The sequence below is a fragment of the Bradyrhizobium sp. STM 3566 genome (assembly GCF_045571445.1).
GTDB lineage: Bacteria > Pseudomonadota > Alphaproteobacteria > Rhizobiales > Xanthobacteraceae > Bradyrhizobium > Bradyrhizobium vignae.
The window spans coordinates 4008283-4235846 of the sequence record NZ_CP120692.1; the positions used below are offsets into that span (position 1 = coordinate 4008283).

223 protein-coding genes and 5 pseudogenes (1 of these 228 running past the window's edge) are annotated in these 227564 nt (G+C 64.6%); 109 read left to right on the top strand and 119 right to left on the bottom strand.

Features of this window, described 5'->3' with window-relative positions; genetic code table 11:
* Position 1: 1 nt before the first annotated feature.
* The 5 genes from P6U27_RS19330 to P6U27_RS19350 form a co-directional block, all read right to left on the bottom strand.
* Positions 2–883: an NAD(P)-dependent oxidoreductase gene (locus tag P6U27_RS19330; protein WP_122403425.1), complete on the bottom strand. Its 882-nt coding sequence runs from the start codon at positions 881–883 to the stop codon at positions 2–4.
* A 2-nt stretch (positions 884–885) separates the two neighbouring features.
* Positions 886–2017 (bottom strand): peptide chain release factor 2 gene (prfB, locus tag P6U27_RS19335; protein WP_122403426.1). Its coding sequence is split into 2 segments (ribosomal slippage): positions 886–1947 and positions 1949–2017, totalling 1131 coding nucleotides; the frame shifts between segments, so codons are not numbered across the junction.
* A 110-nt stretch (positions 2018–2127) separates the two neighbouring features.
* Positions 2128–4632: a penicillin-binding protein 1A gene (locus tag P6U27_RS19340; protein ID WP_209295861.1), complete on the bottom strand. Its 2505-nt coding sequence runs from the start codon at positions 4630–4632 to the stop codon at positions 2128–2130.
* Between the two features lie 241 nt (positions 4633–4873).
* On the bottom strand, positions 4874–6169 hold the full coding sequence (locus tag P6U27_RS19345) for an N-acetylmuramoyl-L-alanine amidase (protein ID WP_129142848.1): 1296 nt from the start codon (positions 6167–6169) through the stop codon (positions 4874–4876).
* A 614-nt stretch (positions 6170–6783) separates the two neighbouring features.
* Complete coding sequence (locus tag P6U27_RS19350; RefSeq protein WP_407192348.1) at positions 6784–7647, bottom strand: hypothetical protein; 864 nt, start codon at positions 7645–7647, stop codon at positions 6784–6786.
* Positions 7648–7668: 21 nt separating this feature from the next.
* Here P6U27_RS19350 and P6U27_RS19355 point away from each other — a divergent pair, with 21 nt between their 5' ends.
* The 3 genes from P6U27_RS19355 (at position 7669) to P6U27_RS19365 (ending at position 12971) form a co-directional block, all read left to right on the top strand.
* Positions 7669–9981, top strand: coding sequence for a ribonuclease E/G (locus tag P6U27_RS19355; protein ID WP_407192349.1), 2313 nt, complete (start codon positions 7669–7671; stop codon positions 9979–9981).
* Between the two features lie 232 nt (positions 9982–10213).
* Positions 10214–11710, top strand: a complete 1497-nt coding sequence (locus P6U27_RS19360) for an amidase (protein ID WP_407192350.1) — start codon at positions 10214–10216, stop codon at positions 11708–11710.
* 28 nt (positions 11711–11738) lie between these two features.
* The gene (locus tag P6U27_RS19365) at positions 11739–12971 is read left to right on the top strand and encodes an NAD(P)/FAD-dependent oxidoreductase (protein ID WP_407192351.1); all 1233 of its coding nucleotides are present in this window, start codon (positions 11739–11741) and stop codon (positions 12969–12971) included.
* A gap of 149 nt (positions 12972–13120) precedes the next feature.
* Here P6U27_RS19365 and P6U27_RS19370 read toward each other — a convergent pair whose 3' ends face one another.
* The 3 genes from P6U27_RS19370 to P6U27_RS19380 all read right to left on the bottom strand — a co-directional run bounded on the left by P6U27_RS19370 (position 13121) and on the right by P6U27_RS19380 (position 16376).
* The gene (locus P6U27_RS19370) at positions 13121–14455 is read right to left on the bottom strand and encodes a dicarboxylate/amino acid:cation symporter (RefSeq protein ID WP_122403432.1); all 1335 of its coding nucleotides are present in this window, start codon (positions 14453–14455) and stop codon (positions 13121–13123) included.
* Between the two features lie 85 nt (positions 14456–14540).
* On the bottom strand, positions 14541–15098 hold the full coding sequence (locus P6U27_RS19375; RefSeq protein WP_407194461.1) for a biotin transporter BioY: 558 nt from the start codon (positions 15096–15098) through the stop codon (positions 14541–14543).
* A 90-nt stretch (positions 15099–15188) separates the two neighbouring features.
* Positions 15189–16376: a pyridoxal phosphate-dependent aminotransferase gene (locus P6U27_RS19380; RefSeq protein WP_407192352.1), complete on the bottom strand. Its 1188-nt coding sequence runs from the start codon at positions 16374–16376 to the stop codon at positions 15189–15191.
* Positions 16377–16568: 192 nt separating this feature from the next.
* On the opposite strand from P6U27_RS19380, the gene P6U27_RS19385 reads away from it, so the two are divergent.
* From P6U27_RS19385 to aat, 10 genes are all read left to right on the top strand, one after another.
* Complete coding sequence (locus P6U27_RS19385) at positions 16569–17969, top strand: M48 family metalloprotease (protein ID WP_407192353.1); 1401 nt, start codon at positions 16569–16571, stop codon at positions 17967–17969.
* Between the two features lie 97 nt (positions 17970–18066).
* Positions 18067–18834, top strand: coding sequence for a DsbA family protein (locus P6U27_RS19390; RefSeq protein WP_122403436.1), 768 nt, complete (start codon positions 18067–18069; stop codon positions 18832–18834).
* 215 nt (positions 18835–19049) lie between these two features.
* Positions 19050–19841 carry a DUF1236 domain-containing protein gene (locus P6U27_RS19395; RefSeq protein ID WP_122403437.1) on the top strand — a complete coding sequence of 264 codons (792 nt, stop codon included), beginning with the start codon at positions 19050–19052 and terminating at the stop codon, positions 19839–19841.
* A 224-nt stretch (positions 19842–20065) separates the two neighbouring features.
* Positions 20066–20533, top strand: coding sequence for a type II 3-dehydroquinate dehydratase (aroQ, locus tag P6U27_RS19400; RefSeq protein WP_122403438.1), 468 nt, complete (start codon positions 20066–20068; stop codon positions 20531–20533).
* A 35-nt stretch (positions 20534–20568) separates the two neighbouring features.
* The gene (gene accB, locus P6U27_RS19405) at positions 20569–21063 is read left to right on the top strand and encodes an acetyl-CoA carboxylase biotin carboxyl carrier protein (protein WP_122403439.1); all 495 of its coding nucleotides are present in this window, start codon (positions 20569–20571) and stop codon (positions 21061–21063) included.
* 81 nt (positions 21064–21144) lie between these two features.
* Positions 21145–22497 carry an acetyl-CoA carboxylase biotin carboxylase subunit gene (gene accC / locus P6U27_RS19410; protein ID WP_129142852.1) on the top strand — a complete coding sequence of 451 codons (1353 nt, stop codon included), beginning with the start codon at positions 21145–21147 and terminating at the stop codon, positions 22495–22497.
* 106 nt (positions 22498–22603) lie between these two features.
* Positions 22604–24121 carry a CHASE3 domain-containing protein gene (locus P6U27_RS19415; protein ID WP_209295854.1) on the top strand — a complete coding sequence of 506 codons (1518 nt, stop codon included), beginning with the start codon at positions 22604–22606 and terminating at the stop codon, positions 24119–24121.
* 5 nt (positions 24122–24126) lie between these two features.
* Positions 24127–24567, top strand: a complete 441-nt coding sequence (locus tag P6U27_RS19420) for a response regulator (RefSeq protein ID WP_122403442.1) — start codon at positions 24127–24129, stop codon at positions 24565–24567.
* Complete coding sequence (locus tag P6U27_RS19425; protein ID WP_129142854.1) at positions 24564–25667, top strand: sensor histidine kinase; 1104 nt, start codon at positions 24564–24566, stop codon at positions 25665–25667. Before P6U27_RS19420 ends, P6U27_RS19425 begins: the two co-directional genes overlap by 4 nt.
* 59 nt (positions 25668–25726) lie before the next feature.
* Positions 25727–26407 carry a leucyl/phenylalanyl-tRNA--protein transferase gene (aat, locus tag P6U27_RS19430; RefSeq protein WP_407192354.1) on the top strand — a complete coding sequence of 227 codons (681 nt, stop codon included), beginning with the start codon at positions 25727–25729 and terminating at the stop codon, positions 26405–26407.
* Positions 26408–26421: 14 nt separating this feature from the next.
* On the opposite strand, the gene P6U27_RS19435 is transcribed toward aat, so the two are convergent.
* On the bottom strand, positions 26422–27423 hold the full coding sequence (locus tag P6U27_RS19435; RefSeq protein WP_407192355.1) for a DUF2155 domain-containing protein: 1002 nt from the start codon (positions 27421–27423) through the stop codon (positions 26422–26424).
* Positions 27424–27639: 216 nt separating this feature from the next.
* Between P6U27_RS19435 and P6U27_RS19440 the strand changes: the two genes are divergently transcribed.
* Positions 27640–28644: a Na+-dependent transporter gene (locus P6U27_RS19440; RefSeq protein WP_407192356.1), complete on the top strand. Its 1005-nt coding sequence runs from the start codon at positions 27640–27642 to the stop codon at positions 28642–28644.
* Between the two features lie 47 nt (positions 28645–28691).
* Here the strand turns inward: P6U27_RS19440 and P6U27_RS19445 are convergent, their stop codons facing one another.
* Entirely contained in the window at positions 28692–29594 is a 903-nt protein-coding gene (locus tag P6U27_RS19445; protein ID WP_407192357.1) for a LysR substrate-binding domain-containing protein, read from the bottom strand.
* Positions 29595–29693: 99 nt separating this feature from the next.
* Between P6U27_RS19445 and bla the strand changes: the two genes are divergently transcribed.
* Positions 29694–30578, top strand: coding sequence for a class A beta-lactamase (bla, locus tag P6U27_RS19450; RefSeq protein ID WP_407192358.1), 885 nt, complete (start codon positions 29694–29696; stop codon positions 30576–30578).
* Positions 30579–30595: 17 nt separating this feature from the next.
* On the opposite strand, the gene P6U27_RS19455 is transcribed toward bla, so the two are convergent.
* Positions 30596–31534 carry a GlxA family transcriptional regulator gene (locus P6U27_RS19455; protein ID WP_129142939.1) on the bottom strand — a complete coding sequence of 313 codons (939 nt, stop codon included), beginning with the start codon at positions 31532–31534 and terminating at the stop codon, positions 30596–30598.
* 108 nt (positions 31535–31642) lie between these two features.
* Here P6U27_RS19455 and P6U27_RS19460 point away from each other — a divergent pair, with 108 nt between their 5' ends.
* Positions 31643–32329 carry a DJ-1/PfpI family protein gene (locus P6U27_RS19460; protein WP_407192359.1) on the top strand — a complete coding sequence of 229 codons (687 nt, stop codon included), beginning with the start codon at positions 31643–31645 and terminating at the stop codon, positions 32327–32329.
* Between the two features lie 536 nt (positions 32330–32865).
* On the opposite strand, the gene P6U27_RS19465 is transcribed toward P6U27_RS19460, so the two are convergent.
* Entirely contained in the window at positions 32866–33273 is a 408-nt protein-coding gene (locus P6U27_RS19465) for an NADH:ubiquinone oxidoreductase subunit NDUFA12 (protein ID WP_122403447.1), read from the bottom strand.
* 242 nt (positions 33274–33515) lie between these two features.
* Between P6U27_RS19465 and P6U27_RS19470 the strand changes: the two genes are divergently transcribed.
* The 5 genes from P6U27_RS19470 to P6U27_RS19490 all read left to right on the top strand — a co-directional run bounded on the left by P6U27_RS19470 (position 33516) and on the right by P6U27_RS19490 (position 40318).
* A complete protein-coding gene (locus P6U27_RS19470) occupies positions 33516–34229 on the top strand; it encodes a BA14K family protein (RefSeq protein ID WP_162500293.1) in 714 nt (237 codons plus the stop codon).
* 257 nt (positions 34230–34486) lie between these two features.
* Positions 34487–34906, top strand: coding sequence for a response regulator (locus tag P6U27_RS19475; protein ID WP_122403449.1), 420 nt, complete (start codon positions 34487–34489; stop codon positions 34904–34906).
* Positions 34903–37161 carry a CHASE3 domain-containing protein gene (locus tag P6U27_RS19480; RefSeq protein WP_407192360.1) on the top strand — a complete coding sequence of 753 codons (2259 nt, stop codon included), beginning with the start codon at positions 34903–34905 and terminating at the stop codon, positions 37159–37161. Before P6U27_RS19475 ends, P6U27_RS19480 begins: the two co-directional genes overlap by 4 nt.
* A 378-nt stretch (positions 37162–37539) precedes the next feature.
* Positions 37540–38511, top strand: coding sequence for an ABC transporter substrate-binding protein (locus tag P6U27_RS19485; RefSeq protein WP_129142859.1), 972 nt, complete (start codon positions 37540–37542; stop codon positions 38509–38511).
* A 7-nt stretch (positions 38512–38518) separates the two neighbouring features.
* Positions 38519–40318, top strand: a complete 1800-nt coding sequence (locus tag P6U27_RS19490; RefSeq protein ID WP_407192361.1) for a cache domain-containing protein — start codon at positions 38519–38521, stop codon at positions 40316–40318.
* Between the two features lie 18 nt (positions 40319–40336).
* On the opposite strand, the gene P6U27_RS19495 is transcribed toward P6U27_RS19490, so the two are convergent.
* Positions 40337–41233, bottom strand: a complete 897-nt coding sequence (locus tag P6U27_RS19495) for a DMT family transporter (RefSeq protein ID WP_122403452.1) — start codon at positions 41231–41233, stop codon at positions 40337–40339.
* A gap of 764 nt (positions 41234–41997) precedes the next feature.
* Between P6U27_RS19495 and P6U27_RS19500 the strand changes: the two genes are divergently transcribed.
* Positions 41998–45768 (top strand): vitamin B12-dependent ribonucleotide reductase, encoded by a 3771-nt coding sequence (locus tag P6U27_RS19500; protein WP_407192362.1) that lies wholly within the window; start codon positions 41998–42000, stop codon positions 45766–45768.
* Between the two features lie 106 nt (positions 45769–45874).
* Here the strand turns inward: P6U27_RS19500 and P6U27_RS19505 are convergent, their stop codons facing one another.
* Positions 45875–46150, bottom strand: coding sequence for a hypothetical protein (locus P6U27_RS19505; RefSeq protein WP_407192363.1), 276 nt, complete (start codon positions 46148–46150; stop codon positions 45875–45877).
* A 231-nt stretch (positions 46151–46381) separates the two neighbouring features.
* On the opposite strand from P6U27_RS19505, the gene P6U27_RS19510 reads away from it, so the two are divergent.
* Complete coding sequence (locus P6U27_RS19510; protein WP_122403454.1) at positions 46382–46897, top strand: ParB N-terminal domain-containing protein; 516 nt, start codon at positions 46382–46384, stop codon at positions 46895–46897.
* Positions 46898–47006: 109 nt separating this feature from the next.
* Positions 47007–47651 carry a phasin family protein gene (locus tag P6U27_RS19515; protein WP_122403455.1) on the top strand — a complete coding sequence of 215 codons (645 nt, stop codon included), beginning with the start codon at positions 47007–47009 and terminating at the stop codon, positions 47649–47651.
* 166 nt (positions 47652–47817) lie between these two features.
* On the opposite strand, the gene P6U27_RS19520 is transcribed toward P6U27_RS19515, so the two are convergent.
* From P6U27_RS19520 to P6U27_RS19530, 3 genes are all read right to left on the bottom strand, one after another.
* A complete protein-coding gene (locus tag P6U27_RS19520; RefSeq protein ID WP_122406696.1) occupies positions 47818–48108 on the bottom strand; it encodes a hypothetical protein in 291 nt (96 codons plus the stop codon).
* Between the two features lie 165 nt (positions 48109–48273).
* The gene (locus P6U27_RS19525) at positions 48274–48570 is read right to left on the bottom strand and encodes a cytosolic protein (RefSeq protein WP_122403456.1); all 297 of its coding nucleotides are present in this window, start codon (positions 48568–48570) and stop codon (positions 48274–48276) included.
* A gap of 18 nt (positions 48571–48588) precedes the next feature.
* Positions 48589–48801 (bottom strand): hypothetical protein, encoded by a 213-nt coding sequence (locus P6U27_RS19530; protein ID WP_244607659.1) that lies wholly within the window; start codon positions 48799–48801, stop codon positions 48589–48591.
* Between the two features lie 297 nt (positions 48802–49098).
* Here P6U27_RS19530 and P6U27_RS19535 point away from each other — a divergent pair, with 297 nt between their 5' ends.
* Positions 49099–50202 (top strand): hypothetical protein, encoded by a 1104-nt coding sequence (locus P6U27_RS19535; RefSeq protein WP_122403458.1) that lies wholly within the window; start codon positions 49099–49101, stop codon positions 50200–50202.
* Positions 50203–50305: 103 nt separating this feature from the next.
* On the opposite strand, the gene P6U27_RS19540 is transcribed toward P6U27_RS19535, so the two are convergent.
* The 3 genes from P6U27_RS19540 to P6U27_RS19550 form a co-directional block, all read right to left on the bottom strand.
* Positions 50306–51346 carry an acyl-CoA desaturase gene (locus tag P6U27_RS19540; protein WP_122403459.1) on the bottom strand — a complete coding sequence of 347 codons (1041 nt, stop codon included), beginning with the start codon at positions 51344–51346 and terminating at the stop codon, positions 50306–50308.
* A 386-nt stretch (positions 51347–51732) separates the two neighbouring features.
* The gene (locus P6U27_RS19545; protein WP_122403460.1) at positions 51733–52239 is read right to left on the bottom strand and encodes a hypothetical protein; all 507 of its coding nucleotides are present in this window, start codon (positions 52237–52239) and stop codon (positions 51733–51735) included.
* Between the two features lie 383 nt (positions 52240–52622).
* Entirely contained in the window at positions 52623–52901 is a 279-nt protein-coding gene (locus P6U27_RS19550) for a hypothetical protein (protein WP_122403461.1), read from the bottom strand.
* 244 nt (positions 52902–53145) lie between these two features.
* Here P6U27_RS19550 and P6U27_RS19555 point away from each other — a divergent pair.
* A pseudogene (locus P6U27_RS19555) lies at positions 53146–54311 on the top strand (IS110 family transposase).
* A 543-nt stretch (positions 54312–54854) separates the two neighbouring features.
* Here the strand turns inward: P6U27_RS19555 and P6U27_RS19560 are convergent.
* The 4 genes and pseudogenes from P6U27_RS19560 to P6U27_RS19575 form a co-directional block, all read right to left on the bottom strand.
* Positions 54855–55390 (bottom strand): annotated as a pseudogene (locus P6U27_RS19560) (helix-turn-helix domain-containing protein).
* 237 nt (positions 55391–55627) lie between these two features.
* A complete protein-coding gene (locus P6U27_RS19565; protein ID WP_122403462.1) occupies positions 55628–56242 on the bottom strand; it encodes a cell envelope biogenesis protein TolA in 615 nt (204 codons plus the stop codon).
* 46 nt (positions 56243–56288) lie between these two features.
* Complete coding sequence (locus tag P6U27_RS19570; RefSeq protein WP_407192364.1) at positions 56289–56693, bottom strand: VOC family protein; 405 nt, start codon at positions 56691–56693, stop codon at positions 56289–56291.
* 153 nt (positions 56694–56846) lie between these two features.
* Positions 56847–57122, bottom strand: a complete 276-nt coding sequence (locus tag P6U27_RS19575; RefSeq protein WP_407194547.1) for a hypothetical protein — start codon at positions 57120–57122, stop codon at positions 56847–56849.
* Between P6U27_RS19575 and P6U27_RS19580 the strand changes: the two are divergent.
* Positions 57091–57440: pseudogene (locus tag P6U27_RS19580) on the top strand (zinc ribbon domain-containing protein YjdM). The gene P6U27_RS19575 and the pseudogene P6U27_RS19580 sit on opposite strands and share 32 nt — an antisense overlap.
* Before the next feature lie 211 nt (positions 57441–57651).
* Here P6U27_RS19580 and P6U27_RS19585 read toward each other — a convergent pair.
* Both P6U27_RS19585 and P6U27_RS19590 read right to left on the bottom strand, forming a co-directional pair.
* Positions 57652–57906: a hypothetical protein gene (locus P6U27_RS19585; RefSeq protein ID WP_122403465.1), complete on the bottom strand. Its 255-nt coding sequence runs from the start codon at positions 57904–57906 to the stop codon at positions 57652–57654.
* Between the two features lie 170 nt (positions 57907–58076).
* A complete protein-coding gene (locus tag P6U27_RS19590) occupies positions 58077–58616 on the bottom strand; it encodes a hypothetical protein (protein ID WP_407192365.1) in 540 nt (179 codons plus the stop codon).
* Positions 58617–58831: 215 nt separating this feature from the next.
* Here P6U27_RS19590 and P6U27_RS19595 point away from each other — a divergent pair, with 215 nt between their 5' ends.
* Positions 58832–60127: a hypothetical protein gene (locus P6U27_RS19595; RefSeq protein ID WP_122403466.1), complete on the top strand. Its 1296-nt coding sequence runs from the start codon at positions 58832–58834 to the stop codon at positions 60125–60127.
* A gap of 4 nt (positions 60128–60131) precedes the next feature.
* Here P6U27_RS19595 and pdxY read toward each other — a convergent pair whose 3' ends face one another.
* Positions 60132–60950, bottom strand: coding sequence for a pyridoxal kinase (gene pdxY / locus P6U27_RS19600; RefSeq protein ID WP_122403467.1), 819 nt, complete (start codon positions 60948–60950; stop codon positions 60132–60134).
* Positions 60951–61050: 100 nt separating this feature from the next.
* On the opposite strand from pdxY, the pseudogene P6U27_RS19605 reads away from it, so the two are divergent.
* Together P6U27_RS19605 and P6U27_RS19610 are read left to right on the top strand one after the other, a co-directional pair.
* A pseudogene (locus P6U27_RS19605) lies at positions 61051–61347 on the top strand (hypothetical protein); the annotation flags it as partial.
* A 21-nt stretch (positions 61348–61368) separates the two neighbouring features.
* Positions 61369–61713, top strand: coding sequence for a multidrug efflux SMR transporter (locus P6U27_RS19610; RefSeq protein WP_122403468.1), 345 nt, complete (start codon positions 61369–61371; stop codon positions 61711–61713).
* Positions 61714–61736: 23 nt separating this feature from the next.
* Here the strand turns inward: P6U27_RS19610 and P6U27_RS19615 are convergent, their stop codons facing one another.
* Both P6U27_RS19615 and P6U27_RS19620 read right to left on the bottom strand, forming a co-directional pair.
* A complete protein-coding gene (locus P6U27_RS19615) occupies positions 61737–62054 on the bottom strand; it encodes a hypothetical protein (protein WP_162500601.1) in 318 nt (105 codons plus the stop codon).
* 72 nt (positions 62055–62126) lie between these two features.
* Positions 62127–62333, bottom strand: coding sequence for a hypothetical protein (locus P6U27_RS19620; protein ID WP_162500295.1), 207 nt, complete (start codon positions 62331–62333; stop codon positions 62127–62129).
* Positions 62334–62639: 306 nt separating this feature from the next.
* On the opposite strand from P6U27_RS19620, the gene P6U27_RS19625 reads away from it, so the two are divergent.
* Both P6U27_RS19625 and P6U27_RS19630 read left to right on the top strand, forming a co-directional pair.
* Positions 62640–63398 carry an IS5 family transposase gene (locus P6U27_RS19625; RefSeq protein WP_244608005.1) on the top strand — a complete coding sequence of 253 codons (759 nt, stop codon included), beginning with the start codon at positions 62640–62642 and terminating at the stop codon, positions 63396–63398.
* Positions 63399–63472: 74 nt separating this feature from the next.
* On the top strand, positions 63473–64819 hold the full coding sequence (locus tag P6U27_RS19630; protein WP_407122783.1) for an IS701 family transposase: 1347 nt from the start codon (positions 63473–63475) through the stop codon (positions 64817–64819).
* Positions 64820–64855: 36 nt separating this feature from the next.
* Here the strand turns inward: P6U27_RS19630 and P6U27_RS19635 are convergent, their stop codons facing one another.
* The 3 genes from P6U27_RS19635 to P6U27_RS19645 form a co-directional block, all read right to left on the bottom strand.
* The gene (locus tag P6U27_RS19635) at positions 64856–65137 is read right to left on the bottom strand and encodes a hypothetical protein (RefSeq protein WP_162500296.1); all 282 of its coding nucleotides are present in this window, start codon (positions 65135–65137) and stop codon (positions 64856–64858) included.
* A gap of 272 nt (positions 65138–65409) precedes the next feature.
* A complete protein-coding gene (locus P6U27_RS19640; protein WP_122403472.1) occupies positions 65410–66489 on the bottom strand; it encodes an SH3 domain-containing protein in 1080 nt (359 codons plus the stop codon).
* Positions 66490–66641: 152 nt separating this feature from the next.
* Positions 66642–68564: an FAD-binding monooxygenase gene (locus tag P6U27_RS19645; RefSeq protein WP_407192366.1), complete on the bottom strand. Its 1923-nt coding sequence runs from the start codon at positions 68562–68564 to the stop codon at positions 66642–66644.
* A gap of 94 nt (positions 68565–68658) precedes the next feature.
* Between P6U27_RS19645 and P6U27_RS19650 the strand changes: the two genes are divergently transcribed.
* Entirely contained in the window at positions 68659–69123 is a 465-nt protein-coding gene (locus tag P6U27_RS19650; protein WP_122403474.1) for a MarR family winged helix-turn-helix transcriptional regulator, read from the top strand.
* A gap of 117 nt (positions 69124–69240) precedes the next feature.
* Positions 69241–69672 (top strand): hypothetical protein, encoded by a 432-nt coding sequence (locus P6U27_RS19655; protein WP_122403475.1) that lies wholly within the window; start codon positions 69241–69243, stop codon positions 69670–69672.
* Positions 69673–69714: 42 nt separating this feature from the next.
* Here P6U27_RS19655 and P6U27_RS19660 read toward each other — a convergent pair whose 3' ends face one another.
* Positions 69715–70332 (bottom strand): L,D-transpeptidase, encoded by a 618-nt coding sequence (locus tag P6U27_RS19660; protein ID WP_162500602.1) that lies wholly within the window; start codon positions 70330–70332, stop codon positions 69715–69717.
* 321 nt (positions 70333–70653) lie between these two features.
* Here P6U27_RS19660 and P6U27_RS19665 point away from each other — a divergent pair, with 321 nt between their 5' ends.
* Positions 70654–71769 carry a hypothetical protein gene (locus tag P6U27_RS19665; RefSeq protein WP_122403476.1) on the top strand — a complete coding sequence of 372 codons (1116 nt, stop codon included), beginning with the start codon at positions 70654–70656 and terminating at the stop codon, positions 71767–71769.
* 369 nt (positions 71770–72138) lie between these two features.
* Entirely contained in the window at positions 72139–72369 is a 231-nt protein-coding gene (locus P6U27_RS19670) for a DUF6894 family protein (RefSeq protein ID WP_122403477.1), read from the top strand.
* Positions 72370–72454: 85 nt separating this feature from the next.
* On the opposite strand, the gene P6U27_RS19675 is transcribed toward P6U27_RS19670, so the two are convergent.
* Positions 72455–73237 (bottom strand): SDR family NAD(P)-dependent oxidoreductase, encoded by a 783-nt coding sequence (locus P6U27_RS19675; RefSeq protein WP_122403478.1) that lies wholly within the window; start codon positions 73235–73237, stop codon positions 72455–72457.
* Between the two features lie 128 nt (positions 73238–73365).
* On the opposite strand from P6U27_RS19675, the gene P6U27_RS19680 reads away from it, so the two are divergent.
* Together P6U27_RS19680 and P6U27_RS19685 are read left to right on the top strand one after the other, a co-directional pair.
* Entirely contained in the window at positions 73366–73758 is a 393-nt protein-coding gene (locus P6U27_RS19680) for a hypothetical protein (protein ID WP_122403479.1), read from the top strand.
* Between the two features lie 107 nt (positions 73759–73865).
* Entirely contained in the window at positions 73866–74117 is a 252-nt protein-coding gene (locus P6U27_RS19685; RefSeq protein ID WP_122403480.1) for a hypothetical protein, read from the top strand.
* Positions 74118–74138: 21 nt separating this feature from the next.
* Here the strand turns inward: P6U27_RS19685 and P6U27_RS19690 are convergent, their stop codons facing one another.
* The 5 genes from P6U27_RS19690 to P6U27_RS19710 all read right to left on the bottom strand — a co-directional run bounded on the left by P6U27_RS19690 (position 74139) and on the right by P6U27_RS19710 (position 77703).
* Positions 74139–74324: a hypothetical protein gene (locus P6U27_RS19690; protein ID WP_027572193.1), complete on the bottom strand. Its 186-nt coding sequence runs from the start codon at positions 74322–74324 to the stop codon at positions 74139–74141.
* A 172-nt stretch (positions 74325–74496) separates the two neighbouring features.
* A complete protein-coding gene (minE, locus tag P6U27_RS19695; RefSeq protein WP_035703963.1) occupies positions 74497–74778 on the bottom strand; it encodes a cell division topological specificity factor MinE in 282 nt (93 codons plus the stop codon).
* Entirely contained in the window at positions 74775–75590 is an 816-nt protein-coding gene (minD, locus tag P6U27_RS19700) for a septum site-determining protein MinD (RefSeq protein WP_122403481.1), read from the bottom strand. The genes minE and minD overlap by 4 nt, the downstream gene beginning before the upstream one ends.
* 21 nt (positions 75591–75611) lie before the next feature.
* Positions 75612–76310 carry a septum site-determining protein MinC gene (minC, locus tag P6U27_RS19705; protein ID WP_407192367.1) on the bottom strand — a complete coding sequence of 233 codons (699 nt, stop codon included), beginning with the start codon at positions 76308–76310 and terminating at the stop codon, positions 75612–75614.
* A 376-nt stretch (positions 76311–76686) separates the two neighbouring features.
* The gene (locus P6U27_RS19710) at positions 76687–77703 is read right to left on the bottom strand and encodes an ABC transporter substrate-binding protein (RefSeq protein WP_122403483.1); all 1017 of its coding nucleotides are present in this window, start codon (positions 77701–77703) and stop codon (positions 76687–76689) included.
* A 100-nt stretch (positions 77704–77803) separates the two neighbouring features.
* Here P6U27_RS19710 and P6U27_RS19715 point away from each other — a divergent pair, with 100 nt between their 5' ends.
* From P6U27_RS19715 to P6U27_RS19740, 6 genes are all read left to right on the top strand, one after another.
* Positions 77804–78451 carry a TetR family transcriptional regulator gene (locus tag P6U27_RS19715; RefSeq protein ID WP_122403484.1) on the top strand — a complete coding sequence of 216 codons (648 nt, stop codon included), beginning with the start codon at positions 77804–77806 and terminating at the stop codon, positions 78449–78451.
* An 84-nt stretch (positions 78452–78535) separates the two neighbouring features.
* Positions 78536–79306, top strand: a complete 771-nt coding sequence (locus tag P6U27_RS19720) for an ABC transporter permease (RefSeq protein WP_209296590.1) — start codon at positions 78536–78538, stop codon at positions 79304–79306.
* Positions 79307–79337: 31 nt separating this feature from the next.
* Positions 79338–80375, top strand: a complete 1038-nt coding sequence (locus P6U27_RS19725; RefSeq protein WP_122403486.1) for an NAD(P)-dependent oxidoreductase — start codon at positions 79338–79340, stop codon at positions 80373–80375.
* Positions 80362–81183, top strand: coding sequence for a GNAT family N-acetyltransferase (locus tag P6U27_RS19730; protein WP_122403487.1), 822 nt, complete (start codon positions 80362–80364; stop codon positions 81181–81183). The genes P6U27_RS19725 and P6U27_RS19730 overlap by 14 nt, the downstream gene beginning before the upstream one ends.
* 6 nt (positions 81184–81189) lie before the next feature.
* Positions 81190–82245 carry a dihydrodipicolinate synthase family protein gene (locus P6U27_RS19735; protein ID WP_122403488.1) on the top strand — a complete coding sequence of 352 codons (1056 nt, stop codon included), beginning with the start codon at positions 81190–81192 and terminating at the stop codon, positions 82243–82245.
* Complete coding sequence (locus P6U27_RS19740; RefSeq protein WP_122403489.1) at positions 82233–83015, top strand: ABC transporter ATP-binding protein; 783 nt, start codon at positions 82233–82235, stop codon at positions 83013–83015. Before P6U27_RS19735 ends, P6U27_RS19740 begins: the two co-directional genes overlap by 13 nt.
* A 160-nt stretch (positions 83016–83175) precedes the next feature.
* Here the strand turns inward: P6U27_RS19740 and P6U27_RS19745 are convergent, their stop codons facing one another.
* The 3 genes from P6U27_RS19745 to P6U27_RS19755 form a co-directional block, all read right to left on the bottom strand.
* Positions 83176–84267 (bottom strand): TRAP transporter substrate-binding protein, encoded by a 1092-nt coding sequence (locus tag P6U27_RS19745; protein WP_122403490.1) that lies wholly within the window; start codon positions 84265–84267, stop codon positions 83176–83178.
* A 161-nt stretch (positions 84268–84428) separates the two neighbouring features.
* Complete coding sequence (locus tag P6U27_RS19750) at positions 84429–84686, bottom strand: hypothetical protein (protein ID WP_122403491.1); 258 nt, start codon at positions 84684–84686, stop codon at positions 84429–84431.
* A 69-nt stretch (positions 84687–84755) separates the two neighbouring features.
* On the bottom strand, positions 84756–85712 hold the full coding sequence (locus P6U27_RS19755; RefSeq protein ID WP_122406700.1) for a DUF2778 domain-containing protein: 957 nt from the start codon (positions 85710–85712) through the stop codon (positions 84756–84758).
* 190 nt (positions 85713–85902) lie between these two features.
* On the opposite strand from P6U27_RS19755, the gene P6U27_RS19760 reads away from it, so the two are divergent.
* Together P6U27_RS19760 and P6U27_RS19765 are read left to right on the top strand one after the other, a co-directional pair.
* Positions 85903–86343, top strand: coding sequence for a DUF1810 domain-containing protein (locus P6U27_RS19760; protein ID WP_407192368.1), 441 nt, complete (start codon positions 85903–85905; stop codon positions 86341–86343).
* Between the two features lie 94 nt (positions 86344–86437).
* Positions 86438–88519, top strand: a complete 2082-nt coding sequence (locus P6U27_RS19765; protein ID WP_407192369.1) for a methyl-accepting chemotaxis protein — start codon at positions 86438–86440, stop codon at positions 88517–88519.
* A 122-nt stretch (positions 88520–88641) separates the two neighbouring features.
* Here P6U27_RS19765 and P6U27_RS19770 read toward each other — a convergent pair whose 3' ends face one another.
* Together P6U27_RS19770 and P6U27_RS19775 are read right to left on the bottom strand one after the other, a co-directional pair.
* Positions 88642–89232, bottom strand: a complete 591-nt coding sequence (locus tag P6U27_RS19770) for an NADPH-dependent FMN reductase (protein ID WP_122403494.1) — start codon at positions 89230–89232, stop codon at positions 88642–88644.
* 50 nt (positions 89233–89282) lie between these two features.
* Entirely contained in the window at positions 89283–90230 is a 948-nt protein-coding gene (locus P6U27_RS19775) for an AraC family transcriptional regulator (RefSeq protein WP_122403495.1), read from the bottom strand.
* Between the two features lie 287 nt (positions 90231–90517).
* On the opposite strand from P6U27_RS19775, the gene P6U27_RS19780 reads away from it, so the two are divergent.
* The 3 genes from P6U27_RS19780 (at position 90518) to P6U27_RS19790 (ending at position 93101) form a co-directional block, all read left to right on the top strand.
* A complete protein-coding gene (locus tag P6U27_RS19780; RefSeq protein ID WP_407192370.1) occupies positions 90518–91624 on the top strand; it encodes a DUF2336 domain-containing protein in 1107 nt (368 codons plus the stop codon).
* Positions 91621–91944, top strand: a complete 324-nt coding sequence (locus P6U27_RS19785) for a PilZ domain-containing protein (protein WP_122403497.1) — start codon at positions 91621–91623, stop codon at positions 91942–91944. Before P6U27_RS19780 ends, P6U27_RS19785 begins: the two co-directional genes overlap by 4 nt.
* Before the next feature lie 113 nt (positions 91945–92057).
* Positions 92058–93101, top strand: coding sequence for an HD-GYP domain-containing protein (locus P6U27_RS19790; RefSeq protein WP_407194462.1), 1044 nt, complete (start codon positions 92058–92060; stop codon positions 93099–93101).
* Positions 93102–93182: 81 nt separating this feature from the next.
* Here P6U27_RS19790 and P6U27_RS19795 read toward each other — a convergent pair whose 3' ends face one another.
* Together P6U27_RS19795 and P6U27_RS19800 are read right to left on the bottom strand one after the other, a co-directional pair.
* Complete coding sequence (locus tag P6U27_RS19795) at positions 93183–93386, bottom strand: hypothetical protein (RefSeq protein WP_122403498.1); 204 nt, start codon at positions 93384–93386, stop codon at positions 93183–93185.
* Positions 93387–93520: 134 nt separating this feature from the next.
* Complete coding sequence (locus P6U27_RS19800; RefSeq protein WP_122406702.1) at positions 93521–94198, bottom strand: nitroreductase; 678 nt, start codon at positions 94196–94198, stop codon at positions 93521–93523.
* Between the two features lie 119 nt (positions 94199–94317).
* Here P6U27_RS19800 and P6U27_RS19805 point away from each other — a divergent pair, with 119 nt between their 5' ends.
* Positions 94318–95280 carry an alpha/beta hydrolase gene (locus P6U27_RS19805; protein WP_122403499.1) on the top strand — a complete coding sequence of 321 codons (963 nt, stop codon included), beginning with the start codon at positions 94318–94320 and terminating at the stop codon, positions 95278–95280.
* A gap of 5 nt (positions 95281–95285) precedes the next feature.
* On the opposite strand, the gene P6U27_RS19810 is transcribed toward P6U27_RS19805, so the two are convergent.
* Positions 95286–95750 (bottom strand): cupin domain-containing protein, encoded by a 465-nt coding sequence (locus P6U27_RS19810; protein WP_122403500.1) that lies wholly within the window; start codon positions 95748–95750, stop codon positions 95286–95288.
* Between the two features lie 200 nt (positions 95751–95950).
* Between P6U27_RS19810 and P6U27_RS19815 the strand changes: the two genes are divergently transcribed.
* Positions 95951–96199, top strand: a complete 249-nt coding sequence (locus P6U27_RS19815) for a hypothetical protein (protein ID WP_407122275.1) — start codon at positions 95951–95953, stop codon at positions 96197–96199.
* Positions 96200–96457: 258 nt separating this feature from the next.
* Here the strand turns inward: P6U27_RS19815 and P6U27_RS19820 are convergent, their stop codons facing one another.
* From P6U27_RS19820 to P6U27_RS19855, 8 genes are all read right to left on the bottom strand, one after another.
* Positions 96458–98080, bottom strand: a complete 1623-nt coding sequence (locus P6U27_RS19820; RefSeq protein WP_129142897.1) for an ABC-F family ATP-binding cassette domain-containing protein — start codon at positions 98078–98080, stop codon at positions 96458–96460.
* Positions 98081–98343: 263 nt separating this feature from the next.
* Positions 98344–98886 (bottom strand): 2'-5' RNA ligase family protein, encoded by a 543-nt coding sequence (locus P6U27_RS19825; RefSeq protein WP_129142898.1) that lies wholly within the window; start codon positions 98884–98886, stop codon positions 98344–98346.
* Positions 98887–98906: 20 nt separating this feature from the next.
* Positions 98907–99611 (bottom strand): GrlR family regulatory protein, encoded by a 705-nt coding sequence (locus P6U27_RS19830; RefSeq protein ID WP_129142899.1) that lies wholly within the window; start codon positions 99609–99611, stop codon positions 98907–98909.
* 253 nt (positions 99612–99864) lie between these two features.
* Positions 99865–100014 (bottom strand): hypothetical protein, encoded by a 150-nt coding sequence (locus P6U27_RS19835; RefSeq protein ID WP_122403506.1) that lies wholly within the window; start codon positions 100012–100014, stop codon positions 99865–99867.
* A gap of 101 nt (positions 100015–100115) precedes the next feature.
* Positions 100116–100937 (bottom strand): tetratricopeptide repeat protein, encoded by an 822-nt coding sequence (locus tag P6U27_RS19840; protein ID WP_162500298.1) that lies wholly within the window; start codon positions 100935–100937, stop codon positions 100116–100118.
* A 32-nt stretch (positions 100938–100969) separates the two neighbouring features.
* The gene (locus P6U27_RS19845) at positions 100970–101653 is read right to left on the bottom strand and encodes a substrate-binding domain-containing protein (RefSeq protein ID WP_407192371.1); all 684 of its coding nucleotides are present in this window, start codon (positions 101651–101653) and stop codon (positions 100970–100972) included.
* Between the two features lie 18 nt (positions 101654–101671).
* Positions 101672–102373, bottom strand: a complete 702-nt coding sequence (locus tag P6U27_RS19850) for a GrlR family regulatory protein (protein WP_407192372.1) — start codon at positions 102371–102373, stop codon at positions 101672–101674.
* A 195-nt stretch (positions 102374–102568) separates the two neighbouring features.
* Positions 102569–103603: a glutamine synthetase beta-grasp domain-containing protein gene (locus P6U27_RS19855; RefSeq protein WP_122403509.1), complete on the bottom strand. Its 1035-nt coding sequence runs from the start codon at positions 103601–103603 to the stop codon at positions 102569–102571.
* Between the two features lie 535 nt (positions 103604–104138).
* Here P6U27_RS19855 and P6U27_RS19860 point away from each other — a divergent pair.
* The gene (locus tag P6U27_RS19860) at positions 104139–104342 is read left to right on the top strand and encodes a DUF2735 domain-containing protein (protein WP_122403510.1); all 204 of its coding nucleotides are present in this window, start codon (positions 104139–104141) and stop codon (positions 104340–104342) included.
* A gap of 113 nt (positions 104343–104455) precedes the next feature.
* Here P6U27_RS19860 and P6U27_RS19865 read toward each other — a convergent pair whose 3' ends face one another.
* Positions 104456–104767: an MliC family protein gene (locus P6U27_RS19865; protein ID WP_122403511.1), complete on the bottom strand. Its 312-nt coding sequence runs from the start codon at positions 104765–104767 to the stop codon at positions 104456–104458.
* 71 nt (positions 104768–104838) lie between these two features.
* On the opposite strand from P6U27_RS19865, the gene P6U27_RS19870 reads away from it, so the two are divergent.
* The 4 genes from P6U27_RS19870 (at position 104839) to P6U27_RS19885 (ending at position 107468) form a co-directional block, all read left to right on the top strand.
* The gene (locus P6U27_RS19870) at positions 104839–105582 is read left to right on the top strand and encodes a tyrosine-protein phosphatase (RefSeq protein ID WP_122403512.1); all 744 of its coding nucleotides are present in this window, start codon (positions 104839–104841) and stop codon (positions 105580–105582) included.
* A gap of 23 nt (positions 105583–105605) precedes the next feature.
* Positions 105606–106286, top strand: coding sequence for an SDR family oxidoreductase (locus P6U27_RS19875; RefSeq protein WP_122406704.1), 681 nt, complete (start codon positions 105606–105608; stop codon positions 106284–106286).
* A 94-nt stretch (positions 106287–106380) separates the two neighbouring features.
* The gene (locus P6U27_RS19880) at positions 106381–107067 is read left to right on the top strand and encodes a DUF2161 domain-containing phosphodiesterase (protein ID WP_122403513.1); all 687 of its coding nucleotides are present in this window, start codon (positions 106381–106383) and stop codon (positions 107065–107067) included.
* 95 nt (positions 107068–107162) lie between these two features.
* Entirely contained in the window at positions 107163–107468 is a 306-nt protein-coding gene (locus P6U27_RS19885) for a hypothetical protein (RefSeq protein ID WP_122403514.1), read from the top strand.
* Between the two features lie 78 nt (positions 107469–107546).
* On the opposite strand, the gene P6U27_RS19890 is transcribed toward P6U27_RS19885, so the two are convergent.
* From P6U27_RS19890 to P6U27_RS19920, 7 genes are all read right to left on the bottom strand, one after another.
* Complete coding sequence (locus tag P6U27_RS19890; RefSeq protein ID WP_122403515.1) at positions 107547–108152, bottom strand: GNAT family N-acetyltransferase; 606 nt, start codon at positions 108150–108152, stop codon at positions 107547–107549.
* 152 nt (positions 108153–108304) lie between these two features.
* Positions 108305–108703, bottom strand: coding sequence for a PaaI family thioesterase (locus tag P6U27_RS19895; RefSeq protein ID WP_122403516.1), 399 nt, complete (start codon positions 108701–108703; stop codon positions 108305–108307).
* 286 nt (positions 108704–108989) lie between these two features.
* Positions 108990–110192, bottom strand: coding sequence for a kynureninase (gene kynU, locus P6U27_RS19900; protein ID WP_122406705.1), 1203 nt, complete (start codon positions 110190–110192; stop codon positions 108990–108992).
* An 8-nt stretch (positions 110193–110200) separates the two neighbouring features.
* Entirely contained in the window at positions 110201–111040 is an 840-nt protein-coding gene (gene kynA / locus P6U27_RS19905) for a tryptophan 2,3-dioxygenase (RefSeq protein ID WP_122403518.1), read from the bottom strand.
* Positions 111041–111075: 35 nt separating this feature from the next.
* Entirely contained in the window at positions 111076–111885 is an 810-nt protein-coding gene (locus P6U27_RS19910; protein WP_407192373.1) for an alpha/beta hydrolase, read from the bottom strand.
* Between the two features lie 280 nt (positions 111886–112165).
* A complete protein-coding gene (locus P6U27_RS19915; RefSeq protein ID WP_407192374.1) occupies positions 112166–113443 on the bottom strand; it encodes an ArgE/DapE family deacylase in 1278 nt (425 codons plus the stop codon).
* 54 nt (positions 113444–113497) lie between these two features.
* A complete protein-coding gene (locus P6U27_RS19920; protein ID WP_407122262.1) occupies positions 113498–114223 on the bottom strand; it encodes a pyridoxamine 5'-phosphate oxidase family protein in 726 nt (241 codons plus the stop codon).
* 75 nt (positions 114224–114298) lie between these two features.
* Here P6U27_RS19920 and P6U27_RS19925 point away from each other — a divergent pair, with 75 nt between their 5' ends.
* Entirely contained in the window at positions 114299–115768 is a 1470-nt protein-coding gene (locus P6U27_RS19925) for a PLP-dependent aminotransferase family protein (RefSeq protein ID WP_407192375.1), read from the top strand.
* A gap of 67 nt (positions 115769–115835) precedes the next feature.
* Positions 115836–116081, top strand: a complete 246-nt coding sequence (locus P6U27_RS19930; RefSeq protein WP_122403522.1) for a DUF6719 family protein — start codon at positions 115836–115838, stop codon at positions 116079–116081.
* Positions 116082–116093: 12 nt separating this feature from the next.
* Here the strand turns inward: P6U27_RS19930 and P6U27_RS19935 are convergent, their stop codons facing one another.
* On the bottom strand, positions 116094–116456 hold the full coding sequence (locus P6U27_RS19935) for a hypothetical protein (protein ID WP_122403523.1): 363 nt from the start codon (positions 116454–116456) through the stop codon (positions 116094–116096).
* A gap of 27 nt (positions 116457–116483) precedes the next feature.
* Positions 116484–116648, bottom strand: a complete 165-nt coding sequence (locus tag P6U27_RS19940; RefSeq protein WP_407192376.1) for a hypothetical protein — start codon at positions 116646–116648, stop codon at positions 116484–116486.
* A 417-nt stretch (positions 116649–117065) separates the two neighbouring features.
* On the opposite strand from P6U27_RS19940, the gene P6U27_RS19945 reads away from it, so the two are divergent.
* The gene (locus P6U27_RS19945) at positions 117066–117251 is read left to right on the top strand and encodes a hypothetical protein (protein WP_407194463.1); all 186 of its coding nucleotides are present in this window, start codon (positions 117066–117068) and stop codon (positions 117249–117251) included.
* A 15-nt stretch (positions 117252–117266) separates the two neighbouring features.
* Here P6U27_RS19945 and P6U27_RS19950 read toward each other — a convergent pair whose 3' ends face one another.
* On the bottom strand, positions 117267–117815 hold the full coding sequence (locus P6U27_RS19950; protein ID WP_407122258.1) for a CreA family protein: 549 nt from the start codon (positions 117813–117815) through the stop codon (positions 117267–117269).
* 209 nt (positions 117816–118024) lie between these two features.
* Here P6U27_RS19950 and P6U27_RS19955 point away from each other — a divergent pair, with 209 nt between their 5' ends.
* The 5 genes from P6U27_RS19955 (at position 118025) to P6U27_RS19975 (ending at position 123578) form a co-directional block, all read left to right on the top strand.
* A complete protein-coding gene (locus P6U27_RS19955; protein ID WP_407192377.1) occupies positions 118025–119623 on the top strand; it encodes a L,D-transpeptidase family protein in 1599 nt (532 codons plus the stop codon).
* A 92-nt stretch (positions 119624–119715) separates the two neighbouring features.
* Positions 119716–120285 carry a glutathione peroxidase gene (locus P6U27_RS19960; RefSeq protein ID WP_407192378.1) on the top strand — a complete coding sequence of 190 codons (570 nt, stop codon included), beginning with the start codon at positions 119716–119718 and terminating at the stop codon, positions 120283–120285.
* Between the two features lie 161 nt (positions 120286–120446).
* Positions 120447–121457 (top strand): polysaccharide deacetylase family protein, encoded by a 1011-nt coding sequence (locus P6U27_RS19965; RefSeq protein WP_407192379.1) that lies wholly within the window; start codon positions 120447–120449, stop codon positions 121455–121457.
* 7 nt (positions 121458–121464) lie between these two features.
* On the top strand, positions 121465–122016 hold the full coding sequence (locus P6U27_RS19970) for a dihydrofolate reductase (protein WP_407192380.1): 552 nt from the start codon (positions 121465–121467) through the stop codon (positions 122014–122016).
* 446 nt (positions 122017–122462) lie between these two features.
* Positions 122463–123578 carry a helix-turn-helix domain-containing protein gene (locus P6U27_RS19975; protein ID WP_407192381.1) on the top strand — a complete coding sequence of 372 codons (1116 nt, stop codon included), beginning with the start codon at positions 122463–122465 and terminating at the stop codon, positions 123576–123578.
* Positions 123579–123581: 3 nt separating this feature from the next.
* Here the strand turns inward: P6U27_RS19975 and P6U27_RS19980 are convergent, their stop codons facing one another.
* Together P6U27_RS19980 and P6U27_RS19985 are read right to left on the bottom strand one after the other, a co-directional pair.
* Positions 123582–124034, bottom strand: coding sequence for a DoxX family membrane protein (locus tag P6U27_RS19980; RefSeq protein WP_122403529.1), 453 nt, complete (start codon positions 124032–124034; stop codon positions 123582–123584).
* Between the two features lie 304 nt (positions 124035–124338).
* Positions 124339–126648 carry an NADP-dependent malic enzyme gene (locus tag P6U27_RS19985; RefSeq protein ID WP_122403531.1) on the bottom strand — a complete coding sequence of 770 codons (2310 nt, stop codon included), beginning with the start codon at positions 126646–126648 and terminating at the stop codon, positions 124339–124341.
* 246 nt (positions 126649–126894) lie between these two features.
* Between P6U27_RS19985 and P6U27_RS19990 the strand changes: the two genes are divergently transcribed.
* The gene (locus P6U27_RS19990; protein WP_407192382.1) at positions 126895–128865 is read left to right on the top strand and encodes a hypothetical protein; all 1971 of its coding nucleotides are present in this window, start codon (positions 126895–126897) and stop codon (positions 128863–128865) included.
* Between the two features lie 183 nt (positions 128866–129048).
* Here the strand turns inward: P6U27_RS19990 and aspS are convergent, their stop codons facing one another.
* On the bottom strand, positions 129049–130821 hold the full coding sequence (gene aspS / locus P6U27_RS19995; RefSeq protein WP_129142913.1) for an aspartate--tRNA ligase: 1773 nt from the start codon (positions 130819–130821) through the stop codon (positions 129049–129051).
* Between the two features lie 196 nt (positions 130822–131017).
* Between aspS and P6U27_RS20000 the strand changes: the two genes are divergently transcribed.
* The 5 genes from P6U27_RS20000 (at position 131018) to P6U27_RS20020 (ending at position 136707) form a co-directional block, all read left to right on the top strand.
* Entirely contained in the window at positions 131018–132490 is a 1473-nt protein-coding gene (locus P6U27_RS20000; RefSeq protein WP_407122245.1) for a protein adenylyltransferase SelO, read from the top strand.
* A 201-nt stretch (positions 132491–132691) separates the two neighbouring features.
* Complete coding sequence (locus P6U27_RS20005) at positions 132692–133543, top strand: phosphodiesterase (RefSeq protein WP_407192383.1); 852 nt, start codon at positions 132692–132694, stop codon at positions 133541–133543.
* A gap of 1 nt (position 133544) precedes the next feature.
* Positions 133545–134495 carry a carbohydrate ABC transporter permease gene (locus P6U27_RS20010; protein ID WP_407122243.1) on the top strand — a complete coding sequence of 317 codons (951 nt, stop codon included), beginning with the start codon at positions 133545–133547 and terminating at the stop codon, positions 134493–134495.
* On the top strand, positions 134492–135361 hold the full coding sequence (locus tag P6U27_RS20015; protein WP_407192384.1) for a carbohydrate ABC transporter permease: 870 nt from the start codon (positions 134492–134494) through the stop codon (positions 135359–135361). The genes P6U27_RS20010 and P6U27_RS20015 overlap by 4 nt, the downstream gene beginning before the upstream one ends.
* Positions 135362–135372: 11 nt before the next feature.
* Complete coding sequence (locus P6U27_RS20020) at positions 135373–136707, top strand: ABC transporter substrate-binding protein (RefSeq protein WP_122403539.1); 1335 nt, start codon at positions 135373–135375, stop codon at positions 136705–136707.
* A 79-nt stretch (positions 136708–136786) separates the two neighbouring features.
* Here P6U27_RS20020 and P6U27_RS20025 read toward each other — a convergent pair whose 3' ends face one another.
* Positions 136787–137776: a zinc-dependent alcohol dehydrogenase family protein gene (locus P6U27_RS20025; RefSeq protein ID WP_407192385.1), complete on the bottom strand. Its 990-nt coding sequence runs from the start codon at positions 137774–137776 to the stop codon at positions 136787–136789.
* A 103-nt stretch (positions 137777–137879) separates the two neighbouring features.
* On the opposite strand from P6U27_RS20025, the gene P6U27_RS20030 reads away from it, so the two are divergent.
* On the top strand, positions 137880–138779 hold the full coding sequence (locus P6U27_RS20030; RefSeq protein WP_407192386.1) for a LysR family transcriptional regulator: 900 nt from the start codon (positions 137880–137882) through the stop codon (positions 138777–138779).
* Positions 138780–139132: 353 nt separating this feature from the next.
* The gene (rnd, locus tag P6U27_RS20035; RefSeq protein WP_122403542.1) at positions 139133–140281 is read left to right on the top strand and encodes a ribonuclease D; all 1149 of its coding nucleotides are present in this window, start codon (positions 139133–139135) and stop codon (positions 140279–140281) included.
* 97 nt (positions 140282–140378) lie between these two features.
* Here rnd and P6U27_RS20040 read toward each other — a convergent pair whose 3' ends face one another.
* The 5 genes from P6U27_RS20040 to P6U27_RS20060 all read right to left on the bottom strand — a co-directional run bounded on the left by P6U27_RS20040 (position 140379) and on the right by P6U27_RS20060 (position 143987).
* Positions 140379–141761: an aspartate aminotransferase family protein gene (locus P6U27_RS20040; RefSeq protein ID WP_129142920.1), complete on the bottom strand. Its 1383-nt coding sequence runs from the start codon at positions 141759–141761 to the stop codon at positions 140379–140381.
* Between the two features lie 211 nt (positions 141762–141972).
* Complete coding sequence (locus tag P6U27_RS20045) at positions 141973–142143, bottom strand: hypothetical protein (RefSeq protein WP_407192387.1); 171 nt, start codon at positions 142141–142143, stop codon at positions 141973–141975.
* A gap of 30 nt (positions 142144–142173) precedes the next feature.
* Positions 142174–142737 carry an isochorismatase family protein gene (locus P6U27_RS20050; RefSeq protein ID WP_407192388.1) on the bottom strand — a complete coding sequence of 188 codons (564 nt, stop codon included), beginning with the start codon at positions 142735–142737 and terminating at the stop codon, positions 142174–142176.
* A 25-nt stretch (positions 142738–142762) separates the two neighbouring features.
* Positions 142763–143383 (bottom strand): GNAT family N-acetyltransferase, encoded by a 621-nt coding sequence (locus P6U27_RS20055; RefSeq protein WP_211403002.1) that lies wholly within the window; start codon positions 143381–143383, stop codon positions 142763–142765.
* Positions 143370–143987 carry a hypothetical protein gene (locus P6U27_RS20060; protein WP_162500303.1) on the bottom strand — a complete coding sequence of 206 codons (618 nt, stop codon included), beginning with the start codon at positions 143985–143987 and terminating at the stop codon, positions 143370–143372. The genes P6U27_RS20055 and P6U27_RS20060 overlap by 14 nt, the downstream gene beginning before the upstream one ends.
* 71 nt (positions 143988–144058) lie before the next feature.
* Between P6U27_RS20060 and P6U27_RS20065 the strand changes: the two genes are divergently transcribed.
* A complete protein-coding gene (locus P6U27_RS20065; RefSeq protein WP_407122233.1) occupies positions 144059–145099 on the top strand; it encodes a LysR family transcriptional regulator in 1041 nt (346 codons plus the stop codon).
* Between the two features lie 18 nt (positions 145100–145117).
* Here the strand turns inward: P6U27_RS20065 and P6U27_RS20070 are convergent, their stop codons facing one another.
* Positions 145118–146275, bottom strand: coding sequence for an autotransporter outer membrane beta-barrel domain-containing protein (locus P6U27_RS20070; RefSeq protein ID WP_407192389.1), 1158 nt, complete (start codon positions 146273–146275; stop codon positions 145118–145120).
* Positions 146276–146653: 378 nt separating this feature from the next.
* On the opposite strand from P6U27_RS20070, the gene P6U27_RS20075 reads away from it, so the two are divergent.
* Positions 146654–146860, top strand: coding sequence for a cold-shock protein (locus P6U27_RS20075; protein WP_122403548.1), 207 nt, complete (start codon positions 146654–146656; stop codon positions 146858–146860).
* A gap of 80 nt (positions 146861–146940) precedes the next feature.
* Here the strand turns inward: P6U27_RS20075 and purN are convergent, their stop codons facing one another.
* Entirely contained in the window at positions 146941–147594 is a 654-nt protein-coding gene (purN, locus tag P6U27_RS20080; RefSeq protein WP_407192390.1) for a phosphoribosylglycinamide formyltransferase, read from the bottom strand.
* On the bottom strand, positions 147594–148667 hold the full coding sequence (purM, locus tag P6U27_RS20085) for a phosphoribosylformylglycinamidine cyclo-ligase (RefSeq protein ID WP_129142923.1): 1074 nt from the start codon (positions 148665–148667) through the stop codon (positions 147594–147596). The genes purN and purM overlap by 1 nt, the downstream gene beginning before the upstream one ends.
* A 157-nt stretch (positions 148668–148824) precedes the next feature.
* Between purM and P6U27_RS20090 the strand changes: the two genes are divergently transcribed.
* The 4 genes from P6U27_RS20090 to ppx all read left to right on the top strand — a co-directional run bounded on the left by P6U27_RS20090 (position 148825) and on the right by ppx (position 154003).
* Positions 148825–149367, top strand: coding sequence for a CDP-alcohol phosphatidyltransferase family protein (locus P6U27_RS20090; RefSeq protein WP_025035876.1), 543 nt, complete (start codon positions 148825–148827; stop codon positions 149365–149367).
* A gap of 93 nt (positions 149368–149460) precedes the next feature.
* Positions 149461–150138 carry a DnaA ATPase domain-containing protein gene (locus P6U27_RS20095; protein ID WP_129142924.1) on the top strand — a complete coding sequence of 226 codons (678 nt, stop codon included), beginning with the start codon at positions 149461–149463 and terminating at the stop codon, positions 150136–150138.
* 154 nt (positions 150139–150292) lie between these two features.
* The gene (locus P6U27_RS20100) at positions 150293–152485 is read left to right on the top strand and encodes an RNA degradosome polyphosphate kinase (RefSeq protein ID WP_407192391.1); all 2193 of its coding nucleotides are present in this window, start codon (positions 150293–150295) and stop codon (positions 152483–152485) included.
* Between the two features lie 15 nt (positions 152486–152500).
* Positions 152501–154003 (top strand): exopolyphosphatase, encoded by a 1503-nt coding sequence (gene ppx / locus P6U27_RS20105; protein WP_122403551.1) that lies wholly within the window; start codon positions 152501–152503, stop codon positions 154001–154003.
* Positions 154004–154343: 340 nt separating this feature from the next.
* Here ppx and P6U27_RS20110 read toward each other — a convergent pair whose 3' ends face one another.
* The 3 genes from P6U27_RS20110 to ndk form a co-directional block, all read right to left on the bottom strand.
* Positions 154344–155549, bottom strand: coding sequence for an integrase core domain-containing protein (locus P6U27_RS20110; RefSeq protein ID WP_122400437.1), 1206 nt, complete (start codon positions 155547–155549; stop codon positions 154344–154346).
* 289 nt (positions 155550–155838) lie between these two features.
* A complete protein-coding gene (locus P6U27_RS20115) occupies positions 155839–156699 on the bottom strand; it encodes a TerC family protein (RefSeq protein ID WP_122403552.1) in 861 nt (286 codons plus the stop codon).
* Positions 156700–156743: 44 nt separating this feature from the next.
* Positions 156744–157166, bottom strand: coding sequence for a nucleoside-diphosphate kinase (gene ndk, locus P6U27_RS20120; protein ID WP_407192392.1), 423 nt, complete (start codon positions 157164–157166; stop codon positions 156744–156746).
* 315 nt (positions 157167–157481) lie between these two features.
* Between ndk and P6U27_RS20125 the strand changes: the two genes are divergently transcribed.
* The 3 genes from P6U27_RS20125 (at position 157482) to P6U27_RS20135 (ending at position 160032) form a co-directional block, all read left to right on the top strand.
* Positions 157482–157736, top strand: a complete 255-nt coding sequence (locus P6U27_RS20125) for a sulfur globule protein precursor (protein ID WP_122403553.1) — start codon at positions 157482–157484, stop codon at positions 157734–157736.
* Between the two features lie 126 nt (positions 157737–157862).
* Complete coding sequence (locus P6U27_RS20130; RefSeq protein WP_129142925.1) at positions 157863–158123, top strand: hypothetical protein; 261 nt, start codon at positions 157863–157865, stop codon at positions 158121–158123.
* A 46-nt stretch (positions 158124–158169) separates the two neighbouring features.
* Positions 158170–160032: an ABC-F family ATP-binding cassette domain-containing protein gene (locus P6U27_RS20135; protein ID WP_407192393.1), complete on the top strand. Its 1863-nt coding sequence runs from the start codon at positions 158170–158172 to the stop codon at positions 160030–160032.
* A gap of 26 nt (positions 160033–160058) precedes the next feature.
* Here the strand turns inward: P6U27_RS20135 and P6U27_RS20140 are convergent, their stop codons facing one another.
* From P6U27_RS20140 to leuC, 4 genes are all read right to left on the bottom strand, one after another.
* On the bottom strand, positions 160059–160949 hold the full coding sequence (locus P6U27_RS20140; RefSeq protein WP_407192394.1) for an alpha/beta fold hydrolase: 891 nt from the start codon (positions 160947–160949) through the stop codon (positions 160059–160061).
* Positions 160950–161146: 197 nt separating this feature from the next.
* Positions 161147–162466, bottom strand: coding sequence for a 2-hydroxycarboxylate transporter family protein (locus tag P6U27_RS20145; protein ID WP_407194464.1), 1320 nt, complete (start codon positions 162464–162466; stop codon positions 161147–161149).
* A 68-nt stretch (positions 162467–162534) separates the two neighbouring features.
* Positions 162535–163143, bottom strand: a complete 609-nt coding sequence (gene leuD / locus P6U27_RS20150) for a 3-isopropylmalate dehydratase small subunit (RefSeq protein ID WP_122403556.1) — start codon at positions 163141–163143, stop codon at positions 162535–162537.
* Positions 163140–164564 carry a 3-isopropylmalate dehydratase large subunit gene (gene leuC / locus P6U27_RS20155; protein WP_407192395.1) on the bottom strand — a complete coding sequence of 475 codons (1425 nt, stop codon included), beginning with the start codon at positions 164562–164564 and terminating at the stop codon, positions 163140–163142. Before leuC ends, leuD begins: the two co-directional genes overlap by 4 nt.
* A 128-nt stretch (positions 164565–164692) precedes the next feature.
* Here leuC and P6U27_RS20160 point away from each other — a divergent pair, with 128 nt between their 5' ends.
* Positions 164693–165613 carry a LysR family transcriptional regulator gene (locus P6U27_RS20160; protein WP_407192396.1) on the top strand — a complete coding sequence of 307 codons (921 nt, stop codon included), beginning with the start codon at positions 164693–164695 and terminating at the stop codon, positions 165611–165613.
* A 25-nt stretch (positions 165614–165638) separates the two neighbouring features.
* Here the strand turns inward: P6U27_RS20160 and P6U27_RS20165 are convergent, their stop codons facing one another.
* From P6U27_RS20165 to P6U27_RS20175, 3 genes are all read right to left on the bottom strand, one after another.
* Positions 165639–166130, bottom strand: a complete 492-nt coding sequence (locus P6U27_RS20165; protein WP_162500603.1) for a hypothetical protein — start codon at positions 166128–166130, stop codon at positions 165639–165641.
* A gap of 158 nt (positions 166131–166288) precedes the next feature.
* Positions 166289–166741 (bottom strand): DNA polymerase III subunit chi, encoded by a 453-nt coding sequence (locus P6U27_RS20170; RefSeq protein WP_122403560.1) that lies wholly within the window; start codon positions 166739–166741, stop codon positions 166289–166291.
* A 6-nt stretch (positions 166742–166747) separates the two neighbouring features.
* Positions 166748–168247 (bottom strand): leucyl aminopeptidase, encoded by a 1500-nt coding sequence (locus P6U27_RS20175; protein WP_122403561.1) that lies wholly within the window; start codon positions 168245–168247, stop codon positions 166748–166750.
* 338 nt (positions 168248–168585) lie between these two features.
* Here P6U27_RS20175 and lptF point away from each other — a divergent pair, with 338 nt between their 5' ends.
* The 8 genes from lptF to P6U27_RS20215 all read left to right on the top strand — a co-directional run bounded on the left by lptF (position 168586) and on the right by P6U27_RS20215 (position 177788).
* A complete protein-coding gene (gene lptF / locus P6U27_RS20180) occupies positions 168586–169755 on the top strand; it encodes an LPS export ABC transporter permease LptF (protein ID WP_122403562.1) in 1170 nt (389 codons plus the stop codon).
* Positions 169752–170849 (top strand): LPS export ABC transporter permease LptG, encoded by a 1098-nt coding sequence (lptG, locus tag P6U27_RS20185; RefSeq protein ID WP_122403563.1) that lies wholly within the window; start codon positions 169752–169754, stop codon positions 170847–170849. The genes lptF and lptG overlap by 4 nt, the downstream gene beginning before the upstream one ends.
* 92 nt (positions 170850–170941) lie before the next feature.
* On the top strand, positions 170942–173338 hold the full coding sequence (locus tag P6U27_RS20190) for an LPS-assembly protein LptD (protein WP_245509466.1): 2397 nt from the start codon (positions 170942–170944) through the stop codon (positions 173336–173338).
* Positions 173339–173406: 68 nt separating this feature from the next.
* Positions 173407–174342, top strand: a complete 936-nt coding sequence (locus P6U27_RS20195; protein ID WP_162500307.1) for a peptidylprolyl isomerase — start codon at positions 173407–173409, stop codon at positions 174340–174342.
* Complete coding sequence (gene pdxA, locus P6U27_RS20200) at positions 174342–175373, top strand: 4-hydroxythreonine-4-phosphate dehydrogenase PdxA (RefSeq protein WP_407192397.1); 1032 nt, start codon at positions 174342–174344, stop codon at positions 175371–175373. The genes P6U27_RS20195 and pdxA overlap by 1 nt, the downstream gene beginning before the upstream one ends.
* Positions 175374–175539: 166 nt before the next feature.
* Positions 175540–176400: a 16S rRNA (adenine(1518)-N(6)/adenine(1519)-N(6))-dimethyltransferase RsmA gene (gene rsmA / locus P6U27_RS20205; protein WP_407192398.1), complete on the top strand. Its 861-nt coding sequence runs from the start codon at positions 175540–175542 to the stop codon at positions 176398–176400.
* A 16-nt stretch (positions 176401–176416) separates the two neighbouring features.
* Positions 176417–177475, top strand: coding sequence for an alcohol dehydrogenase (locus tag P6U27_RS20210; RefSeq protein ID WP_129142935.1), 1059 nt, complete (start codon positions 176417–176419; stop codon positions 177473–177475).
* A 76-nt stretch (positions 177476–177551) separates the two neighbouring features.
* Positions 177552–177788, top strand: coding sequence for a hypothetical protein (locus P6U27_RS20215; protein ID WP_122403567.1), 237 nt, complete (start codon positions 177552–177554; stop codon positions 177786–177788).
* Between the two features lie 54 nt (positions 177789–177842).
* Here P6U27_RS20215 and P6U27_RS20220 read toward each other — a convergent pair whose 3' ends face one another.
* Positions 177843–178070, bottom strand: a complete 228-nt coding sequence (locus P6U27_RS20220) for a hypothetical protein (RefSeq protein ID WP_122403568.1) — start codon at positions 178068–178070, stop codon at positions 177843–177845.
* 78 nt (positions 178071–178148) lie between these two features.
* Positions 178149–178886, bottom strand: coding sequence for a Crp/Fnr family transcriptional regulator (locus P6U27_RS20225; protein WP_407192399.1), 738 nt, complete (start codon positions 178884–178886; stop codon positions 178149–178151).
* Positions 178887–179038: 152 nt separating this feature from the next.
* Here P6U27_RS20225 and P6U27_RS20230 point away from each other — a divergent pair, with 152 nt between their 5' ends.
* Both P6U27_RS20230 and P6U27_RS20235 read left to right on the top strand, forming a co-directional pair.
* The gene (locus tag P6U27_RS20230) at positions 179039–179278 is read left to right on the top strand and encodes a hypothetical protein (RefSeq protein WP_209295909.1); all 240 of its coding nucleotides are present in this window, start codon (positions 179039–179041) and stop codon (positions 179276–179278) included.
* 17 nt (positions 179279–179295) lie between these two features.
* A complete protein-coding gene (locus P6U27_RS20235; protein WP_122403571.1) occupies positions 179296–179997 on the top strand; it encodes a Crp/Fnr family transcriptional regulator in 702 nt (233 codons plus the stop codon).
* Between the two features lie 670 nt (positions 179998–180667).
* Here P6U27_RS20235 and P6U27_RS20240 read toward each other — a convergent pair.
* Positions 180668–181564 (bottom strand): IS110 family transposase, encoded by an 897-nt coding sequence (locus tag P6U27_RS20240; protein ID WP_407192400.1) that lies wholly within the window; start codon positions 181562–181564, stop codon positions 180668–180670.
* Positions 181565–182200: 636 nt separating this feature from the next.
* On the opposite strand from P6U27_RS20240, the gene P6U27_RS20245 reads away from it, so the two are divergent.
* Positions 182201–183421: a hypothetical protein gene (locus P6U27_RS20245; RefSeq protein WP_209295604.1), complete on the top strand. Its 1221-nt coding sequence runs from the start codon at positions 182201–182203 to the stop codon at positions 183419–183421.
* Here the strand turns inward: P6U27_RS20245 and gmk are convergent.
* The 9 genes from gmk to P6U27_RS20290 form a co-directional block, all read right to left on the bottom strand.
* Positions 183354–184013 carry a guanylate kinase gene (gene gmk / locus P6U27_RS20250; protein ID WP_122403576.1) on the bottom strand — a complete coding sequence of 220 codons (660 nt, stop codon included), beginning with the start codon at positions 184011–184013 and terminating at the stop codon, positions 183354–183356. The two genes, P6U27_RS20245 and gmk, sit on opposite strands and share 68 nt — an antisense overlap.
* A 3-nt stretch (positions 184014–184016) precedes the next feature.
* On the bottom strand, positions 184017–184904 hold the full coding sequence (locus tag P6U27_RS20255; protein ID WP_122403577.1) for a YicC/YloC family endoribonuclease: 888 nt from the start codon (positions 184902–184904) through the stop codon (positions 184017–184019).
* A 113-nt stretch (positions 184905–185017) separates the two neighbouring features.
* Positions 185018–186292 carry an endolytic transglycosylase MltG gene (mltG, locus tag P6U27_RS20260; protein ID WP_209295603.1) on the bottom strand — a complete coding sequence of 425 codons (1275 nt, stop codon included), beginning with the start codon at positions 186290–186292 and terminating at the stop codon, positions 185018–185020.
* A 126-nt stretch (positions 186293–186418) separates the two neighbouring features.
* Complete coding sequence (gene fabF / locus P6U27_RS20265; protein ID WP_209295602.1) at positions 186419–187684, bottom strand: beta-ketoacyl-ACP synthase II; 1266 nt, start codon at positions 187682–187684, stop codon at positions 186419–186421.
* 108 nt (positions 187685–187792) lie between these two features.
* A complete protein-coding gene (locus P6U27_RS20270) occupies positions 187793–188032 on the bottom strand; it encodes an acyl carrier protein (RefSeq protein ID WP_008551805.1) in 240 nt (79 codons plus the stop codon).
* A 311-nt stretch (positions 188033–188343) separates the two neighbouring features.
* On the bottom strand, positions 188344–189081 hold the full coding sequence (fabG, locus tag P6U27_RS20275) for a 3-oxoacyl-[acyl-carrier-protein] reductase (RefSeq protein WP_122403579.1): 738 nt from the start codon (positions 189079–189081) through the stop codon (positions 188344–188346).
* A gap of 11 nt (positions 189082–189092) precedes the next feature.
* Positions 189093–190052 (bottom strand): ACP S-malonyltransferase, encoded by a 960-nt coding sequence (gene fabD, locus P6U27_RS20280; RefSeq protein WP_407192401.1) that lies wholly within the window; start codon positions 190050–190052, stop codon positions 189093–189095.
* Positions 190053–190223: 171 nt separating this feature from the next.
* Positions 190224–191249 carry a fatty acid desaturase family protein gene (locus tag P6U27_RS20285; RefSeq protein WP_209295601.1) on the bottom strand — a complete coding sequence of 342 codons (1026 nt, stop codon included), beginning with the start codon at positions 191247–191249 and terminating at the stop codon, positions 190224–190226.
* 3 nt (positions 191250–191252) lie between these two features.
* Positions 191253–191957: a TetR/AcrR family transcriptional regulator C-terminal domain-containing protein gene (locus tag P6U27_RS20290; RefSeq protein ID WP_129143378.1), complete on the bottom strand. Its 705-nt coding sequence runs from the start codon at positions 191955–191957 to the stop codon at positions 191253–191255.
* Between the two features lie 344 nt (positions 191958–192301).
* On the opposite strand from P6U27_RS20290, the gene rpsF reads away from it, so the two are divergent.
* The 4 genes from rpsF to rplI all read left to right on the top strand — a co-directional run bounded on the left by rpsF (position 192302) and on the right by rplI (position 194754).
* The gene (rpsF, locus tag P6U27_RS20295; RefSeq protein WP_209295599.1) at positions 192302–192769 is read left to right on the top strand and encodes a 30S ribosomal protein S6; all 468 of its coding nucleotides are present in this window, start codon (positions 192302–192304) and stop codon (positions 192767–192769) included.
* Positions 192770–192774: 5 nt separating this feature from the next.
* On the top strand, positions 192775–193014 hold the full coding sequence (rpsR, locus tag P6U27_RS20300) for a 30S ribosomal protein S18 (RefSeq protein ID WP_007592020.1): 240 nt from the start codon (positions 192775–192777) through the stop codon (positions 193012–193014).
* Positions 193015–193144: 130 nt separating this feature from the next.
* A complete protein-coding gene (locus P6U27_RS20305; protein ID WP_407192402.1) occupies positions 193145–194107 on the top strand; it encodes a DUF2232 domain-containing protein in 963 nt (320 codons plus the stop codon).
* 47 nt (positions 194108–194154) lie between these two features.
* Positions 194155–194754, top strand: a complete 600-nt coding sequence (gene rplI / locus P6U27_RS20310; RefSeq protein ID WP_122403583.1) for a 50S ribosomal protein L9 — start codon at positions 194155–194157, stop codon at positions 194752–194754.
* A gap of 122 nt (positions 194755–194876) precedes the next feature.
* Here the strand turns inward: rplI and P6U27_RS20315 are convergent, their stop codons facing one another.
* From P6U27_RS20315 to P6U27_RS20325, 3 genes are all read right to left on the bottom strand, one after another.
* The gene (locus tag P6U27_RS20315) at positions 194877–195344 is read right to left on the bottom strand and encodes a PaaI family thioesterase (RefSeq protein WP_209295597.1); all 468 of its coding nucleotides are present in this window, start codon (positions 195342–195344) and stop codon (positions 194877–194879) included.
* 14 nt (positions 195345–195358) lie between these two features.
* Positions 195359–195955, bottom strand: a complete 597-nt coding sequence (locus P6U27_RS20320) for a TetR/AcrR family transcriptional regulator (RefSeq protein WP_122403585.1) — start codon at positions 195953–195955, stop codon at positions 195359–195361.
* 107 nt (positions 195956–196062) lie between these two features.
* Entirely contained in the window at positions 196063–197019 is a 957-nt protein-coding gene (locus P6U27_RS20325; RefSeq protein ID WP_407192403.1) for a hypothetical protein, read from the bottom strand.
* Between the two features lie 278 nt (positions 197020–197297).
* Here P6U27_RS20325 and P6U27_RS20330 point away from each other — a divergent pair, with 278 nt between their 5' ends.
* The 3 genes and pseudogenes from P6U27_RS20330 to alr all read left to right on the top strand — a co-directional run bounded on the left by P6U27_RS20330 (position 197298) and on the right by alr (position 202180).
* The gene (locus tag P6U27_RS20330; RefSeq protein ID WP_407192404.1) at positions 197298–198548 is read left to right on the top strand and encodes a class I SAM-dependent methyltransferase; all 1251 of its coding nucleotides are present in this window, start codon (positions 197298–197300) and stop codon (positions 198546–198548) included.
* Between the two features lie 804 nt (positions 198549–199352).
* Entirely contained in the window at positions 199353–200858 is a 1506-nt protein-coding gene (locus P6U27_RS20335; RefSeq protein ID WP_122403589.1) for a replicative DNA helicase, read from the top strand.
* 55 nt (positions 200859–200913) lie between these two features.
* Positions 200914–202180 (top strand): annotated as a pseudogene (alr, locus tag P6U27_RS20340) (alanine racemase).
* A 134-nt stretch (positions 202181–202314) separates the two neighbouring features.
* Here the strand turns inward: alr and P6U27_RS20345 are convergent.
* Positions 202315–202536: a cysteine rich repeat-containing protein gene (locus P6U27_RS20345; RefSeq protein WP_122403601.1), complete on the bottom strand. Its 222-nt coding sequence runs from the start codon at positions 202534–202536 to the stop codon at positions 202315–202317.
* Between the two features lie 40 nt (positions 202537–202576).
* Here P6U27_RS20345 and P6U27_RS20350 point away from each other — a divergent pair, with 40 nt between their 5' ends.
* Positions 202577–203347: an exodeoxyribonuclease III gene (locus tag P6U27_RS20350; protein ID WP_122403602.1), complete on the top strand. Its 771-nt coding sequence runs from the start codon at positions 202577–202579 to the stop codon at positions 203345–203347.
* A 3-nt stretch (positions 203348–203350) separates the two neighbouring features.
* Here P6U27_RS20350 and P6U27_RS20355 read toward each other — a convergent pair whose 3' ends face one another.
* Positions 203351–203719, bottom strand: coding sequence for a GFA family protein (locus P6U27_RS20355; RefSeq protein ID WP_129143374.1), 369 nt, complete (start codon positions 203717–203719; stop codon positions 203351–203353).
* A 371-nt stretch (positions 203720–204090) separates the two neighbouring features.
* Here P6U27_RS20355 and P6U27_RS20360 point away from each other — a divergent pair, with 371 nt between their 5' ends.
* Positions 204091–204816, top strand: coding sequence for a sulfite exporter TauE/SafE family protein (locus P6U27_RS20360; protein ID WP_122406716.1), 726 nt, complete (start codon positions 204091–204093; stop codon positions 204814–204816).
* A gap of 12 nt (positions 204817–204828) precedes the next feature.
* On the opposite strand, the gene P6U27_RS20365 is transcribed toward P6U27_RS20360, so the two are convergent.
* Both P6U27_RS20365 and P6U27_RS20370 read right to left on the bottom strand, forming a co-directional pair.
* Positions 204829–206898 (bottom strand): putative bifunctional diguanylate cyclase/phosphodiesterase, encoded by a 2070-nt coding sequence (locus P6U27_RS20365; protein ID WP_407192405.1) that lies wholly within the window; start codon positions 206896–206898, stop codon positions 204829–204831.
* Complete coding sequence (locus P6U27_RS20370; protein WP_129143371.1) at positions 206898–208046, bottom strand: ABC transporter substrate-binding protein; 1149 nt, start codon at positions 208044–208046, stop codon at positions 206898–206900. Before P6U27_RS20370 ends, P6U27_RS20365 begins: the two co-directional genes overlap by 1 nt.
* A gap of 195 nt (positions 208047–208241) precedes the next feature.
* On the opposite strand from P6U27_RS20370, the gene radA reads away from it, so the two are divergent.
* The 5 genes from radA (at position 208242) to P6U27_RS20395 (ending at position 214431) form a co-directional block, all read left to right on the top strand.
* Entirely contained in the window at positions 208242–209687 is a 1446-nt protein-coding gene (gene radA / locus P6U27_RS20375; protein ID WP_209295592.1) for a DNA repair protein RadA, read from the top strand.
* 168 nt (positions 209688–209855) lie between these two features.
* On the top strand, positions 209856–210485 hold the full coding sequence (locus tag P6U27_RS20380) for a CvpA family protein (RefSeq protein ID WP_172786433.1): 630 nt from the start codon (positions 209856–209858) through the stop codon (positions 210483–210485).
* Between the two features lie 28 nt (positions 210486–210513).
* Positions 210514–212037, top strand: coding sequence for an amidophosphoribosyltransferase (purF, locus tag P6U27_RS20385; protein ID WP_407192406.1), 1524 nt, complete (start codon positions 210514–210516; stop codon positions 212035–212037).
* A 157-nt stretch (positions 212038–212194) separates the two neighbouring features.
* Positions 212195–212935, top strand: a complete 741-nt coding sequence (locus P6U27_RS20390; RefSeq protein WP_407192407.1) for an SDR family NAD(P)-dependent oxidoreductase — start codon at positions 212195–212197, stop codon at positions 212933–212935.
* A 272-nt stretch (positions 212936–213207) separates the two neighbouring features.
* The gene (locus P6U27_RS20395) at positions 213208–214431 is read left to right on the top strand and encodes an ABC transporter substrate-binding protein (protein WP_129143368.1); all 1224 of its coding nucleotides are present in this window, start codon (positions 213208–213210) and stop codon (positions 214429–214431) included.
* A gap of 123 nt (positions 214432–214554) precedes the next feature.
* On the opposite strand, the gene der is transcribed toward P6U27_RS20395, so the two are convergent.
* From der to P6U27_RS20425, 6 genes are all read right to left on the bottom strand, one after another.
* Positions 214555–215937 carry a ribosome biogenesis GTPase Der gene (gene der / locus P6U27_RS20400; protein WP_407192408.1) on the bottom strand — a complete coding sequence of 461 codons (1383 nt, stop codon included), beginning with the start codon at positions 215935–215937 and terminating at the stop codon, positions 214555–214557.
* 50 nt (positions 215938–215987) lie between these two features.
* Positions 215988–216536: a hypothetical protein gene (locus P6U27_RS20405; RefSeq protein WP_407192409.1), complete on the bottom strand. Its 549-nt coding sequence runs from the start codon at positions 216534–216536 to the stop codon at positions 215988–215990.
* 32 nt (positions 216537–216568) lie between these two features.
* Entirely contained in the window at positions 216569–217222 is a 654-nt protein-coding gene (locus P6U27_RS20410; RefSeq protein WP_129143365.1) for a tetratricopeptide repeat protein, read from the bottom strand.
* A 169-nt stretch (positions 217223–217391) separates the two neighbouring features.
* On the bottom strand, positions 217392–218984 hold the full coding sequence (locus P6U27_RS20415; RefSeq protein ID WP_407192410.1) for a class I adenylate-forming enzyme family protein: 1593 nt from the start codon (positions 218982–218984) through the stop codon (positions 217392–217394).
* Between the two features lie 138 nt (positions 218985–219122).
* Complete coding sequence (locus P6U27_RS20420; RefSeq protein ID WP_209295587.1) at positions 219123–219707, bottom strand: NnrU family protein; 585 nt, start codon at positions 219705–219707, stop codon at positions 219123–219125.
* Positions 219708–219772: 65 nt separating this feature from the next.
* A complete protein-coding gene (locus tag P6U27_RS20425) occupies positions 219773–220423 on the bottom strand; it encodes a queuosine precursor transporter (RefSeq protein ID WP_122403615.1) in 651 nt (216 codons plus the stop codon).
* 136 nt (positions 220424–220559) lie between these two features.
* On the opposite strand from P6U27_RS20425, the gene P6U27_RS20430 reads away from it, so the two are divergent.
* On the top strand, positions 220560–221516 hold the full coding sequence (locus P6U27_RS20430; RefSeq protein WP_209295586.1) for a TIR domain-containing protein: 957 nt from the start codon (positions 220560–220562) through the stop codon (positions 221514–221516).
* Positions 221517–221564: 48 nt separating this feature from the next.
* Here P6U27_RS20430 and P6U27_RS20435 read toward each other — a convergent pair whose 3' ends face one another.
* Positions 221565–222137 (bottom strand): hypothetical protein, encoded by a 573-nt coding sequence (locus P6U27_RS20435; RefSeq protein ID WP_129143362.1) that lies wholly within the window; start codon positions 222135–222137, stop codon positions 221565–221567.
* Between the two features lie 228 nt (positions 222138–222365).
* Complete coding sequence (locus P6U27_RS20440; protein WP_407192411.1) at positions 222366–223988, bottom strand: peptide chain release factor 3; 1623 nt, start codon at positions 223986–223988, stop codon at positions 222366–222368.
* A 170-nt stretch (positions 223989–224158) separates the two neighbouring features.
* Here P6U27_RS20440 and sugE point away from each other — a divergent pair, with 170 nt between their 5' ends.
* Positions 224159–224473: a quaternary ammonium compound efflux SMR transporter SugE gene (sugE, locus tag P6U27_RS20445; protein WP_209295584.1), complete on the top strand. Its 315-nt coding sequence runs from the start codon at positions 224159–224161 to the stop codon at positions 224471–224473.
* On the opposite strand, the gene P6U27_RS20450 is transcribed toward sugE, so the two are convergent.
* The 4 genes from P6U27_RS20450 to P6U27_RS20465 all read right to left on the bottom strand — a co-directional run.
* Entirely contained in the window at positions 224466–225473 is a 1008-nt protein-coding gene (locus P6U27_RS20450; RefSeq protein WP_407192412.1) for an inorganic phosphate transporter, read from the bottom strand. The two genes, sugE and P6U27_RS20450, sit on opposite strands and share 8 nt — an antisense overlap.
* 11 nt (positions 225474–225484) lie before the next feature.
* The gene (locus P6U27_RS20455) at positions 225485–226129 is read right to left on the bottom strand and encodes a DUF47 domain-containing protein (protein WP_122403621.1); all 645 of its coding nucleotides are present in this window, start codon (positions 226127–226129) and stop codon (positions 225485–225487) included.
* A gap of 156 nt (positions 226130–226285) precedes the next feature.
* A complete protein-coding gene (locus P6U27_RS20460) occupies positions 226286–227254 on the bottom strand; it encodes a branched-chain amino acid ABC transporter permease (RefSeq protein ID WP_122403622.1) in 969 nt (322 codons plus the stop codon).
* A gap of 1 nt (position 227255) precedes the next feature.
* Positions 227256–227564: the end of a branched-chain amino acid ABC transporter permease gene (locus P6U27_RS20465; RefSeq protein WP_028178028.1), read on the bottom strand. It continues 555 nt past the right edge of the window; the window shows 309 of its 864 coding nt (coding positions 556–864); its start codon lies off the right edge, out of view; the stop codon is at positions 227256–227258.

A 227564-nucleotide genomic window follows, 5' to 3' on the forward strand; every position in this document is an offset into this window, starting at 1 on the left:
GCTAGGACGGCTTCTTCGGCCGCGACACCAGCTCGATCATCCTGCCTTCGTCGTCATCCGGCAGCGCGGCCCTCGCCTGCGCATAAGCCTCGACTGCAGCGCGCGAGACCAGCGGCTTGTCCGCCAAGAGACTCTCGGCGAGCTTCACGGCGTAGGCGGCATCCTTGTGCCGCAGCGCTGCGGTGAAGGTCGCGCCGGAAAAATCGCGGGCGACCATGCGCTTGGAGTGGCGCTGCACCTGCGGGCTTGCGGCCACGCCCGCCTGGATCGACTCCAGCACGAGGTTCATGTCGAGCCCGGCCTGCTCGGCGATGGCAAGGCCCTCGGCAAGCCCGGCGATCTGGATTGCGCCCAAGAGATTGTTGATGAGCTTGTAGACCGTGCCGGAGCCAACCGCGCCGAAATGGCGGATGGTCGAGCCGATTGGTTCGAGATAGGGCCGCGCACGCTCGAGATCGGCCGCATCGGCGCCGACCAGCAGCGTCAACTTCCCGGCCGCCGCCGCGTCCGGCAAGCCGGTCACGGGGCAATCGATATAGATCAGCCCGCGCGCGTTGAGCTCGCGCCCCATCTCGCGGGCGTGGTCATAGGAGACGGTGGAACACTCGATCGCGATGGTGCCGGCCTTCGCGGTCTTGGCCGCGCCGTTCGGCCCCAGCCAGACTGCGCGGGAGGCCTCGTCATCGGCCACCATGGTCACGACCGCGTCGGCATCGATCGCGGCGTCCTCCGGCGAGGTCGCCCAATGCGCGCCGCGCGCAATCAGGTCTTCCGCCTTGGCCTTGCTGCGATTCCACAAGCTCACGGTGAAGCCGGCATCGAGATAGCGGCCGGCCATGCCGTGGCCCATCCGTCCAAGCCCGATGAAGGCGACGCGGGGCATAATCAGTCCACGTCCTCGACGTCGCCGGCGGTCGTGCCGAAGGCGCGCTGCGCCAGCGTCGCCGCCATGAACTCGTCGAGATCGCCGCCGAGCACACCCGCGGTGTCGGACGTCTGCACGCCCGTGCGCAGATCCTTCACCATCTGGTAGGGCTGCAGCACGTAGGAACGGATCTGGTGACCCCAGCCGATATCGGTCTTGGCGGCCTGGTCAGCCGCGGCCTTCTCCTCGCGCTTCTTCAGCTCGATCTCGTAAAGCCGCGCGCGCAGCATGTCCCAGGCCTGTGCCCGGTTCTTGTGCTGGGAGCGGCCGGCCTGGCAGACCACGGCAACGCCGGTCGGAATATGCGTCAGGCGCACCGCGGATTCGGTCTTGTTGACGTGCTGGCCGCCGGCGCCGCCCGAACGCATGGTGTCGGTGCGGACGTCGGATTCCTTGATGTCAATCTTGATGCTGTCGTCGATGACGGGGAACACCTGCACGCTCGAGAACGAGGTGTGCCTACGCGCATTGGAATCGAACGGCGAGATGCGCACCAGACGATGCACGCCCGCCTCCGTCTTCAGCCAGCCATAGGCATTATGCCCCGAGACCTGGATCGTCGCGGACTTGATGCCGGCTTCTTCGCCCTCGGACTCCTCGAGGTACTCGACCTTGAATCCGTGGTTCTCGGCCCAGCGCGTGTACATGCGCAAGAGCATCTGCGCCCAGTCCTGGCTCTCGGTGCCGCCGGCGCCGGCATGGACTTCGAGGTAGGAATCGAAGCGGTCGGCTTCGCCCGACAGCAGCGCCTCGAGCTCGCGGCGCGCCACTTCCTTCTTGAGGTTTTTCAGCGCGGCTTCGGCTTCGGCAACGACACCGTCATCGCCCTCGGCCTCGCCGAGCTCGATCATGCCGATGTCGTCTTCGAGCTCCTGCTCGACCTTGCCGATGCCGGACAGCGCATCCTCCAGCGAGGTGCGCTCCTGCATCAGCTTCTGGGCTTTCTGGGGATCGTTCCAGAGATTGGGATCTTCTGCGAGCTTGTTCAGCTCAGCGAGGCGCGCCGTCGATTTCTCGACGTCAAAGATGCCTCCTCAGCAGCCCGACTGACTGCTTGATCTCTTCTACCAACCGTTCGATTTCGGCGCGCATGTTGTTCTCGGGTCTCGCGGAAATCCCGCCTGCAATTCGAGATGGGGATGTAGCGGCGGCGGCTGCAAAGCGCAACCGCCGGAACCGCGATCGTCTGTCTTATCCGCGGCCTAGTACAGTCCGCCGGTGCCCGGCCGCATGAAGAAGCCGGCATCGGGCTGCTGCTGTTGCGAGGCCGGCATGCGGCCGTCGGCATCGGCCACGCCGATGACGGAGTAATTATCCGGGGGCGCCGTACCCGGTTTGAAGGCTTCGAGGATCGTCCCGCCGGTCTCGCCCGGCCCGGCGCGCATGCCGGTCTTGGCGACGACGCGCACCAGCTTGATGCCGGCCGGCACCTTGAACGGAACGGCGGGCTTGTCGGCGAGCGCGAGCTTGAGGAAATCGCGCGCGATGGGTGCAGCCAGATGGCCGCCGGTCGCGGCATTGCCTTTGCCGAGCGGACGCGGCTTGTCGTAGCCCATATAGATGGCGACGGCGATGTCGGGCGAGAAGCCGACGAACCAGGCGTCCTTGGCCTCGTTGGTGGTGCCGGTCTTGCCGGCGATCGGCTTGCCGACCTCCTTCACCACGGTCGCGGTACCGGCCTGGACCACGCCTTCCATCAGCTCGGTGATCTGATAGGCGGTCATGGAGTCGAGCACCTGCTCGCGGCGGTCGATCAGCTGCGGCTCAGGCTGGTTCTTCCAGCCGCCCGGCGCATCGCAGCCGCGGCATTCGCGCTGGTCGTGCTTGAAGATGGTATGGCCGTAGCGGTCCTGGATGCGGTCGATCAGGGTCGGCTTCACGCGCCGGCCGCCGTTGGCGAGCATCGAGTAAGCCGTGACCATGCGCATCGCCGTCGTTTCGCCGGCGCCGAGCGCGTAGGAGAGATAGTTCGGCAGTTCGTCATAGACACCGAAACGGCGGGCGTATTCGCCGATCAGCGGCATGCCGATGTCCTGCGCGAGGCGCACCGTCACGGTGTTGAGCGACTGCCGCAACGCGTTGCGCAGCGTCACCGGTCCCTGGAATTTGCCGGAGGAGAAGTTTTCCGGCCGCCACACGCCTGCGCCCTGGCCCTGGTCGATTTCGATCGGCGCGTCGAGCACGACGGTCGAGGGCGTGTATCCGTTGTCGAGCGCGGCCGAATAGACGATCGGCTTGAACGACGAACCCGGCTGCCGATAGGCCTGCGTGGCGCGATTGAACTGGCTCTGGTCGAAGGAGAAGCCGCCGACCATCGCAAGCACACGGCCAGTCCAGGGATCCATCACCACCATGGCGCCGGACACTTCGGGGATCTGGCGCAGCCGGTACTGACCTTCGACCGGCTGTCCCTCCTTGGTGTAGAGCGGATCGGCATAGATCACGTCGCCAGGTGCAAGCACCTGCGCCACGGACGTCGGCGTCTTGCCCTTGGCGTTGCCTTGGGCCGCCCTCGCCCAGCGCACGCCGTCGAGCGTGACGAGGCCGGTCTCGCGCTGCTTGCTGATGGCGCCGCCGAGCTCGCGGCTCGGCTGGAAGCCGATGCGTGCCGACTGGTCGCTGGTCTCCAGCACCACCGCCATACGCCACGGCGAGATGTCGGACAGCGACTTGATCTCGGCAAGCTTCACGCCCCAGTCGCCGGAGATATCGAGCTTGCTGATGGCGCCGCGATAGCCCTGCTGCTCATCGTAGTTCACGAGGCCGGCGACCATGGTCTTGCGCGCCATGACCTGGATCTTGGGATCGAGCGTGGTGCGGACGGAGAGACCGCCCTCGTAGAGCTTCTTCTCGCCGTAGCGCTCGAAGATGTCGCGGCGGACTTCCTCGGCGAAATATTCGCCGGCGAAGGTGTGGGCACCGTTGGAGCGGTTGGTCACGGCCAGCGGCTCCTTGCGCGCCTTGTCGGCGTCGGCCTGCTTGATCCAGCCGTTCTCCAAGAGACGGTCGATGACGTAGTTGCGGCGCTCGATGGCGCGATCGCGGTTACGGACCGGATGCAGCGTCGCCGGCATCTTCGGCAGCGCCGCCAGATAGGACGCTTCCGCCACCGTCAGCTCGTTCACCGACTTGTCGAAATAGACGAGCGAGGCGGCTGCGATACCGTACGCGCCGAGGCCGAGATAGATTTCGTTCAGGTACAGCTCGAGGATCTTGTCCTTCGAGTAGGTCTTCTCGATCCGCATCGCGAGCAAGGCTTCCTTGATCTTGCGGGCGAAGGAGACCTCGTTGGTGAGCAGGAAGTTCTTGGCGACCTGCTGGGTGATCGTGGAAGCACCCTGCGGACGGCGGTTGGAGCCGTAGTTCTGCAGATAAAGCAATCCGGCGCGCGCCATGCCGGTGTAGTCGATGCCGCCATGCTCGTAGAAATTCTTGTCTTCGGCCGCGAGGAAGGCGTTGATCACGAGCTTGGGCACCGCCTGGATCGGCAGATACAGCCGCCGCTCCTTGGCGTATTCGCCGAGCAGCGAGCCATCGACCGCATGCACGCGCGTCATCACCGGCGGCTCGTAATCCTGTAGCTGAGAGTAGTCCGGCAAGTCCTTGGAGAAATGCCAGATCAGGCCTGCCACGGCCCCGACACCGACAAGGAACACCACCGTTCCCGCGGCGAACAGGAAGCCCATGAACCGCACCAGCAAGCGCATTATCTGTTTATCCGTTCAAACTCTGGATCAGCCCAGTATCAGCCCAGTATCGGTCCCTTGGCACCCCAAACAGGCGCCAACCTCACGTCGCGAATTCACCGGCTTACGCAATCACATCAATGCCGGACTTAAGACGCTTGCCGAACAGGATTCTCGCCGATTCCGGAACCCCCTGCGGGGTTTTTATAAAGCGTCCGCTGTGGCCAAACTAGGGCCTTTGGGCCGGGAGGGACAAACCGTTTCAGTTCGACGTCCCGGCTGTGGCCATCCGCTTGGTCAAAAATCCGTCGATCGCCTGTGCCATCGAGCCCACGGCGCGGGATCGCCACCCCTCGGAGACCAAGTGCTCGAGGTCTCCCTTGTTGGAGACATAACCGATCTCGACCAGTACCGAGGGCACATCGGGCGCCTTCAGGACTCGGAAGCCGGCGGACTTCAGGGGATGCTTGTGCATCCGCACCGTCTGCTTCATTTCCCCCATCAATAGGCGGGCGAAACGGTTTGAAAAGGTGCGGGTTTCCCGCTGCGTGAGGTCGATCAGGATGTCGGCGACGTCGGTCGGCTCCTCCGCGAGGTTGAAGCCGGCGATCGCATCGGCCCGGTTCTCCGCATCCGCCAGCCGCTGGGCCTCGGCGTCGGACGCCTTGTCGGAGAGCGTATAGATGGTCGCACCTTGCGCATCGCCCTCGGCACGCGGCAGCGCATCGGCATGAATCGAGACGAACAACGCCGCCTTGAGATTGCGGGCGATCTTGGTCCGGTCATTGAGGGGAATGAAGGTGTCGTCGTCCCGCGTCATCACCACGCGGTACTTGCCGGCCTTCTCCAGCTTGTCGCGTAGCGCCAGGCCAAAAGCCAGCACCAGGTTCTTCTCGCTCTCGCCGCTCGACTGCGTCCCGTTGTCGATGCCGCCATGCCCGGGATCGATCACGACCACCGGACGGCCGTCAGCCTTCTGCTGCGCGGCTTCCGGCGCCGTCGGGCTGGGAACCGTGGCAGGCGGCGCTTCCGCGATTGCGGGCCGCAGCTCAGGACGGTTTTCAGGGGCAAGCGACGACACGAAGGCGGTGCGGTCGACCTCCTCCAGCTCGAGCACGAGCCGGGCCGGCTGGCCATTGGCCGCCTCGAGCACGTAGGAATTGGCGATCTTCGCCGGCCCGGTCAGGTCGAACACGATTCGCGAGCCGCCGGGCATGACGAGCCCGTAGCGGAAGGCCTTGACCAACCCCCGTCCCCCGCTCCCGGTACCGGCAGGCAGCTGAAAATTGACTTGCGGCACATCTACCACCACGCGGTAGGGGTCGGCCAGCGTGACGGCGCGGAAGGTGACGGTCTGGTCGAGGTCGAGGATGAAGCGGGTCTGCCTGCCATCGCCGGCCAGCCGGGCGGCCGAGGCGACTGGAAAATTCGATGCCGCAACAGTGGGTTGCAGTTGGCTTTCCGCAGCAATGAGGCGCGAGGAATCAGCACACGGCAATGCCGCGATGCACAGCAACACGCCTCCCAGCAAAACCTGTCGATTTGTGCGGCTCGCCACCGATTCCGTGCCTCCGAGCAGCCCTCTTAACGCAATAGAACCACAGGGTTAATCGCTCCTTAATGACAGAGCTGCGAAACTCGCCGACTGTGACCGCCGTGCGACGCTCCCTTGCACGGATGGCTCATTCCTCGTATGTACGGAATGCTGACGGCCGATATTCCCGGTTGTGTCGCATTCAGCCTTCCGGTGCAGCGCCGGAACTCCCAAGGTTTGGGAATTCCAGCGTTTTCCGCTTCCCTCTAAGACCAGCGCGGTGCGCGGCAGCGAGGTGAAGCGGGTCAAGCCCCGGCGGCGGACGGTCTCGGGTTACCACTCATGTTACCGGGACGGTTCTGACAGCGACGTAACCCATTACCCGGCCCCTTGATCCCAAGGGGGCGGTTCGTGATCCTAAGGCGAGCGCGCTCGCGCCGTGCCTGGCCAGCAGCAACTGATTGAAGGGCGGCCTCGCCGCCCAATGTTTCATACGGGCCGACGCTTGATGCGCCAGACTGTGCCGACGAAATCTGAAGGATCATTCGCGACGCTGCGGAGTGACAATCCCGCGCGTCGCAATGGTCCTGAAGCTTCCGGTTCGGCAAGGCGCGAGAGACGGCGTTTCGGCCTTCCCCTCAGCCCCGAATCAGGTGGACCGTCGCGTCACCCGGCGGCGCGATACGCGCCCACGGTTTATCGCGTCCGCCGCCGCCAAGAGTTAAGACATGCCCAACAAGATGTTGATCGATGCCACCCACCCGGAAGAGACCCGGGTCGTCGTGGTCCGCGGCAATCGCGTCGAAGAGTTTGATTTCGAGACCGCGCAACGCAAGCAACTGCGCGGGAATATCTACCTCGCCAAGGTCACCAGGGTCGAACCCTCGCTCCAGGCCGCCTTCGTCGAATATGGCGGTAACCGCCACGGCTTCCTCGCCTTCAGCGAAATCCATCCCGACTACTACCAGATCCCGGTCGCCGACCGGCAGGCGCTGATCGAGGCCGAGGAACAGGCCCATCGCGAGGCCGAGGAAGAGAGCGAGAACCGCTCGCACGGCCGCCGCCGTTCGCGCCACCGCAGCGCCCGCCGCCGCGGTCATGGCGAACGCGTGCGCAGCGATATCGTCGAAGGCCTCGACGCCGGAGCCGATCCCGTCGCGCAGCCCGTCGAGGACGCGACACCGCCGGAACACGAGGGCGAGCCCCTGCACACCGAGGCGGAGCATCACGGCGAGCATGAGGGCCACGATCACGATCATGACGAACATGATCACGATGATCATCATCACGCCCATGATGACGAGCACCATCACGCTCACGATCATGACGCCCACGATCATGAGGGCGAGCGCGATCCTCACGACCATGGGCATGCCGATGAGACGCCGGCTCCCGTCGCTGCGGTCGGCGCCGAGCCCGTGGTCGCGACCGAGACCGTTACCGAGCCGCAGCCGGCCCAAACCTTCGAGACTGCCCCCGAAGCTCATGCCGCGGAAGCGCATGCGGAACGTCTGGCTGAAGCCGTGACATCAGCGGCCGAGCCGGCCGATGCCGTCTACGCCGCCGGAGAGGGCACTGAAGCGCCGCATGCCGAGCCCGTGGACGCAGTCGGCGAGGATGACGAGGACGAGGACGGCGAGGATGCCGAAGAGGAAGTCGTCGAATCCGTCGGCGGCGACGACGTGCTGGAGGAAGTGCCGGAGCGCACCTTCCGCCCGCGCCGTCAGTACAAGATCCAGGAAGTCATCAAGCGCCGCCAGGTCATGCTGGTGCAGGTCGTCAAGGAAGAGCGCGGCAACAAGGGCGCGGCGCTGACGACCTACCTCTCGCTCGCCGGCCGCTACGCCGTGCTGATGCCCAACACCGCACGCGGCGGCGGCATCAGCCGCAAGATCACCAGCGCGCAGGATCGTTCGCGCCTCAAGGAAGTGGTGCAGGATCTCGACGTGCCCGAGGGCATGGGCATCATCCTGCGCACAGCCGGCGCCTCCCGCACCAAGCCGGAGATCAAGCGCGATTTCGAATATCTGATCCGGATGTGGGAAACGGTACGCGACCTCACGCTGAAGTCGCAGGCCCCGACCCTCGTCTACGAGGAAGGCTCGCTGATCAAGCGCTCGCTGCGCGACCTCTACAACAAGGAGATCGACGAGATCCAGGTCGCCGGCGAGGCCGGCTACCGCGAAGCGCGCGATTTCATGAAGATGCTGATGCCCGCCAATGTCAGCGCGGTGAAGCAGTATCGCGACGGCCAGCCGCTGTTCTCGCGCATGGGCGTCGAGAGTCAGCTCGATGCGATGTTCTCGCCGACCGTGCAACTGCGCTCCGGCGGCTACATCGTGATCAACCAGACCGAGGCGCTGGTCTCGATCGACGTCAACTCCGGACGCTCGACCCGCGAGCACCACATCGAGGACACTGCGCTCAAGACCAATCTGGAGGCGGCCGAAGAGGTCGCCCGCCAGCTTCGCCTGCGCGACCTCGCCGGCCTGATCGTCATCGATTTCATCGACATGGACGAGAAGCGCAACAACCGTGCGGTCGAGCGCAAGCTGTCCGACTGCCTCAGGCAGGATCGCGCGCGCATCCAGGTCGGCCGCATCTCGCATTTCGGCCTCTTGGAGATGTCGCGCCAGCGCATCCGTGCCAGCGTGCTGGAGTCCTCGACCGATCCGTGCCCGCATTGCGGCGGCACCGGCCACGTCCGCTCGGTGTCTTCGGTGGCGCTGCAGCTCTTGCGCGGCCTCGAAGAGATCCTGATGAAGGGCGCGACCCACAACCTCGTGGTCCGCACCCGCACCGACGTCGCGCTCTATGTGCTGAACCACAAGCGCGGCCATCTGCGCGACCTCGAGAACGGCTTCAAGGTCACGCTGTCGGTGATCGCCGATCCCAGCGTCAGCGGTCCGCAGGCCTATGTGATCGACCGCGGCGAGCAGGTGCATACGCTCGAAGCCGCCAAGGCGCTGCTCGCTGCGCAGGCCGCTGCGAGCCCGCCGCCACTGGCCGAAGAAGCCTATGACGACGAGGATGGGTTCGACCTGGAGACTGAATCCGAGGTCGAGACCGACGAGACCGAAGGTCTTGCCGACGAGCAGGCTGCCGGCGAGGCTGCCTCCGAGCAGGACGGCCAGCGCCGCAAGCGCCGTCGCCGCCGGCGCGGCCGCGGTGGCCAGCGCGACAGCGAGTTGCGCGAGGATACCGCCTCCACGCTGCCCGAAGCGGCCATGGCGGCCGGTGAAGGTGAAGACGAGACCGAGTCCGAGCAGGACGGCGAGGAAGGCGAGGAACAAGCGGCCCGTGGCGAGCAGCAGGGCGGCGGCGAGCGCCGGCGCCGGCGTGGTCGCCGCGGCGGACGCCGCCGTCGCGGTGGCGGCGAGGAAGGTCTCGCCGGATCCATCAACGACGAACTCGGCACCAATCCGCCGCTGGAAGCTGCCGGCGCGGTGGCCGATTTCGACGGCTTCGGCAGCGAGACCGCGCCCTCGATCGCGCAGACCGAGCACATCACCGAGCCGCAAGTCGAGCAGCCTGAGCCGCGCGCCGAGGTGCAGACCGAAGCGCCGGCCCAGCCGGAGCCGGCTCCCGCCGCGACCGCGACGCCGGAAGAAGAGCCCGCCGGCGACAAGACCGCGCGGCGCCGCTCCACCGTCCGGGAAAAGGTGAGCTTCCTGCTGAACAGTCAGCCCGAGCCCGCAACGCCGGTGGCGCAGGCGACCGAACCGGTTGCTGCGCCTGCGCCGGCACCCGAGCCCGCGCCGGAGGCCGCAAGCGAAACCCCGGCCGCACCGCGCCGCGCCGGCTGGTGGTCACGCCGTTTCGGCGGCGGCCAGTAAGCCACACTCATGGAAACGCCCGGCCGAGCCGGGCGTTTTTCGTTGCGTGCAAATGTCCTTGCTCGCGCGAGCGGGCGTCTTGCTTGCGTGAGGTTGATGGTAGCCATGATGCGGCCGACAGACATGCGGTCGAACTCGCAAATATCCTCCGGCGCACAAAACTGGTGTGCAGCGCATCCAACCCGGCTTCCGATGTGCTAAGTCGTCTTGACGACTTAGAAGAGGACCAGCGTTGTCAGAGCTTTGTGATTCCAGTGCCGTTGAGCTGCGTCGCCTGTTGGCCGCACGGACGATCTCGCCTGTCGAACTCCTCGACGCCTGCCTGTCGCGCATCACCGCCGTCAATGGCGCCGTCAACGCCGTCGTGACTCTGGATGAGCCGGGCGCACGTGCAGCCGCGAAGGCAGCCGAGGCAGCCATCCTGCGCGGCGAGGATCGCGGCGCGCTGCACGGCCTGCCTGTCTTGATCAAGGACACGCAGGACACCGCCGGGATGCGCTCCACCTATGGCAGCCCGCTGCTGCGCGACAACGTGCCGGCCGCCGATCAGGGTTCGGTCGCTCGCTTGCGCGCGGCCGGCGCCATCATCTTCGGCAAGACCAACACGCCGGAATGGGCGGCCGGCGGCAACACCCGCAATCCCGTGTTCGGCGCGACGGGCAACCCGTTCGACCCCATGCGTTCGGCGGCGGGCTCGTCCGGTGGCTCGGCGGTGGCGCTCGCCTGCGGCATGGCCCCGCTCGCCTCGGGCTCCGACACCGGCGGAAGCTTGCGCAATCCGGCCGGCTTCTCCGGCATCGTCGGGATGCGCCCGTCCTACGGCCTCGTGCCGAGCGAAAAGCGCATCTTCGGCTGGTCGAACCTCTCGACCGATGGGCCGATGGCGCGCAACGTTGCCGACGCCGCGCTGATGCTCTCGGTGATGGCGAGCGACGATGCCCGCGATCCGCTCGCCTACACCCTGCCCGGCGAACCGTTGCGGGCCCGTGCCGAGCGCTGGGCCGCGCCGCGCCCCGCCAATCTCGGCAAGCTGCGTCTCGCTTTCACCGAAGACTTCGGCTTCGCACCGACCGAGCAGGCGATCCGCCGCGTGTTCCGCGCACGCGTGAAGAAGCTTGCACCGCTGTTCGCCGACTGCCGCGAGGCCACACCCGACTGCTCCGGCGCCGACGACGCCTTCGCCGTGCTGCGCGCCGGCATGTTCCTGGCGACGCATGGCAAGAATTACAAAGAACGTCCCGAGATGCTCGGCCCCAACGTCCGCGCCAATGTCGAGGAAGGCCTCGGCTACACGCTCGAGGACTACGCCCGCGCCGCCACGACACAGACGCGGATCTATCGAGCCTACCAGACCTTCTTCGCAAATTGCGACGTGCTGATCAGCCCGACCATCACGCTGAGCCCGCGGCCGTGGTCGGAGCTCTATCCCGCCGAGATCGACGGCGTGCCGACCAAATCTTATTTCCACTGGCTCGCGCTCGCCTATGCCGTCACGCTGCCCGGCCATCCCGCGATCAGCATTCCGCTCGGTCTCGATGAAGCTGGCCTTCCGTTCGGCCTCCAGATCGTCGGCCCGCGCGGCGGCGATGCGATCGTGCTCTCGGTCGCCGCGAGCATCGAGGCTGCGTTCGCGAACGATGCGCAATTGTGCCGCCCCGTGCCCGATTTCGCACGGCTCGCCGCGGCACCGCCGCTATCGGCCGCACCAGATTTCCTCACCTGGGAATGACCCGGGCCTGACAGGAGAATTGTTTCCGATGCAAAGCGCGATCATTCTCGGCGGCGGCATGGTGGGCGTGGGTGCCGCGCTGCATCTGCAGCAGCGCGGCTGGTCGGTCACGCTGGTCGATCGCAGGGAGCCCGGCCGCGAGACCAGCTACGGCAATGCCGGGATGATCCAGGCGGAAGCGGTGCGGCCCTATCCGATGCCGCGCGATCTCGCCTCGCTCTTGAAGATCGCGACCGGCCGCACCAACGACGTGCGCTACAGCCTCTCCTCCCTCCATCTGCACATCGAGCCCCTGCTCCGCTATTGGTGGCATTCGGCGCCGAAGCGGCATCGCGAGGCGATCGCCGGCTGGGCGCGCCTGATCGCCAGCGCGACGGCCGAACACGACATCCTGATCCGCGAGGCCCATGCCGACAATCTGATCCGCCGGGCCGGCTATCGCGCGCTGTACCGCGATGCCGCCGCCCTGGAGCACTCGATCGAGGACGCGGAGCAAGATCGGCGCGAATTCGGTGTGAACTTTCGCGTTCTGTCAGGCAGCGAGTTGACAAAAGCCGAGCCGATCCTGCGCGAGGATCTGCCCGGCGCGATCCATTGGCTCGACACCTGGACCGTGTCCGATCCGGGTGCGCTGGTGACCGCCTATGCCGAGCTGTTCGCGCGCCTCGGCGGCCGGATCGTGCTGGGTGATGCGCAGTCGCTGCGGCAAACTGCGACTGGCTGGTCGGTCGACACCGATCAGGGGCGCATCGATGCTCCCCATGCCGTCGTGACGCTCGGACCCTGGTCGCCCGATCTGTTGTACAAGTTCGGCTATCGCATCCCGCTGGTGCGCAAGCGCGGCTATCACATGCATTATAGCGGCGGCGCTTCGCTCGACCTGCCGCTCGTCGACAAGGCCCGTGGCTACGCCATGGGCCCGATGGCCAAAGGAATTCGCATCACCACCGGCGCTGAGCTGACGGGCCCGGATGCGCTCGCAACACCGGTACAGCTCGCCAGCGCGGAAGCCTCCGCGCGCGAGCTGATCGATCTCGGCAAACGGGTCGAGCCGGATCCGTGGTTCGGCACCCGCCCCTGCACGCCGGACATGCTGCCGGTGCTCGGACAGGCCCCGCGTCATCCCGGCCTCTGGATGAACTTTGGTCACGGGCACCAGGGCTTTACGCTGGGCCCTGCGACCGGGCGCCTGCTCGCCGAGATCATGAGCGGCGAGACGCCGTCGATCGATCCCGCGCCGTACCGGCCGGAGCGGTTTTAACCCTCCGCGTTCGCGGCGAGCACCGCGAACACAGCCGACAGGCGCATCAGGGGGTCGTCCCGGAGCCCAAAGAAAAAGGGCTGATCGAGGATCTCGACCAGCCCTGTTACTTCAAGATCTGACAGCGCAGCTCGCGCCGTCAGATCGGATCAGTCCGTGGTGATCGCCGTCTCCATGTCGGTCGGATCGATCTGCTTGGAAAGGTTGGCGTTGAGCTTGTCGCGGTCGAGCTCGCCTTCCCACCAGGCCACGATCACGCAAGCGACGCCGTTGCCGCACAGATTGGTCAGCGCGCGGCACTCGCTCATGAACTTGTCGATGCCGAGCACGATCGCCATGCCCGGCACGAGGCGCGGATCGACCACGGCGAGCGTTGCCGCCAGCGTGATGAAGCCCGCGCCGGTGATGCCGGAGGCGCCCTTCGAGGTCAGCATCGCCACGACCAGGATCGTGAGCTGCTGGCTGAAGGAGAGATCGTAACCGAGCGCCTGCGCGATGAAGAGCGTTGCCAACGTCATGTAGATGTTGGTGCCGTCGAGGTTGAACGAGTAACCCGTGGGCACGACGAGGCCGACAACCGACTTGGAGCAGCCGAGCCGTTCCAGCTTTTCCATCAAGGTCGGCAGCGCGCTTTCCGACGACGAGGTGCCGAGCACGATCAGCAGCTCGTCCTTGATGTAGGCCAGGAACTTGAAGATCGAGAACCCAGCCAGGCGCGCAATGATGCCGAGCACGACGAACACGAACAGCGCAGCCGTGACGTAGAACGTCGCGATCAGGCCGATCAGGTTGAGGAGCGCGCCGGTGCCGAACTTGCCGATCGTATAGGCCATCGCACCGAACGCGCCGATCGGCGCTGCACGCATCACGATGGAGATGACGCCGAACACCGCATGCGCGGCGTCGTCGATGAAGCTGCGGATGGTGTGGCCGCGCTCGCCAAGGCTCATGATGGCAAAGCCGAACAGCACCGAGAACAGCAGCACCTGCAGGATCTCGCCTTGCGCGAACGCCCCGACCACGGTATCCGGAATGATGTGCAGCACGAAGTCGACCGACTTCTGACCCGCGGCCTGCTTGGCGTAATTTGCAACGGCCGCCTCGCTGGCCGCCCCACTGCCGAAGCCCGCGCCAGGCTTCACGAGATTGCCGATGAGGAGCCCGATCACCAGCGCGAAGGTCGAGACGACCTCGAAATAGACCAGCGCCTTGACGCCGATGCGTCCGACCTTCTTCGCATCCTGGATGTGGGCGATGCCGGAGACCACGGTGCAGAAGATGATCGGGGCGATCACCATCTTGATCAGCTTGATGAAGCCGTCGCCCAGCGCCTTGATCCAGTCGTTGGTGGCAACCGACGGCCAGAGCCATCCGACGATGGCGCCGAGCACGATGGCGATCAGCACCTGAACGTAGAGAATCTTGTACCACGGCTTGGCTGCGGCCGGCGCGACCGGCGCCCCCGCCATCGTTGTCGTCGTCATCGTTTCACTCCCCCTCAAACGTTGGGGCCAGCCAAGATCAACTTGGCCGGCCCTGTCAATTGGAACTGCTCTCTTATTGCGCGCTTTACCCGCGGCGATCGACGATCCGGCGGACCGCCGGCATCAGGGTCGCGCCGAGCGCATTCTTGACCAGTGAACCCGCGATGAACGGCACGATGCCGACCTGCCAGGCCTTGGCAGCACCGAGACCGATGCCGAAAGCGAGCCAGGCAAAGCCCGCAGCCAAGATGACGATGTGGCCCATGGCCATAGCCGCAAACAGCAGCACAACGCGGCGATCCCAGCCGCGCTCGGCGAGCCAGCCGGTGACAAACGCAGCCAGCACAAAGCCGAACAGATAGCCCCCGGTCGGGCCAACCAGCGGTGCAATCCCACCCACGGGACCCGCGAAAACCGGCAGCCCCATCGCACCCTCGGCGAGGTAGGCGATCATGGTTGCGCTGCCAAGGCGCCAGCCATAGGCAGCGCCGATCATCAGCACCACCAGCGTCTGCAGCGTCATCGGCACATAGGGCAGCGGCAGGTTGACCTTGGCTGACAGCGCCATCAGCGCCGTGCCGAGCGCAATCAGCACGAAGGCGCGAAAGCCGCCGACGGCCTCGCCCGGCCGGGTCGGCCACATCAACGCGGCGAGAGAAGAATGTGGTGCAGCGGCGGACGGGGCGGAACGGTCTGACAAGTTGAACTCCGGAAGGCTGTCGAAAACTGGCGGCTATTTAAGCCAGTGAGCGATCCGGTCAACTGCCTCCCGCATCTCATCGAGCGAGCGGGCATAGGAAAACCGTATGAATGAACGGCCGTGTATGGGATCGAAATCGAGGCCTGGCGTTGCCGCCACGCCCGCCTGCTCCAGCATTTGCTTGGCGAAGTCGAAGCTGTCCGAGGTGAAGTCCGAGACATCGGCATAAAGATAGAAGGCACCGTCGGCCGGCAGGAATCTCGTCAGTCCAGCCTTGGGCAATCCATCGATCAGGACACGCCGGTTTTCCTGATAGCCGTGCTTGATCTCCTCCATCTCGGCAGCGCCATCAAAAGCCGCTTCGGCCGCGATCTGCGACAGCGCCGGCACCGAAATCGACAGGTTCTGTTGCAGCCGCTCGATCGGCCGCACCAGGATATCGGGAACGACCATCCAGCCGACGCGCCAGCCCGTCATGCAAAAATACTTGGAGAACGAGTTGATCACGAGTGCGTGCCTGGACAGCGCCGCCGCTGTCACGGCGGGAAATGCGTAATCGAGCCCGTGATAGATCTCGTCCGAGATGAAGCGGATGCCTGCGTCTTCTGCGGCAGCAATGAGGCCCGCGAGCGCTTCGCGGGACATCATCGTGCCCGTCGGATTGGCCGGGCTGCCGACCAGCACGCCCTTCAACGGCGCCTCGCGATGGGCGGCGAGCAGGGCCTCGCCGGTGAGCGCATGACGCGTCTCGTTCGTGGTCTCGATCAGCACCGGTTCGCAACCGAGCGCGGTGAGGATGTGGCGGTATGGCGGATAGCCCGGCACCGTCACCGCGACGCGATCGCCAGGCTCGAACATCGACAGGAAAGCCAAAATGAAGCCGCCGGAGGAGCCTGTGGTCACCACGATCCGCTCGGGGTTGACGTCACAACCATAGGTGTCGCGATAATGCCGTGCGATGCGCTCGCGCAGGCTGGGGATGCCGAGCGCGGAGGTATAATCGATCCTTCCGGCCTCGAGCGCGGCATGGGCGGCCGCAATCGCGGTCCTGGGCGCGCCGGCCGCGGGCTGGCCGACCTCCATGTGGATGACATGGCCTCCGGCGGCCTCGATTCGGGCCGCCGCGGCCATCACGTCCATCACCATGAACGGGGGAACATCGCTGCGGCGGGAGGGCTCGAGCCACTGCCCCAACCGGTTCCTCAATGTCGCATCGTGCATCGATTTCTGCTATTCGCTGGCGGACCGATCGGGTCGGTCCGGAACACGGGGCGCTTGCGCCCCAGACTGGCCGCATTGTACGGCTCATAAGGGGCACGGCTCACAAGGGCATATCGCGTATCCGGTCCGCCGCCAATCGCCAAAACCAATCACGAAACTGCTTGATCAAGCCCGTTTGACCCAGACCGCTCGATGTTGCTGCAGACCGCATTGCGCCAGAAGGCCTCCGCCCTCACCGCCCTCGTCACGGCCGTCGCGATTGCGCTGACGCCGTTCTCGTCCGCGCACGCGCAAGCCAAGGGGCCGCCGGTCCTGCGCGACACCGAGACCGAGCAGCTGCTACGCGAATACACGCGCCCGATCCTGCGCGTCGCGGGTCTGGAGAAGCAGAACATCCAGATGGTGATCATCAACGACGGCTCGTTCAACGCTTTCGTCGCGGACGGCCGCCGCATCTTCGTCAATTGGGGCGCGATTCTGCAATCGGAGACGCCGAACCAGATCATCGGCGTGCTCGCGCACGAGACCGGACATCTGGCCGGCGGCCATCTGTCCAAGCTGCGCGAGCAGCTCGCCGCCGCGCAGACCCAGATGATCATTGCGATGCTGCTCGGCGCCGGCGCGATTGCGGCCGGCAGCACCCGCAGCTCGAGCGGCGGCAACAACGGGCTTGCCAATGCGGGCGCCGCCGCGATCTCCGCTCCGCAGGAGGTGATCCGCCGGTCGCTGCTGTCCTATCAGCGCCAGCAGGAGGAGAATGCGGACCGCGCCGGCGTGAAATTCCTGACCGCGACGCAGCAATCGCCCAAGGGCATGTACGAGACGTTCAAGCGCTTCACCAGCGAGAGCCTGTTCGCCGCGCGCGGCGCCGATCCCTACCTGCAGTCGCATCCGATGCCGGCCGAGCGCGTCGCCGCGCTGCAGGAGTTCGCAAGCTCCAGCCCCTACTGGAACAAGAAGGACGATCCCGCACTCCAGCTCCGGCATGACATGGTCCGCGCCAAGATCTCCGCCTTCATGGAGCGTCCCGAGACGGTGTACCGCCGCTATCCCCAGACCAACGACAGCCTGCCCGCGCGCTATGCCCGCGCCATCAGCACCTATTTGCACGGCGATCTGCGCAGCGCGCTCGCCCAGATCGACGCGCTGATCCAGGTTCAGCCGAACAACCCGTACTTCTACGAGGTGCGCGGTCAGGCGCTTTTGGAAAGCGGCAAACCGGCAGAGGCGGTCGCTCCCCTGCGCAAGGCGGTCGCACTCTCCAACAACGCGCCCCTCATCGAGATGTTACTTGGGCAGGCTCTGGTTGGAACCGATAATAAAGCCTACACCGACGAAGCTGTTCGGATTCTCCGCGCCGCGGTGGCTCGAGAGCCCGAGGCGGCGCTCGGCTATACCCAGCTCGCGATGGCCTACGGCCGGAAGGGAGACTATGCCGAGGCAGATCTCGCCTCGGCCCAGGCCGCATACTTGCGCGGCGACAACAAGACCGCCCGCGAGCTTGCCACGCGCGCGAAAACCCGTTTCGCCGTCGGCACACCCGGATGGGTCAAGGCCGACGACATCGTGGAGGCGAAGCCGCCGCGCAACTGACGCAACTCGAACGACGCCCGATACCACGACGTCACGACACCGAGCTCAAGTCCACCGGGACGTTTCTCGAAACTGCTTTGAACAAGAGGATTTGCCTATGCCTTCGCTGCGCCTGCTTGCTCCCGCATTGTTTGCGCTCGCCATGCTCGGCGCAGCCGTGCCCGCCTCGGCCGACGGTTTCTCCGACAGCCAGCGCACCGACATCGAGGCGATCATCAAGAGCTATCTCGTCAGCCATCCCGAGGTGCTCGAGGAGGCCATGGCCGAGCTCAGCAAGCGCCAGGCCGCGGCCGAAACGCAGAAGCACGAGGCCAGCATCGCGCAGAATGCCGACGCGATCTTCAACTCGCCGCGCCAGGTCGTGCTCGGCAACAAGGACGGCGACGTCACCTTCGTCGAGTTCTTCGACTACAATTGCGGCTACTGCAAACGCGCCATGGGTGACATGCTCGACCTCATGAAGAGCGATCCGAAGCTGAAGGTGGTGCTAAAGGAGTTTCCGGTGCTGAGCCAGGGTTCGGTCGAAGCGGCTCAGGTCGCGGTCGCCGTGCGCATGCAGGACCCCTCCGGCAAGAAATATCTCGACTTCCACCAGAAGCTGCTCGGCGGCCGCGGCGCCGCCGACAAGGCCCGCGCCATGCAGGCGGCGAAGGAGGCCGGCCTCGACACCGCGAGAATCGAGAAGGACATTGCCAGCCCCGAAGTGCGCGCCACCATCGAGGAGAACTTCAAGCTTGCCGAAGCGATGGGCATGAATGGCACGCCGAGCTACGTGATCGGCAAGCAGATCGTCGTCGGTGCCATCGGCGTGGAAGGCCTCAGGGAAAAGATCGGCGTTGCCCGCTGCGGCAAAGCGACTTGCTGAGCGACGCGACATTGCGTTGAAGGAGGCCGGCTCACAGCCGGCTTCTTTTTTGCGCGGTTCGGACCGTCGCAGTTTGTCGCGGTCGGGCGGGACCGTTCATCCGGTGTTCAGCAAACAAAGCTCGCCGGAACCTCCTGGATTTCGGAACGACCGCGCTCTCCTTTCGTTGTCGGCGCGGGCAATGACGCAAAGAAATCACGTGAGGAGAGGTTCAAATGACTAATCGCTTTTTGGTCTCGGTTGCAGCTTTGGCGCTGATCGCCGGCACCGGTTTCGCCAATGCGCAAGGAACCGGCACCAAGGACCACGGGAGTGGCCAGCAGACCCAGCACAGCACGCAGCCTTCTGGCGAGCGCAGCGACTCCATGAACAAGCAAGAGTCCATGGACAAGCAAGACAAGCATGAAAAGGGAACGGTCGGCCAGGCCGGCAGCATGAAGGATCAGCCGAGCGCTCATGACAAATCGACTCAGTCCGACAAGATGAACAAGGACCAGCCGGGTGCGATGCGTGAGAAGTCGACGCAGTCGGAGAAGTCGTCGACGGTCGGCCAGAGCCCGCGGAGCGACGAGAAGTCCAAGGGCAGCATGAGCAGGGAAACCGAGACCAAGGGCAGCAAGGACATGAAGGCCCAAGGTCAGGAAGACCGCAGCGGCATGAATGCGCCTGGTCACCAGGGTTCCCAGACTCAGACCCAGACCCAGACCGGGACCGAGCGGTCGCAGACGACCGGCCAGGCCGGCGCCGCTGCCAAGCTTTCGACCGAGCAGCGGACCCAGATCACGTCCGTGATCCGCGAGGAGCACGTCGCCCCGGTGACGAACGTAAACTTCTCGATCTCGGTCGGCACTCGCATCCCGCGTGAGGGCATTACCCTTCACGCCCTGCCGTCGAAGGTCGTGACGATCTATCCGGAGTGGCGGACCTACAAGTACGTCCTGATCCGCGATGAGATCGTGATCGTCAATCCGGACACCTACGAGATCGTGGCTGTCCTGAACGCCTAAGGCCGGACACCGGCAATCTCGGGGCGGGCAGCGATGCCCGCCCCTTTGCGTTCGGCCGGCAGCCATGCTTCGGACTGGTTAACAAGCAATTTCCGTAGTTTCCGCACAGGTATTTGCGCACTGGATGAGGTGCTTGAACCCGCCCCTGAGGCCCTTCAAGGCTTCCCCTCACGCGCTTTGTTACCTATAACCCGCCACGCCGAAGCACCTCTTCCGGGATTGGAATGGCCGAACCTGCAACCGACACGATCCTCGTCCTGAACGGGCCGAACCTCAACATGCTGGGGACGCGCGAGCCGGAAAAGTATGGCCACGCCACGCTGGCTGACGTCGAGGCGCTATGCCGCGACACGGCCGCGACCTTTGGTCTCAAGGCTGACTGCCGGCAGTCCAACCGCGAAGGCGAGCTGATCGACTTCATCCACGAGGCGCACCGGCGCAAGATGAAGGGCATCATCATCAATGCCGGCGGCTATTCCCACACCTCCATCGCGCTGCACGACGCGCTGCTCGCGGTGCAGATTCCGACGGTCGAGGTGCATGTGACCAACATCCACGCCCGCGAGAGTTTTCGTCACCATTCCTACACCGCACGCGCGGCTTTCGCCTCGCTCTGCGGTTTCGGCATCGAGGGCTATCGCCTCGCCATCCAGGGCCTTGCCGCCAAGCTCGGCATCAAGCCCAACGCCTGACGCTCCCTTCCAACAGAACATTCGGATCAAACAACATGGCGCGCCAGCCTGACGACAAAGCAGCCGCAAAGTTTTCCAGCGAGGATTCCGCGCTCGTTCGCGAGCTTGCCTTGCTGCTCGATGAGACCAGCCTCACCGAGATCGAGATCGAACGGGCCGGCCTGCGCCTGCGCGTCGCCCGCAACATCAGCGTTGCCGCGACCATGCCGATGCCGGTCGCAGCCGCTTCCGCCGCCGTGCCGGTGGCAGCGAGCGCCGCTGCGCCCGCCCCTGCCGCGGCCGATCTGTCGAAGCATCCCGGCGCCGTGACCTCGCCGATGGTCGGCACCGCCTATTGGGCGCCGGAGCCTGGCGCAAAGCCGTTCATCGACGTCGGCACCAAGGTCTCGGTCGGCCAGACGCTGCTGATCATCGAAGCCATGAAGACGATGAACCAGATCCCCTCGCCGCGCGCCGGCACGGTGACGCAGATCCTGGTCGAGGACGGCCAGCCGGTCGAGTACGGCGAGCCGCTGGTCATCATTGAGTGAGGGAGTGGCGAATGGCGAGTAGCGAATAGCTACTCTGCCCTGTTCGCCATTCGCTATTCCCCATTCGCCCCCTGAGGCACCATGTTCGACAAGATCCTCATAGCCAATCGCGGCGAGATCGCCCTTCGCATCCTCAGGGCCTGCAAGGAGCTCGGGATCGCGACCGTCGCCGTGCACTCCACTGCCGACGCCGACGCCATGCATGTGCGGCTGTCGGACGAGAGCGTCTGCATCGGGCCGCCGGCGTCCAAGGACAGCTATCTCAACGTGCCCGCGCTGCTCGCGGCCTGCGAGATCACCGGCGCTGATGCCGTGCATCCCGGCTACGGCTTCCTCTCCGAAAACGCGCGCTTTGCGGAAATCCTCGCCGAGCACAATCTGCATTTCATCGGCCCGAAGGCCGAGCACATCCGCCTGATGGGCGACAAGATCGAGGCCAAGAAAACCGCCAAGCGGCTCGGCATCCCCGTGGTGCCCGGCTCCGACGGTGCGGTTGGTCCCGATGACGACGCGATGGCGATCGCCAAGAAGATCGGCTTTCCGGTGCTGGTGAAGGCGGCGGCAGGCGGCGGCGGCCGCGGCATGAAGGTCGCGCACAGCGAGGCCGACCTCCAGCTGGCGCTTTCGACGGCGGCCAACGAGGCCAAATCCGCCTTTGGCGACGCCTCCGTCTATCTGGAAAAGTACCTCCAGAAGCCGCGCCATATCGAGATCCAGATCCTCGGCGACGGCCGTGGCGGCGCCATCCATCTCGGCGAACGCGACTGCTCGCTGCAACGCCGCCACCAGAAGGTCTGGGAGGAAGGCCCCTCGCCGGTCCTCGCCGCCGCCGCGCGGGCCAAGATCGGCGAGACCTGCGCGAAAGCGATGCGCGAGATGAAGTATCTCGGCGTCGGCACCATCGAATTCCTGTACGAGGACGGTGAATTCTATTTCATCGAGATGAACACCCGCATCCAGGTGGAGCATCCGGTCACCGAGAGCATCACCGACATCGATCTCGTGCTGGAGCAGATCCGCATCGCCGCCGGCGGCGATCTGCCGGCCAAGCAGGACGAAGTCCAGGTCATCGGCCACGCCATCGAGTGCCGCATCAACGCCGAGAATCCGCAGACCTTCCGCCCCTCGCCCGGCCGGATCCTGCAATATCATCCGCCCGGCGGCCTCGGCGTCCGGATCGATTCCGCCGTCTACCAGGGGTACACGATCCCGCCCTATTACGATTCCCTCGTCGGCAAGCTGATCGTGCACGGCAAGACCCGGGCCGAATGCCTGATGCGGCTGCGCCGGGCACTGGACGAGATGGTGGTCGAAGGCATCGAGACCACGCTGCCGCTCTTCCGTGCGCTGGTGCGCGAAGACGACATCATCGACGGCGACTACCACATCCACTGGCTGGAACAATATCTCGCCGGCAAGACGAACCCAGCCTGAGATAATCCTGCTCCTTTTGGAACCCTTTGGCCCTGATCGCGTTCTCGGCGGGGACAGTTCCAAGGGGGCGTTTTGAACTCCACCGAACGTCGACAGGTCGATCGCCGTGAGGGCTGAAGCCCACCGACGGCGCGCATTTTGGCAGATCCTGCTGCTTTCGGCGGGCCTTTTGGTGCTGACCGTTATCAGCGCCGGCTCCGTCTACCTCGTCAACAAGGCCCGGGAAGACAGTAAATGGGTGGTTCACACCATCGAGGTGGAGAGCCAGATCAACGCCCTGCTGCTCGAGGTCCGGCGTGCCGAGAGCAGCGCTCGCGGCTTTCTCCTGACGCAGGGGCCGGACTTCCTGTCAGATCATGAGAAGGCCGTCGCGGCGATCGTTCCGGCGCTCGACAAGCTCACGCGTCAGATCAGCAACGATCCGGCGCAACGCGAGAACATTGAAAAGCTGAGAGCAGCCATCGAGATCCGGCTCGACCAGTTCTCGCGCGAGATGACCTTCGTGAAGCAGGGTCAGCCCGACAGGGCCACGGCGCTGATCCGCGAGGCCGCCGCCGGCAACACCACGACCACGATCAGCAACATGGCCAACGCCATGATCCGCGAGGAGGAGCGGTTGTTCCGGCTCCGAACGGCAAATTCCGACCGCAGCCAGACCCTCTCCGCGTCGATGACCGGGATCGGCTCCGGCCTCGTCGTGCTGCTGGCGATGATCTCGATCTGGCTGGTGCGGCGCTCGGCGCGCGTGCGCGACGAGGCCGAAGCCCGCCTGCGCGACGCCAACGTCAACCTGGAAGCCGTCGTCGACGAGCGCACCGCGGACCTGCGCGAAGCCAACGACGAGATCCAGCGCTTTGCCTATATCGTCAGCCACGATCTGCGCTCGCCGCTCGTCAACATCATGGGCTTCACCAGCGAGCTCGAGGAGCTCGGCGGCGACATCTTCCGCCGGATCGGCGATCTCACCCACGTCTCCGCCGATGGGTCGTCGCTGGCCCCCGGCGCTCCCGGCGAGATCGTGCTCGAAGGCGCCGACAAGCAGCTCTCGGAGGATTTCTCCGAAGCGCTCGGCTTCATCAAGACGTCGATCGCCAAGATGGACCGGCTGATCTCGGCCATCCTCAACCTCACGCGCGAGGGCCGGCGCGAATTTCAGCCGGCGAAGATCGACACGCGGGAGCTGATCGAGGCCATCGTCTCGACGCTGGCGCACCAGGCGGCCGAGGCGCAAGCCGAGATCCACCTCGAGCCGCTGCCGAACCTCGTGAGCGACCGTCTTGCCCTCGAGCAGATCTTTTCCAACCTGATCGACAATGCGATCAAATATCTCAAGCCCGGCCTGCCCGGTGAGATCAGAATCCGCGGTCGGACCAAGCTCGGTTACGCTATCTTCGAGATCAGCGATAACGGCCGCGGGATCGATCCGAAGGATCATCAGCGCATATTCGACCTGTTCCGCCGCGCGGGAACCCAGGACAAGCCTGGCCAGGGCATCGGTCTTGCGCATGTACGTGCTCTTGTGCGTCGCCTCGGCGGTACCATGTCCGTATCCTCGGAACTGAACGCGGGCAGCACCTTCACGATCACGCTGCCGATCGCCTGGAACGTGAGCAACCGGAACTGAGATCGATGACCCAGCCTGTCACCATCATCATGATCGAGGACGACGAGGGCCACGCACGCCTGATCGAGCGCAACATCCGAAGGTCCGGCGTCAACAACGAGATCGTCGCGTTCGCCACCGGCAGCGACGCCATGCGGCACCTGTTCGGCGCCGACGGCAGCGGGCTCGTGCAGAAGGGCAATGCGCTCTTGATCCTGCTCGACCTCAACCTGCCCGACATGATCGGGATCGACATCCTGAAGCAGATCAAGGAAAACAAATATTTGAAGGCCTCGCCCGTGGTGGTGCTCACCACCACCGACGATTCCCAGGAAATCAAGCGCTGCTACGAGCTCGGCTGCAACGTCTACATCACCAAGCCCGTCAACTACGAGAATTTCGCCAATGCCATCCGGCAGCTCGGGCTGTTCTTCTCGGTCATCCAGGTCCCGCCCGCCGCCACATGAACCAGAGAATGCCGACACTGCTCTACATCGACGATGACGACGCGCTGGCGCGCCTGGTCGACCGTGGCCTGACGCGGCGTGGCTACAAGGTCGTCCATGCCGCGAGCGGCGAGGAAGGTCTCGAGCGCATCCGCCGCGCCGGCGCCGAAGGCGGCATCGATGTCGTGGCACTCGATCAGTACATGCCGGGCCTCGACGGGCTGGAGACGCTCGAGCAGATCATGGCGATCCCGGACGCGCCGCCGGTCGTGTTCGTCACCGCGTCGCAGGATTCCAGCATCGCGGTGACCGCACTCAAGGCGGGGGCGGCCGACTATCTGGTGAAGGACGTCAGGGGCGACTTCATCCCGCTGCTCCACGTCGCCGCCGAAGGCGCGCTGCGCCAGGCCGAGTTGCAGCGGGCACGCGATGAAGCCGAGGCCGAGATCCACGCCTCGCGCGACCGCTACGCGGCGCTCGCCGCCGAACGCGAGCTCTTGTTGCGCGAGGTCAACCATCGTGTCGGCAACTCCCTCCAGATCATTGCCTCGCTGCTGCACCTTCAGGCAAGCTCCGCCGCGCAGGAGGAGGTCAAGGCGGCGCTGACCAATGCGATGGGCCGCGTCGCCGCGGTCGCGCAGGTGCACCGACGCCTCTACACCTCGCAGGACCTGAAGAGCGTGGTCCTCAATCAGTATCTGGACTCGCTGCTCGAGGATCTCCGCCGCTCGGCCGAAGGCGACCGGATGTCGCGTCTGACCCTGAAGGCCGAGCCGATCGAGATCGATCCCGACCGTGCGGTCGCCGTCGGCATCATCGTCAACGAGCTGGTGATGAACGCGGTGAAATACGCCTATCCCGATGGCGCCGGCCCGATTCATGTCGAGCTGATCTCGCAAGGAGACGATCTCCTGCTCTCGATCGCCGACAATGGCGTCGGCGACAACGTCAAGGCCGATCCGCGCTCCACCGGCATGGGCCAGCGCATCGTCGCGGCCATGGCCTCAAAGCTCGACGCCTCGGTCGAACGCGACCCCGCGCATCCCGGAACCCGGATCGTGCTGAAGTTCGGCCGCATGCCCGCAGCCCCCGGCAAGACCAGCACCGCCGCCGCGAGCTGACCTCGCGACCGGCCGGCACCCGTCGCAACCGCAATGCGATCCTGCTAAGATGGCAAGCCATGACTTCGCGCGACTCCGCCCCGTCTGAAATCACCCCGGCCGTGCTGCTGCGCGCTTATGCCTGCGGCATCTTTCCGATGGCGGAAAGCGCTGACGATCCGACCCTGTTCTGGGTCGAGCCGGAGTTGCGCGGCGTCATCCCGCTCGACGGCTTCCGCGTCGCCTCACGGCTCGCGCGCACCGTGCGGTCGGATACGTTCCGCGTCACCGTCAACACCGCGTTCAAGGCAACCATCGCCGGCTGCGCGGCGCCGCAAGTAGGACGTGAGGATACCTGGATCAACAAGCGCATCCGCGACCTTTACGGTGGCCTCTTCGAGCTTGGCCATTGCCATAGCGTCGAAGCCTGGCAGGGTGACGACCTCGTCGGCGGGCTGTACGGCGTGAGCCTCGGACGAGCCTTCTTCGGCGAGAGCATGTTCCACATCGCGCGCGATGCCTCGAAGGTCGCGCTGGTGCATCTGGTCGCGCGGCTCATCCATGGCGGCTTCGAGCTGCTCGACACGCAATATGTCACCGAGCACCTGAAGAGCTTCGGCGCGGTCGAGATTTCGCGGCGACGCTATACGGCACTGCTCGACAAAGCGCTGGCGGGCGAACCCGGCGATTTCCTGAGGCTCTCCGCCGGCGAAGCCATCCCTGGCGCGCGCGCGCTCGAGATCATCGCCTCGCGGCAATAATCGATAGCGAGGCTCTAGCGGCCAAACCCGGGGATGCCGAACAGGCCCGGCCGCTGCTCCGGCGGCGGAGGGGGCGGCGGTGCCGGTTGCTGCTGCTGGATCGGTGGCAGCGGCTGCGGCGGCCGCTGCTGCACCTGCTTGGGCGCGGCCTTCTTCTGCGCCGGCGGAGGTGGCGGCGGCTTTGCCGCGGCCGGATCCGGTGCCGCGGTCGCGATGGTCTGCTGCGGCTCTTTGCAGTCGGTCAGCCAGATGTCGTAGATCGGATGCTCGACGCCGTGCAGGCCCGGGCTTGCCGCGTACATCCAGCCCGAGAAGATGCGCTTCACCTCGCCCTGCAAGGTGATCTCGTCGACCTCGACGAAGGCGTCGGTGTTGGCAGCCTCCGTCGCAGGCCGCGTGTAGCAGGCGTCGGTCTTGACCCTGAGCGCGCCGAACTGGACGGTCTCGCCGATCTCCTCGTCGAAATTGATGATGCGTCCGGTGATCTTGTCGAGACCGGAGAAGGTCGCCTTCTTGTTCACGATCTTCTGCGCCGGCGGCTCGGTCACGACCTCGTCACCCGGCTGCAGGCTCGCCGGCGTCTGCGGGACCGCACCACCCGGCCCGCCCTTCTGCTGGGGCTGGCGCTGACCGGGCGCCCCCGGAGCGCCTTGCGGACTGGGCGGAGCGATCGCGGCGGAGGGCGGCTGGTTCGGCGGCGCGAGGATCGACCCCGGCGGCGGCGCCAGGGGCTGGGTCTCGACCGGCCCGGGCATGATATTGCCCTGCCGCCCCGGAGGCGGCGGCATCGGGCGCGACGGCAGCACGCGGCCCTGCGGCGGCAGCTCGGGCACCTCTTCGTCGTCCTCGGGGATCGGCTGCGGCTGGGGCTGGCCACGCGGAATATTGCCGGGTGGCCGCAGCGGCGGCGGATCGGAGAAGATCGTGCCGATCTGCGCCTGAGCCGGCGTCGCAGCCGTCAGCGCGGTGGCGGCCAAAAGCGCCGCAAGACCGGTCAGGAAAAAGGTTTTGAACATCTCGCGCGGCTTCAACAGCGAATCGGGCTTGTTGGAACATTCTACAGGGGATACCGCCGCTCGCAGGCCCTCCGGTTAACACGCCGAATACGGCGGGGAAAGGGCGACATCCAGCCCTTCCCGACGCGGTCTGGCCAGGCCCGCCCCGGATGGGATAGTTGGAGGCCCATTCCGGGGGCCTGCCGGCCATCGCCAACACCCTGCTGAATAACTGAGATGCCCGACCGCCTCCGAACTCTCCTTGCCCTTCCCCTGCGCGGGCTGACATGGCTCGGCGGCCAGGGCACCCGCGCGGTGGCGGCCATCGCCTTCATCGCAGTCGCGGTGCCGCCGCTCGGTACGCTGCTGCGTCCCTACGTCACCGAGGCGATCTTTCTTCTGCTCTGCATCTCCTTCATGCGCGTCGATCTCGTGGCGCTGTACGGGCATCTGCGCCGGCCGGCGCTGGTCGGGGCCGCCACGGCCTGGACCACGATCGGCGTGCCGCTGATCGTCGCCCTCGCGGCCTACGCGACCGGGCTCACCACGAGTTCCCCGGGCCTTGCTCTCGCGCTGATGCTCCAGGGCATGGCCTCGCCGATGATGGCCGCGCCGGCCCTTGCCGCGCTGATGGGCCTCGATGCCACGCTGGTGCTCGTGACGCTGGTGACCTCGACCGCCCTCGTGCCCTTCACCGCTTCGCTGTTCGCGGGCCTCTTCCTCGGCGGCATGCTCAGCATCTCGCCGGCCACACTCGGCCTCAAGCTGCTCGGCATCCTCGCCGCGTCGCTGCTGGTTGCGACGGTTATCCGCCGGGTCTTCGGCACGGATGCGATCCAGCGCCACAAGCAGCCGATCGACGGTCTCAACATCGTCATCCTCTTGGTATTCGCCTCCGCGGTGATGGGCGATGTCGCCAGCGATCTCGTCGCCGACCCGCTGTTCACGATCGCCGTCGCGCTGCTCGCCTTTGCTGTCTATTTTGCCCTGCTCGCCGCGACGACGCTGATCTTCCGCCGCGTCGGAACCGAGCGCGCCTTCGCCATCGGCCTGATGGTGTCACAGCGCAATCTCGGGCTGATGCTGGCTGCCACCGCTGGCGCGCTGCCGGCGACGACCTGGCTCTATTTCGCGCTGACGCAGTTTCCGATTCATCTTGCGCCCTATCTACTGACGCCGATCGCACGGCGATTGACGGCGCGCGTAAGCGACACCGCGGTGGCTCCAGGCAGCGTTATATGAGTCCCTGCATCGTCGCCCTGCTGGAAGCCTCCACAGACCCGTAAGCCTCACGGATTGCGCGGTCTCTTCTTCTTGCATTCCGCCAATATCCAGTCGCGGAACGCTGTCATCGCATGCGAAAGCCTTTTGGATTTCAGGGACGTGAGCCAGTAAGATCCCAGAAACACTTCGTGGTCATAGGGACAAACCAGCCGCTTGCGCGACAGATCGTCCGCAAACAAGACGACCGGCAATAGTGCGACTCCCGCGCCTTGAGCTGCCGCATGCGCCAGGGAGACCGACGAGTCGAAGGTCGGGCCAGTCATCCGCGGTTGCCTGCATTTTGCCACCTCGAACCAGTGCGCCCACTCGCCCGGGCGATACGATCGCAACAGCACCTCCTTGTGGAGATCGACTGGATCTTTAAGACGCTTGGCTACAACAGGCGCGCACATCGGCGTGAAATGCGCCTCGACCAGGCGCTCGGCATTCGTTCCGTGCCACGCGCCGTCGCCAAATCGAATGGCGTAGTCCAGTCCTTCGCCGCCGAGGTCCACGCGGTTGTTGTTCGCAAAGATCCTGACGTCGATATGCGGATGGCTCGAGGTGAATCTCCCCATGCGCGGAAGCAGCCAACCGGAAGCGAACGTGCCGACCACACCGATCGCCAGACTTTCGCGCATCCGACCGTTCTCGAAGCGATCCAGGACCTGGTTGATCTGGCCGAAGGCGCTGGAGATGACAGGCTGAAGCGCCTCGCCTTCTTCCGTGAGAGCAAGGCCGCGGGTCAGCCGCTTGAAAAGCTTGACGCCCAGACTCTCTTCCAAAGTCCGCACCTGCTGGCTCACGGCAGCCTGCGACACCCGCAGTTCGAGACCGGCCTTGGTGAAGCTGAGATGACGCGCGGCCGCTTCGAAGGAGCGGAGCGCGTTCAGGGGCAGATTGGAAATTTTGGCAGGGCGGCGGGCCACGTTTGATCCAAGTTTTACTTATGGATGGCCTCACGAAGCATCGTTTGTCAATTTCTGAAGCCAGACGCAAAAACTCCTCGCAATCTACGGGAGGTCTCGATGCTCACACGACGTCAATTCGGCTCATCAGCGCTTGCGGTTGCGGGAAGTCTCTTCCTGCCAAATGTCTCGGGCGCTGCGTCAGGCGAAACTGCGGCGCTCATCGAAGCCATCAAACAATTGGAACTGAAGAGCGGCGGCCGGCTCGGCGTCTCCGTGCTCGACACGGCGACGGGCGTTCCCATTCATTACAGGGGGGACGAACGCTTTCCCATGTGCAGCACATTCAAGGTTCTTGCGGCGGCAGCAATACTCAAAGACGCCGGCAGCAGGCCGGAACGTCTCGAACGGCGCGTTCGGATCGAGCAGGCCGACATCGTCGAGAACTCGCCCATCACGCGCGAGCACGTGGGCGGAGAAGGAATGACGCTCCGTGAACTCTGCGATGCCGCCATAACCAGGAGCGACAACACGGCCGGAAATGCGCTTTTGAAAAACATCGGTGGCCCCGCCGGGTTGACCAGCTTTGCGCGGAGCCTTGGCGACATCCTGACAAGATTGGATCGCACAGAAACCGAACTGAACGAAGCCGCGCCCGGCGATCCCCGCGACACCACGACGCCGAATGCGATGGCCGCAAATTTCAGGCGCTTGCTGCTTGGTGACGTCCTCCTCCCGGAGGGGCGCGATCAACTCGGCAAATGGCTCATCGCCAACAAGACCGGGGATGCTCGTTTACGCGCGGGCCTGCCGCAAAGCTGGCGCGTTGGCGACAAGACGGGAGCCGGTGAACACGGCACCACCAATGATGTCGCCATCGTGTGGCCGCCCGAGCATTCGCCTCTCATCATTGCGGTCTATCTCACCGGCGCATCGCTCGATTCCGGTGGACGAAACGATGTGATCGCATCCGTCGGCCGGGCAGTCGCCAAGGGTTTTAGCTGACAATCGTGTTTCCCGCCCTACCCAGCCCGCGCCGCCCGCCGCAGTGCCTGCGGCGGCTGGCCGAAGGCGCGGATGAAGGCGCGCCGCATCCGTTCGGGGTCGCGGAATCCGGTGGTTTCCGCAACGCGCTCGATCGCCTCGCGCGAGGACTGCACGCGTTCGCGCGCCACTTCGAGCCTGAGCCGCTCGACCGCCTTGGAGGGCGTCGTGCCGGTCTCGGCGGCAAAGGCGCGCGCAAAATGCCGGGCGCTCATGCCGGCGCGATCGGCGAGATCCTCCACCGAGAGCGGCGCGTCGAGATTTTCGCGCGCCCAGGACAACAGTGTACCGAAGCGGCCGTTCGGCGTCTTCAGCTCCAAGAGCGATGAGAATTGCGACTGGCCGCCGCTGCGGCGGTGGTAGAGCACGAGCTGGCGCGCGGTCTGTTGCGCGATCTCCTCGCCGTGGTCCTCGGTGATCATCGCGAGCGCGAGATCGATGCCGGCGGAGATGCCTGCCGACGTCCACACATTGCCGTCGCGGGTGAAAATCCGGTCCGGCTCGAATTTGATCCTCGGATAGCGGGCGACGAATTCGCGCGTCCGCCCCCAATGCGTGGTGGCGCGGCGGCCGTCGAGCAAGCCTGCTTCGGCCAGCACATAGGCACCGGAGCAGACGCTCGCGACCCGCATGCCACGCTTTGCGAGCCGCTGCACGAAAGCCCGCGTGACCTCACAGCGCGCGGCGTCCGCGACGCCCGTGCCGCCCGCCACGACCAGCGTCGTGATCGCGTTCGCCGATTTGAAGTCACGCGCCATCATCTCGACGCCGGACGAACTGCGCACAAGTCCGGGCTTTGCCGCCAACACGCGAATGAGAGGTGGCTTGCCGATGCAGCGGGCTGCGATCTCGAACGCCGAGATCGGGCCTGCCGCATCGAGCAATTGGAAATCCGGGAAGATCAGAATGCCGATCATGGGCCAAGCCGTCATGGTATGTCCGAAACCGAGGGAATTATGCCATTTCGGACAAGAGGGCATCATGCCATCCTGCCGGCGTCAAGCTCGTTATTGGAGGATCTGCCGATGTCGTCACCGCTCCAGATTGGCCTGGTGGTGTTCCCACGCGTCACCCAGCTCGACTTCACCGGCCCCTTGCAGGTGTTCGCAATGGTTCCGGACGCAAAACTGCACCTGATCTGGAAGCGGATCGAACCGGTGCCAAGCGATTCCGTGATGACGTTGACGCCGACCACGACGTTTGCGGACTGCCCTCAACTCGACGTGGTCTGCGTGCCCGGCGGCAGCGGCACCAACGACCTGCTCGACGACGAGGAGGTGCTCGACTTCCTGCGCAGGCAGGCCGGCGGCGCCAAATACGTCACCTCGGTCTGCACGGGATCGCTGGCGCTCGGCGCCGCCGGTCTCTTGAAGGGCTACCGCGCCGCCACCCATTGGAGCGCGATGGAGATGCTCGCCCAGTTCGGCGCGATACCGACCAAGACGCGCGTCTGCATCGATCGCAACCGCATCACCGGCGGCGGCGTCACGGCCGGCATCGACTTCGCGCTGACGCTGGTGTCGATCCTGGTCAACCGCACCACGGCGGAAGCGATCCAGCTCCAGATGGAATACAATCCGGCTCCACCTTTCAATTCGGGCTCACCCGACACCGCGTCCGCTGAAGTGCTGGCGCTGCTGCGGGAGCGCGGCGCGCAAAACCAGGCGCGGCGGCTCGAGGCGGTGAAGCGGGGTGCGGAGCGGGTGAACTAAATTCCGATCTCGTGTCCCGGACGCGCCGCAGCGCGCAGCGGTGCGGCGCCGAGCCGAGACCCATATTTGGACGGCCACGCGGTCCGTTGCGTCATGGGCCCCGGCTCTGCGGCGCACCGCTGAACCGGACGATGCTTCGCATCTTCGGGGAAGCACTGCACTGCGTCCGGGGCTCGTTGAGCTTCGTGCTGGTCTCCAGCAGAAAAAGGCCGCTCGGTTTCCCAAGCGGCCTTTCCTGCCTTACGGCGGCTGCACATTTACATCGGGCGATTTCGGAGCTTCCAGACCGGGGGCCTATCTCCCGATCGAGTCCTTCCTCGGCGGCCGCTGCATTTCGGGACGGTCGCGAGCTGTTGCCCGAACCGAACGCGATGGTCTCCCATCTCCGTAAGATGGGATCATTGAGCCGCATCGCCCGCGCCGGCGCAACGCCCGCGCAAGCGACATCCCCGCTGTTCCCGTTGTCCACAGCGGCGCGGCGCGGATGCATCCTGCATCCGCTTCGGACGGTGGCGGTTCGCAGCTGGGCCGAAAGACTAGCCGGGTGTCCAGGGCTGGTAATCGCCGGTCGCCTTCGGACGCCGGCCGCTGGCAAGCGTCGAGCCTGAGGGACGATAGGCCTTCGCCGTGCCGGTGAGATTCGGCTGGTGCGGCTTTTCCCACTCGCGCGGCTGGTAGTTGATCTCGGTCGGCGGAGCGTCGACGACGTGATGGATCCAGCCGTGCCAGGACGGCGGAATCCGGCTCGCCTCAGCATAGCCGTTATAAATCACCCAACGCCGCTCGAAGCCGAGCGCCGGATCGATCGCCCCGCCACGGGTGCGGTAGTAACGGTTGCCCTGCTCGTCCTGGCCGACCAGCTCTCCGTACCGCTTGGTCCAGAGCTGGGTGCCAAAAGTCTGGCCATTCCACCAGGTGAAGAATTTGAGGAAGAATTGTTTCATGCGGCAAGGGCCCTGCTTCGTCGGGCCCTGATGCCATCCGGGCAGCGAAATGTCCAGTTCGGCAGGCGTGTCGGTGCCCCTTCAAATCCGCCTGCCGCGCACGCCTCTGCCGCAAAGCGGACGCGATTTATTCATGCCCGGTACAGCAGCAGGGTCCGAGGCTCCATTCGCGCGCAAACCGGCGTGATCCCAGGAACCCCGGCGCTTTCGTAGGGTTTGCTTTCCGGGAAAGGAGTTTGACCATGAACAGTCTGAAATTCTTGAGTGCCGCCGCGGCGGTGGCGCTGGTTCTTCCGTTGGCGACGCCGAGCTTTGCCCAGAATCGTCCCGCATTGGGCGGAGGCGGCGGCGGTGCCCATGTCGGCGGCGGTGGCGGCGGTGCTCACGTCGGTGGCGGCGGCTTCGGTGGCGGTGCGCGGATGGGTGGCGGCGGCGGCGCGGCCTTCCATGGTGGCGGCGGCAATTTCGGAGGCGGCGCCGCAATGCGTCCAAGCGGCGGCAGTTTCACGGCGGGCGCAGCGATGCGTCCGAGCGGCGGAAGTTTCGCGGCGGGCCCTGCGGTCCGTCCGAGCGGCGGCACGTCCTTTACCGGCGGTGCGGCGCGCAACTTCGCAGCCGCCGGCGGCACCTGGCAGGGCCGCAGCGGCAACTGGAGCGGCGGAAATAACTGGAATGGCGGACGCTGGCATCATCGCCATGGTGGCGGCGGCTTCTGGCCGGGCTTCGCGGCTGGCGCCGCGATCGGTGGCCTCGGCTCCTACGCTTACTACGGCGGCGGGTACGGCTATTATGACGATCCCTACTACTACGACAGCTATTATGACGAGCCGACGGTTGCGGTGGTACCGGACAGCGGCGGCGACTCCGCTGCCTATTGCGCGCAGCGCTACAAATCGTACGACCCGGCCTCGGGCACCTATCTCGGCTACGACGGCCTGCGGCATCCTTGCCCGTAAGCAGGACGCCAAGAAACAAATTGCCCAGGCGTGAGGCAGAAGGCGTCGCAGCGATGCGGCGCCTTTTTCGCAATCGGCGTGTTCCTCATCGTTTCGGCTCATACCAGCGCGTGAAAGGAATAAATACAATTCGATGCAAATGGACCTTTATGCACCGAACCGTGCATATCCTATACGATCCAATCCCAAATTGACCCGACCCGCGATTCGCGGATATCACAAACCACAGTGGAGACTTCGATCACCTGGGAAGTGTCATGCCGCGTATTCTCGTGGTTGATGACGATCCGATGGTCGGCGCGACCATCGAAGTCCTCCTCCAACGTCAGGGCTTCGACGTCACGCTGACCGACGGCGGCGAAACAGGACTGGCTGCGCTGGAATCGCAGACCTTCGACGCGATGCTGGTTGACATCTTCATGCCGCATATGCGCGGCTTCGAATCCATCCGGATCTTTCACGAGCGTGCCCCGACCACTCCGCTGATCGCGATGTCGGGCTACGCCTTCGCCTCATCCGCCTTGCCCTCTCCCGATTTTCTCCGCATGGCGCTTGAACTCGGCGCAACGCGCTGCCTGCGCAAGCCGTTCACGCCGGAAGCGCTGCTGACCACGATCCAGGAATGCCTCACCGGCGGAAGCGGGAGCGCACAGAAGGACAAGAAAGAAGCCCCTTGATTCCAACGCAGCGCGTCATTCTCGGTGCTGGACTTGCCATCCTCCTGATCATCACCGCGGCCTCGATTGCCCTCGACGTCAAGTCGCGGTCCGACGCGGCGTGGGTCAATCATATCGTCCAGGTGCAGAAGAAGATCTCCGATCTGCGCGTGCTGCTGCGCCGGGCCGAGAGCGCCGCGCGCGGCTACGAGCTCTATCGCACTCCGGCCTTCGGCGATGAGTTCCAGGCGGTGCAGGGCAGGATCGCGCCGGCGCTCGCCGACCTCAAGCGCGACGTGCGCGACAATCCCGATCACGTCGCGCTGCTGGAGGGCACCGAGCCGCTGGCGCTGCGCCGGATCGACATCGCCGCCGCAGCGATGCGCCTGCGCGCCGAGAACGACCAGGCCGGCATCACCGCGCTCAACAGCAAGGCCGAGGGCCGCGGCCTCATGGACACGGTGATGGGCAATCTCGACCATCTGAGCGCCGAGGAAGAACGCCTGCTCAACGCGCGCTCCCAGGATTCGCGCCGCACCGGCATCGTGCTGCTCGGTATCGACGTCGCCGGCGCCGTGCTGATCCTGCTGCTGGTCGCGCTGGTGATGCGCGAAAGCCGGCGCGCCACGGGGGAGCTGCAGAGCTCGCTCGAGCAGACACAAGCCGCCAAGGTGGCGCTCGAGGCGGCCGTGGCCGAGCGCACCGAGCATCTGGTCACCGCGCATGACGAGCTGCGGCTGTCGATCAACGTGCTCCAGAGCACGTTTCGCAGCATGGCGGAGGCGGTGCTGGTCATCGACGTCGAGGGCAATGTCCTTCTGTCCAATCCCGCCGCCGAGCGCATCCTAGTGCATCGCACCGGCATGAATTTGAACAATCTGCGCGCGCTGTCCGATGTGTTTCACGGCGACGGCGTCACGCCGCTCGAGGCCGACGAGCTGCCGTCGACGCGCGTGCTGCGGGGCGAGCAGTTCGAAGAGCTGGAGATGATCGTCCGCCCGCACAGCGGCAATCCTCCTCGTCATCTCATGATCAGCGGCCGGCCGATGCGGGACGGGCAAGGCAACATCTCCGGCGCGGTGCTGGTCTATCACGATGCGACGACCTCGCGCGAAACCGAGCGGCAGCTTTACCAGTCGCAGAAGCTGGATGCGATCGGCAAGCTGACCGGCGGCGTCGCGCACGACTTCAACAACATGCTGACAGTCATCTCCGGCAATACCGAGACGCTGGTGGAGAGCCTGAAGGGCCAACCCGAACTTCAGCGCACGGCACGGCTGATCGACGATGCCGCCGAGCGTTGCGCCGAGCTGATCCAGCATCTGCTGGCATTTGCGCGCAAGCAGCCGCTCGAGCCGCGCAACGTCGACATCAACGCCGCGATATCAGACATCGCAAAGCTTCTGCGCCCCACCCTCGGCGAGCAGATCCAGATCGAGACCGTGCTGGAACAGGGGCCGATGACGACGCATATCGATCCGTCCCGGCTCACCAATGCCGTGCTCAACATGGCGATCAACGCGCGCGACGCCATGCCGAACGGCGGCAAGCTGTTGCTGGAGACCCACCGCGTGGTGCTGGACGAAGCCTATGCGCAGGCCAATGCGGAGGTTCGGCCCGGCCCTTACGTGATGCTCGCGGTCAGCGACACCGGCACCGGCATGCCCCCCGACGTCCAGCAGAAGGCGTTCGAGCCCTTCTTCACCACCAAGGAGGTCGGCAAGGGATCTGGCCTCGGCCTCTCCATGGTTTACGGCTTCGTCAAGCAGTCCGGCGGCCACACCAAGATTTACAGCGAGGAAGGCCACGGCACCACGATCAAGCTCTATCTGCCGCCGGGCGAAGGCGACGCGGACGTGGCAGCCAGTGTCGCGCCGCAGGCCGAAGGCGGCGCCGAGACCATTTTCGTGGTCGAGGACGACCCCTTGGTGCGCAACTTCGTCACGGCGCAGCTCCAGAGCCTCGGCTACAAGACGGTGGCCGCCCCCGACGGCAAAGCCGCGCTGGAATTGATCGAGGCCGGCCAGACGTTCGATCTGCTGTTCACCGACGTCGTCATCCCAGGCGGGATGAGCGGACGCGAGCTCGCCGAAGAGGTGGCAAGGCGCCGGCCGGGTGTGAAAGTGCTCTACACCTCCGGCTACACCGACAATGCCATCGTCCATCACGGCAAGCTGGATGACGGCGTGCTGCTGCTAACCAAGCCCTATCGGAGAAACCAGCTCGCCGAGATGATCCGCAAAGCGCTGAACGGCGGCGGGATGGCGGCGAGCTAGCGCGTGAACTGCGAAGGCGCGCGGCAGTCACACGATCTATGAGGTTGAGGGCCCTGGCTCAGGATGTGAGTTCCAATTGTCCTCTTGGGACGCCGTAGCTCGCCCGGATCCGCGCCGGAGGTGTTCGGACACCGCGTTATGCAACGAGTAAGGCCGTTTTGATCCCGATCGGGCTGGTCTCAAGTAAAAATGAAGCGCATCTCAAGGACAAATCGTTCCACCCGGCCCAACCTGCTGCATGCTCTCGGCGACAAATGTTGGAGCCGGGTGTCGCGACAGTCCGCTGGCGGAGCGCGATCCCGAGCGCAGTCACCAGATGCACAGCCAGGATCTTGGTCTGCGGCCGGAATTGACGGCGCAGCTTCGACAGGTGCTCGCATGAAACGACGAGAGTTCATCTTGTTGATGGGTGGAGGACTGGTCTGGCCTGCGATCGCACGGGCGGAGGGCGGAGCCAAGCTGCATCGTATCTTCTGGGTCTCGACTCAGTCCGGACCGGACCCCTTCCTGGACGGCTTTCGCGAGGGAATGCGCGCGCTGGGATACGTCGAGGGCACGAACGTAACCCTCGAGACGCATTATGCCCCTGAAAATCCGCAGGCACTGCGCAAGATCGTCTCCGAGTTGCACCGAGGGGATGTCGATCTTGTGGTCTCGAGCGGTCCGGCGACACGCGTCATGACTGCAATCACCGACGTCCCCGTGCTGTTTGCATTGAGCGGTGACCCCGTCGCTCTGGGCGTGGTGAAGAGCCTTGCTCACCCCGGCACCAATTTCACCGGCAGTACATTCCTGTCGCTCGAGCTGGCAGGAAAGCGCGTTGAGCTGCTCAAGGACCTTTATCCAAAGCTCCGAAAACTGGCGGTCTTCTCGAACACGGATCATCCGGGAGAGCCACTGGAATGGCGTGCGACTTTGGAGTCGTGCCGAAATCTTGGCATTGAGGCAGCCTACGTTCCGTTCTCTGGCGCTCGCGAAATCGAGAATGGGTTGATGGCTGCCGGCAAGGTGGACGCGGATGCTCTCCTCGTGTTTCCCGATGCTGTGACGCTGGTGCATCGTGCGAGGATTGCGGAGCTTGCAATCGCGCACCGGCTGCCTTCGATGTTTGGCTGGTCTGAATATTGTGACGCTGGAGGTCTCCTAAGTTACGGCGCAAACCAGCGCACGACCTATTTTCGGCTTGCCACTTATGCCGATCGCATCCTGCGCGGTGAAGATCCGTCAGATCTTCCGGTGATGCGTCCCGACAAGTTTGAACTGGCAGTCAATCTGAAGACAGCCAGGCTTCTGGGGATCGAGCTGGATGTGTCGTCGATCCTGTTCCGCGCCAGCAAGGTGATCTCCTGAGATAGTCATGACGGACGGTGCTGCGGACTCCTCTTCGTGTACGATGCCTCCGCGTCGTTCGCTGTTCTGCAAGTACTTCGCGACGTTGTTTGTCGCCGCGGTCGTGCCTCTGATACTCGGCGCGGCGATCGAGGCTTCTTTCGGTTACCGAGACCAGCGCCGCCAGATCAGCGCGGTGCTGCAGGCCGATGCTCGCGCGGCGTCCGACAGGATCGAGGCGTTCACCGACGGCATCCGAGATCAGCTGGGTTGGATGGTACAGCTTCCCTGGTCCGCCGGAGACGATGCCCAACATAAGATCGATGCCTTGCGCCTCCTCCAGCAGGTGCCTGCAATCGTGTCGGTTTCGCTTCTGGATGAGACCGGCAGCGAAAGGGTCTTTGTTTCCAGGCTGCTTCTGAACAGGACCGGGCGCGGCATTGATATGTCTACGGATCCCGCTGTTCTGGGCGCACGCGGCAACAAAGTCTGGTACGGACCGGTTCAGTACCAGCGAGATTCAGAGCCCTATATGAGGGTCGCGGTTGCCGGGAGCCTGCCTGCCGCGGGGGTTGCGATCGCCGAGGTCAATCTCAAGCTGATCTGGGATGTCATCGCAGCCATCAGAATTGGCGAGAACGGCTACGCCATAGTTGTCGATGATTCCGGTCATCTGATCGCACATCCCGATATCAGTCGGGTTCTGCGCGGCCGCGCCAGCTCGGGCAGTTTTGGCCGGATCAAGCATCTCGTTGGCGCGGCGAGCGGAGCGGCGGTGATAACCGGGGAGCGCGGCAACCCGGTGGTGGCTCTATCCGTTCCGGCCGCCGATGTGGGATGGACGGTGATCGCGATGCAGCCAACCTCGGAAGCCTTTGCATCAATTCGCGCGGCCTTGTGGCGCTCCTCGATGCTCATTGCCTTTTGTGTTCTCATCGCGCTGGCGCTCGCCTATTGGCGCGCACACAGAATGTCCGGCCCGATCAAGCAACTGGAAGAGGGCGTGGAGCGGATCAGAACCGGACAATTCGAGCATCGCATCAAGATCTTCAGCGGTGACGAGTTGCAGCAACTGGCGTTGCGCTTCAACGAAATGGCTTCTGAACTGGCGATCTCACAGCAGAAATCTGCGCGGATCGAACGGCTGAAGCAGTTCCTGCCGTCACAGGTTGCCGAATTGGTCGAGCATTCTCATGAACTGCTCGAAGGACAGCGACGTGAAGTGGCTGTCATTTTCGGCGACTTGCGCGGCTTCACGGCGTTCTCCACGCGCAATGAACCCGACGTCATCATGGCCGTCATGCGAGAGTACTACGAGGCCGTCGGCGCCGTGACGACTCGTCACGAGGCAACGCTCATCGGCTTTGATGGCGACGGCGTCATGCTCCTGGTCAATGCCCCGATCGCATGCGAACAGCCGGCAAATCAAGCGGTCCGACTCGCGATCGACCTGCAAATGACGGTGCAGTCCCTTGCCGGCAAATGGTGTGACGCCGGCCACGCCATCGGCTTTGGTGTGGGCGTTGCCATGGGACCGGCCACGGTAGGAACGGTTGGTTATGACGGTCGGCTGGACTACACGGCGATGGGAGCCGTGGTGAATTTGGCGTCGCGGCTCTGCAATCTCGCGAAGGACGCGCAGATCCTGGCTGATCCCACGATCGCCGGAAAGGTAAGGGATAGCGTTCCGTTGGCATCGCTCGGACAGCGGACCATCAAAGGCTACGACCAGGCTCTCGAAGTCTTTGCTGTCGCACCTGCTGACCTGCCGTTGAAACCGCCGGGCTCGGCACAACGCGGGCGAGAGAAAGAGCCTCAGGACCACTGATAGCCCGGCTCCGGACACCTATCGCGTCGCCAGCACCACCGCGGCCAGCGTGAAGATCAGTGCCGCGATCTGCCCTGCCCCGAGCGGCTCGCCGAGCGCGATCGCGGAGGCGACGACGCCGATGACAGGCACCGCCATGGTGCCGATCGCGGCGACCGAGGCCGGCAGGCGCGCCAGCGCGGCGAACCAGCTGACATAGGCGATGCAGAACTGCACCACGGTCGAATAGATCAGCAGCCACCAGCCAAGCGGCGTCACCTTGTCCAGATGCGTGGTCTCGACCAGGAGGCCGACGATCGAGATCGGCAGGCAGCCGATCCCGATCTGCCAGGCCGCAGCGGTGATCGGCGGCAGACGGATCGGGTACTTCTTCGAGAAGACCGTGCCGACGGCAAAGCCGAGCGCGCCGGCGAGCGCCATGATGATGCCAGGCGCCTTCTCCGCGCTGGCGGCGATGCCATTGCCGCCCATGATGGTGGCAAGGCCGGCAAAGGCCAGCACCAGCCCCAGCGTGCGCAACACCGTCGGCCGCTCGCCCAGCACCGGCCAGGCGATGATCGAGGCCCAGACGGGCATGGTGTAGGCGATCAGTGCCGCCTCGCTCGCCGGCAGCCAGAGCAGCGCGAGGCCCATCAGCACCATCCAGCCGGTGACGTTGAGCACCGCCGCGGTCAACAGGCGCGGCCAGATCGCAGGCTCCACCTTCAGGCTCTGCCGGCGCGTCACCGCGAGCAGCGCCAGCAGCACCGCCCCGAGCACGCCGGTGACCCCGCGCAAGGTCAGCGGCGGCAGCTCGGCGAGCAGGAATTTCGTCACCGGCCAGTTGAAGCCCCAGCCGATCGAGGTGATCGCAAGGAACATCAAGCCGGCCGGGGCGATGCGCGGCCGCGCATCCCGGCGGGTCGAATCATGCATGGGGGTAATCCGGCAAAATCTGAAGGTCAGCTTGGCCCGGATTCGCCCCCCAAACCACCACCTCGGCGGGCATGCCTGCTCTCACCTTCCGTAGGGCTACGTGAGTCCCGCTGACGCAATCCCGGTCCCGAAAAATATACCTGCCCTGTGAACAGCGGGATGAAGGGCCCGCATCGCCACGGGATGCAAATTTTTTCGGTTGGGAATCCCTGAGGACTCACTGATACTTGGCCCCACAACAGGCGCGGCGAAGCCCCCTGTTATCCCCCGCAATCCACCATATTTAGTATTTGATTCAGGAACTCGCACTAGTTCTTGACGGGCGCAACGGAGAGTCCTAGCTTTCGGTCCGTTCGGCGCGAGTGAGTTTGCGTCCCGCCGGCACTCCCCCAAAGGGTCTCGCAAATCGGCACTCCGCCAGCCAGCCAAAGGCTGCGGAATGAGGGCTTGTCTGCCCTCGAAAGGCGGACTCTTCGGGCGCCAGAACGGGCCGGCAACAGGTTCGGATGGCATCGGTAGACGTTGTGACAGTGGGGCGTTGAATGCATGTCGCGCACATCCCCTTGGGGGCGGATGGGTGTGGACGTGCCGGCGGGATGATCGATGCAACGCATCGAGATCGCGTCGGGAAAAACAGGGCCGGATCCACCGGCTGAACTGCGGTGCCCAAGGCCGAATGGCCCGAAGGAGCCGCGAAATGAAATGTCGACCCGGCACGCCCTCAACGAGGGGCGGGGCCGGGCAAAATAGGACGGGGCAAGACGATGCGGATTGAGCGGCGCCACACCACGGCAGGACAGTCACCTTATGCGGGAATCGAATTCCGCCTGACCACGTCGGAGATTCGCAATCCCGACGGCTCGGTCGTGTTCAAGCTCGACAATGTCGAGGTGCCCTCCGAGTGGTCGCAGGTCGCCTCCGACGTGCTGGCCCAGAAGTATTTCCGCAAAGCCGGCGTTGCCGCGCGCCTGAAGAAGGTCGAGGAGGAATCCGTCCCCTCTTTCCTGTGGCGCTCCGTGCCCGACACCGACGCCCTCGCCGCGCTGCCCGAGAAAGAGCGCTATGTCAGCGAGCTCAGCGCAAAGCAGGTGTTCGACCGCCTCGCCGGCTGCTGGACCTATTGGGGCTGGAAGGGCGGCTACTTCAGCTCGGACGAAGACGCGCAGGCCTTCTATGACGAGCTCCGCTACATGCTCGCCATGCAGATGGTGGCGCCGAACTCGCCGCAATGGTTCAACACCGGCCTGCACTGGGCCTATGGCATCGACGGCCCCGGCCAGGGCCACTATTACGTCGACCCATTCACCGGCAAGCTGACCAAGTCCAAGTCGGCCTACGAGCATCCGCAGCCGCACGCCTGCTTCATCCAGGGCGTCGGTGACGACCTCGTCAACGAAGGCGGCATCATGGACCTCTGGGTCCGCGAGGCGCGCCTGTTCAAATACGGCTCCGGCACCGGCTCCAACTTCTCGCGCCTGCGCGGCGAAGGCGAAAAGCTCTCCGGCGGCGGCCGCTCGTCCGGCCTGATGAGCTTCCTCAAGATCGGCGACCGCGCTGCGGGCGCGATCAAGTCGGGCGGCACCACGCGCCGCGCCGCCAAGATGGTCGTCGTCGACGTCGATCACCCCGATATCGAGACCTATATCGACTGGAAGGTGAAGGAGGAGCAGAAGGTCGCCGCCCTCGTCACCGGATCCAAGATCAACCAGAAGCACTTGAAAGCCGTGCTGAAGGCCTGCGTGAACTGCGAAGGCTCGGGCGACGATTGCTTCGATCCCGAGAAGAACCCTGCCCTGCGCCGCGAGATCAAGCTCGCCCGCCGCAGCCTCGTGCCCGACAACTACATCAAGCGCGTCATCCAGTTCGCCAAGCAGGGCTACAAGGACATCCAGTTCGACACCTACGACACCGACTGGGATAGTGAAGCCTATCTCACCGTCTCCGGCCAGAACTCCAACAACTCGGTCTCGCTGAAGGACGACTTCCTGCGCGCGGTCGAGACCGACGGCGACTGGAATCTGACGGCTCGCACCTCCAAGAAGGTGACGAAGACGCTGAAGGCGCGCGACCTCTGGGAGAAGATCGGCTACGCCGCCTGGGCCTCGGCCGATCCGGGCCTGCACTTCAACACCACGATGAACGACTGGCACACCTGCAAGGCGTCCGGCGACATCCGCGCGTCCAACCCGTGCTCGGAATACATGTTCCTGGACGACACGGCCTGCAACCTCGCCTCCGCCAACCTGCTGACGTTCTACAACACCACGACCAAGCGCTTCGACGTCGAGGGCTATGAGCACCTGTGCCGGCTCTGGACCATCGTGCTCGAAATCTCCGTGATGATGGCGCAGTTCCCGTCGAAGGCGATCGCCGAGCTCTCCTACGAGTTCCGCACGCTCGGCCTCGGCTACGCCAATATCGGCGGCCTGCTGATGACCATGGGCCTGCCCTATGACTCTAAGGAAGGCCGCGCGCTCTGCGGCGCGCTGACCGCGGTCATGACAGGCATCACCTACAAGACCTCGGCCGAGATCGCGGCCGAGCTCGGCACCTTCCCCGGCTACAAGAAGAACGCGGCGCACATGCTGCGCGTGATCCGCAACCATCGCCGCGCCGCGCATGGCCAGGCGAGCGGCTATGAAGCGCTCAGCGTCAACCCGGTGCCGCTCGACGTCGTCTCCTGCCCGCAGGCCGACCTCGTCAGCCATGCGCAGGCGGCCTGGGACGCGGCGCTCGAGCTCGGCGAGAAGCACGGCTATCGCAACGCCCAGACAACGGTGATCGCGCCCACCGGCACGATCGGCCTCGTCATGGATTGCGACACCACCGGCATCGAGCCCGATTTCGCGCTGGTGAAATTCAAGAAGCTCGCCGGCGGCGGCTACTTCAAGATCATCAACCGCGCGGTCCCCGCGGCGCTGCGCGCGCTCGGCTATCGCGAGAGCGAGATCGCGGAGATCGAGGCCTATGCCGTCGGCCATGGCTCGCTGGCGAATGCCCCCGGCATCAACGTCACCACGCTGAAGGCCAAGGGTTTTACCGATGAGGCGATCGCCAAGGTCGAGAAGGCCCTGCCGACCGCTTTCGACATCAAGTTCGCCTTCAACAAGTGGACCTTTGGCGAAGACTTCATCCGCGACCAGCTCGGCATCGGCGCCGAGGCGATCGCAGCCCCCGGCTTCGACCTGCTCCAGGCCGTCGGCTTCACCAAGCGTGAGATCGAAGCCGCCAACGTCCACATCTGCGGCGCGATGACGGTGGAAGGTGCTCCGCACCTCAAGGCCGAACATTATGCCGTGTTCGACTGCGCCAATCCCTGCGGCAAGATCGGCAAGCGCTATCTGTCGGTCGAGAGCCACATCCGCATGATGGCGGCGGCGCAACCCTTCATCTCGGGCGCGATCTCCAAGACCATCAACATGCCGAACGACGCCACGGTGGAGGACTGCAAGTCCGCCTACATGCTGTCGTGGAAGCTCGCGCTGAAGGCCAACGCGCTCTATCGCGACGGCTCAAAACTCTCGCAGCCGCTCAACTCGCAGCTCATCAGCGATGATGAGGACGAGGACGATGCCGTCGAGCAGCTCTTCGAGAAGCCGATGGCCGCGCGCGCGACCCAGGTCTCGGAGAAGATCGTCGAGAAGCTGGTCGAGCGCATCGTCGTGATGCGCGAGCGCGAGAAGATGCCTGACCGACGCAAGGGCTACACCCAGAAGGCGGTCGTCGGCGGCCACAAGGTGTACTTGCGCACCGGCGAGTATGACGATGGCCGTCTCGGTGAGATCTTCATCGACATGCACAAGGAAGGCGCGGCGCTGCGCTCCTTCATCAACAACTTCGCCATCGCGGTGTCGCTCGGCCTGCAATACGGCGTGCCGCTGGACGAATATGTCGACGCCTTCACCTTCACCCGCTTCGAGCCGGCGGGCCCCGTGCAGGGCAACGACAGCATCAAGTACGCGACCTCGATCCTCGACTACGTCTTCCGCGAGCTCGCGGTGAGCTATCTCTCTCGTTTCGACCTCGCCCACGTCGATCCCAACGAGACGGGTTTTGACGCACTCGGCAAGGGCGTCGAGGAAGGCAAGGAGCCGGACGAGGACGGCGGCCACCACGCGACCAAGCTGGTGTCGCGCGGCCTCACCCGCTCGCGCACGGACAACCTCGTCGTGATACGCGGCGGCTCGACCGCCGTCTCGCAAGGCAACGACAGCGCCCCCGCCGGCGGCAGCAAGGTCACGGCGCTCGCCGCGCACGGCGCAAGCGCCCGTGTCGCGGAGACAATCGAAGGCGCCGTTGCCCTGAAGCAGGAAGTCCAGCACGACCTCTCCCCCACGGAGAAGCTCGAGCAGCTGCAATGGAGCAAGGCCGGCACCGCCGCAACCGCCACCCCCAGCAAGGCCGAGCGCCGCGCGGAGGCGAAGGCCAAGGGCTACGAGGGCGAGATGTGCTCGGAGTGCGGCAACTTCACGCTGGTGCGGAATGGGACCTGCATGAAGTGCGATACGTGTGGCAGCACGACGGGGTGCTCGTGAGGAGGTAGGTCGCGCGCAACGACGATGTAATGCCTGGGCTTGCCCCGGGCATCCACGAAGGGCGGCCGAAAGGCCGCCCTTTTTGTGTAGTCCCAGCGAAACGGCTTCAAGACCGAGCGGGTTTTTCACCGGATCCGGTGGAGCCCCAAAGACGAGAGAGATCGCGCTGAAGGCGTTTTGCATCCTCACGCGCCTTAAGCGCATTTCGATAGGCGCGGTTCATGATCTTGGGTCCCTCGCCACGATCGGTCGCGTGGATCATGTGATACATCACTCGCCCGCCACGTTCCCTACTGTAGATCGGCCATCCGAAAGCGTGCTTGTATCCAAGTTCGTCTTTCATGCGCTTGCAGAACAGCTTCATCCGATCAAACGAATTCATACCGAGCAATTGCTTGCAGCCTAAACTTACGGTGAAGTGCACTAAGCACTAAATTCGTTTGCTATCGCCGGATCGGCTACTTAGGCCTGTCACCGAAATTGCAGTTTGTTCCGGGCTCGATGCTCATCAATCCGCCGCCGAAATTGCCTTTGCGGTCGAACGCTTCACCCCTAAACTCCCAACACCACCGGCATGGGTTCCGACGGGCCCGGTAGAAGCGGAGTAGAAGTCATGCCCAAACCGGAAAGCTTCCCGATCGAGAAGATCTTCGTTCCCACGAAGCAGAAGAAAGCCATCAAGCCCGAGATCGTCGGGGAGATCGCCGAAAGTATTCTGGAGATCGGACAACAGGCCCCGATTTCCGTTCGGCTCGACGGAGACCGCCTCGTTCTGGTCGAGGGACTGCATCGGCTCGAAGCCTGCAAGGCCCTCGGCGAGACAACCATTATCGGTGTCCTGGTCCCGGCGGAGCTTGCTCAACACAAGCCGCTGCTCGCCGACGGACCTGAAGTCGAGGCAGAACGCATCAAGATGGCGCGATTGAAACAGTTGCGATTGGAAAAGGAAGCCGCAGAGGCATCGACGGCTGCCTTGAAGGGCGCTGGCGCAGCGGAAGCGTCGCGCACCCGTCCGGCGAAAGGTGCCCGCGACAATCCGAAGGCATCGCCCGGCCGGACTGCGAAATCGACACCGAAAACATTGTCGGACTGGATCACGCAGCAAAAGAGCAGCGGGGGCCGCTATTGATTGTCGGCGCCAGAATTTCGGTGCCAGCGCGCGACGGCAATCCCGCAGCTTTCTGGATCAGCGGCTTTTTGGCCGGATGCATCAAAATGCAGCGGCAAAATCTCACCACATGGCCGCCACGCAAGCGACAGCCCACAATCGCGATTTCAGCGCAAACGCGGCGGAGGCTCGCGGCTTCATCGATATTCAGGAGCCATTTGCAATGTTGAGTGCGGCGGAAAACAAGCCAACGGGAAAATCCGGCCGGCGCGGCGGGAAGAAGAAGGCCGGACAACGGACCGGGGCCGGCGGGCAACGCGCAACTGCGGCGCATCAATTGCCGGATGCCTCGGCGGAGACCAGGCAAGAGACAGAACAAGAGCCGAGCCGACAGATCAGTGCGGAGGTACCTTCGGCTGCAGCCTTGCCGGACGAGACTTCCGGGATGGAGATCGCTGCAAGCCCGCCCGTCGCACCGGTCGAACCGTTCCAGGCCAGCACGCAGGCGATCGCCGACGCCTATAGCGGCTACATCAAGACGTCGCTTGAGCAAGCCTGGAACTTCCTGGGAAAGCTCGCGATGGCGCGTTCACCCGTCGAGGCGTTTGAGCTTCAGATGGAGTACGCGAAACAGGCGTGCGACTCGTTTGTCGCCGAATCCCAGAAGATCGCCGAGTTGCATGAACAATTGACCAGACAAAGGGTCATGCATTTCGAGGGGTTCGTGGCCAGGCTCACCCAGACCACGCTCGAAATCCGCGCGATGCGTCACTAACGGCAGCTGCGCATTGCGGGTCCGGAAGCCCCTGGGAATGAGCAGTATCCTTGCGAAACCCATCACTCGTTGATGGGCTTCGCTCCGCTCGACATCCTACCTGCTCCGTCCGGCCGGCCGTTATGTCCAGTCAGTGCATGGACTTAACTTAAGGACCGCCTGGAGTTCAATACCCTGACTTCGAGCCGGTGGTCGGCCTCGTGCTCGCGCCGGTGGTCTGACCTGGAGCGTAGCTCGACGCGCCGGGGCTGGCGCTCTTCGAGGCCCTCACGTGGCGCATCGCGTGATGCTTCTTCTTATGCCCGGGAGCGTAGCTGGAAGCGCCCGGCTCGCCCTTCTGGGAACCCATTTGCTGCATCTCCTGACCTGGCGCCTTGCTCGATACACCCTGAGCAAACACGGCTGGCGCTGCAGCCATGACAGCGGCAGCAGCGAGCGCGATGATCCTTGCCTTCATATTGTCCTCCTCTGACAAGCCCCCCAAGGAAAACGGAATGAGCCAGCGCCCGTTCCCCTCGGCGAACGTTCATGGCGAGAACAGCGCTGCTCAACTGGTCCTTTCGCCGCCGCAACGCAATGAATGGGCTTTTTCGAAACAGCTCATGCCGCAAGGCAAAACCGATCACGACTGTTCGATCAGCATCGGTGAGCCGAGCTCCTCGAAGCGAAAGAGCTGAAACACCCGCTGGCCATTGAAGTCGAGCACTCTCAAATCATCGGTCTCGTGCAGGTTGCTTTCAACCGCCTGAAAGTGCCCACCGTAGCGCTCCCTGGCGAGCGACAAGGGAACCTCGAACGCGACAAACTTGCCGATACCTTTTTGCCTGAGCACCCCAAGAAGTTTCAGGTCGTTCAGGGACTCATGCGAGGTGAGAACAAGCAGCGGACCGCTCGCCGTAAGCAGCAAAAGCGATTTCATCGGATCCTCCTTTGCACCCTACCTGATCTTCGCCAGGCACTCCTTCAGGCGCTCCAGCTCCGTACGAACCTGTGCCTCCATGGCGTCTTGCAATGCGAGGATGCCCCTGCTGGACAATTCTGCAGAGGCCTTTCTGTCCAGATTCTGCTTCCAATCCCGGATGCCTTGCTTCGTGGCCCGTTGGGCCTCCGACGTCGTCTTGGCGTATTCCTTCATGCAGGCGTCGGCCATTGAGCATGTCTGGCACTCCTGGGCGGCGGCTGGACTTGAAAGGAGCAGGGCGAGTATCGCCGTAGGGATCCTCATTGCGATTCCTCCCGTGACAGCATAGCACGTCGCAGGGATGCCTGGGGAAGCAGCCCCCGGCTGTTTCAGCGCCGGAAGATTCAAAGCGATCGCGCGACAGCGCGATGTCGCGCATCGTGTGCCGGGCCTGCCATAATTTCTCCTTTGCGCACGCGTTGTGTCTGATGGCGGCGAGACCTATCCTTCCAGTGATCGGACTGCCTCCCATTGACCCCCGACCGGATGGAGAGCGCATCGATGCCTGACACGAACGACCATAAACCTGATACCGGCAAGACCGATGACGCCAAGCCTGATACCGCCAAGACTGATAATGCCAAGCCTGATACCGCCAAGCCTGATACCGCCAAGCCTGATACCGCCAAGCCTGATACCGCCAAGCCGGATGCGGCGCGCGTCGACGGTGGGCTGGCGCGGGCCTACGACCGGATCAAGAGCGCAGAAGAAGAGCTTGCGCGGTTGGACCGGCTGGTTTCCGGAATGGAACGCAACAGCGAAGCTCCGCGGACCTCGCACGCAAGCGCCGCCGCGACGGCAGCCACCACTTCCGCAAACAAGGCGGCGGCGGCTGATGCCAAGCCTCTAAACACCAAGCCTCTAAACACCAAGCCTCGCGATCAGGGCCTGAAGGGAGACAGGGCCATGATGCGCGCTTTGGCTATTCTCGTGCTGGCGATCGGCCTGCTCGGTGCCGCCGTCGCTTCGCAATATGGCGACGAGGCCATATCGATCGGCAAGTCGATCATGGCGCGCTGGGCTCCGCCGGCCGCGAGCAGCTCGCCGCAAGAGTCTGCGGCGGAAACTCCGGCGCAGCCGTCGACGGTGCTGCTGGCGGCTGCGGATGAGCCGAGCCCGGTGCCTGCGCTGCCGGGGCCCAAGGACTCGGAAAGCGCTCCGAAGTCTGCCGCCACGGTGGCCGAGCCGTCATCGTCCGAGCTCGCGCAATCGCTCAAGGCCATCACGAGCGAGCTTGCGAACATCACCGGCAAGCTCGAGCAGCTGAAGAGCCGCGGCGAACAGGCCCTGCGCGACCAGGCCGACACCATCGAGCAGCTCAAGGCCGCGCAGGCGAAGGATGCGGCGGACAATGCGCGCCTCGCCGCCCAGGTCCAGGCGCTGCAAACGCAACTGAGCGCGTCATCGGCGTCATCCGCCTCTGCAGGCGCCAAGCCCGTCGTGCGCAGCGTGGTGAGCAACGATGCGGCTGCGCGCGCCCGGGCGCACGTACCAGACGCCGCTCCACGGCGGCCCAGGCCGCCGCCGCGAGGCCCCTGGATGCCGCCGCCCTATATGGCCGACCCTTATTACGGCGGTCCGGATTGGTGAGCCCGCAAGGCGCCGGCTTGCTTCTCGCACGCGCGATCGGGTTTGACGCCTGACGAGCTGCGGCTTCGGCTCGCCCTCGATGGACGGCGTTAGTCGCGCAAGTCTACCGTCCAGCCGAGCGAAGGTCTTCTGCGACGCCGTCAAATGCGTTCTGCACGGCGACAGCCTCCGCCCCACCCTGCTCCGCATCCGACGTTTGCTGACGCTTGCCGACGCCAAAAATATCCTGCACTAGCCCGAGCTTCCCCAGCCCCAGAATAATCAACCCATTAATATCGACCTCGTACCACGCATGCGACAGATACGCATCCCGCGGAAACCGGTGATGGTTGTTGTGCAGCCCTTCGCCGAACGTCAGCAGCGTCGTCACCAGCTCGTTTGTCGTGCCGTCGTTGGTCTCGAAGCGGCGGTAGCCGTAGCGGCCGTCGCTGTGGCAGACCGAGTTCACCAGTGAGGTGGCCATGGTCATGAGGTAGCTGCGGAACAGGCCGGAGAACAGGATGCAGCCGATCATCGTGTGCACGCCGCCAAAGGCGTAGCCGATGGCGGCGGGAATGATCAGCGCCGACAGCGCGTACCAGTACCAGCGCGTCCTGGTGAAGAACATCGCGATCGGATCGGCCAGGATGTCCTTGGCGTAGTAGGTAGCATCTGTGGTCTCGCGGTCCCACACCCAGCCGCCCTGCGCATGCGACATGCCCTTGGCGAAGCTGGTGTAGGGGTTGCCGGCGCCGTCGTAATAGGGGCTGTGGACGTCGCCGGGCCTGTCGGAGTGAAGATGGTGCCGCCGGTGGTTGCTCACCCATTTCAGGATCGAGCCCTGCACGGCCATGGTCGCGAGCGCGGCGAAGATCGTCCGCATCACCGGACCGCAGCGAAAGCTGCGGTGCACGAAGTAGCGATGCATGAAGCCGATCCCGATCGTGGACAGCACGAAGGTGCCGGCGAAGACGGAAAGCTCCACCCGGCCGATGCCTTGCCAGAAGGCCCAGACCAGCGCCGCGACCGAACCGCCGATCATGATGGCGAAGGAGATGTAGGAATCGCGAAACTTGGCGTCGACCACCGGGCCTTCGGTGAGCACGCCCGGGGGCATTTTCCGCTCCGAAAGCTGCTCGGACGCCACGCTCTCAACCACGGTCATTTCAGCCGATCCATTCCCGCAAAATGCACTCTTCTGCGGTGCAGCGTACAGCCGAGGGTTGTTTTGAGCAAGGACCCGGGGCGACGACCGCGGAGCTGCGGCCTTGAGGGCGTAACCCACCTCTTTCGTGTCTCGGGTGATAAACAATGATGGGTTACGCTCGCGGACTTGGCGCAGCCGCGAGCTAACCCACCTACTGACCCGATGTACCTCGACCGCAATGTCACCGGCGTTCGCGCCTGCGCCGGCGACAGCGGCTTGCCGCGGATGACCGCGGTTAGCAAACGAGCGTAGATCCTATGGGTGACGGTGGTCAGAGGTAAGTTGAGTTGACGACCACCAACTCACCCGTAGGATCTACGAACGAGCTACGCTCTACGTCCGCCTCATGGCATCTCGCTCATCGTCACCTTGGCGGCGATCCCGGTCAGCTCGGGCTCTTGCGGCGCAAGCTCCTCATCGGATGATGGGCCGAACGAGACCTCAGTCATTCTGCGCTTGACCTGTTCGCAGGTCTTGCGCACGTCCTCGGTGAACAGCGCGCATTCTTCGATGCGCTTGAAGATCTTCCGTCCCTCTTCACGATACCCCGCCGCCGTTTCTCGCATGAAGGCGATCGCATCATGAACCTGGGCCGTCAGCGCCTCGCATTTTTGCGCGGCGTCGATCAACTCGGTGCCCATGGCCTCGATCTCTTTTGCAGCGGACTCATAGTCGCGAATGACCGCCTCTGCACTGAGTGCGCCGACGCGCGACACACCCGCTGTGTGCTCGACGTAATCAGGTAGAGCAATTGAAGTAATAGGGCTTCCCGAACGGACCGACGCAATGTCCGCCTCGAGTTGGACCAAGTTCACACCGTCCCGTCTGCGCAATTGTTCGACACTTGCCATCACTGATCCTCTCAATACGCGCCCAGAACCCCAAGCAGCATTGGGTTTATTACGGGGATAAGTGTCGTTCTACTCCGATGTATTGTTGACAGTCGCAGCTTTGCCATTTTTTCCCAATCGCGGACGGTGCACGCAGAGGTAATGGCTTATCGGAATTCAACTTCCCCGTGTCACGTTTGGTGAAGACGGTAATTGCGCAAGAACTCGGCCTCTAAATCAGTCCGTATGAATGGTTGAGCGAGCCTGGCCCGGATCGAAGCGTGGCAAATCGAGGGCTGTACCGCACGCACAGGGCCTCCATCGGCGCTTTGCGCCGACAGCAAGCTGCTCGGTTTGACGTGTGGCGTCGGTCGATCACCACATGCCGCAGCCGTGATGGTTACTCACCACCAATACGGCCACCGCCATCCCTCATAGCGAACGTACGACGGCACTAGCGGCGGACCATAGGGATCGACCCGGTCGTCTTCAGGACGATAACGATATCGTGGAACAATATTGTAATCCCACGGCGTCGGCCGGAGCACCGGCGCCGTGACGATCAGCCGCTGCTGCGGCTCACGAACGACGACAGCCTTCCGCGTCCGGGCTTCAGCACCTGATATTCCAAGGCTGCCCAGCACCAGCGCCGTTCCGATCGCACACGCGATGGTCTTATTCATGCGTTGGTCTCCTTCGCCAAGAGAGTGCAACAGGGGTGCAAAGCAAGGCAAGCGAATTCGCGCTGGATATTGCATGAATGCCCGTTGTCGGCCTTCGCCCCCTCTCCAACGCATTGCGAGGAGCTCGCGACAAAATCGCGTAGCAATTTTGCGCTGATGCGACGAAGATTCCATGGGGAGTGGATAGCGACCAGGTCTGAGGCCAGACTGAGGGTTGCTGAATCCATTCAACCTGGAGACGACGATGTTGCTCGATCATCCTTCCGACGGACTGGCCGCTATCCGCACGCAGTTTGGCGCAATTTTTGTGTCATTGGAACTGAGCCGTTCGACATGGCTGGTCACTTCGCTGTCGCCCTGCAAGGGCGAGAAGATGTCCAAACGCAGCATGAAGGCCGGCGACCTTTCGGAACTGTTGAAGTTGTTTGCGGAGCTGAAGCGCAAGGCGCAGGCGCGAACGGGTGAGAGCTATCCGCTCATCGCGATCCAGGAGGCGGGGCTGGACGGGTTCTGGCTTCACCGCGCCCTGCAGCAGGAAGGCATCGAGAGCCACGTAGTCGATCCGGCCTCGATTGCGACGCCGCGCCGGCGCCGGCGGGCCAAGACGGACCGGCTGGATGGCGAGACGCTGTTGCGGACGCTGCTGGCCTACAAGCGCGGCGAGGTACGGGTCTGCGCCATGGTCGTTGCGCCCTCTCCGGCAGAGGAGGACCGCCGTAGGCTGTGCCGCGAGCGAGAGACCTTGATCGCGGAGCGGATCGAGCATGTGAACCGGATCAAGGGTCTTCTGTTCGCGCAAGGGATCTTCGACTACGCGCCGCTGCGGCGAGACCGGCGGAAGCGGCTGGAGGCCTTGCGGACGGGCGACGGGCGCGCCTTGCTGGCGCATCTGAAGGCGCAGATCAGCCGCGAACTCGACCGGCTCGAACTGCTGCTCGACCAGATCACGGCGGTGGAGCGCGAGCAGGATGCGTTGCTGGCCGCGAGCAAGGCGGCGGGGAGAAGACCGTATCGAACCCGGTGGCAATGCTGCTCGAACTGAAGAGCCTGGGCCCGAACTTCACGGCCGTTCTCTGGTCGGAGGCCTTTTACCGGCAGTTCGCCAACCGCCGCCAGATTGCATCCTATGCCGGCCTTGCAGCCACGCCATGGCGCAGTGGCGGCATCGAGCGCGAGCAAGGCGTGTCGAAGGCTGGCAATCCGCGCCTGAGAACCACGATGATCCAGCTCGCCTGGCTCTGGGTACGCCACCAGCCTCAATCGGCTTTGACCCAGTGGTTCAAGGTGCACAGCCAACGCGGCCGCAAGCGCGCGATCGTGGCGCTCGCGCGCAAGCTGCTCGTGGCCCTCTGGAAGTACGTGACCGCGGGCGTGGTGATCGAGGGAGCCGAGATAAAGGCCGCCGCCTGACACCACGCTCCTCAGCCTCAAAGCCAATCCGCCGAGATTGATCAGCCTCGGCCGATCCGGGTGGACGAACCGATGGATTGCATGGCTTCAAACGCCGTAACGAAGAATGGTCTCGTCCTCTCGAGCCTGCCCGCCGCAAGCGGAATGTTGGTGCAGCCGCCGCCGCGCGGCGACCGAATGTGAGTTTGATCTGGCAAGCAAACCAGATTGCAAAAACCGGCTCGACCCTTGGATCGCCTGACGAAAAGGAGTTATCCGCCCGCTGCCCCGACTGCCAAAGCCTGATGGCGTGCTCGCTCGAGTCAAGGCCAAGTCGCTTCGCGACGGCCCTACGGGCCGACCTTGACTCGATCTGCGCGCGCCATCCTACGTGCTCCACGGTCGGGACGAAGAGCTGGCCTGCAATCGAACAAAGAGCTGAACAAACCGCCTTGACACACCAAATCCCCATGTGAGCAATCCAGACTGTCGCGGCGGAAAGCACACTGGATTGCTTCGCCTTGCTCGCAATGACGGAGAGTCTGACAGCGAGCGTGCGAGGACTCACGCCGCGCCGACGTCTTCAGGCGCCGCGCCGGCCACCAGCCCGTCGAGACTGAACATCAACAAATCCGCGATGTGCATCAGCTTGTAGAGCGGAATGTTCGCCTCGCCCTGCTCGGCTTGCGCCAGGAAGCCGGGCGTGACGCCGATGTGCTCGGCGAGCTGCGCCTCGGTGTAGCCGCGGGTCTCGCGCGCAGCCTTGACGCGCGCGCCGATGCCGAGCCGGTGCCGGGCCTGCTCCCCACCGTCATCATCACCGCCTGCTCGTCCGCGCTCGCATAACCGTCCGCGAACGCGCTGCCGATCAGCCGGGCCTTGCGCCAGGCGACGCGGCAGTCCTTGCGCAGGCCGCTTGAGAAGATCAGCATGAACTGCTCGGCGACCCAGAGCGACGAGTTGAGCTCCAGGCGTGCGCCGGTGCCGGAGACATCACGGATCGTGCAGGGCACGCTGACGGTGCTGCCGCTGCCGTTGTCGAATTCGACGATGCCGGTCCTCAGCGTGTGGTGCCTGATTGCGGCGCGATGATCGCTCATGACAGCTCCCGTGGACTTGCGGCGGCGTAAGAACACATCCGACGCATAATCGGGGCGAGGATACCGCAGAATTTTGGCCTAACCGCTAAGCTTCCAATCGACAGCGAAAGCCATGGTAAAGGAATTGCTTCCGCGCGACCTTATCGGCGAAGAGCGCGTAGCCCGGACGGAGCGAAAGCGAAATCCGGGACCAGCGTTTGCGTCGTTGCGCGATCGCCCCGGATTACGCTGCGCTGGTCACTCGCGCGCGCGGCGCAGGGCCTCTTCCAATTTCCTTCTCTGCTTGTCCCATCTTCCCTGCTCGGCCTCGGCGCGCTCGTCGAGCGCGGCGCGCTCGGATTCGATCTTCTCCGCCCGCGCTTCGTGCTCCCGCCTTGCCACGTCGAGCGCTGCCTCGGCTGCGGCGACGGCCTGCTGCCGCCGCGCGCGCTCCCTGGCGCGGGCGGCCTCCTCCTTGCGACGCTCGGCCTCGCGCCGCCGCTCCTCCTTCTCGAATGCCGCGGCGGCCTTGCGCGCGGCCTGATCGTCGATCTTGCGGGATGTTTTCTTTGCGGTCTTGGCCGGACGCTTGGACCTGCGTCTGGGCTTGCCCTCGCCCTCGCCGAGATCGGCCGGCAGCTCCGCGCTCTCGGTGAACGGGCCGTCAGAGCCGACCGGGCGCCTGAGCACGACCCCCGGCTTCGCCATCGTCGCCGCGACGATGTCAGGGTCGTCGGTCTCCTTGGCGACGCCCTGATGGAACAGATTGGAGCTGGCGCCCCAGGCCTGAAGCGCCGCCTTCATCGAGGGTGCGGCGATCGCCTGATCGTAGAAGCCGAGCGAGGTCTGGTAGGTCTTCAGTTTCTTTGGCATGTCGCTCCGATTGTAGCTTGCTGTCCGCCAGCGGTCGTAGCCCCAACTACGAATCCCCAAGCAATGCGTCATATCCCTGTGCGCTGAACGCCAGCAGACAGAGTCCATGCCCGAACGGATCGGCCAGCATCGCGATCCGCCCATAGGGCGTATCGCGCGGGGGCACCTCCAGGATCGCACCCGCGCCGAGCGCACGCGCGAGGGCAGCGTCGACATCGTCGACGACGACGTCGATATGAACGGGCGTCCAGTGCCGCTCGTAGCGGCGGCGGTCGCGGCCGGCGCCGATTGTGCCGGCCTGCTTGGTCAAGAGATAGACCGGCGCCGGCCAGCCGAGCAGCTCGACGAAATCGGCGCCGAAGCGGCGGCCGACCGTCAGGCCGAAGGCTTCGGTGTAGAACGTCGTGGCTTTGCCTACGTCCGGGACATCGATGTTGAGGAGGAAGCTCATGGCGGGCTCGTCGCAAGTTGCGAAGCGAGCGTAGCCCGTATGGAGCGTCAGCGTAATCCGGGTTGGTGCCGCACCTCCGGGCCCGAATTACGCTGACGCTACATCCGGGTGACGCGCAAAGCTCCTCGCCAACGGACGAGCGCCATCATGGCATCATGCCACTGTTTTTCCCGACCGGAGCAAACGTAATTCGGTATCGCCGAAATCAACAACCATTCGATTCTGTGGGCGATCATCCACGGCATCCTGGGTTGGCTGTACGTGATCTTCGTCGCGCAGTTTCGGTGACATCGCACCGGCAGGCAAGGCCGGCCCGCGCCGTTCGCAGCTTTTCCTTGCTTTCCCGGTCCCGGCCTCTACGGTCGCGCCGCGAACGAACCGCGAGACGAGACCATTCATGTCCGACACGATGAAATGCCCGGCCTGCAACTCCGAGCACGCCTACCAGGACCGCGGTCTCTGGGTCTGCCCGGAATGCGGCCATGAATGGAGCGGCGAGGCGGAAGCGGCCGCAGACACGGCGCAGGATGCGGGCGTGCGCGATGCCAACGGCAATGTGCTCGCCGACGGTGACAGCGTCATCGTGATCAAGGATCTCAAGATCAAGGCTCGTCCTCGGTCGTCAAAGGCGGCACCAAGGTGCGCAACATCCGCCTGCAGGATGCCAGCGACGGCCACAACATCGCCTGCAAGATCGACGGCATCGGTGCGATGAATCTGAAATCGGAGTTCGTGAGGAAGGCGTAGCTCGCGCTGGCGCGTCCCCGCTACGACGCCCGCTTCTCACGGCGGCGGGTGCGCGCCGAAGGCTTGCCACGCTGCCGAAGATCGCTCAGAAAAATTCCACGCTGAGATCGAGGCACGCGCGGCGCGCGGGCGACGTGGAAATGGAAGAACCAAAGTGAAGCAGTGGATTCCGCCTCTCCGCGGAACCCACCTGCCTTTTTGCGATATCAGCTTAGCGGGCCGCGCCCCTGGTGACATCGGCGGTCTTCACCTTGCGTGGGCTCAGCACCTTCGCCTGATGGACCGAGGCGACCGTGCTGGGCGCTGCGACCTTCTGCTCGACATGCGCAGCACCGAGCACGCGCACCTGCAGCGGGGAGACCGGGAAGCCGTTGGCCTCATAGATCGGCAGCTCGGCGGCGACGGCGGCCGTGCCGCCCGCGATCGTCAGGATGGCGGCGGCGATCGACAAAATCTTCTTGTTCATTGATGGTGCTCCAAAGGTGAGAGTCGGGGCATATTTAGGCGCGTTTTGCTGCAGCGCGACATACATTGCTGCATCGCAACAGCGCGCCCGACGCATGACGATATGCCTAATGCGTACAAGGCCTTGGACGAATCACACCGGCTGCGACATGGCGCTTCCACGGGCGGTGCTCAGCCACCGAGCCCATTGCCCCAGCCATCGAAGAGGTAAGTCTTCCAGGCCACGGTTCCATCCGTGCCGCGCCGACTGGCACGCCGGTAGTCGTCTGCCTGATCGGCGGTCCAGGTGATGATCGTGTCCGAAAGGCGATCGTGGAGGATGGCGGGCTCGGTGGGATCGAAGTTGTCCATGGGACGAAGCGAGGAATGTGTCATGGCGCCTCCAACGCTCCAGCCGCCGCAAAGTTTCGGCAGCGCAGCGAAGCAAAAGGTACGCTGCGCGTTCTGGATACGAAAGGGACAATAGAGATCCCTTGCTTCAACGCCATCGCCAGCGATTTGCAGCCTTGCGACCAGATTGGTGCCGAGAGCGTAGATGATCTCGATGATGGCGAGCGCGATTCCAGCTGCGATCAGCACCATAACAACCGGAGATTGCGGACTGACGGAACTGCACGGCCACAATCCAAGATTGCGTAAATGCATTCGCTGCAAGTAGATGACAATGCTGCATTTGCAGTCGATTTCGCGCCGATGCGTTGCTGGAACCATGATGGAACCCGCGTTGCACCTCGGCAACACCCGTCTCGAAAAGCCTGCATCCACCGATTTGCGCCATTGCGCCGCCACCCCGGAGCCCGAACAATCGAGGCGCTGCGTGCCTTTCCGTCAAGACTGTTTTCGTCAAGACTGTTTTCGTCAAGACCGTTTGCATCATGACTGTTCGGACAGGATGGTTCGAACAGAACCGTTCGGAGGCAGGGATCATGAACGATCGGCGGTCTCTTCTGGTGGCACTGTCGTGTCCCTCGGCCGTTCTCGCGGGCTGGCTGGCGTTGTCTCTCTCCGCCCATGTCCCCGCCCTCATCGAGAACAGCGGCGCCAATGCGGCTGCCGTCCCGCACGTCAAGGACTTCGGCCGCCTCGACCTCGCCGACGTGCCGCACGCTGCGACGATCGAGGACGGCATCGCCCTGACCGCCGAGATCGCCGCCGTCGCTGCGGCGCCTGCCGCGGCAGCGACAGCGCCGACAACGCCCGAGGAGCCCGCCTTCGCCGTCGAGCTCGCTTCGGCCGACCCTGTGCTGATCCTGCCGACGGAGGCAGCGCCCGCGCCGCAGACTTCGCCTGAACCGGAGCCCATCGCCAGCGCGGCTGCCCCTGCGCCGGAGCCCGTCAAGCTCGCATCCGCCGATCCCACCGAGATCGTGACGACGGACGCACTGTCCCCCGCCGCGGTTGCGGGTGGCCCCGTCGCGCCTGCCAGCAACGTGTCGCCGCCTGCCGACACCGTCACCGTGCTCGACGAATGCTTCGTCATCGATGCCTGTATCGACCGCTACCTCTGGACGCTCTATCAGCGCACCCCGAAAGAGGACACGATCAAGGTTCAGGAGCGGCGCGCCGTCACCATCAAGCGCAGGGGCAAGACCGTCACGGTGATGCGCAGCTTCACGAAGCTGGTCGATCAGGACTTCGGCTGGAAAGATCCGAAGGCGGCCGAGCGCGCCGGCATGTCGATGATGGACTACGTCATCGGCGGCATGGACAAGAGCTTCAAGCAGAAGCTGTTCCGCACACTGCTCGCAGCCGAAGCCGCCGGCCTGTCGCCGGGCATCACCAGCGCATTTCGCGACGATTACCGCCAGTCGATCGCGAGCGGCCTGAAGGCCGCCTCCGACCGCTCCTATCACGGCGGCAGCAGCCGTGGCGGCTACGGCCACGGCATGGCGGCTGACATCGTCAGCACCCAAGGCAATGACCGCGCGCAGCGCTGGGTCTCGACCGAGATCCTGTGGAAGTGGGTCGACGCCAACGGCAAGGCGTTCGGCATCGGTCGCCCCTATCTCGACCGCGATCCGCCGCATGTCGGCCCGATCGACGGCCAGGAATACATCTCGAAGCGTGGCACCGCCGATCGCAAGGACGTTGCAAGCGCCAAGCCGAAGAAGCTGCGGGCCGTGGCCAGCGCCAAGCCGCCAAAGGCCCACGCCGCGCGCGAGCAGAAGAGCTCGGCCAAACCGCAGAAATCGGCGCAATCCGCGACCAAGCGCGCAACCTGACCGGCTACGGCTTGCGCGGCGTTCTCGGCAACGGCACGAGCCGCATCTCGGCCGAGCCGGCTTCCTGCGTGCGCACCAGCACCGCAAAGATCGTGTCGACCGCAAGCCGTACGGCCGACTCCATCGCTTCGCCCTTGGCCAGATGCGCCGCAATCAGCCCGGTGAGGAGGTCACCGGTGCCGTAGGGACGGATCGGCAGGCGCAGTGTTGCAAAGCGCGACAATCGCCCGCCGGCGCACAGGATCGTCTCGACCTGCCCCGCCGCCGTGTCAGCGAGGGTGCAGCCGGTGGCGACGACGTCGGTACGGCCTGCCCCTGCCAGTACCGCGCAAGCCGCGCTGAGGCCTTGGGCATCGGCAGTCGTCACTCCCGAGAGCAGCTCGAGCTCGAACTGGTTCGGTGTCGTGAGGTTCGCCGCCGGCAGCAGCCGGTGCCGGACAACGTCCAAAATGCCGTCCGCGACATAGACGCGGCCGTCATCGCCGATCACGGGATCGCAGAGATAGACGAGCTTCGCATTGCGCGTGCGCGCCCGCTCGACGAAATCGGCGATCACGGCGGCATTGGCGGGCGAGCCGAGATAGCCGGTTACGAGCACGGCCGCCTCGTCGACGAGACCGCGCTCCTCCACGCCCTTCAGGAGATCCGCGATGAGCTCGGTCTCCAGCACCCGGCCGCGCAGGCTCGGATAGCGCGGATGGTTGGACAGCAGCGTCGTCGGCACCGCCGCAACGTTCACGCCCTCCGCCTGAATGGCGTAGGCAGCCGCGCTGTTGCCGACATGGCCGTGGACCACCTGGCTCTGAATGGAGATGACGAGCATGAGATAGGTCCGTAGAGTCAAACGTTGAGTGTGGCAAGAGCAGCAGGCCCGCGGTCTCGCGCTTCAGCGGCGTGCAAGCTCATCGAGATAGGCGCAGAACATATCGGCCAGGCCGTCTGCTCATCAACTCTGGAGACTTCGAACGACCACCCCGACCATCGCATCGCTTGCGCCGCTGCTGGATCGCCTGTTCGGCGAAGCCGAGGCTGCAAGCGACGCAACGGAAGCCGCTGTTGCGGATCTGTCCGACGCAGACCGGGACCGAATGATGCGGAGCAAGACCGAATATCGCGATCTCTATGGACGCCTGAAGGAGGCACCGCTCGCGGTCTCGCGCGAGACCGGAGCGCTGCTCTACATGCTGGCGTCCGCATCATGTCGCAGGTTCGTCACTGACACATGATATGGGCTCGGGCTCATGACCTCCGCCTTCAATGCCTACGCAGCTCTCGCCCTTGCCATCGTGTTCGAGGTCACGGCGTCGGCGTTGCTGCAGCAGTCCGCGCAATTCACCCGTCCCTGGCCGACGCTGGCGATGGTGCTGTTCTACGCCGCCTCGTTCTACGCGCTGTCGGTGGCGATCCGGGTCATCCCGTTGAGCATCGCCTATGCGATCTGGGGCGGGGTCGGCATCATCCTGACCGCCACCGTTTCATTCGTGCTGTTCCGCCAGATACTGGACGCTGCAGCCTTCGTCGGCATCGCGCTGATCGTATCAGGGGTCGTGATCATCAACCTGTTCTCGGAGACCACGATGCGTTGATGCCGGAATGCCACGGCGCGCCGTTATTGGCTCTGCACCGGCTTGGGCGGACGCGGCGCCGAACGGGGCGCCTTTGCACCGGGCTTGCCCGAACCCCGGGGCGGCGGCTCATCAACCGACTCGAGATAGGCGGCAAGTGCCTTGGCCGAGTCGGAGCTGGTTGCGTAATGATCCCTCAGGAACCAGGACAGCGTCAGGCTGAAGCGGCCCTTGGCAAGGCCGCGTGGGCTGCGGTGGCAGGTCGCGCAGCCTTCAGCGAAGATCTTCGCGGGCGATTTGCCGGCGTCGAGATTTTGCGCGACGGCGGCCGTCGCCGTCAGCACTGCGGCTGCAAGAATCATCAAGAGCGCGGTCAAGTCGCGTCCCGGTCGAAACAGCGACGTCAAATGTGGTCCCCCTCGCCCGGCGTGCGATCACGCGGCCGACGGCTGATCGAATTCGGGCGGCGCGTAGGCCTTGCCGTCCTGGTCGGTAATGACGACCCGCCAGCCCTCGCTCGCCCACACTTTCGCCTTCGCCACGATGAGCAGCCGGCTCTCGCGGGCGAAACTGTACTTCTCGTTGTCGCGTTCTGCGACCATCTTGTAGGCCAATTCGCATCCCCTTGCGTCGCCCTGCACCCGGCCTCCTCGTGGCAGCGGGCTTTGGCGGCAATTCGCCGGGAGCGTGGCAATTTGATGCCATCCGCAGGCAGTATGGCCGGCCCCGTACCATCGGCAACGGAGCCGATCCTGCTGTTCGGATCGGCGCTAAAGCATGATCCGGAAAAGTGCGAAGCGGTTTTCCGGAAAGATCATGCGTAAACAACAAGCTAAAGCGCGATGACGATTCATCCAAATCTCATCGCGCTTTAGGGTCTGTACTCAATAGGGATTCCCGCTGAGGCGGAGTTGTGATTCAAGACCTCCGAGTCGAAGGGGGGCTTGATGGGGCAAAAGCTATATTGGCTGAGTGAGGCGGAGTGGAAGCGGATTGAACCGCTGTTGCCACGTGGGCGGCGCGGCGCCCATCGCGTGGATGACCGACGCGTGATCAGCGGGATCCTCCACATGCTGCGATCGGGCGCACGCTGGCGAGACTGCCCGGCAGATTACGGCCCCTACACGACCATCTATAACCGCTTCAATCGCTGGAGCCGCCAAGGCGTGTGGGGCAATATTTTCTACGCCTTGACTGGCTCAACCGGCCGGGTCGGGACAATGTCCATCGACGCGACCCACATCAAAGCCCACCGCTCGGCGGCGGGCGCAAAAGGGGACTTCCAGCAGGCGGTCGGCCGCTCGCGAGGCGGACGCACCACCAAAATCCACGCGCTGACCGAGGATTATGGACGTCCGATCGCCTTCGTGATCACGCCTGGCAACTGCCATGACCTCACGGCGGCGCGCGATCTGCTGCCTGCCGTCTCACCTGCTCGACGATTGCTTGCTGACAGGGCCTATGACGCCAATAGCCTGCGTGAGTGGTTGGCCGAGCGCGGAACAAAGGCAGTAATTCCGCCCAACCCAACTCGCAAGCATCCGCACCGGTACGACGTGAAGGCCTACAAAGGACGCAATCTCATCGAACGCATGTTTTGCCGCCTCAAGGACTTCAGGCGGATTGCGACCCGCTACGACAAGCGAGCCGACAACTTCCTCTCGGCCATCCTCTTGGTCGCCGCCGTTACTTGGTGGATCAATTGAGTCCGGACCCTAGCACTACTTTGGCAGATTGTTGATTTTGGCGCGTTTTATAGGATTCCCGAATCAATTTTTCAATGATTCATGGGTGGTCGGCTCTTGGAGGGCTGACCATGCTGGGATGGGAAGACGAACTCGAACGCTGGCTGATGCCGTTCTTGGACCGACTGGGTCATAAGACCCGGCAGCGGATGTGTCCTCTGTATGTTGCGGGATTGATCGGTCCCGGCGATCGTAAGAGCGTTCAGCCGATGGCGGAACGCCTTGCCACCAGCACCTACGACCAGTTGCACCATTTCATTGCGGACGGTGTCTGGGACGCGACGCCGCTGGAGACAGAGTTGCTCAACCAGGCGGACCGACTTGTCGGCGGCAGGGATGCGGTGCTGGTTATTGATGACACCTCACTTCCCAAGAAGGGTGAGCGCTCGGTCGGTGTTGCGGCTCAATACGCCTCGGCTCTCGGTAAAACGGCAAATTGCCAAACACTGGTGTCTTTGACGCTTGCGCGCGGCGAAGTACCCGTGATGGTCGCGTTACGTCTCTTTCTGCCTGACAGTTGGACAAGCGACGAATCTCGTTTGAAGCGCGCTCGCGTGCCAGTCGAACATCGAACGCCACGGTCCAAGCCGGAGATTGCTTTGGCCGAGATTGACCGCGCGATAGCAGCCAACGTGCGCTTTGGATATGTGCTGGCGGATGCAGGATACGGCCTCAGCGCACCGTTTCGACAAGGGCTAACAGAGCGCGGGCTGGTCTGGGCTGTCGGAATCCCGCGGCACCTGAAAGTGTATCCGGTCGATGTGAAGCTCATTTGGCCGATTACCAAAGCCCGCGGGAAACCACGAAAGCACCACGTGCCCGATATCTTATCAATTGCGGCCGAGCAAATGCTGGCCGGCGCCAAATGGAAAACCGTGAGTTGGCGTAGCGGGACGAAAGGTCGGCTTAAAGCCCAATTTGCTGCGGTCCGTGTCCGGACCGCCGACGGCCCTCCGCAGCGGATATGGGATAAAGGTCAGCAGCATCTCCCAGGCGACGAAGCCTGGCTCATTGGCGAGCAACGTGCGTCCGGGGAGAAGAAATACTATCTGGCCAATCTTCCGGCGGCGACGGATCTGCGCACGCTGGCCGCCACCATCAAGGCACGGTGGATTTGTGAGCAGGCGCATCAGCAGTTGAAGGAGGAACTTGGACTTGATCACTTCGAAGGGCGATCATGGCAAGGTCTTCATCGCCACGCCCTGATGACAATGATTGCCTACGCCTTCCTGCAACATCGTCGCCTCGCACACGCGGGGCGGAAAAAGAATCTACGGGCCTCCGCCTCAGCCAACCATGCCAGCCGTACGTCACGCCATCGTCGATCTCATCCTTCGGCCGCAGTCTCAGCATTGCCCATATTGCCGAAGGCAAATCCGTGAAAAACAGCGGCGAAAACACAATCTGCCAAAGTAGTGCTAGTGCACGCGGATAATATGGGGACGGCCGAGATTGATCAGGCCCTGCACCGCCGAGAGGCGGTCATCGAGGGCTGCAATGGTGAGCAGCAGATTGTTGCGACGCTCGTCGAGCAAACCCATCTCGGCGCCGGTGAGCTTCGCGCTCGCCCGTTCCTTGTGGATCGCTTCGAGAGATTTGCGCAATCCGGCGATCAGGCCGGCCAGCTGCTTGGCCTCCTTGGTCATCGACCGCTTTGCGACATTTTGCTGACGGCGCGTCTCCGCTTGGCTCTGTCTCATCATCATCCTCCGGTGCCCCGCTGCCCCGAGTGGATGACTACAGCTTTGGGTAGACATATTACGATCGATGAAATCTGTCCGCGAAGAACTTTCTTAAATTGTACGCGCACGGAACTTGAGCGGCCCGCCAAGCAGAAAGCCCGGCGCGAGGGCCGGGCTTTCCAGGGAAGGCTGAAGCGCGATGAGATTTGGATGAATCGTCATCGCGCTTCAGCTTGTTGTTTACGCATGATCTTTCCGGAAAACCGCTTCGCACTTTTCCGGATCATGCTTTAGTGCTTCTGGTGACCGTCGCCGGGACCGCCGGCCGGGGCGCCACCCGCACGTGGCGCGGCATTGACGTGCGGAGCGCCACCGCCGCCGGGATGCGGCATGGCAGGCGCGGTCGCGCGCGGTGCCGGCATCTGCGCGCGCGCATTCATCGGCGCACCATGACTCACATTCGGCTGCGCCACGTGCGGCGTCGCGGGCCGTGCGGCAGGTGCAGCCGACACGCGCGGCGCTTCATGCGCACGCGCCATCGGTTGGGCACGGACGGCGGCGCGGCTTGCAGCTTGCTCGTGCATCATGCGCGCCTGTGCATCGCGCGGATTGCGGCTCTGCACATTGGCCCGCTCATGCGCGATGCGCTCGCTACGGCCGACGCGCGTCCGGTCGGCCGTTACTGCAGCGTCGCGTTTCGTGATCGCCGCATCACGCTTCGTGATCGCAGCGTCGCCCCTTCCGATCGCAGCGTCGCGCCTTGCGATCGCAGCGTCGCGCCTTGCGATCGCGGCGTCGCGGGTGGCAATCGCGGCATCGTGCCGTGAGGTCGTAGCGTCACGCCCCGAGATCGCGGCGGCACCCTTGCCACGCACGCCTTCACGTTCCAGCGCAATTGCTGCGTCACGCGTCGCTGCACGACCGATACGGGCTGCGCCCGGGTCGAGCGTCATCCGCGTCGCAAAGCGCTCGTGCGAGATCCAGTAATTATTCCAGTAAGCGTGGCGGCGGTACCAGGGGCGTCCCGCATAATAGCTCGACCAGTACGAGGTCAGCACGAAGGGCACGACTGGCACGTCGATCTCGTCGACATAGTCGGGGAGATAGACGTAGTGATTGCGGTAGAGATATTCGAGATATTGCGAGGATACCCAGCCGCGATCGTCGGAGAAGCTCACGTCGCACCAGGCATTGCCGCGCAGGCAGCCATGGATGTTGACGCGGGCGCCGCCGGGGATGCGATCGACCAGGGGAAAGCCCGCGCCCGGCCCGGCACGCAGACCGGTCGAGACGGTGACGATGCCCGGCGCGGCCAGTGCGGCCGTCGGGGCGAGCAGCAATGCAGCAAACAGAACGCTTCTGAGTCTCATGGCATGTTCCTCCTCTGCGAGACGGAACGCGCAAGCGAAACGGGCGTTCCGCCTGTCATCATTGCATCCGCCGAAAGATTGAGAACACGCCGCGCGCGGAGTTCAATATTCATCCGCCGTTCATCGACACCGCGAGCGTAGCAATTCCAGCGTCAGTTCACCGGCAGCATGAAGGCGTCGAAGTACGAGGCGAGCCCTGCAAAGTCGTCGAGCGGCAGCACGCTGGCGACATACTGGTCGGGCCGGACCACGACCATGCAGCCGGCTTTTCGATCGATGCCGCGCATTGCGAAGACGTCTTGGCCGCCCTTGAGGTCCGGAGAAAACATCTTCTCGTAGTCGATCAGACCATAGCGGCCCTTGCGCGGGAGCAGCATTGGCGGCATCGCCGCGACGGCAAGCTCACGATGATCCTGCTGGAAGACGGCACGCAGGTCGATCACGCTGTCGATGTCTGCGCCAACAGGCGTGTATCGCCGCATCGGCGGTTCCCGGGATTCGGCAAGGAAGTTGCACAAGCCACGAATGGCCGAGCCGGCAGCCGCAGGATTCTCGGCAGGCGAAAACGCGTAGATGCGGAATCGGCCATCGGCCTGCGCCGCGTGGCCGAGATGCACCGGCTTGGCGTCCGCCACACGGATCACCGGCGCAGAATGGAAGCGCTTGCCGATAACGAGGCCTTCCGCGAGATGCTGATGCGTGGCCGCGCCGGTGAGAACCGATGGACGGTAATGCGTCGCCGTCCCTGCCGTGTAGCGGCCGTGCCGGACGAAATAATCCTGTGTCTTCGCCGCATCGGCACCGGCGGCCTTCGCGGCGGAAGCGAGAATTCCCGCCCATTCGCGGTCGAAATCGATCAACTCCTTCGCGACCGCCTGGCGCTCCGCCGAATAGGAGTGCAGCAAGCTCGGCGCACATTGCTTGCGGAGCACGGCGGCGAGCTTCCAACCGAGATTGAAGGCATCCTGCATCGAGACATTCATGCCCTGCCCGGCCTTCGGGCTGTGGGTGTGGCAGGCATCGCCGGCGATGAAGATGCGCGGCAGGCGCGTATCGATCTCCGCCTCCGGCACATCGTCGAACTTGTCGGTCAGGCGCTGGCCGATCTCGTAGACCGACCACCAGGCGATTTCCTTCACCTCGAGCGAATACGGCTTCAGGATCCGCTGCGCTTTCGCAATCACGTCGTCGGCAGTGATGTTGCGATTGGCGACGCGCTCGCCGACGTCGAGTTTTGCGAGCTCGACATAGATGCGGACCATGTAGCCGCCTTCGCGCGGAATGATCAGCAGGCTGCCGTCCTTGGCCGACTGGATCAGGGACTTGAAGCGGATATCAGGGAAATCCGTCACGGCCAGCACGTCCATCACGCCCCAGGCGTGGTTGGCGGAATCGCCCTGCAGCTCGCGCCCGATCGATTTGCGCACCGTGCTGCGTGCGCCGTCGCAGCCGACGACGTAGCGCGCCCTGATCGTCTCGACCTTCCCCTCGTTTCCAGCATCGACGCGTTCGAGCCGCACGATCACGGCATGATCGGCGGCATCAGCCGCCGGATCGACATGGAGGTCAAGCACGCGCCGGCTGTAATATGGCGCGAGCTTCGCCGGCGATTTGCGCATGACGTCGAGAAAGCAGTCATGGACGCGCGCCTGGTTCAGGATGACGTGCGGGAATTCCGACAGTCCGTCCTCGACGTCCTGCACCCGGCCGCTGCGCGTGATCTTCTCCGGCGTCCGCTCATCCGGCTTCCAGAACGTCGTCTCGTTGACCCAATAGGCCTCCTTCAGCACACGTTCGCTGAAGCCATAGGCGTGGAACATCTCCATGGTGCGGCAGGCGATACCGTCGGCCTGCCCGACCAGCAGGCGCTCCGGCTTCTGCTCGACGATGCAGGTCTTGATATCGGGGAATTGCGCAAGCTGAGCGGCGAGCGTCAGGCCGGCAGGCCCGCAGCCGACGATGAGAACGTCGACCTCGGCAGGCACGCTTCCCGCCGCCCCCGACGCCTGAACGCGCGCAGCGGGATCGGCGATTTCTGGGTCGCCCGGCTGAAATCCATTGAGATGGAATTGCATGAGCACCTCTCCCGTCAACTTCTGTTTGGATATTGATCAGTATGCTGACTATCAGTATACTTGTCAATGACCCTCACCCTCCGCGGAGACTTCGGTGAAAGACCACAACGACATGCCCGGGCATCTGGCGCGCCGCTTCCAGCAGATCGCGGTCGCGGTGTTCCTGGCCGAGGTCGAAGACGCCGGCTTCGATCTCACGCCGGTGCAGTACGCCGCGCTCGCGACCATCAAGGCCAATCCGGGGCTGGACCAGGTAACGCTCGCAGGATTGATCGCCTACGATCGTACCACCATCACCGGCGTGATCGACCGCCTCGTCCAGAAGGGCCTCGCGGAGCGCCGCCCCTCCAGCCGCGACCGCCGCGCGCGGGAGCTTGAGATCACCGACGAAGGCCGGCGCACGCTGCGCAAGATCACGCCGGCCGTCGAATCCGCGCAGCGCATCATGCTGCGTGGTCTCAGCGCGAAGGAGAGCGAGGAGCTGATGCGGCTCTTGCGCAAGGCCATCGCCGCCGGCAATGAGCTCAGCCGCGCTCCGCTGCGCGATGCGCAGGTCTGATGCCGCACGCCGTCCGTAATTGTCGCAGCGCACGAAACCAGGAACTAACCTTCGGCTGCTAACGTCGGCCGCATTGGGCGCTTAACGCGCGATTAACTTTGCGGGGCGGAGTTTCGGATGTCCAGGTTCGTCGTTATGGCCGCAGCCATCGCGCTCTCGACCGGTCACGCGCTCGCCAACGGCCATGGCGGCGGCGATACCCCGCCCCCGCCGAAACCCGAGGCGACGACGGCACCGGCGAAGGTGGTCCTGACCAAGCAGGGTCCCAAGCTCGTCGATCTCAAGGGCATGACGCTTTATTATTACGAGCGCGACACCACCGGGAAGACCTCGAACTGCAACGGCAAGTGCACCGAGAGCTGGGTGCCGCTGGCGGCGACGGCCGACGCCAAGGCTGTCGGCGACTTCACCGTGATCAGCCGCAACGACGGCACCAAGATGTGGGCGTACCGCTACCGCCCGCTCTACACCTCGCCCGCCGACAAGGCGCCGGGCGATGCCAACGGCAATGCCACGACGCTGCAATGGCGCATTGCCCGGCCTGAGTAGCAGCGCAGAAACAACCTGGCTCGAACGGCCGGTCGCGCAGCCTCACCCGCGCCAGCGCCCGCCCGTTTCGGCCTGCGCGCTCTGCCCTGGCGGCAGTACCACCACGGTAGAGCCCAGCTTCACCCGATCATAGAGATCGATCACGTCCTCGTTGCGCATCCGGATGCAGCCGGACGAGATCGCCTGCCCGATATATTCGGGCTGGTTGGTACCGTGGATGCGGTAGAGCGTGTCCTTGTTGCCGACATAGAGATAGATGCCCCGCGCGCCCAGCGGATTGGCAGGCCCCCCGGGAACGCGCGCCGGATAGGGGCCGAGTCGCGCCTGGATATCCGCTGTCGGAACCCAGTCCGGCCATTCCGCCAAGCGGCCGACACGCGCGACGCCGGAAAACGCCATGGCTTCCTCACCGACCGCAACGCCGTAGCGGATCGCCTTGCCATCGGGCAGCACGTAATAGAGGTAACGCGCATCGGTATCGACCAGGATCGTGCCCGGCTGCTCCTTGCGACGGTAGTCCACGATGTGGCGGAGATATTGCTCGGGCACGTTCGCCTGCGCATAAGGCGTGTGCGCGAGCAACTGACGGTCGCGCGGCGTCATGCTCGCATCCGTCGATGGCGAAAGCGTCGCCTGCATGCAGCCGCCCAGCGGCAACATGGCTGCGACGAACAAAACGAGTAGAGATCTTGGCACCGCCGGCCCCCGGATAGCGGATAGCAGCGCCCCCAGCAGCCCCACATGCTGCCAAAATCGTGCTGAAAACAAGGCAGGATGGAACAATTGCGCGTGTTCGACAAACCGGGTTCCATCACCACAAACGGCGGAAGACTGTCGCATCATCTCCATTCCCTCGCCTTGCTTTGGTCAAACCCGGCTGGACTCGTTGCGGCATGGGGATCGGCATGGGCTCACCTCAGATCAGCCCCGCGCCAATGCGGACGAATTAAACCTCATCAACCGGGCTTCAAAGGAGCTGCGATGCTCGCGACGCTGAATGCCAAGCAAATCGTCGATGAGATCGTGAAGGACACGATCAAGGACAACGATCCGCATGACGCGCTTCAGATCTCTCCGGAGATCGTGCTGGCTTCGCGGCCAGCCAGCGTGCCCCCCGCGCTGGCGCCGGAGATCGCGCCGCGTCCGGAGCCCAAGTTTACTCCGGAGCCCAAGTTTACTCCGGAGCCAAAGTTTACTCCGGAGGCAAAGTTTACTCCGGAGCCGAAGTTCACTGTGGAGCCGCCGCGCGCGCCCGAGCCCACCATCAACGTCGTCTACGGAAAGCCCGCCGCGGCACCGTCGGTCGACACGGCTGTCCGCGTCACGTCCAGTGATGGTCCGGTCAGGCCGAAGCGATCCTCGATCGGCAAGTGGCTGCGCGGTGCGTTCGTCACGTTCCTGCTTGCGGGCACCAGCGTGGCGGCCGCCATCGCCTGGGAGAAGCACGGCGACACAGCAAAGCAAATGCTCGCCGAATGGACGCCGGTATTGACGTCGCTGATGCCGTCTTCCATGCCGCTGATGTCTTCGACCCCGCAGGCGACGCCCGTCGCGGCGGCGCAAGCTGCCCCGCCTGAAGCGCCAGCGGTAACCGAACAAGCGGCCGATCAAGCTGCGACCCCGCCTGCGACCCAGCTTGCCGCCGCGCCCGCAACAGCGCAGCCCGACACCTCGCAGTCGTTGCAGTCGCAGTCGTTGCAGTCAATGACGAACGATATCGCCGCGATGGCGCAGCAGATCGAGCAGCTCAAGGCCAACATCGCCGAGTTGAAGGCCGGACAGGAGCAGATGGCGCGTGAGATGGCGAAGCCGCCTGCGCCCAGGCCAGTGGCTGTTGAGACGAGGCCGGCCGATCCGCGCCCGCGCGCTGCTGCGCTCCCGCCGCAGCCTCCCGCGCCGCCGCTTCGCAAGCCCAAACCGGCTGTCAGGCCGGCCGTGACGCGGACCTACATGCCGGCCTATTCGCCCGCGCCGCCCGCGCCTCCACCGCCATCGCAGGCAGCCGCGGCCCCGCCGCCAGCGGCGCCCGTTGCGACGACGCAAGCCGTTGCCGATGACGACGGACCTGTCGTGCGTCCGCCGATGCCGCTGCGCTAGCAGCGGCAGACGACAGCACGACATCGCGCACGCTGTCCGAGTCGGTGTGATGCGTTGAGTCCGGGCGATTACGGAAGCGATGCCTCGTTCGTCTTCCGCTCAAGAGAAAAGGCCGTCGGGATCTATGCCGCCGGCCTTCTCTTGCAGCTGCCGGTTCCCGGAGCCCGGTTCTGCTGCAATTCCATGCCTTATGATCCCGCGGATATATTTAACAAAATCTTAACGAACCCGCACGCTGCACATCATTTCTGCGCCATAAGCCCAGAGATTGCGCGGCTAGTACATTCGGCAGATATCGACTCAGTGGTACCATCCGACATGCGTTGAGACTTGCGCTGAAGCTCAGATCGTCACACCGGGGGAAGTCGGATGCCCTACTACTCTTTCGATCTCGTGGTTGGTGAAGAGTTCAAGAACCAAGGTGGAATCATCCTCGAAGACATCGAGGTTGCCTCCGATCGCGCCGATCAATTGGCGTGCGAGCTGTCGCAGGTGAAGCCGGAGCTGCAGCAGAAGGGTTGCGCGGTGCGCGTCACCGATGGCGATCACAACGAGCTCTATCGCACGCCGCTCGATCCGGTGCCGGCCTGGCAGCGCTAAGCTGAGCCTAAAGCATGATCCGGAAAGATCATGCGTAAACAACAAGCTAAAGCGCGATGACGATTCATCCAAATCTCATCGCGCTTTAGTCCAGCGTCGGCGGCTCGAACCAGTTCGTTAGCGACAATCCGCCATCGACGACGAAGGCTGCGCCGGTGACGTAAGCGGAAAGCTTGTTCGACAGCACCGTGAGCGCCATCGGCACGAGATCCTGGGCCTCGCCGAGACGCCCTAGCGGAATGTGCCGCGCCAGCGCGGGATCGGCAACGAAGCCACCGGCTGCGATCGCGCCGGGCACCAGCGCGTTGACGCGGATATCATGGCGGCCAAACGTCTTGGCCAGCTCCTTCACCAACATCCCCAGCCCCGCCTTCGCCGTCGAATAATGCGGCAGGTTGCGCGGGGTGCCCGCATGCAGCGAGGTCAGAAACAGGAACGAGCCCGGCCGCTTCGCCGCGATCAGCCGTTTTGCGAGCTCGCGCGCCAGATGAAATCCGGCATCGAGATTGACGGCGTGCATCTCCTGCCATGTCCTGCGATCGACCGCGAGCGCATGATCGGCCTCCCGCCGCGGCGGCGAGGCGCTGTGGACGAAATGCGTGATCGCGCCCAGCGCGGCATGTGCGGCAGTCAACAGCTCATCGCAGGCCTCGAGCCTGGCGAGATCGCCGACCCAAGGCACGGCCAAATCGGGCCTCTCGCTCGCGCTGATCGCGGCACGCACCCGCTCCGCGTTCACATCCGCGAACATGGTGCGGACGCCCTCGCCGACCAAGCCTAGCGCGATCGCGCGGCCGATGCCGTTGCCCGCGCCGGTGACGAGCGCGGTGTCGTATGCGGGATCGAACGGCGTGCTCAACAGGCTCATGTTGCGCTCCGCGGCTGGGGAGCGCCAGGTTAGCCCACCGCCCGGACGGACGACAATCGCGCTCCAGCCCCATTGCCGAGCGGCGCGCCGGACGCTAGCCTCTCAAAAAAACGGAGGAGGTTCCAGGGATGCGCGCCGGTTTTCTGATGACGGGCCTGTTGCTGATGGCTGCGCCGGCGCAGGCGGCCGACGCGCCGCCGCGGTCGACCTATGTGACGATGGTCTTGCAGGCCTTCGCCGCCAAGGTCGAGTGTCCCAATACGGACCTCGTCTATCAGGACCTCGTGCAGAGGGCGCAGCAGATGCATCTGCCCGACGGCACCACCGAGAAGGTACGTAAGGCGATTGCCTGGATGCACACTGGCGGCAAGATGGGTGAGAAGCAGGACGATGATTTGATGGCCGAGGTCGCGGTCGCGACCCAGGCGACCGACATGGACCAGCGCCGCCTCGGCATGCCCGGCTGGTGCGAGGCCCAAAAGACCAACCTCGCCGGCCTGATCCGCAGCAAGGGCGGCTAGCCGGTTTCGCGGTGTTAAGCACGCCGCGACGGAACCTGCGCTACGGCCCAAAATCGTCACAATCCTCGAAAGCATGCGGCCTCCTGGAATTCGAACAGGAGGTCCTCATGCGGAGTATCCATTGCGTTTTCGCCGGCGCGATTGCGGCCGCCACGGTGCTGACTGCGCCCGCACTGGCGAGGAATTCCGATGCCCAGAAGGGCGAGGAAAAACCCACATCGTCGTCGTCCTGCAGTGCCTATCAGCAGGCGCCGGACGGCACGTGGGAACCGCTCCCCTGCAAGGAGTCGGGCGAGCGTGCGCAGCCCCAGACACACAATCGCACTTCGTCGCAAGGCGCTGACCGCGGGGAGCGTTGAGCGTGACCGGGCCTCTGAATGTCAGCTCTGATGCGGGCCGCGCATGATCTTCATGGCGTCCACGATGTGACGCCACTCCTTGGCCTCCTCGGCCTCGCCGCGGCCCTCGCAGGCCTGAGCCTGCTCGGCGGCCTTCGCGATCGCAGCAAAACCGTGCTGCTCGAGCATCTGCCGGGCAACGGTATGGACCTGGACCTCGGACATCATGGGCGCTCTCCGGTCTGACCAACTGCGGTGCAACGCTCCCGCGGGTTGTTCACAACGATTGAAGCCCGGGCGCGTTCCGTCCGATCGACGTGAGCCCGAAGACAAGGCGGCCGCCATGCCCGGCGGACCGCCTTCTCACCCACCCCATAACGGGAATCTTCGGCCGCGTGCCCTACGCGACCGCCACCTTCTTGCGCTCGAAGTCGTTGGGCACCTCGATGTCGACCTCCAGGGTCGAGACCTCGTCGCCGCGCTCGAGCCGGACGATGACCTTGGTCGGGTCCAGCGTCACATGCTTGGACACGACGGCGAGAATTTCCTCACGCAGCACACCGAGCAGATCGGGCTGGCCGCGCATTCCGCGTTCATGGGCAAGCAGGATCTGCAGCCGTTCGCGAGCGACGGGCGCCGAGGCCTTCTTGCCGCGGAGAAGTCGAAGCAGACCCATGCTCATGCAGCCCTCCGTCGCAGCAGACGATCCATCAGGCCTCTCCGCTCGGCAGGAACATGCATCGTCACGTTCTCGCCGCAGAGGCGCTTGGCCGCGTCCATGTAGGCCCGCGCCGGCGCGCCGTCCGCGTTGGACAGAGTCACCGGTGTGCCGACGTTGGAGGCCTTCAACACGTCCTGGCTCTCGGGGATGATGCCGAGCAAGGGCGTGGCCAGGATCTCGAGGATGTCGTCGATGGTCAGCATCTCGCCCCGCGCGGCGCGCGAGGGATCGTAGCGGGTTATGAGAATGTGCTTCTCGACCCGCTCACCCTTCTCGGCCCGCACCGTCTTGGAATCGAGCATGCCGATGATGCGGTCGGAATCGCGCACCGAGGAGACTTCCGGATTGGTGACGATCACGGCCTCGTCCGCGAAGCGCATCGCCATGGACGCGCCGCGCTCGATGCCGGCCGGGCTGTCGCAGATCACCCAGTCGAAGCGGCTGCGCAACTCGGCGATGACCTTGCCGACGCCCTCTTCCGTCAGCGCGTCCTTGTCGCGGGTTTGCGAAGCCGGCAGCAGCCACAGATTCTCCAGCCGCTTGTCGCGGATCAGCGCCTGCGGCAGCTTTGCCACCCCCTGCACCACGTTGATGAGGTCGAACACCACGCGGCGTTCGGCGCCCATCACGAGGTCGAGGTTGCGCAAGCCGACGTCGAAATCGACGACGACCACCTTGTCGCCGCGCTGCGCGAGCGCCGCTCCCAGCGCGGCGGTCGTGGTAGTCTTGCCGACCCCGCCCTTGCCTGATGTCACGACCAGTACCTTACTCATCGCAAATGTCTCCTTTGCTGGTCAGTTCAGCGCTGTAATTCGCATGGTATTCCCCTGCAGCCAGGCCTGCGCCGGTTTGCCGCGCAGGGCCTCGTCGATGTCGTCGGCAGTCTGATAAAACCCATCGATCGCAAGCAGTTCGGCTTCGATCTTCTGGCAATAGATGCGCGCGCTGGTGTGTCCGTTCACGCCCGCCATGGCGCGGCCGCGCAGCGCGCCATAGACGTGGATCGAGCCGCCGGCGACGACTTCGGCGCCGGAGCCGACCGAGCCCAGAATGGTGACGTCGCCTTCCGGGAAGATCACGGTCTGGCCCGAGCGCACGGGGTTTTCGAGCAGCAGCGACGTCGGCTTGGTCTCGGCCTTCAGTTCGGCCTTCTTCGGCGCGCTCGGCTCGACCACGCAGCTGCGCCCACCATTCAGCAGCGGCGGCATCATCGGTGTCAGCCTTCCCTCCTCCACGCCCTCGATGCCGAGCACGCGGATGTTGCGGTCCTGAAGACTGGTGAGCAGATGGCCGATGCCGGCCTGGCTGAGGTCGACCGAGGACAGATCGATCACCACGGGCCGACCGGCGAAGAAGCCTGGCGAGCGCGCGATGGTGGCGTCGATCTCATGCAGCCAGTCCTGGACCGGAACCGTCGGCGTGAACACGAAAGCCACATAGGAGCGCCCTCGCAGGCGCACCATTTGACGTTGGACTTTAGCTGCAGCCTCCATCACGGCCGACTCGTTCCCTGTTATTGAATGGTTAACGATGCGGCGGATATGGTTAACGGCGGGTTAACTTTCCGTGGGATTACGTGGGGAAGGATCGTGGCAGATTGCGCGCTCCCATGTCCCGGACGCGCTGCAACGCGCAAGCGTTGCTGCGCAGAACCGGGGGTCATGCTCTCGGCGAGATGGGCCCCGGCTCTGCAGCGAATCGTCAAAGGGACGCTGCGCTGCGTCCGGGGCACGAGCGGAGAGCAAGGCACACACTTTCCACATCGTCATTGCGAGCGCAGCGAAGCAAATCCAGACCGCCTCCCGCGGGGAGCCTCTGGATTTGCTTCGCTGCGCTCGCAATGACGAGGACAGACGGTGAGCCCGCCCCCTACTTCTTCACCTTGCTCGCATCCATCTTGATGCTGGGATCGAGCATCTTGGTCGTGAATGCGGTGGTGACGTCGAACGGCTTCTCCATGCCGAGATAGGTCTGGACCAGTTCGTAGTCCTTCTTCATTCGCTCGCCGTCGATCCAGCCGAGACCCTTGGTGGTCGTGAACTCGTCGGTCATCAGGAATTTGATGCGCTCCCACTGCCGCTCCTGGTTCTCCTTGTCGAGACCGGAGACCTGGTCGAGCAGCGCCTTCAGGCACGGCGTGACGTCGGCAACGCACGCCGCAAAGGCCTTCTGCGTCACGCGCACGAAATCCTCGACGACCTTCGGATTCTTCTGAAGGTACGCGCCGTTGACGATCAGCGAATTGCCGTAAGGGTTGAGCCCGATGTCCTTCCAGTTGAGGTAGCCGAGATCGGGTCCGAACTCGATGACCTTCAGGTCGTGCTCGTTGTAGAAGTCGCTGATGATATCGACGGTGTGGCTCTTCAGCGCCGCGATCTTCGCGGTCGGTCCGACATTGACGAAGCCGACGGAGTCGGGCGCGAGCCCTGCCGCCTTGGCGAACGCCGGCCACATCACGCGCGAGGCATCGCCCGGCGGATTGCCGATCTTGTGGCCGGGGAAATCCTTCACGCCGTTCACGCCATAGCTCTTCAGCCAGTAGAAGGTCTGGCCGGTATTGGCATAGACGCTCATCACCGCGACCGCGTCGGCGCCCTTGCTCTTGGCCACCAGCATGGTGGCGAGATCGGCGACGCCGAACGGCGAGCCGCCGGAGCCGACCTTGGCGGCGGAGACGCCGGAGCCCTTGCCGGTCTCGATGGTGAGGTCGATGCCGGCCTTCTCGTACCAGCCCTGCGACTTGGCGTAATAATAGGGCGAGTGATCGGCCGTCGGCGTCCAGTTCAGGATCAGATTGACGGCTTCTCCCGCATGCGCGGGCACCGCCGACGTACCGACTCCCAAGGCCAACATCAGGGCCGAGCCCGCCGCCTGCAAACGCTTCATCGCATCTCTCCTCGTTGCCGCGACCCGGCTTGTCGCTCTCCCCTTGTGAGGATACCAATGCAACAAGCCCGCCCTCAACTTGTCAACTGTTTGGTTGGAAATGCCCGCAAAACGATCTGGCGACACCGTGCCGCAGCGCCGCGACCCCGTCGCCACCCGCAAGAAACTGCTGACGGCGGCGCGCCAGGAATTCGCCCGGCACGGTCTTGCGGGCGCCCGCGTCGACGAGATTGCCGGGCGTGCCGGCGTCAACAAGCAGCTCGTCTATCACTATTTCGGCGACAAGGACGCGCTGTATCTGGCCGTGCTCGAATGGGTCTACGAGGACATCCGCGAGCAGGAGCGAAGGCTCAATCTCGAAGGCCTGCCGCCGGAGACGGCGATCCGCAAGCTGATCGAAGCGTCGTTCGACCACCTGGCGGCGAACCCTGATTTCATCGTGCTCTTGAACGACGAGAACCGCGGCGGCGCCCGCCACGTCCGCGGCTCGACCCGGCTGGAGGCGATGCACTCACCGCTCGTGAGAAGCGTTTCCCACATCCTCAACGAGGGGGTGCGCGCAGGCGTGTTCCGCAAGGGGATCGATCCCGTCCAGCTCTATATCTCGATTGCGGGGCTCAGCTATTTCTTCTTCTCCAACACGCCGACGCTGTCGGCGATCTTCGGCAAGGATCTGTCGAGCCGTGCCCAGCGGCGCGCCCGGCGCCGGCACGTCGCCGACCTCGTGCTGCAGTCGCTCCGGCCCTAATCAACCAACTGGTTGAAACTTTCTCGAAGGCCGGTTAGGCTTGCGACCTGCGGCATCGCTGCCGCGGCCAACAGGGAGCAGTCGGTGGCAGGAGACAGCGCACGCAGCTCGCGCAGCTTTGCGATCATCCTGATCGTGCATCTCGCCGTGCTCGTGCTGTGGCAGGTCGCGGTCGATGCCTTCCACGTGCCGAAATTCATCCTGCCCTCCCCGCTCGCGACGGTGCAGACGCTGGGGACGGCGGGCTACGCCTGGGGCGCCAACACGCTGGTGACGGCGATCGAGATCCTCGGCGGCTTTGCGCTCGGCGCATTCGTCGGCGTGGCGCTCGCCGTGATCTTCAGCTGGGCCCCGCTGCTGAGCCTCGTGCTGCTACCGCTGTTCGTCACGCTGAACATGATCCCGAAAGTCGCGCTCGGCCCGCTCTTCATCGTCTGGTTCTCCTACGGCATCGTGCCCAACATCCTGATCGCCTTCAGCATCTGCTTCTTCCCGATCCTGCTCACCACCGCGCGCGGCCTGCGCGAGGTCGAGCCTGATCTGCTCGACCTCGTCAAATCGCTGCGCGGCTCGCGCTGGACGCTGTTCCGCAAGATCCAGCTGCCGGGATCGCTGCCCTACGTGTTCTCCGGCATGAAGGTCGGCGCCATCCTGGCGGTCGCCGGCGCCATCGTCGGCGAGTTCATCGCCTCCGAGCGCGGGCTCGGCTACCTCATGATCCAGGTGCAGTCCTCGCTCGACACGCCCGCGATGGTGATGGCCGTCGTGCTGCTGACGCTGCTCGGCGTCGCTCTCTATGGCCTGGTGCTGGCCCTCGAACGCATGTTCGTGGTCGGTGACGCAAGGCAGACCTGACAACGGCAGAATTAAGACCCGGGACAAATCCATGCTGCTCACACGCCACACGCTGCCGAAGACCATCCCCGATGTCGCTGCGCTCGACGAGCTCTTGTGCCGGCCGACGCAGGCGCTGATCGACGACCTCGAGAAGGTCGAGGGCGACATCATGATCCTCGGCGTCGCCGGCAAGATGGGCCCGACGCTGGCGGGGCTCGCGAAAGCCGCCGCGCCGGACCGCCGCGTCATCGGCGTCGCGCGCTTCAGCGACCCGAGCGTGAAGGATTGGCTGCATGCGCGTGGCGTCGAGACCATCAATTGCGACCTGATGGACGAGCGCGCAATTCAAGCGCTGCCCAAAGCGGCGAACATCGTCTTCATGGCGGGACGCAAGTTCGGCGCCGAGGGCGATCTGTCGCTGACCTGGGCGATGAACGCGCATGTGCCGGCGCTGGTCGCGCAGGCCTTCCCGTCCTCGCGCATCGTGGCGTTCTCGACCGGCTGCATCTATCCCTTCGTGCCGGTCGACGGCAAAGGCTCGACCGAGGAGATGGCGCCGAATCCGCCCGGCGAATACGCCCAATCCTGCGTCGGCCGCGAGCGCATGTTCGAATATTTCTCGCGCAAGTTCGGCACGCCGGGTCGCCTGTTCCGCCTCAATTACGCGATCGACATGCGTTACGGCGTGCTGCACGATATCGCGACGAAAGTGCTCAATGGTTCGCCAATCGACGTCAGCCTCGGCCATGTCAATTTCATCTGGCAGGGCGATGCGTCGGCGCAGGCGCTGCGCTGCCTCGCCCATTGCACCACGCCGACCTCACCGCTCAATGTCAGCGGCCACGAGATTTTGGCGGTGCGCGATCTCGCCCAGAAATTTGGCGCCAGGTTCGGCCGCGCGCCGGTGCTGACGGGCAAGGAAGAGCCGACGGCGTGGCTGACCGACACGTCGAAAGCAGTTGAGCTGTTCGGCCTGCCGGTGGTCGACACCGAGCAGCTGATCGCCTGGACCGCGGATTGGGTCTCTCGGGCCATGCCGAGCCTCGGCAAGCCCACCAAATACGAGGTGCGCGATGGACGCTACTGACGGGCCGCCCGTCCTCAAGCTCGGCGTGCAGGACGCGATCGCAGGGCTGGCGCTCTCGACGGAAGCGCACTGGAATCAGACCGAAGAGGACTGGCGCATCTTCCTGCGCGAGGGCATCGTGTTCGGCATCCGCGACGGAGCGCGACTGGTCGCGACCGCAGCCCTCCTGCCCTATTCCGGCAACAACGCCTGGATCAGCATGGTGCTGGTATCAGGCACGCACCGCCGCCGCGGCCTTGCAACGCGTCTGGTCGATGCCTGCCTGGAAACGGCGCGCAAGAATGGACTGACGAGCTGGCTCGATGCGACGCCCGACGGCGCCGCCGTCTACGGACCGCTCGGATTTACACCGATCCTTCAATTGCGCCGTTTGAAGCTGGAGAAATCCGCGCAGGCCACCGAGGCGGCCCCATCGGCCGCAACGCTCGAGGCGCTTTGTACCCGCGACCGGCGCGCCACCGGCTTCGACCGCACTGCTCTGCTGACCGCTTTCACACAGCGCGCTGGGTCACGCATCGTCGCAGCAAGCGGATGCATTGCGTTGGTCCGCGACGGCAGAACCGCGCGCCATATCGGCCCGTTATTCGCCGATCATGCCACCGAAGCGCTGGCGCTGGTTCGCGCGATTGCAGGATCCCAAGACGGCCCACTTCTGCTCGATGCCGTCGCGTCACAAGCTGCGTTCCTGGAGGGATTGACGAGGTCCGGCTGGACCATCGAGCGGCCGTTCCAGCGCATGCGGTTCGGCCCCGCCACCATCGCGGCCGAAGAAACGCCATTCGCCGTCGCCGGCCCCGAATTCGGATAGGATATCATGCACCACAGCCAGATCAACAGCGACATCCGCAAGCTGATCGCCGAAGGCACCGTGCTGCCGGCACACCCCCTCGCGCTCACCGCCGGGCGCCGGCTCGACAAGACGCATCAGCGCGCGTTGACGCGCTATTACATCGACGCCGGCGCGGGCGGCCTCGCCGTCGGCGTTCACACGACGCAGTTCGCGATCCGCGACGTCGGTCTCTATCGTCCCGTGCTCGAGCTCGCCGCCGAGACCGCCGCGAGCTGGACCACCCGGCCGCTGGCGCTGGTCGCCGGCCTCGTCGGGTCAACCAGCCAGGCAACCACTGAGGCCCGCACCGCACGCGACATCGGCTATCATGCCGGCCTGCTCAGCCTTGCGGCGATGAAAAGCGCCTCCGAGGACGAGATCATCGCCCATTGCGCGGCCGTGGCCGCCGAGATTCCGCTGGTCGGCTTCTACCTCCAGCCGGCCGTCGGCGGCGTCATCCTGTCGAGCCGGTTCTGGCAACGCTTCGCCGCGATCGACAATGTCGTTGCAATCAAGATCGCACCGTTCAACCGCTATCGGACACTCGACGTGCTGCGCGGCGTGGCGGCCGCCGGCGCGCTCGACCGCGTCGCGCTCTACACCGGCAATGACGACCACATCCTGCTCGACCTGATGCTCCCGTTCGATCTCCGCGACAACGGCATCACCACGCGAACCTATTTCAAAGGCGGCCTGCTCGGCCACTGGTCCGTGTGGACCGCGACTGCCGTCAAGCAGTTCGAGCGCTGCAAGGCGGCGCGGCACAAGGACAGCGTGCCGGCCGACCTGCTGGCGCTCGATGCCCGCGTCACCGATTGCAACAGCGCCTTCTTCGACGTCGCCAACAATTTTCACGGCTGCATCGCCGGCTGCCACGAGGTGTTGCGGCGCCAGGGTCTGATGCAAGGCCTGTGGTGCCTCGATCCGAACGAGGCCCTCAGCCCCGGCCAGAAGGAGGAGATCGACCGCGTCACGCGCGAGCACGCGGACCTCAGCGACGATGCCTTCGTCGCCGCGAACTTGAACAAATGGCTGGCATGAGCTCAGACCCCTTCATCAGCCTGCAAGGCGTCCGCAAGGTCTATCGCTCTGGCGGCGCGGAGTTTCTCGCGGTGTCCGACGTCACGATGGACGTCGCTGAAGGTGAGCTGGTCTCGCTGGTCGGCCCCTCCGGCTGCGGCAAGACGACAGTGATGAAGATCCTTGCTGGCCTGCACGGCGCCGACGGCGGCACTGTCAGGATAGGCAATACCAACAGCCCGTTCGATCCGACCCGCGACATCGGCATGGTGTTCCAGCAGGCGCTGCTCTTGAAGTGGCGCACCATCCTGGAAAACGTGCTGCTGCCGGCCGAGATCGTCGGCCTGCCGATGAAGGCCGCGCGCGAGCGGGCGCGCGACCTGCTCAACCTCGTCGGGCTCGCCGGCTTTGAGCAGAAATATCCGCAGCAGCTGTCCGGCGGCATGCAGCAGCGCACCGCGATCGCGCGCGCCTTCATTCATGATCCAAAACTGATCCTGATGGACGAGCCGTTCGGGGCGCTGGATGCGCTGACGCGCGAGCAGATGAATCTGGAGATGCTGCGGATCTGGCGCGAGAGCGGCAAGACCATCATCTTCGTCACGCATTCGATCCAGGAAGCCGTCTTCCTGTCCTCGCATTGCGCCGTGCTGACGGCGGGACCTGCGAAGATGGCCGACTATTTCGCAATCGACCTGCCCTTCCCGCGCGACCTGCCGCTCAAGACCACGGACGCGTTTGGAGCGTATGCAAGGCGGATATATGCGAAGCTGGGACTGGGCGCGGCGTAGACGATAGTCCGGAGCCCGGATGGAGTCCGGTAGGTTGGGCGAAGGGAAGCGTGCCCACCATGGCGAGTGAAGCAAGAAATGGTGGGCACGGCGCAAGGGCGCCTTTGCCCGCCCTTACGGGAGCGCGGCGCAATCGCGACACCGCGCCCGCATCGTCCGCTCAGCTCTTGTTGCGCATCTTGCTGAGCAGATAGTTGTCGTAAAAATTCTCCGCGATCTGCGTGTAGAACAGGAGCTCCTTCATATACGCGTCGTGGCTGTCCTTGGTCCGCTTGAACAGCTCGCTCTTGGCGGCGAGCTCGTTCAGATGGTCCTGGGTGGCGTTGTAGCAGGCCTCCAGCACCGGTTGCGGGAATGCCTTCAGCTCGGCGCCATTGGCGATCAGCCGCTTCAGCGCCGCCGGATTCACGCTGTCGTATTTTTCCAGCATCCAGGCGCCGGCCGCCGCGCCGGCCTGGTTGACGATCGCCTGATATTGCTTCGGCAGCGAGGCCCATTTCTCGTCATTGACGATCATGTGCAGCATGGCGCCGCCTTCCCACCAGCCGGGGAAATAGTAGTACTTGGCCACCTTCTGCAAGCCGAGCTTCTCGTCGTCATAAGGACCGACGAACTCGGCGGCGTCGATCGAGCCCTTCTCGAGGGCCGGATACACGTCACCTCCCGCGATCTGCTGCGGAACGACGCCGAGCCTTGCCAGCACGTGGCCGCCCATGCCTGCGATGCGGAATTTGAGACCTTTGAGATCGTCGACGGTCTTGATCTCCTTGCGGAACCAGCCGCCCATCTGGGTGCCGGAATTGCCGCAGAGGATCGCGTGCGCCTTGAAGGGCTTGAGCGCCTCATTGGCGAGATCAGCGCCGCCGCCGAAATGCCACCAGGATTCCTGATGGCGATGGTTCATGCCGAACGGCACACCGGTGGCATAGGCCAGCGCCGGCTCCTTGCCGATGTAGAAATAAAGTGGCGTCTGCGCCATCTCCACCGAGGCGGTGCTGACCGCATCGAGCGCCTGAAGACCGGGAACGATTTCGCCGGCCGCAAAGGTCTGGATCTGGAATTTGTTGTCGGTGGCCTCAGCGACGTATTTCGCAAAGGTCTGCGCCGTGCCGTAGATGGTGTCCAGCGATTTCGGGAAGCTCGAGGTCAGGCGCCATTTGATCTCGGGCGCGCTCTGCGCGATGGCAGGTGCAGCAACCAGCGTCGCCGCGCCGGCGACCGCGCCGCCCTTGAGGAATGTACGGCGTTTCATGATGGGGACTCTCCCTTGAAGCAAGTTTCGAACATATCGGCATTGCGGCGACGGTCTTCGCGGACCGTTTGCCCGTTCCTAGAGCGGAGTTCAAGATGCGCCCGAAAGGTCCGTAGCCCGGATTGCGCGAAGCGCTCCATCCAGGCTACAAGGCACTCACTTCAAAGCAATTTCGCGCTGACGAACAGCGCGCGCACGGCGTTGGTCGCCTGCACCGCCAGCATGGCGTTACCCGCAGCACCTTCCAGAGCCGCGATGGCGTCCTCGTGCAGCGAGCGAAATTCCATCCACTCGACCGATTTGAAGTTGGTGAGGAATTGATAGGCCTGACCGACGGTCGCGATCGCCAACGTGTCACCGTTCAACTTGATCTTGAACGTCGTGCGCAGCGGAGTTTCGGAATTTGATGGATCACTCATGAGCTGCTTCTGGACGAGGATGGCTTAACGAAGGGGAAACGGCAGCAACCCCGCCGTCACAGGCGAATATCAGGAATCGGTGCTCGCGCGCTGCGAAGCGGTCGCCGATCCGCGCAGGCTCGGCACCACGACCAGGCGGTTGAACTCGCCGTTGTCGTAGGACTTGAGGAAGCGATCATAGTCCTTGATCGAGACACAGCCGTTGGAATCGCCGCGCGGCCCGAGCATGTAGTTGTGGGTGAGCAGACCGACGCGGCCGAGCGCGCTGGTGCCGTCGGTCGGTGTCATGCGCAGCGCCCGCACGCCGTGGAACAGCTTTTCGCGCGGCTTGAGGTCGTAGGTCGCCGGCGGGGTCGCGCCTACCATACGCTGGTCGACATGGTCGGGGTCGTCCATCAGCGCGCCCATGCCGGAATGAGCTTCCAGCGCCACGCCGCTCGGCAGGTACACCGCCTTGGCCGAGATGTCATAGACCGCCGTCCGCGAATCGTAGCCGAGGGCGGCAAGATCCGGCGCCTTGGCGAACAAGCCGTCGCTGGGAGTCAACGAGGCCAGCTTGATCTTGTCGGTGAATTTTTCGAAGAAGTTGCGGTTGTCGACCTTGGGGTTGGTCTCCGCATAGGCTTGGCTGGAGGCGATCTGGGCGGAGAAGTCCGCCTGGACCGGACGCGAGCGCGGCATCGGAATGACGTCGGCGCGCTGTTGCGAGGGCTTCGCCTCCTCGACCGCAGAGGAGTGGTGGTCCTCGGTCAGGATCGAGCGCCAGTCGTCGCCCTGGAGTCTCTGGGCGAGCATTGCCTTGGCGTCCCGCAGCTTGAGCTGGACCGCATTCGCTGCGGAGCGCTCCAGCGCCCGCAGGCCGAGCTCGCGGGGCGACGGGCTGCCGGCGGCCGACGCAAAACGGTCTTCGAACGAAGGGGAATTGGCCGGCGGCAAGGCGGCGGAGACCAGCGGAGTCGAATCGCCGATATCGGTGACCCACGCGGCGGTGCCAAGCGCCAGCGCGATCGCGGCCAGAGACAGCATAACCGTCTCGGCGCGCCCAATACGGCGGCGCGACAACAGCCTCTCGGCGTGTGCTGCGTCGGAAACCATCAGATCCCCAAATCGACCCCCGGGGGTACCCAACCCCCACCCGGAGACTCTATACCAGCTACCACATTGGGAGCCAAAAGTTAGGCATAATCGCGGCCGGCAAGCCCCCCTAAGGTATCCAATGACCGATCCCTGCGATCTCAACCGTTTTATCCGGGCCCAGGACCCGGTCTATCGCGACGTCCAGGGCGAGCTGGCCCGGGGCCGGAAGCAGACCCACTGGATGTGGTTCATCTTCCCGCAGGTCGCTGGCCTCGGCTTCAGCGCCATGTCGCAGCGCTACGCCATCGGGTCCCGCGCGGAGGCCGAGGCCTATCTCGCCCACCCCGTCCTCGGCGCGCGCCTGATCGAATGCACGAAGCTCGTTCTGGCGGTCGAGGGCCGGACCATCAATGCGATCCTCGGTGCGCCTGATGACGCGAAATTCCGCTCGTCGATGACGCTGTTCGGCGCGGTGTCCGGCGAGCCCGTCTTCGATCAGGCGATTGCCCGGTATTTCGCAGGCGAGCGCGATAGCTCCACGCTGGAGATCCTGTCGAAGCTCGACCACACGTCCGGCTGAGTTGACGGGATCGGCAGCGTAAACCCGCGATTAACACCGGCTGCCTATTCTTTGGGCAAGATGATTCTCCTCCCGCACCAATGCCGGATTGCCCATGAAAATCGGTACGCTCCTGACCACCGCCATCGTCTCGCTGTCGACCGTGGGCGGCGGCCTCGCGGTTTATGTCGCCGTGACGAAGTACCAGACGATGGAGCGCATCTCCGAGGCGCAAGGCCGGCTCGCGATCGTCCGCGCCGTCAGCGACATCCCACGCTATCTCAATCCCGAACGCGGCTTTTCCACCAACATCCTCTACGGGCCTGCGACCATCGATCCCGCGCTGCTTGCCGAGCAGGACAAGCTGCGCAAGCAGACCGACGGCGCCCGCGACAAGATGAGCGCGCTGCGCAAGGAGCTGCCCGGCCCGTTCGATGACGGCACCACCATCGGCAGCAACATCGACGGCATCAATGCGAGGTTCACGGCACTGCGCGAGGCCATCGACAGGGCGCTCGCCGGGCCAGCCGAGGCGCGCAAGGACGCCGCCAAGAAGATCGTCGCCGACAACGCCGTGCTCAACAGCGGCGTGACCGCGCTGCTCAACGAGCAGGTCCGCCGCATGGCGATCCTGAACGGCGACGCCTACCGGCAGGCCAGCTACGCCAACACCGCCATGACATTGCGCGACGTCGGCGGCTTCAACTCCAGCCTGCACAAGAATCTCGTCGGAGGAAAGAAACCGGCGGCCGACGCCGAGAAGGCCGAGATCGGCCGCTCGCAGGGTCGCAACGATCAGCTCGTGATGGCGTTGCTGGAATTGCGCGGCAATCCGGCGACACCGGCCAACGTGGCCGCGGCGCTGGAGAAGTTCAATTCGATCTATGTCGAGGAGTTCGGCCGCGAGCTCAAGCTGGTGAAGGACGGCGCTGTCAGCGGCAAATACGAGCACGACATGGACACTTATTACGCCGCCACGCAGCGCGGCCTCGGCACCATCATCGAGGTCCGCGATGCCTTCTACGACAATGCCGAGCAGATTCTCGCCGCGGCTTCCTCGGCCGCGCGCACCAGCTTCACGATCGCACTCGCCGGCCTCCTCGCCGTGCTGATCGCGAGCGTCGGCCTCATCGTGATGGTTCGCCGCCGCGTCTGCGCGCCGATCGTGACCCTGACGAGGCGGATGTCACGGCTCGCCGATGGCGAAGTCGCGGAAGAGATTCCCGGCGCGGAACGTTCCGACGAGATCGGGGCGATGGCCGCGGCGGTCCAGGTGTTCAAGGACAACATCATCCGGGCCAACCGGCTCGCCGCCGAGAAGCAGGCCGAGAACGACGGCAAGATGCGCCGTGCCCAGGCGCTCGACGACCTCACCCGGGCTTTCGAGGCCAAGGTCACCGAGCTGGTCGGCGGCCTGTCCAGGGCCTCCGCGATCATGGAAAGCACCGCGCAGTCGATGACGTCGACGGCGGCGCAGACCAACAGCCAGGCCGCCGTGGTCGCCGCCGCCTCCGAGCAGACCTCGACCAACGTGCAGACCGTCGCCAGCGCCACCGAAGAGCTGACCTCCTCGATCGCGGAGATTGGTCGTCAGGTCGCTCAAAGCACCGAGATCGCGGCCCGCGCCGTCGAGAACGCCCGCCGCACCGGCGATACCGCCCGTGCCCTCGCCGAGGGCGCGCAGAAGATCGGCGACGTCGTGACGCTGATCCAGAGCATCGCCGAGCAGACCAACCTGCTCGCCCTGAACGCGACCATCGAAGCCGCCCGCGCCGGCGATGCCGGCCGCGGCTTTGCCGTAGTCGCCTCCGAAGTGAAGTCTCTGGCAGGCCAGACCGCCAAGGCCACGACCGAGATCTCCGAGCAGATCACCGCGATCCAGACGGCGAGCGACGAGACCGTGGCCGCGATCCGCAACGTCGCCGACGTCATCGCGGAGATCGACCAGATCGGCACCGCGATCGCCGCGGCGATCGAGGAACAGGGCTCGGCCACCAAGGAGATCGCCCGCAGCGTCCAGGAGGCCGCCCGCGGTACCCAGGAGGTCAACAGCAACATCTCCGGCGTGCAACGCGCCGCCGACGACACGGGAGCCGCCGCGAGAGAGGTGCTGGGCGCCGCCGAGCAGCTCTCGACGCAGTCGCGCGATCTCGCCGGCCAGTTCGACCGCTTCCTCGGCGAAGTCCGGGCTGCGTAAGAGCGCGGATTCGTAGCCGAGATGGAGCACCGCGCAATCCAGGACGGTGCCGTTGATGCACCGAGATCCCGGATTGCGCAGCGCGCTCCATCCGGGTTACGGCACCGTCTTCGCGAAGGACATCAATAAGGTGGTGCCTTGCGCGCCCGCTGTGCTTTCGCCGCCTCGATCCACCACAGCAAATCGTCGGCAAAGCGCGGGAACGAGCGCTCCAGGGCCTTGCCGCCGTCGCCGATCGGTTCGGCGTCGGCCGACAATGTCTGCGCGATCGGGCCGACACCGATGGTGCTCGACACCACCACCATGCCCATCTCCGAGAGCGTGCCGTGCCAGGCCGTCGCGGCGCGCGCGCCGGACAGTCGGCCGGCCGAATAGCTCACGATCGCGGCCGGACGCCAGAACCACTCCTCGAGGAAATGATCGGTGAGGTTCTTCAGGCCCGGCTGGATGCCCCAATTGTACTCGCCGGTGACGAAGACGAATCCGTCGGCGCCGCGGATCTGCCCCGCCAGCTTCTCCAGCTCAGCGGGCGCCGAGCCCTTCGGGTACTCCTTGTACATGCGGTCGAGCATCGGCAGGCCGATGGCCTTGGCATCGATGAATTCGACCTCCTCACCGCGGCTGCGCAGCCGATTGATGACGAAATTCGCAAGGCGAATGCCCATGCGGTCGGAACGGTAGGAACCGTAGAGGACGAGAATGCGATTGCTCATGGCGGGACGGTAGCACGAAACCGGCGTCAGGCCCTACTCGATTTGTCGCACTATCGTCCGCGACCGCGCGCCAGTGTTTGCGACGGCGTCTCGCCGAACTGGTCGCGGTAGCTCCTGGAGAAATCGCTGAGATGCCAGAAGCCAAACGCCAGCGCGACCGCCTTGACGCTGTCGGCCCCGGCGAGCAGCCGCCGGCGCACCAGCCACAGCCGGCGCAGACGCAAGTAGCGGTGCAGGCTCATGCCGCGATAGCGGCGAACGACGTCGTGCATGGTGCGAACGGACAGGCCGAGCCGGCGCGCGATCTCGTCGCTGTAAATCGGCTGCGACAGGTCGTCGGAGAGCAGCGCGCGAATATCCTGAAACATCCTGAAATTCCGTGCGTCGTTGGGCCCCAGGGTCCAGCGGGCCGACACGACGCTTTCGAAGACCTCGTCGACGGCTCCGAGCAGGGACTCCTTCATCGCCGCGCCCTTCGACAAGAGCTCCGGTGCCTCGACCGCGCCGGACGCCTCGGCCAGCACCTCGCGAACCACGCTGCGCAGCCGGTGCAAGCCGGCCCCGGAGATTTCAAAAATCTTGAAACTCGAGAGCGTCTGCGGCCAGCCACGATCCGTCACCTCCGGCCTGAAAACCACCGAGGCGATTTGCCTCTGCACCTCCTCGATGCTGGTGTAGGCCGCGCCGCCGCTGCCAATGACCACGACCGGTCGCGCACATCGCGAGCCGTTGAAGCGAATGGGTACGTTGAGGTCGTCCATCGTGAAGCCGATGGCCGTGCAATTCGCGACGAGCTGTGCGTCAACCACCCGCGGAAACGCGCGGGTCAAATTCACGTCGCAGCCGGGTAACGAAAGGATCGTCTGCTCGGCCGAAATCTTCGGCACAAGAGGCGTGAATTCGAAATTCAACCCGCGTATGGCGTTTCGAAATTCGTCGGCATCTGAAAAGCGAAATGTCTTGAGTGCCACCCCGGGCACGTCATCAATGCTGTTCATAGCAATAAGAAAACGCAGCGTCGTGTTTGATGTGCGTCCGGCCGCGTGCCGCTTCCCCCCGTTTTCCGTTGCACCGAAAAAATCAAACTGTGCTGGTCAATTGAAGATGAGTCTAAATTGAAAAGACAGGTCGGGACATCATGTCCCGCCAAATTTCGATAGCATTTCCCGAAAATCGGCGGTGCATTAATACCCCCGGCATTTAATTCTCAAAATTAAAAATTAACGGATTTAAGGCGCAATAACAGACGTTGTACAAGGCAATTTTTTCAATTCAGGCTCCTGCCATGATGGCAAATCCGCCTGCCGATATTTTGGTCGAGTTAGAAGACGCAGTCGCAACGTGTCCGCTGGACCGCTGCACTCGCATCCTCTCCGGGATCTTGCAGCTGCTCACCAGCAGCCGCGAGCGGCCTCAGGAATTGCTCGCCGACGTGACCGACGGCGTTCTGCTGCGATTAACGGAACGGGTTGAGGCAAGTGCGCTGATCGATCTCGGCATGATACTCGCGGAGCTCAAGGTGGCTCCGCCGAAGACCGTTCGGCGCCTTGCCTCACACCACCATCCGGAGGTGGCGTGCCCTGTCTTGCTCAGATCGCAGTCACTGTCCGCTGCCGATCTCAAGTCGATCGCTGCCGCGACCGGCGAACGGCAGCAATGTGCGATCGCCGCCCGCGCGCCTATCGATCCAAAGGTGATCGAGACGCTGATCGAGCGCGGCGCCCGCAGCGTCTGTATTACGCTGATCGGCAATACGGAGGCACGCTTCTCTGATGCTGCCTACGTTGCGCTCGTCGAGAGGTGCCTGACGGATGATGAACTTACGAAGGCGCTGGCGCTCAGGCCGAACACGCCCGACGCAGTCACGCGGAAATTGCTGTCGGCCTCGGCAGTTCCGAAATCCGGCATGGAGAAGTCCACCGTCTCGCTTCAAGCCGCAACGGACGCGCCAAGCGCCCCCAAACTGCCCTGCTCGGCCGCCTATGCACGCGCGCGGCCGGAGATCGTCGCGCTCAACCGCATCGGCAAGCTCAACGATTCCACGGTAAACCGCTTCGCCATCCGCGGCGAGACCGCCAACCTCGTTACGGCACTATCGGTGCTTTCGGGGACTCCCATCGAGATCATCGAGCATGTCATGACCGACGACGATTGCGAGGGTCTGGTCATGGCCTGCCGTGCCTCGCGGCTGAACTGGCAGACCACGTTCGCCATCCTGAGCAACCGCTCCGGCAAAAGGTTTTCCTTCGCCGAGCGCGAACGCGCGCAGCACATTTTCGAGACGCTGCTTCTGTCGACCAGCCAGTGGACGGTGCGTTGGGGGGACATTGCCGCAAACGCCAAGGAGAGCAGCCGGGGAAATCGCGGCGTAAGCATGGGGAGTAGCCGATGAAATTCAGCGGTCGCAAAGCCGTTCGCGTGAAAATGGACCACAGGCGGCCGGTCAATCTCATGGGTTCGGACGGCACCTGGCGGCGCAGTTGCGTCCTGCTGGACGTGTCACAAAGCGGCGCCAAGGTCGAGGTCGAGGGCACGCTCGACGTGCTCCGGGCCAAGGAGTTCTTCATGCTGCTGTCGTCGACCGGCCTCGCCTACCGGCGCTGCGAACTGGTCTGGATCGACGGCACCACGGCTGGCATCCATTTCATCACCGTTGGCGGCAGGAAGAAACCCGCTGCTCCGCCTGCGCAGAATCCGGTTCAGAGCAAGTAGATTCGAACGATCCACCCACTGTCTTGAGTCAGGCCGTGCAGCACGTGCGAACCAGATCCGGCTACGTCAATGGTGACGGCGGCATCCGAGAGGCAGGGACGGCTCGTCCCTTCCTGCATGTGCTGGCCGACACGTCCGACAAGCTCGCAGGCGTCTGCTCGATTCTCGAGGACAAATTCACCGTTGCGGGCGAACGACTCGATGCCGATTCCAAGCTGTCGCAGACGCCGGCCGCGATCGTCATCCGCGCGGAGCTGCGCGACCTCGACAATATCGCCGCCATCAAGAAGCGCGCCGGCAAGCTGGCGAAGGCCAGGAAGCGGATCTTCCTGCTCGAGCACGCCTCTCATGTCTGTATTTCGCAGGCCTACGCGCTCGGGGCGACACTGGTCCTTCCCAGCACGGTCGGCCGGACCAGGCTGCTGGCCGCACTGACCGACCCGGCCGACGGCGCGTCTGCTTCGTCGGGCGACACGCCGCAATCGGACAGGGCCGTCGAGACCGCGGCGACCACTATCGCATCGATGTTCACGGCTGTGACCCTGGGCCAGCCACTTGACGTCGACGGCACAAAGGAAGCCGGTCGCCAGATCGCCGATCGCATCACCCAGCATGGCCTGACGGAGTGGCTCATGACGGTGCGGCGCCATCACGAAGGAACCTATCAGCATTGCCTGCTCGTGACCGGCATTGCCGTCGACTTCGGACTGAGCCTCGGCGTCGGCAGAGCCGACCTGGAACGTCTGTACTCGGCAGCCATGTTCCACGACATCGGCAAGGCGCGGATTCCGCTCGCCATCCTCGACAAGCCGGGCCGCCTTGATGCCGCGGAACGCGCGCAGATCGAGACGCATCCGAGCGCCGGATACGAGTTTCTCAAGGACCATCACGGGATCTCGCCGGAGATCCTCGATGCCGTTCGCCATCATCACGAGTATCTCGACGGGAGCGGCTATCCCGATGCGCTCTGCGGCGAGAGCATTGGCGACATCGTACGGATTCTAACCATCTCGGACATCTTCGCAGCGCTGATCGAGCACCGGCACTACAAGCCCACGATGCCGCGCGCCGACGCCTACGACATCCTGTGCGGGATGAATGGGAAGCTGGAAAAGGCGCTTGTCCGCTCGTTCAAGCCGGTCGCGCTCACGCGGTGAGCGCGGCAGCCTCGTCTCGAACGCGGCCGAGGGCATGATCCGGAAACTGTGCAGCGGTTTTCCGAACCTGACCTTATCGCGCTAATGAGTAGCGCGATAGCTGGCGCGTTGCGGGATCGACCGGCAGGCCAGCCCGTCGGCCAGCAGCTTCATGTCCTCGTGCCGGCCGCTGCGAATCAGCCGGCCGAACTCTTCAGGGGTGAAAGGAAGACTTGGATCATCATCGATCTTGTGCCGCAGTCGCGGACCGAAGAACCGCCGAACCAGGCTAGCCAGCCGCCGCATGTCAATTCCCTCGCGCCAGCAACAAACCTCTCAGTCCGCATATTGTTCCTCCCGCACCTTCGAGATTGCAAGAGGCCGCACGCGACACCGCACCAAAAAAATTTTCATCAGAGAATAATCTCCTCTGCGTCCCACTAATCGGCAAAACCCACGTAACGCACGAACTCGTCGTTGTGCTCGCGGTCCGAGCGAACCGCGTTCGCGGCAAAGCTGTCGTCGGGATAGCCCATCGCGACGCAGGTCATGATGACCTCGTCCTCCGGAATCTTGGCAACCTCGCGCACGATGTCGGAGCGCATGATGCCCTGCCCGTTGATGACGGAGCCGAGACCGCGGTCCCACGCCGCGAGCACGATGCCGTAGCAGAGCGCTCCGAGATCGAAATGGCACACCGCGCCGGGATCGAGCACGCGGTCATAGGTCAGGACCAGCGAGACCGGCGCGTCGAACTGGCGGAAGCCGCGCAGCACCCAGTCCTGGCGCATCGGCTTGTCGTCGCGTGCGATCCCCATCGCGCCGAACAGCTTCTTGGCGATGTCGACCTGCCGCGTGCGGTGCACGCCCTGGTACTCGCCGTGGCTGATGATGTCGCGCTTGACCTTGGCGCCGCCGGCCATCTCCTCCATGTTGCGGCGGCGCACCTCTTCCAGCGGATGACCTGTGAGCACGTGGACATGCCAAGGCTGGGTGTTCATCGAGGACGGCGCACGCTTGGCGCTCTCGATGATCGCCTCGATCACCGCGCGCGGCACCGGCTCTCTCCTGAAGCCGCGCACGCTGCGCCGCGACTGGACCAGCTTTTCGAATTCCACCTTGCTAACCTCCCTGCCCATTCATCCGCCTGCATCACGGCATGACGCCGGTTGCCGATGCGGCGCGCAAAACCTATGCTAACGGCCAAGCAAGACCAAGAACCCTGTGAGGAAATCGCATGGCCGCACCGCTCGATCCCGTCATCGCCCAGATCATTCCGCTCATGCCGATGCGCGATCCCGCGGTCATGACGCCACAGAGCGCCCGCGATTCCTTACGCGCACTGGCTGCCTCCCGCGCCGCCATCCCGGCCCCGCCTGTCGACAGCGTGCAGGATATCAAGGTGAAAGGCGGCGCCAGCCTGCTCGACGCACGAGTCTACCGGGTCGGCACCACACCGGCACCGACCGTGGTGTTTTTCCATGGCGGCGGCTGGGTTGCGGGCGATCTCGAAACCCACGACCGGCAGGCGCGCAATCTCGCGATCGAGACCGGGGCGGTCGTCGTCTCCGTCGACTATCGCCGCCCACCCGAGACGCGCTTTCCCGGCGCGTTCGAGGACGCCTTCGCCGCGGTCCGTGACATTTTCGACCGCGTCGCGGAATTTGGCGGCGACGCAAAGCGTGTGGGCGTCGCCGGCGACAGCGCCGGCGGCAATCTCGCGGCGACCACGGCGATCGCCTGCCGCGATACCGGCATCAGGCTCGCCGCGCAATTGCTGGTCTATCCCGTGACCGACGTCGTCGGCGCTTACGCCGACGCGCGCGAGAACGCGCGTTATCCCTCGCGCGCCGAGAATGCCGAGGGTTACTTCCTCACCCGCGCAACCATGGAATGGTTCTGCGGCCACTATCTCGCCGATCCCGGCCATGCTTCGGACTGGCGCGTCTCGCCGTTGCGGGCGGCCTCACTGGCGGGTGTCGCGCCGGCGATCGTCACCACCGCCTGGTTCGACCCTTTGCGCGATGAGGGCGCGGCCTATGCGCGGGCGCTGGAGGCCGCCGGCGTGCGCGTCAAGCACCATGAGGGACCCGGCCTGATCCATGGCTATTTCGGCATGGGCGACGCCTCCGACGTCGCGCGCGCCGAGGCGCAGCGCGCGCGGGCCGACTTCAAGGCGTTGCTCGCGCGGGGCGTATAGTCCCCCTAGCTGCGACGCGCCCGCTGCGCGCCGGTATGCCCCCAGGTCTCGTCCCAATCCTGACCCGAGGCATCGACCACGCGGCCGTCGGCTTCAAAGAACTTGTTCGGCACCTGGAAGATCGCCAGGATCAAGGCTCCATCCGGACACCAGGCGGCGTGCCGGCTGCCGGCCTCACGCCAGATGAACTCGCCCGCCTTGCAGGCGATGCCCTTGGCTGGCCCCTCCTTGTCGACGAGCGTGCCCTCGATGACGTAGCTCTGCTCGATGCCGACATGCTCGTGATCGGGCAGCACCGAGCCCGGCGCAAAGCGCATCAAGGCGGTCATCAGACCGCTGCTGCGATCGAACAGCAGCGTCTTGGCCTCGCACCCTGGAAAGCGCGTCTTCTGCCAGTCCATGTTTTGCGGCTGAACCAAGTGAGAATGCCGATCGGCGGTTTGTTCGCCCTTCGGGATCGTGGCGTCCATCACGAAACTCCCTTCATCTCGACCGAGTCGAGGCTAGCAGGATTGTCCGGCCAGGTCAGCGAGCGGTGCAACAGGCGGGACATTGGCTCGTCACGCTCGAAAACAGGCAAGCGGACGGACGACAGGCGCCGATCTTGCTTGATTGCGCCACGATTCCCGGCTCCAATCCGCCCCGCCATTTCTGGTTTAGGGAGACATCCATGATGAAACGGATTTTCCTCGCAGCGATCGTTGCCGCCTTTGCGGCGGGCTCGGCCTTCGCGCAAGAGACCTGCGAGAGCAAGGCCGTCGGCAAGGATGGCAAGCCGCTAGCCGGCGCCGCCAAGACCTCGTTCTTGAAGAAGTGCAAGGCGGATGCCTGCGCCACCAAGGCCGTCGGCTCCGACGGCAAGCCGCTCGCCGGCGCCGCCAAGAGCAGCTTCATGAAGAAGTGCGAGACCAGCGCGTAAGGCGCCATTCCAAAGAAGGTCTCGCCAAAGAAGGTCTCGTGCCCGCAGCGCTTCCCTGGCGATGCAAAGCATCGCCCAGTAGCGATGCGCTGCACAGCCGCGGCGCATGCGTCCACGTGCATTCCGACAGATGGACCCCGGCCCGGCGGAGCGGCACCAGCGCGTCAAAGAGTTCAGACGAGCGAGCTCATTGAAAACATCTCGATTTGGTTATAGCCCGGATTACGCTTGCGCTCCATCTGGGCTACACGCCCATCGCTACGACCGCAGCCCCGGCGCCTCCTGCCCGGTGCGCGCGACATATTCCGTGTAGCCGCCGCCATATTGGTGGATGCCCTCGGGCGTCAGCTCCAGCACGCGGTTCGACAGTGTCGCCAGGAAATGCCGGTCGTGCGAGACGAACAGCATGGTGCCGTCGAAATCCGACAGCGCGGCGATCAGCATCTCCTTGGTGGCGAGGTCGAGATGGTTGGTCGGCTCGTCCAGCACCAAGAAGTTCGGCGGGTCGAACAGCATCTTGGCCATGACGAGGCGCGCCTTCTCGCCGCCCGACAGCACCCGGCAGCGCTTCTCGACGTCGTCGCCGGAGAAGCCGAAGCAGCCGGCGAGCGCGCGCAAGGAGCCCTGCCCCGCGGTCGGGAACGCATCTTCCAGCGACTGGAACACGGTGCGCTCGCCGTCGAGCAGGTCCATCGCATGCTGGGCGAAATAGCCCATCTTGACGCTGCCGCCGAGCGCCACGGTGCCTTCATCGGGCTCGCTCGCACCGGCGACGAGCTTGAGCAGCGTCGACTTGCCGGCGCCGTTGATGCCCATCACGCACCAGCGCTCCCGACGGCGGATCATGAAGTCCAGCCCGTCATAGATGCGCTTTGAGCCGTAACCCTTGTGCACGTTCTTCAGCGCGACGACGTCCTCGCCCGAGCGCGGCGCCGGCGGGAAGTCGAACACGACGCTCTGGCGGCGGCGCGGCGGCTCGACCCGCTCGATCTTGTCGAGCTTCTTCACCCGGCTCTGCACCTGGGCCGCGTGCGAGGCGCGCGCCTTGAAGCGCTCGATGAACTTGATCTCCTTGGCGAGCATGGCCTGCTGGCGCTCGAACTGGGCCTGCTGCTGCTTCTCGTTCTGCGCCCGCTGCTGCTCGTAGAACTCGTAATTGCCGGTGTAGGTGGTGAGCGAGCCGGAATCGATCTCGATCACCTTGGAAATCACGCGGTTGATGAACTCGCGGTCGTGCGAGGTCATCAAGAGCGTGCCCTCGTAATCGTGCAAAAACTTCTCCAGCCAGATCAGGCTTTCGAGGTCGAGATGGTTGCTCGGCTCGTCGAGCAGCATGACATCAGGGCGCATCAAGAGAATCCGCGCCAGCGCCACGCGCATCTTCCAGCCGCCGGAGAGTTTTCCGACATCGCCGTCCATCATCTCCTGGCTGAAGCCGAGGCCCGCCAGCGCCTCGCGCGCGCGGCCATCGAGTGCGTAGCCGTCGAGCTCCTCGAAACGGTGCTGCACCTCGCCGTAGCGGGCGATGATCTCGTCCATCCGGTCGGCCTTGTCAGGATCGGCCATCGCGGCCTCGAGCTCGCGCAGCTCGGCGGCGACCTCGCTGACGGGTCCGGCGCCATTCATCACCTCGGCCACGGCGCTGCGGCCGCTCATCTCGCCGACGTCCTGGTTGAAATAGCCGATGGTGATGCCGCGATCGGTCGAGACCTGGCCCTCGTCGGGCAGTTCCTCGCCGGCGATCATGCGGAACAGCGTGGTCTTGCCGGCGCCGTTCGGCCCGACCAGGCCGATCTTCTCCCCCTTGTTGAGGGCCGCGGAAGCTTCAATGAACAGGATCTGGTGGCCGGCTTGCTTGCTGACGTTGTCGAGGCGGATCATGAGGTCTTTTGGGGGGATTTTTGCGTTGCAGCGTCATAGGGCATGCGGGGCGCGAGGGGAAGCCCGGCGGGGTACGGATTTCACCCGGCCGATCCTGCTCCCTGATGCTGCAAAGCGGATGCCACGCACAAAAAGTGCGTCCCATTTGGCTCAACAACGGGCATCACCTTCGCCCGCTCGCTGTCCGAAAGTCGACATCACGGCTCTTGAGGTGATGGACAGCAAACAGCCGCACGCCGAAGCCTTAGTCGCAGCATCTGACCTCATGGAGTGCGGAGCGGCAGCCGCCGTTCTGCCACCACCCACACAGGCGGAAAAACAACGCAATCGACCACGTCGAACAGCACGGTAATGCTCTCGTTGAACGACTGCGCGAAAGCGATCGCGTCATTGCGCTTTCCATCAGCGATTTGTGTGCCGAGCGTGCAATGAGGTCTCCAGTTTCCGGGTCGATAGTGGAGCCGGCAAAAGGTTGGATCGATTGCAGCGCTGATCGAAGAGTGCCATCGAGCCAGGGCTTCATCGACTTTCGGCTCCGCCCAGAGCACGAGCGGCGGACCTGCAAACCAACATATTCGCCCGAACTCGATTGATAGCTGCCCTTCGCCTGCTGTCGCGCGGAGCATGGCCTCCCACGCGGTGTTCGCAGTAATCTCGGGCGTATCATAGATGGCGAATGTAAAATGTGGCCGATAGTTGAGTGCCCTCATCGAAGGCTGGCTCTCAAACGTTGCGACTTCGTCCCACAATGCCTCGATCCGCTCTGCGGAGGAATCATCGGATCGAATGTTAATGGCCAAAGCCATACGCTGGTCGCTCCATGAGCCTACGCCCTTCGCATCAGCTTGAGCGAGGCCGCCAGCCGCAGGCTGCGCTTGCCGGCGAGCGCGATGCCTTCGAGCTCGCCGCTGTCTTCCGTGCAGGTCCCGGAGAAGCCGATGCCCACCTCCAGGCCGCCGAACACGGGGTTTTCCCCTTTCGCCGGCGTGTGCTCCTGGTTCAGCATCTCGCCCTTCCAGCGGCCGTCTGCCGAGGAATAGGCGCCGAGATAATAGAAAAACGCATCGCCTCCGAGGATGCGCCCGTCGATCAGCAGCATCACGCCGGACAGCCCGGCATCGATGCCATCGAGCGCGTTCAGCCTCATCCCATAGAGCCCGTTGGCGATGCCGCCCGGCCCGACCGTACCGCTCGGAGGCAACCCCTCGTCGTCGAGCCGCGTGAGATTCGCCCAGAACTTGGCGCCCGGCATGGTATCCGCACCGCCCTCGAGACGGATCTGGTTGCCGTACAGCCGGCCGCGCGCCCCGATCGAGGCGACGTCGGCGCCCATCAGCGGCTTGTAGCTGGGGTCCAGGTTATGCCGCTCAGTGATGACCTCGGCGATGATCTCGCCATCGCGCTCCACGTAGCTGCCAAGATGCGCAAAGCCCGAATTGCCGCCGAGCATCTTGCCGTCATGCAGGCACATGATACTGCGGCCGAACGCATCGTTGACGCCGTATTCAACTTTGTAGAGCCCGTCCAGCAACGTCCTGAACCCGCAAAATCGGAAAACAATGGCGGGCTACCTAGCATCGTCGCCGCACTGAAGCCACCGGCTTTTCCGCGCAGGCCCGCTCTCGGGACGCTCGCCGCCATGATGTCAACATACCCCTGTTTTGCCCGACGGGTCAAAAACGATTTCGTAAAATCAGCAGACGTGGTATTTCAATGACTTGGCTACTGTGCATGGGGTTGTTTTTCGACTTTTGTGTCCGGCTCGGGGGAAAACCCTTCAGGCGTCAGTGACGCTTGAAATACTGCACCGCGCGCTCGTGCTTCTCGGCGGCCGCACGGCTCTTGAAAGTGCCGAGGTTACGGCGCTTGCCGGTCTTCGGATTCACCTTGCGTGAATAGAGGCGGTATTCGCCCGATGCCAGTTTGCGGATCATGATCGCGCTCCGTTTTGTCTGGATGTCAACGGCGTACGCGCGGGCCAGGTTCCGTCAAATCGTGGCTCTGTTCGCAAAGCGCCGCGCAATCGCGGCGGCGCTCAGAAGCACAACGTGGTGACGAGCCTGCCCTGCTTGTCCTTGATCGCGTAGGGGCAGCGAATGCGTTCCAGCGCCTTCTTGGCGTCCTCGTCGCCGAGCGCGGCGGCGCGCTCGTAATAGGCTTTTGCGGCGTCCTTGTCCTTCGGACCACCGCGGCCGCCTTCCGCGAAGGCCCCCATCCGCTCCAGCGCGCCGGGATGATTTTGTGCCGCTGCCTTCTCGAACAGCGCACGGGCCGCAACGTCGTCCTTGGCACCGCCCGCGCCTTCGGACAGCATCAGGCCGAGCTGGTACTGCGCTTCCGCGTTGGTCTCGGCAGCCTTGCCGAGCAGCGCGCGGGCCTGCGCGGGATCGGCCGGCGCCACGCCACCTGCGCCGCCGAGCGCGGCGAGATTGCTGACGCCGCGGGGGTTGCCGGCCTGCGCCGCCTTCTCGAACAGCTTTCGCGCTTGCGCTTCGTCCTTCGCAACGCCGGAGCCGGTGCCATAGGCGACGCCGAGCTCGACCATGGCCGCGCTCGATCCCTTGTCGGCGGCCTTGCGCCAGGCGGCGATCGCCTCCGCCGTCTGCCGGTTGGCTGCATGAGCGCGGCCGAGCGCGAACATCGCGCGCCGCGAGGATGGCGCGGCCTGCTTGCAGAACTTGATCGCGGTCGCGATGTCGGAGGGAGCGATCTCCGTGACGCCTTTCACGTCGGTCGGCTTGTCGGGGTCGCTGGGATCGGCGGCGACCCGGTCGCACAGGACGAGATCGGCCGATTGCGCCTGCGCGGTCAGGGGCGCGGCGAGCGCGAAGAGCATGGCAAGGAGGTAAGTCCGCATGGTCGTCACGTTGCGTCTTCGCCTCGGTGAATTCAAGGCTCAAGTCCCGACTGGCGCAGGACGGGGGCGACCTCTGGCGATGTCAGATGGCGCAGCAGCCGATCCGCGGCGTCGGCATGTTTCGCGTTCGCCATGCGGCCGGCCGAGAACACGGCGGGCGTCTGCAGCGCGCGCGGAATCGGACCGACCACCTCGATGCCGCCGACCTGCTTCAGCTCGCTGATCTGCTGCACGGCGAGCTCCGCCACGCCGGTCACGAGCCGCTCCGCCGTAAAACCCTGCTCGACGATGGTCGCCTTGGCATTGACCTCGGCGGCGATGCCCATCCGAACGATCAGCTGGGCGAAGTACACGCCGCTCGCACCGAGCCGCGAATAGGCGACTGAGCGCGCGGCGAGCAACGTCTGACGCAGCGCGGCTTCGTTGGCGATGTCGGGATGCGCCTGCCCCGCCCGCACGGCGATGCCGACGAAGGAGCGCGCCAGATCGGCCGCGCTCGCGGCAACCACGCGCCCCTCGCCGATCATCTCGTCGAGCCCTTCGCGGGTGAGGATGACGAGATCGGCGGCTTCACCGTCGCGCAAGCGCTTGAGCAGCGCCAGGGTCGGCGCGAAGTCGGCATCGACATGGATGCCGCTGTTGGCCTCGAAGGTGGAGGACAGGCTGCGCATCGCGCCCATCAGGCCGAGCGTCGAGAGCATGCGGACATTGTCCATGAGCAGTTCCTGGCGTGATCAGGCGCGATGCAGCAGCTTGAGGGCGGCGGTCAGGCGCAGGCTGCGTCTGCCGACCAGCGCCGTTGCTTCCAGCACCGCCTGTTCGCTGTCATAGCTGCCGGAGAAGCCGATGCCGACCTCGTGGCCGCCGAAGATCGGATCGTCCTTGGCCGGCGTATGCTCCTGGTTGAGAATCTGGCCCTTCCAGCGGCCCTCCGCGGCGGTGTAGCTGCCGAGATAGTAGAACGATGCATCGCCGCCGAGGATGCGCCCCTGGTTGAGCAGCATCACGCCCGTGAGTCCGCCGTCGATGCCGTCGAGCATCCGCAGACGGATCGAATAGAGACCGTCGGCGATGCCTGCTTCGCCAACGCCGTCGCCGATCGGCACCTCCTCGTCGGTGATCGGCGTCATCACCGACTGAAAGGGCACGCCGGGCAGCTCCTTGAGCTCGCCCTTGAAGCGATAGAGATCGCCGTCAGCCCAGCCCCTCGCGATCAATGTCGCATCGTCGGTGCCGGCCATGGCGCGGTAGTTCGGATCGGGGTTGTGACGGACGGTCTTGATCACGACGTCGACCCCGCTGTCGGTCTTGTCGTAGGTGCCGATATGGGCGAAGGCCGAATTGCCGCCGAGCATCTTGCCATCGCCGGCATGCATCACGCCCCGGCCGACGGCATCGCCGAGTTGAAATCTCACCTTGTAGAAGCCTTCAAACACCAGGCGTATCCCCGGCCCTGCGCGCATCCAGGGCCACTCTATCCTGCTTTCGGCGGCAATGGACAAGTTTCGCAAAGCCGAGGTCGGCACGGACGGCAACGGCCTTCATCCAAATGCAAAAAATCCGCCGGAGCCTTCGCTCCGGCGGATTGAACGCCAACCCGGGCCAGCCCCCCGGCCCGGGCCGGGAGGATCTTAGGCCGCGGCCTTCTTATCGGTCGGCACGGACGCGATCGTCTTCAGGATCTGCGAGGCGATCTGGTAGGGGTCGCCCTGCGAGTTCGGACGGCGGTCTTCCAGATAGCCCTTGTAGCCGTTGTTGACGAAGGAGTGCGGAACGCGGATCGAAGCGCCGCGGTCGGCCACGCCGTAGCTGAACTTGTTCCACGGCGCGGTCTCGTGCTTGCCGGTCAGACGCTTATCGTTGTCCGGGCCGTAGACGGCGATGTGATCCATCAGGTTCTTCTCGAAGGCAGCCATCAGCGCCTCGAAATACTCCTTGCCGCCGACTTCGCGCATATAGGCGGTCGAGAAGTTGGCGTGCATGCCCGAGCCGTTCCAGTCGGTGTCGCCGAGCGGCTTGCAGTGGAATTCGATGTCGATGCCGTACTTCTCGGTGAGGCGCAGCATCAGGTAGCGGGCCATCCACATCTGGTCGGCAGCGGTCTTGGAGCCCTTGCCGAAGATCTGGAATTCCCACTGGCCCTTGGCGACTTCCGCGTTGATGCCTTCATGGTTGATGCCGGCAGCGAGGCAGAGGTCGAGATGCTCCTCGACGATCTTGCGGGCGACGTCGCCGACGTTCTTGTAGCCGACGCCGGTGTAGTACGGGCCCTGCGGCGCCGGATAGCCGGCCTCGGGGAAGCCGAGCGGGCGGCCGTCCTTGTAGAAGAAGTATTCCTGCTCGAAGCCGAACCAGGCGCCGGCGTCGTCGAGAATGGTGGCGCGCTTGTTGGACGGATGCGGGGTCTTGCCGTCGGGCATCATGACTTCGCACATCACCAGCACGCCGTTGGTGCGCGCACCATCCGGGAACACCGCGACCGGCTTCAGCACGCAATCGGAGCTGTGGCCTTCGGCCTGCTGGGTGGAGGAGCCATCGAACCCCCAGAGCGGAAGCTGCTCGAGCGTCGGGAACGACGCGAATTCCTTGATTTGAGTTTTGCCGCGCAAATTCGGAGTCGGCGTATATCCGTCGAGCCAGATGTACTCGAGCTTGTACTTGGTCATTGAGCCTCTCTGTTGATGATGCGAAAGGTGGGGTTGAGAGCCCCGCACGTTTGTACCCGGCCATCATCGGCCGGCCCTTCCCAAGCATTTTGCGTGCCAAAAGGCCGCAGCGCGGAGGGTTTTCCACGGCCGCGGGCCTCGCCTCGCGGCCGGCCGGCCGGCCACAGCGGCATGCGTCATAGCGGCGCACCATTGCGTGAAGGTGCACCGCAAAAACCCTGCGGAAAACGCCTGATTCTGGAGCAGGCTGACGCTAGCCGAATGCTGCCGATCAAACGCGCATCAACGTCCGGCAATTTTCGCAAAGCCATTGGCCCGTCCCTAGCAACCTTTGGAATGGCCCGGGCGTTAGCCACTCACGCGGTGCCTTGGGGGGTGCAGGTAGGTGCGTGCCTACAAATTAGGCGGAAACTGATTTCCTTTTTAGCACTTCCCAATCGGGGAAGCGCGGCCGATATGGGGATTCCAGTAACCACAATCGAACGAGTCGGGCGCACCATGGAGGCCAAGGCGCTTCGACCAAGGAGAAATCGCAATGATGAACAATGGTCTGAGTCACGGATCTGCGAAGATCTACCAATTCCCCGTCGGCGGCCGTGCGGCTCTCGGCGGACGCCGTTACGACGAGACCCGCCTTTCCACCGATCACGGCCCGCTGCCCTCGAACGTCTCGATCTGCAGCGACAGCTGGTATCACCAGGATGCGGTCGACGAAGCCAAGCCGAAATGGGATCGCTGATGCCTGTAACCGGTTTGAAACCGCAGCGCTCTCGCAGCCGCCCGGCGGCAGTTCGAAAAGGGCCGAAACAACGTTGTTTCGGCCCTTTTTGATTCTTTTGCGAGCCACGCCGTTCAGATCACCGCGCAGGCCGTGACCGGCCGCTTCAGATGCTTGATCGTGGTGGCGCCGGCCTTCCCGATGATCAGCGTGATCCCCGCCCCCGAATAGCGCGCGCCAGAGACTGCCAGCCGCTTGGCGAGCGTGACAGGCTCGCCATCGATCTGAAGAAAGGCGCGCTTGTCGCCATCATAAAAGCCAACGATGAACTGAGTACCATCAGCGCAGCGGTAGGTCCGGAATGTCTGCGCATCAGCCTGCCGCGCGTTGATGCTTCCGACCGCCAGCATGGTGATCGCCAAAACAATGGCCTTGTGCCGGTCCATGATCGCCCCCTGTAATAGACCCCAAGGACGCCAACCGTGCATCCAGTGGAACCATAACCCAAGCCGATCCCATGTCAGACTCCCCTGCCCGCCATCTCGCCCTCCAAGGCGCCAGCAATTTTCGCGATCTCGGCGGTTATCCGACGACTGACGGCCGCACCACGCGCTGGCGCCACATCTTCCGCTCCAATCATCTCGGGCAGCTCACCGCTGCCGATGTCGAGATCGTCCGCGCGCTGGGCGTCCGCAGCGCATTCGATTTCCGTGGGCTGGAGGAGCGCGCGGCCGGCATCTGCGTCGTGAACGAGATCACGGTGCATTCGCTGCCGATCGAACCGACCGTCGTGGCCGCGCTACGCGCTGAACTCGCCCGGGGCACGTTGACCGCACCGGTCGCGCTCGAGCTCATGCGCGAGTCCTATCGCAACTATGTCCGCCACAATACGCACAGTTTTCGCGCGCTGTTCGGCCATCTGCTGGAAGACCGCGCGCCGCTCGTGATCCACTGCACTGCGGGCAAGGACCGCACCGGCTTTGCCAGCGCGCTGATCCTGCATGCGCTGGGCGTGCGCGACGATGTCATTGCCGAGGACTACCTCTTGACCAACCGGCACTACAAGCGTGACGCGTCAAACGCCTCTGATCTTCCGGCCGATGTTCTCGACGCGATCGGCAGCGTCGAGGCCTCGTACCTGGCGGCCGCTTTCGAGGCGATCGATAGCGAATATGGCGACCTCGAAACTTATCTGCGCGACGGGCTGAAGCTCGGCACGGCCGAGCGAACCGCATTGAAGGCGCGCTATCTGCAATCATAGGCTACGGCGCCGGGAGAACGATGATGCAAGACAAGGTCCTGATCGTGACCGGCGCATTCGGCGCGCTTGGCAGGGTGGTTGCGGAGACGGCACAGGCGCGCGGCGCGCGCGTTGCCGGCGTCGATCACGCGCTTTCGCAGAGTCCCGCGAAGCCTGAAAGCATCGCGATAGGCGGCGTCGATCTGTCCGACCCGGCGCAGGCGAAGACGGCGATAGATGCGGCGGCGAAGCATTTCGGCCGCCTCGACGCGCTGATCAACATCGCCGGCGGCTTCGCCTTCGAGACCGTCGGCGACGGCGACATCGCGACGTGGCAGCGCATGCATGCGTTGAATGTCCTGACCGCGCTCAACACCTCGCGCGCGGCGCTGCCGCACCTTCTCTCGTCCAAGGCTGGCCGCATCATCAATATCGGCGCGATAGGCGCGCTCCAGGCCGGCAGCGGCATGGGCCCCTATGCCGCGTCGAAAGCCGGCGTTCATCGCCTCACCGAAGCGCTCGCCCACGAATGGAAAGGTAAGATCACGGTCAACGCCGTGCTGCCTTCGATCATCGACACCAAGGCCAACCGCGCCGACATGCCAAAGGCGGACTTTTCCAAATGGGTGACACCGCAGGAGCTCGCAGAGGTGATCCTGTTCCTCGCCAGCGATGCCGCCAGCGGCATTACCGGCGCGCTGATCCCGGTCGGCGGCCGGGTGTAGCGCTTTTAGGCCGAAACGTCGGGGCGCCTCGGGATTCAATCGGACCCGCGAAGGCTCTAGACTGCGCGCAACTGATTCTTCGATCGGACCACCCGTGGAAACCGCGCTCTATCTCCCCGTCAAACGCTTCCTCGAAGAGCTCGGCTTCACGGTCAAGGGCGAGGTCGGTGGCTGCGATCTCGTCGGCCTCAGTGCCGACGATCCGCCCATCGTGGTGATCGGCGAGCTCAAGCTCGCCTTCAATCTCGAGCTGATCCTGCAGGCGGTCGATCGCGCACCGGCCGGCGACGAGGTCTGGATCGCGGCGAAGATGTCAGCGCGCGGCAAGGGACGCGAGAGCGACGCACGCTATCGCAATCTCTGCCGCCGCCTCGGCTTCGGCATGCTCGGGGTGACCGACCGCGGCCAGGTCGAGGTGCTGGTGAAGCCGCCAACCGCGGCGCCGCGCCGCGAGCCGAAAGTGCGCTCGCGACTCGTTGCCGAGCATCAGCGCCGGCAGGGTGACCCGGTGCCCGGCGGCAGCACCCGCGCACCAATCATGACGGCCTATCGGCAGCAGGCGCTGGCCTGCGCATCAGAGCTCGCGACAGGTCCGCGGCCCGTACGCGAGCTGCGCGTCCGTTGTCCCGATGCCGGCAAGATTTTGCTTAACAATGTGTATGGCTGGTTTGAACGCGCTGAGCGGGGAATCTACCGGCTCACCGAAGCTGGACACGCTGCCCTGAAACGCTGGCCCCAGCAGCGGGTGGAGGTCGGCGCAGGTGCTGCGTCACCGCCATGACACCCGACCGGTGCATAGCTGAGCTGCCACACCAATTACATATTGCAATGCAACATTCGCGGCACTAGGTATCCCGGCATCAAAACGAGGCCGTTATGAGCGCAGACTGGAATACCAAATATGGCACGCGGCGCGTGCGCCACGATCCGCCCACCCTGGACGAGGCGATCTTCGCCGCTGTCGGCATCACCGACGACCAGGCGCAGCAGGCGGAGATCGCCGCCGCCTTGATGGGGATGCCGCTCGACATCGTGCAGGCCGAGGTGAAGAAGCAAGCCCGCGCCAACAGCCGCCTCACGGCCACGCGGGTGATCGCCGGTGAACAGGGCGCGCAGCGCTCGGTCGTGGTCGAGCGTCGCGTGGTCCGCCGTTTCGGCATTGACAAGCGCACCGGCACGTAAGCCTTCATCTTTCGACCCGGAAATACGAAAGCGGACCGGTTTTACCGGTCCGCTTTTTGATTCCCGTCCGTGATTGGGCTACGCGGCACGATTGCCGTACATGCTTGAGATCAGCTTCCAGCAAGTGCTGTTGAAGCTGAGAAGAGCGCGCCCGGCCATGAAGGGCGAAGCCGCGAGATCAGCGAGCTCGGCCTCAGGCGTCTTGGCGAGGTCGATCGTACCGGTCGATTCGCCGTGCCGGAAAGCCAGATGTGCCCCGAACTTCCGGGCGAGCGCCCGCATCGCGTGATTTTCGGCGCCCGTCGTGATGCGCAACTGCTTGTAGCCTTTCCAGCGCGCCTCCGCGATCAGCCGGCGGAACAGCACGGTGCCGACGCCTTGGCGGCGCGTGGAGGCTTCGACGCTGAAGGCGACTTCGGGCAGCGAATCGTCTTCCGGCGGATGCAGTTCGGCCGCGCCGCGCACCACGCCATCGACGATATAGGCAACGATCACGGTGCCGTCCTCGGCGCAGCGGGCGGCGTAACGCTCGATGAAGCTGTCGTCGAGAAAGCCGTTGAAACGGTCGTGCCGGCTGCCGGCATCGAGTCTGAGCAGGTGATCGCGCAGAAGCGGCAATTCTTCCTGCTGGATCAGGGTTCGCACATAGCCCGGGGCGGTGCGGACGGTCTCTTCAAGTACCACGTCAAAACTCCTCTTGGTGTCCCTCGAGGAGGCGTTCGAATCCCTAGGTCCCCTATATTGTGCATCGCACCATGATTTTCAAGACGGAAACCTGCCCAACTTCGAGGCAGCGAAAGCGACCAATTCGTTAATGAAATCAAAGTCTCGTAGGCTTACAGCACCAGCTGCGTCTGGGTCACCACGGCGACCAGCTTGCCGTCCTCCGTCTCCAGCCGGGTGGTCCAGATCTGGGTCCGCCGGCCACGATGGACCGGGGTGGTCGTGGCAATGATTGTGGTTCCCTCCTTGGCCCCACCGATGAAATTGGTCTTGCTCTCCAGCGTGGTGGTGCCTTTGGCGTCCTCGGGGAGATTGATCACGGTCGCTGCCGCGCCGACGGAATCGGCCAGCGCCATCACCGCCCCGCCATGGATGGTGTGATGAAGTGTGCAGAGATCGGGCCGGACCGTCATCCGCGCCACCACGCGGTCCTTCTCGGCCTCTATGAACTCGACGCCCTTGAGCTCGGCGAACGGCATCTTCATCGCTTTGAGTTTCTCGAGCGGCGTCATCGGATCTCCTCCCAATTGCTTGTTGTCTCAGCGTGAATTGCTTCGCACCGTAAAGCAATGACGTCCGAGGTAATGGTACTCGTGATATCGGCACTCAGCGCCAATACCCTCGTGTTCCCGAACGCGCTGCAACGCCGGAGCGCGTCGAAGACGCGCGTAAACGCGCTAATGGCGTTGCTGCGCAGAGCCGGGACCATCTCGCGACGGATTTCGGTTCCGCGTGGGCCCCGGCTCTGCAGCGCACCGCTAAGAAGCGCTGCGCTGCGTCCGGGGCACAAGATTTTCCTCACGTCACCGCGTTCATGACCTGATATTCCGGCCGGCGCCACACCCCGCCCGCGATCACCTCCTCGATGATCTCCGCCGCCCGCACGATCTCGCTTTCGCCAATGTACAGCGGCGTGATCCCAAACCTCATGATGTCGGGCGCGCGGAAATCGCCGATGACGCCGCGGGCAATCAGCGCCTGCATGGCGGCGTAGCCGTCATCGAAGGCGAAGGAGACCTGGGAGCCACGCTGCCCATGCGCGCGCGGCGTCGCCAGCTTCAAGGACGGGCAACGTCGCTCGATCTCGCCGATCAGGAGGTCACCGAGCGCCAGCGAGCGCGCGCGAACCTCCTGGATGTCGACCCTGTCCCAGATGTCGAGGGAGGCCTCCAGCGCCGCCATCGCCAACACCGGCGGGGTGCCGACGCGCATGCGCTCGACGCCGCCGGCCGCCGCATAGGCGAGATCGAACGCAAACGGTTTTGCGTGGCCCATCCAGCCGGACAGAGCGGCACGCGCGCTGTCGGCATGGCGCGGCGCGACATAGAGGAAGGCGGGCGCGCCGGGACCGGCGTTGAGATATTTGTAGGTGCAGCCGGCGGCGAAATCGGCGCCGCAGCCGGAAAGATCAACTGGCAGCGCGCCGGCGGAATGGGCGAGATCCCAGACCGTGACGATGCCGAGCGCATGCGCTTTCGCGGTCAGCTTCCCCATGTCGTGGCGGCGGCCGGTGCGGTAATCCACCTCGGTAATGTAGAGCACCGCGATCTCTTCCGACAGCGCGGCCTCGATCTCCTCCGGCGCCACCAAGCGCAATTGATGGCAGCGCCCGAGCGTCGTGATCAGGCCCTCGGCCATGTAGAGGTCGGTCGGGAAGTTGCCGGTGTCCGACAGGACGATCTTGCGGGATGGGGTCATGTCGAGCGCGGCGGCGAGTGCCTGATAGACCTTCAGGGACAGCGTGTCTCCGACCATCACCGAGCCGGCTGCAGCACCGATCAACCGTGCGATACGATCGCCGACGTGGCGTGGCTGGACATACCAGCCTGCGGTGTTCCAGGCGCGGATCAGCTCGTTGCCCCACTCTTCGGTGATCACGCGATTGACCCGCTCGGCAACGCCCAGCGGCAGCGCACCAAGCGAGTTGCCGTCGAGATAGATCATTCCGTCAGGCAAATGGAACAGTGCCTTGGTGTCGTCATAGACGCGAAGCCTGGTCATGGACATCCCTACAGAATCGTACGCACGCGCCAGAGTTCGGGAAACAGCTCGACCTCCAGCATGCGCTTGAGATAGCTGACCCCGCCAGTGCCGCCGGTGCCGCGCTTGAAACCGATGACGCGCTCGACCGTGGTCACATGATTGAAGCGCCAGCGGCGGAAATAGTCCTCGAAATCGACCAGCTTCTCGGCCAGTTCGTAGAGCATCCAGTGCGTCTCCGGCGCCTCGTAGACGATACGCCAGGCCTGCAGCACGCCTTCGTTGAAGCTGTGGGTCTCACGGACGTCGCGCGCCAGCACCGCTGGCGGCATTTTCAGTCCATTGCGGTCGGCGAGCCGCAGCACCTCGTCATAGAGGCTTGGCGTGGCGAGTTCGGTTTCGAGCAGCTTCGTCGTCTCCGCATCGTGCGCATGCGGCTTCAGCATGGCGTGGTTACGATTGCCGAGCAGAAATTCGATCAGCCGGTATTGGCGCGACTGGAAGCCCGAGGATTGCCCAAGCTGCGAGCGGAAACGGGTATATTCGCTGGGCGTCATGGTGCGCAGCACGTCCCAGGCGTTGTTGAGCTGTTCGAAGATCCGCGACATCCGCGCCAGCATCTTCATCGCGGGCTGCACCTCATCCCGTGAGATCGCATGGCGCGCGGCGCTGAGCTCGTGGATGGCGAGCCGCATCCACAGCTCCGTAGTCTGATGCTGGATGATGAACAGCATCTCGTCATGCGCTTCCGACAGCGGATGCTGCGCGCCAAGAATCGCATCCAGCGCCAAGTAGTCGCCATAGGACATACGCCGGGCGAAATCGGTCTCGGCGCCTTCGCTGGTAGGATCGTAATCGCTGGACGTCATGACAGGTCCTTTCGATCGATCTCGCCCGGCTTTGCTCAATCGAGGCCGATCAGGCGGGCGGTGATCGGTGAAGACGGGTCCTTCAGCCCGTCGATCACAGTAAAATGGTTGAGGCCGGGCTCGACGACGAGGCGGGTCGGCACGTCAAAGCCGGTCCAGATATTGGCCATCAGATCGGACTGACGGATGAATTCGGGCCGCTCGCTGCCACCGACCCAGGCGGTCACCGGCGAATGCCCGCGCGGCAGGTGCAGCGCCGCACTTTCGAGCGTCGCCTCCTCCATGGTCATGCGCAGCGTCTCGTTCATCTTGGTCTTGAGCAGCGGACGCAGGTCATGCAGGCCGCTGATCGAGAGCGTCCCGACGATGCGGTCGTAGACGGCGGACTCGAGCCGGCTGTCGTCGCACAGCATGCGCGTGACGAGATGCCCGCCGGCAGAATGGCCAGCGAGCCGGATCGGTCCTGAGACGAGCGATGCCGCTTTGGCGATCGCGGCAGCGATTTCTGCTGTGATATCGGAGATGCGTGCGGCCGGCGTCAGCGTGTAGCTCGGCAGCGCGACCGTCCAACCATGATGCCGCGCGCCTTCGGCGAGATCGGTCCAGGTCGATTTGTCGAAGCGCATCCAGTAGCCGCCATGGACGAACACGACGAGGCCCTGGCTGTCGCCGTCAGGCAGGACCAGGTCGAGCTTCTGCCGCCCGCCGGTGCCATAGGCGATGTCGGGGCGAATGCCCCTCAGCCCGGCGCGGTAGGCCGCCGCCCGCTCCACCCACAGCGCAGGCATCTTGTCTGAGCCCGGGATATGGGCCGAATTGGCATAAGCGTCATCCCAATCGCGCATCGTTGCTCCCGAGGACTCGTCCAGCGAACCGGACACCAGTCTGCCACCGGTACGGCCGGCATCCTAGTGTTTATTTTAAGCTTAAAGCATTCGAGAGGAGCCCATCGATTGGACAGGCGACGACTGACCCGTGCGTTTCCCGGGCGCAGCGCAGCGTGCAACGATGCGCTGCTGAACCGGGGTCTAGTGCATGCGGCGACATGGGTCCGGCTCTGCGGAGCACCACGCGGAACGACGCTTCGCATCGTCCGCGCGCTGCACCCGCGTCCGGGACACCAAACTACGCCTTCTCCACCCCGCACCACTCGGCGATGAACAGTGCCATCGCCTTGGTCGCCTTCTTCAGCGACTCAAGCTCGACAAACTCGTTGAAGCCGTGCATCTCGCCTCCGCTTGCGCCAAAACACAGACTTGGAATGCCGTGGTTGAGACCGTAGAAGCGGGTGTCGGTGAGCGCGGTGAAAACGAGGTCCTCGACCGCGCCGCCATAGACCTTGTTGAAGGCCTTGCCGAACGCAGCCTCAGGCTCCGCGGCATTGGTCAGCTCATAGCCTTCCGACAGGAAGCCCGACCATTCGATCTGCGGCGGATTGTTGGCGAGGAAGGGGTGGTTACGCGCAGCGGCAGCGACGCAAGCCATGATCTCCTTCTGGTGATCGGCGATCGACCAGCCCGGCAATACGGCAATCCGACAGTCGACGTCGCACCAGGCCGGCACGCTCGAGGCCCAGTCGCCGCCCTTGATGATGCCGGGGTTGAAGTTGATGGGATGGTTGAGTGTCTTGAAGTGGCGATCGGCCTTGGCGCGCTCGTTCCATTCGATCTCGAGCTTTTGCAGCGCCTGGATCAGATGATACGCCGCCATGATTGCGTTCGCGCCGGAACCTGCAAAGGCGACATGGGTCGGGTGCCCCTTCACGCGCAGACGAAACCAGATCACGCCGACCTGTGAGCGCACCATCTTCCCGCCCGTCGGCTCGGGAATGAAGCAGGCATCCGCGCGGTAGCCGCGCTGCAGCGTGGAGAGCGCGCCGACGCCGGTGCTCTCTTCCTCGATCACGGATTGGAAGTGGATTCGTGCCGTCGGCTTGAAGCCAGCGGCCTTGATCGCATCGAGTGCGTAGAGGGCGCCGATCGTGCCCGACTTCATGTCGTAGGCACCGCGGCCAAACATCTTCCCGTCCTTGATGACGGGTGAAAACGGCGGGGTATCCCACAATTCCAGCGGACCCGCCGGCACCACGTCGCAGTGGCCCTGCAGGATCAGCGATTTGCCGACGCTGGTTTGCGGACGGTAGGTGCCCACCACCGAACGCGCCTTGGAGAAATCGTGCTCGATCGAGCCGAAGCCGCGCAGATCCTTGAGGTCGTCGATGTTGATGTGCCAGTCGTCGACCTCATAGCGGCGTTCGCGCAGGAGGTCTCCGATCATGTCCTGGCACGGCCCCTCGGCCCCGCGGGTCGAGGGGATCGCGACGAAATCACGTGTGGTCGCAAGCTGGGCTTCGAAGCCGGCATCGACGGCATCAAGAATCCTCTGCTGCGTTTCGGCATTCATCAGGCAACTCCAATCGGGCATTCAGATCATCGATGGAGCGCAAGCTAGCCGATTTCAGCCGTTCGGGTACTCCACAGAATAAGCATCCCGCAATGCATCTTCGAGCAGTCGGCCTTCTGAATAGCCATTGAGCGTCGCAGGGCGCGTAACACCCTCGAGGAGGCGCGGGCAAGGTTCCGGCGCGCCGAGCACCGTGCGCACCGGAATGCGCTCGGCATAGATTGGCAACGGATAGTCCTCGTCGTCGTCAGCGACACCCTTGGCGCGGATCTTGGCCGAGGCTTCTTCGATCTCCATCGCAATGAAGGACGTTGCCTTGATCTCCTGCGTAGTGCTCTGTCGCAGGCCGGCGGTACGATCCGGGAAGAAGCGATCGACCATCGCGATCACCGCCCGCTCCTTCTCCTCGGGATCGGTGACGAGATAGGCCGTGCCGAACGCCATGACTGCGCGGTAGTCGGCGGAATGATTGAAGCCGCAGCGCGCCAGCACGAGGCTGTCGAGATGGGCGACCGTCAAGCAGACGCGCTCGCCCTTAGTCTGGTTGCGCAACATGCGGCTGGCGCTCGATCCGTGCCAGTAGAGCTTGGTGCCCTCCCGCCAGAAGAAGGTCGGCGTGCAATAGGGCTGGCCCTCGATCACATAGGAGACGTGGCACAGCATCGAGGAATCCAGGATGCGATGAACCGTATCGTGATCGTAGAAGCCGCGGTCGTGCCGGCGCTTCACCTGGTTGCGCGCCGATGTCGGATAGGAATTTGATGTCTCGGTCTGGCTCACGGCCGCTCCTGGTCGGATTGGATGAATTCCGAAGCAGTTGTAGCGGCACGTTTGGTCTGCGATAGTTCCAATTCCATGCAAAAAATTCCGACCAATTCTTCCTGCCGAGCCAAGGCCGAGCTTCCGCTCGACCTGACCGGGCCCCACGTCACGGCTGGCGCCTCCGCCGCGCACCGGCTCTATCAGGCGCTGTGCGAAACGATCGTCTCTGGCCTGGTCAAGCCCGGGGAGTCGCTGCCGCCATCGCGGACGTTGGCCAGGCAGACCGGCTTCCGGCGCAACGCCGTCGTCACCGCCTATGAGCGCCTGATCGCCGACGGCTTTGCCGTCGCAACCGTCGGCTCCGGAACCTTCGTCGCAGCACGTATCCCCGCGAGGGGGGCCGAGACCAACAAGCCGAAGGTGGTTGTCGAAACACCGAGGCAAGGCGCGCTCGCGCTCGGCTGCACCCATATCGACGAGCGTGCGGTGCAACGCCTTCGCGCTTTCGTCGGCCGCCGCATGCGCGCGTTCGGGTCCGAGCACCTGCATTATGGCGATCCTCGCGGCAGCCGCGAGCTGCGTGCGGCGATCGCCGATCACCTGCTGTCGGCGCGCGGACTGCGCTGCGACCCCGATCAGATCATGCTGACGTCGGGCACGCTGCACGCGCTGCGCATCGTGCTGAGCGCGATCCTGAAGTCCAACGACCAGGTCTGGTGCGAGGACCCCGGCTATCCCGCCGCGCGAAAGACTATCGCGCATTGCGGCTATCGCGCCGTGCCTGTCGCCGTCGACGAGCACGGGATGCGTGTCGCCAAAGGCCGCATCGCGGCACCGTCGGCGCGCGCGGCCTACGTCACACCGTCGCACCAGTTTCCGCTGGGCGTGCAGATGTCGATGCCGCGGCGGCTCGAGCTTTTGGACTGGGCGAAGCAAGCCGGCGCATTCGTGCTTGAGGACGATTACGACAGCGAATTCCGCTATGACGGCGCACCGCTGATGTCGCTCGCCGGCATCGATCGCCTCCAGCGGGTGATCTACCTGGGCACGTTTGCCAAGACGCTGTTTCCGGGCCTTCGCATCGGCTATTGCGCCCTGCCCGAACGCCTGATCGCGGACGTGACGGCCGCGCGCGCGGCGCTCGATCGCTTTCCCGGCACACTGATGGAGGGCGCGGTGGCGGACATGCTCAATTCCGGCGCCTTCGCCGCGAACCTGAAGCGCGTGCGCAAACTCTATCGCGAGGCGCGCGATGTGCTCGCCGAAACGCTGGAAGTCGCATCCGATGGTGCGCTTTTGGTGCCAGTGCCCTCACAAGGCCTGCATCTCGTCGCCCGATTCGATCCCTCGGTCGATCCGGCGGTGGCAGCGCATGCCAAGCAAGCGGCCGGCACGGAAGGCTGGCTATTGGCCGACACCTATTCGCGCGGGCGTCCGCTGCCCGGCTTCGTGCTGGGATTTTCCGGCCACCCGGTTCCACAGCTCGTGACCGCCGCCGAACGTCTCGCGAAGGAATCGCGCGCAGCGTTGGGCGCAAGCCGAAAATCGGACCGCCGGGCGTGACGAAGCTTCACTATCAGAATCGCCTGCCGGTCCCTAAATTGCGGCATCGATGCCGGGACCTCACATCATGCTGCTTCGCCACGCAACCTGCCTCTCGCTGCTGATCTCCATCGCGCTTGCCTCAACGACACGCGCAGGGACTATTGGACGCGAGCAGGACATCGTCGATCTGAAGCTCGGCCAGCGTGTGCTCGTGGATGATGGAACCTGCCCCGCCGGCCAGGTCAAGGAAGTGCGCGGTGCGAAGATGACCGAAAAGGGAGTCTCGCGCACGAGTTCCTGCGTGCCGCGGCACGGACCGAAAATGAAATGATGATCTGAGAGGCTACTTCGCCGGATCGAACATGCACTGCAGCGTCGGTTTGGCAATCTTGGTGAAGGTCGGGCCGATCTCGCCCTGCTTGGAAGCCGGCACCCAATCGGTCTCGATGGTGGGCACGCCGGTTTCGCTGATGCCCCGCAGCAGCGCTTCGCGCAGATCGCGGTCCTCGACGGCCGCGGCGGCGTGGTCGTGCAGACAGCCGCAGACTTCCTCCGGATGCTCCCAGCGTCCGAGCATGCGCGGCGCGCACTGGCGCACGAATTCGGTGCGGGGATCGGGCAGTCTGGAGGGCGCGCGCACTTGCGCCTGAACGGAACTGATCGTCAGAACGGACACGAACGCTGCGGCGCAGAGACGAAGCAACATGATGGCTTTGCCGGCTATTGTGTGCGGTCAGAGGCGCGCGGCGACCATGATCGGCTGTGCGGCCGGGACCGTGACGGGCGAGCCGCTGTACTGGAAAGTGCCGACACCGGGGAGATCGCCGTCGGGCGAACCCGCAAATGAGGAGCCGGCGAGCACGAAACCGAAAGCAAGGATGAAGCCGAGCGCGCGCATGATCTTGTGTCCCAATTCGGTCGCCGGCGGTGCGCCGTCGTCGTTGTGACGCTGATAACCATGGGCGGTTTCGTGCGTGATGCGTGAAAAGCTGAAAATGGTTTCGTCTTCGTGAGAATTGTTTCGTCCCATTCAGGACGACGAAACAATTCTCGGAAAATGCCAGTCATTTCAGCAAGGTCTCGCTGCAGGTCAATGTGGCCTGCCAAGTTCCGGCGCCAGCACGGACGGCCGCCTTGCACAGGCGCCGTCATGCTCCCGCCGCGCGCGTTTCACATGCATTTTACTCTTTTCTGCTGAAAGGAGCGGCAAACGAGGGCTGGGTGCGATCGAACCGGGGGTGGTTCGGCGGCGACCCAAGCCATCGAAACCGAGACGCCCGGATCATCGGGCGCATTCACGTGAGGGATGGCCATCATGATGGCGGGAAATCGCGCAACGCCGCGGGATGCGGATCTACAGACCGATCGCGGAGAGCAATCGCCCATTCGCGGCAGCGCCGGCGAAATGGCGCTGCAATCGAGCCGCGGCTTCGAGGCCGCGCCGCAGATGTTCGTGCGGCTGACCGGTTCTCATCTTGCGAAGCCGTGCAATCGTCACTGAGAAAACGCGAACGCGTCACTGCGTGAAGAACTCGCCGCACTTCTGGACGTTCGCGTCCGCCGGCCCCCACGGCATGATCGGCACGGTCGAGGTCGAGTTCTTGGGCGAGCCTTCGATCAGCTTGTCCGAATAAACCATGTAGACCAGCACGTTGCGCTTGGCGTCGCAGCCGCGCACGATCTGCATCTTTTTGAAGAACAGCGACCGGCGCTGGCGGAACATGTCGTCGCCCTGCTCCATCTTGTGCTTGAACTTGATCGGACCGATCTGGCGACAGGCCAGCGAGATGTCCGAGACCTCCTCGGCAAGGCCGAGCCAGCCCTTGAAGCCTCCTTTCTCCGGCACGGTGAAGTGACAGGCGACGCCCTCGACTTCAGGATCATCGAGACCATAGGTCGCGAGCTTGTCGTTCGGGCTCATCCATTTGAACACGGTGGAGCGGCGGAAGATCAGATCAGGCTCATCGGCGGCGGACGCCGCCGCCATCGGCGCGGTCAGAATCAGCAGGAATAAAGCGAGGCCTTTCAAGCGGATGCTGGAAAGACCGGGGAAACGGGATGACATGAAGTTCTCCGGTAACAAGTTCCCGCAATGTAGGAACGCGAGCGACGATCAGGAAGGACGCGGACAGTCAGGCGCGGCCGCCGTTTACCGCTCCGTGAGGCTTTTTTGCTACGTCTTGAACAAAAGTAACTGACGGCAGAACCGCCCTGCTGGTGAACGCGTAGTCCCCTCTGAGACACTAACATCTGATTTGGATTATGGATTCGAGGATGAACAGCGTGAACGGTTCGGGTTCTGCCGCCAAGCCGGCGCGGCTGTGGCAGGTCGCCATCTTGACGGCGGCGGGTGCGATCGGCGCGACCAGCCAGGCAGACGCAGCGTTTTACTATTGGACGGACTATTCCGACGGGTCCTATTACGCCCAGCAGGATCGGCTTCCCGAAATACCGCGCCAGAAGCCGCAAAAGCGTGGCGTCGCAAGCAAGAAAGAAAGCCTCATCGAGAAGGAAGCCGGCACCAAGCCGCAAGGACCGCTCGTCATTGTCGTTTCGATCGACCGGCAGAAGGTGACGATCTACGACAGCAACGGCGTGTTCGCGGAATCCCCGGTTTCGACCGGCATGAAGGGCCACTCGACGCCGATGGGTGTTTTCAGCGTCATTCAGAAGCACAAATTCCACCACTCCAACATCTATAGCGGCGCGCCGATGCCGTACATGCAGCGGATCACCTGGTCCGGCGTCGCCATGCATGCCGGCGTGCTGCCGGGCTATCCCGCCTCGCATGGCTGCATCCGCATGCCGATGGCGTTCGCGATGAAGATGTGGAACTGGACTCGGATGGGTGCGCGCGTGATCGTGGCGCCGGGTCAGATGTCACCGCAGAGCTTTTCCCATCCCCTGCTCGCCTCCTTGCGCGTGCCGCCGCAGCCCGCGGCGAGCATCGAACCGCAGACCAATGTCAGCGACAAGGCCGACAAGGGCGCCGCCGAAATCAAGCCAGTCGAGACCAAGACGGCCAGCGCCGACAGCGTGCTCGACCTGCGCACCTCCGTCGGCCACGCCGTCATGTCGGATGTGACCACGGGCAATGCGCCCGCGCGCGACGAAGCCGCGGCACCGGCCGACAACGTCAAGACGGCCGAGGCATCTGATACGCCCAAGTCTGATACGCCCAAGTCTGATACGCCCAAGTCTGATGCGCTCAAGTCCCAGTCGCAAGATGCGGCCAAGCCAGCGAACGACGACAAGCCCGCCGAGAAGGTCGAGGCTGTCAAGACCGAGGCGGTGGACTCCGCGAAGACACCCAATGCACAAGCGACTGCTCCGGCGCTCGCCACCTCGCCCGATGCGAAAAAGGACGAGAACCGCGTTGCCGATCCTGCGCCGGCGACAAAGACTGATGCGCCCAAACGCGCCGGCCAGATCGCCGTCTTCATCAGCCGCAAGGATTCCAAGCTCTATGTGCGGCAGAATTTTGCGCCGCTGTTCGAGGTGCCCGTCACGATCGCCGCGAGCGACCGGCCGCTCGGCACGCATGTCTTCACCGCAGAAATCGACAAGGCCGATGCCAATGCACTGCGTTGGTCGGTGGTGTCGCTGCCCGTCGCCGCGCGTTCCGCGGCACGCGAGGATGACAGCCGCGTATCGCGCCGCCAGCGCGGCGCCGCCGTGATCCCCGTCGCTGCAAAACCGGTGCTCATGCCGGACAGCCCGGCTGAAGCCCTCGACCGCATCTCCGTGCCCGCCGACACCATGGCGAAGATCAACGAGATGCTGACGTCAGGCAGCTCAATCATCGTCTCCGACCAGGGCATCAACCAGGGCGAGACCGGCGAAGGCACCGATTTCATCGTCCGCCTGTACTAGCGCCCCTCGCAGTGTTCAATAACGCGTTGTTGACGAGCCCGCTCGCGCCGGCGGAGTAACATGCCTTCCGGATCATTTCGGGGGACGCCGTCATGATGAACCGCAGGACCATGCTCATCGCGGCGCTCGGCGGCACGCTCGCGCCCGTAACGCGCGCCCTCGCTGATGGTGGCATGAGCCGTATCTCGGCCTACGCCTTCTCCTTCCCCGCACTGTCAGGCGACGACATCCGCCTCGCCGCGTTCACCGGCAAGCCGCTGCTGGTGGTGAACACCGCCTCGCTCTGTGGCTACACTCCGCAATATGCCGGCTTGCAGGAGGTCTGGAACGAGTTTCGCGAGCGCGGGCTTACCGTGATCGGCGTGCCCTCCAACGATTTCGGTGGCCAGGAGCCCGGCGGCGCGAGTGAGATCATGCAGACCGCGCATCACCAATATGGTGTTACCTTCCCGGTTGCGGCGAAGGCCGTGGTGGTCGGTGCAAAAGCGCACCCCTTCTACAAATGGGCCGCTGAGGCGCGACCGAAGGAAGTTCCGCGCTGGAACTTCCACAAATACCTGATCGGCCGCGACGGCTATATCGCCGAGGTCTTTCCCTCCGCAGTCGAACCGGCCGACACGCGAATCAAAACGGCCATTGCCAGGGCGCTGGCCGATAGTTGACGCCGGCCCCATCCGGCTGGGCACAATTATGGCGGGCGGTCAAACAGCCGTTGCAATGGCGAGGGCCCACCATCTAGGCTAGGATCGTTTGGGGCAGGACGGTTTTTGCCGCAGGCGAAAAGCCGCGGCGGAACAACGGGATCAATCTCGAGGACAACACCATGCGTGTGGCGGCAGGACTGATTTTGGCAAGCGCGTTGTCGGTTGTGTTGACCGGCGCAGCATGGTCGCAGACACCGGCCGCGAAGCCCGCAGCCGCGGCACAAGCCGCACCGGCGGCTGCAGCGCCCGCTGCGGCTCCTGCGCCTGCAGCAGCTGCTCCGGCCCCAGCGGGCTTCGTCAATCCGCCCCCGCCGAAACAGGCGCCGCAGCCGGCGCGCGCGGCCTGCAATACGCCGGGCGCCCTCGGTGTCGCCCGCACCGTCGAGATCGACACCACGGGTGGCCCCGGCTTCGGCTTCGAGCATTTCAAGGAGCTCGATTTCCTGCGCGACCACGAGGTGGTGCTGACCTTCGACGATGGCCCTTGGCCGAAGAACACGCCTGCCGTGCTGAAGGCGCTCGCCGACGAATGCACCACAGGCATCTTCTTCTCGATCGGCAAGCACGCGACCTATGAGCCGGAGATCCTCAAGCAGGTCTACGCCGCCGGCCACACTGTGGGCAGCCACACATGGTCGCACGCCAATCTGAACAACAAGAAGCTTAACGAGGCGCAGCGCAAGGAAGAGATCGAGAAGGGCCTTTCCGCCGTGAAGTGGGCGCTCGGTGGTATCTCCCCCGCACCGTTCTTCCGCTTCCCGGCGCTGCAACATCCGCCGGAGATGGTCACCTATCTCGGCAACCGCAACATGGCGATCTTCTCCTGCGACATCGACTCCTTCGACTTCAAGGCCTCCAAGCCCGAGAAGGTGATCGAGACGGTGATGAAGAAGCTCGACAGCAAGGGCAAGGGCATCATCCTGATGCACGACTTCCAGAAGCACACTGCGGAGGCTCTGCCCGAGCTGCTCAAGCGGCTGAAGGCCGGCGGCTACAAGGTGGTGGCGATGCGCGCCAAATTCCCGGCCTCGACGCTGCCGGAATACGATCAGGAGCTGCTCAAGGACATCAAGCTGCCGACGGTGAGCCAGCGCCCGGTCAATTCCGTGGTGACGACCGTTTCCGAATAGAAGGCCGTTGTCTTTCCGTATCGAGGGCTACGTCATCGTGTCAGCGGACGGCATGCTGGCCGACGCCGATCACGTCATGCCCGACAGCCTGAAGTTCGAAGGGGACAAGCTGTTCTTCGAGCAGGCGCTCGAGCGCGCCGCGCTGATCGTGCATGGCCGGCACTCGCACGAGCAGCAGCCGAATTCGCCGAAGCGCAAGCGGCTGATCCTGACCCGCAAGATCAAGGACCTCACCGTCGATCCGGAGATGCCGAACGCGACGCTGTGGAATCCGGAGCATGCGAGCTTCGAGGCGGCCTGCGCCTTCGCGGACGTCGCCTCCGGCATGATCGCCATCATCGGCGGCCCGGTCGTGTTCGACATGTTCATGGACCGTTACGACACGTTCTGGCTGTCGGAGGCTCCGCACGTGTGGCTGCCCGGCGGTGAAGGCTGCTTTGTCGGCGTGCCCCAGCGGACGCCGCATGAGGTGCTGGCTTCGCATGGGATGAAGCCGGGCGCGCCGTACTTGCTCGATGCGGCGCATGACGTGACCGTGACGCCGTGGCGGCCGGGTTAGCCTCTCGGCATTGCCGACGTCGCTCACAGCGGGAGGTCAGTTTCAAAACTGGAAAAACAACCCCATGCAAAGTACCGGCAATATAATACCGCTATTTATCCCGGCGTTTCAGCAAGCTAAATTGGTCCCGCCGCCGGCCAGCGCAAAGCCGACTAGCATATTTGCCGAGACCCGATAATCGGCCCCGACGGCGGTGATGGCGCTATAGCCAGCGTCCGCGGCGCTGCGTCAATACGAGCCGGCCATTCAGAAACACCGCATCAATAGACTGAGACAAAAGCGCAAGACTGGACGGCTTCGGATCGAGGCTCCCGCCCGCGGGCGGCAGGATTCGTGGACGAACGAACCATTTCCTTTCGCCGGATGTAAACCTGCAGCGAGCATGATTGGTCCTGCGGGGCCCTTCCCGCTCCTTAACCACGATCAAGACGCGACCACCCACCAGCATGAGCGACGACGGTACGACGACAAATCCCCCAGACGGCTCCGGACTGACAGGTGATGCAGCCCCGATGTCATCCCTGCTACCGGCATTCGGCTTCACCGCCGATCAGATGGAGACCGATGCGAACGTCGCCGCCTGGCGGGAGGCTGTCGCCACGCTGTTCGAGGTCGACGAGCTCGCCGCCGACGAACCGGGTCCGTTTCGCGCCGACATCAGCTCCTACGCCATGGGGCCGGCGCTGATCGGGCTGAGCCGTGCCAGCGGCCAGCGCTTCCGCCGGACGGCTGAAACGATCGCGCGCAGCGGCGTGGACCACATCATCCTCCAGCTCTATCTGAAGGGCGGCTATGACGGCGTCGCGGGCACCCGGCCGATGCAGGTGCGCGCCGGCGACATCTGTCTGTTCGACCTCGCCCAGACCCTGGAGACCAAGGCGACGGCGTTCGAGAATGTCACGCTCGTCGTGCCGCGCCCGATGTTCGGCACCCATCTCCTGCGGGTCGACGATGTGCACGGCCTCGTCCTGCCGGGCAGCAGCGTGATCGCAAGGCTGCTGGCGGGACATCTCACCGCGCTGTTCGAATTTGCGCCGCGCATGACGCTCGACGAATGCCAATCGGTGGTCGAGGGCACGGTCTCGCTGCTGGCCGCCTGCCTGCGCAACGAGCTCGAACGCGGCGATGCCGATGCCGACCATACCATCGCTGCGAGCCCGTCCCTGATGCGGATCCGCCAATATATCGAGGCCGGACTTGCCCGTGAGGATCTATCCGCCAATTCGATCGCGGCGCATTTCGGCCTGTCCCGGGCGTCATTGTACCGGCTGTTCGCGCCGGTCGGCGGCATCGCCGATTACATCCGCAGCCGCCGGCTGCATCGCGCCTTTTTCGATCTCGCCAATTCGGGCGCACGTGGTCCGCGGATCAGCGAGGTCGCGCGGCGCTGGCAGCTCGGTTCCGACGCGCATTTCACGCGCTCGTTCAAGGCAGCCTATGGCATCACGCCCCGCGCCGCGCGCGAGGCGGCCTTGCTCGGGGTCCAGCGGGGCACGGATGGAGCAAGCAGCGCGACGATTTCCCGCTGGATGCGCGAGATCGCGCCTCCGAGAGCGGATTGATGGCTAGACGTCGCCGTAGGCCGCCTCAGCCGGGCGCGTCGTGCGGCCGTAGCCGATGATCATGCAGAGCGCGCCGATGATCGACAGGTTCTTGAGCGCGTCGACCAGCATCTTGGCGTTGTCCGGCGGAGTCTGGTTCCAGAAATCGTAGAACAGGACGGTCGCGACCGCGACGTAGATGATCAGCAGCATCGCGAAGAAGCGCGCGCCGAAGTTCAGCGCGATCATCAGCCCCGCAATGATCTCGAGCCCGCCGATCGCAATGGCCAGGAGCCGCGGCGTCGTCATGGCCGTCGCCGCCTCGATCTGCTTGGCATAGGGGGCGATGACGTCAGGTACGACCAGCTTGGCGGCGATGAGATCGGCGGTCGCCTGGATGGCAAAGAGCTTGGTTGCGCCCGTATAGACGAACAGCACCGCGAACAGGATTCGCCCGAAAGTCACGAACGCTGGCATGATCGGCCTCTTGGCAAAGCGCTACCGCAGGGAACGCTCGAGGGGATTATGAAGAGTCCGTTTGCGCTTTTCAAACGAGGAAATGGAAAGCTGCGAGGAATTCAAAGCTGGCGGCGCGCTATTCAGTTGGCGCTCCCTAGCGGAATCGAACCGAGAGCGGCGCGATCGGCCGCAACGCTCTCAGCGTCATGGCCGGGCTTGACCCGGCGATTCACGAGACGAAAAACGTGGATGCCCGGGACAAGCCCGGGCATGACGAGTTTGCGGAGCGAGCACCCCACAACACCTTGAGCGGGCGAAGCAGCTACGTAAACAACGTCGGCTGCTGCCGCGCGGCGCGCTCCTGGGCTTCCACGACCGCAACCGCCGTCATGTTGAGGATGCCGCGCGCGGTGACGCCCGGCGTCAGGATGTGGGCCGGGCGCGCCGGGCCGATCAGAATCGGACCGACGGGAAGTGCGTCCGCCAGCGCCTTGATCATCTGATAGGCCACGTTGGCGGTGTCGAGGTTCGGCATGATCAGGATGTTGGCCTCCCCCTCGAGCTTGGAGTGCGGCAGCACGAGCTTGCGGGCCGCAGCCGAGAGCGCGGTGTCGCCCTGCATCTCGCCGTCGGCCTCAATCTCGGGATGCTTGTCTTTCAGGAGTTGGGTCGCCCGCCGCATCTTGCGCGAGGAGTCCGTATCGTAGCTGCCGAAATCGGAATGCGAGATGAAAGCGACCTTCGGCTTCAGGGTGAAGCGCTGCACGTGCAGGGCCGCCAGCGCCGCGATCTCGGCCAGCTCCTCCGCACTCGGATTGGGCCGCACTTGCGTGTCCGCGATGAAGAAGGCGCCCTTGCTGGTGATCAGCAGCGCCAGCGCGGCGTAATCGCTGATCCCCGGCGAGAAACCGACGATCTCGCGCACATGGCGCAGATGGCTCATATAGCGGCCCTCGACGCCGCAGAGCATGGCGTCGGCCTCGCCGCGCACCACCGCAAGCGCCGCGATAACAGTGTTATTGGTACGCACCACCGTGCGTGCCGCATCCGGCGTCACGCCGCGACGGCCGGCGACCTCGACATAGGACTGCACGTAGGAGCGGTAGCGCGGATCGTCCTCGGGATTGACGAGGTCGAAATCCTTGCCGGCCTTGATCGAGAGTCCGAAGCGCTTGATGCGCGCCTCGACGACTGTCGGGCGACCGACCAGGATCGGTCGCGCCAGCTTCTCCTCCAGCACCACCTGCGTGGCGCGCAGCACGCGCTCGTCCTCGCCTTCGGCATAGATCACGCGGACCGGCTGGGTCTTGGCCTTGGCGAACATCGGCTTCATGACGAGGCCGGAGCGGAAGGCGAAGCGCTCGAGCAGCGCCCTGTACTCGTCGAAATTGGTAATGGGCCGCGTCGCGACCCCCGATTCCATCGCCGCCTTCGCCACGGCCGGCGCGATGCGCAGGATCAGGCGCGGATCGAACGGGCTCGGGATCAGCGAGCCCGGACCGAAGCCTTGCGTCTCGCCGGTGTCGAAACCCTGCGCAACCGCATCCGACGGCGCCTCGCGCGCGAGCTGCGCGATGGCCTCGACGGCGGCGTGCTTCATCTCCTCGTTGATCGCGGTGGCGCCGACATCGAGCGCGCCGCGGAAGATGAAGGGAAAGCAGAGGACGTTGTTGACCTGGTTCGGGTAGTCGGAGCGGCCGGTGCAGATCATGGCATCGGGCCGCGCCTTGCGCGCCTCTTCCGGCATGATCTCCGGCACCGGGTTGGCGAGCGCCATGATCAAGGGCTTGTCACCCATCGCCTTGGCCATCTCGGGCTTGAGCACGCCGGGTGCCGAGAGGCCGATGAAGATGTCGGCGCCGCCGATGACGTCGGCGAGCGTGCGCTTGTCGGTCTTCTGCGCATAGACCGCCTTCCAGCGGTCCATCGAGGTGTTGCGCCCCTCATGCACGAGACCGTCGATGTCGCAGACCCAGATGTTCTTGCGCTGCGCGCCCATCGATACCAACAGGTTCAGCGTCGCGATCGCGGCAGCCCCTGCTCCCGAGGCCACGATCTTGACCTCGGACAGCTTCTTGCCGTTCAGCCTGAGGCCATTGACGATGGCGGCGGCGACGATGATGGCGGTGCCGTGCTGGTCGTCGTGGAAGACCGGGATCTTCATACGCTCCTTCAAGCGCGTCTCGATCTCGAAGCATTCCGGTCCGCGGATGTCTTCCAGATTGATGCCGCCGAAGGTCGGTTCGAGCGCCGCCACCGTCTCGACCACGCGGTCGATGGTGTCGGCGGCGATCTCGATGTCGAACACGTCGATGCCGGCGAATTTCTTGAACAGGACCGCCTTGCCTTCCATCACCGGCTTGGAGGCCAGCGGGCCGATATTGCCGAGGCCGAGCACCGCGGTACCGTTCGAGACCACCGCGACCAGATTGGCGCGGGTGGTGAGCGTGGCCGCCTCGGCCGGGTTCTTGGCGATCTCGGTGCAAGCCGCGGCGACGCCCGGGGAATAGGCAAGCGCCAGGTCGCGCTGGTTCGCAAGCGGCTTGCTTGCCTGGATCTCGAGCTTTCCGGGGCGCGGCAGACGATGATAGGCCAGCGCCGCCTGGTGGAGATCATCAGAATAGGATGACATGCGGTGTCTTGCCTCGCGTTACCGGCCTCAAAATGCGTCATCCGGAGCGCCGGCCGAAGCGGACGGGATTTCCGGGTCGTGGAAACGGGATGAAGCACGGCCGAAGGCCCGGTGGCAACATCCGATTGCGGCCCCATCAACAGGGCGCACCGTCAAATATTTGAAAACCATAGCTTTCCCTGGACGGCCCGAGGTTTCGCGAATATGGCAGGTTGTGCGGTGTAAAACGAGCAACTGGAGCTGGGAATGAAGCGGATCCTGATCGGCCTGATCGTGGCAGCCGTGCTCGGAGCGGGCGGATGGTTTGGCTTCAACCTCTATGTCCAGCATCGGGCAACCAGCGAGGTCGAGGCGGCATTCGCGCAGATCCGCGCAAGTGGCGGCAAGGCGAGCCATGGCAAGATCGCCTTCGAGCTGTCGAGCCGGACGCTGACGGTCGAGGACATCAATGTCGAGCCCGCCCAGCCGCAGCTCGCCAACGTCAAGGTCGCCAAGATCACGGCCGTCGGCGTACGCCAGCCAGATGAGAGGCATTTCTCGGCCGACAGCATTGACGTGTCCGGTGTCGAGGCCACCTTCACCTACACGGAGCCGGCGAAGCTGAAAGCGAACTACAAGATTCCGCAGATCACGGCGCGCGACTTTTCGGCTCCGATTCGTGGGGCCGAGGCGTCGCTGTCTGGCTCGATCATCGACATGTACCGCTTCATGCTGGCGCAATACGCAACCGTCTCGGCCTCGTCGATTGCGGTACCGACCGTTTCGGTCAACGTCGATGCGGGCACCGGTAATGCCGGCAGCGGCGATTATGTCTATTCGGGCCTATCGATCCAAAACGTCGACCACGGCAAGATCGAAACGGCGAAGACGGACCGCATCACCTATTCGATCGACTTGGCTCAGCCGGGCAAACCGACGAAAATGATCGGCGAGCTATCCGGCCTGGCCGCCACTGATTTCAACTCAACCGCTGTTAGGGCCGCGCTCGATCAGCAAGGGGGGAGCGACGACAGCTTCCACAGAATCTATCGACGCATCTCGGTCAACTCCTACATGGTGACGACCGCACCGGGCGTGCGCCTGCAGGTCGACGGCATCACCTTCGACGACATCGCGATCCGGCCTTCCAAATTCCGCCCGGCCGAGATAATCGCGCTGGTGCCGGCTGACGGCTCGATCCCGACGCCGGCGCAGTCGCGCGACATGATGGAGAAGGTCGCTGACTTCTTCGAGGGCTTCCAGATCGGCAAAGTCGAGATCGGCAAGCAGACAATCGAGACGCCGCAAGGAACGGGGCGGCTCGGCGCCATCAAATACGATCAAGATAACATCGTGCTGGAAGCCCTCGACATGCCGCTGCCGCAGGGGGAGCTCAAGATGGAGCGGTTCGCGCTGAAGTCCTTCAGCGCGGCCAATCTGATGCGCTGGGCCGCCAGCCTCCGAACGCCCGGACAGCCGCCCTCGCCTGACCAGATGCTCGGCCTGTTCCGCGTGCTGGAAGGTGCCGAGATCAAGGGCGTGGTCTCGCCCTACAAGAATACGCGGCAGCTCGTCACCATCGACACGATCAGCATGAACTGGGGCCAGCTGGTCGGATCGATCCCGAGCAAGGCCAGTCTGGTCGTGAAGATGGTCACGCCGACCGATCCCGCCAATCCGGCCCTGCAGCCGCTGATCGTGGCAGGCGTGGACAAGCTCGCGATCGACCTCGATCTCGGCGCGGCCTGGACGGAATCGTCGGGCGCGTTCGCACTCGCACCCGCCACGCTCGATCTCGGCAACCTCGCCAGGGCGCAGCTGAGAGTGGCGCTTGCCAAGGTGCCGCGCGACCTCTTCACCACGACGGACCGGTCCGAGGCGATGGCTCAGTTGGTCGAGGTCGAGACCGGCGCCATCGAGCTCTCGTTGCGCGATCGCGGCGTGGTTGATCTGGTCGTGGCCCAGTTCGCGCGCATGCAGAATGTCAGCCGCGACGCCGCGCGCGGCGCCATCGTCGCGATGATCCGTGCGCAGGGCGAGAAGATCGCGGGGGCCAATGGCGACGCGAGAATGGCGGTCGATGCGCTCGCTGGTTTCGTAGAGGCGTCAGGCCAAACGCTGAGCGTCAAGCTGATGCCCCGAGCCAAGATCCCTCTGATGCAATTGATGCAGCTGTCGCAAAGCGACCCCGAGAGCGCGCTGGCGCAGTTCAGGATCGAAGCCTCAACGGGGCTGTAGGACTTTTTTGCTGCGAAATTGGGCGGCAGCTGCCTGGCGAAAATCCCTCCCCGTCATTGCGAGCGCAGCGAAGCAATCCAGAGTCCCTCCGCGGAAAGATTCTGGATTTGCTTCGCTGCGCTCGCAATGACGCGTGGAGAGAGCGCGCCTCTCTCCAGATGCGGGGAGAGGCGAAGAGCCACATCACTTCTGCGGCAGGTTCACCCGCACATGCAGCTCGCGGAGCTGTTTTGTCGTGGCTTCCGACGGCGCGCCCATCAGCAGGTCCATGGCCTGCTGATTCATGGGGAATAGCGAGATCTCGCGCAAGTTCGTGGTACCGCAGAGCAGCATCACGATGCGGTCGACGCCTGCGGCCATGCCGCCATGCGGCGGGGCACCGTACTGGAAGGCGCGATACATGCCGCCGAAACGCTCGACCACTTCCTGCTCGCCGTAACCTGCGATCTCGAACGCCTTCACCATGGCTTCCGGCACGTGGTTGCGGATGCCGCCCGAGGCGATCTCGTAGCCGTTGCAGGTGATGTCGTACTGGAACGCCTTGATGGTCAGCGGATCCTGCGACTTCAGCGCCTCCAGGCCGCCCTGCGGCATCGAGAACGGGTTGTGCGAGAAGTCGACCTTCTTGTCGTCCTCGTTGTACTCGTACATCGGGAAGTCGACGATCCAGGCGAGCTCGAACCGCTCCTTATCGGTGAGGTTCAACTCCTCGCCGACCTTGTTGCGGGCGAGCCCCGAAAACTTCCAGAACTTGTCGGGATCGCCGGCGACGAAGAAGGCGGCATCGCCCTCCTTCACGCCGAGCTGCGCGCGGATCGCAGCGGTGCGCTCGGGCCCGATGTTGTTCGCGAGGGGGCCTGCGCCCTCGCCGCCCTCGCGCCACATGATGTAGCCGAGGCCGGGCTGGCCCTCGCCCTGCGCCCACGAATTCATGCGGTCGCAGAACGCGCGGCTGCCGCCACCAGCTGCGGGAATCGCCCACACCTGGTTCTTGGGATCTTCGAGCATGCGCGCGAACACCTTGAAGCCGCTTCCGCGGAAGTGCTCGGAGACGTCCTGCATCTCGATGGGGTTGCGCAGGTCCGGCTTGTCGCTGCCGTATTTGCGCAGCGCCTCCGCAAACGGAATCCGACGCCAGCCCTTCGTCACCGGCTTGCCCTTGGCGAACTCCTCGAACACGCCGGTGATCACAGGCTCCATCGCCGCAAACACGTCTTCCTGAGTGACAAAGCTCATCTCGACGTCGAGCTGGTAGAACTCGCCCGGCAGGCGGTCGGCGCGCGGGTCCTCGTCGCGGAAGCAAGGCGCGATCTGGAAGTAGCGGTCGAAGCCCGACATCATCAAGAGCTGCTTGTACTGCTGCGGCGCCTGCGGCAGCGCGTAGAACTTGCCGGGATGGATGCGCGATGGCACCAGGAAGTCGCGCGCGCCTTCCGGCGAGGATGCAGTCAGGATCGGGGTGTTGAACTCGAAGAAGCCCTGCTCTTCCATGCGGCGGCGCATCGACTTGATGATCGCGACGCGGGTCATGATGTTCTGGTGCAGCTTCTCGCGGCGCAGGTCGAGGAAGCGATACTTCAGGCGGATGTCTTCGGGATATTCCTGGTCGCCGAACACCGGCAGCGGCAGGTCGCCGGCCGGGCCCAGCACCTCGATCTCGCTGACATAGACCTCGACCTTGCCGGTCGGCAGGTCGTCATTGTCGGTGCCGTCGGGGCGGCGGCGGACCTTGCCGTCCATCTTGACCACGAATTCCGAGCGCAGCTTTTCGGCCAGCGAGAATGCCGGCGAGTCCGGATCGACCACACACTGGGTCAGGCCGTAATGGTCGCGAAGATCGATGAACAGCACGCCGCCATGGTCGCGCACGCGATGGACCCAGCCCGAGAGCCGGATGGTCTCGCCGATGTTGCTCTCGCGGAGCGCGCCGCATGTATGTGACCGGTAGCGATGCATGGTCGTCCCAAAATCAATGTCGGAGGAAGCGAATCGGGCGGCCTGTCATGGCCAGTCCGAAGTTGCGGCAGGGTTTACCCGACGAGACCCAAGGCGGCAACCAAGGGAACGCCCTGATTGGGGCCTGAGGTGCCCATTTTTGGCCGATCAGGGCACAAGCCTTTGCCATCGGGCGTTCCAGCCCTATCTTGAGGCCATGACGGTCCATTTCCCCTTCCAGAACTCCTATTCGGCGCTGCCGGACAGCTTCTTTGCCCGCGTCGCGCCGACCCCCGTGGCCGCGCCCCGGCTGATCAAGCTGAACCGGCCGCTGGCGATCCAGCTCGGGCTGGATCCTGACGTGCTGGAGACCCCGGAAGGTGCCGAGATCCTGGCCGGCAAGACGGTTCCCGCGGGCGCCGATCCCATCGCCATGGCCTATGCCGGCCATCAGTTCGGGCATTTCGTCCCCCAGCTCGGCGACGGCCGAGCGATCCTGCTCGGCGAGGTCATCGACAAGGACGGCGTCCGCCGCGACATCCAGCTCAAGGGATCCGGCCCTACCCCGTTCTCCCGCCGCGGCGACGGCCGCGCCGCGCTTGGACCGGTCTTGCGCGAATACATCGTCAGCGAAGCGATGTTCGCATTGGGCATCCCGACCACCCGCTCGCTCGCCGCCGTCGTCACCGGCGAGCACGTCATCCGCGAGACTGCACTGCCGGGCGCGGTGCTGACGCGCGTCGCCTCCAGCCATATCCGCGTCGGCACCTTCCAGTTCTTCGCCGTCCGCCGCGACACCGATGCGATCCGCCGTCTCGCCGATCACGTCATTACCCGGCATTACCCGGAGCTGCTGCATGCGGAGCGGCCCTATCACGCCCTGCTCGCTGCCGTCGTCGCACGACAGGCCGAGCTGATCGCGCGCTGGCTGCTGGTCGGCTTCATCCATGGCGTCATGAACACCGACAACACGTCCATATCAGGCGAGACCATCGATTACGGCCCCTGCGCCTTCATGGATGCCTACAACCCCGCGCAGGTCTTTTCCTCGATCGACGAGATGGGCCGCTACGCCTATGCCAACCAGCCGCGCATCGGCTTGTGGAATCTGACACGCCTCGCCGAATGCCTGCTGCCGCTTTTCTCGGACGAGCAGGAGAAGGCGGTCGCGGAAGCACAGGAGATCCTCGGCGCATTCTCGGATCAGTTCAGCAACGCCTATCAGGCAGGCCTGCGCAAGAAGGTCGGCCTGTTCACGGAGCGCGACGGCGACGATGCGCTGATCCAGGACCTGTTAGATGCCATGGCGAAGAACCAGGCCGACTTCACCCTCACCTTCCGCAAGCTGGGCGATGCCGCCGCTGATGACGCCGCCGACGTGCGCGCGCAGTTTCTGGAGCCCGCAGCATTCGACGAATGGGCCGGCCGCTGGCGCGCGCGCGTCGCGCTGGAGCAGCAAGACCCAGCCGAGCGGCAGGCCGCCATGCACGCCGTCAACCCGATGTTCATCCCGCGCAACCACCGCGTCGAGGCCGTGATCCAGGCCGCCGTCAACGACGACGACTACGCCCCGTTCGAGGAACTGGTGAAGGTGCTGGCGAAGCCGTATGAGGACCAGCCGGAGCATGCGGCCTACGCCGATCCGCCGCTGCCGGACCAACGCGTGCTGCAGACGTTCTGCGGGACGTGAGCTCGCCCGACCACGCCCGACCTCTAATTGCTTCACTTTGTGGATAGCGCCTTGCGCTGGTCCATTGCTCTGCGGCGGACGCTGTGGACGCGTCCAACCTTCGGGAACCGCTGTCATCAAACTGAAACACACGCGCTCTAACGGGCTGGCAGCGCCGTCTTGCCGGAGGCGCCCATCCTCCAACCGTCCCGACAGCGCGCCATGCCTTTCAAATTCATCCACCTCACCGACACGCACCTGGCGAACCCCGGCTTGACGCTCTACGGCCTCGATCCGCGCGCCCGGCTGGATGCGGCGATTGCCGACATCAACAAGCATCAGTCCGACGCTGCGTTTGCGGTCGTGACCGGCGACCTCACCCATTGGGGCGAGGCCGAGTCCTACGCCAACTTCGCCGAGGCGATGGCGGCGCTGAAGATTCCCTACATCGCGATGGTCGGTAATCACGACCGCCGCGTCACCTGCCTCGACGCGCTGAAAGCCGCGCCGCGCGATGCCAACGGCTTCGTGCAGGGCACGCGCACCACCGAGCACGGCCTGTTCGTGTTCCTGGACACGCTGGACGAGACCAGCCACGCCGGCGAGATGTGCGCAAAGCGCCTCGGCTGGCTGGAGAGCACGCTCGCCGCCGCGCCCGCCGACCAAGAGTTCGTCGTGTTCATGCATCATCCGCCCTTCCCGGTCGGGGTCCACGCCATGGACGAGATCGCGCTGAAGCAGAGCGCCGAATTCGCGGACGTCATCGCGCCCTACCGCGCGCGCATCCGGCACCTCTTCTTCGGCCATGTGCACCGGCCGATTTTCGGCAGCTACGGCAAGATCCCGTTCTCGACGCTGCGCGGCACCAATCACCAGGTCTGGTTCGAGCTCGACGCTGCCGCCACCGAGCACCTCGCCAGCCACGAGCCGCCGGCCTATGGCGTGGTGCTGATCGACCAGGAGAACCTGGTCGTGCACAGCCACGATTTCCTCGACCAAAGTCTGCGCTTCCCCTTCGAGCCACCGGCGGGAGTGGACGGCCGCGACTATGCGCTCAATTTTCGGGCGCCATGAGATGAGCTTCGCTGAACCCGCGGCTCTCCCGGTCGCGACGTCGGCGGCACCGCGTCTGCACGTCCTGAAGCGCTTCACGAGCAGCTTCAAAGCCTCGCTGCCCGCCTATCTGCTGCTGCTGCCCTCGCTGATCTTCCTCGCGCTGTTCACCTATGGCGCGATGGGGCGCGTCGTGATCGACGCGCTCTATCAGCGCGCGACGCCGAAGGCGCCGGTGCGTTTCGTCGGCCTCGACAATATCAGCGCAGTCCTCGCCGACCCCGCCTTCACCGGCGCGATCGTCAACAACCTGATCTACGCCGTCGGCACGGCGGTGCCGAGCATCGCCCTTGCGCTGTTGTTCGCGCTGGCGCTGGCACGCACCCATGCCGTGAACAGCGCGCTGCGCGCCGCGCTGTTCCTGCCGGTGCTGATCCCGATGGTCGCGGCATCAGCACTGTTCCTGTTCATCTTCCTGCCGAATGTCGGCCTGCTCGACTACTATATCGGCCGGCTGCTGCCGGTGCTGCCGAACTGGCTCGGCGACCCCGATATCGCGCTCTACGCGATCATGATAATCACGATCTGGAAGAACGCCGGCTATTACATGCTGTTCTTCCTCGCCGGCCTTCAGGCCGTGCCCGAGGACGTGATGGAGGCCGCACATCTCGACGGCGCCGGGCCTTACATGCGCCTGCGCCACATCATCCTGCCGGAGCTCAAGCCCACCTTCCTGTTCGTCACCGTCATCGCGATCCTCAACGCCGTGACGCAGGTCGACCACGTCTTCGTCATGACCCAGGGCGGGCCATCCAATTCGACCAATCTCGTGCTGTTCTACATCTACCAGCAGGCGGTCGAGCATTACGACATCGGCAAGGCCTCGGCGGCAACGCTGCTGACCCTCGCCGCACTGATGGGGCTCACCGCACTGTCCTTCCGCACCATGGCGAACCGGGAGGGCGGGCCATGAAGCTGATCGACAGGCTCTACAAGGACGCCCCGCTCGCCACCCGAGGCGAGATCACGCCCAAGCTCGGCTTTGCGCTGACCGTGCTGCTCGCGATCGTCTGGCTGATCCCGTTCCTATGGATGGTCGTGGCGACGCTGCGCCCCGCCTCCGACGGCATCAACGCCATGGCCGAACTGATGCCGAGCCTGAAGCCCACGCTCGACAATGTCAGGGACGCCTGGGAGATCGGCGATTTCCCGCGCTACACGATCAACACCACGATCATCTGCACTGGCATCTTGCTGGTGCAGTTCGTCACGATCACGCTCGCGGGCTTTGCCTTCGCGCGCCTGGATTTCGCCGGCAAGACGCTGATCTTCTACCTGTTCCTGATGCAGCTGATGCTGGTGCCGGTGCTCCTGATCGTGCCGAACCTGTCGCTGGTGGCGCAGATCGGCCTCTATGACACGCTGACCGGCGTGATGATGCCGTTCTTCGCCTCCGCCTTCGGAACCTTCCTGATGCGCCAGGCTTTCGAGGCGATCCCGACCGAGCTGGAAGACGCAGCCCTGATCGACGGCGCCAGCCTGCTCCAGCGCATCCGCCACATCTACGTGCCGCTGTCGATGCCGAGCTTCTCCGCGTTCGCCATCATCTCCGTGACCAGCCACTGGAACGACTTCCTGTGGCCGCTGATGGTGATCAACTCGCCGGACAAGCGGCCGCTCACGGTCGGCCTCTCCGTGTTCACCAAGACCGCCGAAGGCACGCAAGCCTGGGGCACCATCGCCGCAGGCACGCTCATGGTGGTCGCGCCGCTGCTCGTCGTCTTCCTGATCTTCCAGAAGCGCTTCATCAGCTCCTTCGTCACCTCAGGCATCAAATAGGAGATTTTCCGATGCTGTTCTCCCGCAGGCTCATGCTCGGCCTTGCCGTGGCAGGCTCACTGGCAGGCGCCGTCGCCTTCCCGGCCCTCGCCGGCGAAGGCCCGACCGAGATCGACCTGTTCTTCCCCGTCCCCGTCGACGGCAAGCTCGCCCGCGACATGGGCACCCTGATCAAGGAGTTCAACGAGACCCATCCCGACGTCAAGGCGACCGCGGTCTACACCGGCTCCTATGACGACACGCTGATCAAGACGCGTGCCGCGATCAAGGCCGGCAAGCCGCCGGCCGCCGTGATCATGTCGGCAAACTTCCTGCTCGACATGCAGATCGAGAACCAGCTCACCAATCTCGACGGCCTGATCGCCGCCGACGGCACCACCAAGGAGAAGTTCCTGGGCCAGTTCTTCCCGGCGCTGCAGGGCAACGCGGTGATCAACCGCTCGGTTTACGGCGTGCCGTTCCACAATTCGACGCCGCTGCTCTACATCAATGCCGACAAGGCCAAGGAAGCCGGCCTCGATCCGGACAAGCCGCCGCAGACCTGGGCCGAGCTCACCGACTGGGCCAAGAAGCTCACCAAGCGCGATGGTGACAAGGTGACCCAATGGGGCATCGCGATCCCCTGCGCCTACGACTATTGCGGCTGGATGATGGAAACGCTCACCATGAGCAACGGCGGGCGCTACTACAACGAGGAGTTCGGCGGCGAGGTCTATTACGACACGCCCTCGATGCTAGGGGCGCTCACCTGGTGGAACGACCTCATCGCCAAGCACAAGGTGCATCCGCCCGGCGCGACGCCCGGGCCTGCCGTCAGCACCTCCTTCATATCGGGCAATGCCGCGATGATGATGCTGTCGACGGGCTCGCTCACTTACGTGCGCGACAACGCCAAATTCGCCTACAAGGTCGCCTTCATCCCGCGCAACGTCCGCAACGCCGTGCCGATCGGTGGCGCCTCGCTGATCATGCCGGCTGGGCTCGAAGCCGACAAGCAGAAGGCGGCCTGGACGCTGATCAAGTGGATGACCTCGCCCGAGAAGAGCGGCTGGTGGAGCCGCGCCACCGGCTACTTCGCGCCCAACGTGGCCGCCTACAAGACGCCCGAGATGGTCGAATTCCTGGGCAAGAACCCGGACGCTAAGACCGCCGTCGAGCAGCTCGAGGTCGCAAAGCCGTGGTTCGCGACCTACAAGACGGTCCCGGTGCGCAAGAACCTCGAGGACGAGGTGATGCTGGTCCTGAACGGCAAGAAGCAGCCGAAGGAAGCCCTCGCCGCCGCGCAGAAGGCCGCAGACGAGACACTCAGGCCGTACAACGCAGAGACCTCGCTGAAGCTGCCGTAAGGCCGGCTGCCCGTGGCACAAACAAACTTCGGCGCTCCGTCATGCGGGGCGCCGAATGCGTTTTTGAGAACGCGCGTGATTAGATCATTACCACGATCTTGCCGAACTGATTGTTCGATTCCAGGAAGCGATGCGCCTCGACGATGTCCTCGAAGCGAAACGTCCTGGCGATGATCGGCTTCAATGTGCGGTCAGACAACCCGTCGACAATGAACGCCTTTGCCTTCGCAAGGCGCGCGGGATCGCGGACGATCTCGTGCACGAGATAGCCGCGCAGCGTCAGGCTCTTGCCGAGTACGTTGGAGAGCGGGAACGGCGTCGGCGCGGGACTCAGGCCGCCATACTCGATCAGGATCCCGCCCGGCGACATGGCCGCGGTCAGTGGCTCGAATGCGGGACCACCGACGGCATCAAATACCACGCGGACGCCCTTCGAACCGGCGATCTCCAGCAGTCGCGCTCCGACAAGCTCCTCGTCCGAGGCAACAACGTGGGCGGCGCGGGCATCAAGCAGGGCCCGCCGCTTGATCGAGGTCCGCGTCAGGGCAACCGGGACAGCGCCCATCCGGTTCGCAATCTGGATTGCCGCGAGCCCGACGCTGCTCGATGCCGCCGTGATGGCAACGATGTCCCCTGGCCCAAGTCCGGCGATGTCGACCAGCGCGCCATAAGCCGTCAGATATTGCATCCACACCGCGGCCGCAGCCTCGAAGCCAAGCTCGGGCGGATGCTTCACGATGAGTTCGGCCGGAAAGGTCGCGAGCTCGGCGTAGGCTGGCCATCGCACCATCGAAAGCGGCGGGACGATGCTCACGACATCGCCTGGCACAAAACCGGTCACATCATCCCCGACCGCTTCGACGACGCCTGCCGCCTCCAGACCCAGCCCCGACGGAAATGTCGCGCTCTCGATATAGGTCCCTCTTCGCAACAGGGCTTCGGCACGGTTGAGACCGAGTGCTCTGACCCGGATCTGCACCTCGCACGTTGCCGGCGACGGGACGTCGACGGTCTCGATGCGCAGCACTTCGGGACCACCATGCTGATGAAAGCGAACGGCGCGGGCCATGGATGCACCCCAAAACAGTTGAACTGAATGGAGCTATGCCGGCCCGGAGCAAGCGGATAAATCGCTTAGCCAAGTGAACAGTCGAAACCAGGAGTTTTCAATCATGGACCGCCTGACCAGCATGGCCGTATTCGTTAGGGCCGTCGATCTCGGCTCGTTCGCGGCTGCCGCCGACGCCTTGGAGATGTCGGGGCCGATGGTCGGAAAGCATGTGCGCTTTCTCGAAGACCGCCTCGGCGTTCGCCTGCTCAACCGCACCACGCGGCGGCAGAGCCTGACCGAGGCCGGCCAGGCCTATTACGAGCGCTGCCGCGCCGTACTCGCCGAGGCGGACGCCGCCGACACCGTCGTATCCGACGCGCGCTCCGAGCCGCGCGGCAGGCTGCGCGTGACCATGCCTGCCCTGCTCGGACGGCATTGCATCGCGCCCTTGCTGATGAAGCTCGCGCGAAAATACCCGCATCTCGAACTCGACCTCTCTTTCGGCGATCCGATCGCTGACATCATCGAGGCCGGCTATGATCTTGCAATCCGGACCGGCGATCTCGACGACCAGTCCGGCCTGATTGCGCGGCGGATCGCAAGCCAGCGCATGGTGGTGTGCGGCGCGCGCTCGTATTTGCGCAACCACGGCAGGCCGAAATCGATCGACGATCTCGCCGCGCATCAGGCGATCATCTATCGCCGCTCGGGGCGCGTCCGGCCGTGGCTGTTTCCGCAGGAAGGCGGGCCGCCGCGCGAGATCATGCCTGCAGGCAGGCTGAGGCTCGACGATCTGGAGGCGATCGCCGATGCCGCCGTGCAGGGCATGGGCCTCGCCTGGCTGCCCTACTGGCTGGTCCGCGAGCGCCTCGACACTGGCGCACTGGTCCGTCTCTGCAGCGATCAGCCGGAATTCCTCTACGAGTGCCACGCGCTGTGGCCCCGTTCGCCTGGGCTGCCGCCAAAGGTCCGCACCGCCGTGGACACTCTGGCTGCGGCTCTGCCGAAGCTGATGACGTGACGGTCACCCTTTCCGGCATTAACCCCTCGTCCACCATCCGGCGGCCGACACGGCCGGTAACTACGAGAATTAACAGACCCTCAACATACCCCCGACAAATCTATCAATGTTTCTGGAGATTTCGCCGTGGATCTGTTGGTTTTCGAGTTCCTGGGACTGGCTCTGGTCGCCATGTGCGTGATCGTGGTGGCGCTGCCCTGCGCGCGAAAACCCTCGCAGCGGGTCCGTTACGAATAGGAATTTGGTCGGAAAGTCCCGGTTCCGGTCGGATGCAAGGCTTGAATTCGCTTAGAGCCCCTTGACATCACAGCACTTTCGGCAGAACGGCTGATATCAAGTGTCATGGGCCGTTCATGGATTTGATTACCACCACCGCTGACCTCGCGGCTGCCTGCAGCCGGCTGGCCAAGCACCCCGTCATAACAGTCGATACCGAGTTCCTGCGCGAGACCACCTATTACCCGCTGCTATGCGTGGTGCAGATGGCCAGCGCCGAGGAAGCCGTCGTCATCGACGCCCTGGCCGAGGGCATCGATCTCAAGCCGTTCTTCGAGCTGATGGGCAATGAGGGCGTGCTGAAGGTGTTTCACGCCGCCCGCCAGGACATCGAGATCATCTGGCATCAGGCGGGCATCATCCCGCATCCGGTGTTCGACACCCAGGTTGCCGCGATGGTGCTCGGCTACGGCGACAGCATCGCCTATGACGCGCTGGTCGAGAAGGTCACCGGCCACCGCCCGGACAAGACCCATCGCTTCACCGACTGGTCGCGCCGGCCGCTGACCAAGGAGCAGATGCATTACGCGGTGTCCGACGTCACGCACTTGCGCGACGTGTTCGCGGCGCTCGATGCCGATCTCAAGAAGCGCCGCCGCAGCGAATGGGTCTCGATCGAGATGGAGGTCCTGACCTCGCCCCGCACCTATGATTTCCACCCCGAGCGCGCCTGGGAGCGGCTGAAGACGCGGGTGCGCAAGCCCAAGGACCTCGCGGTGCTGATGGAGGTCGCGGCCTGGCGCGAGCAGGAGGCGCAGAGCCGCGACGTGCCGCGCGGCCGCGTGCTGCGCGACGAAGCCATCACCGACATCGCGACCCACGCGCCGACCACGCTGGAGAAGCTCGCGCATCTGCGCTCGGTGCCGAAGGGATTCGAGAAATCCAAATGGGGCGCGGACATCGTTGCCGCAGTCGAGCGCGGGCTGGCGCGGGATTTCTCGAAGCTGCCGAAGCTGGAGAAACCGCGCAACAACTCCAACGGCGCCGCCATCGTCGAGCTCTTGAAGGTCTTGCTGCGGATGACCGCCGAGCGCCATGCGGTCGCAAGCAAGGTGATCGCGACCGTCGACGATCTCGAAGAGATCGCGGCGGACGATGAGGCGGACGTGCCGGCCTTGCACGGCTGGCGCCGCGAGCTGTTCGGAGACGCCGCGCTGAAGTTGAAGCGCGGCGAGCTGGCGCTTGCGATCGAGAAAGGCCGCGTGATCGGGGTGCAGCGGGCGTAGGGCTCGCCGCCTCCACATCGTCATTGCGAGCCAACGGGGCCGCGCTTCGCGCGGACCCGTTGGCTCGCAATGACGGAATTTGACGCGATAGCGTGCCCTACGCCGGTGTCAGCTTCGCCACTTCCGCCTTCATGTCGTTCAGCACGCCTGAGATCGCAGCGACCAGCTCGTCGATCTGGGCCTTGGTCGTGATCAGCGGCGGGCAGATGGCGATGGCATCCAGCATGTTGCGCGAGATCACGCCGCGCTCCTGGAGCATGCGGCTGGCGATGCCGCCGACAGCACCGGGTGTCGCCGCTGCGGTCTTGCGTTCCTTGTCGAGCACGAGCTCGAGCGCTGCGATCATGCCGACGCCGCGGACCTCGCCGACCAGCGGATGACTGGCGAGCTCGCGCAGCTTGCCCTGCATGTAGCCGCCGAGCTCGGCCGCATGCGCGACCAGGCCGCGCTCCTCGATGATCTTGAGGTTTTCGAGCGCGATCGCCGCGCCGACGGGATGGCCGCCCGCGGTGAAGCCGTGGCCGAGCACGCCGATCTTGTTGCTCTCGTCCGCGATCGGCTCGAACATGCGATCGTTCAGCATGATCGCCGACAGCGGGAAATAGCTCGAGGTGATCTGCTTGGAGACCACCATGGCGTCCGGCTTGATGCCATAGGTGTCGCAGCCGAACATCTTGCCGGTGCGGCCGAAGCCGCAGATCACCTCGTCGGCGACCAGCAGGATGTCATACTTCTTGAGCACCTTCTGGATCTTGTCCCAATAAGTCGCCGGCGGCACGATGACGCCGCCAGCCCCCATCACCGGCTCACCGAAGAAGGCCGCGATCGTATCCGGTCCCTCCTTCTGGATCAGGGCGTCGAGCTCCTCGGCCCGGCGCGTCGCGAACGCCTCCTCGCTCTCGCCGGGCGCGCCGTCCTTGTAGAAGTGCGGCGAGCCCGTATGCAGGATGTTCGGCAGCGGCAGGTCGAACGAGCGATGGTTGTTCGGCAGGCCGGTGAGGCTGGCCGACGCAATGGTGACGCCGTGATAGGCGCGCAGGCGGCTGATCACCTTCTTGCGCTGAGGCTGGCCGAGCGCATTGGAACGATAGGCGATCAGCTTCAGCACGGTGTCGTTGGCTTCCGAGCCGGAATTGGTGAAGAACACCTTGCTCATCGTGACAGGCGCGAGCGCGACCAGCTTCTCCGCGAGGTCGATCGAGGGCCCGTGCGATTTGGCGGAGAACGTGTGGTAGAACGGCAACGCCTGCATCTGCCTGTACGCCGCCTCGACCAGCCGCTTCTCGTTGAATCCGAGCCCAACGCTCCACAGGCCGGCCATTGCTTCGAAATAGCGCTTGCCCGTCGCGTCGAAGACATAAGGCCCCTCGCCGCGCTCGATCACCAGGGGACCGGCCTGCTGATGCGTGCGCGCATTGGTGTAGGGATGGAGCTGGTAGGCCACATCCCGGGCCTCTTGCGAATTGGGCAGCATGGACATTTGCGAGATCCTTAAAAGCGTCACGTCGCAGGCATAGCCGGCGTCATCACCCGATGATCAAGATACTTGGCTCAAGATACTTGGCTTAAGATACTTGGCTCAAGATACTTGGCTATTGCGACAGCGCAGAACTTGCAACGTCAATGTGCCGGCAGCAAGCGCTCAGCAGCGTTGCACAAAGCAGCACGTGACAATTGCGATGGCTCAGCCCTCACGCCGCGCCGGGGTCGTCCCCATCGTCGCCGGCGGCAGCGGCCTCCCTCGCCTCCACCAGCGCCATCGAGAGCAAATAGACTGTCGTAGGCAGCCCGAGCCTGCGCGCCCTCTCGGCGGCACGCGACAGATCGCTTGCCAGCTGCTTGAGCTCGTCTCCCCGTGACAATCTCTCACCCCATCCGCCGGTTGCGGCCGCCTACACCGCAACGGCGCCGCTGGCTTTGATCAGCTCGGCGCTGGATCGGATTGTAGCAAAATTCGCGATGACATTCACTACGGCACGCCTGTAGGCGGCGGCATCGTCTGCGCCCGGCTGCCGGCAAGCCACGGCGTCAGTGACCACCTGGTAGCGATGACTGCGGTGAAACCCGTCGACGGCGGTGGCCAGGATGGTCTCGTCCAGGGAAAAGCCGATCAGAATGCACTGCGTGGCGCGGATACTGGACATATAGTCTACAAACCGCGACGAGCTGTAGGCGGACGGCAGCGGGTGCTCGAACGTCATCTCTCCGGGCCGCGGCTTGGTCTGTGCGATCCAATCGGTCAGTCTGGACGCCGGATTGAACCAGGCCGCCTGCGCGATGCGCTTCAGATGCATCACTGGCCACAGATTGCCGCGCCACAGCGTCAGGAGTTCCAGGCAACGCGCCGTCGCCGCATCACCGTCGAGGATGACGTGGCGGCGACCGGGGGTCAGGTACTCGACCTGAAGATCCGCGCAGACCAGGATCGGCGGATCATCGTGGATGGAAGCCAGCATTTTGTTGCGCGCAGCTGCATCCGTTTCAGCGATCGGCGAGTGCGAGGTCCCGCAGCGGCGAGGTCACCGCCCGCCCCGCTGAGGCGTCGAGCACGCCCGGCCGGTCCCAATCGCCCTCGGGACGGATGATCACGTAAGGGTCGCTGTCCAACGTGATGGCGTCCGGCCCGGGCTCGATCTCGAGCAGCATCTCCGTGTAGGAGAAATCCGAGAAGGTGATCTTGCGGTTGTGACCGAGCGGCTTGGCGCCGAAATGGGCCCAGAAATCGACCAGCCGGTCCTGCGCCTGACCATAGATCTTGCGAAAGCCCTTGCGCTTCACATAGTCGACGCTCGCCTGTACCAGCTTGAAGGAGACGCGCGAACGCCGGTATTGGTGCCGCACCGCGAGCCGCTCGACCTTGGCGAAATCGCCGAAGAAGCGGACCCGCAGGCAGCCTGCAGGCTCGTTGCCGACATACCCGATGAAATGCGCGGCGACCATGTCGTTTCCGTCGAACTCCTCCTCGAATGGACAATCCTGCTCGGCAAGATAGACCGCCGAGCGAATGGCGGTGACCAGCATGAGATCGCCGGGATCGCGCGCGAGGCGGATGGTGATGGCGCGGGAGTCGGGCTTGGCGAGGGGAATCCTAGTGCCGTGCATCTGCAAAGCTCCTTGCTTGGATGATCGCGCCGGGCATGCGCATCGGCTGCCGATGCCAGGGGCGCTCGTAGCACCAAAGGTCGGGTTGGAAACTCGGCACAGGCGTAAAGCCTGTCGCTTTCATGATTTCGCGTCCGGCCACCGTTGACGGCTGCGCATAGCAATCCGCGCTGCGAAACCTTATCTGGCGCAGGTGAGCCGCGGCCTTGCCGAGACCGGCGATGCCGCGGCCGGTCGCCGCGATCGCCCAGATGTAGATGGCAGCGACGTCTTCGTTCGCCGACGCGAGATAACGCGTCTCGGGCGCGGTGAGGCAGATCTCATCGAGCAGCAGCGCATCGTGTCCGCGGTCGTTGAGAAACAGGAAGGCCATGCCGCCGACGAGTCTACCTTTCCGGCTGAACGTCAGAATACTCTGAGGATCGAGAGTGAAGTATCTCGCAAGCTCCACTGCGCCGATCTGCACGCCCGGCACGAGCCGGTACGCCATCTCCGAAAGCGCCGCAATTTCGGAAAATTGCGCACAGCGGACGTCGACTTCCGGGCTCAGCGGCAAGGCATCGAAATCATGCCTTGCGGCAAACGAGCCCCTTTCCATACTCATATCACGCCTCTATCGTTCGAGGCTTTCATGCCCCGCTATGCCCATGAGCTTAGCGGCTGGGGACCAGGAGTATGCAGCAGTTATTGCACCGGGGTGCTGCGATCATGCAGCACCGTGAAGAAGCCCTGGGCGCGTCCTGGGACGATTTGAAGCTGTTTTTAGCGTGCGCGAAATATAAAAGTTTTCGTAATGCCGCCGAAGAGCTCGGGCTCACCTCCACCACTCTGATGCGCCGCATCGACCGGCTCGAAGAGAGCATCGGGTGCAAGCTGTTCCTGCGCGACCAGAGCGGACTGACGCTCAGCGATGAAGGCACCGCGATGATCGCCGACGTCACGCATATGGAGCGTCATGCCTTCAACGTTTTCCGCCGCGCCTCGCGATCGTCGAACGACACTTCGGGCACCGTGCGCGTCGCGGTGACGGAAGGGCCCGGCAATTTCTGGATCCTGCCGCGACTGATCGATTTCCAGAAGACCTACCGCAAGATCACCGTCGACCTTCGCTGCGCCATGGAGCAGGCTGACGTCGCGCGGCTCGAATCCGATATCGCGATCCAGCTCGAGCCGCCGACCAATCCCGATCTGATTGTCGCCAAGCTCGGCCGCCTCCACATCTATCCCTTCGTCTCCAAGGAGTACGAAAGCCTCTACGGTGTGCCGGCAACGCTCGCCGAATTGAAGAACCACCGCATCATCAAGCAGAGCGCGCCGCAAGTCGACGACGGCGCCTATGCCCGCGTGCTCGGATTGCAATCGCTGGAAGGCATCGTTGGGATCAAGACCAACTCCTCGGTCGGCGTGCTCTATGCGGTGGAGCGCGGCGCCGGAATCGGCTTCCTGCCCACCGCGTCGATCGCGCTCGGTGCGCCGCTCGTTGCCGTCGATCTCGGCGTCAGCCACCACGCCGATCTCTGGCTCACCTATCACAAGGAGTTCCGCACTTCCGAGCGGCACAAGATCGTGGTCGACTGGCTGAAGAAGATCTTCGATGCCAGGACCTATCCCTGCTTCCGCGACGAGTTCATCCATCCGAACGCGCTGGTGCCGATGATGACGGCCGCGCGCGAGGGCTTTGGATTGGCTGGCTATGTCGCGGCAACGCCGACGTGAGCGCGGGCGAGCTTCAGCTCACCATTTGTATTCCAAGCCGACCGTGCCCTGGTGCGAGGTGAGCTCGTTGCGGAACTTGCCGTCGTAATTGACGTAAAGGCGTGCCACGTTGGTCAGGCTGAGCGAAGCCGAGGCACCGGCATCCACGCCGTAACGGCTCTCGCCGATGCCGGGCACGATGATGTTCTGGGCGCCAAGGCTGACCTGAATGGATCCCAGGTCCTGGTGGAAATTATCCACGAACTTGCCGTAGGCGGACAGGTCCAGGACCTTCTGGTCGACGATGAAATAGCGGCCGATCTCGGCCCCGACCATGATGCGCGCGCGCGAGAGCGCCGTCGAGCCGACGTTGAGCGGATCGAGCCCGCCGGACTCCTGGAACGCTGCGCTGGTGGCGCGGACATATTCCAGCGCGCCCTTGGGCACGATGCGCATCTGGTCCTTGGTCCAGTAATAGCTGATCTCTGTCAGCGCGCCGTCGATGCCGGCGCGATAGCCCGCGGTCGCAAGGCCAAGGCCGGTGTCGCGGCTGGACCGGACCTTGCCGAAGCCGTGCACCACCGCAAAGGCCCAGGTCCATGGGCCCTTGTCGACCGAGCCGCTGAGGCCGAACTGGGTCAGGTCGAGCGTCGCCGATTGCAGCGCCAGCGGCACGTCGATGTCGGTGTGGCTCTGGTCGATGGAGAATCCGATGTTGACGCCGGGTGCGAGCCGTGCGCCGAAACCGGCGACGCCGCCAAAGGTCTTGCGCTTGTCGCCGACGAAGTCTCCTTGCGCATCCGTCCGGACCGAGATGCCGTAGCCCTCGAACCAGGTGCGGTAGCGCGGATCTTCCGTGCTCGCCGATGCGCCGCCGCCGCCGGGATTGGTACGGAACGCCCGGTTGAAACCATTCGAGGCCTGGTTACCGAGCCGCTCCAGGAAACCCGAGCCGAGGTTGAGTGTGCTGCTGCCGGCCGACTGATCGTAATTGGTCGAGGTCGGCGACGGGATCGGGGTCGGCAACGGCGTAGGTGTCGGGGTGGGCGTGGGCGTCGGGCTTTGCGCGAAGCTGGGCGTCGCTGCCGCCATCATCATGACCAGCGCAAACGCCATCGCAATCGCAGCCGCGGTCCGGCGGACGCGGTCCAGCCCGATCGTCTGCCGTGTCCCGGAGAGCTGCGCAGCGCAGCACATGATGATGAATCCCGAAGCAAAGTGGCGGCGCGCAAAAATGCAACACGGTCTGCGGCGCTAGCGGCGATTTGTGCCGAACTGCCACGGAGGGTCAACCGGTTGGCGCATGACGGCCGCGGCTATTGCACCGATTGTGGTTCCGCTGCCACAGGTCGCAAATTGCGCTTGAAGACACCTGGTTCGGTCTTGAAATCGGCGCGCAGCTTGCTAGCCGGCGATTTTCATGTTGCAATATCGGTCACAATCGGAATTGGCCGCTGGGCTGTGCGTTTCGCGACATTGACCCTCAAGACTCGAACAGACTTCCGGAGGCCCGTTTGTGGCGTGGCACGCGAAAAGCGGCCGCGTCTTTTTTATATCTAGTGGAGGAGACGAGCGATGCCGCAAAAGGGCACCGTCAAATGGTTCAACCCGACCAAGGGCTATGGGTTCATCAAGCCGAACGGCGGCGACAAGGACGTGTTCGTCCACATCTCCGCCGTCGAGCGTGCCGGGCTCTCCACCCTCAATGAGAACCAGGTGGTTGAATTCGACCTCGTGGAGAACCGCGGCAAGACATCCGCGGAGAACCTCAAGGTCTCCTGATGCTTCTCTCGGCACGCGAGAGATCATGACGCTGCCCCCGGCTCTGCCGGGGGATTTTGTTTGGCACGACGAAGCGCGCTTCAGCTTACCATCGGCGCAATCAGAAAATTCTCCGACGCCGCACTCCCCGCCGTCCTGCACACATCGCCTTCGATGCGGACCTTGCCGGTCGCGAGCAGCCGCAGCGCCTCGGGATAGATGCGGTGCTCGACCTCGAGGATGCGCTCGGACAGCGTCTCAGCGGTATCGTGGTCGCTGACGGGAACCGCGCCCTGCATCACGATCGGACCGGCATCGGTCTCGGGGATGACGAAGTGCACCGTCGCGCCGGACAGTTTCACCCCGGCGCGCAGGGCCTGACCGTGCGGGTCGAGGCCGGGGAACGACGGCAGCAGCGAGGGATGGATGTTGAGCATCCGCCCGTACCAAGCCCTGGTGAACTCGGCGGTGAACAGGCGCATGAAGCCGCCGAGGCAGATCAGCTCGATGCCGTGCCGGTCGAGCGCGGCCTGCAGCACCTTCTCGAAACCGGCGCGGTCCTTGCCGAACGGCTTGCTCTCGATCACCTCGGTGGTCACGCCGCTCGCCCGGGCACGTTCGAGTCCGGCCGCATCGGCCTTGTTCGAGATGACGAGCGATATCTCCGCCGGGAAATCAGCCGCGCTGGCGGCCCTGATCAGCGCGGCCATGTTGGAGCCGCGACCGGAGATCAGGATGGCGACGCGGCGCCTCATCACAGCGCCAGATCGAGGTGGCCGTTATAGACGACGCGGTGCTCGCCGTCGGCCGGAATCACGGTGCCGAGCTGCGCCACGGTCTCGCCGGCGTCGGTGAAGACCTCGACGACCTTGTCGACCTTGTCAGGCTCGACGATCGCGATCATGCCGATGCCGCAATTGAATGTGCGCAGCATCTCCAGCTCGGCGATGCCGGCCTGCGCGGCCAGCCATTTGAACACCGGCAGCACCGGCAGGCGGGTGAGATCAATGCCGACGCCGAGATGCTTGGGCAGCACGCGCGGAATGTTGTCGGTGAAGCCGCCGCCGGTGATGTGGGCGAGCCCCTTCACCGCGCCGGTCTCGCGGATCGCACGCAGGCAGGATTTGACGTAGAGCCGCGTCGGCGTCAGCAGCGCGCCGCCGAGCGTCATCACGGGCGCGAACGGCGCCTGCGCCGAGAAGCCGAGACCGGATTGTTCCACGATCTTGCGCACCAGCGAGAAGCCGTTGGAATGCACGCCCGAGGAGGCAAGACCGATCACGGCATCGCCTGCCGCGATGTCCCGGCGCGGCAGCAGCGTACCGCGTTCGGCCGCGCCGACGGCAAAGCCGCCGAGATCATAGTCGCCGTCCTTGTAGAGGCCAGGCATCTCGGCGGTCTCGCCGCCGATCAGGGCGCAGCCGGACTCGCGGCAGCCCTCCGCAACGCCTGCGACGATCGCGGCGGTGGCCTCCGGGTCGAGCTTGCCGCAGGCGAAATAGTCCAGGAAAAACAGCGGCTCGGCGCCCTGTACCACGAGGTCGTTGACGCTCATGGCCACGAGGTCGATGCCGATGCCGCCATGCAGGCCGGTCTCGATCGCGATCTTGACCTTGGTGCCGACACCGTCGGTCGCTGCCACGAGGACGGGGTCCTTGAAGCCGGCCGCCTTGAGGTCGAACAGGCCGCCGAAGCCGCCGATCTCGGCATCCGCGCCCGGCCGTGCGGTGGCGCGCACCATCGGCTTGATCAGGTCGACCAATCGGTTGCCCGCGTCGATATCGACGCCTGAATCGGCGTAAGTGAGGCCGTTTTTGCGGTCGGTCATGCCCGATTTCCAGTGGGTTCGCGGCTGGTTACGTCGAATTCCGGGGACGCGCAATGGCTCGCATGGCGCTCCTGCCTATACTATGTAGAGATATCAACCGGTTCAGCCTTCCGAGGGGCCGAATTCGAGGTCAGACCGGGTGCCGGGAAGCGCTTTCGTGAGTATTCCGAACATCATTACCCTGGGCCGCATCATGTTGGTCCCGATCATCGTCTGGGCCATCGTGTCGAGCCAAATGGAGGTGGCGTTCGCCGTCTTCCTGATCGCCGGCATCAGCGATGCCGTGGACGGCTTCTTGGCCAAGCGGTTCAATATGACGAGCGAACTCGGCGCCCTGCTCGATCCGCTCGCGGACAAGGCGCTGCTGGTCTCGATCTACATGGCGCTCGGCATCTGGGGCGCGATCCCGCGCTGGATCGTGATCCTGGTGGTCTCGCGCGACATCATGATCGTCGCTGCCGTGATCGTATCCTGGTTGTTCGACCGGCCGGTCGAGATGAAGCCGTCGAAAGTGTCCAAGCTCAACACCGTGGCGCAGGTGGCGTTCGCAGCCCTGGTGCTGGCGGCGCTTGCCTTCGGCTTCAAGCCGGCCCCTTATGATATCATCCTGATGGGCCTCGTCACCGTCTTCACGCTTTCCTCCGTGTCGCTCTACCTCGTCGAGTGGCTACGGCACATGAGCACGATCGAGGCCAAATGAGTGAGGATACGGCCCCGCAAAAGGCCAAGTTCGCGCAAGATCAAGTCCAACCTCTTCAGACGGGCCGGCGGGCCGGCATGGAGCAAAGCAAGCGTGGCAGGCCGCGTTCATCCCCGACAATTGGCGTTTTCACTTCCGCATGCGGAGAGCCTGAGCCGGGACAATTTCCTCGAAGGCCCCGCCAATGCCGCCGCTCTGGGCCTGATCGACAGCTGGCCGGAATGGCCGAACCGGATCATGTGGCTGGCTGGCCCGGAAGGAAGCGGCAAGAGCCATCTCGCCGCGATCTGGGCCGAGCTATCAGGCGCCCGCTCGACCACCGCCAATGCGCTGACTGCCGCTGGCGTTCCCGGCGCGCTCGCCACCGGCGCACTGGTGGTCGAGGATCTCAAGGCCAAGGATTTTGACGAGCGCGCCCTGTTTCACCTGATGAATCTCGCCCGCGAGGACGGTGCCTACGTCCTCTTCACCGGACGCGAGGTGCCGGCCGCGCTGGAGATCGAGCTTCGCGACCTGCGCTCGCGTCTGCGGGCCGTTCCCGTGGTCGCGCTGCTGCCCCCCGACGACCAGCTCTTCCGCGGCCTGATCGTCAAGTTCTGCGCCGACCGCCAGCTCACCGTCGACGAGAGCGTGGTCGGCTATCTCGCCACCCGCCTGGAGCGGTCCTCGGCCGCCGCCCGGCAGGCCGTGGAACTGCTCGACAGCGAAGCCCTGCGGCTCGGCCGCCCCGTCACCCGGGCGCTGGCCGCCGAGCTGCTCCGGGACGCCTGACCGGCTCGCGGTCTTCCAGAGCGGCCTGAAACCCGCCTTGACGCGGCGGAGCGGCGGAACATCAATGTCATCGAAACGTCATCGCTCTAACACATGCTCCCGCCGATTTTGCGCGTAAGTCGCAATTGGGCTGAACTGGATGGACCGACTTTTGATGGACTCTGCGCAAGCTGTTGAAACCAAAGAGAAAGTCCCGGAAACTGAGGCCCTGCCGGCGATCGCATCCAGCCCCGAACGGTTCATCAACCGCGAGCTGTCCTGGCTGCATTTCAACCGCCGCGTCCTCGAGGAATCGGTCAATCCCAGCCACCCTGTGCTGGAGCGGGTGCGATTCCTGTCGATTTCGGCGAATAACCTCGACGAGTTCTTCATGGTCCGCGTCGCCGGCATCAAGGCCCAGGTGCGCGAGGGGATTGCCGAGCGCAGTCCAGACGGCCTGACGCCATCGGAGCAGCTCGCGCTGATCAACCGCACCGTGATCCAGCTCGCTTCCGACCAGCAGGCGATCTGGCGCGATCTGCGCGGCACGCTGGCCGATGTCGGCATCGTGCTGGTCGACGGCAAGGACGTCACCAGGGCGGAACGCACCTGGATCGAGGACTACTTCCTCAACAACGTGTTCCCGCTGCTGACGCCGCTCGCGATCGACCCCGCCCACCCCTTCCCGTTCATTCCGAGCCTCGGCTTCACCATTGCGCTGCAGCTCACGCGCGCCGCCGACGGCAAGCAGATGAACGCGCTGATCCGCATGCCTGGCAAGATCGACCGCTTCATCCGCCTGCCAGCCGACGGCAAGACCGTCCGGCTGATCTCGCTGGAACAGGCGACCGCCCTGTTCATCAACCGCCTGTTCCCCGGCTACAATCTGCACGGCCAGGGCGCCTTCCGGATCATCCGCGACTCCGAGCTCGAAATCGAGGAAGAGGCCGAAGACCTCGTCCGCCTGTTCGAGACCGCGCTCAAGCGCCGCCGCCGCGGATCGGTGATCCGGCTCGAGATCGACGCCAAGATGCCGGAGGAGTTGCGCAGCTTCGTGCAGCATGCGCTGTCGGCCGCCGACGACGAGGTCTTCCTGGTCGACGGCGTGCAGGCCATGAACGAGCTGTCGCAGCTCACCCGCCTCGACCGGCCCGACCTCGAATTCACCCCCTACGTGCCGCGCCATCCCGAGCGCGTGCGCGAGCATGGCGGCGACATCTTTGCCGCGATCCGGCAGAAGGACCTGATCGTCCACCATCCCTATGAGTCCTTCGACGTCGTCGTGCAGTTCCTGCAGCAGGCCGCGCGCGATCCCGACGTCGTCGCGATCAAGCAGACGCTCTACCGCACCTCCAACAACTCGCCGATCGTGCGCGCGCTGGCGGAGGCCGCCGAGGCCGGCAAGTCCGTCACCGCGCTGATCGAGCTCAAGGCGCGCTTCGACGAGGAGGCCAACATCCGCTGGGCGCGCGACCTCGAGCGCGCCGGCGTACAGGTCGTCTACGGCTTCCTCGAATTGAAGACGCACGCCAAACTCTCGATGGTGGTGCGCCGCGAGGGCGGCAGCCTGACGACTTACGTCCATACCGGCACCGGCAACTATCACCCGGTCACCGCGCGCATCTACACCGACCTCTCCTATTTCACCTCCGATCCGACCATCGGCCGCGATGCCGCGCGCGTGTTCAATTTCATCACCGGCTATGCCGCGCCGAGCGATCTGGAAAAGATGGCGGTGTCGCCACTGACCTTGCGCAAACGCATCATCGAGCACATTCAAGGCGAGACCGCGCATGCGCGGCACGGCCGGCCCGGCGCGGTCTGGATGAAGATGAACGCGCTGGTCGACCCCGACATCATCGACGCGCTCTACGAGGCCTCCCAGGCCGGTGTCCAGGTCGAGCTCGTGGTGCGCGGCATCTGCTGCCTCAGGCCCGGCATCCCCGGCCTGTCGGAGAACATCCGCGTCAAGTCGATCATCGGACGTTTCCTGGAACATGGCCGAATCTACTGCTTCGGCATGGGTCAGGGCCTGCCGGGCGCGAAAGCGGCTGTGTATATCTCGTCCGCCGACATGATGCCGCGCAACCTCGACCGCCGCGTCGAGGTGCTGTGTCCGCTGCAAAATCCCACGGTGCATCAGCAGGTTCTCGAACAGATCATGGTCGCCAACCTGAAGGACAACGAGCAGAGCTGGCAGTTGTTGCCGGATGGGTCTTCAACGCGTATGAAGGCCGCGAAGGGCGAGGAGCCTTTCAACGTCCACAACTACTTCATGACTAATCCGAGTCTGTCTGGCCGTGGAAAGTCGCTCAAGGAATCCTCGCCGCGTCGTCTCACGCGCCGGAACGAACGCCATCAATCCTGATCGGGGATTTGCGACGTGAAGCGGCCGCGCAAGCGCGGCTCCAGCGTCGCGGTGATCGACATCGGATCCAACTCGGTCCGTCTCGTCGTCTACGAGGGACTGTCGCGGAGCCTCATCCCGATCTTCAACGAGAAGACGCTCTGCGGCCTCGGGCGCGAGGTGCAGAGCACGGGTCTGCTCGCGCCCGACGCCGTCGACAAGGCGCTGACCTCGCTCAAGCGCTTCCGCGCATTGTGCCGCGTGATGCAGGTCGGGCGCGTGTTCGCGATTGCGACCGCGGCCTGCCGCGATGCCTCCAACGGCCCCGACTTCATCGCCAAGGCCGAGCGCATCTGCGCGGTGAAGATCGAGATCCTGTCGGGCCCGCGCGAGGCGCGGCTGTCGGCGCTCGGCGTGATCTCCGGCATTCACCTTCCCGACGGCATCGTCGGCGACCTCGGCGGCGGCTCGCTCGAGCTGATCGACGTGCGCAAGAACGCCGTGCGCAGCGGTGTGACGCTGCCGCTCGGCGGTCTCGCACTCCAGGACCTCGCGCACAAATCGCTCAAGCGCGCCGATCGCATCGTGCGCGAGGAGCTCGACGAGGTGCCGCAACTCACCGCGGGCCGCGGCCGCACCTTTTATGCCGTCGGCGGCACTTGGCGCGCGCTCGCGCGCATCCACATCATCCAGAGCGGCTATCCGCTCCAGGTGATGCACGGCTACTCGATTTCGGCCGCCGAAGCGCTCGACTTCTCGCGCCGTCTCCGGCGCCTCGCTGCCGCCAACATGCTTGCCGACATCGAGATCGTCGCCGATGCGCGGCGCCCGCTTCTCACCTATGCGGCGCTGGTGCTCGAGCACATCATCCGCGTCGCCAAACCCAGCAGGATCGTGTTCTCCACCTTCGGCGTGCGCGAGGGCCTGTTGCACGAGAAGCTGCCGGAGACCGAGCGCAACAAGGACGGGCTGATCTGCGCGGCCGAGGAGCTGAACCAGTTGCTGTCGCGCTCGGCGAAACACGCCCGCGAGCTGATCGCCTGGACCGACCGCCTGGTGCGCGTCGTGAAGTTGCGCGAGACCGAGGAGGACCGTCGCCTCCGCCACACCGCGTGTCTGCTCTCCGACATCGGCTGGCGCGTGCATCCCGACCATCGCGGCGAGCAGACGCTGAGCCTCGTCGTCAACGGCAATTTCGGTGCGATCACCCACACTGAGCGCGCCTTCGTCGGCCTGTCCGTGTTCTACCGCTATGCGGGTCTCAGCGAGGAAAACCAGCCGCCGGCCACCATGCAGGAGCTGCTGACGCCGGCCCAGCTCGAACGCGCCCGCCTGCTGGGCGCGGCATTCCGTGTCGCGCATCTGATCTCGGCGGCGCGTCCGGGCGTCCTCCCCGCCACGCATTTCCGCACTCAGGGACGCAAATTGATGCTGGTGTTCGAGCACCGGCTCGTCGACCTCGTCGCCGACCGCGTCGGCAGCCGCTTCAAGCAGCTCGCCCGCCTGATTGGCCGTGCCGGCTCGATCGTGCGGCGCTGAAGTCCAAAGTGCGAATCCGTCGCGGATAGGCGGCGGCGCCTCGTGTCCGGCCCGGAGACATGGGTAACGAAACGTACCTAAGAGATGGGTGACAACCTCGTGCCGATCGGGTTGTCGCGGGGTTTCAAAGTCATCTGCTCCAAGTTCGCTTCAAATTGAGATGGCCTGCAATCTGCTGCATTTCAGCGTGACGCATTCATGGCACGGCTATTTTTGCTCGGCTCGCGCTATCGCCGTCAACCCCGCGCGTGCCGCGCCCCTTCGGGCTTCGGGGTTGACCGCGACAGCGGAGCCAAGCAAGTGGCCTTCCATGCCAAGAATGCACAAGAGCGCGTCTCCGTCAGGGCGCCGTGGTCGTGGCGGGGACATCGGTGATGGGCCTCGGACCGAACGGGTTGTCGAGAGGTTGCAAGGTCTTCTGTTCGAGATCGAAATAGCCGAGATCGTAATGCATGAAGCTGACGAGCCAGATGCCCTCGTCGACCTCCTTGATGCCGAGCTTCTGGCCAGCCAGGACGGTTGAGATGTTGATCCTCTTGCGATGCAGGCAGAGGCGGCCGCAGGCAGTGACGACGACGTCGCGGTCGTGGAAGGGATAGCTCAACTCCGGCAGGCCGGCATAGGCCCGCGCTGAGGCCGTGTAGACCTCGGCAGGGCACTTCATGCCGAGCGCCTCGTGGGGGCGCTCGGTATTGAACTCGTGCACGAAGGCATCGAAGCGCTCCTGCTGTTGCAGGCTGTTGAAGCCAGGCGGCCTGGTGGCCTCCTTCTTGAGGGTGAGGTGCATGCGCTCGTGCCGGCCATTTTGTTGCGGATGACCTGGCTTGATGCGCTCGATGGCGATACCGAGGCGGAGCCACCATACCGAGAGCTTGGAAAGATTGAACAAGGCATTGGGACTGGCAAACGGCACGCCATTGTCGGACCGAATGGCAAGCGGCAGGCCGCGCTCGCGGAACAGGCGCTCGAAGGCGGTCATGGCAGGCTCCTCGCGCGTGGAGTCGAGCGCCTCGCACAGCAGCAGGAAGCGCGCGGCATGATCGCTGACGGTCAGCGGGAAGCAGTAATGGCTGTTGCCAAGCTTGAACTCGCCTTTGAAGTCGGCGCACCAGACATCGTTCGGGGCAGTCCCTTGCGATAGCGACGTGCCGCGCGCGCGATGGCGCGGCCCGCCGCCCCGCCTGACCAGGCCGTGGCGATCGAGCACCGCATGAATGGTGCTTTTGGCCGGCACCCGGACATCGCCGTCGAGCCGTCGCACCAGGAGTTCGCGGATCTTGCGGGCCCCCCAATGCGGCTTCTCGGCCTTGAGCTGGACAATCAGCGTCTCGATCTGGGCCGGCAGTTGATTGGCGTAGCGAACCGGCCGCCTGGAGCGGTCGCTCAGCGCCTCCAGGCCATGTTCCTTGTAGCGATCGAAAATCTTGTAGCCGGTCTTACGGGAGATGCCGAACTCCCGGCAGACATCCGTCATGGCTTCCCCGTCCAACAGGCGGGCGACAAAGCGAAGGCGCTCCTCCATTACCGAACTCGCTTTCCACGGCATCCACACCTCCCGCAGAACAAAAGCGGAAAGTGTAACCCATGTGCCCGGTACGTTCTGTCACCTATGTCTCGGGCCGCTCACTCGCACCGTCATCACGAAATCATGGTCCACGCTCGGCGCCGGACGTGCCGCGGGAACAGTCAGCGAGTCAATGAAACCGCCTTTATTTTCAGGAGTTTAGAAGGAGATAAGATCCAATTTGGGGAGACCGCGAAGCGCTGCGACGGCCTGACTAACCGCGCGCGCCATCCCAGATTCGCAACCGGTTCGGCACCGGCTGCCGCCGAGATCACTCCGCCGAGGCCTTGGCGTGGCCTTCGGAGGAGTCCAGCTCTGCCTGGATCAGGCTGCGCCGGCGCCAGATCGAGCCGGCCACCAGCACGACCACAACGCCGAGCGCGGCGCAGAGATATTCGCCGCCTCCGCCGCCATGGCCGAACTGCGGCGGGATGTGCAGCGCGCCGAGCATGCTGTCCAGCGAGGCACCGAGCGGGCCGTCGAACAACGTGTGCAGCCTCGGCGCGACCCCCGGGTCGGTCGCGATCACCTCTCCCGCGATCCAGCCGAGCAGCGCCGCGCCGGCCCAGACCAGCACCGGCAGCTTTGCGAGCAGCGCCATGATCAGCGCCGCGCCGGCGACGATTAGCGGCACGCTGATGGCGAGGCCGAGGATCAAGAGCGGCACGCTGCCATTGGCCGCAGCGGCGACCGCGATGACGTTGTCGAGACTCATGACGATATCGGCGACCACGACGATCTGCACGGCCTGCCACAGATGCGAGGCGGACTCGACGTCGTCCCCCTCCTCGTTTTCCGGCACCAGCAGCTTGGCCGCGATCACGATCAGCGCGAGGCCGCCGACGAGCTTGAGATACGGCAGCTCCATCAGGCTCGCGACGATGCCGGTGAAGATGATGCGCAGCATCACGGCTGCGCCGGCACCGAAGATCATGCCCCAGAGCCGGTGCCGCGGATTGAGGCCGCGGCAGGCGAGCGCGATCACCAGCGCGTTGTCGCCGGAGAGCAGGATGTTGATCCAGATGATCTTGCCGACCGCGATCCAGAAGGTCGGCGCAGCCATCTCGTTGCGAAACTGGGTGAAGAATGCCCCGATCGTAGCGGGATCGAAGATCTGCCAGAGCCAGCTCACAATACGTCCTTTCGCCCCGTCGCCTTAACTTGTCAGCTGATCTATCAGCCGACGATCTCGTTGCCCGAGAAGAACTGCGCGATCTCGATCGCGGCGGTCTCCGGCGCATCCGAGCCGTGCACCGAATTCTCGCCGATCGACTTGGCGTAGAGCTTGCGCACGGTGCCCTCGGCGGCCTTGGCCGGATCGGTCGCACCCATCACCTCGCGGTACTTGGCGATCGCGCCCTCGCCTTCCAGCACCTGGACCACGACCGGACCGGAGGTCATGAAGTCCACGAGCTCGCCGAAGAACGGGCGCGCCTTGTGGACGGCATAGAAGGTCTCGGCCTGCTCCTTGGTCATGCGGATGCGCTTCTGCGCGACGATGTGCAGGCCCGCCTTCTCGATCACGGCGTTGACCGCACCGGTCAGGTTACGCTCGGTCGCGTCGGGCTTGATGATCGAGAAAGTGCGTTCGATGGCCATAATCTTGTCCTTCGGGAAGAAAGCGGTGGTTGTCGAGTTGCGGGGCTTATATCGGCGCCTTTGCCGGACGGCAAGCGACCGGCGAAACGGCCTCACAGGCGCTTCGCCGCAGGGATGGGCGCCCCGATTCCAGCTTGGATGACAACAATTTCACCCAGATGAACCCAATCTGAAACCGCCGTCAGGGTTCGGTTCAGCTTCGCCGGCGTAAGTTGAGCCCGATCGAAACCGAAGCCTGATCATCCAGGCGGACCGTTTCGGCGGCCTTCTCATCGACGCGGATCACCCCGCGCCGGCAGTATTTAGGAGATCACCATGTTGAGGAAACTTTCGCTTGCCGCGGTCGCCGCGGTCGCGCTGGGTGCCGCGCTGGCGCCAACCTCTGCATCCGCTCACTGGCACGGCGGTTGGGGCTGGCATGGCGGCGGCTGGCACCATGGCTACGGCTGGGGTGGACCGCGTTTCTATCTCGGCGCCCCCGTCTCCTATGGTTATGGCGGCTGCTATGTGCGCCGGCTGGTCCCGACCCCCTGGGGACCCCGCTGGCGGCTGATCAACCGCTGCTACTGAGCCCGTCAGCACCTTCATGAGGGTACCTAAGGCCCCCCAGGTACCTTCCAAGAGAAGCCCCGGCGTTCCCCTCGCCGGGGCTTTGCCTTGAGTCGATAAGACGCCCTTCGCACAATTTTCACGAGAATGCACCATATCCGCGCGGTCAGCGAAACCATTTCGCCGGCAATGACTTGGTACCGTGTCCTTCCCTTGAAAGCACGGAACCTTGCGATGGCTGGGCCTTCTGCCGATGACAACGTACAGATCGACCGGCGCACCAGCCGCTCGATCTGCGATGCCGTGGGCGAGCGGCTCCAGCAGAGCCTCCGGCCCGAACCTCGTCTCCCGACAAATCTTGAGCAGCTCCTGAACGAGCTGCAGCGGCGCGAACGCGAGCCGCATTGACGAAAAAGCGGGTTGCGTTCGACGCGCCTTGCGGTGACAAGGCCGCATGCTTGCGATCACCGACCTCTCCATCCGCCTCGCCGGACGCCTTTTGATCGACCAGAGTTCCGTGCAGATCACGCCGGGATCACGCGTCGGCCTGGTCGGACGCAACGGGACCGGCAAGTCGACGCTGTTCAAGGTGATCCGCGGCGAGCTCGCGGCCGAGCACGGCTCGGTGACCCTGCCGCCGCGCTGGCGCATCGGCAGCCTGGCGCAGGAAGCCCCGAACGGACCCGAAAGCCTGATCTCCGTCGTGCTCAAGGCCGACCTCGAGCGCGACGCGCTGCTCGCCGAAGCCGAGCACGCGACCGATCCGCACCGGATCGCGGAGATCCAGACCCGGCTCGTCGACATCGACGCGCATTCGGCGCCGAGCCGTGCCGCCGCGATCCTCTCCGGCCTCGGCTTCTCCGCCGCCGATCAGCTGCGTCCCTGCGCCGAGTTCTCCGGCGGCTGGCGCATGCGCGTCGCGCTCGCTGCGACGCTGTTCGCGGCCCCTGATCTTCTGCTGCTCGACGAGCCCACCAACTATCTCGACCTCGAAGGCACGCTGTGGCTGGAGGATCACCTCGCGCATTATCCGCGCACCGTGATCGTGATCAGCCACGACCGCGACCTCCTGGAAAGCTCGGTCGACCAGATCCTGCATCTGGAGCGTGGCAAGCTCACGCTCTACAAGGGCACCTACTCCTCGTTCGAGGAGCAGCGCGCCGCGCGCGAGCTGCTCGATGCCAAAGCCGTCAAACGCCAGGAGGCCGAGCGCGCCCGCCTGCAGGCTTTCGTCGATCGCTTCAAGGCCAAGGCTTCCAAGGCGCGCCAGGCGCAGTCTCGGGTGAAGATGCTGGAGCGGTTGAAGCCGATCACGGCGCTGGTCACCGAGGATGTGCGCGAGATCAGCTTTCCCGCGCCGGAGAAGATCTTGTCGCCGCCGATCATCGCGGCCGACAACGTGTCGGTCGGCTACGATCCGGCCAGCCCCGTGCTCAATCGCGTCACCTTGCGCATCGACGACGATGACCGCATCGCGTTGCTGGGCGCCAACGGCAACGGCAAATCGACGCTGGTCAAACTGCTCGCGGGACGTCTCGCGCCGTTCTCGGGCAAGGTGACCCGCGCGGACAAGCTGTCGATCGCCTATTTCGCGCAGCACCAGCTCGACGAGCTCAACGAGGACGCCTCTGCCTACGACCACGTCCGCAAGCTGATGGGCGATGCGCCCGAAGCGAAAGTGCGCGCACGCGCCGGCGCGATCGGCTTCTCCGGCAAGGCCGCCGATACCAAGGCCGGCAAATTGTCGGGCGGCGAGAAGGCGCGGCTGCTGCTGGGACTTGCGACTTTCTTCGGCCCCAACATGATCATCCTGGACGAGCCGACCAACCATCTCGACATCGACAGCCGCGGCGCGCTTGCGGAGGCGATCAACGACTTTCCCGGCGCGGTGATCATGGTCTCGCACGACCGCTATCTGATCGAGGCCTGCGCCGAGCGGCTCTGGATCGTCGCCGATCGCACCGTGACCAATTACGACGGCGATCTCGACGAGTACCGTCGTCTCGTTCTGTCAGCGCGCAATGCCGAGCCCGCCCCGCGCGAGCGCAGTGCGCCGAGCGAGAAGCCGCAGCGCCCGAAGTCGGACAATCGCGGCTCGCTGAGGAAGCGCATCGCTGAAGCCGAAGCCGAGATCGCCCGCGTCAGCGAGATCATCGCCAAGATCGACACGGCGCTCGCCCTGCCCGACATTTTTACGCGCGACCCCAAGCAGGCCGCGCAACTGTCGAAGGCCCGCGCCAATGCCGCCGACGCGCTCGCGCGCGCCGAGGAGCAATGGCTGGAGGCGAGCGCACAATTCGATGAGGCGGCGGGCTGACCGGTTCGGGGTAGGCGTTCCGCTAATCAGGTGAAGAACCCATTGAGCTGCTCGAGGAGCAGCTCCGGCGCTTCTTCCGGCAGATAATGGCCGCAGGGCAGGCTTCCGCCGCGCACGTCCTTCGCCTTGGCGCGCCATGTGTCGAGCACGTCGTAACTCGACCCCACGACTCCCTTTGCGCCCCACAGCACAAGCAGCGGGCAACCGATTCTCTTGTCGGAATCCGCCTCATCGTGGATCAGGTCGATCCCGGCAGCGGCGCGATAATCTTCGCACACGGCATGCAGCGTCTCGCGGGTGTAGCACCGGCGGTACTCTTCGAGCGCAACCGGGTCGATGGCGCCCGGCGTCTTGTTTTGCTTGTTGATATGGGTCTGAAGATAGAATTCGAGATTGTTGCCGATCAAGGTTTCCGGAAGCGGCGCCGGCTGAATGAGAAAGAACCACCACATATAGCGCGTGGCGAACTCCTTGTTCACCTTGGCGTACATCGTCGCGGTCGGCGCGATGTCGAGCATGACCGCCCTGGAGACGGCGTCCGGATGATCAAGCAACAGACGATGCAGAACGCGTCCGCCGCGATCATGGCCGACAGCCTGGAAGCGGTCAAAGCCGAGCGCGCGCATCACTTCGACCTGATCCCGCGCCATTTCCCGCTTGGAATATGCGATATGGTCGGTGCCGCCGTCGGGCTTGCTCGAGTCGCCGTAGCCGCGCAGATCCGTCAGCACCACGGTAAAGCGCTCCGCGAGCTTGGGGGCGATCTTGTGCCAGCACGCCAAGGTCTGCGGGTGCCCGTGCAGCAGCAGCAGTGGCGGTCCCTCGCCTTTCACGAGCGCATTGATCTCGGCGCCGCTGGTCTTGAGACGCTTCTGTTGAAACCCTGGCAGCAAGTTTTGCAGCGCGTTGGTCGTCACGGCATTATTCTCCTGAGCGAAGGTGTCCGGCGCCAAAATGGCCGAACCGAGGGCACCTGTTGTCAACGCGATCGACATCAAATGGCGCCGCGTCAACCCTGTCTCCGATCGATCGGAGCACGATTCAGCCTGTTCGAATTCGAGCATTGCAATTCTCCCCTGCAACATTCGTCCTGCGCGAAAGGCGGCGGTCCGTATCAGGACAGCGACTTCATCAAGAGTGTCGCGGTCACGATCATGATCGCGCCGCCGACGCGGGTGGCGATCTGGGCGAACGCCATCAGGCCCATGCGATCCGCGGCGCCGAGAATGGCGACGTCGCCGGTGCCGCCGAGGCCCGAGTGGCAGGCGGTCACGATCGCCGCTTCGACCGGATACATGTTCAGCCACTTGCCGACGAAAAATCCCGACACGATCATCGCCAGCACCGTGGTCGTGCAGATCATGATGTACCCTGGATTGAAGGAGGCAACGAGCTGCTGCCACGAGACCAGCAGGGTCCCCATCGCCACCAGGATCGCGAAAGTAAGGTTCGTCGACATGAACTTGTTGATCTGATAGGCGCCGAGCTCCATCTCGGCCGGTAGCAACCTGGTCAGCTTCAATGCCACCGCGGCGATGATCATCATGATCGGTCCGGGGATGCCGGTGAGCGGCGCCAGGACCATGCCGAGCACGAACAAGCCGCACGACAGCACAATGCCGGCACCGAGCAGTCCGAGATCGATCGGTCGGTCCGGCCGCGCTTCGCCGAGAATGTCGTCGTCTCCGGTCTTGACGAGCATCCCTCTGCCGTTGAGGTCGGCCCGCATCTCACCAAGACGGGCCAGCAGGCCCGCGCTCACGATCGCGACGACGTTGCCGAGCAGCGCCGCCGGCACCATCTGCGCCACAAGCTCGGCTTGCGACCGATGCAACATCTCGGAATAGGCGATGGACAGCGGCAGGACACCTTCTGCAAGACCGCCGCCGACGATGGGAATGATGACAAAGAAGAACGTTTCCTTCGGGCTGTGGCCGAACAGAAGCCCGACGGCAATGCCCGCGGCGACGGCCACGATCGTGCCGACCAGGAGCGGAACGAACATGCGAATGAAGCCCTGGACCAGGACCCGATAGGGCATGCCGAGGATCGAGCCTGCGACGAGGCAGGCGATGAAGAAATACTGGAAGTTGGCGGTTCGGAACGTGGTCGTGATCGCCTTCAAGGCCGCATCCGGCACGAGGCCATAGCTCACCAGGGCCGACGGCACGAACAGGCAGAGGATCGCCGTGCCGCCGATCCGGTTCAGCACCGGAATGGTTTGGCCGAGCTTGCCCAGCAGGAAGCCGAGCAGCATCAGGACCGAAAGGCCACCGATCACGTCGTTCGGCAGCTTGCCGGAATAGACCGCGGTGACGCAGACGAGAGCCGCCGCACCGTAGATGCCGACCGGCAACGGGCCGATCTTGAGACGGGCGAGCTTCGTCGCAACTGCGGTCTGCGGCGCCTCGGCCGCGCGATATGTCGTATCCACCAAGGGTCCCTCCGCTGTTTATGGTTTCTCGTGGCGAGCGGATTCGAGCCGCGCCAGGTTCGTGCAGTTCAGACGATCCAGGGGTTCTCCGCCCGATGCCGCGCCTCGAAGGCACGTATGTCGTCGGCGAAGACCAGCGTGGAGGCGATGAAATCGCGGCCGGTCAGAAAGGCTTCTTTCCTGTCCGGCTCGATGTCGAATCCGATCGAGCGGCGACCGCAATCGAAGCGGATCGTCTGCGCGGCAAGGTCGATCGTGACGTCATTGCGCGAGCTGTCGGTGACGGCCTGAGCGAGCTCCGCCAGCACGCCGGCCTCGAGCGAGATCGTCAACAGACCGTTGTTGGCGCAATTGTCGTTGAAGATGCCGGCGAAGCTGGTGCCGATCAGTGCGCGAATGCCGAGCTGCTGAAGCCCCCAGACCGCGTGCTCGCGGCTCGACCCGCAACCGAAGTTGGGGCCGACCACGAGAAAGCAGGAATCGCGATAGCCGTCCTGGTTCAGGATGAAATCCGGATCGGGTTTGCCGCCGCTGAAGCGCAGCAGATTGAAGGCGCCCTCGCCGAGCCCGCTGCGGTCCACGCCCTTGAGGAACATTTTGGGCATGATGACGTCCGTGTCGATATTCGGCGCCATCATGGGCGCAGCCACGCCCGTGACCTGTCCAAACGGAATCATTGGCGTGCTCCTCTCAACAGAGAACGCACATCCGTGATGCGTCCGGTGACGGCTGCCGCGGCCACCATGGCCGGGCTCATCAGGTGCGTGCGCGCGCCCGGCCCCTGGCGGCCTTCGAAATTGCGGTTCGTGGAGGACGCGCAGCGCTCACCCGGCTTCAGCACATCGTCATTCATCGCAAGACACATCGAGCAGCCGGACTGCCGCCATTCAACGCCGGCATCGGTAAAGACCTTGGCGAGACCTTCCGACTCGGCCTGTGCCCGGACCTGGGTCGAACCCGGCACCACGATCGCCCGCACGCCCTCGGCAACGCAGCGGCCGCGAAAGATCTCGGCCGCATCGCGCAGATCCTCGATGCGCGAATTCGTGCAGGATCCGATGAACGCGAAGTCGATCGGCACCGATTGAATGGGCAATCCGGGCGTGAGGCCCATATAGTTCAAGGCGCGGCTTGCCGCCGCCTGGCGCTCGGGCGCGGCCTGCTGTCCAGGATCCGGAATGATCTCGGTGACGGCGATCGCCTGGTCGGGACTGGTGCCCCAGGTCACGAGCGGCGCGACTTCGGAAACGTCGAGCGTGACCTCGCGATCGAACCGAGCGTCGGAATCCGAAGCCAAGGTCAGCCAGCTCCTGGCCGCCCGCTCCCACATCTCGCCCTTCGGCGACCGCGGACGTCCCTTCAGATAATCCAGCACCTTTTGATCAGGTGCGATCACGACGCCGCGCGCACCCGCCTCGACGATCATGACAGACATCACGATCCGGCCCTCGACGCTCATGTTGGAGACGACGGGACCGCTGAACTCCACGGCGTATCCGGTCGCACCATCGGCGCCGATCCGCCGGATCACCTCCATCACGATGTCCTTGGACGTGACGCCGAGCGGCGCCGCCCCGGTCAGGTGGATGCGCATCGTCTTGAGGCGGCGATAGCGCACCGTCGAGGTCGCGAGATAATGCTCGATGTCGGAGGTCCCGATGCCGTAGCCGAGGGCACCGAACGCGCCATAGGCGGTGGTGTGACTGTCGCCGGCGGCGATCACCATGCCAGGCATGACGAGCCCCTGCTCGGGAGCGACGACATGTTCGATGCCCTGCCGCGGATCGAGGATGTCGAAATATTCGATGCCGAAATCCCTGGCATTTTCCGCGAAATAGTCGACCTGCCGCGCCGCGCCTCGATCCGGCATCGCGCGGGTGCGCTGAGCCGCGGTCGGGTTGACGTGGTCGACGACCATCAGCGCGGCCTTCGGATTCCAGACCTTGCGCCCGGCCGCGCGCAGCCCGGCGAAGGCTTGCGGGCTGGTGTATTCGTTGAGCACGGTACGGTCGACATAGAGCAACACGAGACCGCTATCGTCGAGATTGCGGACCACATGGGCGTCGACCAACTTGTCGTACAGCGTGCGCCCGGCCATCGCGCTTTCCTCCCAGAGAAGACTTGCTGCACCGTGCCGCCCGCGACACTGGAAATCCAATGTCGTGTTCTGATATCTTTATGCAGATTATGCATAAGCAGTGTTCGGAGGATCAGGAGGCCCCTGCAATGGAGATCAACTGGCTGCACGATTTCATAGCGGTGGCGACCACACGCAGCTTCTCGCGGGCGGCGGAGCAGCGGAACTGCTCACAGCCGGCGCTGAGCCGCAGAATCCAGGCGCTCGAGGTTTGGACCGGCGCCCCGCTGCTGGACCGCACGACCCACAGCGTCAATCTCACACCGGCCGGCGAAGGCTTTCGCGAGACTGCCGAGGACGTTTTGCGCCGGCTCTCTGCCGGCCGGCTCGACGCTCAGGAGCGGGCCCGCGGCGCGTCAGACGTGCTGAAATTCGCCTCGACCAACGCGCTGTCGCTGACCTTCTTCCCCGACTGGCTGCGCGGCATCGAGACCAAGCTGTCGTTCGTGCCGAACGTGCAGCTCGTCGCCAATCACATGGAGGCGTGCGAGCGGATATTGTTGGCGGGCGATGCACATTTTCTGCTCTGCCATTACCACCCGGCGGCGGCTACGGCGCTGGCGCCATCGCATTTCCGCTCGCTCCATGTCGGCGACGACAGGCTCATTCCAGCATCGGTGCCGATATCAGGTCGAAGCCGCAAGCCGCGTTTCAAGCTGCCTGGCACGGCAGCCGCGCCGGTCCCCTTCCTGAGCTTCCGCCCTGAATCGGGCATGGGACGAATCCTCGAAGCCGTGCGCGCGACGTCGCCGCTGGACGCGCATCTGCGCACAACCTTCACCTCTCACCTCGCAAAGCTGCTGGTTACGATGGTCCAGGCCGGCCGCGGCATGGCATGGCTGCCGGAAAGTTTGATCGCCGATCAGCTCGCCTCGGGCGAGATCGTTGCCGCAGGCGGGCCCCAATGGCACGTGCCGATCGAGATCCACGTGTTCCGGCCGAAGCTTCGCCTGGCGCAGGCCGCAGAGGCGTTCTGGCAGCACATCGCGAAAAGCAGCCGTCAGACCTAACAGAGCCGCGTCCGCGCGCTCCGCCTTACGCCTGCTTCTTCTTCGGCTTCGGCTTCGCGGCCTTCGGCGTCGGTTGCGGCTCGGGATTGCCCTCGATTGAGGACAGACGTCCAGCCGTGAACGTGTAGATGCCTGCGCGCGGACCGGTGGCCCACGTGACGACGGCGACGCGCCTGCCGGCGGCATCGTTGGAGAGGTTGACACTCGAGGGCGCGCCGATGCCGCGCACCACGTCGCATTCGGTATGGCCGAGCGCAACCGTGCCGCCAACCGGCGCAGGCGCCGTGGTCGAGGCATTGGCATCGGCCGGCCCGGGCGCCGGCGCCATGCCGGGACAGGCGCCGTCGGCGCTGACGAGGTCCTCCGGTCCCACGGGCTTATCCGGAGTGAGCGGCGGCGATTCGATCGAGATGTTTTTGATGAAGAGACGGCCGGGCCTCTGGAACCACTCGGCGTCCTTCGACAACAGATCGGTCCCGCCCGAACAGCCCGCGACCAGCGGTGCTACGGCGACCAATGCAATCATGACCGAGCCGGGAAGCTTTTGATGTCGCACGATAAACTAATTCCCCGCGTGAAGGACCAGCCCTAAACGATTGTCCCAACATCCCTTTGCGGCACGAAGGTGGCCGAAGCCAGCCTCGCCCGAAAAGTGCAAATTATCATTAATTGCAGCTAATTCCGCTTCTGCCACCGGCCGCGCTCGTCGGCCTGCCAATAGGTGACATCAAATCCCCGCGCCTTGCAATCCGTCCACGCCGTGCGGGCGAGCGCAAGCGCGTCCGGATCGTCGCCGTTGAACAGCAGCACCATGCGCTCGTAGCCCCGTGCGTCCTCCGGCAGCGCGGCATTGTCGATCAGGAAGCGGACATTGGCACCGTTTGGATTGCCGTCCTCGATCGCCAGCACGATCGGTTGATCGGCGACATCGTTCACGCGCCATGTCGCGTGCGGCAGGAAGGAATCGTCGCGATAAGTCCACAAATGCGCGTCGAGCGCATCGGCGCGCTCCTCCGAGGTCGACTGCACCACGACCCGCCAGCCGCGCTCGAGCGATTTCTCGAGAAGCGGCGGCAACACATTCTCCACCGTCATGTTTTGCAGATGGTAGAACAGCACTTCAGTCATTTCAGGTCATTTGCGCTCGTAGTGGTCGGCGACCAGCCGGTCGAGCAGACGGACGCCATAACCGCTTCCCCAGCTCTGGTTGATGTCGGTCTTCGGCGCGCCCATTGCGGTCCCGGCGATGTCGAGATGCGCCCAGGGCGTACCGTCGACGAAGCGCTGCAGGAACTGCGCTGCGGTGATCGAGCCGCCATGGCGGCCGCCGGTGTTCTTCATGTCGGCAAACTGGGAATCGATCAGCTTGTCGTATTCGGGCCCGAGCGGCATCCGCCAGACCTTCTCCCCACTCTCGATGCCGGCCGCGAGCAGCCGGTCGGCAAGCTCGTCGTTGTTGGAGAACATGCCGGCATGCTCGGTGCCGAGCGCCACCATGATCGCGCCGGTCAGCGTCGCCAGATCGACCATGAATTTCGGCTTCACCTTCTTGGCGACGTACCAGAGCACGTCGGCCAGCACGAGGCGGCCCTCCGCGTCGGTATTGATGATCTCGATGGTCTGACCGGACATCGAGGTGACGATGTCGCCCGGCCGCTGCGCGTTGCCATCGGGCATGTTCTCGACGAGGCCGATGGCGCCGACCGCGTTGACCTTCGCCTTGCGCGCAGCGAGCGCATGCATCAGGCCGACGACGCAGGCCGCGCCTCCCATGTCGCCCTTCATGTCCTCCATGCTGCCGGCCGGCTTGATCGAGATGCCGCCGGTGTCGAAACAGACGCCCTTGCCGACGAAGGCGACCGGTGCCTCGCCCTTCTTGGCTCCGTCCCAGCGCATGATCACGGTGCGGCTCGGCCGCGCCGAGCCCTGGCCGACGCCGAGCAGCGCGCCCATGCCGAGCTTCTGCATCGCCTTGACGTCGAGCACCTCGACCTTGACCCCGAGCTTGCGGAGCTGACTGGCTCTGCGCGCGAATTCCTCGGGGAAAAGCACGTTCGGCGGCTCGTTGACGAGGTCGCGCGCAACGATCACGCCGTCGACGACGTGGCCGGCCGAGGCAAACGCCTTCTTCGCAGCACTGGCATCGCCGACCGCAAGCGAGACGTCGGCACGCGAGCCCCCCTCCTCGCCATCCTTCTTCTTGGTCTTGTAGCGGTCGAACTTGTAGGTGCGTAAGCGAAGGCCCGAGGCGATCGCAACCGCCTGCTCGCTCGTCATGGCGCCACCGGGCAGCTCCGCGATGATGGTCATGGCGCTGGTGCCAGCGGGCAGCTTGCTCGCGGCCACCCCGCCGAATTTGAGGAAATCGTTCGCTTTCAGGCCGGTCGCCTTGCCGGCGCCGATCACGATCAGCCGGGTCGCCTTCACGCCCTCTGGCGCCAGTATGTCCAGCGCGGCCCCGCTTTTACCCTTGAAGGCCGCAGCAGCCGCCGCGCGCTTCACGAGGTCGACGGCGCCACCCAGCGCCTTCCCCGTTGCCGGGCCGAGCTTCAGGCCGTCATCGCAGAACACGACCAGGATGCCACGGGGGGCGGCAGACAACGGGACAAAGCCGACCTTGATGGCATCGGACATGGATAACTCCTCCAAAACATGGGGCTTTTCGTCGTTCGGGGGTTCCAGTCACAAACCGGAGCTGAACGGCGATTCACTGAGGCTTCCCCCACTATGGTCCAGCGGCCCGTCCGATGCCAAGCGCCGCCGTGGCCGCGAGGCCACAACGATCGAAATATTAACCATATATTGAGGGTGCCACGGGGCAGCCATTTTGTTGACGGATCAAAGGGATGGTAGTGAGAAAGTGAACCGCCGGAAGAGCTGCTGGCCGACCTTGGGGATCCCCTGACGGGGATGGGTTGGACGCCGGAATTCTGGTCGACATTGGGGCTTGATGGGGATTCGTGCGGTCGCGCATGGGGTCGATCGATAGGTATATCTTCCGTACGACGCTGGCGTCGTTTGCGCTGGTCCTGGTCAGCCTCACCGGCGTGATCTGGATTACGCAGGCGTTGCGCGGCATCGACCTGATGACGAGCCAGGGTCAGACCATCCTCACCTTCCTCGGCATCACAAGCCTCGTGATCCCGGCCCTGGTTCTGATCATCTCGCCGATCGCGCTGATGATCGCGATCTCGCACACGCTGAACAAGCTCGCGACCGATTCCGAGATCATCGTGATGAATGCCGCCGGCTTCTCGCCGTTCCGGCTGTTCTATCCGTTCTTCTACGCCACCTGCGTGGTGGCGCTGCTGGTCGCCTTCATCGCGGCCTATCTCGCCCCCGACGGCATGCGGCGGATCAAGCAGTGGGACGCCGAGATCACGGCCGACGTGCTCACCAACATCCTGCAGCCCGGCCGCTTCGCCCAGCTCGACAGGAACCTGACGATCCGGATCCGCGAGCGCCTGCCCGGCGGCATCCTCGCCGGCATCTTCATCGACGACCGCCGCGATCCGAACGAGCGCGTCTCGATCGTCGCCGAGCACGGCGAGGTCGTGAAGAACGAGACCGGCTCGTTCCTGGTGCTGGAGACCGGCAATCTTCAGCGCTTCGAGGCGGGCAAGCGCGATCCGGCGCTGGTGGCGTTCGGCCGCTACGGTTTCGACATGTCGAAGTTCTCCAACCAGGGCCGCGACGTCACCCTCGGCATCCGCGAGCGCTATCTGTGGGAGCTGTTCTCGCCGTCCGAGAACGACCCCGTCTACAAGCAGATTCCCGGTCAGTTCCGCTCGGCCCTGCACGACGGCATCCTGGCGCCGATCTATCCGTTCGCCTTTGCCGTGCTGACCTTCGCGTTCCTTGGGGCGCCTCGCACCACGCGCCAGAGCCGGAATTTCTCGATCGCCTCCTCGATCCTGGCGGTGTTCGGCCTGCGCATGGCCGGCTTCGCCTGTTCGGTGATGGCGGTGAAATCGCCGGGCGCGGTGCTGGTCCAATATGCGATGGTCGTCGGCGCGATCGGCGTCGGGCTGGCCATGATCATCGGCGGCGTCGTGGTCGAGCCGCCTCCCGGCCTGATGGAGGCCATCAACAGGTCGAACGCACGGATCGCGCGGCTGTTCGGACGTCCGGCCACCGCATGAGCATGCTCACCAACACACTCGGGCGCTACTTCGCAGGCCGCTTCGTGGTCGCGGCGCTCGGCGTCTTCGGCGGCATTTTCCTGCTGCTGGTGCTGGTCGACTACATCGAGATGGTGCGCAAGACCTCGGGGCTGGCATCCGCCTCCGCGATCATGGTGGCCGAGACCTCGCTGTTCCGGGTGCCGCAGCTCCTGGAGAAGCTGACGCCGTTCTGCATGCTGATCGGCGCCATGACCTGCTATCTCGCGCTCTCCCGCCGGCTCGAGCTGGTGGTGGCGCGCGCTGCCGGCATCTCCGCCTGGCAGTTCATCTCGCCGGCGCTCGGCAGCGCGCTGCTGATCGGGGTGATCGCCACCGTCGCCTACAATCCCATGTCGGCCAATTTGCGCGAGCTGTCCAAGCGCATGGAGGCCGAGCTGTTCGGCTCGGCGCCCGGCGGCGGCATTCAGGACGCCTCCGGCTTCTGGCTCAATCAGGTGACCAACGACGGCCAGACCATCATCAACGCGGCGCGGAGCGAGCAGCAGGGCATCCGGCTCACGGGGCTCACGCTGTTCCGGTTCGACTCGGACCAGCACTTCAAGGAGCGGGTCGAGGCGCGCGAGGCGACGCTCGAGGCCGGCCGCTGGGTGTTCAAGGGCGTCCGCCGCTTCTCGCTGGACGCGCCCCCGATCGACCAGGCCAGCCTGGAGATTCCGACCACGTTGACCGAGGCGCAGGTCCGCAACAGCTTTTCCACCCCCGAGACTGTGTCCTTTTGGCAACTACCGAGCTACATCCGCTCCTCGGAAAGCTCGGGCTTCGCGACAGCCGGATACCGACTCCAGTATCAGAAGCTTCTGGCACAGCCGTTTTTGCTCGCAGCCATGGTGATGCTCGCGGCCTCCGTGTCGTTGCGCTTCTTCCGGATGGGCGGCGTGCAGAAGATGGTTTTGAGTGGCGTGGGCGCAGGCTTTCTGCTCTACGTTCTGTCGAAAGTAACTGAGGATTTGAGCAAGGCTGAGTTGATGCATCCGATCGCTGCGGCGTGGTTGCCCGTTGTGGTGGGCGGCCTCACCGGCTTTTTGGCCTTGCTCTATCAGGAGGACGGATAGTGACTGCCGTCCACCGAGGGCTCGTGTCTCGTTTGACGCGGCGCACGTTGGTGCGCGCGAACGGGTGCGGCTTGTCCGTCCGCAGGCTCCTGATGGCTGTCGTCGCCGCTGCCTCGCTCGGCGGCTTGATCGACGCTGCCGTCGTGGCGCCGGCCCAGGCCCAGAGCTTCACCTACAATCCGCTGCCGCCGCGTCCGAAGCCGCCGAAGGCCGCCAACGACAACCAGATGCTGGTTCAGGCGACCGAGGTCGACTACGACTACAACAATTCGCGCGTCTCCGCGGTCGGTAACGTCCAGCTGTTCTACAACGGCACCAGCGTCGAGGCCGACCGGGTCATCTACGACCAGAAGACCAAGCGGCTGCATGCCGAAGGCAACATCCGCATGACGGATGCCGACGGCAAGATCACCTATGCCGAGATCATGGATCTCTCGGACGATTACCGCGACGGTTTCGTCGACTCGCTGCGCGTGGACACAGCCGACCAGACCCGCATGGCCGCGAGCCGCGCCGACCGCTCCAGTGGCAACTACACGGTGTTCGAGAACGGCGTCTACACGGCCTGCGCGCCGTGTAAGGACGATCCGAAGAAGCCGCCGCTATGGCAGGTCAAGGGTGCGCGCATCATCCACGACCAGCAGGAGAAGATGCTGTATTTCGAGACCGCGCAGCTCGAATTCTTCGGCGTGCCGCTCGCCTACATGCCCTATTTCTCGACTCCCGACCCGACCGTGAAGCGCAAGTCCGGCTTCCTGATGCCCGGCTACTTCCCGGGCACGACGAACACGGGCTTCGGCGTCGAGGTTCCCTATTACTGGGCGATCGCGCCCGACATGGACGCGACCATCACCCCCCGCTTCATGACACGGCAAGGCGTCATGCTGCAGGGCGAATTCCGCCAGCGCCTGATCGACGGCGCCTACCAGATCCGCGCTTACGGCATCGACCAGCTCGATCCCGGAGCCTTTGCCGGGCAGCCCGGCGACCGCCAGTTCCGCGGCGCCGTCGACACCAAGGGTCAGTTCGCGCTGAACGACAAATGGGTCTGGGGCTGGGACGGCGTCCTGATGTCCGACTACTATTTCTTCTCGGACTACCGGCTCTATCAGTACCGTGATCCGCTCGGCTCGTTCCTGTTGCTGCCGACGGAAGCGCTGTCGCAGCTCTATCTGACCGGCGTCGGCAACCGCAGCTTCTTCGACGCGCGCACGATGTACTGGCTGAGCTATTCGGGCAACCAGAGCCAGGTGCCGATCGTCTATCCGGTGATCGACTATTCGAACGTGCTCAACTATCCCGTGTTCGGCGGCGAGTTCAGCTACAAGACCAACTTCGTGAACCTGTCGCGTGACGATGCGGTGTTCGATCCGATCACGACGGTCGCCAACACCAACGGCCTGTGCACCACGGCGTCGGCCGATCCGCTGGCGCGTATGCCCTCGCAGTGCCTGCTGCGCGGCTTCCCGGGCACCTACACACGCCTGACGGCGGAAGCGCAGTGGCGCAAATCCTTCACCGATCCGTTCGGCCAGATCTGGACGCCGTTCGCGAGCCTGCGCGCCGACGCGATCAACTCGTCGGTCTCCAACCAGCCCGGCGTGTCGAACTACCTGCCCATCGGCGACACCCAGGCGTTCCGCCTGATGCCGACCGTGGGCCTGGAGTACCGCTATCCCTTCATCAACATCCAGCCCTGGGGCTCGACCACCGTCGAGCCGATCGCGCAGATCATCATCCGGCCGAACGAGACCTATGCCGGCAAGCTGCCGAACGAGGACGCCCAGAGCATGGTGTTCGACGCCTCGAACCTGTTCAGCGTCGACAAGTTCTCCGGCTACGACCGGGTCGAGGGCGGCGGCCGCGCCAATGTCGGCGTGCAGTCCACCACGCAGTTCGACAAGGGCGGCGCGGTCAAGGTGCTGTTCGGCGAGTCCTACCACCTGTTCGGCCTGAACTCCTTCGCGGTTCAGGACGCCATCAATACGGGCATCAATTCCGGCCTGGACAAGCCGCGCTCGGATTACGTGGCGAGCGCCAGCTACTCGCCCAACAGCACCTACACGTTCAGCGTCCGTTCCCGCATGGACGAGCAGACCTGGAACGTGCAGCGCTTCGAGGCGGAAGGCCGCGCCAACTTCAATCGCTGGTCGGTCAGCGTGCTGTACGGCAACTACGCAGCGCAGCCGGAACTCGGCTATCTGACCCGCCGCGAGGGCATCCTGACCTCGGGATCGCTGAAGGTCGCGAACAACTGGGTGGTGTCGGGCTCGGCGCGCTGGGACCTCGAGGCCAACAAGATCAATCAATATGTGCTCGGTGCCGGCTATGTCGACGATTGCTTCGTGCTGGCGGCGAACTACGTAACTTCGTATAGCTATTCTGCGGGCACCACGCCGCCCGTGCTGAGCCATGCGTTCATGTTCCAGATCGGCCTGCGCACGCTGGCGACCACGTCGACGACCAGCAGTTCCGCCGGCCTCCAGTGAACGGTTTGAAGTGCCAGCCGCGCCTGCCCCATCACAGGCTCGACGCGGCTGACCTGCGAGCGACAATCATGACGACCTCATTGCCCGTCTTCCGCCTCCTGCTCGCCATCAGTGCCGGGCTGATCCTGACCGGACTGCCTTCGCCGTCGCGCGCGCAGAATATCGTCGTCATGGTTAACGGCGATCCGATCACCGATTTCGACATCGAGCAGCGCTCCAGGCTCGACCAGCTGACGACGCAGAAGACCCCGAGCCGGCAGGAGGTCATCAACGAGCTGATCGACGACAAGGTGAAGCTCAAGGAAGGCAAGAAGTACGGGGTCGATCCCGGCGTCTCCGACGTCAACCAGTCCTACGAGGGTATGGCGCAGCGCATGCGCATCACGCCGGAGCAGCTCACCAAATCACTCGAATCCAAGGGTGTCCGCCCCGAAACGCTGAAGGGCCGCATGAAGGCCGAGATGGTCTGGACCAGCCTGGTGCGCGGCCGATTCAAGGAGAAGCTGCTCGTCGGCGAGCGCGACGTCGCCCAGGCCGTGCAGGCCCAGACCGGCGACAAGCTTCAGATCGAAGGCACCGAATACAAGATGCAGCCGATCGTGCTGATCGTGCCGCGCGGCTCGTCCGCGGCGTTCCTGGAAACCCGGAAGAAGGAAGCCGAGACCTATCGGGCCCGCGTTGGGAGCTGCGAGGAAGCCAACTCGCTGTTCCGCTCGACGCCGAACGCCACCATCCGCGACGCCGTCACCAAGACCACCGCAGAGCTGCCCGACCCGCTGCGCAAGTTGCTCGACGACACGCCGATCGGCCACCTGACCGCGCCCGAGGTGACCAAGGCGGGCATCGAGATGGTAGTGCTGTGCTCGCGCAAGCCGACCATGATCGACACGCCGAAGAAGCGCGAGGTCCGCGAGAAGATGTATCAGGAGAAGTACGAGAAGACCCAGAAGGCCTATCTCGACGAGCTCCGCAAGGCGGCGATGATCGAATATCGCAACCGCTGATGGCCAAGCCCCTCTCAGAGCCCTCCACCAAGTCCGCAGCCAAGCCCCTTGCCCTCACCCTGGGAGAGCCCGCCGGCATCGGCCCCGACATCACGATCGCAGCCTGGCTCAGGCGCCGCGAGCTGAACCTGCCCGCCTTCTATCTGCTCGGCGACGACGCGCTGATCGCGCGGCGGGCCCGGGCGCTCGGCGTCGACATCAGGATCGCCGCGGTGAGCCCCAGTGAGGCCGCTTCCGCCTTCACTGATGCCCTGCCCGTGGTCGCGACCGGCGAGCGCGCGAGCGCCGAACCTGGCAAGCCCGACGCATCCAGCGCGCCGGCTGCGCTCGCCTCGATCCGTCAGGCGGTCATCGACGTGCGCGCAGGTCGCGCCGGCGCCGTCGTCACCAATCCGATCGCCAAGAGCGTGCTCTACCGCGCCGGCTTCCGCCATCCCGGCCACACCGAATTCCTCGCCGAGCTTGCCGCGGAGAACGGCCGCGTGCCGCAGCCGGTGATGATGCTGTGGTCGCCGCAGCTTGCCGTGGTGCCCGTGACCATCCACGTCCCGCTGCGCGATGCGCTGGGAGAGCTCACCAGCGAGCTGATCGTCTCGACCGTACGCATCGTCGCGACCGAACTGAAGTCCCGCTTCGGCATCGCGAGGCCGCGCATCGCGATCTCCGGCCTCAATCCGCATGCCGGCGAGGACGGATCTCTCGGCCACGAGGAGCAGACCGTCATCGCCCCGGCGCTCAAAGTCCTGCGCAACGGCGGTATCGAAGCCAGGGGCCCGCTGCCCGCCGACACCATGTTCCACCAGGCCGCACGACAGACCTATGACTGCGCGGTCTGCATGTATCACGACCAGGCGCTGATCCCGATCAAGACGGTCGCCTTCGATGACGCCGTCAACGTCACGCTCGGCCTGCCCTTCATCCGCACCTCGCCCGATCACGGCACCGCCTTCGACATCGCCGGCACGGGTAAAGCCAATCCGGCGAGCCTGATCGCGGCGCTTCAGCTTGCCAGCCGCATGGCGGCTTCGTAGTGCCGCCGATCTGAAGTTCCTGCAGTGCACGCCGCGAGCGCGTTCAGGAACTTCAGATCGACAAGCGGCACTGCAATGATAATTTCTTGGTGCCCTCAGCTTTCCGAAGTTCGTACAAGGGCGCCGCAGGTTGTCACGAACTTCGGAAAGCTAAGGGCACCCGCTGATGAGCGCGATCGACGACCTCCCGCCGCTGCGCGAGGTCATTCGCCAGCATGCGCTGTCGGCCAGGAAATCGCTCGGCCAGAACTTCTTGCTCGACCTCAATCTGACCGCGCGCATCGCGCGCGCGGCCGCGCCGCTGGACGAGGCGACGGTCGTCGAGATCGGCCCAGGCCCGGGCGGGCTGACGCGGGCGCTGCTCGCGCTCGGCGCGCGGCGCGTCATCGCCATCGAGCATGACGAGCGCGCAATTCCGGCCCTGCAAGATATTTCGGCGCGCTATCCCGGCCGGCTCGAAATCGTGCATGGCGATGCCATGACCTTCGATCCGCGCCCGCTACTCTCAGGCGAACGCGCAAAGATCGTCGCCAACCTGCCCTACAACATCGCGACCCAGCTTCTCATCAACTGGCTCACCGTCGAGCCCTGGCCGCCCTGGTACGAGATGATGGTCTTGATGTTCCAGCGCGAGGTCGGCGAGCGCATCATCGCGCGCGAGGGCGAAGAGGCCTATGGCCGGCTCGGCGTGCTCGCCAACTGGCGCTGCGAGACCAAGATCCTGTTCGATATCTCGCCCTCGGCCTTCGTGCCGCCACCGAAGGTCACCTCCTCCGTCGTGCGCCTCGTGCCGCGCCCAGAGCCTCTGCCCTGCGATCGCAGGCTGCTCGAGCAGGTCGCCGCCGCCGCGTTCGGCCAGCGCCGAAAAATGCTGCGGCAAAGCCTGAAGTCGCTGGGCGTCGATCCCGCGCGGCTCGCGAGCGCCGCCGGCGTCGATGCGACGCGGCGCGCCGAGACCATCCCGATTTCCGGCTTTGTTGCCATGGCCCGTGAATTGGCCAATATACGGAATGAAGCAGAGCGATAATTTCGGAGGAAAGAATATGGCGCTGATGCGCAGGCAGTCCCTGGTCAAGTTCGATGCGCCGCTGTGCGAGACCATCGTCGACACGCCCAAGCCGCAAGGCCGCGAGGTGCTGGTGCGCATCGAGCGCTGCGGCCTCTGCCATTCCGACCTGCACATCCAGGACGGCTACGCCGATCTCGGCGGCGGCAAGAAGCTCGACACCACGCGCGGCATGACGCTGCCCTTCACGCTCGGCCACGAGATCGCGGGCGTCGTCGACGAAGTCGGTCCCGACGTAGCAGCCAGCCTCGTCGGCGCCAAGAAGGCCGTGTTTCCATGGATCGGCTGCGGCCAGTGCCGCGACTGCGCCAATGGCGACGAGAATCTCTGCGTCAAACAGCGCTTCCTCGGCGTCTCCATCGATGGCGGCTTCGCCAGCCACGTGCTGGTCCCCGACGCCAAATATCTGCTCGATTACGATCCCCTGCCGGTCAACCAGGCCGCGACCTTGATGTGCTCCGGGGTGACCGCCTATGGCGCGCTCAAGCGCCTGGTCGACCGTCCGCGCCAGCGCAACCTCTTGCTGATCGGCCTCGGCGGCGTCGGCATGATGGGCCTGTCGTTCGCGCAGGCAATGTTCAAGCAGCCGATCACGGTCGCAGATCTGTCACCGGCCGCACGCGAGACCGCGCTCGAGAACGGCGCCGCCGTCGCCTACGATCCGGCCGAGCCCGACGTGATCAAACGTATCCTGAAAGAAACCGAAGGCGGCTTCGACGAGATCGTGGATTTCGCCGGCAACGAGAAGTCGATGGCGTTCGCGGTCGCGGTCGCCGCGCGCGGCGGCAAGATCGTGGTCTCCGGCCTGATGGGCGGCCAGTTCACGCTGCCGATGGTGCAATGGGTCTATAAGCGCATGACCATCGAAGGTTTCATGGTCGGCACGCTGGCTGAGGCCCACGAGCTGATGGCGCTCGCACGCGCCGGCAAGATCAAGCCGACGCCGATGCGCGAGGAGCCGATGGGCGACGTGCAGAAATGGATCGACGAGCTGCGCGCCGGCAAGGTCGTCGGCCGCATCGTGCTCAAGAACTGATCCGCTCGAGCGGCGGGCCCGACGCAAGTCTCGCCCGCCGCACGGAACGCCTGCGACCGCGCCGCGTTGGCAGCGCATGTCGATCCGTTGCACCGTTGAAAGCGCGTTCTTCATCGCCTGGAGCTGCCTGGAGAAGAGTGGCGAGCTCGGGCCGCCCGACGAGAGCGCAAATTTCCTGCTCGACTCGATCGAAGCCCAGCTCCGGGCCGGTGAACGCCGGCAGTTGATGCTTGCCAACAGAGCGATCGACGCCTATCGCGCGGCTGCGGCGAAGGGCGATGCCGCCGCCGGACGTGAAGCGCGCCCTGGATGATGGCCTTCGGCTATCGCTGCGCGCGCAACCGACGCCGTTGCATGGCCGGCGCACTCATTTTTTCTTGCCGCCGGTCCTGTGCTCGGTCTTGGACGCATCCTTGATGCCGGGCCGATCTGCCTGAGTTGCATTCATGCCGGTGGTATCCATCGTCCCTTTCTCGGTGGCACCGTTCGTGTTCTCCGGCCTCTCCATGCCGGACTGCGGAGCCGGTCCGGAATTCTGCGCGATGACGGGCCCGGCCATCGCTGCAAACGCGATCGCCACGATGAGCGCTTTCATTGGCATCTCCCTCGTCTCATAAATGACGTGCCCGCAAGAGAGTTGTTCCCCTCAGGCTGAACTTCGCGCTAACGCGCCTCACACAAAGGGCGGCGCCTGCCGTTTCAGGTGCAGATAGGCTGGACTGAAATCTCCGAGCCGCTGCAATTCACGCCACTTCAGCACGACCAGCTCGCCCTCGCGCAGGTCCATGGCTCCGCTCCGCCTGAGGTCGGCAAGGGTCCGGTTCACCGTCGCGATCGCCATGCCCAGGGTCTCGCCAAGCTGAGCCAGGCTGATCGGCAGGCGGCAGCGATTGCCGCGGACCAGCTGCGCCGCGCGGGCCCGGTAGAACAGCTCGCAAAAAAGGTGCGCCATACGCGCCTGCATCGGCCGCGCGCTGTTGTTGGTGATGGCCTCGCGAAAGATCGCGGCATCGAGCAGCGTCTCGCGCCAGACGGCCAGCCCAAAGGTCGGCCGCCGCCGGAACGCGACGAACAATTCGCGATGCGGGATGAAGGCGATCGACGCCGGCCCAAGCGCACTGAGCCCATGATCCATCATGTCAATGAACAAGCCCTGCGCATCCGGAAGGTCGCCGGTGAGATGAAACGCCAAATATTGTCGCCGCCCGCTGCCGAGCAGGTGATAGCGGGCAACCATGCCGGAGACGACCAATGCCGAATGCTTCGGCTCGTCACCTTGACGGATGAAATCCTCGTTGGGCGCGAAATCGCGCAGCGTGAAGGTGAGCGCGCGGATCTCGGCAATATCCTCCTCCGCGAGCCCGGTGTGCTCGCCGAGGTTCCGGATCAGCACGTCGTGAGCATTTTGCATGGGCCCGCCGAAAATCGCGCCGGTTCTATCAAATGATACGTCCGGCTTGCGTTCAGCGGACTAGAACGCGGGTCGGAAGCACAGGTTGCTAACCGTTTCGTGACGCACCGATCGCAGCCACACCATCCCCCGATTTCGGACCCAGCCGCCTTATGAATCCCCCGACGATCCTGGAACGCATTCGCGGACTGTTCGCATCCGGTACAGGCGAGCACCTGGACAGCATTAGCGAGGCCCTCCTCAACGGAACGCTGAAGGAGCCGGCCCGCCCGATGTCGGATCAGGAACTGGCCCGTGCCATCCGCGAGTTCCGCTCCGTTCCGGTCTCGGACTGGACCATCGCAAGACTCTCGCGGCGCCTGCTCGAGGCGTCCGGGCCGCGCGACGTCTGAAGCGCACCACTGGTCTCATGCCGCATCCGAAGTTCATCGCGCGTCTCCAGGCGATCGAAGGCCTATCCGAGGACGAACGCCGGCAGATCGCAGGCTTGCCGTCGACGCTGCGCCAGGTCGCGGACGGCGAGATCGTGTTACGCCAGGGCGAGGCCCCTTCACGCTGCGTCTTCGTCGTCAGCGGCTTCCTCTACCAGGCCCGTATCGTCGGCGATCGCAGCCAGATCCTCGCCTTCCACGTTCCCGGCGACATGCCGTGCCTGCACACGCTGCTGATCTCGCCGATCGATGCGGACCTCGTCGGGCTAGGCCCGACCATCGTCGGCACCGTTGCGCACAGCCAGCTGCGCCAGCTGCTCGACGGCTCCATCCACCTGACCCGCGCCTTCTGGCACGAGACACTGATCGATGCCGCGATCTCGCGGCAATGGATCGCGCGCCTCGGCGCACAGGCGGCGCTGCCCAAGCTCGCGCATCTCATCTGCGAGCTCGCCGCGCGGCTGGAGGTCGTCGGCCTCGTCAAGGACGGCAGTTTCCAGATGCCGATGACGCAGCGGCACGTTGCTGACGCCTGCGGACTGTCGATCGTCCACGTCAATCGCACCATTCAGGAGCTGAGGCATCGTGGACTGATCACGTGGGAGGGCAGCGAGATCGCGCTGCTCCAGCCCGACGAGCTGCGGAGACTTGCGGATTTTACGCCGGATTATCTGAGCTGAGCGTTGATGCATGAGCGTGTGATTTCGCGAGGCGTCGGGCAAAACACCGCGTCAAGCCCCTCCTCGCAAAAATATTTTACTTTTCCGAATTTCGGATTTATGGCATACACCTCGCATCCCGGCCCTGCCAAAGGGGCGCTTCGCGATCGTCACGAGATGCGGGCCGGGTGGCGGTGGACGCAGCAGCGCCGGCGCGGATGGCGTGGTGACAGGGCGGGCAACCGTGAGTCTCACGCGACGCGGTACGACACGGCGCAGTTAAAGCGGCCTCGTTGGTCGTCTTGGGTGAGCACGCGCCAGCCCCTGATGATCCGGTGGGGTCGTCCGCGGACGGAGAAGTCGTGTGATCCTGACGCCCGGGGTCTGTGCGTCAAGGCTTGTGGTGATGCGGCGGCCCGACCGGGCACGCGCATCAGCCATCCGCAAGGCGACGGGGGCAATAGTGCATCGCTCCCCGGGGAGCAACTGTGTTGAAGTAGCCCGGCGATCGGCCGGCCTCAAGGCTGACGCTGGCGCGCCACCGCCTCCGGCGGCTCCCGGCCTTGACCCCGTCCGCTCGCCGGTCTTCAGGGCGTGCAAGCGCTCGGCGGAAGCCGAGCGGAGTTGCTCACTTCGTACCGGCCGGCGTCCCATTTCTCGCCGCGTGCGATCATGACGTTCAGGATCACGATCAGCTTGCGCATGCGGCGGTGAGCGCAACCTTCGGCTCCTTGCCTTTGGCGATCAGGCGATCGTAAAAGGCCTTGAGCACGGGGTTATGCCGGGTCGCGGCTCCCATGGACGCCATGTAGAAGACGTTGCGGACCTTGCGGCGTCCGCCCTGGATATGACGGACGCCCCGACGTTTGCCGCTGTCGTCGTCGTCATAAGGCGCAGCACCCAGCAGGGCCGCGGCCACTTTGTTGCCTATCTGGCCGAGTTCCGGCATCGCCCCGATCAGTCCGGCGGATGTGCCCCCGGCAAGACCTGGTACGCTCTCGATGATCTCGGCGAGTTCGGCAAAACGCGGTGTGGTCTTGATCAGGGCTGCGATCGCTGCTTCCAGCTTGGCAATTTCGGCGGCGAGCCGCTTCAGCAGGCGATTTTGCATCTTCTGCACGACGTCAGGAGTGGAATGCTCCGTCCTGTTTCGCAAGCTCGTCTGCACGTCAATCAGAGCCTGGCGCGCACTCACGATCTGCGCCAGCTTCTCGCGTGCCGCATCGTAGGCTTGCCCCCTTGCCTCAATGAAGGTCTCGGCGAACCAGGCAATCATCTCCGCATCGATCGGATCGTTCTTGGCGAGCTGTCCAGCCGATTTGGCGAAGTTGCGCACCCGCTTTGGATCCACCACCAAGCCTTCGATACCATCCTGGCGTAGCACCTTGGCCCACTCCCGCTCATAACCACCGGAAGCCTCCATGGCGGCTTTGCCGACCTTGTGCTTGCGAAGCCAGCGGATCAGCGCTCGCCGACCTTCTGGGCTGCTCGTGAACGTCTGCCGTTGTGACAATGAGCGAATGCACACATCCACCTTGTCCTTGGCCACATCGATGCCAGCGACAAGGACGTCGTTTTGTGCCATCATCTACTCCCTTCGTTGCTCGGTTCGGGCTCGAAGCCCATGCAACTGTTCGGGTTGAGGAAGACCACCGGATCTGTCCCTCGCTCCCCGACAGGCTCAAGGCCTTTGAGCACGAACGGGCTCAGATCCAGCGACGGGCGGTTTTGCGAGAACCGCCCGTTCGCACATTCTGGCAGATTTTCTGGACACAAGAGCACGAAGGACACCGTTAAAACCAGCCGCGCAGGGAAGGCCAAGCGTTCGGCGAGACCTGTGATCCACCCCGTGTGCATTCTTGGAAAGCGCACGGATCTGCGGGTGCCAGCCGGCGCCCGGCCTTCCCTGCGCCCTTTGGCCTTCATCGGGCGCCAAAAGTCAGCAAGCCTCGGGCAGAACCTGCCGCGGGACTGCAAGGCCGTGGCCGCTGCCCAGCCAAGTCATTGGCGCCAGGACAAGGGGAACTCTCATGCGCAGAGCTGCTGCAGGATTCATACTCCACTGAGCCTTCGCGCGGACAAAAACGCCTCACCACAGCGGAACGAACGCGCCGCAGGCCCGATTCAAGCCACATCCTCTCCGGATTTGCGGCTCATTGCCACCCAAGTCTTTGACGAGAAGGGGCTGGTAGAGAGTTGCGTCATGCGTAACCGGGAGACCAGGATGGGCAACCGCGCCGCAAAGTTCATTTCGACCCTCGTCGCCAGCATCATTGCCGGCGCGCCATTGGCCGCGGTATCGCAGAACGCGCCAACCGCATCGAGCACGGCCAACGCGGCCCCCGACTGCCTGGCTTCACCGAAGGATGCCGCGCCGCAGGGCCAGCACTGGTACTATCGCCTCGACCGCACCACCAAGCGCAAATGCTGGTATCTGCGCGCCGCTGGCGACAAGGACAGCGCGAGGACCGCGCAGACCACGCAGACCACGAGCGATACACCGACCGCAGATGCGCCGGCGCCGCAGCAGCATCCGGTGCAGGACGCGCGCGCCGAATATCTGACGCCGCGGAATGGCGCCGACCCCAAAACGCCGAATGCCGTCGCGCAAGGAGCCGCCGCGACACCGGTACAGCAATCCGCGGATCAGGCCGCTGATGGCAGCGCGCAGCAACCCGCCGGCGCCGCGCCCTGGCCTGATGTCTCGACAGCGTCCGCTCCGCCGGCGCCACCGCCGGCACCGACCGTTGTCGCGGCAGCCGCGCAGCCGAGCGCAAAGCCGTCGAAATCCCCGTCCCCGCTCGCTGCTGCAGACAACACGACCGACAAGCCGACCGGCTCGCTCCAGATGCTGCTGCTCGTGATCGGCGGCGCGCTGGCGCTTGCCGGAATCCTGGCCAGCCTCATCTACCGCTTCGCCGGTGCGCGCGTCCGCCTCCAGTCGGCCGGCCGTCACGCACATTGGGCAGATTGGGAGGCGCAGCATCAGGACGGAAGCCATGCGCCCTGGCTCGCTTCACAGCCGGCCGTCGCTCAGCCGCCGCGCCCCGTCGACTTCGATGCGGCGCGCCCGCAACCGACGAGACACGTGACGAAACTTGCAGCGATCGGTCGCGAGCTCGAGTTGATCGATGCGCGCGGGCGGCGTGCCGCCGCTCCGGCAACTGAACCTGTCGAGGCCAGAAGCGGCAATGTCGAGATCAAGCTGGTCGAGAAGAAATTCGAGACCGTCGCCGCTGCGCCCCAACGCGCCGCCAAGGAAATCAGCAAGGATCACGATGACGCGCCGGCAGGCCGTGATGCCGATGCCGTCGACGTCGACGCTATTACGTCGATGCTGGAGCAGCTGGCGAAGGAAGGGCCGCGCCTGTCGCGGCCTAACCTTGAAGCTGACCTTGCAAACTTCGCACGAAGCCTACGAGGCCAATCCGCCGCTCGCGCTTGAGGCGTTCGGCCTTCAGGATCGACTGCACCTCGGCGAAGGCCTCGTCGACGTCGCGGTTGATGACGATGTAGTCGTACTCGGCCCAGTGGCTCATCTCGTGGCTGGCGCGGCTCATGCGCTTGCGGATCACCTCGTCGGAATCCTGCGCGCGCGAGTGCAGGCGCTTCTCGAGATCGGCCGCCGAGGGTGGCAGGATGAAGACGCTGACGACGTCGGCACGCGCCTTCTCGCGCAGCTGCTGCGTGCCCTGCCAGTCGATGTCGAACAACACGTCCTGTCCCGCCGACAGCGCCGCCTCGACGGGGCCGCGCGGCGTGCCGTAACTATTGTCGAATACCGTCGCCCATTCCAGGAGCTCGCCGGCCTTCGCCATCGCGTCGAACGTCGCCTTGTCGACGAACGAATAATCCTTGCCGTTGACCTCACCGGGACGCATCGGCCGTGTCGTCGCCGAGACCGACATTTTCAAGCCGGGCGTCCGCTCCATCAGGAGACGCGACAGCGTCGTCTTGCCCGCGCCCGACGGCGAAGACAGCACGAACATCAATCCGCGCCGCTCGACACCGTCAGTTCCGTGACCGCCCGTCGCCATCGATCACTCCAGATTCTGGACCTGCTCGCGGAATTGCTCGACCACGTTCTTCATGGCCAGCCCGGTGTTGGTCAGCTCGATGTCGTTCGACTTCGAGCAGCAGGTGTTGACCTCGCGATGAAACTCCTGCGCCAGGAAGTCGAGCTTGCGCCCGATCGGGCCGCCCTTGCCGATCAACTCGCGCGCCTGCGCGATGTGCGAGGCAATGCGGTCGAGCTCCTCGCGGATGTCGGCCTTGGTCGCGATCAGGATCGCCTCCTGCATCAGGCGATCGGAATCGAAACGATCGGTGGTGTCGAGCAGCGTAGCGATCTGCTCAGCGAGCTTGGCCTTGATCACCTCCGGCTTGCGGCCGGGCGCGGCCTCGGCCTTCTTTGCCAGCTGCTCGATCTCGTCGACGCGCTGGATCAGAATCTGCCCCAGCGACGTGCCCTCGCGCTTGCGCATCGCGACCAGGTCGGCGAGCGCCTTATCGAAGGCGTCGGCTGCAGCTGCACGCGCGGCTTTGTCCTCCTCCTCGTCACCCTCGGGCTCGGCGACCTCGACGACGCCCTTGATGGCGAGCAGGCCGTCGATGCTCGGCGCCACCGCGTCGACCTTGCCGGAAATCAGCGCGGCGGCCTTCAGGACCGCGTTGAGGACGTCCTCGTTGACGCGCACCGTGGCGGCAGCGTTGGTGCGCTTGACGTTGAGATTGGCGTAGACGGTGCCGCGCGAGAGCAGCTCGCCGGCGCGCTTCTTGGCGTGAGCCTCGAGCTCGTCGAACCCCTGCGGCAGCCGCACCCGCAAGTCAAAGCCCTTGGCGTTGACCGACTTCAATTCCCATTCGAAGGTGTACGGCCCGCTCGCGCCGTGGCTTCGGGCAAAGCCGGTCATGGACGACAGCGCCATCAGTTCAGATTCTCCAGGAACTCGGGATTCGCGAGGCCATCAAGCCACGCGAATCTTAAGACTATTTTGCCGGAAAGTGGAATCCGCAATGTCCGCAGGCAAGCTCCGCGAGCCTAGCGCTGGACCACCGGCGGCGAGGATTGGACCGCGCCCTGCCGGGCCGGTGCGGGATTGGCCGGGCGCGCCGCAGGCGGCTTCTTCTGCTGATTGGGCCGCGCCGGCGTGGTCGCAGTCGGTGTGTCGGCAGGTCCGGGAGCGGCGGTGGCCGGCGGCTGCGCGTCCTCGGCCGGCTCGACCGTGTCGTTCTGGATCTGCTTCTCCATCGCGCGCAGCTTGGCGACGTTCTTCTGGTGCGCGTCGTAGGTCTCGGTGAAGGCGTGCCCGCCGGTGCCGTCCGCGACGAAATAGAGGTCGCGGGTGCGGGCCGGGTTGGCGGCGGCTTCCAGCGAAGCGCGGCCCGGATTGGAGATCGGACCCGGCGGCAGGCCCTCGATCACATAGGTGTTGTAGGGCGAGGGCTGCGTGATCTCGCTGCGCTTGATCGGCCGGCCCAGCGTCCCCTTGCCGCCGACGAGCCCGTAGATGATCGTGGGATCAGACTGCAGCTTGATCCTTTGCTTCAGGCGATTGACGAACACCGCGGCGACGCGGCTGCGCTCATCGGGCTTGCCGGTTTCCTTCTCGATGATGGATGCCAACGTGACCAGCTGCTCCGGCGTCTTGACCGGAACGTCCTGATTGCGGCGCTCCCAGATCTCGGCGAGCACACGCTTGTGCGCCTGCTGCATGCGCTGGATCACCTGCTCGCGCGGGGTGCCGCGCGGGAATTTGTAGGTCTCCGGCAACAACGTACCTTCGCGCGGCAGCTCTCGCACGCTGCCGGTGAAGATGTCGTTGTCGGTCAGCCGCGCCACGATCTGCTCGGAGGTCAGGCCCTCCGGAATCGTGACGGCATGCTGCACCACCTTGCCCTCGACGATCGTGGCGATCACGTCGCGCAGCGACGCGTTCTTCTGGAACGAATACTCACCCGGCTTGAGGTCCGAGCTCGCCTTCAACGCGGCGACGCTGGCGATGAACACCCAGGGATTGACGTCGGTCACGCCTTCCCGGTTCAGCGTCTCGGCAATGTCGCGCTTGCCCGCACGCTGCGGGATGTTGACGATCTTGTCCTCTTTCAGCGGTCCAGGCGCCTCGAGCACCTGCCGGCCGTAATAATAGATGCCGCCGGCGCCGAGCATGGTGATCAGCACAAGGGTGATGATGGCATTGCCGACGATCACGAGCGGGTTGCGCGCGCGGTCCGACCGCTTGGGCGGCGGCGGGAGCTGCTCGGGCTCGAGCGCGGCCCGCGGACTCCGGGGTGAAATGGGCGGCCTTTCACTCATTGAGACAACCTGAATCCTGCCGGTTCAATCGCGGCCCGGCAATCGCTTGCCCTGCCAAAATGCACGCGCCCACGTCCATGACTATCGCCGAATACGGCAAAACGGTGGATTCGTCTCAAACGCAAACTAACTGGCCAGGCGCCGGACGATCACCGACGCATTGGTACCGCCAAAACCAAAAGAGTTCGACAACGCGACGTTGACCTCACGCTGCTTCGCCTTGTGCGGCACGAGATCGATCGCGGTCTCGACCGAGGGATTGTCGAGATTGATCGTCGGCGGCACGACATTATCGCGAATCGCGAGAATGGCGAAGATCGCCTCGATCGCGCCGGCCGCGCCGAGGAGATGGCCGGTCGACGACTTGGTCGAGGACATCGCAACCTTGGAGGCGGCATTGCCGAGCAGGCGCTCGACGGCACCGAGCTCGATCTCGTCGCCGAGCGGTGTCGAGGTGCCGTGCGCGTTGATGTAGTCGAGATCGGACGGCGTCAGGCCGGCACGCTTGAGCGCCGCCGACATGCTGCGGAAGCCGCCATCGCCGTCCGGCGACGGCGAGGTGATGTGGTAGGCATCGCCGGAGAGGCCGTAGCCGATCACCTCGGCATAGATCCTGGCGCCGCGGCGCCTGGCGTGCTCGAGCTCTTCCAGCACGAGGACACCGGCGCCCTCGCCCATCACGAATCCGTCGCGGTCCTTGTCATAGGGACGCGAGGCCTTCTCGGGCGTCTCGTTGAAACCAGTCGAGAGCGCACGCGCGGCGTTGAAGCCGGCAATGCCGATGCGGCTGATCGGCGACTCGGCGCCGCCTGCGACCATCACGTCGGCATCGCCGAGTGCGATCAGGCGGGCGGCATCGCCGACCGCGTGCGCGCCGGTCGAGCAGGCCGTGACCACCGAATGGTTCGGCCCCTTCAGCCCGTACGCGATCGAGACGTAGCCGGAGGCGAGATTGATCAGGCGGCCTGGAATGAAGAACGGCGACACCCGGCGCGGCCCACGCTCCTTCAAGAGGATCGCGGTATCGGCGATGCCGTTGAGGCCGCCGATGCCGGACCCGATCATGGTGCCGGTCGCACACTTGTCCTCTTCGGTTTCGGGATGCCAGTTGGCATCGTCGAGCGCCTGGCCGGCCGCGGCCATGCCGAAGATGATGAAGTCGTCGACCTTGCGCTGGTCCTTCGGCTCCATCCACTTGTCGGGATTGAAGCTGTCGTTCGACCCGTCGCCGCGCACGACCGTGCAGGCGATCTTGGTCTGAAGATCGGAGACATCGAAGCTCTCGATCCTGCGCGCGCCGCTTTCGCCGTTAAGGATGCGCTTCCAGGTCGGCTCGACGCCACAGCCGAGTGGCGAGACCATGCCGAGACCCGTGACGACGACCCGCCTCATATCCGAAAACTCCGCATCGAAAGATTCACGGCCAATAACAAGAAACCGGCTGACCGCTGCGAAGCGGCCCGTCCGGTTTCAATGTTGTCCCCGCGAAAATGAAGAGCCTTAGCTCTTCGCGTTCTTCTCGAGAAACTTCGTGGCGTCGCCGACGGTGAGAATCGTTTCCGCGGCGTCGTCCGGAATCTCGCAACCGAATTCCTCTTCGAACGCCATCACCAGCTCGACGGTGTCCAGACTGTCGGCGCCGAGGTCGTCGATGAAGCTCGCGTTGTCGACAACCTTCTCGGGTTCAACACCAAGGTGTTCGACCACGATCTTCTTAACCCGCTCGCCAATGTCACTCATTGCTTAACCTCGTGTTGTTCCCTGTAGACCCGACCCCCCGGGACGATACGAGCCGTCGTGGTCGTTTGACTGCCTTCGCTTACGAACTTTGATTTGGCCCATCCTAACAGATGCGGCCCCGGCGAACGACGGCCAAAGGCTCCGCATCGCCAATATACAGGGTTTCAAAAACCTGCAATGGCGTTCTTTGCCCATCCGTTGAAGGTCCGGTTATCATACTTCAATTGCCTTGACTACAAGCCTCATTTCGCTCCGGAAACGGCCGTTTGCCGCATGCCGCACCGCCCTGACAGGCGGCGCGGCTCGAGACGTCAGATCATGGCCATGCCGCCGTTGACGTGGATGGTCTGCCCGGTGACGTAGGATGCTTCATTCGAGCTCAGGTAGACGGCGGCCGCCGCGATGTCCTCGGGCGTCCCCAGGCGGGCGGCCGGAACCTTGGTCAGAATCGTTTCGCGCTGCTTGTCGTTCAGCGCATCCGTCATCGGCGTCTTGATGAAGCCGGGCGCGATGCAGTTCGCGGTGACGCCACGCTTGGCGTATTCGGCGCCGAGCGTCTTGATCATGCCGATCAGGCCTGCCTTCGATGCAGTATAATTGCCCTGCCCCGGATTGCCGGTGACGCCGACCACAGAAGTGATGGCGATGATGCGGCCGAAGCGCTTGCGCATCATCAGCTTGGTCGCGGCGCGCGCCAGGCGGAAGGTCGCGGTCAGATTGACGTTGATGACCTCGTCCCAGTCCTCGTCACGGAGTTGCACGAAGAGGTTGTCGCGCGTGATGCCGGCATTGGCGATGAGAATGTCGACCTGGCCCATCGCTGCTTCCGCAGCCGGCACCAGGGCCTCGACCTCATCGGTCTTGGAAAGATTGCATGGCAGCACATGGGTGCGTTCGCCGAGCTTGCCCGCAAGCTCGTCCAGCACCTCCTTCCGCGTCCCCGATATCGCGACGGTGGCGCCCTGCGCGTGCAGCGCCTGCGCGATCGCGCCGCCGATGCCGCCGGTCGCGCCGGTGACGAGCGCCTTTCGGCCAGTCAGATCGAACATTGATGACTCCTTTACGCCTGCTTCACGGCGGCCAATGCATCCTTGGCGGCGGCAATATCGTTCGGACCGCCGACCGCAACGCCGACGGCACCGTCCGCAATGCGCTTGACGAGGCCGGTCAGCACCTTTCCGGCGCCGATCTCGAAGAAGCGGGTGACGCCCTGCCCGGCCATGTAGGCGACCGACTCGCGCCAGCGCACCGTGCCGGTGACCTGCTCGACCAGGCGGCGGCGGATCTCGTCGGGATCGGTGATGGCGCTCGCCAGCACGTTCGATACCAGCGGCGCCGCCGGCGCCTTGATCGTGACCTTCGAGAGCGCCTCCGCCATGGCGTCGGCGGCGGGCTGCATCAGCTTGCAATGGAACGGCGCGGACACCGGCAGCAGCATCGCGCGTTTGGCGCCCTTGGCTTTGGCAATCTCGACGGCGCGATCGACCGCGGCCTTGTCGCCGGAAACCACCACCTGCCCGCCACCATTGTCGTTGGCGGCCTGGCAGACCTGGCCCTGCGCCGCCTCGCCGGCGACCTCCAGGGCGGCCTCATAGTCGAGACCAAGCAGCGCGGCCATCGCGCCGGCGCCGACCGGGACGGCCTTTTGCATTGCGAGACCGCGGGTGCGAAGCAGACGGGCGGTATCCGAAACCGTCAGGCTGCCGGCCGCGGCCAGCGCCGAATATTCACCAAGCGAGTGGCCGGCAACGAAGGCCGCGTCTCGCCCGACGGAAAAACCAGCCTCGGCTTCGAGCACGCGCAGGGTGGCGATAGACACTGCCATCAGCGCCGGCTGGGCGTTCTCGGTGAGTTGGAGGGTTTCGGCCGGACCGTCCCAGACGATGGCCGTCAGCTTCTCCCCAAGCGCAGCATCGACCTCGTCGAACACGGCGCGCGCCACCGGAAAGGCGTCGGCCAGAGCCTTGCCCATGCCGACAGCCTGGGAACCCTGCCCAGGAAATGTGAATGCAGCCGTCATCGGCGCTCCCTGCTTGTCAGGCATGATCCCTCTCGAGAACCGGCAGCCGATTACGCACGGCCTTGGGCCATGGTTCCGGATCATGCTCCAAAGGGGGCCGTAGACACCGTCCGGGGCCGCACTGTCAAGCCGAGACGGGAACTGGGGCCAGCATTCAACGGGGAATGGCCCTTAGAACCCGCCGGCAGTCTGGTTGGCATCGACCTCCACCCCGGCCCGCGCGCGGCGCGCACTGTTGACAAGTTGCCCCGGCCGATCCTCGCGGTTCGGCCTTGCCGTCGCCAGCCGCAGCACCGCCGCGTAATTCGGCTGCACTTCCATCCGGCCGGCGTACCGGCTCGCGCTCAGGAGACGATGCACCTTCGGCAGATTGTAACAGGGCACATAGAACAAGAGATGATGCTCAAGGTGGTAATTCACGTAGTACGGCGCGATGAACAGGCGCTCGAGAAAATTGGCATGCGTGGTGCGGGTGTTGCGCAAAGGGTCATTGCTATCAGGAACGACGGCGTGCTCGGCGATGTTGCGGATGCGGGTGATGACCATCATCCAGGTCAGCAGCGGCACCAGCCAGAGCAGCGGATAGGCCCACCACACACCGGCCCCAGCGAGCGCCGCAAACATGATCGCGTTGACCGCACATTGCGGGCCAAGCATCTGCCAGAAATGCGCCGCACGCTGCCGCCATGACCAGTCCTTTGGCCCGAGCGCATTGAGCAACTGCGCCTTGCGCTGCTGATAGCCGGTCTGCCCGGTGATATCGCGAATGAACTTGCGGCGGTAGCTCAGCTTGGTGATCGGAAACGGCGCCGACAGCACGAGATCGGGATCGTCCTCCTGCTGGGTGCGCGCATGATGCTGAAGGTGATAGCGCCGGTAGCTGCGCGTCTCCGCAAACAGCGGATAGGCGCAGAACCACTGGCTCAAGGCCAGGTTGGTTCTCTCGTCGGCGGACAGGCAGCCATGGGCGCCGTCATGCATCAGGATCGCAAGGCCAAGCTGGCGCGAGCCGATGATGGCGACGGCGAGAACGTAGGTCACCGGATTCGGCCACCATGCGACCAATGCGACGGCAGCGATGATCAGCGCCCAGGCGTGCGCGATCAGCGCAGCGCCTTTCCACGTCGCGCGCTCGCGCACCTCGGCCAATTGATCATCGGTCAGGAAATCGCGGGCACGCATGCGAAGCGCGGTCATGGCCTAACCCTCTCCATTCGAATTGCTGGATGCGTCGCGCTCCTCGACGAGACGCAGGCGCCCGGTGTCTTCAGTGGATTTCGCCTGCTCGCCCAGCACGCGCAGCATCTCGGCGCAGAGCTCCTCGGGCGAACGGCCCATCGCGTAGCCTTCGAGAATGACGCCGATGGCGACGGCCCAGAAGCGCCGCGAGCTTTCGTCGGGCGCGCGCAGCGAGCGCCAGCCGTGCCGCTCGACCTGGCCCGCATAGGCGCGCGCGCCTTCGCTGTGCAGGCGCTCGATGGTACGCTCGACCAGCGGTGCGAGATCCTGGCGGCGACGTGTCAATGCCAGCGCTTCGGCGAAGAAGGCGACCGAATCGCCCGCCGTCACGGTCGCGGCGAGCGCGTGGGTGTATTCCCGGGGCGTGCGCGCCTTCAGCGCCGCCTGCTCGGTGGCGCGCGCCAGGTACAAGAGATCGCGGCAGGCGCATTCGACGAACAGCGCCTCCTTGGTGCGGAAGTAATAGGTAATCTGGCTCGGGAACGCGTCCGCGGCGGCTGCGATGTCGGTGATCGACGTGCCGGACAGCCCGCGCTCCCGAAACAGCGGGCTCGCAGCATCCAAGAGCAACGACCGCATCTTGCGGCCGGCCGACCGCGTCGCGCGCGCAGCGTGCTTGGGATCGCCTGCCGCCTCGAGCGGTGCAAAGGCCGACGTTTCCGCCATGGGATCCTCATTGTTGAGTTATTTGTATGACATACAAACAAATAGATCAAGCCGGATGTGGTATGGGAGGATGGGCCTGACCTCGCCGCGACGGGAGGATCCGGATCGAAAATGTCCCGCCAACCTTGCAAAGCCGGCCAAAATCCGTATAAGGCGCGCATCCGCAGACCCCGGCCGGGAGCTGAACGGACGGTCCCAGCAAATCATTCGTGATTTTGGTGTGGCAGGGCCAGTCGGCCCGTCGTCCCGTGTTTCCGCCTTCTGAGCTTGATCCCAGAGTCCTTTCCGAAGGTCTCTTAAGGGTTTGACGCCGGGCGATGCGCCAACATGAGGAAAGGACGTCCATGCCTCTTTACGAGCATGTTTTTCTCGCGCGTCAGGACGCGAGCCCGCAGCAGGTCGAAGAGCTGACTGCGCAGATGACCGGCATCGTCGAAGGTCTCGGCGGCAAGGTCACCAAGACCGAGAATTGGGGCGTGCGCTCCCTCACCTACCGCATGAACAAGAACCGCAAGGCGCACTTCGTGCTGCTCAACATCGATGCGCCGTCCGCGGCGATCGCCGAGATCGAGCGCCAGGAGCGCATCAGCGAGGACGTGATCCGCTATCTCAGCGTCCGCGTCGAGGAGCTCGAGGAAGGCCCGTCCGCGATGATGCGCAAGGCCGACCGTGATCGCGAGCGTGACGACCGCGGCGGTGGCTTCCGCGGCGAGCGTGAAGGCGGCTTCCGGGGCGACCGCGAGGGCGGTTTCCGCGGTGATCGCGGTCCGCGCCGTGCGCGCGATGAAGCTGAAACCACGGATGGGGAGTAAGAATCATGGCTGAAGCTGGTGCACGCCGCCCGTTTTTTCGTCGTCGCAAGAGCTGCCCGTTCACGGGCGCCAATGCTCCGAAGATCGACTACAAGGACTCCAAGCTCTTGATGCGTTACGTCTCCGAGCGCGGCAAGATCGTGCCGAGCCGCATCACCGCGGTGTCCGCGAAGAAGCAGCGTGAGCTCGCCCGCGCCATCAAGCGTGCGCGCTTCCTGGGCCTGTTGCCCTACGTCATTCGCTGATACGACCACTTCGACCGGCGGCCAGGCCGCCGGTCGCGACTTCTAGAACTCATAAGGCTTCCGGGTCGTCCGGTCGCCGATGGTTGGGGCAAACGATGCCTCTAACCGCTCGAAGGGAGCGGGACAGCTGATGATGCCATTTGTGCTGATAGCCCTGATCGCCGGCGCCGCGTCGGCCCTGATGTTCGCCTCGATCATCTCGGGCGCACTGATCTCGCTCGTCCTGTTCTATCTCGCACCGCTGCCGCTGATGGTCGCCGCGATCGGCTGGGGACCGCTTTGCGCCAGCCTCGGCGGCATTGCCGCCGCGATCGGGCTCGGCGCCCTGTTCGGCCTGCCCTACTGCATCGCCTTCGCCGTCACCGTCGCGTTGCCGGCCTGGTGGCTCGGCCATCTCGTCCTGCTCGGCCGCCAGGTGGCTCGTGTCGCGCCGGACGCCGCCGAGCCGGAGATCGAGTGGTACCCCGTCGGCCGTATCCTGCTCTGGATCGCAGGCTTCGCCGTGCTGACCACGATCGCCGCTCTGCTCACGCTCGGCACCGACGCCGAAACCATCACCGGCACGCTGCGGCGCGGCCTGATGCGCCTGCTCCGCGCCGCCGACCCGCAAACCTCGGGCGAAGCCAGCCAGTTCGTCGACGCGCTGGTGCACATCGCGCCAGCCGCCGCCACCATCATCGCGATGATGACCCTGACTCTCAATCTCTGGCTCAGCGCCAAGGTGACCGCGACGTCAGGTCGGCTGCGCCGTCCCTGGCCGGATCTGATGACGGCCGAGCTGCCGCCGATGACACTGGTGGCGCTCTGTATCGCCCTCGCCCTCTGCTTCACTGGCGGGCTGCTCGCCATCGTCGCGCAGATCGCCACGGCCGCGCTGATGATGGGCTATGCGCTGACCGGTTTCGCCGTGCTGCATACGCTCACGCTCGCGCTGAAGAGCCGCACGTTCTGGCTCGGCTCGACCTACGCCGTCGTCGTCGTGTTCGGATGGCCCGTGATCGCGATGGTGATCCTCGGCCTTGCGGATGCCGTGTTCGGCTTCCGCGAGCGCTTCCTGCGCAGCCGGCAGCCGCCACCACTGCCAACCCCTTAAGTCACCCGAAACTGAAACTTGCAGAACACTTCAAAAGGAGAACGAATATGGAAGTCATTTTGCTGGAACGCGTCAACAAGCTCGGCCAGATGGGCGAAGTCGTGAAGGTTCGCGACGGCTATGCCCGCAATTTCCTGCTCAAGCGCGGCAAGGCGCTCCGCGCCACCGCCGACAACCGGGCCAAGTATGACGGCATGAAGGCCGAGCTCGAGGCTCGCAACCTCAAGGCCAAGGGCGAAGCGTCCAAGGTCGCCGAGAAGATCGAGGGCAAGAACATCATCGTGATCCGCCAGGCCTCCGAAGCCGGCCAGCTATTCGGCTCGGTCACGGTGCGCGACCTCGTCCTCGCCTTCGAGACCGACGGCGTCCATCTCGACCGCCCGCAGGTGCAGCTCGACGCACCGATCAAGGTCATCGGCAAGCACACGGTCACCGTTGCGGTTCACCCCGAGGTCGAGGTCGAGATCACCGTAACGGTCGCGCGCAGCCAGGACGAAGCCGAGCGCATCAATCGCGGCGAGGACATCTCGACCCGCAACGAGGATCGCGATGCGGCCGCCGAGGCGATCGCCGCCGCAGGCGAGTTCTTCGATCCGGAAGCCCAGCACGAAGACGTCGTGCCGGCGCCGGCTGCGGAAGAGAAGTAAGAGTACAACACGTCATGCGTGGGCTTGCCCCGCGCATCCATCATCAAAGGACTCTTGTTGAAGGATGGATTGCCGGGTCAAGCCCGGCAATGACAATGGAGGGTTGGATCAGCCCGGTCGCCTCAGGCGGCCGGGCTTTTCGCTTTGCCGGCAACATCCTCGCTCAACATCGCGATCGAGGCGAGTGCGGTTGCCGTATGCTTCTCCACACCATCACTGACGCAGAACACATCGGCGGCGACCACCGAGACCTGCCGGCCCGGCTTGATCACCCTGGCGCGGCAGATCAGCTTCTCGCCGACCGCAGGCGACAATAGGTTGAGCTTGTATTCGGCCGTCAGCGCCGGCTGACCGCGCGAGCTGGCGGCTGCGATCGTCGTGGCATTGTCGACCAGGAAGGCGGTGACGCCGCCGTGGAAGAAGCCGTGCTGCTGCAAGAGCTCCGGCCGCCGCTCCACCGCGATGGTGCAGGTGCCGCGCGACAATTCCGAGAGCTCGGCGCCGACCAGGTTCATAAAACCCTGCCGGCCGACATTGGTGTGGATGCGCTCGGCAATTGGCGCGAATTCCGGATCAACGTCGACTCGCATGCAGTCGTCTCTCCTCATTGCTTGTTGATGCGGTCGCATGGCCTCAGCGCACGATTGGCGCAGGCGATCAGCGTGTCGGCCTCAATTCGCGGATCGGTGCGGTCGCGCCCCGACAGGTAGGCGCGGCAGAAGATCTGCGCCGGACCGATCAGCTGGCTGACGAACATCACCGGCGTCATGGGCAGAAGTTCGCCGCTTGCAACCAGAGGCGCGCGCCAGCGTTCAATGCCTTCGGCAAGCCGCGCATTCTGTGCGCGCTGGGCGTCGCGCACGTCCTCGCCCCATTCGCTGCGCGAGATCTCGAACAGGTAGCGCGCCTCGCGCCGGCTGGTGACGACCCAGTCGAGGTGCGCCCGGATCAGACGATCGATGCCCTGCTCCGCGTCGGGGACGGGATCAAGCGCGGCCAGCACCGCGGCGTGATAGTGCCGCAAAACCTCCAGAAACAGCGCGCCGGCGAGCTCCTTCTTCGAGCCGAAGACGTGAAAGAAGCTGCCATTGGAGGCGCGCGCCCGGGCGCGGATCGCGGCGACCGTCGCGGCTTCGAAGCCGACACGGTCGAACACCATCAGCCCGGCTGCCAGCAGATCGTCGCGCACGCTGTTCGCCATCACGCCTCCGAGAGCATCACTCTAGAGTGTTACTCTACTGCCGGTCAATAGGACGCGGAGGCCGCGATGAAGGCGGCCTCCGCATGTCGGTCAAAAGAAGTGGCGGCTTAGCGCGAGATCGGCGGTGCCGGCGGACCGGATGACTCGGCTGGCGCAGGGGGCGCGGCTGCAGCGGCGGCGGGCGATGCCCGCTCCTGCTGCGATTTGGCCGCGCGTTCGGAGCTGGCCGCAGGCGCGGCGGGCTTGGAAACAGCCTCTTCCGCCGGCTTGGGCGCCGCCGGCTCGGCAGGCTTTGCGTCGACAGCTGCAGCCGGCGTCGCTTGCGGGACGGGGTCGGGTGGTAATGCCGGAGCCTCGCGCGGCTCGACCTTCGCGCTGTCAGGCTTGGTCTCGACGGGCTTCTCGGATGCCTTGCCGCCATCGGGCTCGGCCTTGGCGCTGTCGGGCCTGACGGTCTCGGCCTTTGGCTCGCTCTTGTCTTCGATAGACGGGGCGGCAGCATCGACCTTCGGGGCTTCCTCAGTCCCGGGCTTAGCGCGCCGCTTGCCTTTGCGTGGCTCGGGCGCCGCCTGTCCCTCCGGCTTCGCGCCGTCCTCGCTGGGCCGCGCAGCACGCTTCTGACGCGCGCCCTCGGTGGCCGGAGCGGTGCCCTCGCCCTCGGGCCTGGCGGCCTCTTGCGAGCGCTGGCGGCGGCCGTGATGTTCAGGCGACTGGCCCGGAGCGGTGCTCGCTTCCTTCTCCTTGGCGCCGTCCTTCTTGCCGTCCTTGGCCTGGTAGCGGGTATCGGTGGCACCGTTCGAGACCAGATATGAGGCGAGGATGCCCGCCATGTCCGAGCTCGTGGTGTAGTGCTGGCGCAGGAATCCCGGCAGCGAGCCCGGCGCCACGGATTTCAAAAGTCCGCGCGGGCTCTTGTGGCAGGCATTGCAGGTCTGCGCGAAAAGCTGGGACGGGGTCTTGCCGGCCTCGAGGTTCGTCGCCTGCGCAAGAACGGAATCGGCTACACCGAAGCAGATCAGAAGCAACACCGTCACCGTCGCGAGGCTGAGCGCTCGGCTCGACATTCCCATTGTCTCCGTTGAATTTAACGCGAATGCAGCCGGCATCCGGCGCGGCGGCGGGTGACCTTTTAACCGATTGAGCCGCGAATGGAAGCAGGCTCACGCGCAAGGATGTGATTAAGCGGTTTTTGAATATCGGCTTTGAGCAGAGTGCAATAGCGCGGCTGGAACCGCCTCGCTACATTTAGATGCAAACGCATAGGAACCGCTGCGGCGCCTGGGCGTCAGATGTGAAGGCCGGGTTAGTCGCATCTTTCGGGTTCGCTCGAGAGGAAGTGCCGATGGACCGTTTGTTGCGCAGATTCCTGTCTCAATTCATCCGCCGCGGGTCGATGACGGTGACCAGCGCAAGCGGATCGAAGTTTACCGTCGGCGACGGCTCTGGTGAGCCGGTCGCGGTGCGCTTCGTCACCGCGGACGCGGAGCGGAAGATCCTCATCAATCCCGAACTGGGGCTTGGCGAGGCCTATATGAACGGCGAGTTCGTGGTCGAACGCGGCACCATAGCTGATGCCCTCGCGATCCTGCTCGATCAACCCGACCTATTGCCGCAGTGGGCAAAACCGTGGTGGCACCTGCGCTACCTGACCCGACACTTGAAGCAGTTCAATCCGCGCTCGCGCGCCCGTAGCAATGTGGCGCACCATTACGATCTCGACGGCCGGCTCTATTCGCTCTTTCTCGATGCCGACAAGCAATATAGCTGCGCCTATTTCGAAACGGCTGAGATGCCGCTGGACGACGCGCAGCTTGCCAAGAAGCGGCACATTGCGGCGAAGCTTCTCATCAAGGACGGCCAGCGGGTGCTCGACATCGGCTCCGGCTGGGGCGGCCTAGGGCTCTATCTCGCAGAGATCGCCGGCGCCGATGTCACCGGTGTCACGCTGTCGACCGAGCAGTTGCAGGTCGCCAACGCGCGCGCAGCCGAAAAGGGCCTGACGGCCTCGGCCAGATTCCTGCTCCAGGATTACCGCGACATTGATGGTAAGTTCGACCGGATCGTTTCGGTCGGCATGTTCGAACATGTCGGGGCAAGGTTCTACGAGGCCTACTTCCAGCGCTGCGCCGAACTGCTGAGCGAGGACGGCATCATGCTGCTGCATTCGATCGGCCGTTCGCAGGGCCCGGATTCGACCAATCCCTGGATCGCGAAATACATCTTCCCCGGCGGCTACATCCCCGCCCTATCGGAGGTGCTGCCGGCGATCGAGCGCGCCGGCCTCTTGGTCTGCGACATCGAGATCTTGCGCCTGCACTATGCCGAGACGTTGAAGGCGTGGCGGGAGCGCTTCATGGCGCGGCGCGAGGAGGCCGTGCAGCTCTACGACGAGCGCTTCGCCCTGATGTGGGAATTCTATCTGGCGGCCTGCGAGATGACGTTCCGCAAGCAAGCCATGATGAACTTCCAGATCCAGCTCACCCGTCGCCAGGGCGTGGTGCCGATGATCCGCGACTACATCCCGCGGGAGGAAGCCCGGCTGCGGGCGCGTGAAGGCGCGAGCAAGCCCCGGCTCAAGCTGGCTGGTGAATAGGGCCAAGTCCCCTATTGGGCCAAGTCCCTGGTCAGAGGTCCTAGTGGCGCAGGGTCGAAATCCGAACTGTGCGGAAAGAGGCGGTTAAAGCCAGTTGCGCCCGCAATTCCAGCAGGACCTCGGGTGCGACCGGCTGGCGACGCACGTCAGGGCGTTCAGCCTGCTTCATGGCCGCGATCAACCCGGACAGCCAAAGCCGGCTGCCTGCCTCGCTTCGCCAATTCTGGTGCCGCTGTTCTGGCCGCATCGCTCGCCTCGTGTCCCTGTTGGCGGGGGAAATGGGACAATCTCCGATCCGCCTGCTAGTTCCGGCATTGGCCCCGAAAGAATCCGGGGAGATGTGATCTGCTTCACATAAGTCTGGTCGGGGCTGGCTTAGACCGCCGCCATGAGCAAAAAGAGCCAAACCTCATTCGACGTGCAGGACGACCTCCGCACCGATTACGCCCTGATCGTCACCGGCGTCGGGGCGGCCCTGGTTGCGCTGGTCTACCTCCTGTTGGTCTGAACCCGAGCCGAAGCCGGCCGGCGCGCGTCAATTTCGCGCGCTCCTCGATAGGTCTGCGCGCCAGCCGACAGGTTCATGGGGTCCAGGATTTTTCCACGGCGCGACCGCGCGGCCGCTTCCAGCGCGCACCGGTTCCGCGAAAATCTCGTCAAGCGCGGCGCGTGCCGCAGCTGCCAATCATCCACCATTTTAACTGAGCGGTTGATAGCGGCCAGCTTTTGCTTCCGCTTTGGCTTGAGGCGGCGCTTTATCCCGGCCCCGCATCCGCCCAAGAAAATTGCTAAGCACGTCCGACCATGGCCCTGACTGATTCGAACGTTCTCAAACTCGCGCCCGATGCCGGAACTCCCGCCTATCGGAGCGCGCCGCACAATATCGAGGCGGAACAGAGCCTCCTGGGCGCGATCCTGGTCAACAACGACGCCTTCTACCGCGTCTCCGACTTCCTGGAGGCGAAGCATTTCTTCGAGCCGCTGCACCAGACCATCTTCGAGACCGCCGGCAGCCTGATCCGGATGGGCAAGATCGCGACACCCGTCACGCTGAAGACCTTCCTGCCCGCCGACACCGATGTCGGCGGCATGACCATCGGTCAGTATCTGGCGCGGCTTGCGGCCGAAGCCACCACCATCATCAACGCCCAAGACTACGGCCGCACCATTTACGACCTGTCGCTGCGGCGCGACCTGATCGGCATCGGCGAGGACATGGTCAATGTCGCCTATGACGCGCCGGTCGACTTCGCGCCGCGCGCACAGATCGAGGACGCCGAGCGCCGCCTCTACGAGCTCGCCGAATCCGGCCGCTATGACGGCGGCTTCCAGAAATTCTCGCAGGCGCTGACGGTTGCGGTCGATCTCGCCGCAAAGGCGTTCCAGCGCGACGGCAAGCTGTCGGGCATCTCGACGGGCCTGCGCGACCTCGACACCAAGATGGGCGGGCTGCAGCCTTCCGACCTCATCATCGTCGCGGGACGTCCCGGCATGGGCAAGACGTCGCTGGCGACCAACATCGCCTACAACGTCGCCCAGGCCTACGTGCCCGAACTGCAGGCCGACGGCACCATGAAAGCCGCCAATGGCGGCGTGATCGGCTTCTTCTCCTGCGAAATGTCGGCCGACCAGCTCGCCACGCGTATCGTCGCCGAGCGCACCGGCATCCCCTCCTCCCACATCCGCCGCGGCGGCATCTCGGAAGCCGATTTCGAGAAGATCCGCCAGGTTTCGATCGAACTGCAGTCGCTGCCGTTCTATGTCGACGCCACCGGCGGTCTGTCGATCGCGCAGCTGATGGCGCGCGCGCGTCGCCTCAAGCGCCAGAAGGGCCTCGATCTGCTGGTGATCGATTACATCCAGCTGCTCTCAGGTTCGGGCAAGCGCGCCAGCGACAGCCGCGTGCAGGAAATCACGGAGATCACCACCAGCCTGAAAGCGCTGGCCAAGGAGCTCAACGTTCCCGTGATCGCGCTGTCGCAGCTCTCGCGTCAGGTGGAATCGCGCGATGACAAGCGGCCGCAGCTCTCGGACCTGCGCGAATCCGGCTCGATCGAGCAGGACGCCGACGTCGTGCTGTTCGTGTTCCGCGAGGAATATTACCTCGCCATGAAGGAGCCGCGTCCCGGCACCGAGGAGCACGCCAAATGGCAGGCCGACATGGAACGCACCGTCGGCCGCGCCGAAGTCATCATCGGCAAGCAGCGCCACGGTCCGACCGGCACGGTCGAACTGCACTTCGATTCCTCGGTCACGCGCTTCGGCGACCTCGCGCATGACGGCCAGCTGCCGGACCGCAGCGACTACTAGATCGTGCACCCGGGTTGAACGGCACGGGCCTCTTGCGTAAAACGGCGCCATGACAATGGCGTCCGACCCGAAAACGATCCCGCAATCCGGCCCTCTCTCCGCAGAGGCCAATCAGGCTGCCGCGCTCGCCGCCTATGGCGGCGTGCTGACCATCGATCTCGACGCGATCATCGCCAATTGGCGCAAGCTCGAGAAGACGGCGGTGCCGGCGGAATGCGCGGCGGTGATCAAGGCCGACGCCTATGGCTGCGGCGCCGCCGAGGTCTCGCGCGCGCTGAGCAAGGCCGGCTGCAAGACCTTCTTCGTTGCCACCATCGAGGAAGCGCGCAAGGTGCGCGCAGCCGTTCCGGAACCCACGATCTACGTGCTCGGCGGCTATTTCCAGAACACCGGCGAGCACTACGCCCAGATCAACTGCCGGCCCGTGATCGGCGATCTCAACGAGCTCGCCGAATGGGACGTGTTCTGCCGCCGCACCGGCTGGAACGGAGGCGCTGCCGTTCACATCGACACCGGCATGAATCGGCTCGGCCTGACCTTATCGGATGCGCAGGCCATCATCCCCCGCATCAACGCCGGGGATCACGGCATCACGCTGGTGATGAGCCATCTGGTCTCGGCCGAGCAGCTCAACAGCCCGGTCAATGCAAGACAGCTCGCGACCTTCCGCAGCATCGCCAGTGAGTTCTCGGGCGTCCCGGCGGCCCTCGCCAATTCCTCCGGCATCTTCCTCGGCGCGCCCTTCCAGTTCGACCTGGTGCGACCGGGGGCTGCGCTCTATGGCGTCAACCCGACGCCGGAAGCCGACAATCCCATGCAGCAGGTGGTCGACCTCAAGGCACGGATCGTGCAGATCCGCACCATCGAGCGCGGCGAAACCGTCGGCTATGGCGGTACCTGGACGGCGCGGCGGCCGACCAAGCTTGCGATCATCGCGGTCGGCTATGCCGACGGCTATTTCCGTGCCGCGAGCTCCAATGACGGCACCCGCGGCGCCGAGGTCATCGTGGCCGGCAAACGCTGCCCGATCGCGGGCCGCATCTCCATGGACCTGATCGCCATCGACATCACCGACCTGCCGCCGAACGCGGCGCGACGCGGCCACATGGTGACGCTGCTCGGAGACGGCATCACCGTCGACGAGCTCGCGCACCATTTCGGCACCATCGGTTACGAGGTGCTGACCAGCCTCGGCCACCGCTATGCCCGCGTCTACAAGGGCGGCAATGTTGTCGAGCCGCTGGTCAAGCCTGAACTCGTGCAAGGCGGCCGAGCCGCCGCCGGTCGAGCAGCCCGCAAACTCTCCGCGACCGCCGAGCTAAGCGACTCGTGCCCCGGACGCAGCGCGCCGCGATTCGCGGCGTAGTGCGCTGCAGAGCCGGGGCCCATCTCTCAACAGCATACCGTGTCGCCGTCTCGGTCCCGGCTCGCGCTCCGCGCGTCCGGGACGCGAGGTCTACTGCTTCTTCCGGCTGTCGATCGCCGTCTTGCAGGCAGCGCTGAGCTGATCGCGCTTGCCGTTGAGGCAGGCAACGACGCGGCCGCCGCCCGGCGCGACGCCGGCGCAGAATTTGTCATAGTCCGCCTTGCACGCGCCGCGCGGATCGGACGATTGTGCCGATACGCCTCCGGAGAACGCGATGACGAGTGCGATGGCAACAAAGCTCAACTTGGACATTGGATCTCCGGTGACGGAAGGCAGGAGCCGCTAGCTCTACATGAAGATCGCGACATTCAACATCAACAACATCAACCGCCGCCTGCCCAATCTGTTGGCATGGATGCGCGTCGCGAAGCCCGACGTCGTCGCACTTCAAGAGTTGAAGGCAAGTGATGGCGAATTTCCGGCGGCCGCCATCGAAAAGGCCGGCTACGGCGCGGTGTGGTGTGGACAAAAGACCTGGAACGGCGTCGCCATCCTCGCCCGCAACGCCGCGCCCGTGATGACCCGCGATCGCTTGCCGGGAAAGGCGAGCGATCTCGAAGCCCGCTACATCGAAGCCGCCGTGCGCGGCATCATCGTCACCAGCATCTATCTGCCGAACGGCAATCCGCAGCCGGGACCGAAATTCGACTACAAGCTCGACTGGTTCGCGCGGCTGAGGCGCCACGCCAAGACCTTCATCAAGCACGACCTGCCCGTGGTGCTCGCCGGCGACTACAACGTCGCGCCGACGGAAATCGACATCTACCCGACGCGCTCGTGGGACAAGGATGCGCTGATCCAGCCGAAGAGCCGCGCCGCGTTCGCCGCGCTGGTCGAACAAGGCTGGTGCGATGCGATCCGCGAGCTGCATCCGGGCCAGCGCATCTACACCTTCTGGGACTACAAACGAAACCGCTGGCTGCGCGATGCGGGCCTGCGGCTCGATCATCTCCTGCTCAGCCCCGCCCTCGCCCCGCGTCTGGCCAAAGCCGGCGTCGACAAGAACATTCGCGGCGAGGACGGCGCGAGCGATCATGCGCCGGCGTGGGTGGTGTTGCGGTGACCCTCACCACAAATTCCTGCCGTCGATCACGTTCACCGGCACGGCATCGAGATCGAAGTCGTCGAACAGGCGCGCATTGACGGCGACCTTGGGATTGTCGAAGTCGGGCTTGCCGCTCGACCAGTCCGGCGACTCCGAATAGGTGCCGCAGCCGCAAGCCGCGCAAAAATGGTGTTTGACGGTGCGGCTGCCCCAGAGATACGTCGCGACGTTCTCCGCCGGTGACAGCAATCGAAACTGCGCCGGCGTGTAATAGGCCCACAGCGCGCCGCGCTTGGCGCAGAGCGTGCAGGTGCAGCGCGTCACGCTCGAAGGCGCCTCCGTCACCTCGAACACCGTCTCACCGCAATGACAACTCGCCTCGATCGGCATGATCCGTTCCCCATTTGTCAGGAGAGGGTCGTAGCCCGCCCCTGCTGCCAACATGCTGTCAGCAGCGCGGGATGCCAGGACAAAAACAAAAATATGAAAAACAACCCCATGCACAGTAGCCGACCCCTGTCCGTTCAATGACTTGCGCTTATTCGGAGTTCGGTTTGACTCGTCGGGCAAAACACTGGCAGGATGTCAGCATCCAGGAACTCCACAGGTGCCTCTCGGCGGCGGCGAGTACTCTTCGGGAGGCTCGACGCGATCCGCGTTATTGCTGATGGCCGGTGCACTGCCCGATAGCTGCCCTCGCGTAGAACGCATCGCTCGGGGCGCGGCCCGCGGCTAAACTCTCCCGATTCGTGGAGATCGCCTTGGCCTTCCTCTTCGTTCTCATCGTCGGCCTCATCGCCGGCACCATCTCAGGCATCGTCGGCACCGGCTCGTCGATCATGCTGATGCCGGTGCTGGTCTATGCCTATGGGCCGAAGGAGGCCGTGCCGATCATGGCCGTGGCTTCCGTGATGGCGAATTTTTCCCGGATTTTGGCGTGGTGGCGCGAGGTCGATTGGCGGGCCTGCGCGGCCTATTCGGCGACGGGCATTCCGGCGGCTGCACTCGGTGCGCGGACGTTGCTGGCGCTGCCCTCGCATGCGGTCGATCTCGCCATCGGCAGCTTCCTGATCGCGATGGTGCCGGTGCGGCACTGGCTGGCACGGCATGACCTGAAGGCCAATCTCTGGCATCTCGCGATCGGCGGCGCGGTGATCGGCTATCTCACCGGCATCGTGGTCTCGACCGGCCCGCTCAGCGTGCCGCTGTTCCTGTTCTATGGCCTGTCCAAGGGCGCTTTCCTTGCCACCGAGGCGGCCTCCTCGCTCGGCCTCTATTTCGCGAAATCAGTGACCTTCGAGCGTTTCGGCGCGCTGACGGGCGACGTCTTCATCAAGGGCCTGATCGCGGGCTCCTCACTGATGTCAGGCGCTTTCATCGCGAAACGTTTCGTGCTGCATCTGAAGCCGGACGTGTTCCGCCTCGTGATGGACGCGATCATGATCGCGGCCGGGCTCTCGATGCTTTGGAACGCAGCTCAGCCGTGACACGGCGGCGGCTCAGGCAGCGAATTCCGGGGTGATCGATGGGCTCTCGGTGATGACGCGGCTCGCCGCCGCCGGCTGCCCCTCGAGCCAGTGCAGCACGGCCTCGAGCGGCTGCGGCCGCTGATAGAGGAATCCCTGCCCGAGCCCCACGCCCATCTCACGCATGGCCTCGGCCTGATCGGCCCGCTCGATGCCTTCTGCGACCAGGGTCAGCCCCAGCGTGCCGGCGAGCGATGCAATGACGCCGACGATGGCCTTGTCTTCCGCGCTGTCCGGAATCTCCCGGATGAACGCCTTGTCGATCTTGACCTTGTCGAGCGGGAAGCGCCTGAGATGCGCGAGCGAAGAGTACCCGGTGCCGAAATCGTCGAGTGCGATCGTGGCGCCCAAGCGCCGCAGGCGATGCAGCGTCTCGGAGGCGCTGGCGATGTTGTTGATCAGCGATCCCTCGGTGATCTCGAGCTCGAGCAGCGATGCCGCGACACCGAAGCGCGCGCAGGTCGCGCGCAGCTCGGCGGCGAGCGAATGGTCGGCAAGCTCGGACGGCGGCAGATTGATCGCGATCCGGATCTGCGGCCTGCCGGCGGCTGCCAATCGTTGCAACGCCCGGCAGGCATCGGTCAGCACGTAGCGGGTCAACCGCGCATTGTTGCCGCTGCGCTCGATCAGCGGCAAGAATTCGCCGGGACCGATCAAGCCATGTTCAGGATGGCGCCAGCGGATCAGCGCTTCCAGACCGACGACCTCGTGGCTTTCGAGATCGACCTGGCTCTGGTACCAGACCTCGAACTGCCCTTCGGCGAAACCGGTGGGAATGGCAAGCTCGATATCCCGGCGGCGGCGATAGTCGCGCTGGAGCGCTTCGTCCAGCACGGCGACCGTGCCGGGCGCCTTGCTCTTGGCATGATAGAGCGCGATGTCGGCGAGCGTCGGCAGATGCGACAGCTCCGGATCGTCGGCGTGGCGCACGGCAAGACCGATGCTGGCGCGCGGCACCACCTGCTTGTCGTGAAGCCGGATCGGTTCGGAAATGGCATCGAGCACCTGCTGTGCGAATGCGTGCGCGGCCTGCTCGTTGCTCACCTCGGGACGAATGACGACGAACTCGTCGCCGCCGAGCCGGGCAACCCAGTCCTCCGCTTCGACCGCGCCACGAAGACGCTGCGAAATCTGAACCAGGAACGCGTCGCCGGCCTCGTGACCGAAGGTGTCGTTGATGCCCTTGAAGTCGTCGAGATCGATGAAGCAGAACGCGACCAGCGTATCCGGCGAGCCTCCGTCCCCGCTTGCCACGGCAAGGCGCTCGGTCAGGGCGCGCCGGTTCGGCAGCCCGGTGAGCGGATCGTGCGTGGCCATGTGCCCGAGCCGGTCCAGCGCGCCTGACGTCGTGTGCTGCATGGCGTTGAAGGCGCGCGCGAGTTGACCGAATTCGTTCGAGGATGTGACGTCGGCCGGATAGGCGCGGCCGTCCTGCTTGCTGCGCTGGATCGCCCACATCATGGCCGCGAGCGGCCTGCCGATGAAGATGTTGGCTGATATCCGCATGGCGATCAGCGTCGCAAACGTTGCGAGCAGGCCGACGACCAGCAGCAGCACCAGGCGGCTGCCCGCATCCGCATACAGCGTCGTACGGGAATAGGCGATGGCGATGCGGCCGGCCTGAACGGCCATGTTGCCGTTGCTGTAGTGGATGGGGCGCGAGACCTCCGCGACCGACTGGCCTTCGGGGCGCGCGACCACGCGGGCGATCGCGGCGCCCGTGTCGTCATAGACGGCCGCCGCCGCGATGGTCTCGTCGTGCATGATCTCGTTGAGCACGCCCGTGACCTGGTCGTAGCGCATCTTCCAGAGCGGCTCGGCGATCAGCTCGGCCCGGCTCTCGGCGACGCGGACCATGCGGGCGTCGAGCTGCCTGACCTGCGACCAGAAGCTCGATGCTTCGACGCCGGCGGAGGCGAGCAGTTGCACCAGCAGCAGAACGGGCACGGTGGCCCAGATCATCGCGTGGACGACCGAGCGCAAGCGCGGTGGCGCTCCCTCCTGGTTGCAGTCCGGATCGATCATCGCCTCATCCTTGCGCATCAGTCCGCGACGCCTTCTGCAAGCGGCAGCGACGAGATGAGCGCATCGAGAGAGAAGTCGTATTGGCCGCAGCGGCCGGCCTTCGCCCGGAACCGCGTAAAGTCGATCCGGTCGAACGCACGCATCCTGATGAGGTCGCCGATCGAAGCGAGATTGTCGCGCGTGATCGCCGACGTCTTGACCTCGACGCGGGGGGAAACGGCTGCGAAATCGCAACCGTCGGCATAGTCGCGCAGGAGAACAATCGACCAGCCGCCGAGCAGGAAATGCCCGCCGTCGGTCAGGAGCAGACGACCCGCCTTGATCTCGCGCAGCGCGTCCTCGGACCAGTTGAGACCCACCACCTGGATATTCCGACCGGGCACGAGACCGGCAGCGATCACCGCGTGCAGCGCGCCGAGTGCCATCGGATCGTTTCCGGCCCAGATGCCGGCAGGCCGGATCTCCTTGCGAGAAGCCCAGCCCAGGTAGTTGGCTGTGACCCGCTCGGCCTCCGACTCCGTCCAGTTGGCGAACAGAAGTCGGTCCACCACGACGTCTGGCGCGGCATCCACAGCGAGCTTGAGACCGGCGTTACGGGCGATCGAGGCGGGCGTGATCTCGTCGCCGCCGATGCCGAGAATGTGGATCTTGCCGTCGGGGCTCTGCCATTTCTCGGCACGCGCCACGCCGATCAGCGCATTGGCCATCCGGGCGCCCGCGGTTTGAAGATCGGTGGTGATGTCGCCGAGCCAGGTCTTGAGCTTCTGACGTGGCGGTCCAAGACGCGCCGCATCCTGGCCGATCAGCGTGTTCGAGAGCAGCAGCGTCTTGACGCCCGCAGCCTCGGCCGCCTCCAGGATCGGGACGGCGGCGGACTCCTCGTTCGACAGGATGAGGAAATCGGGCTTGTCGGGACGCGCCACCACGCTAAAGCCGAGCTCCTGCATGGTGCGGTAATTCCGCTCGCTGGTCAGCACCTCGACATGCGCGTCGAGCTTGCGGCCGGCAGCCTGCATGCTCTGCGCGACCATGTCCCAGAAGACCTCGCCGGTCTTGCCGGGGTTGACGAAGACGATGTCGAGGGGCTTGGCAAGGCTACGGCCGGCGGACGCGAAAACGCCGCAGGCCATGCCCGCAGCGAGCAATATTCGCAAGAATCTCGTCATTTCTCTTCGCCGCCCCCCAATGGTTCCGAGATTGGACCTGCGTCCGCTAACATTTGGCAAAATCCAAGCGGGCACCGCAGCGCAGAGCTAACGAAAGGTATATCCACCGTGCCGAATCGAGATCATGGAAGCGCCGGCGATCAGGGCGCTATTTCCGTGCTATCAGCAATCTGAAACCCGCGACTCGCTATCCTCATGGCCAAATCCACCCTTTCCTTCGTCTGCCAGAACTGCGGCGCGGCCTATAACCGCTGGCAGGGCAAATGCGAGTCCTGCGGCGAGTGGAATACGCTCGCGGAAGAAGACACCGGCGGCAACGTGCCGGTGTCGATCCGCTCCAAGCGCAAGGGGCGGACGTTTGCGCTGGAGAGTCTCGCCGGAAAAAGCCCGGATGCGCCGCGCCTGTCCTCGGGGATGACCGAGCTCGACCGCGTCACCGGCGGCGGCTTTGTCCGCGGCTCGGTGCTGCTGGTCGGGGGCGATCCTGGTATCGGCAAGTCGACGCTGCTGACGCAGGCGACCAGCCTGCTGGCGCGCGCCGGCCATCGCGTCGTCTACATCTCCGGCGAAGAGGCGGTCGCCCAGGTGCGGCTGCGCGCCGAGCGGCTCGGCCTGTCGGACGCGCCGGTACAGCTCGCGGCCGAAACGTCCGTGGAGGACATCGTCTCGACGCTGTCGGAGGGCGCGGTGCCCCGGCTGATCGTGATCGACTCGATCCAGACCATGTGGACCGACACCGTGGAGTCCGCGCCCGGCACGGTGACGCAGGTGCGCGCTTCGGCCCAGGCGCTGATCCGCTTCGCCAAGAAGACGGGAGCGGCCATCATCCTGGTCGGCCATGTCACCAAGGACGGCCAGATCGCAGGGCCCCGGGTGGTCGAGCACATGGTCGACGCGGTGATGTCGTTCGAAGGCGAAGGCTCGCAGCAATTCCGCATCCTGCGCGCCGTGAAGAATCGCTTCGGGCCGACCGACGAGATCGGTGTGTTCGAGATGACGGGCCTCGGCCTGCGCGAGGTCACCAACCCCTCCGAATTGTTCCTGTCCGAGCGCGATCTCGGCACGCCCGGCACGGCAGTCTTTGCGGGCATCGAAGGCACGAGGCCCGTTCTGGTCGAATTGCAGGCGCTGGTGGCCCCGACCTCGCTCGGCACCCCGCGCCGGGCCGTGGTCGGCTGGGACCCGAGCCGACTCTCGATGGTGCTTGCCGTGCTGGAGGCCCATTGCGGGGTCAAGCTGTCCGGCCACGACGTTTATCTGAACGTCGCGGGCGGCCTGCGCATCCAGGAGCCCGCGGCTGATCTCGCCGCTGCCGCGGCGCTGGTGTCGTCCCTGGTTAATGCGCAGTTACCGACCGATGCGGTCTATTTCGGCGAGATCTCGCTCTCGGGCGTGGTGCGCCCGGTGGCGCAGACCCCGGCCCGGCTGAAGGAAGCGGCAAAACTGGGCTTTCAGCGCGCCGTGCTGCCCGAATCGGCACGGGGCGAGGCGGGCGGCGATGCCGGATTGTCGCTCAACGCGGTGAACAGCCTGACGACGTTGGTGGCCGAGATCGCCGCCCGCGGCTCCCGCCGGGGCGAATCGAACCCGCCAGCCGAGAAAAATGCCACACCGGCAAGATTCCGCCGTGAACAGGGTTAGCTGGAGGTGACGTCGCAGGTCCCCACCGCTATACAGCCGTCACAAAAGCAGCATGGGATTGCGTGGTTGCGGCCTTGCCGGGAACGCCGTCTGCCCTTCTTTTAGGGCAACGGCCAAACACCGATTCGGCTAGAGCATCTTTGAAGTACGAGCGGACCAGACCAGCCGATGCCAGTAACACTCCTCGACCTGATCCTGCTCGGTGTGATGCTGATTTCGGGCCTGCTCGCCATGGTCCGCGGCTTCATGCGCGAAATCCTGTCGATCGCAGCCTGGGGTGCGGCTGCGATCGTGACGCTCTATTCCTTCTCGAAGCTGCTGCCGACCGCCAAGAGCTATTTCAACAACGACACAGTCGCGAGCGTGGTCGTCGTTGCGGGCGTATTCGTCGGCACCCTGGTCGTGGTCTCCGTGATCACGGTCCGGATCTCCGACATGATCCTGGATTCGCGCATCGGCGCGCTGGACCGCACCCTGGGTTTCCTGTTTGGCCTGGCTCGCGGCCTTTTGATCGTCGTGGTCGCCTTCCTGTTCTTCACCTGGCTGGTGCCGGACAAGCAGCGTCCGGACTGGGTCACGGGGGCCAAGTCGCGCGTGGTGCTCCAGGGAACCGGGGATTGGCTGATGGCCCTCTTGCCTGACGATCCCGAGAACACCATCTTGAAGAGATTCAAGAAAAACAAACCAGATGATGATCAAGCTGAATCCGAGCAGCAGCCTTCGGGCAGTGGCGACGGATACAGCAAATCTGCTCGTGACGGCATGAAAAAGCTGATCGAGAAACCTGCGGCGCGTTGATAGAGCCCTAAAGAGAGGCGCGGACGAGATGCGACACCCTGACCAGGACGCCCAACTTGATCTCGATCCGAACGCCGGTCCGGGTCCGGCCGCGCTGGAACTTCAGGACGATCTGGAAGGCGATACGTTGCGCGAGGAATGCGGCGTCTTCGGCATCTACGGTCACCCTGATGCGGCCGCGATCACCGCGCTCGGCCTTCACGCCCTCCAGCACCGCGGCCAAGAGGCCGCCGGCATCGTCTCCTACGACGGCAGCCGCTTTCACTCGGAACGCCGCCTCGGCCTCGTCGGCGACACCTTCTCCCGCCGCGAGGTGATCGATCGCCTGCCCGGCAGTGTGGCGGTCGGCCATGTCCGCTATTCCACCACCGGCGCCACCATCCTGCGCAACGTGCAGCCGCTATTCGCCGAGCTCAATGCCGGCGGCCTTGCAGTGGCCCACAACGGCAATCTCACCAACGGTCTGACGCTGCGCCGCGAGCTCGTGAAGCACGGCGCGATGATGCAGTCGACCACCGACACCGAGGTGATCCTGCACCTGGTCGCGCGCTCCAAGCGCGCCCGTTTCATCGAGCGCTATATCGACGCGCTGCGCGAGATCGAGGGCGCCTACGCGCTGGTCTCCCTGACCAACAAGAAGCTGGTCGGCGCGCGCGATCCGCGCGGCATCCGCCCGCTCGTGCTCGGCGAGCTCGACGGCTGCCCGATCCTGACCTCGGAGACCTGCGCCCTCGACATCATCGGCGCGCGCTTCGTGCGCGACATCGAGCCGGGCGAGGTCATCGTGTTCGACGAGAACGGCCAGGATATCCACAAGCCGTTCCCGCCGATGGCGCCGCGCCCCTGCATCTTCGAATACATCTATTTCGCCCGCCCGGATTCCATCGTTCACGGCCGCTCGGTCTACGAGGTGCGCAAGGCCTTCGGCGCGCAGCTCGCGCGCGAGAGTCACGTGCCGATCGACGTCGTGGTGCCGGTACCGGATTCCGGCGTGCCGGCCGCAGTCGGCTACAGCCAATATTCCGGCGTGCCCTTCGAGCTCGGCATCATCCGCAACCATTACGTCGGCCGCACCTTCATCCAGCCGACGCAGGCGATCCGCGAATCCGGCGTGCGCATGAAGCATTCGGCCAACCGCGCCGCGATCGAAGGCAAGCGCATCATCCTGATCGACGACTCGCTGGTGCGCGGCACCACCTCGAAGAAGATCGTGCGCATGATGCGCGATGCCGGCGCCAAGGAAGTGCATTTCCGTCTCGCTTCGCCGCCGATCCTCTATCCGGATTATTACGGCATCGACCTGCCCGATCGCGGCGGCCTCCTGGCCGCAACACACTCGCTGGAGGAGATGCGCGAGATCATCGGCGCCGACTCGCTCGCCTTCCTGTCGATCGACGGCATGTACCGCGCCATGGGCGAGCCCGGCCGCGACCCCGCCAATCCGAAATTCTCGGACCACTGCTTCACCGGGGCCTATCCGACCCACCTCACCGACCAGACCCAGACCGAGCCGCAGCCGCGGCAATTGTCCCTGCTAGCGGAAGCGAGCTGAAGGCGCAGCCGTCATCCCGGGGCGGTCCGTAAGGAACAAACTATGGTGCGCACTTCCGCATCTGAGAACCTCGAGATTCCGGGTCCGCGCTCCGCACGCCCGGAATGACGGTGTGGTGGGGGCTTGTCCCGCCCGTCCGCGCCTGTAAAACCCCGACATGACAAAGCCCCTCGCCAACCGCATCGCTCTCGTCACCGGCGCCTCGCGCGGTATCGGTTTCGCCACGGCACGTGCCCTTGCCAAAGCCGGTGCGCACATCGTCGCGGTCGCACGCACGCAAGGAGGGCTGGAAGAACTCGACGACGAGATCCGCAAAGACGGCGGCAGCGCCACCCTGGTGCCGCTCAACCTCACCGATTTCGACGGCATCGCGCGTCTCGGCGCCGGCCTGCACGAGCGCTACGGCAAGCTCGACGTCCTCGTCGGCAATGCCGGCGTGCTCGGGCCCTCTTCACCGATCGGCCACATCGAGCTGAAGGCCTTCAACGACGTGATGGCCGTCAACGTTTCCGCGAACTTCCAGCTGATCCGCTGCATGGAGCCGTTGCTGAAGCAGTCCGACGCCGGCCGCGCAGTGTTCATTACCTCCGGCGCCGCCAACAAGGCGACCGCCTATGTCAGTCCCTACGCCGCCTCCAAGGCCGCGCTGGAAACGCTGGCGCGCGCCTGGGCGCAGGAGACCGCGAACACGCCACTGCGCGTCAATTTGTTCAATCCGGGACCGATCCGCACCCGCATGCGCGCCACGTTCATGCCGGGCGAGGATCCTGCGACGCTCGACACACCCGAGCAGGTTGCCGAATTCATCGTCCCGCTGTGCGCGCCCGACTGGACCGAGACCGGCAAGTTCTACGATTACAAGACCCGCACCTTGATGAGCTTTCAGCCGCCAGCATGAAGGCGAGCGGTTTGTCGAACCATCGCGGCTGACGACGATACCGCCGAGGTCGATACCGGAAAACGCATCCAGAAATTCAAGCTGACATCGGACGCGCTCAAATAGCGTCTCAACGCATTTTGCCCAAAAGTTAACCGACGGATCACGCTGCGACGCAGCGTCATCCGGCTTTAGGCGCATTGCCGCCAGCCGTCGGACACGGTAGAGCCAACAGCAGGAATAAGGCTCCGCAAGAGAGCCGTCCGAATATTTGACAATGGAGGAGACCTTTCATGACGACGTTCGCGCGCCGCTCCGCGGCCCTTCTGGCTTGCGCCGCTTTCGGTTTTGCATCATCCGCCTACGCTCAGGACAAGACCGTCACGATCGGCGTGCTCAACGACATGTCCAGCCTCTACGCCGATATCGGCGGTCCCGGCTCCGTGGCGGCGGTCAAGATGGCGGTCGAGGATTCGGGCCTGCTGGCCAAAGGCTGGAAAATCGAGGTCCTCAGCGGCGACCACCAGAACAAGCCTGATGTCGGCGTCAACATTGCGCGGCAGTGGATCGACACCCAGAAGGTCGACATGATCACCGACACGCCGAACTCCGGCGTGGCGCTGGCGGTCAGCAATGTCGCCAAGGAAAAGAACGTGGTCCTGCTCAACAATGGCGGCGCCACCGCCGACCTCACCGGCAAGGCCTGCAACGCCAACACCATCTCCTACACCTATGACACCTACATGCTGGCTAACGGCACCGGCAAGGCGCTGACGAAAGCCGGCGGTGACACCTGGTTCTTCCTGACCGCCGACTACGCCTTCGGCGCCGCGCTCGAGCGCGACACGAGTGCCGTTGTCACCGCAAACGGCGGCAAGGTCCTGGGTGGCGTCAAGCACCCGCTCAACACCTCGGACTTCTCGTCCTTCCTGCTCCAGGCGCAGAACTCCAAGGCGAAGATCGTCGGGCTTGCCAATGCCGGCGGCGACACCACCAATTCGATCAAGCAGGCGGCCGAGTTCGGCATCGTCGAAGGCGGCCAGAAGCTCGCGGCGCTGCTGCTCTTCATCAACGACGTTCACTCGCTCGGCCTCAAGACCGCGCACGGCCTGACCTTCACGGAGTCCTTCTACTGGGATCTCAACGATGGCACCCGTGCCTGGTCCAAGCGCTTCCAGGAGAAGGTGAGCAACCACGCGATGCCGTCGATGACCCAGGCCGGCAACTATGCCGGCGTGATCCATTACCTCAAGGCGCTCGAAGCGCTCGGCGGCAATCCGCATGACGGCGCCAAAGTCGTCGCCAAAATGAAGGAAATCCCGACTGACGATCCGCTGTTCGGCAAGGGCCCGCTCCGCGAGGACGGCCGCCGCATCATCCCGGCCTATCTGTTCGAGGTGAAGAAGCCGGAGGAGTCGAAGGGACCGTGGGACTATTACAAGCTGGTTGCCAACATCCCCGCGGAAGATGCCGCCAGGCCGCTCAAGGACAGCGACTGCCCGCTGGTGAAGAAGTGACCCCGTAGCGGTCGGGCATTCCGTCATGCCCGGGCTTGTCCCGCCTGCGCGGCCGAAACCGCTTCGGCGCGGCAAAGGCCCGGGCATCGACGTTTCAGGGCTATCGCCTCGCCGCCTGTTCGCTCACGACGGCCGCTTGCGCTTGTGCGCGAAGGGATTGGCCTTCTCGCGCAAGGTGATGCGCACGGGCGTGCCCGGCAGATCGAAGGTCTCGCGCATGGAGTTGGTGAGGTAGCGCAAGTAGGATTGCGGCACCGCGTCCGCGCGCGAGCAGAACAGCACGAAGCTCGGCGGGCGCGCCTTGTTCTGCGTGATATAGTTCAGCTTCAGCCTGCGGCCGGACACCGCCGGCGGCGGATTGGCCTGGATGGCCTGCTCGAACCAGCGATTGAGCGCCGAGGTCGGCACGCGCCTGTTCCAGACCGCGTAGGCGTCCTGGATCGCCTGCATCAGGCGGTCGATGCCCTCACCCATCAGGCCCGAGACGGCGACGATCGGCACGCCCTTGAGCTGCGGCAGCCAATGGTCGGCATCGCGGCGCAGGCCCGAGATGGCGCCGCCGCCCTTGGTCTCCATCAGATCCCATTTGTTGACCGCGAGCACGACCGCCCTTCCCTCGCGCTCGATCAGATCGGCGATGCGCAGATCCTGCTCCTCGAAGCGGTTCTGCGAATCCATCATCAGCACGACGACTTCGGCAAAGCGCACCGCGCGCAGCGCATCGGCGACGGAGAGCTTTTCCAGCTTCTCCTCGATCCGCGAGCGCCGGCGCAGGCCGGCGGTATCGAACACGCGGAAATCGCGGCCCTTCCAGTTGATCTCCACCGCGATGGAATCGCGCGTGGTGCCGGCCTCGGGGCTGGTCAGCAGGCGCTCCTCGCCGAGCAGGTGATTGATCAGCGTCGACTTGCCGGCATTGGGCCGGCCGACGATGGCGACACGGATCGGGCGGGTCGCGGCCTCCTCCTCGGAGAGCGGTTCGTCGTCCTCGGCCTCATCGTTCTCGGTGGGCTCCGGCATCAGCCTGCTGAGCGCGTCATAGAGCTCGCCCATGCCCTCGCCATGCTCGGCCGAGATCTGGATGGGATCGCCGAGGCCGAGGGCGAACGCTTCCATCGCACCGGCATCGCCATGCTTGCCCTCGCTCTTGTTGGCGATGAGCAGCACCGGCTTGTTGGCCTTGCGGGCGAAATCGGCGAAGGCGCGATCGGTTGGCGTGAGACCGATGCGGGCGTCGATGACGAAGAACAGCGCGTCGGCTTGGGCGATCGCGGTCTCGGTCTGCTCCTGCATGCGCGCAGTCAGCGAGCCCCTGGCGCCCTCGTCGAGGCCGGCGGTGTCGATGATGGTGAACTGGAGGTCGCCGAGTCTGGCCTCGCCTTCGCGGCGGTCGCGGGTGACACCCGGCAGGTCATCGACGAGCGCGAGCTTCTGTCCAACCAGGCGGTTGAACAGCGTCGATTTGCCGACATTGGGCCGGCCGATGATGGCGATCGTGAAGGACATCGGTCATTCGTGCGCTGCCGGGGCTGCGCCTGTCAATGCAATGAGGGATATCAGCGCGAGAAGCTGCCGCTCGGCAGCGGCGCCGGGAAAGCGCTCTGCGATTGCTGCTGGGTGGTCTGGGCCGGTTGCGCCTGCTGGGCGGGCTGATCCGGCGACGGCGCGGTGGTGCGCTTGCGGACGATCTTGTGCTTGGGCGGCGGAGCGGCCGTAGCTGGTGCGGCCTCCGGCTGAGCCTCGCCGTCGACCTCGCCGGCAGGCGCCTCAGCCGGTGCTGCTGCCGCGGCGGCGGGCTGCTTGGTGCGCTTCGCCTTGCTCCCCTTTGCCGGCTTGGCCGGCTCGGGCGGCGGCTCCGCAGGCAAGGCCGCGACGGCCGGCGCATTCGCGTCCTGCTGCTGCGCGCCCTTGTACATCTCCTTCGGGACACCCTGTTCGAGGCCCGGCACGCCTTCCGGAAAGACCGGCTTGCGCTCGCCCGGCAGCTTCTTCTTGGTGTCGAGGAAGTCGAGCATATCGCTTGGATCGAAGCTCGAGCAGCCGCCCAGGACGCCCGTGAAGGCGATCAGGATGGCGGCTGCGATCAAGCGTGGCGTGCGGCGCATCTTGTGTCTCGTCTTGCGTCAGAGGACCGTCGTCAGCTCTTGGCAACGGGCGGCAACAGGGCCTGGAGCGCCTCGGCGCGCGAGCGCAGGCCGGGCGGCGTTTCGCCGTCGCCTTCAATCGCGTCGAGCCATTTGCGGGCTGCGGTCATGTCGTTGTTGCGCCAGGCCGACAGCGCCAGCATCTCGCGAGCGCTGTGGCGGAAGGTCGACTTGGGCGCGGCGGAGGCTTCCAGCCGCTGCTGCATGTCAGCGTAGCCGGCGCTGTCGAGGAGCAGGCCGGCGGCCCGGATCTTCGCCAGATCCTGCCACTCGCCACCAACGCTGCGATCGGCGGCAATGTCGTCATACATCTTCGCGGCGGCCTTGGGATCGCGGCTCGCGGCCTCGGCCGCAGCACGCAGCCGCGCCAGGGTGCGATAGCCGGACGGAGCCTTGGCGGCGAGCTCGGTGAAGGCCTTCTCGGCGTCCTCGTGCTTGGCCTGCTCGGACAGCTCGACCGCCTTCTCGAAGGCGGCACCGGCCTCGGCCGCCTTCTTGGCCTCGAAATACTGGTAGGCGCGCCAGCCGCCGACGGCGGCCACGACCAGCACCATCAGGGCGATGAAGTAGATCGAATACTTGTCCCACAGCTTCTTGAGCTGTTCGCGACGTACTTCCTCGTCGACTTCGTCAAATAATTCAGACACTTATGCTAATCCCATGCCCGTCCGGGTACGCGCGCGGAAGCGTTCGCGTCAGAAATCCCGTCCCCACGTGGCGGCGAGGTACCCTAACGATATGGCGGTGGCAAGGCAAAGCGAGCCCGATCAAGGCGTTAACCACCCGGGAAGGCCCTGGGAGAACCGCCTGCCCGGCTCAGCTGCCGAGCAGTTCCCGCAGCTGCCGCTTCAGCACCTTGCCATTGGCATTGCGTGGCAGCGGCTCTGACGTGATCGCGATGGTTTCGGGCACCTTGTAGTCGGACAGCCGCTCGGCGCACCAGGCGCGCAAATCCGCGTCGGCAACGGGTGCGCGCGTCACCACCACGGCGTGGACGCGCTCACCCAGCACCGGGCAGGCCTTGGCGATGATCGCGCTCTCGACCACGGCGGGATGGCCGGCCAGCACGGATTCGACCTCGGCCGAATAGATCTTCAGGCCGCCGCGATTGATCATGTCCTTCTGCCGGTCGAACACGCGGACAAATCCGTCCGCATCCACCGAGCCGAGATCGCCCGAGTGCCAGAAGCCGCCCGTGAAGCTTTCGGCCGTGGCTTTCGGATTCTTCCAGTACCCCTTGATCACTGAGGCGCCATGGATCCAGAGCTCGCCGATTTCGCCGCGCGGCAGCTCGCGCCCGTCCGCCCCCATCGCGACGATGCGCGCGCCGGGGCACGGCAGGCCGACGCTGTCGATGTGGGTCTTCGTCAGCTCGCCCGGCATGATGGTCGAGGGCGACGTCGTCTCGGTCGCGCCGTAGCAGTTCATCAGCTTCAGTCCGGGAATCTTCGCCTTCAGCTTCTCGATGGTCGCGACCGGCATCGGCGCGCCGCCAAAGCCGCCGATGCGCCAGCTCGACAGATCGTAGCTGTCGAAATCGGGCTGGAGCAGGCAGAGATTGTACATCGCCGGCACCATCACGGTGTAGGTGACGCGCTCGCGCGCGGCGAGCTTGAGATAGTCGGCCGCCCTAAACTCCGGCATGATGATCAGCGCGCCGCCGCAGCGGACCATGGTCGTGATGTTGGCGACGACCCCGGTGACATGGCCGAGCGGCACCGCCGCGATCGAGCGATCGGTTTCCGCCAACTGCAGACAGGACTCGAACACCATCGAGGAGTGCACGATGTTGCAATGGGCCAGCATCGCGCCCTTCGGCTTGCCCGTCGTCCCCGAGGTGTAGAGGATCATCGCGGTGTCCTCCTCCCCTACCTCGACCGGCGCAGGCGCTGGCGAGTTGTCGGCGAGCACTGCGAACCGCGACAGAGCCGGATCATCGTCGATAGCAATACGGTGGATCAGATCGGGCAAATCCGGCGCATCGGGCAGCCGCTCGGCGAGGGCGGCTTCGTGGATCAGGATCTTTGCGCCGCAATCGGTCAGCACATAAGCGATTTCCGGCTTCTGCTGGCGCGTGCTGAGCAGCACGGTGACCAGCCCTTCATGCGCGGCGGCAAACAGCAGCAGCGGAAATTCGATGCGGTTGCCGAGCAGGATGGCGACGCGGTCGCCGCGCTGCAATCCGAGCTTGCGAAATCCAGCTGCGATCCGTGCGGCCTGCTCCACGGCCTGCTGCCAGCTCAGGCGGATATTGCCTGCGATCAGCGCTTCACCGTCGGGATTGCGGGCGCGGGCATTGGCGATCATCGCCCAGAGACTCGCCGGCCGGTCGCAGAACGCCGGCACCACCCGGTCGCCAAAGCGCGCCTCGAGCCGCATCGGCGGAATCTGAGATTGCGACCAGTCCATCGGAATGCCCTGACTTGTTGCTTCGTCAGCTTCCGCGCATGCGCAGGCGGAGCTGTCTTGCGCTGACCGGCTGTCTTCACCTTTGGCGCATGATCTCGTCGGAAAACCGCTCCACACTTTGCGCTAACGGATCATGCGCTACACGCCCACGACGGGGACACCGATCACGACGGGATGGAACGCAAAGGCCAGCGCCAGATAAGCAACGACCCCGACCCCGACAGCGATCAGATCGTTGGTGACGCCGCCCACCGGGATCGGCGGGCCGCCGGCGTCGGTGCGATGCTTGAGCGTAATGCGGTCATACACCGCCCAGGCGAGGAACGAGCCGAACAGGATCATCGAGCCGAGATCACCGTTGGCGAGCAGATGCGCCGCCGCCCACAACTTGATGCCGGCCAACATCGGATGCTTCAGCGTCGCATAAATACGGCCGCGCAAATATGACGCCACCACCAGGATGACGGCGGGCAGCATCAGCGCGAGCGTGACGTGCTTCATCGCCTTCGGCGGATACCAGACGTCGATCCAGCCGGAGCTGCGGTAATGGGCAAAGCCCCAAATGATCAAAGCGAGGCCCGCCAGCGAGACCAGCGAATAGAGGATCTTGTAGGTCCCCTCGCCCAGCTTCGCGATCGCCTGCGCGCGCGCCTCGCGTTTCGTCGTGAAAATATGGGCCGCGAAGAACAGCACCAGCCCCAGGACCATGACCAGCAGACCCACGACATCCCCTTGCGTAAGACCCGTGCTCCATCAGGTACCATCTTCACCCAGCGAAGCGCAATGCGTCAGTCCTTCTCAACCAGCTTTCCGCTTCGGGCTTCGATCCAGTCTCGTCCCATCGCGATGCTCAACTTCACCAGAGGCGCGGCAACCGTGGAGAAGAGCAGCTTGATCATGTACTGGCCAACGATCGTCGGCAGGACGACGCCGGTACCGTAGAACGCGATCGACACGAATATGACGGTGTCCAGCAGCTGAGCCAACATCAGGCTAAGCCAGGCCGACAGCACCACGGACCTCCTGCCGAACGCCGTCTTGCGCAGCAGGAGGAAGAACGACAGGTCGAAGTGTTGACTGACCATGTAGGCGATCCAGCCTCCGATCCAGATTCGAACCGAGGAGCTGACGACCGTTTCGAAATCCTGCTGGTGGTGCCAGCCCGAAGCCGCCGGGAGATAGGCGGCAAACTCGAAATAGGCGGCGGACAAGGCCATGCTGACCAGACCGAGATTGATCACCCGCCTGGAATACTCCCTGCCGAACAATTCCGCGATCGTGTCGAGAATGATGAATGTCAAGAGATAGCTGAACACGGTCGCGCTGGCGTCCAGGCCGAAAGGCAGGGCGAACAGCTTTGAGCCCGCGATCGTGCTGGTGATCAGCAGGGAGGAATGGAGTGTGAGCAGAAATAGAAAATAGCTGATCCTGGCATCCATCGGCTCACGGCCCCCGGGGCGGTCTGGCGTTGATAGGTCAAGGCTACGGGCCCAAACTCCCAAAAACAACTTCTTGTTGAATTAGACATCCGGCGGAATATGATCCGGGCATTGCATAACGACCGGACCGTTGATTATGGCCGACAAAATCAGTTTTGACGTCAGAATATTGGATTTCCTTCGTGCTTCCCACGGCCGTTCGCAGGAAGCAATCATTGTAGAATTCCTGCAAACGGCGATTGCGATCAGCCCGGCAGCCGATGCCGGATCGGTGCTGATCAACCATCAAAGGACAAAGCGGCTTGTGCTATTCAACGAAGGCGATTTTCTCTTTCGCGATCGCCTATTGGATCCGCAAGAACGTGCCAGCTTTCCGTCCGCGTTGGGCTACTACGGTACAACTGCTGGAGTATGCTTTAGAACGGGTATGCCGACCACGTTTTCACGGGCCGAAGGAGGTGAGTTCTACGGCGAAAGCCCAATCCAGAACATGGTTTGCTTTCCAATCAAATTGGGACAAGGTCAAAGACCATTTGGCGTCGCCTGCTTCCATAACAACGATCCGGCGAAGGCATTTTCTGCCGAGGATAAACGCGTACTAGAGGCCTATACTGACATCTTGGCACTCGCCCTTCATACACCTCACCCGGAGCTCCAGATCGATCGGAATGTCTTCATTGTGCATGGCCGAGACAACGTCAGCCGGAAGGCGCTCGAGGACATCCTTCGGGACAGGAAGGTCACTCCCAAGGTGCTGGCGCGGGAAGACAAGAACGCAACGACGATCTTGGCAGCCTTGGAAGACCTCATCCGAACTTGCAAAGCAGGCTTCATCCTTGCCACGCCCGACGACGAGGGACGCCTGGCAAAATCCAACGACCAATGTGCTGCACGGGCACGTGAGAACGTCATCTTCGAGATGGGGTTGCTATTCGCCAAATTCCGAGCGTTCGACCGAGTCGCTATCCTGCTGAAGAAACCGTTGAAACTGCCATCGGATCTCAACGGGGTCACCTATGAGGAATTCGACAGGATCGAAGACCTCGAAGCCACCATCGCACTCAAACTTCACAAATGGAATCTGCTGAACTGACAAGACCTCTCACGGTGGCCTTGCCGCTGGGCTAAACCCGACAGCGGGTCAGTTTGGGTGCCGATTATCGACATAACGGATCGCGATGGGTCGGCCGGCCAGCGCGCCGGCAAAGCCGGCGGTCAACTTCAGCGGCAAGCAAGCCTTCAGCGATGAATTGATCGCGTTGAGATAGGTCGTGCGGGTGTCTACGGGAACGCCCGCGGTCGCAAATGTCATGCGCGGTGGGCCGATCAGGCCACCCGATCGGTTGAGGCTGAACCGCACCGACATCTGCATGCCCGCGCGCGCATTATTCGATGGCGGCGACCAGCAGCTGCGCAGCTCGGCAAAGAGATCGCCGATCGTGTCGAGATCGTGATCTGGCTTCCGGTATTTGGCGCGGTCGGCATCGGACGGCACGCTTTCGATCGTGAGCTGGAGGTTCTGGCCGTAAGGATAGTCCATCTCGGGAATACAGGGGCCGGGCTCGAGCGGGCTGCAATAAGATGGCGTGCAGGGCCGGCCGTCGAGCACGCTGCACGGCTCATGCGAGAACGGGATCGGATTGATCTGCCGGGGCCGCGCGTCGGCGGCGAGCGTCGTCGCCGGCAGGAGAGCAACAAGGATGACGCGCCACATGGAGTGAGCTCACAACGTGATACAAATGGAACGTGGCGCTGCCTCCAACAAGGTCAAGCCTATCGCAATTCACGTGCTCGCGTTCAGGGCAACTGTCGTCGCCGGCTTGACCGGGCGACCCTACTCCGAGGCGCTTGTAATTGAATCGAGAGGCTGCGGCGTACTGGATGCGCCGGTCAAGCCAGCGCATGACAGCTATGGGTGCAGCTGCCCAGGAGGGAACGCACCCTACCCCTTCTTCTTGACGTCCTTGAAGTTGGTGAAGTCGATGCCCTCGGCGCGCTCCCTGGTGTAGCCGAGGTAGAACTCGTTCCTGGCGAGATACACGGGATCGCCATCCACATCGTCCGCGATGCTGGAGGTGTTGGCGGCGATGAAGCTGTCGAGCTTCTTGCGGTCCTCGGAGGAGACCCAGCGCGCCAGCTGGAACTCGCTGACCTCGAACTCCACCGGGAGCGAATATTCCGCCTCAAGCCGCGCCTTGAGCACGTCGAGCTGGAGCGCGCCGACCACGCCGACCAGCGCCGGCGCGCCGTCGCGCGGACGGAACACCTGCACCACGCCCTCTTCCGACATCTGCTGAAGCGCTTCCTTCAGCTTCTTCGCCTTCATCGCGTCGGTCAGACGGACGCGGCGGACGATTTCCGGCGCAAAGCTCGGCACGCCCACGAAGTTGAAATCCTCGCCTTCCGTCAGCGTGTCGCCGATGCGCAGCGTGCCGTGGTTGGGAATGCCGACGACGTCGCCGGCGAAGGCTTCGTCCGCCACCGAGCGATCCTGCGCGAAGAAGAATTGCGGGCTCGACAGCGGCATGCTCTTGCCGGTGCGCACCAGCTTGGCCTTCATGCCGCGACTGAGCTTGCCGGAGCAGAGCCGCGCGAAAGCGATGCGGTCGCGGTGGTTCGGATCCATGTTGGCCTGGATCTTGAACACGAACGCGCTCATGCGGGGATCGGTCGCCTCGACCTTGCGCTGGTCGCTGTCCTGCGCGCGCGGCTCGGGCGCGAACTTGCCGAGGCCTTCCAGGAGATCGCCGACGCCGAAATTGCGCAGCGCGCTGCCAAAATAGACCGGCGTCAGATGGCCCTCGCGAAACGCCTCGAGCTCGAACGGCTTTGACGCTGCGGTGACGAGCTCGAGCTCGTCCTTCACGGCAGTGACGTCCAGATTGGCGTTGAGCTTGGCGAGCTCTTCGATCTCGATCTCAAGGGCCGCGCCGGTCTTGGCGCCGCCGCCTTCGAGCAGGCGCACGCCGCCATTGACGACGTCATAGGTGCCGAGGAAATCCCGGCCGCGCCCGACCGGCCAGGTCATCGGCGTGGTGTCGAGCGCCAGCGTCTTCTCGATCTCGTCGAGCAACTCGAACACATCCCGGCTCTCGCGGTCCATCTTGTTGATGAAGGTGATGATCGGGATATCGCGCAGGCGGCACACCTCGAACAGTTTTCGGGTGCGCGCCTCGATGCCCTTGGCGGCGTCGATCACCATCACCGCGGAATCGACCGCCGTGAGCGTGCGATAAGTGTCTTCCGAAAAGTCCTCGTGGCCCGGCGTGTCCAGGAGGTTGAACACGAGACCTTCGAACTCGAAGGTCATCACCGAAGTGACGACCGAGATGCCGCGTTCGCGCTCGATCTTCATCCAGTCCGAGCGCGTATTGCGCCGCTCGCCCTTGGCCTTGACCTGGCCGGCGAGGTTGATGGCGCCGCCGAACAGCAGCAGCTTTTCGGTCAGCGTGGTCTTGCCGGCGTCGGGGTGGGAGATGATCGCGAAGGTCCGCCGCCGCGCCACTTCAGCGGCAAGCGGGGAACGGGCCGGCGATTCGGCTGTGGTTGTGGCGATGTCGGACATGGCGGGAGCGTGTGGCAGGGAAAACGGGCCTGATCAAGCCTCATTTGGTGATTGCACAGCCCTTCGGCCAGCCCCATATCGGCGCTTGGATATCAGTCTTGGGGAGGACGGCCTCCCTATCCATCAGCACGTCAGCCGCGGGGACGACCCTGCTGAAATGGAGGGTCGTCGTGGCCTGGAGCATCCTGTTTGTCGCCGGTCTTCTCGAGATCACCTGGGCGATCGGCTTGAAATACACCGAGGGCTTCACCAGGCTCGTTCCGTCCGTAGTCACGCTGGCGGCCATGGCCGGCAGCGTCATCCTGCTCGGGCTTGCGCTCAAATCACTTCCCGTCGGAACCGCCTATGCGGTCTGGACCGGCATCGGCGCGGTCGGCACTGCGACGCTCGGCATCGTCCTGTTCGGCGAGCCGGCAACGGCCTTCCGTCTTGCCAGCATCTCCCTGATCGTCGCCGGGATTGCCGGGCTGAAGCTCGTTACCTGACGAAGATCTGAACCACCCACCAGGTCAGCGCGGCGACGATGGCCGAGGCCGGGATCGTGATCACCCAGGCATAGACGATCGAGCTGGCGACGTTCCAGCGCACTGCCGAGACGCGGCGGGCCGCGCCGACGCCGACGATGGCGCCGGTGATGGTGTGGGTGGTCGAGACGGGAACCCCGAGATAAGTCGCCATGAACAGGGTCGCGGCACCCCCCGTCTCGGCGCAAAAGCCCTGCATCGGCGTCAATTTCGTGATGCGCAGGCCCATGGTGCGGACGATGCGCCAGCCACCCATCAGCGTGCCCAACGCCATCGCCGCCTGGCAGGACAGCACGACCCAAAACGGCACCGAGAACTCGCTGCCGAGATGGCCTTGCGAATAGAGCAGCACCGCGATGATGCCCATGGTCTTCTGCGCGTCGTTGCCGCCATGGCCGAGCGAATAGAGCGAGGCGGAGGCGAATTGCAGGATGCGGAACGCGCGATCGACCGCGAACGGCGTCGAAGGCACCGAGGCCCAGGACACGATCGCGACCAGCATCATCGCGAGCAGAAAGCCGACCAGCGGCGACAATACGATCGCCAGCACCGTCTTGGACAGCCCGCTCCACACCGCGGCCGAAATCCCCGCCTTGGCCATGCCGCCGCCGACGAGGCCTCCGATCAGCGCGTGCGAGGATGAAGAAGGAATGCCGAGCGCCCAGGTCACGAGGTTCCAGACGATGGCGCCGACGAGCGCCGCGAAGATCACCTGGGCATCGACGATCGAGGGATCGATGATGCCCGTGCCGATGGTCTGGGCGACGTGCAGGCCGAACACCATGAAGGCGACGAAATTGAAGAAAGCGGCCCAGAATACCGCGAATTGCGGCCGCAGCACGCGGGTCGAGACGATGGTCGCGATCGAATTGGCGGCGTCGTGCAGGCCGTTCAGGAAGTCGAACAGCAGCGCGACGGCGATCAGTCCGACCAGGACGGGAACACCCAACGCAGCATCCACGGCAGCCCCGCCTACACTTGCTCGATGACGATGCTGTTGATTTCGTTCGCGACGTCGTCGAAGCGATCGGCCACCTTCTCCAGGTGGTCGTAGATCTCGACGCCAACGATGAAGTCCATCGCATTCCCCTCGCGGTGCTTGAGGAACAGCTCCTTCAGGCCGATGTCGTGAAGATCGTCGACCCGGCCCTCCAGCTTGCCGAGCTCTTCGGTGATGGCGGTCAGCATGGCGACGTTCGGGCCGATCGATTGCATCAGCGGCAGCGCACGCCCGACCAGATTGGCGCATTCGATCAGGAGCCCGCCGATCTCGCGCATGGGCGGCTCGAAGGCGCGAACCTCGAACAGCATCACTGCCTTGGCCGTCTGCTGCATCTGATCGATGGCATCGTCCATCGACGTGATCAGGTTCTTGATGTCGCCGCGGTCGAACGGGGTGATGAAGGTGCGGCGCACCGCCGTCAGCACCTCACGGGTGATGTTGTCCGCGTCGTTCTCGAACTGATTGACGCGCTGGCAATAGACCGGCGTCTCCTCGCCACCATTGAGCATGCCCTGGAGCGCGATCGCCCCTTGGATCACCGTCTGGGCATGCCGGTCGAACAGGTCGAAGAACCGTTCTTCCTTGGGCAGGAACGCACGAAACCATCGCATCATGGGGACAGGCTACCGGTTGGAAATGGCCAGGCCCGAAGGGGCCATCACGAAACTGTCATAGACCATTTTCGATCCGCGCGCGTGTCATCTCACGCCCGTGGAGCCGGATCATCCACCGCTTTCAAGCGGTCGGTAAATCTATTTAAAATCAGCTGCTTAGAGCGATCTTCGGAAGTAATGCGCGATTTCGCCGATGACGCCGCGGCGGAAGGTGAGCACGCAGATCACGAAGATCGCGCCCTGGATCACCGTGACCCACTGGCCGAAGCCCGCCAGATACTGCTGCATGGCGATGATCACGAAGGCGCCGACCACGGGGCCGAAAATGGTGCCGAGACCGCCCACCAGCGTCATCAGCACGACTTCGCCCGACATCGACCAATGCACGTCGGTGAGCGAGGCATTTTGCGCCACGAACACCTTCAGCGATCCGGCAAAGCCGGCCAGAGTCCCTGAGAGGATGAAGGCCAGGAACTTGTACTGGTCGGTGCGATAGCCGAGCGAAATCGCGCGCTGCTCGTTCTCGCGGATCGACTTCAGGACTTCGCCGAACGGCGAGTTGATGATGCGGAAGATCAACAGGAAGCCAGCGAGGAAGCCGGCCAGCACGACATAGTACAGCACCGTCGCATTCGAGAGATCGAGCACGCCGAACATGTGCCCCTGCGGAATGCCCTGGATGCCGTCCTCACCATGGGTGAACGGTGCCTGGAGGTAGATGAAGTACAGCAGCTGCGACAGCGCCAGCGTGATCATCGAGAAATAAATGCCCTGGCGGCGGATCGAGATGTAACCGGTGATGACCGACAGGCCGAACGCCGCGGCGACGCCGACGAGAATGCCGAGCTCCGGCGGCAGTCCCCACACTTTGAGCGCGTGCGCGCTGCAATAGCCGGCCGTCCCCAAGAACATTGCATGGCCGAACGACAACAGGCCGCCATAGCCGACCAAGAGGTTGAAGGCGCAGGCGAGCAGCGCAAAGCACAGCGCCTGCATCACGAAGAACGGATAGACTCCCGTGAACGGGACAGACGCCAAGAGCAGCGCCATCACCACGAACACAATCATCTCGTCGCGCATCGCACGCGGGCTTGCAGGCAGCGTATCGTCCGTCAGGGTTGTCATATCAGGCCGCTCTTCCCGTCAATCCCGTTGGCTTCACCAGGAGCACCAGCACCATCAGTACGAACACGACGGTATTGGAGGCCTCGGGGTAGAAATACTTGGTCAGACCCTCGATCACGCCGAGCGCGAAGCCGGTGATGATGGAGCCCATGATCGAACCCATGCCGCCGATCACCACCACCGCGAACACGACGATGATGAGGTCGGCGCCCATCAGCGGCCGCACCTGGTTGATTGGCGCCGAGAGCACGCCTGCGAGCGCGGCGAGGCCGACGCCGAGACCATAGGTCAGCGTGATCATGCGCGGCAC

Coding starts and splice junctions, on each gene's coding strand:
- P6U27_RS19330 (WP_122403425.1), bottom strand. CDS start 883: ATGCCCCGCGTCGCCTTCATCGGGCTTGGACGGATGGGCCACGGCATG.
- P6U27_RS19340 (WP_209295861.1), bottom strand. CDS start 4,632: ATGCGCTTGCTGGTGCGGTTCATGGGCTTCCTGTTCGCCGCGGGAACG.
- P6U27_RS19350 (WP_407192348.1), bottom strand. CDS start 7,647: ATGCGCTTCCGCGGCATGAGCTTCGGGGGCAGTCTCGAAGGTTTGGGC.
- P6U27_RS19365 (WP_407192351.1), top strand. CDS start 11,739: ATGCAAAGCGCGATCATTCTCGGCGGCGGCATGGTGGGCGTGGGTGCC.
- P6U27_RS19370 (WP_122403432.1), bottom strand. CDS start 14,455: ATGACGACGACAACGATGGCGGGGGCGCCGGTCGCGCCGGCCGCAGCC.
- P6U27_RS19375 (WP_407194461.1), bottom strand. CDS start 15,098: ATGTGGCCGACCCGGCCGGGCGAGGCCGTCGGCGGCTTTCGCGCCTTC.
- P6U27_RS19380 (WP_407192352.1), bottom strand. CDS start 16,376: ATGCACGATGCGACATTGAGGAACCGGTTGGGGCAGTGGCTCGAGCCC.
- P6U27_RS19385 (WP_407192353.1), top strand. CDS start 16,569: ATGTTGCTGCAGACCGCATTGCGCCAGAAGGCCTCCGCCCTCACCGCC.
- P6U27_RS19390 (WP_122403436.1), top strand. CDS start 18,067: ATGCCTTCGCTGCGCCTGCTTGCTCCCGCATTGTTTGCGCTCGCCATG.
- P6U27_RS19395 (WP_122403437.1), top strand. CDS start 19,050: ATGACTAATCGCTTTTTGGTCTCGGTTGCAGCTTTGGCGCTGATCGCC.
- aroQ (WP_122403438.1), top strand. CDS start 20,066: ATGGCCGAACCTGCAACCGACACGATCCTCGTCCTGAACGGGCCGAAC.
- accB (WP_122403439.1), top strand. CDS start 20,569: ATGGCGCGCCAGCCTGACGACAAAGCAGCCGCAAAGTTTTCCAGCGAG.
- accC (WP_129142852.1), top strand. CDS start 21,145: ATGTTCGACAAGATCCTCATAGCCAATCGCGGCGAGATCGCCCTTCGC.
- P6U27_RS19420 (WP_122403442.1), top strand. CDS start 24,127: ATGACCCAGCCTGTCACCATCATCATGATCGAGGACGACGAGGGCCAC.
- P6U27_RS19425 (WP_129142854.1), top strand. CDS start 24,564: ATGAACCAGAGAATGCCGACACTGCTCTACATCGACGATGACGACGCG.
- aat (WP_407192354.1), top strand. CDS start 25,727: ATGACTTCGCGCGACTCCGCCCCGTCTGAAATCACCCCGGCCGTGCTG.
- P6U27_RS19435 (WP_407192355.1), bottom strand. CDS start 27,423: ATGTTCAAAACCTTTTTCCTGACCGGTCTTGCGGCGCTTTTGGCCGCC.
- P6U27_RS19440 (WP_407192356.1), top strand. CDS start 27,640: ATGCCCGACCGCCTCCGAACTCTCCTTGCCCTTCCCCTGCGCGGGCTG.
- bla (WP_407192358.1), top strand. CDS start 29,694: ATGCTCACACGACGTCAATTCGGCTCATCAGCGCTTGCGGTTGCGGGA.
- P6U27_RS19455 (WP_129142939.1), bottom strand. CDS start 31,534: ATGATCGGCATTCTGATCTTCCCGGATTTCCAATTGCTCGATGCGGCA.
- P6U27_RS19460 (WP_407192359.1), top strand. CDS start 31,643: ATGTCGTCACCGCTCCAGATTGGCCTGGTGGTGTTCCCACGCGTCACC.
- P6U27_RS19465 (WP_122403447.1), bottom strand. CDS start 33,273: ATGAAACAATTCTTCCTCAAATTCTTCACCTGGTGGAATGGCCAGACT.
- P6U27_RS19470 (WP_162500293.1), top strand. CDS start 33,516: ATGAACAGTCTGAAATTCTTGAGTGCCGCCGCGGCGGTGGCGCTGGTT.
- P6U27_RS19475 (WP_122403449.1), top strand. CDS start 34,487: ATGCCGCGTATTCTCGTGGTTGATGACGATCCGATGGTCGGCGCGACC.
- P6U27_RS19485 (WP_129142859.1), top strand. CDS start 37,540: ATGAAACGACGAGAGTTCATCTTGTTGATGGGTGGAGGACTGGTCTGG.
- P6U27_RS19490 (WP_407192361.1), top strand. CDS start 38,519: ATGACGGACGGTGCTGCGGACTCCTCTTCGTGTACGATGCCTCCGCGT.
- P6U27_RS19495 (WP_122403452.1), bottom strand. CDS start 41,233: ATGCATGATTCGACCCGCCGGGATGCGCGGCCGCGCATCGCCCCGGCC.
- P6U27_RS19500 (WP_407192362.1), top strand. CDS start 41,998: ATGCGGATTGAGCGGCGCCACACCACGGCAGGACAGTCACCTTATGCG.
- P6U27_RS19505 (WP_407192363.1), bottom strand. CDS start 46,150: ATGAATTCGTTTGATCGGATGAAGCTGTTCTGCAAGCGCATGAAAGAC.
- P6U27_RS19510 (WP_122403454.1), top strand. CDS start 46,382: ATGCCCAAACCGGAAAGCTTCCCGATCGAGAAGATCTTCGTTCCCACG.
- P6U27_RS19515 (WP_122403455.1), top strand. CDS start 47,007: ATGGCCGCCACGCAAGCGACAGCCCACAATCGCGATTTCAGCGCAAAC.
- P6U27_RS19520 (WP_122406696.1), bottom strand. CDS start 48,108: ATGAAGGCAAGGATCATCGCGCTCGCTGCTGCCGCTGTCATGGCTGCA.
- P6U27_RS19525 (WP_122403456.1), bottom strand. CDS start 48,570: ATGAAATCGCTTTTGCTGCTTACGGCGAGCGGTCCGCTGCTTGTTCTC.
- P6U27_RS19530 (WP_244607659.1), bottom strand. CDS start 48,801: ATGGCCGACGCCTGCATGAAGGAATACGCCAAGACGACGTCGGAGGCC.
- P6U27_RS19535 (WP_122403458.1), top strand. CDS start 49,099: ATGGAGAGCGCATCGATGCCTGACACGAACGACCATAAACCTGATACC.
- P6U27_RS19540 (WP_122403459.1), bottom strand. CDS start 51,346: ATGACCGTGGTTGAGAGCGTGGCGTCCGAGCAGCTTTCGGAGCGGAAA.
- P6U27_RS19545 (WP_122403460.1), bottom strand. CDS start 52,239: ATGGCAAGTGTCGAACAATTGCGCAGACGGGACGGTGTGAACTTGGTC.
- P6U27_RS19550 (WP_122403461.1), bottom strand. CDS start 52,901: ATGAATAAGACCATCGCGTGTGCGATCGGAACGGCGCTGGTGCTGGGC.
- P6U27_RS19565 (WP_122403462.1), bottom strand. CDS start 56,242: ATGCCAAAGAAACTGAAGACCTACCAGACCTCGCTCGGCTTCTACGAT.
- P6U27_RS19570 (WP_407192364.1), bottom strand. CDS start 56,693: ATGAGCTTCCTCCTCAACATCGATGTCCCGGACGTAGGCAAAGCCACG.
- P6U27_RS19585 (WP_122403465.1), bottom strand. CDS start 57,906: ATGAACAAGAAGATTTTGTCGATCGCCGCCGCCATCCTGACGATCGCG.
- P6U27_RS19590 (WP_407192365.1), bottom strand. CDS start 58,616: ATGGTTCCAGCAACGCATCGGCGCGAAATCGACTGCAAATGCAGCATT.
- P6U27_RS19595 (WP_122403466.1), top strand. CDS start 58,832: ATGAACGATCGGCGGTCTCTTCTGGTGGCACTGTCGTGTCCCTCGGCC.
- pdxY (WP_122403467.1), bottom strand. CDS start 60,950: ATGCTCGTCATCTCCATTCAGAGCCAGGTGGTCCACGGCCATGTCGGC.
- P6U27_RS19610 (WP_122403468.1), top strand. CDS start 61,369: ATGACCTCCGCCTTCAATGCCTACGCAGCTCTCGCCCTTGCCATCGTG.
- P6U27_RS19615 (WP_162500601.1), bottom strand. CDS start 62,054: ATGATTCTTGCAGCCGCAGTGCTGACGGCGACGGCCGCCGTCGCGCAA.
- P6U27_RS19625 (WP_244608005.1), top strand. CDS start 62,640: ATGGGGCAAAAGCTATATTGGCTGAGTGAGGCGGAGTGGAAGCGGATT.
- P6U27_RS19630 (WP_407122783.1), top strand. CDS start 63,473: ATGATTCATGGGTGGTCGGCTCTTGGAGGGCTGACCATGCTGGGATGG.
- P6U27_RS19635 (WP_162500296.1), bottom strand. CDS start 65,137: ATGAGACAGAGCCAAGCGGAGACGCGCCGTCAGCAAAATGTCGCAAAG.
- P6U27_RS19640 (WP_122403472.1), bottom strand. CDS start 66,489: ATGAGACTCAGAAGCGTTCTGTTTGCTGCATTGCTGCTCGCCCCGACG.
- P6U27_RS19645 (WP_407192366.1), bottom strand. CDS start 68,564: ATGCAATTCCATCTCAATGGATTTCAGCCGGGCGACCCAGAAATCGCC.
- P6U27_RS19655 (WP_122403475.1), top strand. CDS start 69,241: ATGTCCAGGTTCGTCGTTATGGCCGCAGCCATCGCGCTCTCGACCGGT.
- P6U27_RS19660 (WP_162500602.1), bottom strand. CDS start 70,332: ATGTTGCCGCTGGGCGGCTGCATGCAGGCGACGCTTTCGCCATCGACG.
- P6U27_RS19665 (WP_122403476.1), top strand. CDS start 70,654: ATGCTCGCGACGCTGAATGCCAAGCAAATCGTCGATGAGATCGTGAAG.
- P6U27_RS19670 (WP_122403477.1), top strand. CDS start 72,139: ATGCCCTACTACTCTTTCGATCTCGTGGTTGGTGAAGAGTTCAAGAAC.
- P6U27_RS19675 (WP_122403478.1), bottom strand. CDS start 73,237: ATGAGCCTGTTGAGCACGCCGTTCGATCCCGCATACGACACCGCGCTC.
- P6U27_RS19680 (WP_122403479.1), top strand. CDS start 73,366: ATGCGCGCCGGTTTTCTGATGACGGGCCTGTTGCTGATGGCTGCGCCG.
- P6U27_RS19685 (WP_122403480.1), top strand. CDS start 73,866: ATGCGGAGTATCCATTGCGTTTTCGCCGGCGCGATTGCGGCCGCCACG.
- P6U27_RS19690 (WP_027572193.1), bottom strand. CDS start 74,324: ATGATGTCCGAGGTCCAGGTCCATACCGTTGCCCGGCAGATGCTCGAG.
- minE (WP_035703963.1), bottom strand. CDS start 74,778: ATGAGCATGGGTCTGCTTCGACTTCTCCGCGGCAAGAAGGCCTCGGCG.
- minD (WP_122403481.1), bottom strand. CDS start 75,590: ATGAGTAAGGTACTGGTCGTGACATCAGGCAAGGGCGGGGTCGGCAAG.
- minC (WP_407192367.1), bottom strand. CDS start 76,310: ATGGAGGCTGCAGCTAAAGTCCAACGTCAAATGGTGCGCCTGCGAGGG.
- P6U27_RS19710 (WP_122403483.1), bottom strand. CDS start 77,703: ATGAAGCGTTTGCAGGCGGCGGGCTCGGCCCTGATGTTGGCCTTGGGA.
- P6U27_RS19715 (WP_122403484.1), top strand. CDS start 77,804: ATGCCCGCAAAACGATCTGGCGACACCGTGCCGCAGCGCCGCGACCCC.
- P6U27_RS19725 (WP_122403486.1), top strand. CDS start 79,338: ATGCTGCTCACACGCCACACGCTGCCGAAGACCATCCCCGATGTCGCT.
- P6U27_RS19730 (WP_122403487.1), top strand. CDS start 80,362: ATGGACGCTACTGACGGGCCGCCCGTCCTCAAGCTCGGCGTGCAGGAC.
- P6U27_RS19735 (WP_122403488.1), top strand. CDS start 81,190: ATGCACCACAGCCAGATCAACAGCGACATCCGCAAGCTGATCGCCGAA.
- P6U27_RS19740 (WP_122403489.1), top strand. CDS start 82,233: ATGGCTGGCATGAGCTCAGACCCCTTCATCAGCCTGCAAGGCGTCCGC.
- P6U27_RS19745 (WP_122403490.1), bottom strand. CDS start 84,267: ATGAAACGCCGTACATTCCTCAAGGGCGGCGCGGTCGCCGGCGCGGCG.
- P6U27_RS19750 (WP_122403491.1), bottom strand. CDS start 84,686: ATGAGTGATCCATCAAATTCCGAAACTCCGCTGCGCACGACGTTCAAG.
- P6U27_RS19755 (WP_122406700.1), bottom strand. CDS start 85,712: ATGCTGTCTCTGGCCGCGATCGCGCTGGCGCTTGGCACCGCCGCGTGG.
- P6U27_RS19760 (WP_407192368.1), top strand. CDS start 85,903: ATGACCGATCCCTGCGATCTCAACCGTTTTATCCGGGCCCAGGACCCG.
- P6U27_RS19765 (WP_407192369.1), top strand. CDS start 86,438: ATGAAAATCGGTACGCTCCTGACCACCGCCATCGTCTCGCTGTCGACC.
- P6U27_RS19770 (WP_122403494.1), bottom strand. CDS start 89,232: ATGAGCAATCGCATTCTCGTCCTCTACGGTTCCTACCGTTCCGACCGC.
- P6U27_RS19775 (WP_122403495.1), bottom strand. CDS start 90,230: ATGAACAGCATTGATGACGTGCCCGGGGTGGCACTCAAGACATTTCGC.
- P6U27_RS19780 (WP_407192370.1), top strand. CDS start 90,518: ATGATGGCAAATCCGCCTGCCGATATTTTGGTCGAGTTAGAAGACGCA.
- P6U27_RS19785 (WP_122403497.1), top strand. CDS start 91,621: ATGAAATTCAGCGGTCGCAAAGCCGTTCGCGTGAAAATGGACCACAGG.
- P6U27_RS19795 (WP_122403498.1), bottom strand. CDS start 93,386: ATGCGGCGGCTGGCTAGCCTGGTTCGGCGGTTCTTCGGTCCGCGACTG.
- P6U27_RS19805 (WP_122403499.1), top strand. CDS start 94,318: ATGGCCGCACCGCTCGATCCCGTCATCGCCCAGATCATTCCGCTCATG.
- P6U27_RS19810 (WP_122403500.1), bottom strand. CDS start 95,750: ATGGACGCCACGATCCCGAAGGGCGAACAAACCGCCGATCGGCATTCT.
- P6U27_RS19815 (WP_407122275.1), top strand. CDS start 95,951: ATGATGAAACGGATTTTCCTCGCAGCGATCGTTGCCGCCTTTGCGGCG.
- P6U27_RS19820 (WP_129142897.1), bottom strand. CDS start 98,080: ATGATCCGCCTCGACAACGTCAGCAAGCAAGCCGGCCACCAGATCCTG.
- P6U27_RS19825 (WP_129142898.1), bottom strand. CDS start 98,886: ATGGCTTTGGCCATTAACATTCGATCCGATGATTCCTCCGCAGAGCGG.
- P6U27_RS19835 (WP_122403506.1), bottom strand. CDS start 100,014: ATGATCCGCAAACTGGCATCGGGCGAATACCGCCTCTATTCACGCAAG.
- P6U27_RS19840 (WP_162500298.1), bottom strand. CDS start 100,937: ATGCGGACTTACCTCCTTGCCATGCTCTTCGCGCTCGCCGCGCCCCTG.
- P6U27_RS19845 (WP_407192371.1), bottom strand. CDS start 101,653: ATGGACAATGTCCGCATGCTCTCGACGCTCGGCCTGATGGGCGCGATG.
- P6U27_RS19855 (WP_122403509.1), bottom strand. CDS start 103,603: ATGACCAAGTACAAGCTCGAGTACATCTGGCTCGACGGATATACGCCG.
- P6U27_RS19860 (WP_122403510.1), top strand. CDS start 104,139: ATGATGAACAATGGTCTGAGTCACGGATCTGCGAAGATCTACCAATTC.
- P6U27_RS19865 (WP_122403511.1), bottom strand. CDS start 104,767: ATGGACCGGCACAAGGCCATTGTTTTGGCGATCACCATGCTGGCGGTC.
- P6U27_RS19870 (WP_122403512.1), top strand. CDS start 104,839: ATGTCAGACTCCCCTGCCCGCCATCTCGCCCTCCAAGGCGCCAGCAAT.
- P6U27_RS19875 (WP_122406704.1), top strand. CDS start 105,606: ATGCAAGACAAGGTCCTGATCGTGACCGGCGCATTCGGCGCGCTTGGC.
- P6U27_RS19885 (WP_122403514.1), top strand. CDS start 107,163: ATGAGCGCAGACTGGAATACCAAATATGGCACGCGGCGCGTGCGCCAC.
- P6U27_RS19895 (WP_122403516.1), bottom strand. CDS start 108,703: ATGACGCCGCTCGAGAAACTCAAAGCGATGAAGATGCCGTTCGCCGAG.
- kynU (WP_122406705.1), bottom strand. CDS start 110,192: ATGACCAGGCTTCGCGTCTATGACGACACCAAGGCACTGTTCCATTTG.
- kynA (WP_122403518.1), bottom strand. CDS start 111,040: ATGACGTCCAGCGATTACGATCCTACCAGCGAAGGCGCCGAGACCGAT.
- P6U27_RS19910 (WP_407192373.1), bottom strand. CDS start 111,885: ATGCGCGATTGGGATGACGCTTATGCCAATTCGGCCCATATCCCGGGC.
- P6U27_RS19915 (WP_407192374.1), bottom strand. CDS start 113,443: ATGAATGCCGAAACGCAGCAGAGGATTCTTGATGCCGTCGATGCCGGC.
- P6U27_RS19925 (WP_407192375.1), top strand. CDS start 114,299: ATGCAAAAAATTCCGACCAATTCTTCCTGCCGAGCCAAGGCCGAGCTT.
- P6U27_RS19930 (WP_122403522.1), top strand. CDS start 115,836: ATGCTGCTTCGCCACGCAACCTGCCTCTCGCTGCTGATCTCCATCGCG.
- P6U27_RS19935 (WP_122403523.1), bottom strand. CDS start 116,456: ATGTTGCTTCGTCTCTGCGCCGCAGCGTTCGTGTCCGTTCTGACGATC.
- P6U27_RS19940 (WP_407192376.1), bottom strand. CDS start 116,648: ATGCGCGCGCTCGGCTTCATCCTTGCTTTCGGTTTCGTGCTCGCCGGC.
- P6U27_RS19945 (WP_407194463.1), top strand. CDS start 117,066: ATGATGGCGGGAAATCGCGCAACGCCGCGGGATGCGGATCTACAGACC.
- P6U27_RS19950 (WP_407122258.1), bottom strand. CDS start 117,815: ATGTCATCCCGTTTCCCCGGTCTTTCCAGCATCCGCTTGAAAGGCCTC.
- P6U27_RS19955 (WP_407192377.1), top strand. CDS start 118,025: ATGAACAGCGTGAACGGTTCGGGTTCTGCCGCCAAGCCGGCGCGGCTG.
- P6U27_RS19960 (WP_407192378.1), top strand. CDS start 119,716: ATGATGAACCGCAGGACCATGCTCATCGCGGCGCTCGGCGGCACGCTC.
- P6U27_RS19965 (WP_407192379.1), top strand. CDS start 120,447: ATGCGTGTGGCGGCAGGACTGATTTTGGCAAGCGCGTTGTCGGTTGTG.
- P6U27_RS19975 (WP_407192381.1), top strand. CDS start 122,463: ATGAGCGACGACGGTACGACGACAAATCCCCCAGACGGCTCCGGACTG.
- P6U27_RS19980 (WP_122403529.1), bottom strand. CDS start 124,034: ATGCCAGCGTTCGTGACTTTCGGGCGAATCCTGTTCGCGGTGCTGTTC.
- P6U27_RS19985 (WP_122403531.1), bottom strand. CDS start 126,648: ATGTCATCCTATTCTGATGATCTCCACCAGGCGGCGCTGGCCTATCAT.
- P6U27_RS19990 (WP_407192382.1), top strand. CDS start 126,895: ATGAAGCGGATCCTGATCGGCCTGATCGTGGCAGCCGTGCTCGGAGCG.
- aspS (WP_129142913.1), bottom strand. CDS start 130,821: ATGCATCGCTACCGGTCACATACATGCGGCGCGCTCCGCGAGAGCAAC.
- P6U27_RS20000 (WP_407122245.1), top strand. CDS start 131,018: ATGACGGTCCATTTCCCCTTCCAGAACTCCTATTCGGCGCTGCCGGAC.
- P6U27_RS20005 (WP_407192383.1), top strand. CDS start 132,692: ATGCCTTTCAAATTCATCCACCTCACCGACACGCACCTGGCGAACCCC.
- P6U27_RS20010 (WP_407122243.1), top strand. CDS start 133,545: ATGAGCTTCGCTGAACCCGCGGCTCTCCCGGTCGCGACGTCGGCGGCA.
- P6U27_RS20015 (WP_407192384.1), top strand. CDS start 134,492: ATGAAGCTGATCGACAGGCTCTACAAGGACGCCCCGCTCGCCACCCGA.
- P6U27_RS20020 (WP_122403539.1), top strand. CDS start 135,373: ATGCTGTTCTCCCGCAGGCTCATGCTCGGCCTTGCCGTGGCAGGCTCA.
- P6U27_RS20025 (WP_407192385.1), bottom strand. CDS start 137,776: ATGGCCCGCGCCGTTCGCTTTCATCAGCATGGTGGTCCCGAAGTGCTG.
- P6U27_RS20030 (WP_407192386.1), top strand. CDS start 137,880: ATGGACCGCCTGACCAGCATGGCCGTATTCGTTAGGGCCGTCGATCTC.
- rnd (WP_122403542.1), top strand. CDS start 139,133: ATGGATTTGATTACCACCACCGCTGACCTCGCGGCTGCCTGCAGCCGG.
- P6U27_RS20040 (WP_129142920.1), bottom strand. CDS start 141,761: ATGTCCATGCTGCCCAATTCGCAAGAGGCCCGGGATGTGGCCTACCAG.
- P6U27_RS20050 (WP_407192388.1), bottom strand. CDS start 142,737: ATGCTGGCTTCCATCCACGATGATCCGCCGATCCTGGTCTGCGCGGAT.
- P6U27_RS20055 (WP_211403002.1), bottom strand. CDS start 143,383: ATGCACGGCACTAGGATTCCCCTCGCCAAGCCCGACTCCCGCGCCATC.
- P6U27_RS20060 (WP_162500303.1), bottom strand. CDS start 143,987: ATGAGTATGGAAAGGGGCTCGTTTGCCGCAAGGCATGATTTCGATGCC.
- P6U27_RS20065 (WP_407122233.1), top strand. CDS start 144,059: ATGCAGCAGTTATTGCACCGGGGTGCTGCGATCATGCAGCACCGTGAA.
- P6U27_RS20070 (WP_407192389.1), bottom strand. CDS start 146,275: ATGTGCTGCGCTGCGCAGCTCTCCGGGACACGGCAGACGATCGGGCTG.
- P6U27_RS20075 (WP_122403548.1), top strand. CDS start 146,654: ATGCCGCAAAAGGGCACCGTCAAATGGTTCAACCCGACCAAGGGCTAT.
- purN (WP_407192390.1), bottom strand. CDS start 147,594: ATGAGGCGCCGCGTCGCCATCCTGATCTCCGGTCGCGGCTCCAACATG.
- purM (WP_129142923.1), bottom strand. CDS start 148,667: ATGACCGACCGCAAAAACGGCCTCACTTACGCCGATTCAGGCGTCGAT.
- P6U27_RS20100 (WP_407192391.1), top strand. CDS start 150,293: ATGGACTCTGCGCAAGCTGTTGAAACCAAAGAGAAAGTCCCGGAAACT.
- P6U27_RS20110 (WP_122400437.1), bottom strand. CDS start 155,549: ATGCCGTGGAAAGCGAGTTCGGTAATGGAGGAGCGCCTTCGCTTTGTC.
- ndk (WP_407192392.1), bottom strand. CDS start 157,166: ATGGCCATCGAACGCACTTTCTCGATCATCAAGCCCGACGCGACCGAG.
- P6U27_RS20125 (WP_122403553.1), top strand. CDS start 157,482: ATGTTGAGGAAACTTTCGCTTGCCGCGGTCGCCGCGGTCGCGCTGGGT.
- P6U27_RS20130 (WP_129142925.1), top strand. CDS start 157,863: ATGCACCATATCCGCGCGGTCAGCGAAACCATTTCGCCGGCAATGACT.
- P6U27_RS20135 (WP_407192393.1), top strand. CDS start 158,170: ATGCTTGCGATCACCGACCTCTCCATCCGCCTCGCCGGACGCCTTTTG.
- leuD (WP_122403556.1), bottom strand. CDS start 163,143: ATGATTCCGTTTGGACAGGTCACGGGCGTGGCTGCGCCCATGATGGCG.
- leuC (WP_407192395.1), bottom strand. CDS start 164,564: ATGGCCGGGCGCACGCTGTACGACAAGTTGGTCGACGCCCATGTGGTC.
- P6U27_RS20160 (WP_407192396.1), top strand. CDS start 164,693: ATGGAGATCAACTGGCTGCACGATTTCATAGCGGTGGCGACCACACGC.
- P6U27_RS20170 (WP_122403560.1), bottom strand. CDS start 166,741: ATGACTGAAGTGCTGTTCTACCATCTGCAAAACATGACGGTGGAGAAT.
- P6U27_RS20175 (WP_122403561.1), bottom strand. CDS start 168,247: ATGTCCGATGCCATCAAGGTCGGCTTTGTCCCGTTGTCTGCCGCCCCC.
- lptF (WP_122403562.1), top strand. CDS start 168,586: ATGGGGTCGATCGATAGGTATATCTTCCGTACGACGCTGGCGTCGTTT.
- lptG (WP_122403563.1), top strand. CDS start 169,752: ATGAGCATGCTCACCAACACACTCGGGCGCTACTTCGCAGGCCGCTTC.
- P6U27_RS20190 (WP_245509466.1), top strand. CDS start 170,942: ATGGCTGTCGTCGCCGCTGCCTCGCTCGGCGGCTTGATCGACGCTGCC.
- P6U27_RS20195 (WP_162500307.1), top strand. CDS start 173,407: ATGACGACCTCATTGCCCGTCTTCCGCCTCCTGCTCGCCATCAGTGCC.
- pdxA (WP_407192397.1), top strand. CDS start 174,342: ATGGCCAAGCCCCTCTCAGAGCCCTCCACCAAGTCCGCAGCCAAGCCC.
- rsmA (WP_407192398.1), top strand. CDS start 175,540: ATGAGCGCGATCGACGACCTCCCGCCGCTGCGCGAGGTCATTCGCCAG.
- P6U27_RS20210 (WP_129142935.1), top strand. CDS start 176,417: ATGGCGCTGATGCGCAGGCAGTCCCTGGTCAAGTTCGATGCGCCGCTG.
- P6U27_RS20215 (WP_122403567.1), top strand. CDS start 177,552: ATGTCGATCCGTTGCACCGTTGAAAGCGCGTTCTTCATCGCCTGGAGC.
- P6U27_RS20220 (WP_122403568.1), bottom strand. CDS start 178,070: ATGAAAGCGCTCATCGTGGCGATCGCGTTTGCAGCGATGGCCGGGCCC.
- P6U27_RS20225 (WP_407192399.1), bottom strand. CDS start 178,886: ATGCAAAATGCTCACGACGTGCTGATCCGGAACCTCGGCGAGCACACC.
- P6U27_RS20230 (WP_209295909.1), top strand. CDS start 179,039: ATGAATCCCCCGACGATCCTGGAACGCATTCGCGGACTGTTCGCATCC.
- P6U27_RS20235 (WP_122403571.1), top strand. CDS start 179,296: ATGCCGCATCCGAAGTTCATCGCGCGTCTCCAGGCGATCGAAGGCCTA.
- P6U27_RS20240 (WP_407192400.1), bottom strand. CDS start 181,564: ATGATGGCACAAAACGACGTCCTTGTCGCTGGCATCGATGTGGCCAAG.
- P6U27_RS20245 (WP_209295604.1), top strand. CDS start 182,201: ATGGGCAACCGCGCCGCAAAGTTCATTTCGACCCTCGTCGCCAGCATC.
- gmk (WP_122403576.1), bottom strand. CDS start 184,013: ATGGCGACGGGCGGTCACGGAACTGACGGTGTCGAGCGGCGCGGATTG.
- P6U27_RS20255 (WP_122403577.1), bottom strand. CDS start 184,904: ATGGCGCTGTCGTCCATGACCGGCTTTGCCCGAAGCCACGGCGCGAGC.
- mltG (WP_209295603.1), bottom strand. CDS start 186,292: ATGAGTGAAAGGCCGCCCATTTCACCCCGGAGTCCGCGGGCCGCGCTC.
- fabF (WP_209295602.1), bottom strand. CDS start 187,684: ATGAGGCGGGTCGTCGTCACGGGTCTCGGCATGGTCTCGCCACTCGGC.
- P6U27_RS20270 (WP_008551805.1), bottom strand. CDS start 188,032: ATGAGTGACATTGGCGAGCGGGTTAAGAAGATCGTGGTCGAACACCTT.
- fabG (WP_122403579.1), bottom strand. CDS start 189,081: ATGTTCGATCTGACTGGCCGAAAGGCGCTCGTCACCGGCGCGACCGGC.
- fabD (WP_407192401.1), bottom strand. CDS start 190,052: ATGACGGCTGCATTCACATTTCCTGGGCAGGGTTCCCAGGCTGTCGGC.
- P6U27_RS20285 (WP_209295601.1), bottom strand. CDS start 191,249: ATGACCGCGCTTCGCATGCGTGCCCGCGATTTCCTGACCGATGATCAA.
- P6U27_RS20290 (WP_129143378.1), bottom strand. CDS start 191,957: ATGGCGGAAACGTCGGCCTTTGCACCGCTCGAGGCGGCAGGCGATCCC.
- rpsF (WP_209295599.1), top strand. CDS start 192,302: ATGCCTCTTTACGAGCATGTTTTTCTCGCGCGTCAGGACGCGAGCCCG.
- rpsR (WP_007592020.1), top strand. CDS start 192,775: ATGGCTGAAGCTGGTGCACGCCGCCCGTTTTTTCGTCGTCGCAAGAGC.
- P6U27_RS20305 (WP_407192402.1), top strand. CDS start 193,145: ATGATGCCATTTGTGCTGATAGCCCTGATCGCCGGCGCCGCGTCGGCC.
- rplI (WP_122403583.1), top strand. CDS start 194,155: ATGGAAGTCATTTTGCTGGAACGCGTCAACAAGCTCGGCCAGATGGGC.
- P6U27_RS20315 (WP_209295597.1), bottom strand. CDS start 195,344: ATGCGAGTCGACGTTGATCCGGAATTCGCGCCAATTGCCGAGCGCATC.
- P6U27_RS20320 (WP_122403585.1), bottom strand. CDS start 195,955: ATGGCGAACAGCGTGCGCGACGATCTGCTGGCAGCCGGGCTGATGGTG.
- P6U27_RS20325 (WP_407192403.1), bottom strand. CDS start 197,019: ATGTCGAGCCGAGCGCTCAGCCTCGCGACGGTGACGGTGTTGCTTCTG.
- P6U27_RS20330 (WP_407192404.1), top strand. CDS start 197,298: ATGGACCGTTTGTTGCGCAGATTCCTGTCTCAATTCATCCGCCGCGGG.
- P6U27_RS20335 (WP_122403589.1), top strand. CDS start 199,353: ATGGCCCTGACTGATTCGAACGTTCTCAAACTCGCGCCCGATGCCGGA.
- P6U27_RS20345 (WP_122403601.1), bottom strand. CDS start 202,536: ATGTCCAAGTTGAGCTTTGTTGCCATCGCACTCGTCATCGCGTTCTCC.
- P6U27_RS20350 (WP_122403602.1), top strand. CDS start 202,577: ATGAAGATCGCGACATTCAACATCAACAACATCAACCGCCGCCTGCCC.
- P6U27_RS20355 (WP_129143374.1), bottom strand. CDS start 203,719: ATGCCGATCGAGGCGAGTTGTCATTGCGGTGAGACGGTGTTCGAGGTG.
- P6U27_RS20365 (WP_407192405.1), bottom strand. CDS start 206,898: ATGCGCAAGGATGAGGCGATGATCGATCCGGACTGCAACCAGGAGGGA.
- P6U27_RS20370 (WP_129143371.1), bottom strand. CDS start 208,046: ATGACGAGATTCTTGCGAATATTGCTCGCTGCGGGCATGGCCTGCGGC.
- radA (WP_209295592.1), top strand. CDS start 208,242: ATGGCCAAATCCACCCTTTCCTTCGTCTGCCAGAACTGCGGCGCGGCC.
- P6U27_RS20380 (WP_172786433.1), top strand. CDS start 209,856: ATGCCAGTAACACTCCTCGACCTGATCCTGCTCGGTGTGATGCTGATT.
- purF (WP_407192406.1), top strand. CDS start 210,514: ATGCGACACCCTGACCAGGACGCCCAACTTGATCTCGATCCGAACGCC.
- P6U27_RS20390 (WP_407192407.1), top strand. CDS start 212,195: ATGACAAAGCCCCTCGCCAACCGCATCGCTCTCGTCACCGGCGCCTCG.
- P6U27_RS20395 (WP_129143368.1), top strand. CDS start 213,208: ATGACGACGTTCGCGCGCCGCTCCGCGGCCCTTCTGGCTTGCGCCGCT.
- der (WP_407192408.1), bottom strand. CDS start 215,937: ATGTCCTTCACGATCGCCATCATCGGCCGGCCCAATGTCGGCAAATCG.
- P6U27_RS20405 (WP_407192409.1), bottom strand. CDS start 216,536: ATGCGCCGCACGCCACGCTTGATCGCAGCCGCCATCCTGATCGCCTTC.
- P6U27_RS20415 (WP_407192410.1), bottom strand. CDS start 218,984: ATGGACTGGTCGCAATCTCAGATTCCGCCGATGCGGCTCGAGGCGCGC.
- P6U27_RS20425 (WP_122403615.1), bottom strand. CDS start 220,423: ATGGATGCCAGGATCAGCTATTTTCTATTTCTGCTCACACTCCATTCC.
- P6U27_RS20430 (WP_209295586.1), top strand. CDS start 220,560: ATGGCCGACAAAATCAGTTTTGACGTCAGAATATTGGATTTCCTTCGT.
- P6U27_RS20435 (WP_129143362.1), bottom strand. CDS start 222,137: ATGTGGCGCGTCATCCTTGTTGCTCTCCTGCCGGCGACGACGCTCGCC.
- P6U27_RS20440 (WP_407192411.1), bottom strand. CDS start 223,988: ATGTCCGACATCGCCACAACCACAGCCGAATCGCCGGCCCGTTCCCCG.
- P6U27_RS20455 (WP_122403621.1), bottom strand. CDS start 226,129: ATGATGCGATGGTTTCGTGCGTTCCTGCCCAAGGAAGAACGGTTCTTC.
- P6U27_RS20460 (WP_122403622.1), bottom strand. CDS start 227,254: ATGACAACCCTGACGGACGATACGCTGCCTGCAAGCCCGCGTGCGATG.